This is a genomic window from Pseudomonas sp. NFPP02 (genome assembly GCF_900119355.1).
In the GTDB taxonomy this organism is placed as follows: Bacteria; Pseudomonadota; Gammaproteobacteria; order Pseudomonadales; family Pseudomonadaceae; genus Aquipseudomonas; species Aquipseudomonas paracarnis.
Map to the genome: position 1 here is coordinate 57,226 of NZ_FPJI01000012.1, position 168,953 is coordinate 226,178.

Below are 168,953 nucleotides of genomic sequence, written 5' to 3' on the forward strand. Positions count from 1 at the left end.
TCGTAGGGAGGGCCATCTGAGGTGACCGACGAGCCGACGAACTCGGTGGCGACCACCGCCGAGTCTGGCCTGTCGGCGTCGAGATGCAGGTCGGTGGCCCAGAACGAATGAATATCCCCTCCCCAGAACACCGGGTTCTTCACGCGATTGCGCACGATCGACGCCAGCATCCGTGAGCGGTTCGCCATGTAGCCATCCCAACCATCGGTCCAGCGGCCAAGCTTATGGTTGGTCAAGTCACGTTGCATCAGCGGCGCCACCAGCAAATCCTGGGCGATGACATTCCACTGCGCACTGGACTGGGCAAACCCCTGGTCCAGCCAAGACTCTTGCTGCCAGCCGAGCAACGTGCGGCCAGGGTCACGCAGGTCGCTGCAAGGGGTGGTGACAATATGCCCTTGGTGGCTGCCATTGGCCGCGATGCAGGGTTGCTCGGAACGGTACTGGCGACCGTCGAGCACATGAAAACGCGCGAGCCGCCCATAGTCCAGGCGCCGGTAGATGCGCATGTCCGGCCCCTTCGGCACGCTGCTGGCACGCAGGGGCATGTGTTCGTAAAACGCCTGGTACGCCGCGGCCCGTTGCTTGAGAAACTGCGCCACCGCCACCTTCGGGTCCTGGGACCAGCGGTTGGCGTAGTCATTCTGTACTTCGTGATCGTCCCAGGTTACGACGCTGGGAGCCGCGGCGTGCAGGGCCTGCAGGTCTGGATCAGTCTTGTACAGTGCGTAGCGGTTGCGGTAATCACTCAGGCTTTGCGCATTGCCGCTGCCGTGAGAACGAAACACCTTGCCCGAATCCGCAGCATAGGAACTGTCGTAAATATAATCACCGAGGAAAAACACCAGGTCCGGCTGCTCGGCGGCAAGGTGTCGGTAGGCGCTGAAGTAACCGCGCTCCCAGTGCGAGCAGGACACAAACCCCAGCCGGGCCGAGGCCATGGCCTGCAGCGGCGGCATCGTGCGCGACTGGCCCACCGGGCTCTGCGCACCGAGCCCTTCAAACTGGTACCAATACGGCCGATCCGCCGCCAGCCCCGCCACTTCGACATGCACTGCGTGAGCGAAACGCGGCGTCGCCAGTACTTCGCCCTGCTTCACAATGCGCGTCATCGCCGCATCGCTGGCCACCCGCCAACGCAGCGGCACCGAGCGACTCAGGCCGCCACGGCCATCCGCGGCGTTGAACAACGGCGCCAGGCGCGTCCAGATCACAAAGCCATCTGGCAGCGGGTCGCCGGAAGCCACGCCAAGGGTGAACGGATAATCCACCCCGGCACTGCGCGCAAACGGGCTGAGAATCGAAAAAGCGGTAGCGACCGCCAGCCCGCCAAGGACCCGGCGCCGGCCGTGGTCCACTTCGCCGCTCACAAACAGTGCTCCCAGTCGTCGCGCACGGTGGCAAACCCGAGCAAGTCCTCATACACGCCGTTCTTTAAAAACGCCTGGCGCATGCAGCCTTCATAACGCAGGCCGATCTTTTCCATGACCCGCGCCGATTCCTTGTTGCGCGCGAAACACTGGCTGCCCACGCGCTGCAACCCTAGCGCCTCGAACCCGAAATCCATCACCGCGCTCGCCGCTTCAGCCGCATATCCCTGGTTACGGCAGTGCGCCGCCACCCAGCCACCCAAGTGCCCATAGTGATGGCGAGCGTTGATGCGCAGGCTGACCATGCCGACCAATTCGTCAGTGCTGCGCACATGCATCCCCAGGTTCAGCAGTTCACCAGTGCGGTACTTGTCGGCGGCCCCGACAATAAAATCCTGGGCGGTTTCCAGGGTGTAGGGCGATGGAATGTTCGCCGTGTTGTCGGCAATTTTCGGCCCGTTGGCAAGCGTGAAAAGCACCTGCGCCTGATGCATTTGCAGGGCGCGCAACAGCAGTCGCGGGGTCGTCAATTGAGGCAGTGCAGTGGGCATGGGAGCCGGCTCTCAAGATAAATTTCTCAAGCATGGATGCCCCGAGTGTCAGTTTCATTACGCCCGAAAACTGACCGGTAAGTTTTCTGAAAGACGCGTCCTAGAGCCTCTAAACGGTCAATTAAAGTTAACCAATCGGTCATTTTTGGCTGTTAGCGTTTTGCCCCTAATTCAATGACGGGGTAACGGAATGAGAACCTGGGACGAACCCAAGAAACGCAAGGCGCACATCGAGCTGATCCCGATGATCGACGTGATGATGTTCCTGCTGGTGTTTTTCGTACTGGTGAGCCTGAACGTGATTCCCGCGCTCGGCATGAAGACCCAATTGCCCAGCGCCAGCAGTTCGCAGCAGCTCAAGCCGCAAAACAAATTCATCCTCACCCTGGGCCTGGAAGGCCAGTTGCAACTGGACGGCAAGGACCTGACGGTGGAGGCCCTGGTGCCGGCGCTGAAGGCGGCCGAAAAGCCCGATACCAAGTCGACGATCATCGTCAACAGCGACAAAGGCGTGGAGGTTTCGCGCCTGGTGGAAGTGATGGACACCCTGCGCCTGGGTGGCTTCACCTCCGTGTCCATCGCCACGCGTAAGTCCTGATCATGTACGTTCTGTTTCGTGCGCGTCAGCTGCTGGGCAGTGTTCCGGCCCTGATCGCCCTGGTGCTGATTGCACTGGGTATCCAGTCCCAGACGTTGAAGGTCGAGCCGGTGTATGACGAGTCGGCGGTCGAATTGGCCTTGGTTGAGCCGGAACCGGAAGTCATACCGGAACCGGTGGTGGAGCAAGAACCGCCACCGCCGGTGATTGAAGAGGAAGAGGCCGAGCCGGCGCCCCCGCCGCCACCGCCCAAGCCGCTGCCAAAACCCGAACCCAAGCCAAAGCCAAAACCTGTGCCCAAGCCTGCGCCCGTGGTCGCCAAGCCCGTGCCGACGCCGCCACCGGTGGCCGCCAAGCCAGCCCCGGCCGCCGTCACCCAAGCGGCACCGACGCCTGCCCCACCGGCGCCACCGAAGGTCGACGGCCAGGCCCTGGAAAGCGGTTATCTCAAAGGCTTGCGCAACGAACTGGACACCTACAAGCAGTACCCCACCGGGCGCCAGGCGTCCCTCGAACGCCCGAGCGGCGAGGTGGTGGTGTGGCTGTTGGTAGACCGTCGGGGCCGCGTCCTCGACTCAGGTTTACAAACCCAGGCCTCGAGCATGTTGCTCAACCGGGCAGCCACCAACAGCTTGCGTCGCATCAAGCAAGTCAAACCGTTCCCCGAGCAAGCCTTCGGGGGGCGCAATGAGCAGCGCTTCACCGCCACCTTCAACTACAGCGTGCAATAAGCACCCGACACCAGGACGACAGTGATGAAGTTCACCCGTATTCATCTGGCACTTGTGGCCGCGACCAGCATGAGCCAGGGACTGGTCATGGCAGAGACCAGCGACAGTGATGTCGGCACCATTGGGGTACAAGGCAAGGCGACCGCCGGGGGCGGTTACATGGTGCCGGAGGAAAGCATCAAGGGCCGCTCCACAGTGACCAAGGAAGCACTGGATAAACAGGCGGCCACCGGCAATGCCATCGACAAACTCAAGTACACCCCAGGCTTGAACATCTCCAGTGAAGACAACACCGGCCTGTCGGGCTTTCGCTTCACCATGCGCGGCATGAACTCCGACCAGGTGGGCATGTCGGTGGACGGCATGCCGATCAACGACTCCGGCAACTACGCGCTGTATTCCAACCTGCTGGGCGACCCGGAAAACATTGACCAGATCTTCGTCACCCAGGGCGCTTCGGAATCCGACGGCCCGCACATTGGTTCCAGCGGCGGCAACATTGGCATCGTGACCATTCGCCCGACCAAGGAAACCGGCGCCTTCGTCAAACAGGTCGTCGGCAGCAATGCCACGCGCAAGACCTTTGCCCGCCTCAATACCGGCGAAATCAACGGCCTGAGCAACTGGCTGTCGGTGTCCCATACCGAAGGTGAGATGTGGCGCGGTTCGGGCGCGGTACGCGCGGACAAGGTGGAGTGGAACAGCTTTTTCGACGCTGGCAATGGCAACACCGCCAACCTGATCCTCAAGTACCACGAGCAGGACAACAACAGTTACAGCCAGTTGACCAAGGCGCAGTTCCAGCAATATGGCCGCAGGTACGACCCTTATCCGGCAACACCCAGCGTGGGCAGCAACGGCAAGTACAACAGCTATTACGCCCTGGCGCAGAACCCGTTCCAGACGTTCACCGCCGTGCTCAACACCCAGTTCAAACTGGCCGATAACCTCGCACTGTCGGTGATCCCGTATTACTACTGGGGCAATGGCAGCGGCGTCGGTTCATCCAGCTATGCCCTCAACCGTGGCTCCAACCAGGGCGGTGTGTTCGACCTCGGCAACCTGCCCACGGCCGCCCAATACAACGCCGACGGCACACCCAACAGCGGCGTGTACTACCGCCCTTCACGCACGCAAACCTGGCGTCCGGGTATCACCACCAAGCTGACCTGGGACCTTGGCGACCACAGCCTGCAATTCGGTTACTGGTACGAGCGCGCACGCCAGAGCCAGACCCAGCCGTTCATTCCGCTCAAGAGCAACGGCAAGCCAGTGGATACCTGGCCAGATTCCAACAGCGCCATCGTCGATGCCAACGGCAACACCGTGCAGGGTCGCGACCGTTTCACCGTGACGCCAGCGCAAAAGGTCTGGGCCCAGGACACCTGGTACCTCAACCCGGACTGGACCCTCATCGCAGGCCTGGCCTACATGAACGTCGAGCGTGAAGGCACCAACCACGGCAGCCTCAACGAACGCCCGGAAAAACGTAACCAGACCTACAACAAACTGCTGCCCAACGCCGGCCTGAAATACCAGCTGGACGAGCGTGACCAGTTGTTCTACAGCCTGTCGCGCAACATGCGGGTACCGCAGAACTACGTGCTCTACGACAAAGGCGCCGGCTCGATCGAAGCCGAACCGGAAACCAGTTGGAACCATGAACTGGGCTGGCGCTACAGCGGCGACGACATGAACCTGGCCGCCACCCTGTTCTACATGGACTTCAAGAACCGCCAGGTTTCGTCCCGGGACATCAACGGTGACTTTGCCGACATCAACGCCGGCTCCGTGGTCAACAAAGGCCTGGAGCTGGAGTGGAGCGGCCAGTTGCCCCACCACTTCAATTACTACACCTCCTACACCTACACCAAGGCCGAGCAGCAGGATGACCTGACCGTCTACAACGCCGGCAAACCCATCGTGCTGCCCACCAGTGGCAAGCAGTTCGCCAACGTGCCCAAGAACATGCTGGCGGCCAACATCGGGTATGACGATGGGCGCTTCTACGGCACCTTCGGTGGCAAGTACACCAGCAAGCTCTACGGCGACCTGACCAACGACGAGGCGATTTCCGGTCGCACCGTGTTCAACCTCGGCGCCGGTATTTACCTGCCGGTGGACAAGAAAGTGGTCAAGGACGCGACCCTGCGCCTGAACGTCGACAACCTGTTCGACAAGAAATACCTGGACGGCGTGTACACCACCAAGACCAACGCGGCCAGCTACAGCGGTTTCCGCGATGGCGACCCCGCGTACATCGTCGGCCTGGACCGTACCGTCACGGTTTCGCTGGAAGCGAATTTCTAAGACTCACCCCAAGAGGAACACCATCATGGATATGAACCTGCTCCACGACGTCACTTTCTATGTGATGTATGCGGCGATGGCCATTGCGATCTTCATCGCCATCGAACGCGGTATCTACTTCGCCTACGTACGCCGCCAGGCACGCGCATTGATCGACGCCCTGGGCGCCAATGTGCACGGCGAGCGTGACCTGCCGGACAACCTGACCCGTCGCGACAGCCTGCCGCTGAACATGATCTTGCCGGTGCTGGCCCAGAAGGCGACCCACGGTTCGCGCAAGGACCTGGACGACGAAATCGATACCCAATACCTGAAGACCCGCGCCCCACTGGCCCGCAGCCTGTGGATCATCGAGACCATCACCACCGCCGCCCCACTGCTGGGCCTGCTGGGCACCATTCTCGGCATCATCGACACCTTCAAGGCGCTGGCCACCGCGGGCGTATCGGACCCAGGGCAGATTTCCGGTGGTATCGGGACGGCCTTGTTTGCCACGGGATTAGGTATCGCCATCGCGCTTTTTTGCGTGGTGTTCCACAACTTCTTCCAGGACAGCCTGGAGCGCATCAACGACCAGTTGAAGATCCTGTTGATCCGCGCCGCCACCGGCGCCCGTGCACAGGATGAAGTGACTCATCGCGTGCCCACCCCGCTGCACAGCCGCACAGCCTGACCTGCAGGGCGGGCGCCTTGGGCGCTCGCCTTTACCTTTGGTGCGATGAGACGCTTATGTCCCTTTCGATAAAGTTGCGTATTGCCGGCCTGACCGGCTTGCTCCTCAGTCCGCTGGCCCAGGCGGACTTTTCCATTCCAGGTTTTGAATTGGTGCATACCGTGCCTGTGGACACCGCCCTGGGCACCGACGATTTGCGCCAGCCCGGCCCGGTATGGATCGAGCTGTTCGACGGCGCCAAAAGCCACATTGATATCGGCCAGTTCTACGCCGCGGACCACCCTGGCTCGGTGATGAACAGCGTGCTTGAACACCTGGAAGCCGCCGGCAAACGCGGCGTGAAGATTCGTTTCCTGCTCGAAGAAAAAGGCATCAAGCTGTCGGATGCCGCCACCCTGGAACGCTTGCGCGCCATTCCCAACCTGACCTTGCGCGTGCTGCCCTACGGGCAACTGAGCGGCGGCATCATCCACGCCAAGTACCTGCTGGTGGATGGCAAGCAGGCGTTTGTCGGCAGTCAGAATTTCGACTGGCGCGCCTTGGAACATATCCACGAAACCGGGCTGCGGATCACTGACGAAACGGTGGTGGGCCAGGTGCAGGCGATCTTCGAGCAAGACTGGCAAGCCCAGGCAGCGCTGGAGGGTAAACAAGCGGTGCCGCTACCCGCCAGCGGCCCGGCACCCGCACGTACCGGCAACTACCTGGTGGCCAGCCCGCAACGCTACAACCCGCCCGGCGTGGGCGACTCACAGCTGGAACTGCCGCGCCTGCTGGGCGAAGCCCAAAAAGAGGTGCGCGTGCAATTGCTCGACTACGCGCCGCTGTCCTACGGACCGGATCGAACCCGACCGTACTACGCGGTGATCGACAACGCCGTGCGCGCCGCCGCAGCCCGTGGCGTGTCGATCAAACTGATGGTGTCCAACTGGAATACCGACCCGCTGGAACTGCCCTATCTCAAGAGCCTGGCGGTGCTGCCCAATATTGAGATCAAGATCGTCACCCTGCCCGAAGCCAAGCAAGGCTTTATCCCTTATGCGCGGGTGATACACAGCAAAACCATGGAGATCGACGGGCAAGTGGCGTGGGTCGGCACCAGCAATTGGTTGGGCGGCTACCTGGATAATTCGCGCAATCTGGAGGTGGTGATGCGCAGTGAGGCGATGGCCAGGCGTGTAGGCCAGTTGCATGAACAACTGTGGGATGGGCCTTACGCTAGAGCCTTGAGCGTGACGCAAGAGTATCCCGCGCCCCACCCTGGCCAGCATTGACCTTGGGCACCTGAGTAATGGTAGTGTGTGGAAATGTTTCTGTCTCTTCCGTCAGAAATCTCCTACTCACTACCTGCAAAGGAATGCCTTCAACCATGCACTTTCCACTTAAGCAATTGGCGGTTGCCACCCTGTTCGCCGCCAGCCTTTCGGCCGTCGCCACGCCCGCATTCGCCAACATCAGCGCGGACCAGAGCACGGCAATCCTGAAGCAGTTCAACGAGACCTCGGTTACCGATTTCCGCGGTTTCCTCGGCACTCTGGCCCAGGGCGAGCTGGGCAAAGCGGCCGACACCGGCCCGGCTATCAGCGCGTTTGTGGGCAACAAACCCCTGAGCGCCGAGCAACAGAACGAGATCAATCGCCTGCTGGGCATTTACACCCGCGTTAAATATGGCAAAGCCGCGCTCGAAACCTTGCGTGAACTGGTGGAAATCCCGACGTTCAACGTAGACGGTCTGCCACAGTACAAAAACCCGGAATTCCTCAAGATTGCCGCAAAGATCGAGGCCCTGGCCAAGTCCTTCAACCTGAACTTCCGTAACGTCGACAACCGCGTGTACGAAATTTCCCTGGAAGGCAGCGGTGATGAAGTCGTGGGTGTGCACGCCCATGCCGATGTGGTGCCCGTTACCCCGGAAAACTGGGTGCTGCAAGACGGTACCAAACTCGACCCGTTCAAGGTCACGCTGATTGGCGACCGCATGTATGGCCGCGGTACCGAGGATGACAAGAACGGCATCGTGGTGGCGATGTACGCCATGAAAGTGATCAAGGAAGAAAAACTGCCACTGGCGCGCACGTTCAAACTGCTGGTAGACACCACTGAAGAAACCGCCGGTGATGCCATTCCTTACTACTTCGAACGCAACCCCGTGCCGCAATACAACCTGGCGCTGGATGGCGGTTACCCGGTGGTGATCGCCGAAAAAGGCTCGGGTACCGTGATGGCCACCTTCCCGGTGCGCAAGGGCGAAGGCAAAGGCGCAGAAATCATCGCGATGACCGGCGGCAAGGCGAACAACCAGATTCCATCGGCCTCGGTGGCCACGCTGGTCAGCGACACCCCCGCCGAACTGGCCGCCAGCCTGCAACAGGCCGGTGCCGACTATGCCAAGCGCAACGGTGGCGACTTCCAAGTGACGGCCAAGGTCGATGGCAAGGATGTCAAACTCACGGTTACCGGCGTATCCGCTCACTCTTCCGAGCCTGAAACCGGGGTCAACCCGGTGGCGCGCATGCTGGACCTGATCCACAGCCTCGACGGCAAGGTCGCCCTCCAGCACAACCACATCACCGATGCCGCGCGCTATGCCGCCGACAACTGGGGCCTGGATTACCTGGGCGGCAAATTGGGTGTGGGCTACGCGGATGATTTCATGGGGCCGTTGACCACCTCGCTGACGTTTGTGGGGCAGGATGACAAAGCCTTCAAACTGGCCGTGAACCTGCGCGCACCGAAAGGTAAAACCCCGGAGGCGCTCAAGGCGCAAATCGAGCAGAAGCTGAACGCCTGGGACAAGAACGCCAAGGTCAACGTGAGCTTCACTTACTCGCTGGACACGCCGATGTACCGCAACCCTGAAGGCGAATGGGTAAAAGCCTTGCTGGCAGTGGCCACTGAAAACCTGGGCATGGCGCACAAATTCGGCACCTCGGCCGGCGCAACCTCGGTGCACGACCTGCCCAACGGCGTGCAATTCGGCCTGGCCCGCCCGGAAGAGAAGTACACCGGGCACACCGACAGCGAATTCAAGACCGTCGACCAGTTCCTGCTGGACCTGCAGATCGTCACTGAAATGATGGGCCGCGTCGGGCAGTTGCCGAAGCTCTGACCCATCTGGTACCCAAGCGAGGCTGCGAAGGCAGCGGCACAGGCACCCTCTTCAGCGCCTGAACCACCGCTTTCGCAGCCTCGCTAAAGCTCGACAGCTCCCACAGGGGATCGGCGGTGTGGGTGAGATCTCGCTTTGCAGGGCCATCGCGTCAAACACGACTCGGCAACAATGACAGCTCTTCAGCCTTGCAACATCAGCATGTCTTCAAAGAACCCCCCCACCGGCTCAGTGGGATGGCACAGCTGGATCTCCAATACCCAGGCCATTTCACTCGGTGGGATCTCCAGGTCAGCCAACTCCTTGCTTTCGAACAATGCATGGGGAAAATCCGCAAGGCGGTGCCCCGCCAGGTTGCGCGCCAGCCTCCAGCCCTTTGACGCAGCGCTCTGCTCGGCGAAGTCGTAGAGCTCACGCCCGGTCAGACCACGCAGCCACGCCTGGCGTGTTTCATCGAAGACTTCATGCAAGGCCGTCGTACAGGCCTGGTGCAACGGCCCATCGCCAAACACAAACGTATCGCCATAGTCGCCTTCGTAGCCATCCCACACCGGGCCAAGATCGACCACGGCAATGTCATTAGCGCGCAGCCTGCGCTGACGATCAATACCCTCGCGCGGTGGGCGCACAGTGTCGGCGCCAAAACGAATGTAGGTCGGATGCCAAGTGTGCGAAGCGCCCATGGCCTGCAGTTGCCTCGCGGCCATCTCAAGGGCCTCGCCGGTGGTCATGCCGACTTTCAACTGGCTGGCAATCGCCGCCAGGGCACGTATGGATTTTTCCCGCGCCGCCAGCATGCCGTCCAAGGAATAACGCGGGCCGACTTTCTCCCACACCGGGTCAAACGATAGGGAGGCTGCTCCAGCACTCGACCGACCACTGGCGACAAACGCCTCCGCGATAAACCGGTGGCTGGGCAACCCCGCTTCAAGGCAGTGGATGCGTACCTGGCCGAGCATTGCACCGTTGCCGCACGCATAGACCTGGGCCTGTTTCCACTGATGCCCATGACTCATTGCAACCTCCTGAACCCTGCCCTCGGAGGACCGCACGGGATGCCAGCGAAAACGGGGATGCTCAAGCATCAGGTGGTCGAGGAAAGCGCTGTCATAAAAGTCCGCCGATTGCGCGCCGCCCCAATACAACGTCACGTCGACATCGCGCTTGAGCGCGGTCAGCAAGATAGGCTTGATGCCCGCGTAACCAGTACCCGTAGCGAATAGCACCACGGGCGCCGCCACATCGTCCTGCCAGGTACAGGCACCAAACGGCCCTTCCACGTGCAGACGCTCACCCTCGGCGAGACCCCCCAGGATACCCTCGGAAAAATACCCGCCACTCACCCGGCGAATCTGGAAGACCAAGCGCCCATCGTCCTCATCGGGCAGGTTGGCAATCGAGAAGCAGCGCGCGTCACCGTCCGCCAGGTGGAACTTGAGGTATTGGCCAGCCCGCACCGCCACTGGGGTTTCGGGCATCAATACCAACTCGATCACATCGGGGCCCAGCGCACGCTTGCTGTGAACCTGCGCCGCCACTACCAGCGCGGGCGTATCCAGCGACCAGCCGGGAATATGCAGGCGCATGTCGCCACAGGCGTGGCTCTGGCATAACAACATCTCATTGGCTGCCAAAGGATAAGAAGGCTGCGGCGCACCCGGCGCCAGGCGTTTGGCCCGGTACGCACCTTCGGCGACCACCACCTTGCACGAACCGCAGGCGCCACGGCGGCAGGAGAACGGCACGGCCAGGCCACTGGCGAGCATGGCGTCGAGCAAGAGTTCATCGCCCGCTTCAAAGCTTTTCCCCGAGGGCGACAGTTCGATGACATGACGTTTATTCATAAAGACCTCGGGATAAGTAAGGCTTGATTGTTGCGCTAGACTAGGCCCATTAAAACCTCCAGATTTGGATACTTCAGATGGTCCAGATGCGTAAATGGCGTCCACTGCTCCGGCTTGAAGAAGGTGCAAGCCAGGCGACTTACCGCAAGATCGCCGAAGGCTTGGTCAATGCCATCCTCGAAGGCCGCCTGCCGCCCGGGACGTTACTGCCGGGCACGCGGGAAATGGCACACTTGCTCGACGTCAACCGCAAGACGGTGATCCTGGCCTACGAAGAAGCCATGACCAAGGGCTGGCTGACCAGCGAGCCGCGCCGTGGCACCTTCGTCAATGTAAAGCTGACACTCAAACACCTGCCCAGCGTTACGCAACCGTCATTCGCGCCGCCGTTACTGGAGCAACCGCTGGTACCCTATTTCACCCATAACGCCCAAGTGGTCGCTCTACAGCATCGGCGCGATGCGCTGTTTTTCGACAACGGCACCAGCGACCACCGCCTGCTGCCCCAGGCAGTTCTGCACCGTTACTATCGCCATGCACTGCGCAACAGCTTTGCCTCCAATACCGTGCGCTACGGCAGCGAAGGCACCGGCTATCATTTGCGCTGCGCCCTGGCCGAGATGCTGCGCAACAACCGTGGGCTGACGGTCACTGCCGAAAATATCTGCCTGACCCAGGGCACCCAGATGTCCCTGTTCCTGAGCGCCAGCCTGCTGCTCAAGCCCGGCGACGTGGTCCTGGTGGAACGTCTGAGCTACCCACCGGCATGGGAAATTTTCCGCAAGCTCGGGGCGAAGTTGGTCACGGTCGACATCGATGATGAAGGTTGCCGCACCGACCAGATCGAGCGCTTATGCCGTGAGCACAAGGTGCGCATGATTTACCTCACGCCTCATCACCAATTCCCCACCACTGTGAGCTTGCACGCTGCACGCCGGCAGCACTTGCTGACGTTGGCCGCGCTGCATGACTTCTGCATTATCGAAGAGGACTACGACCACGAATACCATTTCAGTGGCCGCCCTTACCTGCCGCTGGCCAGTGACCGCGCCCAACGCCATGTGCTCTACATCGGCTCGTTGTCCAAGGTGCTGGGCTCGACGTTCCGCTGCAGCTATATCGTGGCGCCCACCTCTGTGATTGAAGCCCTGCAACGCAATGCCGCGCTGATGCTGGGCGATACCGACGCGGTCGCTCAAGCCATGCTGGCAGACCTGATCAATGAGGGGGAGTTGAAGAAGCATTTGCGCCGCGTGTCGAAAGAATATCGGGCGCGCCGTACGGTATTGCAGGATTGCCTGGATCAGGCGTTTGGTGCTCGCATACAAGTGCGCGAGCCCGAGGGTGGTTTGGCGCTATGGGTACGTTTCGAGGAAGAAATAGACGTCGATAAGTTGGCAAGCACTGCACTGGACCACGGCGTTGTGGTGCGCAGTGGTCGTCAGTTTTCCCCCAACGACCAACCGGTAAACGCGCTGCGCCTGGGCTTTGCCTCCCTCGACCGGGACGAAATCCAGCAAGCCACTCAGCGCCTGGCCCGGGCGATGAACGCCATGGGCAGGCGCTGAAAAACTTACCCTGCGGCCCCTAGAAATGGCAGCGCCAGGTACAACTTGATCACCACCGCGTTAGCGATATCGATGAAGAACGCGCCCACCATCGGCACCACCAGAAACGCGATCTGCGAAGGCCCGAAGCGCTGCGTCACCGCCTGCATATTGGCAATCGCCGTAGGCGTGGCGCCTAGCCCGAAGCCGCAATGGCCTGCCGCCAGCACCGCCGCATCGTAGTTGCGGCCCATCACCCGGAACGTCACGAAAATCGCGAACAGCGCCATCAGCAATGCCTGTGCGGCCAGCAGAACGACAATGGGCAAAGCCAGTGCCGCCAAGTCCCAGAGCTTGAGTGACATCAGCGCCATCGCCAGGAACAACGACAAACTGACATTGCCCAGCACCGAGACTTCGCGTTCGAACACCTGATGCCAGCCGAGCATCGACAGCCCATTGCGCAGCACCACACCGACGAACAATACGCACACGAACGTCGGCAGTTCGAAAGCGGTGCCTTGGATGGCGGCATTCAACAAGTTGCCGCCCTGCAGGCTGATCGCCACCAGCGCCAGGGTCTCGATAAACGAAAACGCGGTGATCAGGCGCTCTTCGTTCGGTTGCTCGAACCCCTTGGCCAGGCTCGATTGCGGTTGCCCAATACCTGGAACCTCGACCCGCTTGATCAGAAAACGCGCCACGGGCCCGCCGATCAGTCCACCGAGCACCAGGCCAAAGGTCGCCGAGGCAATCGCTAATTCAGACGCAGACGCCACGCCATACTGCTCACTGAACACCGCGCCCCAAGCCGCACCGGTGCCATGCCCACCGGACAAGGTCACCGAGCCCGCAAGCAGGCCCATCAATGGGTCAAGCCCGAGCGCCGAGGCCAGCGCGATACCCATGGCGTTTTGCACCACCAGCAAGCCCGTTACCACCAGCAGAAACACCGCCAGGATCCGCCCGCCTTTCTTCAGGCTGGCAAAATCGGCGTTCAAACCGATAGTGGCAAAGAACGCCAGCATCAACGGGGTTTGCAATGAAGGATCGAAGCGTACTTCGATATCGGCAAACGCGCGCAACGCCAGGAGCAGCATGGCGACCAACAGGCCACCGGCTACTGGTTCCGGAATGTTGTAGGTACGTAAGAAGCCGATGCGAGCCACAAGCCCGCGCCCCAGCAATAGCACCAGTGAAGCGGCAACGAGGGTTGAATAGAAATCGAGTTGAAGCATCCGGTCAGTTCTCTGAAGTGGACAAGGAGAATGGGTGGCCAGAGTAGAGAGCACAGGGCGAAAAGGTATCGCCCCCACAAAAAACACAGACTTTCCCTACAAGCCTCACAATAATAACCTACAACCGCCTGCACCTCGCCCCTCCAGAGATACGCAGAGTAGACTTACCGACGACGCCTTCGCAGCAGAGGCCAGTTGGAGGCGATCTCCCCCGGCTCAGCGTCACGCCCTGCGATTCGCACCAGGTCTGGAAACTCAAGCAACAGGGCACGATTGCCCCGGCCAATGTGCTCCATCACGGCCAGGGTAATGTTTTCACGCACCATGCCCGTCGAAACGTAATACATGGCCCAGGCTTGCTCTGGCGTACAGAGGCCGATCTGTTCTTCAATCTCTTTGTAGGCCTTGTAGTCGTCCGACTCTAAATAACGCTGATCACGACCCTGGCGCATGCTGTCTCCCTCCCCGACCCCGTCACGTACCGCTTTTGACCTTGGTCCAGACCCGTGTGCGAATGCGCTCCGCCTTCAGCGGCAAGGGCTCAAGCGGAACCAGTGTGGCCATGGTCTTTTTATCGGGATAAATCCAAGGGTTATCCCGCAACTTTTGCTCGACGAACTCAGTGGCATCTTTGTTGGCGTTGGGATAGAGCATGTAGTTGGACGTCTTGGCTATCACCTGCGGCTGCAGCATGTAGTTGATGAACGCCAGAGCGGCCTTTGGGTGGCGAGCATCCTTGAGCAACACCCAGTTTTCAGACCAGACCAAGGCGCCTTCGCGCGGCAGGCTGTAGGCAATCTTGCGGCCGCTGTTGGACTTTTCATTAATCGCCTGAGCGGCCAGCGCACCATTGGCCCAGCCGACGACTGCACAGATATTGCCGTCCGCCAGGTCGGCGTCGATTCTGGACGAGTCGAAATAGAGCACATAGGGACGGATTTTCAACAGCAGCGCCTGGGCCTTCTGGTAATCCTCTGGATCGGTACTGTTACTGGGCAACCCCAGGTAGTGCAAGGCGATCGAAATGATTTCGCTGGGGGAGTCGAGCATGGCTACGCCACAAGACTTGAGCTTGCTGATGTTTTCTTCTTTGAAGATCAGGTCCCAACTATCCACCGGGGCGTCATCGCCCAGCGCCGCCTTGACTTTATCCACGTCGTAGCCAATGCCAGTGGTACCCCAGACATAGGGCACGGCGTAGCGATTGCCTGGGTCATTGACCGCCAGCAGGGAGAGGATGTCAGGGTCGATGTGCGAAAGGTTACTCAACTGCGCGCGATCCAGCGGCTGCAGCACCCCAGCCTTGATCAAGCCGGGTAATACATTGGAGGTGGCCACGACCAGGTCATAGCCGGTGCGCCCAGCCATGACCTTGCTCTGCATGATTTCGGCGCTGTCGAAAGCATCCATATGCAGCTTGATGCCGGTCTCCTGCTGGAATTGCCTGGGCGTCTGCGGTTCAAGAAACCCGAACCAGTTATACAGATACACCGAAGATTCAGCGGCGGCTGCGGGCGTGCTGGTTGCAGCCCCCAGGAGCGAAGCTAAAAAAATAGCTCGCAAGTGTGCTCGACTCATATGACTATCCCTGTCCACACGACACGCCTTCATGGCTATCGTAAGCTCGGGGTGAATATACCGAGCATCAACGAATAGTAAATACCTACAAGTACTTAGCTCTGGCCTGCAAAGCCCTAACCCTAAAGGGGTAGAACATGTCGCTTGACCTTCATAGCCTGGCTTGGCACCGATCGGTTGGAAAACTGATCATGCAGCTCAATCGCCCGGAGTTCTGGAGTTCGTTGATTCGCGTATTGAATGAATATGTGCAGATAGACAATTGGGTGGTGCTGGTTTTTGGCGACCACGCGGTGCGCGTGATCAGCCTGCCCGAAGTAGCAGACAGCGAAGAAATCGACGCCTTTATTCACCGCTATGTGAAAGGCCTGTATCTGCTGGACCCGTTTTATATCGCTGATCGAGAAAACCCACAGAGCGGGTTCTTCCATCTGCTCGATATTGCGCCGGAACACTTCCGGGAAACCGAGTACTACCAACAATATTTCGCGCAATACATCTCGGTCGATGAGGCGCAATACAATGTACGGCTCGATGCTGGCACAACGCTGTGCATGTCGTTTGGCAGCAACCTGCGATTCACCCAGGCGCAGATAACAGTATTGGACCTGATCAAGCCGTGGGTGACGGCATTGATGCATCAACGCATGTTTTTTGAAACTGACCCGACGAAAAACCTCGCCGAGCCGGCCCCATGGGCCGAGGCACTTACTCAGTTGGAAACACAAGTAACGGCACGTGAAAAGGACGTGCTCAAGTTACTCCTCAGTGGGTTCTCCAACAGAGAGATCGCCGGCAAGCTGTCGCTGTCGACAGAAACCATCAAGGTCCACCGCCGCAACATCTACAGCAAGCTGAATATCAAATCTCAGTCCGAACTGTTTGCGCGTTTTTTCATGCCACGGCAAGAGATCCCTTCGACGCTTTGAACGGGGTGGTGCGCTGGCGAAGTAAATTGCGCACAAACAAAAACGCCGATCATCACTGATCGGCGTTTTCGTTAAATATGGAGCGGGAAACGAGACTCGAACTCGCGACCCCGACCTTGGCAAGGTCGTGCTCTACCAACTGAGCTATTCCCGCAAATGGCGTCCCCTAGGGGACTCGAACCCCTGTTACCGCCGTGAAAGGGCGGTGTCCTAGGCCACTAGACGAAGGGGACACGCTACTGAAACACATGGTGTGTGTTCCAGTGCCCAGAGGCCTTGTCCGAAGACTTGGTCCTGGTTTCACTCAATGCCGCCCGAAGGCCACACTGCTTGTAAATTGGAGCGGGAAACGAGACTCGAACTCGCGACCCCGACCTTGGCAAGGTCGTGCTCTACCAACTGAGCTATTCCCGCATATGGCGTCCCCTAGGGGACTCGAACCCCTGTTACCGCCGTGAAAGGGCGGTGTCCTAGGCCACTAGACGAAGGGGACACACCTACAACATTCACTCCCTACCGCGTTTCGCTGTGTGCTTTACGCTGTAAGTGGCGCGCATTCTATGGATGGATTGAAAGGTCGTCAACCCCCAAGGATAAATTTATTTAAATCAATGACTTCGCCATGGTTTCACGGCCTTCGCGGGCATTGGCACCGTCCGAGCCTTGGCGCCTATATTCTGGCGTTCGACAAGACGCTATAGTTCACCCTGACAAATGATGGCAATGTGCATCCATTCAGGAAGCGCCTACCTATATAGAAGAAATCACCTGGGCAACTGGTCGATCGGTCCTATCCGCCGGATGACCCAGTCACTACACTCCACAGCACACCCTATTAAAGAGGTCACACCGGTGACACCACTCATGATCACCCTGCTGGTAATAGCCGGGATCGTAATACTGATCGCCATTGGCTACATGAACCACGTGGTGGAAAACAACAAGCTGGAAAAGAAGCGTACCGAGATCGAGCTTAACGATCGGCTGCGTCGCTGCGGTGAAATCACCGAGACCTTCCCCGGCCAACTGATGACCCCAGCGCTCAAGCTGTTGCTGGCTCGCCTGGAACTGAACGTCAACCAGCGCCTGTTGAACCTCAACAAGTCCAGCACACCGCTCAAGGCCCGCATCAACGAACTGAATGCGCTGATCGCCCAAGGCGAATCGATTCCGGTGCCCAACCCACCGGCCCCGATCCAGACCGAAGCCAAGGCCAAGGACGTGCGCTTCCTGCTCGAAGCCCTGCACGGCCAAGTCACCCGCGCCGCACAGGATGGCTTCCTGCCGACCAACGAGGCCAAGCACTGGATCAAGGAAATCCGTCATATCCTGGTGCTGCTGCATATCGAGTTTTTCAACAACCTCGGCCAGCACGCCCTGCTGCAAGGCCAACCCGGCCAGGCACGCCTGGCGTTCGAGCGCGGCGTGCAGTACCTGCGCAAACAACCGGAGCCGGTGCTCTACAGCGCCCAGTTGCAACTGCTGGAGTCCCAACTGGCGCGCGCCAACTCCACAGTGCTGACCAACAGCAAGCCGGCCGAGGACGAAGTCAACGAGCTGACCGAGGGCTTGAAAGTCGTCGATGCCGACGCCGAGTGGAAGAAGAAAGCGATCTACGATTGATGGCAACGCGAACGCAATGCTCATAGCAACGAAGATCAAAGGTGGTGGCTTGCCTGCGAAGACGTCGGCCCAGCAAACATTGATGTTGACTGACACACCGCTTTCGCGAGCAAGCCCGCTCCCACAGTGGGATTGTGGGGTGTCAGGTAGGTGAGCATCGGCTGGCAGGCCTTCATCGCAGGCAAGCCAGCTCCCACAGTGAAATCATCACATGCCATCAATGTGCACCTATCCCCCCGCTCCCGACTAGCGTAAAAAAGTGCCCCTCACTCCGTGAAATTAGAGGCCTGTTATGCCTGTCGCCGTGATTGATGGACAACCGCTGCACTATATCGACCAGGGCGCCGGCCCTGTCGTGCTACTGGGTTCGAGTTACCTGTGGGCCAGCGACATGTGGGCGCCGCAGATTGAAGCGCTGTCGCAGCAATACCGCGTGATCGTCCCCGAGTTGTGGGGCCACGGTGAGTCCGGGCCGTTGCCAGCACCCACCCATTCCCTGGATGACCTCGCCCGCCAGGCCCTGGCGTTGCTGGATCACCTGAGCATCGAGCAAGCCAACCTGGTGGGCCTCTCGGTCGGCGGCATGTGGGGCGCACGCCTGGCATTGCAGGCTCCCGAGCGCATCAACAGCGTAGTGCTGATGGACACCTACCTCGGGGCCGAACCCGAAGCAACGCGCCAGTACTATTTCTCCCTGTTCAAGATGATTGAAGACGCCGGGGCGATCCCGGAACCGTTGCTGGATGTGATCGCACCGATCTTCTTCCGCCCGGGCATCGACCGCGAATCCGCGCTGTACCGGGATTTTCGCCAGTCACTGCAAGACTTCCCCAGAGAACGCTTGTTGGACAGTATCGTGCCGCTGGGCCGCCTGATCTTCAGCCGCGAAGACATCCTGGAGCAATTACCTGGCTTGGACGCCGACACCACCTTGGTGATGTGCGGCGAACAGGACAAACCCCGGCCACCTGCAGAATCCAAGGAAATGGCCGACCAGATTGGTTGCGACCTGATCCTGATCCCCGAGGCTGGGCATATCTCAAGCCGCGAGAACCCCGACTTCGTCAACGAGGCGCTGCTGTCCTTCCTCGCCAACCACGCCTGATCGCCTCGCCCTCAGATCGCAGCGCCTACGCTGCGATCAAAGGCGGAAATGCCCCACCATCCCCTTGAGTTGCGCGCCCAACTGCGCCAACTGGATGCTCGAGGCGGCATTGCCTTGCATGCTCAACGCCGAATGATCGGCACTCGCCCGAATACTGGTGACGCTGCGGTTGATCTCTTCAGCCACCGAGCTTTGCTCCTCGGCGGCGGCGGCGATCTGTTGGTTCATCTGCTGGATCAATGAAACAGCCGCCGCAATGCTGCCCAAGGCCCCTTCGGTTTCCAGCGCATCACTGACCGCCAGTTTCACCAACTCGCCGCTCTGCTGGATCTGCTGCACCGAGGACTGCGCCGCACTGCGCAAGGTGCTGACCAGCCGTTCAATTTCCTCGGTCGATTGCTGGGTGCGCTTGGCCAATGCCCGCACTTCATCGGCCACCACTGCAAAGCCACGCCCCTGCTCACCAGCACGCGCCGCCTCAATCGCAGCGTTCAAAGCCAGCAAGTTGGTCTGTTCGGCCACGCTCTGGATCACGCTCAAGACGGTACCTATATTCTGGATTTGCGCGCTGAGGCTTTCGATACTGGCGCTGGCACTGTTGCTGGATGTGGCCAGCAACTCGATACGCTGCAGACTCATGCGCACCACCTGCTGGCCGCTATCGACCTTGGCATCCGCGGTCTGCGCGGCCTGGGCAGCCTGCTCGGCATTGCGTGCCACATCGTGCACCGTGGCGGTCATCTGGTTCATCGCCGTAGCGACTTGCTCGGTTTCGTCCTTCTGGTTGCTGACTTCGGCAGTGGTTTGCTCGGTGACGCTGGACAATGAATGCGCGGAGCTGGCGAGCTGTTCGATCCCCGCCTGCAACCCGCTGACCATCTGGCTCAAGCTGTTGCCCATCTGCTGCATCGCCTGCATCAGCTGGCCGATTTCATCACGCCGGCTGATCTCCATGCGCCCACTCAGGTCACCCGAGGCGATCTGCTGAGCCACGGCGATCACCGCCCGCAACGGCGCAACAATCAAGCGGGTGATCACCCATGCAGCGATCAAGCCCACCAGCAGCGCCAGGGCAGATGAACCGATGATCAGCAGCGTGCTGTGCTGCAACTGCGTTTGCATGGACTGGTCTTCGGCGGCGTACGCCTGGTTGACTCGATTCACCACTTGCTCGGCGCGGTCATGCAACTGGGTGTAGACCACTTTTTCCTGGGCCAACAGCCCGGTGTATTCGCCGAGCTTGTCACTGAACGACGCGATATGCCCGGAGACTTCATTGAGCACGGTCTGGTAGCCGGGGTCCTTGACCGTGGTTTTGAGTTTCTCGACTTCAGCCAGGGCCTGGTCGGCTTGCTCGATCTTGCCCTGCCCGGCGTCGTCTGCGTCCGCCCTGCGGCTCTGATCCAGGCGCACCCGCGCTTCGTTCATGGCCTGCAACATCAGACGCGACACCTGGCTGACCTGCCCCGCCTGCTCGATAAACTCCGCGCCCTCCTTGCCTTGGCTTTCCTTGAGGCCATAGGCACCGTCGTCCGCCAGCCCGGCTTGCAGCACATCCAGGTTATTGGCCACGCTGGACACCGACCAACTGGCCATTTCCAGGGCGAGGTCCTTGGTCTGGGTCAACTCGACGAACTCATCGAATGCCTGGCGATAGGCGACCAAGGCTTGCTCAACGTCACCCATCACTCGCTCGTTGCTGGCAGACCGAGCCTTGAGACGCGTGGCCTGGGCCAGCAGCGCATCGACACTGGCATGCAGGGCATCAACGGCCTTGGGGTCGGCGTGCAACGCATAGTCCTGCTCGATCAAGCGCACCTTGAGCAGGTCGCTGTTGAGCGTGGACATCGACGTAAGGCCTTCGAAGCGCTGGCCGATGGTCTGCAGGGACCACACACCGATAGCCGCTACCAAGGCCGTCAGCAGCAGTACCAGGGTAAACCCCAAGCCGAGTTTTTTTGCCATACCGAGGTTGGCGAAACGTCGTTGCACGCCCGAAATCATTGCACTTGATCCTCTTGCAATGGCAAATGCCATAAGCCAGGTTTACAAGCAGCGAGATTCGCAACCCCGAGGCACTGAGCACAAGCCGCTGGCGCCGGAATAATGGCAAAAAGCTACATGCGCGTCGTTTTCAGAATGGTCGAGGTCGATCTTGCCGCGCCCATGGCTCGGAACAGCGTCAATGCGCGTTGATCAGCCGCGTAGGCCACATTGATGCGTAACCATTCGCTGCGCTCACCCGTGGGGCTGAACAATGCGCCGGGCGACAGCAACACACCCAGCCGCTGGGCGCAGGCTTGCAATCGCGAGGGGTCGGCCAAGCCTGGTCGTGCCCACAGGAACATCCCGCCCGCGGGTGCGGCAAATACCTGCCACTCTTCATCCTCCAGTACCTGCAACGTGGCGGCCATCTGCGCATTCAAGCGCTTGCGCAGGCGCTGCACCCACTTACGGTAAGTGCCGTTACTCAGCAACGTCGCCACCATGGCTTCGGCAAACCGTGAAGTGCCGATGCCTGTCAGGGTCTTGAGCTGGGCCAATTGCGTAATGATCGCAGCACTGGCACACAGGTAACCCACGCGCAGGGCGCTGCTCAGGGTCTTGGAAAAGCTCGACACATAGATCACCCGATCATCATGGGCCAGCGCTGACAAGCGCGTGCAACTGGCATGCTGCAGGTCGCCGTACACATCCTCTTCGATAATCAGGAAGTCGAGTTCGCGGGCCAGCTCCAACAACCGCTCCGCCACCGGACGGCACAGGCTGGTGCCGGTGGGGTTGTGATACAGGCTGTTGATGAACAGGCACTTGGGCCGATGGGTTTGCAGCAGCGCTTCCAATGCCGGGATATCCGGGCCGCCATGGGCACGTGGCACTTGCAGCAGCGTGACCCCTCGAAAGGCGAGTTGGCGGTAGAGATTGCCATACCCGGGTGTTTCGACCACCACCTCATCACCGGGCTTGAGCAACGTGCGTATCAGCAGGTCCTGGGCATGGCTGGCGCCATGGGTGGTCAGGATACAGTCCAGGCTGGCGGGCACGTGAATCTGCGTCAGGCGCTTGAGCAGTTGTTCGCGCAACGCCGGCAGCCCCAAGGGTGTGCTGTAGTTGAACAGGCCACCAGTGTCGGTGCGGCTCAGTTCACGGATCGCGTAGCTGATGTCATCGCTTTCGCGCCAAGTGTCGGGTAACCAACCGCAGCCCAACTTTAGCTCGCCCAGCGGGCTATCGGTAAATGCACCCCAGCCTTGTTCCGCACCTTCATACCAATGGTTTTCGTGGGCCGTGGCGGGATGCGCCACCACGAACCCCGAACCCTGCCTGGGAGCCAGCAGCCCCTGGGCCACCAAGCGCTCGAATGCCTCGATCACGCTGGACTGGCTCAGCAGGTTATCGAGGGCCAATTGGCGAATGGACGGCAAGCGTGTGCCAGGGCTCACCCCCTCCTTGCGAATCCATTCTGCCACCGCGCCGACGATCTGCTGAACAACCGGTACCAGGGCTTGTCGATCGATCCCTAAATCCATGAGCCACTCACTTAAACTGTCTGTTAACCCAAAGCAGTTAAGCACAGAAGCCTGGTAAAACCGGTCGCCAACTTTTATTAAAGTATTGATTTTATTGGGTTATTTACCTAGTGAAACATATTCGTGCAGAGCCCACTGCCCGCCATGGAAACGCCCCACAGCACCTGGCTCTGTTTTCGAATGCCACGCGACCTGCCGTCCTAGATCGCCGTCGCGCCGCCGTCCACCGCGAGGGCCTGACCGGTGGTAAATGCTGCGCCATCACTGCACAGGTACAACACGGCGCTGGCGATTTCCTCAACCTTGCCAATGCGTCCGACCGGGTGCATGGCGGCGGCAAACTCAGCCTTGCGTGGGTCGGCCTCATAGGCGCGACGAAACATGTCGGTATCAATCACGGCCGGGCAGACGGCATTCACGCGAATTTTCTTCTTCGCGTACTCGATGGCCGCCGATTTGGTCAGGCCAATCACCGCATGCTTGGACGCCGCATAGATGCTCATCTTCGGTGCCGCCCCCAGCCCCGCCACCGATGCGGTGTTAACGATGGCCCCGCCGCCCTGGGCCAACAGCAACGGCAACTGATACTTCATGCACAGCCACACGCCTTTGACGTTAACCCCCATGATCGCATCGAATTCATCAAGACTGCCGTCAGCCAGTTTGCCCTTTTCGATTTCGATGCCGGCGTTGTTGAAGGCGTAGTCCAGGCGCCCATAGGTGGCGACGGTTTGTGCCATCAATTGCTGCACGTCCGTGTCGAGCGTGACGTTGCAGCGCACAAATATCCCTTCGCCACCGGCCTGGTGGATCAGTGCCACAGTGCCCTCGCCTCCTGCCACATCAAGGTCCGCGACCACCACCTTCAAGCCTTCGGCGGCGAATGCCAGCGCGGTGGCGCGGCCAATACCAGCAGCGGCGCCGGTCACCAAGGCGACCTGGCCGGAAAACGTCATGCTCATGGGAACTGTCCTGTGGGGTTAGTAGCGGTGGAGCGAGTCTAGCCAACGCCGGGAGCCGTGCGTCAGCACTATCAGAAGGCCGGTTGGCGCTGCATGAATCGCAGTGATAAAGCCGCCTGCCTGACTATCAGCGAGGCCTATTGCCGGGCATTCGCCGGCTCCGCACACCCTTGCCCTTCTGCCACTGAGGGTCTATCACTCATGTTCCATTTCTAAAGAGTCCTTGCCATGACCGCCCAGACCAACCGCCAATTTCTGCTCGCCAAACGCCCGGTCGGTGCCGCCACGCGAGAGACCTTCACTTACCAGGAAGTGCCAGTGGGCGAACCCCAGGACGGCCAAGTGCTGGTGCGCAATGAATACCTGTCCCTCGACCCGGCCATGCGTGGCTGGATGAATGAAGGCAAGTCCTACATCCCACCAGTAGGCATCGGCGAAGTGATGCGCGCCTTGGGTGTAGGCAAGGTGATTGCTTCGAAGCATCCGAACTTCGCGGTGGGGGACTACGTGAACGGTGCACTGGGCGTGCAGGATTACTTCCTCGGCGAGCCCCGTGGTTTCTATAAGGTGGACCCCAAGCTGGCACCCCTGCCCCGCTACCTGTCCGCCCTGGGCATGACCGGCATGACGGCGTACTTTGCCCTGCTGGAAACCGGCGCACCGAAAACCGGTGACACCGTGGTGATCTCCGGTGCTGCCGGTGCCGTGGGCAGCATCGCCGGGCAGATCGCCAAACTCAAAGGCTGTCGCGTGGTGGGGATCGCCGGTGGCGCCGAAAAGTGCAAGTTCCTGGTGGATGAGCTGGGCTTCGACGCAGCCATCGACTACAAAAGTGAAGACGTGCCCGCCGCCCTCAAGCGCGAGTGCCCCAAAGGCGTGGACGTGTATTTCGATAACGTCGGCGGCGATATTCTCGACGCCGTGCTCAGCCGCCTGGCGCTCAAAGCCCGCGTAGTGATTTGCGGCGCAATCAGCCAATACAACAACAAGGAAGCGGTCAAAGGCCCGGCCAACTACCTGTCATTGCTGGTCAATCGTGCGCGCATGGAAGGCTTTGTGGTGATGGACCACGCGGCGAACTTCGCGGCGGCGGGCCAGGAAATGGCCGGTTGGATGGCCCAGGGCAAGCTCAAGAGCAAGGAAGATATTGTCGAAGGGCTGGAGACATTCCCGGAAACGCTGATGAAGCTGTTCAATGGCGAGAACTTCGGGAAGTTGGTGCTCAAAGTCAGCTGACACACCACAAAAACAGATGTGGGAGCTGGCTTGCCTGCGATGCAAGCAACTCGGTCTCTAAGTGATACCGAGTTGATACTATCGCAGGCAAGCCAGCTCCCACATTTTTGCCGCTCTAAAAATCAGGCGATCTCGGCGACGACCGCTGCCAACGCCTTGGCAGGATCCGCCGCCTGGCTGATCGGACGGCCAATCACCAGATAGTCAGAGCCTGCATCCAGGGCCTGGCGTGGGGTCAGGATGCGGCGTTGGTCATCCTGGGCGCTGCCGGTGGGACGGATACCCGGTGTCACCAGTTGCAGCGAAGGGTGAGCGTTCTTCAGGGCCTGGGCTTCGAGGGCTGAGCACACCAGGCCGTCGAGGCCGGCCTTCTGCGCCAGGGCTGCCAGGCGCAACACCTGAACCTGCGGCTCGATATCCAGGCCAATGCCCGCCAGGTCCTCGCGCTCCATGCTGGTGAGCACGGTTACACCGATCAACAACGGTTTTGGGCCGCTGCGCTGTTCCAGCACTTCGCGGCAGGCGCTCATCATGCGCAGGCCACCGGAGCAGTGCACATTGACCATCCACACGCCCATCTCGGCCGCGGCTTTGACGGCCATCGCCGTGGTGTTGGGGATGTCATGGAATTTCAGGTCCAGGAACACTTCGAAGCCTTTGTCACGCAGGGTGCCGACGATTTCCGCCGCGCAACTGGTGAACAGTTCCTTGCCGACCTTGACCCGGCAAAGCTTGGGGTCCAACTGGTCAGCCAGCTTCAGTGCGGCGTCACGGGTGGGGTAATCCAGGGCGACGATGATAGGAGTCTGGCAGACGGACATTGGAATGGGCTCTCAGGCAAGTCGAAATCGGCGCGGATTGTAGCGCAAGCAGCGCCGTTGCGGGATCCGATGATCGGTAAATACCGATCAAGCGCCCAATAGAGGCGATCCAGGGCGATTGTTTCAGCGCCGATACATTCACGACACGCCCTCAATACTCCGTCCGGCTAGCCTCGCACACATGACCGCCCGCCCAGCACTTCCAGCCCTGGAACTGGGCGCCTATGCTGACAGCCACAACCAGGCAGATGACCTCGCTATGCATACCCCTTGCGACCCTGTAAACGAAGCGCCAAAAGACGCGGTGATCGCCGAAGACAAGCGCTGGAACACCCGCGCGCTGATTGTCGACGACGACGTACCGATCCGCGAACTGCTGATCGACTACCTGGCACGCTTCAATATTCTCGCCTCAGGCGTCACCGACGGCACCGCCATGCGCCAAGCCATGCAAGCGGAGACCTTCGATGTGGTGGTGCTCGACCTGATGCTGCCGGGCGAAGACGGGCTGACATTGTGCCGCTGGCTGCGCGCCGAGTCGGACATTCCGATCCTGATGCTCACCGCCCGCTGCGAACCCACCGACCGCATCATCGGCCTGGAACTGGGGGCAGACGACTATATGTCCAAGCCGTTCGAACCCCGGGAACTGGTCGCGCGTATCCAGACAATCCTGCGCCGGGTGCGTGATGACCGCACCGAACAGCGGGCCAATATCCGTTTCGACAATTGGCGCCTGAACAGCGTGCTGCGCCAGTTGGTGGCCGATGATGGCCTGGTGGTGCCGCTGTCCAACGCCGAGTTTCGTTTGTTGTGGGTGTTCATCGAACGCCCACGCCGTGTGCTGAGCCGCGAACAGCTGTTGGACGCGGCCCGTGGGCGCTCTATCGAGGCCTTTGATCGCAGCATCGACTTGCTGGTGTCGCGCCTGCGTCAGAAACTGGGGGATGACCCCAAGGCTCCGCAACTGATCAAGACCGTACGCGGCGAAGGCTACCTGTTCGACGCCCGGGATATCGGTTGATGCGTGCGCCCTTCAATACGCTGTTCGGGCGACTGTTCGGCCTGTTGCTGGTGGCGATTGTGCTGGCCCACGTGCTGGCGTTCTTCTGGTTCCACCACTACGGCCCACCGCCACCGCCCCGCGCGGCGTTCGTCGAACAACCGGACGGCAGTCTCACGCCCTTGCGCAAGGCGCCTCGCCCCTGGTTTGGCGGCCCGGTGGTACCCCTGACATTTCAATTTATCTCGCTGATCATCGCCGCCTGGTACGGCGCCAAACTGCTGAGCCGGCCGATCCAGCGCCTGAGCGCGGCGGCCGAGCGCATGAGCGTCGACCTCGACAGCCCGCCCCTGGAGGAATCCGGCCCTCGCGAAGCGCGCCAGGCGGCCTCGACCTTCAACCTGATGCAAAAGCGCATCCGCGAACAAGTCAGCCAGCGCGCCCGCATGCTCGGCGCGGTCTCCCATGACCTGCGCACCCCCCTCTCGCGCCTCAAGCTGCGCCTGGAACAGATCGAAGACCCCAAGTTGCAAGGTCAGATGCGCCAAGACCTGGACGACATGATCGGCATGCTGGATGCCACCTTGAGCTACCTGCACGAACAGCGCACCAGCGAGACACGGCATTGGCTCGACGTACAGGCATTGGTGGAATCCCTGAGTGAAAACGCTCAGGACCAAGGCCGCGACGTGAAATTCTCCGGCACCTGTACACCGTTGCAGGTACAGCCGATGGCGCTGCGCTCATGCCTGAACAATTTGATCGACAACGCCCTGCGCTATGCCGGCACCGCCCGGGTAGAACTGGCTGACAGCCGTGGCGCCCTGGTGATACGGGTGATCGACCACGGCCCGGGAATCGCCGCCGATAAGCGCGAAGCGGTGTTCGAGCCGTTCTTTCGCCTGGAGGGTTCGCGCAACCGCAATTCCGGAGGGGTCGGTTTGGGGATGACCATTGCCAGGGAGGCCGTCGAGCGACTCGGCGGCCACCTGAGCCTGGAAGATACACCGGGCGGTGGGTTGACGGCGGTGATGTGGTTGCCGAGGGTTTAAGAAGGCAGTCGCACGACCTGCACCTGTGGGAGGCCAAAAATGTAGGAGCGAGCTTGCTCGCTCCTACAGAAGGCCAGTTATGTAGTCACCGATCAGTTACACGGTTTGTCTTCACGACGCACTTGCGCCTGGCTCGCGCTCCAGTCTGTCAACAGGCTGTAGGCCACCGCCAGCAACGTCGGGCCAATAAACAGGCCGATAAACCCGAATGCTATCAACCCACCAAACACACCCAACAGCACAATCACCAACGGCAGGTTGCCGCCACGGCTGATCAGGTACGGCTTGAGCACGTTATCCACGCCGCTGATCACGAACGTGCCCCATACGCCCAGAAATACAGCGTAGGTGTAGTCGCCCTTCCAAGCCAGCCACGCCGTAGCCGGAATCCACACCAGCGGCGGCCCCATGGGAATAAGGCTGAGCAGGAAAGTCACGATACCCAGCACCAGCGCGCCCGGTACGCCAGCGATCAGAAAGCCGATCAGGGCCAGCAGCGCCTGGGCCGCAGCGGTGCCGATCACACCATTGACCACCCGCTGCACCGTGCCGGCCACCAGTTCGATGTAATAGCCAGCGCGCTCGCCAATCAGGCGCTCCAACAGGCGATGCACAAACATCGCCAAGCGCGGCCCGTCACGGTAGAAAAAGAATACGAAGACCAGGCTCAGGGTCAGCTCAAGAATGCCGCCGCCAATTTGCGCACTGCGCGCCAACAACCAATTGCCGACCTGGCCCAGGTACGGCTTGATGCTCACCATCAGCGCCGCGCCTTGTTGATCAATGCTGTCCCAGGTCGCCACCAGGCGCTCACCTACGAAGGGGATCGACCCCAACCAGGTCGGCGCCTCGGGCAAGCCGTCGACCTGGATGTCCTTGATGAGCGCCACCGCATCACGCACATGGTCAGCCAGGTTGAACCCCAGCCATACCAATGGCACCGCCACCAGCAACATCCACCCCAACGTCAGGATGCCAGCGGCCAGGGATTCTCGGCCGCCGAGCCAACGGGTGAGCAAACGCATCAGCGGCCAGCTGGCAAATGCCAGCACCGCGCCCCAGAACAGCGCCGACCAGAACGGCGCCATGACCCAGAAGCTGGCACCAAACAGCACCAGCAGCAGGATTTGCACCAGCAGGCGATCGTTATTGAGCATCGGGTATCTCGAAAAGAAGGCTGTAGGAAGAGAGCTTAGGCGAACGGCACGGGTCCGTTCGCCCTGTGGTGCTTAGCGTATCAGATGCAGATGCAGCCCTTGGGTTTCACCGGTGCCGGTTTCCAGACGGGCGGTGCGCACGCCCTTCTCCACCAGCGCCTGGCGCCAGGCCTCGGCCTGCGGCCCGCTCAGGCTCACGCGCAGGGTGGTGTCGAGGTTCAAGGCTCGGGATATCAAGGTCAGCCAGGTGTCGTCAGGCTCGGCGCCCAGCGCGGGAAAATCCAGCTCGCCGGTACTTTTGAGTTCCCGCAGCAGGGTCGCCGAGGTGGGCAGCAGCTCGCCCAAGGGCGCGCTGGCGTCGAGTTGCTCCACATGCAGGTAGGCGCGGCGGTTACCACGTGTGATCCCGTACAGCGCGACCAGGGAATTGTCCTGCGGGGCGGCCAGGCGTAGCAGCAGGTATTCCTGTTGGCCGTCGGCGCCCACCAGCTTGGCGTTGCCAAACACTTCGTTGGCCCACAGGCTGCTTTCGCCACAATCGCGGGCCTTGCACCAGAACAACAACTGCGCACCCTTGGCCTGCAAAGCTTCGCGCGTTGCGGTAAAGGCGGCGCTGGAGCTGTGTTCGGCGGGCAATTCATAGGTGATTGCAGTGGCTGGGCCGCGTGCGATGGCCTGGCCTTCATAACGCAACTGGCCGCTGATCTTGCGGATCGCGCCCATGGGGTAAATGCGTTCCTTGTCTTCAGCGGGGCGGTAATCGACGATTTGCGCATCAACCTGACGGGCTACCGCCGGTAGATCCTGGCTGCCGGGCAGATCGGCGGCAAATACCAGGGGGCTGAAACAACAAAGGCCCAGGGCACGGATACATCCTTTACCCAGGCTCATCGGATCAGTGAGCCCTGGCCAATGTTGGTCACAGCGATATCGAGTGTGTTCATGGTTGACTCCCTTTCAATCCGCCCAGCCTCGGCAGTTGACCCCGCCAAGTCAAGGCGTGGAGAAGAACCGATTGAAACAGTCTGCAACAAGAGCCGCACCGGGCTCGTCATTCAGGTGTAAATGATGGCCGCCTGGCAGCGTGGTAACCGTGAAGGGTAGCTGAGAAAGCAATTCGGAATGTTTCGCCAGCATGCCGTCAGCCGCGACCACCAACTGGGTAGGGCACCCGACTCTTCGCACGAAGGCCATGGCTTGTTCGTCGGTCAGGCGCATCGGCGACGCCAGGGTCAGGCGGCTATCGCTGCGCCAGGTATAACCGCCCGGTACGGGCATCAAACCGCGCTGGGCCAGGAGCTGCGCCGCTTCACGGCTGACCGCGACCACGCCTTTCATCCGCGCCTCGACCGCTCGATCAAGGCTGTTGTAGACCGGCTTGCGCTTGTCCTGCAGGCTCAATTGCGCCTGCAACGCCATGCCCAGGCGCTCGGCCGCGTTCTCGCCACTGGCGGTCGGTGGGATCACGCCGTCAATCAGGCCCAGGTGTGTCACCCGCTCCGGCAAGGCCCCGGCCAATACCAAAGAGACGATGGCGCCCAGGGAGTGGCCAAGTAATGCAAAACGTTTCCAGCCCAGTTGCTCAGCCACCTGCAGCACGTCGTAGACGTAATCCCACAAGGCATAACCGGCGCCAGCCGGGCGATGCGCCGAATGCCCATGCCCCGCCATGTCCAGGGCGACGATGCGCAACCCTCGCAGCTTGGGCGCCAGGCGCGCAAAGCTGTTGGCGTTGTCCAGCCAACCATGGAGGGCAATTACCGGCAGGCCGTCCTCGGGCCCGAACAGATGCGCGGCCAGTTCGAGGTGCGGCAGGCTCAGGCGTACCTCTTCGACGGGCGTACTCATGCGCAACTGCGCTCACGGGCCTGCCAGCGGGCGAACAGGGTCTTGATCAAGGCAGCAGTGTCCTGAGGGCGTTCGAGGGGAAACATATGGCCGCCGGGCATGGTGAGCATTTCGCCCATGGGCAAGCGGTCGACACCGCTGGCATGGTGACGCATCACCACCCGGCTCTGGCGGCCACGCACCACGGCCAGCGGCACCTTCAACTGGCGCACCTGGCCCGGGCTGGTGTGGGGCACCCCGCGATAGATGCTGATTTCGGTGGCTGGGTCGAACCGCAGGCGCAGGCGATCGCCCACTTGCTGCAGGCCATGTTGCAGGTACGCGTCAAAGCAATCGGGGTCAAAGCCACGGAACAGGGTCTTGCCTGCGAAATAGCTGCGCGCGGTGTCCAGGTCGGTGAATTCTTCGCGCCGGCCAAGCGTGCGCCCAGCCGGGGTGAGGCGGTCGATAAAGCCGAAGCGCTTGGCAGCGCGGATCACCCAGCGGTCTGCGCGGGTGAGCACCGGCGAATCCAGCATCACCACGCCCCGGTACAGGTGCGGGCAGCGCATGGCCGCGTGTAAATGCAGCACGCCACCCAGGGAATGGCCCACGCCCCATACCGGCTCTGGCTGCTGCTCCAGATGATGGATCAGCTCGTCCACCAGGTTCTGCCAGTTATCATCCACCGGGAACCTGGGGTCGTGACCATGCTGCGGCAGATGTGCCACCGCATATTCCGGGGCCAGGGCGGCAAACAGCTTGCCGTAGGTGGCCGAAGGGAAGCCATTGGCGTGGGTAAAAAACACGTGCTGCGACATACAGGTTCCATCAACAAAAACAGAGGGGGATTGTCACCATGCCCGGCCCCTACAGCAATGACTGTAACTGCCAGGAATGATGACACTCACGCCACGCCTATCGCGCCGGCGGTTGTTCACCCAGCGGCACCACGGCCATGGTCAGGCGCGAGACACAACTGGCCTTGCCCTCGTCGCTGCTCAGGCGGATGTCCCACACCTGGGTAGTGCGCCCGATATGAATAGCCTTGGCCACCGCCGTCACCCGGCCGCTGCGCACGCCGCGCAGGTGGTTGGCGTTGACCTCCAGGCCCACGCAATAGAACTTGCTTGCATCAATGCACAAGTAGGCGGCCATGGAGCCGACACTTTCGGCCAGCACCACCGAGGCGCCGCCGTGCAGCAGGCCGTAGGGCTGATGGGTGCGGTGGTCGACCACCATGCTGGCGGTAAGGGATTCGTCGTCGAAGCTTTCGAAACGAATATCCAGCATTTCACCGATGGTGTTTTTCTGGATCGCGTTGAGGTGTTCGATATTCGGTTGGGTACGCCACAGGCTCATACGGTTGTCCTTGTTGGTTTTATTACGGCCCTAATCCTGCCACAAAACGGTTTCGGCGCGTGCGCTCCATGCTTGCAATTGTGGCCCGTACGTCGACTCGATCACGTTGCGTTTGATCTTCAAGGTCGGCGTGAGAAAACCGTTTTCCACCGCCCATTGGTCTTTCACCACCACTAATTGCCCCATGCGTTCGTGCTTGTCCAGGCCTGCGTTCACCTGTGCCAGCCAGCGTTCAAGACCACCGCCGAGGGCTTGGCGGTCCTCGCCGGGTGCCGACAACACGCACAGCCCTATCGGCGCACTGAGCCCCTCGCCGACCACACACACCTGTTCAATACGTGCATGTTCGGCCAGGCGGTTTTCAATCGGCGCCGGGGCTACGTATTTGCCTTTGCTGGTCTTGAAGATTTCCTTGAGACGTCCGGTCAGGCGCAGGCGACCGTCCGCGTCCTGCTCGCCCTTGTCACCCGTCCGCAGGAAGCCATCTGCGGTGAGCGTATCCGCGGTTTTCTGCGGGTCCTTGAAGTAGCCCAACATGGTCGCGCCACTGTGTACCTGCACTTCGCCTGACGGGTCGATACGCACTTGCACGCCTGGGCAGGGCTGGCCGATCCAACCGAGCGTTTGCCCACCTGGGCGACACACATGGGAATAGCCGCAGTTTTCGGTCATGCCGTACACCTCCAGCACATCCAGGCCCAGGCGCTGATACCAACGCAGCAACGCCTCGGGCACCGGCGCGGCGCCGGACAGGGCGATGCGCAGCGCATCCAGCCCCAGGCCGGCGAGAATTTTATGGCCGACGCGTTTGCCGATAAAAGGCAGGCGTAACAGGGTATCGAGGCGTGTTTCCGGGATTTTGGCGTAGACGCCCAGTTGGAATTTGGTCCAGATGCGCGGCACGCCAAACAAGGCCGTCGGCCGCGCCCTGCGCAGATCGGTGAGGAAGGTTTCCAGGCTCTCGGCGAAAAAAACGGTTTGCCCGGTATAGATCGACGCCATTTCTACAAACATCCGCTCCGCCACATGGCACAGCGGCAGGTACGACAGCAACCGGTCGCCCTCCCCCAGGCCAAACAGCTCAGTACCGCCCGAAGCAGCAAACCCCAAGGCGCCGAAACTGTGCATCACCCCTTTAGGCAGGCCGGTCGTACCGGAGGTGTAGATGATAGTGGCCAGGCTGGCGGCATCCGGTAGCGGGTTGTCCTGGATCGGTGAACAGGCTTGCAGGTCCGCCCAACTGAAATCGAAAGTCTCTTCAGGAGGGCACAGCGGCAGACTGATAGTCGGCACACCCGCAGGAACGCCAGGCGCCATTGCCGACCAATCATCCAGCTTGCCGATCAGCGCCAACCGCGCCTGCGAGTGAGTCAGCACATGGGCGACTGAGTCCGCGGTGAGGTTGGGATAAAGCGGCACCGACACGTGCCCAGCCATCCAGATCGCCAGGTCGGCGATGATCCAGTGGGCGCAGTTTTTTGAAATCAAGGCAATATGCGAGCCCTGGGGCAACTCCCGCGCGCGCAGCCAGTGCGCGGCGCAACGAGCCTGGTGGCCGACCTCGCCCCAGGTGAGGGCCTGCACCTCACCGCCGCCGATGGGCTGAACGAGGAAGACTTTGCGCGGGTGCCGCGCTTCACGCTCGAAGAAGACCTGCAACGGCAAACGAAAAGCGACAGGCATGGGACGCGCTCCTTTGTGATCCGAGATACAGCCAACCAAGCACTTGCTTGGTTGACTGTATAGCACAGACGAAGGAAACGGCCTGCCGCTAACCACGATGCGAAGCGAGACGCTCTTGATCTGCTCTTGATCTTAGGCGCCCCCCAAATCACTGGCGGATTACGGGCACACCGAGCCTGGGCGAGGTGCCGAGTGGTGGGGCAAGAGCCCTTTGGTTACTTTGGGCTGGGCCGGCATTCCGGCTTTGCCAAAGTGACCCGCCGTTCAGGGCGGAACCCTAAGTGGCCGTTACCGCAGGAATGGATATGTACTCGGTATAACGGTGTCGACTGTGACGCCGTCTTCGCGAGCAAGCCCGCTCCCACAGTGGAATCGTTGGGGCGTCAGCGAGATAGGCGTCGGCTGGCAGGCCGTCATCGCAGGCAAGCCCGCTCCCACAGTGGGATCGTGGGGTGTCAGCGAGATAGGCGTCGGCTGGCAGGCCGTCGCGGGAGCAAGCTCTCTCGCCACAGCGTTGCACGATGCCTAAGGGTTCTTCACATCCACCAGACTCATCAAGCCAGCCAGCGGAAAGTCACCCTCAAGCTCCGCCAGGCTGGCCGTGTACATCGGCTGTGGCTGGCGCTGATGCCCATGCTGCAGAAAACTGATCAGGCTACCCACCAGCGGTTGGTGGCTAACCAACAGCACGTTGTCATCGGTGTCGAGTTTCTCCAGCACTCGCTGGACATGCCCATCGGGCGTCAGCCACGGCACCGTGCGGATCTCAGGCTCAAACCCCAGCACATCGCGCACCAACTGCGCCGTCTGCTGCGCCCTAACATAAGGGCTGGCAATGATGGCGCCCAAGGGCTGGCCAATCAGGTGCGCAGCACTGCGCAATACTTCAGCACGCCCATGCTCGGTAAGGTTGCGCTCGGCGTCCGTGCGCGCATGCGCTTGGGCCTCGCCGTGACGCAGAATCCATACTTTCATAGCTTCGGCTCTTCATCACGTACCGGGTGCGGTGCCGGCGGTACGCTGTGGGCCGCTTCGCCTTCGGGGGCGCGTGGGGTTGGCCAATCGGCGAACGGCCAGGGCTTTTGTTCGGTGTGGAAGCTGCCGAAGCGGCCAATCTGCGCCAGGAACTGGCTGAGGCTGTCGCCAAAGTTCATCAGGCCCAGGTTCGGTGCGCCGTAGATCAGCCGGTAAACCAATTGCACCACCACCAGCGCACCGAGCAGGAATTGGGCTACCTGCCACACCAGCGCAAACACCAGCATCCACAGGATGCGCAAGACAATCGACTCGTATGGGGGGGCAGCTTTGGGATCGTTCATGACGCGTTCCTCAGTTGAAACCACTGGTGGAAATAAAGTCGACATCGGTCTTGGGCTCGGCCCGCATCAGCAGCTCGATGACCTGGTTCAGGGTGCGCCCTTCGAACAGGATCGCATGCAGGCCGGCGACCAGCGGCATGTACACGCCCACTTCCTGGGCCTTGGCCTTCAAGACCTTGAGGGTGTTGACCCCCTCGGCCACTTCGCCCAGACGCGTCACCGCTTCCTCCAGGCTCAGCCCTTGGCCCAAGGCGAACCCGACCTGGTAGTTGCGGCTTTTGGGCGAAGAACAGGTGACGATCAAGTCCCCTACGCCCGCCAGGCCGAGGAAGGTCATCGGGTTGGCGCCCTGGTTCACCGCAAAACGTGTCATCTCGGCCAGTGCGCGGGTAATCAGCATGCTCTTGGTGTTTTCGCCCATGCCCAGGGCCACGGCCATGCCAGCAATGATCGCGTAGACGTTTTTCAAGGCCCCGCCCAATTCGACGCCGAAGCGATCGCCGCTGGCGTAGACCCGGAAGGTACGGCCGTGCAACACGGCCTGGACGCGCTCGCACAAAGCCTCGTCCTCACTGGCGACCACGGTGGCGGTCAACGCGTGCTCGGCGACTTCCCGCGCAAGGTTTGGCCCGGACAGCACGCCAATGCGCGCCTGAGGGGCGATTTCGGTGAGGATTTCACTCATCAACTTGAAGGTGTGGGCTTCGATGCCCTTGGTCAGGCTGACCAGTAACTTGCCGGCCAAGCGTTCGGCGTGTGGCGCCAGTACCGAGCGCAAGGCGCTGGAAGGCAGCGCGACAAAGCACAGGTCGCAGGCCGTGAGGGTTTCCAGCAGGTCGGTCACCGGCTCGACGGCGGGATGAATCTTGATACCTTTAAGGTAACGAGGGTTTTCGCGATGCACGCGAATGGCTTCGGCCTGCTCGGGGTCGCGCATCCACTGGCGCACCGCGTGACCGTTCTCGGCCAGCAGGTTAGCCACGGCGGTACCAAAACTTCCGCCTCCCAGGACCGCAATAGGGCGCTGTTCAGTCATATGCAATCCGTTAATCCATACCAGTGGCGATGGCGGCATTATACGGGGCGCCCCGCTTGCGGCCAGCCCCCGTATCAATTCGCGCGAGTCAGAAAATGCCAGAGGCGTGCGAAGTAAATGCAAGTCCGACGACTGGCAAACAGCCGCACCTCGGTTAACATGGGCGGCTATCCGCAATTAACAAGGCCGTGCCGTGTATCTGGGCCCTCCTCCTCGCTCATCATTGTTGTTGGTGCTGTTGTGCGCTACCTGCGCGCAGGCCGACGATCTGTTCCTCGACAGCCAGCCGCTGCCGCAGGTCTTGACCGCCACGCGTCTCAAGCAATCGGCCGCCGCCGTGCCCGGCAGCATGACGGTGATCGACAGTGAGCTGATCAAGGCCAGCGGTGCCCGGGACATCTCGGAACTGCTGCGGCTGGTCCCGGGGATGATGGTCGGCTACACCAGCGGCAACCAGGCGTCGGTGAATTACCATGGCACCAGCGCCAGTGACGCACGGCGCATGCAGGTGCTGATCGACGGTCGCTCGGTCTACCGCGCCGGCCTGGCCACGGTGGATTGGAGCGATATCCCAGTGGCCATGGAGGACATCGAGCGCATCGAGGTCTTTCGCGGCCCCAACACCGTCAGCTACGGTGCCAATGCGCTGATGGCGGTGGTGAATATCCTCACCCGCTCGCCAGCCAACAGCCACGGCTCGCGGGTAAAGGTCATCCGTGGCGAGCGTGGCATCAATGACTTCTATGCCAGCCAGGGTGTGGGCTGGGAGACCGGCGATTTGCGCTTGTCTCTGTCCGGGCAACAGGACGATGGTTTTGACAGCGACGCGGTCGGCGCCGACCGCCGTGACGGGCGTCGTCTCAACCGTTTCAGTCTGGCGGTGAGCCAGGCCTTGAACGCGCAACAAAGTCTCGATTGGCAACTGAACGTCAAGGAAGGCACCAACCAGCGCCCTTATACCTACACCCCGGTGTTTGCCGGAATTACCGAAGGCGGCACTAATTCCGATGTCACCGCCAAGGACTACGCAGGCTCCCTGCGCTGGAACTTCGACTTCAACCCCGACCACAGCCTGTATATCCAGGGCTCGGCACAGCAATGGGACCGCAAGCAAATCTGGAAAGCCTGTGACGCCAAGGCCTCGTTCAGCCCTGAACTGACCCAGTTATGGCAGCTCAACCCCAACTATGCCGAATTGCTGGCACGGCACATGGACACCTACAGCCAAGGCTCCGCCCCACCGGGTAACGCCGCCGAACAGGCCTTGGCCAACCAGGTGCTGGACCAGTGGCGCAACGGTGCCAACCAAAGCGTGTGCGGCGATATCGACCAGAGCACCCGCGAAAGCCGCTACGACGTGGAGATCCAGGACACGCTCAGCCTCTCCGACAGCCTGCGCCTGGTCAGCGGTATGAATTACCGCTATGACCGCGCCGACTCCGAAACCTACTTCAATGGCACCCTGGACGACACCACCTGGCGCCTGTTCGGCCACCTGGAATGGCGCGCCAGCGAGCACTGGCTGCTGCAAGGTGGCGCCATGTACGAAGACACCCACCTGAGCGGCAACTCGCTCACGCCGCGTGTGGCGGTCAATTACCTGATCAATCCTCGCCACGGCTTGCGCGCGGTGTACTCCGAGGCAATCCGCTCGCCGGACATGTTCGAGAACAACGTCAATTGGAGCTACCGCGTCACCAATCTCAGCTCCCCGACCTACGGGCAAAACGCCGGTCAATATTTTGTCGTGACGCGCGGCCCTGGCAACCTCGACAAAGAGTTGATGCGTTCGCGCGAACTGGGCTACAACGGCTTCTTTGCCGAGCTGGGGCTGAATGTCGACGTGAAGCTGTTCTATGACGAAATCACCGACATGATCAGCTCGCCGCTGCGCAACAACCAATACATCGCCAGCAACGCCAACAGCTCGCGTTTTAGCGGTGCCGAGTCGCAGTTCGACTGGCGCGTGAGTGACGCCGACCGCCTGCGCCTGACCTATGCTTATGTAGACGCCACCTCCAGCAACCCGCTGGACAAAGCGCAAACCGCGCGTAACAGTGGCTCGGCCGGTTGGCTGCGTGAGTGGGGCCAGGGTTGGTCCAGCGCCTTGTTCTACTATGGCGACGACGCACTCAACCAATATCGCTTCCAGCGGGTCGACCTGCGGGTGGCCAAGCGCATTGCCGTAGGCAAAGCCAATGTGGAGCTGGCGGGCATGTTGCAGCAACGCCTGGATGACCAGCCCACCACCTGGGCCGACAACAACTACGACCATCGCCACGTTCTCTACTTCAGCGCCGAGCTGGACTTCTGACATGGCCGACCAGTCACGGATGACCCTCTTGTTGGTTTCACGGTTTTGGCGCCGCGGCCTGCTGCTCGCCTGCCTGTTGCTGACAGCGCCGGCGTGGAGTGCCGACATTCTGCTGACGGCCGCCGAAGACAGCGCCGGCGTGCGCGCTTTTACCCAGGCCCTTGCCCAACAACGCCCCGAAGACCAGGTCAGCTTCACGCCACTCAAGCAGTTGCCAGCGCCCAGTCACCTGCCTGCCAGCACCCGCCTGATTCTCCTTGACCTGCCGGGTCTGGACTGGCGCCTGCAGGATGCTCAGGGGCCACCAACCCTTGTGCTGCGCATCAGCCGCCTGCAGGCCCGACAACGCCTGGGCAACTCGCACCCGGCAAAAATCAGTCTGCTATGGAGCGACCCGCCGCTGGAACGTCAGTTGCGTCTGATCGCCAATATCCTGCCCCAGGCCCGGCGCGTCGGCGTGCTGTACGGCGTCGATAGCGAATTCCTGCTGCGCGAACTGATCCAGTTCGCCAAACCCATGGGCCTGGAAATCATGCCCCAGCCATGGGACAACACCAGCGACAGTCGCCCGCTGCAAACCCTGTTCAAAAACAGCGACGTGCTACTGGGCCTCGACGATCCGCAGCTGTACAACCCCAAGACCGTAAAAAACCTGTTGCTGAGCAGCTACGCCCAACAACTGCCGTTGGTGGGGCCCAACGCTGGGTTTGTGCGGGCCGGCAGCCTGGCCAGCACCTACAGCGATCAATCCGACTGGCTCGCGGTACTGGACCGACTGCTGGACCAGCCGCCGGCCAGTTGGCCCAGCACGCTCTACCCGCAGTACTTCAAAGTCGTGGGCAACCCACAAGTCGCGCGCTCACTGGGCATCGAACAGGTCGATGAAATCGCCGTTGCCGCCCGCCTGGCCGAAGGAGAACAACGCCCATGACCTTGCGCCGTCGTTGGGATATCAACACCCGCACCCAGCTCATTACCCTGGGCCCCGCGCTGCTGTTGACCCTGCTGCTCATCACCTTCTTCACCTTCGTGCGCATCCAGGACTTGCGCCAGGAGCTGGACCACACCGGTCAATTGATCGCCAACCAGCTGGCGCCTGCCACTGAGTACGGCGTGATTTCCGGCAACAACGATGTGCTTGAAACCCTGCTGCGTGCGACCTTGGCCACACCCCATGTGCGCTTCCTGGAGATCCAGGACAGCGCCGAGAACATCTTGGTGTATGTGGAGCAGCCGTCCGAGCGGCATGACCGTTCGCTGTCGGTGAAGGTGTTCCAGGCACCGATCCGCCTGCAACACATCCAGCTCAACAATGACTTTTTCCAGGACAACCTCAGCGAACCCAAGGCACCCCGCGCGGACTACCTGGGGCGAGTGATTGTGGGCATGTCCAATGATGCCTTCAGCCAGCGCCAGCAGGAGATCCTGTTCAAGGCAGGGGTCCTGGCGCTGTTTGCCCTGCTGTTTACCTTCCTGCTGGCGCGACGCTTGTCGGCCAGCCTGTCACAGCCGATCAGCGCCATGGGGCACGCGGTCAAGGCCATCCAGCAAGGCGATTACAAGACGCCACTGCCCATCGTCGATGACTCGGAATTGGGCGACCTCTCGCGGCATATCAACAACCTGGCCGAGGGCCTTCAACAGGCCAGTCGCGAACAGCAACAAGCCATGGCGCAGTTGATCCAGACCCGTGAAGAAGCCGAGCGGGCGAACAACGCCAAGTCGGATTTTCTGGCGATGATGAGCCACGAACTGCGCACGCCCATGAATGGCGTGCTGGGCATGCTGCAACTGCTGGAAACCACGGAGATGACCGAGGAGCAGACCGAGTACGCGGCGCTGGCGTGCGAGTCCACCGAGCATTTGCTCAAGGTGATCAATGACATCCTCGATTTTTCACGCATTGAACGCGCCGCCCTGGAACTGGAACATATTCCGTTCAACCTGGCCGATCTGATCAACAGCTGCGCCCAGGCTTTCCAGCACAGCGCCCAGCAGCGCGGGCTGAGCCTGGAACTGCCCATTCCCATGGGCATGGAGGCTCTGCGTGTGCGCGGCGACCCGACGCGGATCCGCCAGATTCTGGTGAACCTGATCGGCAATGCATTGAAATTTACCGAACATGGCAGCGTGACCGTGGAGCCCCACTGGCAAACCCTGGACCATGAGTTGGTGTGGTTCACCTGCACCGTACGCGACAGCGGTATCGGTATTTCCGCCGAACGCCTGGATTTGATGTTCGATGCATTCCAGCAGGCAGACAGCTCCATTTCCAGGCGTTACGGTGGCACGGGCCTGGGCCTGCCGATTGCGCGCACCCTGGCCGAACGTATGGGTGGCACCTTGCGCGCCCAGAGCGAAGAAGGTCGAGGTTCAGTGTTCACCTTGGAGATTCCGCTGGCCATTGACCAGCAGCATGCCCCGGTCACCGCACCTGACGCGCTTGGCAAAGCCAGCGCCGGCGATGGGCGCCACGTGCTGTTGGTAGAGGACAACCCGGTCAACCGCACCGTGGTCGAAGCGATGCTGCGCAGCCTGGGCTTTGAAGTCAGCCTGGCCACGGACGGCGCCGAGGCGATCCGCAGCGCCGAGAGCCTGATTTTCACCGCTATCCTGATGGATTGTCGCCTGCCCTTGATCGACGGCTACGAAGCCACACGGCAGATTCGCCAACTGCCCGGTTGCGCCGATCTGCCGATCATCGCCCTGACGGCCAACGCCTTGCAGGGCGATCGCGAAGCCTGCCTGGCAGCCGGAATGAACGATTACCTGGCCAAGCCGTTCAAACGCACGGATTTGCAGCAAATCCTGCAGCGCTGGGTGCAATAGCGCCGCGCCATCAGCCAACTGCGACTGGCGTGAAAGACGAAAGTGCGGCAGTCTTAGGCACCCGAACGGGCTGATAAACAGGCCCGGTTTAAAATTTCAGTGAACAAGTGTACATTCAGTGCCTTGCCGCTGTGACTTTCACTACAACGCAATAGTCTATGTGTAGGCTGCCGCTATGAGGCATGAACGCTTCATTCGGTTCGGGAAGATTTGCCCTACCCTGCCGCATGGGATTATTGAGGAGCTCGCATGACCAAACAAAACGCCTTTACTCGGGAAGACCTGCTGCGCTGCAGTCGCGGTGAGCTGTTCGGCCCAGGTAACGCGCAACTGCCCGCCCCGAACATGCTGATGGTGGATCGCATCACCCATATCAGCGAAGAGGGTGGCAAGTACGGCAAAGGTGAATTGGTCGCCGAGCTGGATATCACCCCTGACCTGTGGTTCTTCGCTTGCCACTTCGAAGGCGACCCTGTGATGCCAGGTTGCCTGGGCCTTGACGCCATGTGGCAACTGGTTGGCTTCTACCTGGGCTGGCAAGGCCTGCCGGGCCGCGGTCGCGCCCTGGGTTCGGGCGAAGTGAAGTTCTTTGGCCAGGTACTGCCGAGCGCCAAGAAAGTCACCTACAACATTCAAATCAAGCGCGTCCTCAAGGGCAAGCTGAACCTGGCCATCGCCGACGGTTCGGTGACTGTCGACGGTCGCGAGATCTATACTGCCGAAGGCCTTCGGGTCGGCGTATTCACTTCCACTGACAACTTTTAAGGGTTATCCGCATGCGCCGCGTCGTTATCACTGGTCTGGGCATCGTTTCTTGCCTGGGCAATGACAAAGAGACCGTCACCGCTAACCTGCGTGCAAGTCGCCCTGGCATCCGCTTCAACCCGGAATATGCCGAAATGGGTCTGCGTAGCCAGGTTTCCGGCTCCATTGACCTGCCCCTCGAAGAACTGATCGATCGCAAGATCTATCGCTTCGTCGGCCACGCTGCCGCCTACGCCTACCTGGCCATGAAAGACGCGATCGCCGACTCCGGCCTGAGCGAAGACCAGGTTTCGAACGTACGCACCGGCCTGATCGCCGGCTCCGGCGGCGCATCGACCCTCAACCAAATGGAAGCGCTGGACATCCTGCGCGAAAAAGGCGTGAAGCGCGTCGGCCCTTATCGTGTCACGCGGACCATGGGCAGCACCGTTTCCGCCTGCCTGGCTACGCCATTCCAGATCAAGGGCGTGAACTACTCGATCTCCTCCGCATGCGCCACCAGCGCCCACTGCATCGGGACTGCCGTTGAGCAGATCCAACTGGGCAAGCAGGACATCGTATTTGCCGGCGGCGGTGAAGAAGAGCATTGGAGCCAGTCGTTCCTGTTCGACGCCATGGGCGCATTGTCCACCCAGTACAACGAAACCCCAGAAAAAGCCTCCCGCGCTTACGACGCCAAGCGTGACGGTTTCGTCATCGCCGGTGGTGGTGGCATGGTGGTGGTCGAGGAGCTGGAACACGCCCTGGCCCGTGGCGCGAAGATCTACGCGGAAATCGTTGGCTACGGCGCGACGTCCGACGGCTACGACATGGTTGCGCCAAGCGGTGAAGGCGCCATCCGCTGCATGCAGATGGCAATGTCCACCGTCGACACCCCAATCGACTACCTGAACACCCACGGCACCTCGACCCCGGTCGGCGATGCCAAGGAAATGGAAGGCGTGCGTGCGGTATTTGGCGACAAGGCTCCGAAAATCAGCTCCACCAAGAGCCTGTCGGGTCACTCCCTGGGCGCCGCTGGCGTTCACGAAGCGATCTATTGCCTGCTGATGATGGAAGGCAACTTCATGGCCGGCTCGGCCAACATCGACGAGATTGATCCGGTTGTGGCTGATATGCCGATCCTGACCAAGACCGTTGAAAACGCCAAGATCGACACCGTGATGAGCAACAGCTTTGGTTTTGGTGGCACCAATGCCACCTTGGTACTCAAGCGCTGGCAGGGCAAGTAAGCCCGCAGGTTGATCACACGAAAAAGCCCCGACTGGTTCGGGGCTTTTTTTTGCGTTTGATTTGAAACCGCGTCGCCTTCATCGCAGGCAAGCCAGCTCCCACATTCGACCGCGTTCATCCTGGAGGAATACGGTCCAGTGTGGGAGCTGGCTTGCCTGCGGCTGGGCCAACCCGGTTCCCCGCCCTACACCGAAAACCGCGCCACCATCGAATTCAGATCCACCGCCAACCGCGACAACTCCTGACTCGCTGCACTGGTCTGGTTGGCCCCGGTCGATGTCTGGTGCGCGAGGTCGCGGATATTCATCAGGTTACGATCCACCTCCCGAGCCACCGCCGCCTGCTGCTCCGACGCGCTGGCAATCACGAGGTTGCGTTCGTTGATCAAGGTGAATGCCGAGGCAATCTCTTCCAGGGCCATGCCCGCCGATTTGGCGAGATCCAATGTAGAGCGCGCCCGTGTATTGCTCTGCTGCATCGAGCTGACAGCCTGGTCGGTGCCCTGCTGAATCCCGCTGATCATCTGCTCGATTTCCTGGGTCGACTGTTGCGTGCGATGGGCCAAGGCCCGCACTTCATCGGCTACCACCGCAAACCCGCGCCCGGCATCCCCCGCTCGCGCCGCTTCAATCGCCGCGTTCAGTGCCAGCAAGTTGGTTTGCTCGGCAATCGAGCGAATCACATCCAGCACTGTGCTGATGCCATAGACCTTTTGCGCCAGCGCTTCGACCTGGGTCACATTGGCGGTCACATCGGTCGCGAGGGCTTCAATCGACACCACCGTCTGCTGCACCTGCTCACGCCCTTGCTGGGCAATCCGGTCGGATTCGCGAGATGCCTGGGACGTGGCCACGGCATTGCTCGCCACCTCCTCCACCGCCACCGTCATCTGATTGACTGCCGTGGCCGCCTGTTCGATTTCCTGGTTCTGCTGGTGTAAACCACGGGTCGCATCCTCGGTGACGCAACTGAGCTCTTCGGAAGCCGACGCCAATTGGTTCGACGATTCTGATATGCGCCGGATAGTGTCGCGCAAGCTCTCCTGCATGCGCTTGAGCGCCTGTTGCAAGCGCGCCGGCTCGTCGCTGCCACTGAGCCTGATGTCGCCCGTCAAGTCGCCACTGGCAACGCCCTGGGCCACTTTCAACGACTGTGCCAGCGGCAGCACGATGCTGCGTGTCAGCCACACCGCCAGGCCAATCGTGACCAACGCCGTGACGCCAATCATGGTCATCACCCAGACCCGCGACTGGCTGAACACCTGCTGTGCCAGCCGGGCGGCCTCGTTGGCGCTGGACTTGTTCAGATTGACCAAGTCACGCAGCGTCACGGCCATCTGGTCAGCCATCTGATTCATTTCGCCATTGACCACCGCAATGGCCTCCTCCAGCCGATTGGCCTTGGATAAGCCCACCACCTGCTCCTGGCGTTGCAGGTACTGCTGCTCCTCGACCTTGAAGCGATCAAACAGCACGCGCTCCTCAGGCAAGACGATCAATGCCTCGTACACGCCTTCAGCGTGGTGCAAACCGGTTTTGATCTCGGCAATTTTCTGCTCGTTCTGCGCCACCGCCTGGGGGTCGCGGTTGACCAGCAAGCGCAACGTCAGCGCCCGAATGCGCAACACATCCTGGTTCATCTCCCCTACCGCCATCACGCTGGGCAGCCAATTGGTCTCCACCTGGTCCGACTGCTGGCGCATATTGGCCATCTGCAACAGGGCAAAGCCGCCCAAGACGAACACCATCAACGCCAGCACACCAAAGCCCAGGCCGGCGCGAGGGGCGATATTCAAACTGCGGATATTCATGCCAGGGTTCCTTCCAAAAGTACTGCATCCACCTGCAGCGGGTCTCTTGGACGTTATCGGCACCTCAGGTCATTGGCGTAAGATCAAAACGCGATATCAAGGCGCGTCGCCATCGCGATGCGGCTTGGGCAGGATGGCGAGGAAGTTGTCGCGCGCAACCTTGTGGGCAACGTCTTCGGGCAACGCATCGAGGAAAGGATCGAAACGGCGCATCTCCTTGCCCAACTTATTGAAGCGCCCCACAACATCGGAGCCGAGCATGAAGCGATCCGGGAAGCGCTCCACCAGCGCAACCCATTGCGACCGTGGCTTGCCGGCGTCATCCAGCAGATAGGGCGTGAGCATGCTCCAGGACAGGTCGATATACAGGTTGGGGTACGCCTCAAGCAGGCGCGTCAGGGTAGGCAACAAAAAGTCCATCTGCACCTGATGACGGTGAATTTCCTTGCTGGTACCGGCATGGGCCCAGATAAAACGCGTGTGCGGGTGATTGCGTAACGGCTGCTCGACTTCCGCCAGGTACAGCGGGTTGCGCTCACGTTTGGAGGTGATGTTGGAGTGCAGCATCACCGGCAGGTCGTTTTCGGCCGCCAGGTGATAGATGCGCGTCATGGCTTCGTTATTGGCGCGCGGGGTGTCACCGGAGGTCAGGGCGGTAATGTCATCGTGCCGGGTGAACACTTCACCGATGCCCTGCCACAGCCCTGGGTTGAGGTCGAGCATACGCTGGATGTGGGCGGCGGAGTTTTTGTCGTTGGGATTGAAACCGGCGAGGAAGGGATGAAAGTGCTGGCGTTGCTCGGGGGAAAGTTTATTGACCGCCGCCGCGACGATCACATCCGTGGCGCTGTACCAATAGGCATCGGCGTCGTCACCGGCGTAGTAGCGCGGGCGCTTGGGCTCGTCTTCGTGCCATTTCTTGGCCACGGGAATCCCGGAAATCATGACGTGCTCAATACGGTTGTCCGCCATGGCCTTGAGCAGCTTGTCCATGCCGGCGGTTTCCTGGAAAAAATCCACGTAGTGCAGGTGCGCGTCGCTGTAGGCATAGTCACGGGCCTGCACGACAAGGCTGCTGGCGGCGAGCAACAAGGCAAGACTCAGGCGGGCTCCAGACACGGTAAAACCTCAATAAGGGTTGATACGGGTAGACCTTGCGCCAGCCTTCAGGGTTCAGCATGGAAAAAACCGGAACACTGGGGTGCCAGCATGCTCTATAACTGCATGACCTTCATCCTGCGCCCTTATGAGGTTTGCCATGCCTGTTACCGTTAATACGCTGAACGCTGAAAACTTCCGTCACAGCGTGAATATCAATAATCACGAGCTGTTTACCGACCTGCCCAAGAGCCTGGGCGGTGACGATTCGGCGCCCTCCCCCCACGATTATTTCGATGCTGCGCTGGCGTCGTGCAAAGCCTTGACCGTAAGGCTCTACGCGCAGAAAAAAGATATCCCGCTGACCGGCGTGACCGTGGAGGTCACTCACGACAGCGACGAAGAGCAAAAGGGTAAATACAAACTCAACGTCAAGCTGACCCTCAAGGGCGTACTCACCGACGCCCAGCGCGATGAACTGCATCGCGTGGCCGATAAGTGCCCGGTACATAAGCTGATGACCACCGCCGAAGTCACTATCGAGACGAAATTGTCGGAAGGCGCCTTCAGCCAATAGCCCCAACTTCCCATCGAGCGGGTTATGCTCAAAGCATCCAACCCGCTCAGACTGGGATGCCCATGACCACCCTCACCGTGATTCGCCCTCGCCCCGAAGATGTAGAAGGCCAGCCTATCCTGCGGCCCCTGCCCTCACGTGAATGCCGCAGCGTCGGTCCCTTTGTATTTTTCGATCATATGCTGCCGACCCGCTACGCACCGGGTAACGGCATGAATATCCGCCAGCATCCCCACATCGGCCTGTCCACCCTCACCTACCTGTTTGAAGGCACCTTGCAGCACAAGGACAGCCTTGGCTCGGACCAGGTGGTGCAAGCCGGCGATGTCAGCTGGATGACCGCCGGCAGCGCGATTGCCCACGTCGAGCGCACACCTGAAGCGGTCAAGGCCAGGGGTTTCAACCTGCATGGCCTGCAGGTGTGGCTGGCCTCGCCCAAGGACCACGAGACCGGGCCCGGACACTACAGCCATCACCCAGCCGCAAGTTTGCCGATAAGCGATAACCTCGGCGTGCAGGTGCGTTTGATCGCCGGTGATGGTTTTTGCCTCAGATCACCGGTGCCGGTGCTGTCGCCGACGCTGTATGCCGAGGTACAGATGCAAACCGCCACCACCCTGTTGATTCCTGATGAACATGAGGAACGCGCGGTGTATGTGCTGGAGGGTGAGGTGCAATTGGACGGTGAAGCCCTGGAGGTCAACAGCTTGGTGGTATTGCCGACTGGGCAGGAGATGACTCTGTATGCCGAGAGTGATTGCCACCTGATGGTATGTGGCGGGGCACCGCTGGATGGGCCACGGCGGATCAACTGGAATTTTGTGGCGAGCGACCCGGCTGTGATCGAGCAGGCGAGACAGCGTTGGGCGGCTGGGGATTGGCCGACTGTGCCGGGGGAGTCAGAAAGAATCGAGCTGCCTGTGAAATAGCTATCGCAGGCAAGCCAGCTCCCACATTTGATGGGTATACACATTTTAGAATGTAGGAGCTGGCTTGCCTGCGATGGCGTCCGATCAGGCGCTGAGAAATCAGCCCTTGAACACTTCATCCAACAAGTTATGCATCGACTGGAAAGCCCGTGCGGCGGTCTTGGCGTCGTACATCATCTTGCCCGGCACATTGGCATGGGGGTCGGTGAAGGAATGCACCGCGCCGCCGTAGCTGAGCAACTGCCAATCCACACCCGCCGCGTTCATTTCATCTTCGAACGCTGGCAGTTGCTCTTTGGGCACCAACGGGTCCGAGGCGCCATGCAGCACCAGCACTGAACCCTTGATATTCTTCGCGTCTGCGGGGTTCGGTGTATCCAGAGTGCCATGGAACGACACGGCAGCCTTCAGCGGCGCGCCGGTACGGGCCAGTTCCAGGGAGCAGCAACCGCCAAAGCAGAAGCCGAAGGTGGCCAGTTTGGACGTGTCCACCGCGGCTTCAACCTGGCCTTGCAATTGCTCGAAGGCGGCTTGCATGCGCTTGTTCAGCAACGGGCGATCATTCTTCAACGGCATCATCGCCGCGCCCGCTTCATCGCCATTTGAAGGACGTACGTTTTGCCCGTAGAGGTCGGCAATCAGCACCACGTAGCCTTTGCCGGCAACGGCCTTCGCAATCTCTTCGGCCCCCGCACTTACGCCCATCCAGTTCGGCGCCATCAGCAGTCCCGGCAACGGGCCCTTGTGGCTGGCATCGAATGCCAGACGGCTTTCATAAGACTGGCCATCAATCTGATAGACCACGGAACGTACAGTGACTTGGCTCATCATTTTCTCCAATTCAGATGGATTGACGATGCTCCCTGTAGGAGCGAGGGTGAAGCCTAGTTCTTGCTCGCGAAAAACGTGAGATCACCGCGCTCATTCAGCATTTGCGCGTTATCGTTGACGTTCTTCGCGAGCAAGCTCGCTCCTACAGTAGAGCCAGAACGAAAAAACCCGCCGAAGCGGGTTTTTCTACAACGGTGTTAAACCGACAATTCAACCAACAGCTTGTTCAGTCGGCGCACATACGCGGCCGGGTCCTTCAAGCTGTCGCCGGCTGCCAGGGCGGCCTGGTCGAAGAGGATGTGCGACAGGTCACCAAACCGCTCTTCGCTCTGCTCGCCATCGAGTTTCTCGATCAGCGGGTGAGACGGGTTGAATTCGAAGATGGGCTTGGAATCCGGCACTTTCTGGCCGCTGGCTTCCAGGATCTGGCGCATCTGCATGCCCAGGTCCTGCTCGCCGATGGCCAGGATCGCCGGGGAATCGGTCAGGCGGTGGGAAACCCGCACTTCACTCACCGCTTCACCCAGGGAAGCCTTGATGCGCTCAACCAGGCCCTCTTTGGACTTGGCGACTTCTTCGGCTTCTTTCTTCTCTTCTTCGGAGTCCAGGTTACCCAGGTCCAGGTCACCACGGGCCACGTCGACGAAGGTTTTGCCGTCGAACTCGGTGAGGTAGCTCATCAGCCACTCATCGATACGGTCGGTCAGCAGCAGCACTTCGATGCCTTTCTTGCGGAAGACTTCCAGGTGCGGGCTGTTCTTGACCTGGGCGTAGGTTTCGCCGGTCAGGTAGTAGATCTTGTCCTGACCTTCCTTGGCACGTGCCAGGTAGTCAGCCAGGGACACAACCTGCTCGCCGTCTTCGCCTTGAGTCGAGGCAAAACGCAGCAAACCGGCGATTTTTTCCTTGTTGGCAAAATCTTCCGCCGGGCCTTCTTTCATGACCTGGCCGAAGTTTTTCCAGAAGCTCTTGTATTGCTCAGGCTCGTTCTTCGCCAGCTTTTCCAGCATGTCGAGTACGCGCTTGGTGAGCGCCGACTTCATGGAGTCGATGATCGGGTCTTTCTGCAGGATTTCCCGCGACACGTTCAGCGACAGGTCGTTGGAGTCGACCACACCTTTGATAAAGCGCAGGTACAGCGGCAGGAAGGATTCCGCCTGGTCCATTACGAACACGCGCTGCACGTACAGCTTCAGGCCTTTTGGCGCCTCGCGCTGGTACAGGTCGAACGGAGCACGGGCCGGTACGTAGAGCAGCGAGCTGTATTCGAGCTTGCCTTCAACCTTGTTGTGGCTCCAGCTCAGCGGGTTCTCGTAGTCGTGCCCAATGTGCTTGTAGAACTCCTGGTATTCCTCGTCCTTGATCTCGGTACGCGGACGGGTCCACAGGGCACTGGCGCGGTTGACAGTTTCCCACTCCACCGCAGGGGCTTCTTCGCCTTCGGCAACGGTCTGTTCCTTGGGCAACTCGATCGGCAACGCGATGTGGTCGGAGTACTTCTTGATGATGTTGCGCAGACGCCAGCCATCGGCGAATTCGTCTTCACCGGCTTTCAAGTGCAGCACGATGCGGGTGCCGCGGTCAGCCTTGTCGATAGTGGCGATTTCAAATTCGCCCTCGCCTTTGGAAGCCCAGTGCACGCCTTCGCTGGCGTCAAGGCCGGCGCGGCGGCTGAATACTTCAACCTTGTCGGCGACGATGAAGGCCGAATAGAAGCCCACGCCGAATTGGCCGATCAGGTGAGAGTCTTTTTTCTGGTCGCCCGACAGGTTCTTCATGAAATCTGCGGTGCCGGACTTGGCGATGGTCCCCAGGTGGGTGATCGCATCGTCACGGCTCATGCCGATACCGTTGTCTTCGAGAGTGACGGTCTTGGCGTCTTTGTCGTAGCTCACACGGATCTTGAGTTCCGCGCCGCCTTCCAGCAACTCGGGCTTGGACAGGGCTTCGAAACGTAATTTATCGACAGCGTCAGAGGCGTTCGAGATCAATTCGCGAAGGAAAATTTCCTTGTTGGAATACAGCGAATGGATCATGAGGTGCAGCAGTTGCTTCACCTCGGTCTGGAAGCCCAGGGTTTCCTTTTGAGTTTCCACACTCATGGTCATCAAACTCCAATTGGATGGCAGTGGCCGCGCCCTTGAGGGTTGGCGGCGGGTTGTCATCAAAGTTGGGGACTAAGACCAGGATTTCAAGGGCGGACCAATTCCTCAATTTTGAAATGTGCCCGGGCAGTGGCAATCGGTTCGGCCGGCGTGCTCTGCCAAGCGGTAATCGCCACGTTGGCCACGCGCCGGCCCTGGCGCCATACCTGACACTTGGCATAGGTGTCCCGAAACTGGCCGGCGCGCAGGTAATCCAGGGAGAAGTCGATGATTTTCGGCAGGCCCGGAGCGCCAGTGAACACCAGCAGGTGCATGGCCGCTGCCAGCTCCATGAAGCCGGCGATCACCCCGCCATGCAACGCTGGCAATATGGGGTTACCAATATTGCCCTTGCTGGCCGGCAGGCGAAACAGCAACTCATCCCCCAGGCGGGTGCATTCGATGCCGATCAGCCTGGCATAGGGCACCAGCTCGAGCAGCGCATCGTAGTTGCCACGGTCGAGGGCTTGCTCCAGGCGCGTCTTGAACCGATGCGTCATGCCTGTTCTCCCTTGATGACAGTGCCCAAGCCTTGAGTGCCTTTGAGGCGCTTGCCCATGCGCATGAACGTGCCTACCACATGGGCGATAGGTTGTTGCGGGTCATCCTGATAGGCAACGCCACGGGTGAAGATCACGTCGGTGGTGACCCGGTAGCATTGCGCGAAGCCATACACCGGCTTATGGGGTTCGGCGGGATGCATGTAGTCGATACGCAGGTCCAGGGTGGGGCACACCTCGAACTCGGGCAATACGCACAGGGTCGCCATGCCGCAAGCGGTGTCCATCAAGGAGGTCAGCGCGCCGCCGTGGATCACCCCGGTCAGGGGATCACCGACAATATGCGGCCCATAAGGCAGTACGAGGGTCATGCCCTCCTCGCTGGCTTCATGCACCGCCACACCCAGCACCTGGCAATGGCGCAGGGCCGAAACGAAGCGCACGGCACGCTCCAACAAAGGGTTTACGGTCATTGTTTTTAGACTCTTATTAGTGTGAATTCGGCGGATTGGAATGACTGGGTAAAGTTCCTGTACGAAACATGCTATATATCTGTGGGACATAAGGAACTAATGCTGGCCCCTTGGGTTCGAAAGGCCAGTAGATATCTTCAATAAGGAGAAACACCCCATGCGTAAGACATTAGCTATTTCCATGATGCTGGCCGCTGCTCTCGGTCTGGCTGCCTGCGACAAGAAATCCGAAGACAAAGCCCAAGACGCTGCTGCACATGCTGAGCAAGCTCAGCAAGATATGGCTAAAGCACAGGATAAAGTGAACGACGCTGCGAAAGAAAACGCCGAAGCTGCCAAAGCTCAGGCCGAATCGAACGAAGCTGCTGCAAAAGAAGCTGCACCTGCCGCACCTGCAGAACCTGCCAAGCAGTAATCGCAGGGTTTGAAGCTGTATTGCAGCAAAAAGAAAGCCCGCTGACCAAGCGGGCTTTTCTTTGTCTGCGATTTACTGCCAGCGCTACGATGCGCCCTCTTTTACAGCGTCGACTGCTGGCATATCGGTCGGGGTATACACCATCACCTGCAATACATCGGAATGGAACTCGCGGCGGTACAGCACCAGCACCACCCCGCTGCTCATCAACATGAACAACCAGGGGCTGACAAACCAGGCCAGCATGGTCATGCCGAAGTAATACGCACGCAGGCCAAAGTTGAACTGGTTGGCCGCCATCGAAATCACCCGCGCCGCCCGCAAGGCAAATGCATTGCGCTCCTGCTCCGACACATGTCGTTCACCAATCATCGGCGCCGAGCCCACCAGCACCGCCGCGAAGTTGTACTGACGCATGCACCAGCTGAAAGTAAAAAACGCATAGACGAATACCAGGGCCAGGCACAGCAACTTGACCTCCGACATGCCCTGGGACGCCTGCTGCACCATCGGAATGTCTGCCAGCAACGACACCGCCCGCTCCGAAGCACCGAGCACGGTCAGGATACCCGCAAGGATGATCAAGGTACTGGAGGCAAAGAACGAGGCATTACGCTCCAGGTTGCCGATCACGCTGGCGTCGGCGATACGGTTGTCGCGCAGCAGCATGCGGCGCATCCAGTCTTCACGGTACAGGTGCAACACGCTGGCCAGGCAGGCCGTGTCCCGAGCCTTCCACGTTGCGTAACGGGTGTAGCCGCCCCAGCAGAGGATGAACCAAAGAGCGGCAAGCAGGTGGACTTGATTGGTTTCGACGAACGACATGCGGGTCCTTCTAAATGTGAGCCCGGTGAGTTGTGCAACAAATATCAAAACCCCGACCGTACTACCTGTCTTTTATGAGAATTCCTGTTTCCAGATGTACATGAGTTCGGCCTCGGAACCAATAGGACGCCACCAATCACTTAGTTGGCCACAAGGCACGAAGCCTCGATCATTTCTCAGGCGGAAGGAACTGCATATCTATCCTTAGGATGTTAAATGCGCTCAACGTCTCTCTCTGTCAGCCAAACACCTGCGCCGCAAGCGATCCAACTGTCCGTGGACACAGCCTCTGAATCGACAACGCAACACCCACCTTTATCGCATCACCCTCAGCCCAAGCCGTTGGGACTAGACCCGGATGATCGGATCAAAATCCAAGTAGCCGGCATAAAGCCAGTCGTTGCCAATGATACAGGGCCGAACGCAGTCGCCGCGCAATCCCAATTGATTGAGCAGCATCAGGCGTACAACCAGAAAATTATTGATTTACTCAGTCACCAGATGACATTCCAACGCTTCACCCAGGCTCAGTTGAAAAAAGCCTTTCCCCAGCTCACATCAATCGACCCGAACATTATCCACGTCAACACCTATCGAAAACAGCCGCCGGCAGAGCCCGTGCTGATTTCTACGCAAATCTTATCGGAGGCATTGCTCGAAAAAGTCGCGCAAGTCCACATAAACGCCGTCACTGGCACGCCCAACACTGAAGAGCACAGTGCCGACATACAAACGGGCTTTTACATTGACGGACCTGCGGGTGCTCCCCAAACCAGGTTGGAGCATCAGGGTTCCCTGCTGACGCTTGCACACGATATCGCAACCCGCTTTTCAGGCGCGCTCAGTAGCTACTGGAAAAGATCACCCGTAGGCTCCCCCAAGCAGCCATCACGATCAGCCCAACTGCTCGCCCTGCATCGGCAAATGCTTTCCACCGAGGCAGCCCTGCGGGTTGAAGACGGAACCCTCAGCGAGGCTGGCAAAAAGCTGATCGACACCGCCTTTCAGTACCCCACCCTTGAAGCACGCGAGCGCGAACTTCCCGCAGGGGTTCGGCCTGGGGTGTATCCGATCCGGATAGATGACAACTCCGCCAACGGCGCATTTTTAGCCGGTTGTTTTCTTATCACTCGCAGCGACGGCTCGTCGGCCGAGGCACCTTACACCGCAAGTGACACCCGTAATATCGGGCTGGATGACACCACCGGGCCTGTAGTGCTTTATACCCCCGGGGACGGTTTCGAGGAGTTCGCGAGCCCTGGCAAAGCCCGCGAAGCATTGATGCAGAGAATCGATAATGATGACGAGAAGGCCAACCTGCTACTCAAAAGTCTACCGGTGTCGGTAGAGCACAGTCGAAACCCTCAGTGGGGTGATGATTTAATGCTGGGATTCGCCCCCGTCTGCGGCGACGTAGTGGCACAAACCTTTCCCCAGTTGTTGCAGCGACAGGCTGACGAGGTCAATGAAACCATGCAGGCCGGGTTCGCCCAAGCGCAAGCCGAAGCTGGCTCCTCTCGCACACCGTCGTTGCTCTCTGCCCAAACTGTCGAAACCATCAATGATGCAGCGGATCTTTCACTGCATTTCGATGGCAGTAATGCCCTGCTCGCACGCAATGAGCAACTGCACAACAAACTGCAGCCACAATGGCTTAAAGAACTGACTCCCCAACAAGAAACGAGCTATAGGGAGCTGGAGGAAGCACAGGATACAAGCCTTACGCACTTGCAAGCGCTATTGGCAAACATCCCGGCCCCCAACATTTTCGCCAAACAGTTGCTGGCCCAGGCGTTGAAAGCCAAGCTGCCGGACCGCTACCGGCACGAGGAAATAGACCCTGACCACGTGATGGTTCAGATGACCACACAGCAGTCGAGCAATCGCGGCCTTTTAGGTTCCGCAAACGCACCAAAGCCGAAGATCCACACCCGATCGCTTACCGACCTGACGCTCATGAACACAACGCCATGGCATGAACGCTCGCCGACGAGCACCTGGGCCGCTCGCGTCGTAAGTGCCAATGGAAAATACCTGCTGACCCTGGATAAGCCGTTTCTCGAGGACCTGATCAGCCAAACCGATGTGGGCGGCAAATACCTCAAACTACTGGATGACAAACTCAGCCCCACTGCCACCTCCGACGAAGCCAGGGTGCTGCCCGACGCGTGGAAAAACCATCTGAAGGCAAGGATGGCCAAGGACGCGTTCATCACCAGCCTGGATCCCGACGCCTATCTGAACAGGCAAAAAATCGCCGAACAATGGATCGAAGCGACGCTTGAGCATAGCGACTCCACCACCTGGCCAATCGTGAATGGTGCGTCCATCGTCTCGCATAGAGTGGTCCTGAACGGCAAACCCGTCCAGGGCATGATGGTCATCAAACCGACCAACCACCCCTCGCTGGTGCTGTACAGCCCGGATGCTCCCGACGGACGTCCTTTCAGAGAAATTGTGGACGAGGATCAACTTAACACGCTGCTGAACACGTCCGAGTGGATGTCCTACATGGATCAGCGGGTATCACCTGTTGATCGATACAATATTCACGACACCCTGTTTTTGCCTCAGCTCGGCACGTGGCTCAAGAAATTCGCGGCCGACCATGAAGCGGGCATCCGGCTGAAGCCGTTCAAAGGTAGCATCACTGAAAACCTGTACATGCAGGAGGTGGGGTTACTCAGAGGGAGAGCGTCGGTTGGGATGACAACCAGCGCAGAGATATCGGCCCGATCCACAGCCAACAAATTAATGTTCGCCGCAGACATAGCCCAATTCGTTCTAAGCCTCATCCCGGTCAACGCTGGTATGTCAGCCACCAACAGGCTCTCCAAGGCTGCGCTAAGAACGTTGCGTACACCCGGACAAAGCCTGCCCAAGCTCCTCACCCAACCGGGACGCTGGGGGGCGGTGTACAACGACTTCGCCATGGCTGCGTCGGGTATCCCTTTACTCAAAAGGACCCCGTTGCGCCCAGTGTTCAGAAGCCCTGGGCGCACGCTCCAACAGCGACTGACAATCACGGCAGGTACAAACGGTACGCCAAGCGGTCACGTCGTACCGGTTCCGGGTACGTCGATATCGGCCGGCCGCCCCTCAAGCATCCCGACTCAATTGCCGAACCCGGCCCACCCTGTACAGAACCGCGGGGACCTCGCCGCGCACGCACTGGATAATCAGCTACTGGCAGGAAAACCGCTCAGCGCCACCGGGCCACAACAAGTCGGTGAAAAATGGTTGATCCGTTACACCGATAACTCAGACGTGAGCAGGGTCTATCAAATAAGCCCAGCGTTCAAATTCGAATCAGGATTTGTAAACGTTATAAACCCCGAGACAAAGCGTCGGGTGGCTACGCTTTTGAACAAAGGGAACGGCGAATGGGTGCTAACCGGTTTGCCGGGAGGCGCCAAACTACCTCAAACGCTAGCCCCCCTACCGCAGCCTCATTCTGCCTCCTCGGCGGAAAACCTAGTGCCTGCAAGCAGCTCCACCACCTCCGGCAGTTCGCGAATAGAGCCGCCCATTCGAAAACCACTTGCAGTGCTGGTCAATACCAGGGCTCGTGACCTGAACGCCGAGCTGCATCTGGCCGGAGCGGCATTGAACCCCCGAGCGGCCCGAGCGGAACTGGTTCGCATCACAAAGCCGGATGACCTGAAGGTTGTATTGAAACCCGATACAGTCAGCAAGTTCGTCTTCACTCAAGACAACCAACTGATCATCGGTACTATCGACAAAAGTGCACCGCCAAAATGGTTATCACATCCTGCAATCGCGGAAATCGGTGCTGGCAGTGGCCAATCAGAAAAGGTAGTCAGCGCAGGCTATATAAGGAAAGACGCCTTCGGGAAATTCCACCTTTCCGATGTCTCTGGACACTATCTACCCAAAAAAAGCGATTTAAGGCCCGCCCAGGAATATTTGAGGAACATGGGAGTGGATTCGACAAAGAGCAAGTTCCCGATACCCTGAAACAGGCAGCCTGGCTTGGCACTGCGTACAAAAAAAGCCCCGGATCATTTGATCCGGGGCTTTTTAATTGCAGCGTATAAGTCAGAGGTTTTAAGCGATCGCTTCGCTGCGCTTGCCCAGCATACGGTCAATCACCACGGCCACGACCAGCGTCATCAACGATGGTACCAGCCACGCCAAACCTTGCTCGCTCAGCGGCAAGTTGGCCAACTGTGTAGGCATCCAACCCGCCAGGCCCGCGCCCTTGAGCGCGTCGATGCAGCCAAAGATGAACGACACCAGCATCACCGGGCCGACGATACGGCCCTGTTCCTGCCAGAACCCTTTGCAGAAGCTCAAGGCCACCAACACGATGCACGGCGGGTAGATCGCGGTCAGCACCGGGATCGAGAAGGCAATGAGTTTGGTCAAGCCCAGGTTGGACACAAACAGCGAGAACAGTGCCAGGATCACCACCAGGGTCTTGTAGGACAGCGGCAGGATCTTGCTGAAGTACTCGGCGCAGGCACAGGTCAGGCCCACGGCGGTCACCAGGCATGCCAGGGAAATCAGCACGGCGAGGAAACCACTACCCAAGGAGCCGAACGTGTATTGCACATAGGCATGCAGTACCGCCGCGCCATTGCTGGCACCCGCGGCCACGGCATGGCTGCCCGAACCCAGACGGAACAGGCTGACGTACACCAGTGCCAGGCCCACGCCGGCAATTAGCCCGGCAATGATCGCGTAACGGGTGATCAGCTTGGGCGACTCGACGCCACGGGAGCGGATAGCGTTGACGATCACAATGCCGAACACCAGGGCGCCCAGGGTATCCATGGTCAGGTAACCATTGATAAAGCCTTGGGAGAACGGCGCGGCAACGTATTCCGGCGTGGCAACCCCCACCTCACCGGCGGGCAAGGCAAACGCAGCGATACCGAGGATAGCCAGGGCGATGATCTTCAGCGGCGCCAGGAAACGGCCCACGGTGTCCAGCAGTCGCCCTGGATACAGGGAGACAAAGAACACCACCAGGAAATACACCGAGCTGTAGAGGAACAACGCCAACGGGCTTTCACCGGTCAAGGGCGCCAGGCCCACTTCAAACGATACTGTTGCGGTGCGTGGGGTCGCAAACAGCGGGCCCACTGCCAGGTAGGCCGCTGCCGCCAGCAGGCCACCGGCAATCTTGCCAATTGGGCTGCTCAGCGCGTCCATGCCACCACCGACCTTGGCCAGGGCGATCACGGTGACCACCGGCAAACCGACTGCGGTGATCAGGAAGCCCAGCGCCGCCATCCACACATGCGGCCCGGACTGCAAACCCACGATAGGCGGGAAGATGATGTTGCCGGCGCCCACGAACAGGGCAAAGGTCATAAAGCCCAGCGCCAGGATATCCTGGCTTTTCAACACTTTCATTTGAGGAAATACCACACTACTGAATCGGAATTTAGAGAGGGCTTCCCTATGGATGAGGGAAATGCTGCCGGCCCTTGTGGGGACCGACCGGTCTAGCGCGCAGCTTCCTTTTGGGACGCGGACGCATAAAGAGGCGGCTAGAGTACAGAATCAGGCTGACAAACGCACTGTTGCGGGGCGAACTGTCCGATAAGCGACATTTGAATGTCGCGTTTTCATACTTAATTGGGCAACACAGAACCCTGTGGGAGCTGGCTTGCCTGCGATGGCATCGACTCGGTTTGGCTGATGCACCCAGTTGCCTGTATCGCAGGCAAGCCAGCTCAGACATTGAACCGAGCACATTCGTCAATCTGGCTATATCCAGAATGCACAAAGGCCACCCGAAGGTGGCCTTTGTGTGGTGAAGCGTCAGCTAAGCGCGAGGCTTACTTGACAGCCCAACCGGTCAGCTCGGCCAGGGCCTTGCCGATGTCTGCCAGCGAACGCACGGTTTTAACGCCTGCGTCTTGCAGTGCAGCGAATTTCTCGTCTGCAGTGCCTTTGCCGCCAGAGATGATTGCGCCAGCATGGCCCATGCGCTTGCCCGCAGGGGCAGTCACACCAGCGATGTAGGAAACAACCGGCTTGGTCACGTGTGCCTTGATGTAGGCAGCCGCTTCTTCTTCAGCCGAACCGCCGATCTCACCGATCATCACGATCGCTTCGGTCTTCGGGTCTTCCTGGAACAGCTTCAGGATGTCGATGAAGTTGGAGCCTGGGATCGGGTCACCGCCGATGCCGACGCAAGTCGACTGACCGAAACCGGCGTCAGTGGTCTGCTTTACAGCTTCGTAGGTCAAGGTGCCGGAACGGGAAACGATACCGACTTTACCTGGCAAGTGAATGTGACCTGGCATGATGCCGATCTTGCATTCGCCTGGGGTGATCACGCCTGGGCAGTTAGGGCCGATCAGGACTACACCCAGCTCGTCGCACTTAACTTTAGCGTCCAGCATGTCCAGGGTAGGAATGCCTTCGGTGATGCAGACGATCAGCTTGATGCCGCCGAAGGCCGCTTCCAGGATCGAGTCCTTGCAGAAAGGAGCTGGAACGTAGATCACGCTGGCAGTGGCGCCAGTGGCTTCTACCGCTTCTTTCACGGTGTTGAACACGGGCAGGCCCAGGTGCTCGGTGCCGCCTTTGCCTGGTGTTACGCCGCCAACCATCTGGGTGCCGTATTCGATGGCTTGCTGGGTGTGGAAACTACCTTGCGAACCGGTAATACCCTGGCAGATAACTTTGGTGTCTTTATTGATCAGGACGCTCATTACTTGCCCTCCGCAGCTTTGACAACTTGTTGAGCAGCGTCGGTCAGGCTGGTAGCCGCGATGATGTTCAAACCGCTTTCTGCCAGTACTTTAGCGCCCAGTTCAGCGTTGTTACCTTCAAGGCGAACAACAACCGGGATTTTAACGCCGACTTCTTTCACTGCACCGATGATGCCTTCGGCAATCATGTCGCAACGAACGATGCCGCCGAAGATGTTGACCAGTACTGCGGCGACGTTGGAGTCGGACAGGATGATCTTGAACGCTTCGGTAACGCGTTCCTTGGTAGCGCCACCACCTACGTCGAGGAAGTTGGCTGGCTTGCCGCCATGCAGGTTGACGATGTCCATGGTACCCATGGCCAGGCCGGCACCGTTGACCATGCAGCCGATGTTACCTTCCAGGGCTACGTAGTTCAGTTCGAACTTGGCAGCGTGCGCTTCGCGCGGATCGTCTTGCGACGGATCGTGGAAAGTCTTCAGCTTAGGCTGACGGTACATGGCGTTGGCGTCGATGTTGATCTTGGCATCGAGGCAGTGCAGATCGCCGTCAGCCTTGATCACCAGCGGGTTCACTTCCAGCAGGGCCAGATCGTGATCCTGGAACAGTTTGGCCAGACCTACGAAGATCTTGGCGAACTGGGCAACTTGCTTGCCTTCCAGGCCCAGCTGGAAAGCCAGCTCGCGACCCTGGAATGGCTGAGCGCCAACCAGTGGATCGATAGTGGCCTTCAGAATTTTTTCTGGGGTTTCGTGAGCGATTTTCTCGATGTCCACGCCACCTTCGGTGGAAGCCATGAACACGATGCGACGGCTCGAACGGTCAACGACAGCGCCCAGGTACAGCTCTTTAGCGATATCAGTGCACGATTCAACCAGGATCTTGGTGACTGGTTGGCCATTGGCATCAGTCTGGTAAGTCACCAGACGCTTGCCCAGCCACTGCTGTGCGAAGGCCTTGGCGTCTTCTTTGCTGCGAACCAGCTTGACGCCGCCCGCTTTACCGCGACCACCGGCGTGGACCTGGGCTTTGACAACCCACTCGCTGCCGCCGATTTTGTCGCAAGCTTCTGCTGCTGCTTCCGGGGTGTCTACTGCGTAGCCCTTGGAAACTGGCAGGCCGTATTCAGCGAACAGCTGCTTACCCTGATACTCGTGAAGATTCATGCTTTTTACCGTCTTCGTTAGGTACTGCGCATTCGGCGCTGCGCTCATTATGAGTGCCGCGCCACCTGTGACTGCTGCTTGCGCAACTTGCGGGGCTTATGGCCCGTAAAGCTGCGCAAGGCTGCGTCCAGCGGATATTCCGCGGTGAGTCTTGCGCGCAAGGCTCACGACGGGCAACTCCGCCGTGGTTTCTTATTATCTCGCTTAGCGCTTCTTGCGGTTGGCGATGTGGATGGCGCCGCCATTCACTGCCAACGCTGCTTCGTGCAACGCTTCGGACAGGGTCGGATGGGAGAAGACCATCATGCCCAAGTCCTCGGCACTGGTGCCGAATTCCATGCCGATCGCGCCTTGCTGAACCAGTTCTGCAGCGCTTGGGCCAATCACGTGGACGCCCAAAACGCGGTCAGTCTTGGCATCAGCGATGACTTTGACAAAACCACTGGTGTCGTTGGCTGCCATGGCACGGCCAGAAGCGGCAAACGGGAAGGTGCCGACGTTAACTTCAACGCCTTCAGCTTTCAACTGCTGTTCGTTCTTGCCGACCCATGCAATTTCCGGGTGGGTGTAGATAACCGATGGGATCAGGTCGTAGTTCATCTGGGTCTTGTGACCCTTGATGCGCTCAACAACCATGATGCCCTCTTCGGAAGCCTTGTGGGCCAGCATCATGCCACGAACCACGTCGCCAATGGCATAGACGCCAGGCACGGTGGTAGCGCAATGATCGTCAACGTGGATGAAACCACGCTCGTCGATGTTCACGCCGCTGTCGGAAGCCAACAGGTCATTGGTCACTGGGCGGCGACCAACGGCAACGATCAGCTTGTCGAAGGTGATGGTCTGCTCGCCGTCTTTATCGGTGTAGGTCACCACGACTTCTTCGCCGTTGACCTTGGAACCGGTAACACGGGCGCCAAGCTTGATGTCCAGACCTTGTTTGGTCAGGGTTTTCAGCGCTTCCTTGGAGACTGCAGTGTCAGCCGCCAGCAGGAACGTGTCCAGGGCTTCCAGCACGGTGACTTCAGCGCCAAGGCGCGACCATACCGAGCCCAGCTCCAGACCGATGACGCCAGCGCCGATCACGCCCAGGCGCTTAGGCACAGCCTGGAATTCCAGGGCGCCGGTCGAATCAACGATCACGTTGTTATCAACAGGAGCAGGCGGAATGTCGATTGGACGCGAACCTGGCGCCAGGATCACGTTTTCGGCTTCGATGACTTCAACCGAACCGTCTGGCTTGGTGACTTCAACTTTCTTGCCGGCCAGCAGCTTGCCGTGGCCTTGAATCGAAGTAACGCCGTTGGCCTTGAACAAGGTCGCAACGCCGGAAGTCAGGCCTTTGACGATGTTGGCTTTACGGCCGACCATTGCTGGTACGTCCATGGTCACGCCAGCATGGTTGATGCCGTGGATCGCGAAGCCGTCTTGGGCTTCGTGGAATTTCCAGGAGCTGTCCAGCAGCGCCTTGGACGGAATGCAACCCACGTTCAGGCAAGTACCGCCCAGCGCCAGTTTGCCTTCCTTGTCGGTGTATTTTTCGATGCAAGCAGTGGAGAGGCCCAGTTGCGCAGCCTTGATGGCGGCAACATAGCCGCCAGGGCCTGCACCAATCACTACAACGTCAAATTTCTGTGTCATGAAAATAGATCCTCTATTTGCGACAAGCTTCTAGCCACACGTTGCAAGCCAAGCTGCTTTTTCCTACAGCTTGTAGCTCGCAACGTGCGACTGCTTCTATCAGATGTCCAGGAGCAGGCGAGCAGGGTCTTCCAGCAGGTTCTTGATGGTCACCAGGAACGTCACGGCTTCTTTACCGTCGATCAGGCGGTGATCGTAAGACAATGCCAGGTACATCATTGGGCGGATCACGACCTGGCCGTTGATGGCCATCGGACGCTGGATGATGTTGTGCATGCCCAGGATCGCGGCTTGCGGTGGGTTGACGATCGGCGTCGACATCATCGAACCGAAGGTACCACCGTTGGTGATGGTGAAGGTACCGCCGGTCATCTCGTCGATGGTCAGCTTGCCGTCACGGGCTTTCTTGCCGAAGCCAGCGATGCCGCCTTCGATTTCGGCCAGGCTCATCAGCTCGGCGTTACGCAGGACTGGAACCACCAGGCCACGGTCGCTGGAGACGGCAACGCCGATATCTGCGTAGCCGTGGTAAACGATGTCGCCGCCGTCGATGGAAGCGTTGACTGCCGGGAAGCGCTTCAGCGCTTCGGTGGCCGCTTTCACGAAGAACGACATGAAGCCCAGGCGCACGCCGTTGTGGGACTTCTCGAACAGGTCCTTGTACTTCGAACGCAGGGCCATGACTTCGGTCATGTCGACTTCGTTGAAGGTGGTCAGCATCGCCATGTTCGACTGAGCTTCAACCAGGCGCTTGGCCACGGTGGCACGTACGCGAGTCATCGGTACGCGCTTCTCGGTGCGGTCGCCAGCGGCAAACACAGGCGCAGCGGCAGCAGGCGCTGCAGCCTTGGCAGGTGCGGCAGCCGGAGCGTTCTTCTTGGCTTCAACTGCGGCAACCACGTCTTCCTTGGTCACACGGCCATCTTTGCCGGTGCCCTTGATGGAAGCCAGGTTGATGCCGTTTTCTTCAGCCAGTTGACGCGCAGCCGGGGCAGCGATTGGATCTTCGCCACCGGCTGCCGGTGCAGCGGCAGGCGCCGAAGCAGCCGGTGCAGCAGCGGCAGGAGCAGGCGCTGCAGCAGCGCTGCCCTCTTCGATCGAGCCCAGTACCTGGTTCGACAGAACGGTAGCGCCCTCTTCAGCAACGATCGCGCCCAGCACGCCGTCAGCTTCGGCCAATACTTCCAGAACGACTTTGTCAGTCTCGATGTCGACGATCAGGTCGTCACGCTTGACGGCCTCACCTGGTTTCTTGTGCCAGGTGGCAACGGTGCCATCGGCAACCGATTCCGGGAATGACGGGGCTTTGATTTCGATAGCCATTATCTGTAGGTCCTTAAAATTCGGTTTCAGTCAGCGCGAAGGCGTTAAACAGTGAAAGCATCTTGCAGCAGTTTTTCCTGCTGCTCGGCGTGCATCGACGCATAACCACAGGCAGGTGCAGCAGAAGCATCACGACCGGCGTACTCAAGGACCAAGGCCTTGTTGTGGTTGCCGATGCTGCGACGCAGATGATGCTGGCTGCTGTACCAGGCGCCCTGGTTCATCGGTTCTTCCTGACACCACACTACGTTCGTGAGGTTGGTGTAAGGCGCGATGATCTCCATGAGGTCATCTTCCGGGAACGGATAAAGCTGCTCGATACGCACGATGGCGATGTCTTCGCGGCCTTCGGCACGGCGTTTTTCCAGCAGATCGTAGTAGACCTTGCCGCTGCACAGGATCAGGCGAGTGACCTTGGCGGCGTCCAGCGTATCGATCTCTGGAATCACGGTCTGGAACGAACCTTGGGCCAGATCTTCCAGGGTCGAAACGGCCAGTTTGTGACGCAACAGCGACTTCGGCGTCAGCACCACCAGCGGCTTGCGCAGCGGACGGATCACCTGGCGGCGCAGCAAGTGGTAGATCTGGGCCGGGGTCGTCGGCACGCACACCTGAATGTTGTGCTCGGCGCACAGTTGCAGGTAACGCTCCAGACGGGCCGAGGAGTGCTCCGGGCCCTGACCTTCATAACCGTGTGGCAGCAGCATGGTCAGACCGCACAGACGGCCCCACTTGTGCTCGCCGCTGGTGATGAACTGGTCGATAACCACCTGGGCACCGTTGGCGAAGTCGCCGAACTGGGCTTCCCAGATCACCAGCGCGTTCGGCGTGGTGGTCGAGTAACCGTATTCGAACGCCAGTACGGCTTCTTCGGACAGGAACGAATCGTACAGGTCGAAACGTGGCTGGCCTTCGTAAAGGTTCTGCAACGGGATGTAGGTGCCCGCGTCTTTCTGGTTGTGCAATACAGCATGACGGTGCGAGAACGTACCGCGGCCGATGTCCTGGCCGGTCATGCGGATCGGGTGACCTTCGAACGCCAGGGTCGCGTACGCCATGGTTTCGGCGTAACCCCAGTTGATCGGCAGGCCGCCGGCTTGCATCTTCTGACGGTCTTCGTAGATCTTCGCAACCTGGCGCTGTACGACGAAGCCTTCGGGAATTTCCAACAGCTTGGCGGACAGTTCCTGCAACGTCTTCAAATCGAACGAGGTATCGTGACGGGCAGTCCAGGTGTGACCCAGGTATGGGCGCCAGTCAACGAACAGCTCTTTGTTCGGCTCCTTGACCAGGCTTTTCACTACATGCAGGCCGTTGTCCAGCGCGTTGCGGTATTCGTCGACTTTCGCCTGAACACGCGCATCGTCAACCACGCCGGCCTTGGTCAGGCTTTCGGCGTACAGCTCACGGGTGGTGCGCTGCTTGGTGATCTGCTGGTACATCAACGGCTGGGTGCCGCTTGGCTCGTCCGCTTCGTTGTGACCGCGACGGCGGTAGCAAACCAGGTCGATGACCACGTCACGCTTGAACTGCATGCGGTAGTCGACAGCCAGTTGGGTCACGAACAGCACGGCTTCCGGATCATCGCCATTCACATGGAGGATCGGCGCCTGGATCATCTTGGCAACGTCGGTGGCGTACTCGGTGGAGCGCGCATCCAACGGGTTGCTGATGGTGAAGCCCACCTGGTTGTTGATGACGATGTGAACGGTACCGCCGGTCTTGAAGCCGCGAGTCTGCGACATCTGGAACGTTTCCAGGACCACGCCTTGACCGGCAAATGCCGCGTCACCGTGGATGGAAATCGGCAGCACTTTCTCACCGGTGGCGTCGTTACGACGATCCTGGCGAGCACGCACCGAACCCTCGACCACTGGCGAAACGATTTCCAGGTGGGAGGGGTTGAATGCCATGGCCAGGTGAACTTCACCGCCGGTGGTCATCACGTTGGACGAGAAGCCCTGGTGGTATTTAACGTCACCGGAACCCAACTCGACCTTCTTCTTGCCTTCGAACTCGTCGAACAGCTCACGCGGGTTCTTGCCGAAGGTGTTGACCAACACGTTCAGGCGACCACGGTGAGCCATGCCGATCACGATTTCCTTGGTGCCATAGGAACCGGAACGCTGGATCAGCTCGTCGAGCATCGGAATCAGGCTTTCGCCGCCTTCCAGGCCGAAACGCTTGGTGCCTGGGTATTTGGTGCCCAGGTATTTTTCGAGGCCTTCGGCCGCGGTCACACGCTCCAGCAGGTGGCCGCGCACATCGGCGGACAATACCGGACGGCCACGCACGCCTTCCAGGCGGTGCTGGAACCACTGGCGCTGCTCGGAATCAGTGATGTGCGTGAATTCAGCGCCGATGGTGCGGCAATATGTCTGCTGCAACGCTTCGTGAATTTCGCGTAGGCTCGCTTCCTCTTTGCCGATGAACAGGTCGCCGGCACGGAAGGTCGTATCAAGATCGGCATTGGTCAAGCCGTAATGATTGATCGACAGGTCTGCAGGTGCAGGACGCTGCCACAGCCCCAGCGGGTCAAGCTGGGCTGCCTGGTGGCCACGCATACGGTAGGCCTGGATCAGTCGCAGTACTTCAACTTGCTTCTTCTCGTGCTCACTGCTCACGCTGCCGGCGGAAACCGGTTGGGCGCGGCGCTGGTTCTTTGCCAGCAGCACGAACTGATCGCGAATTGTTGCGTGCGATACATCGGTGGCAGCGTTGCCGTCTGAAGACAACGTCTGAAATTTGGTGCGCCATTCTTCTGGCACAGCGTTAGGGTCGTGCAGGTAGAGCTCATAAAGCTCTTCCACATAGGCAGCGTTACCACCTGAAAGATAGCCGCTGTTCCACATGCGCTGCATCACGCTTTCTTGCATGCTTGGTCACCCTCGATTTGGGGACACCACCGGCGAAAACACCGAGTCTGCTTGCAAAAGGCCAAGTGCAGCGACCAAAACAAGCCACTTAGGATCACGCTGATAGTTCGGGTACCAACCCGAATGCCCCTGCTTGTCTCATTTCTTCAAAATAAGAGCCGCGGCTTTGTAAGTCGCTGCTCAAGTTAAAACTACGGCGCCGGTTGAAGCCTGCGCCGTAGCATTTACGGGCACAACGGTCCTGCTTTTACTACAACGTCAGTTACACGCCGCTCTGCAGCAGCATGTTACGGATGTGACCAATGGCCTTAGTCGGGTTCAGGCCTTTAGGACATACGTTGACGCAGTTCATGATCCCGCGGCAGCGGAATACGCTGAACGGGTCATCCAGCGAAGCCAGACGCTCGGACGTCTTGGTGTCGCGGCTGTCTGCCAGGAAGCGGTAGGCTTGCAGCAGCGCAGCTGGACCCAGGAACTTGTCCGGGTTCCACCAGAAGGACGGGCAGGATGTCGAGCAGCAAGCGCACAGGATGCACTCGTACAGGCCATCGAGCTTTTCACGTTCTTCCGGGGACTGCAGACGCTCGATGGCCGGAGCCGGCGTGTCGTTCTGCAGGAACGGCTTAACTTTCTCGTATTGCTTGTAGAAGATGCTCATATCGACGACCAGGTCACGGATAACCGGCAAACCTGGCAGCGGACGAACGATCAGCTTGTTGCCTTTGACCACGGCGGACAGCGGCGTGATGCACGCCAGGCCGTTTTTGCCGTTGATGTTCATGCCGTCGGAACCGCACACACCTTCACGGCAAGAGCGACGATAGGAGAAACCCTCGTCCTGCTCTTTGATCAGTGCCAGTACATCCAGCACCATCAGGTCTTTACCACCGGTATCGACCTGGAACTCCTGCATGAACGGCGCAGCGTCCTGATCAGGGTTGTAGCGATAAACACTGACTTTCAACATGGCAGCCACCCTTAGTAAGTCCGAATCTTCGGTTCAAACGTCGGTACCGTCTTCGGCGAGAAGTTCACGGCACGCTTGGTTACGCGCTTGTCACCCGGGAAGTACAGGGTGTGGCACAACCAGTTTTCGTCGTCGCGATCTTCGAAGTCTTCACGAGCGTGAGCACCACGGGATTCTTTACGAACCTCGGCGGCGATCGCCGTCGCTTCAGCCACTTCCAGCAGGTTTTGCAGTTCAAGGGCTTCGATACGAGCGGTGTTGAACGCCTGGCTCTTATCGTTGATCTTGACGTTGGCGATGCGCGTGCGCAGGTCAGCCAACTGGGCGATGCCCTTCTGCATGTATTCGCCGGTACGGAACACACCGAAGTAGTTCTGCATGCAGCTTTGCAGCTCGCGACGCAGGGTTGCTACGTCTTCGCCATCAGTGCGCTCGTTCAGAGCGTTCAGACGCGCCAGGGCAGCTTCGATGTTGGCGTCGGTGGCGTCATCGTATTCGATGCCGTCAGTCAGCGCTTTTTCCAAGTGCAGGCCGGCCGCGCGACCGAATACCACCAGGTCAAGCAGCGAGTTGCCGCCCAGGCGGTTGGCACCGTGAACCGATACGCAAGCCACTTCGCCTACCGCGAACAGACCATGGATGATCTCGTCCTCGCCTTCGGCGTTCTGGGTGATTGCCTGGCCGTGAATGTTGGTCGGCACGCCGCCCATCATATAGTGGCAAGTTGGAACCACCGGAACCGGAGCAACTACCGGGTCAACGTGGGCAAAGGTCTTGGACAGCTCGCAGATACCAGGCAGGCGGCTGTGCAGCACTTCTTCGCCCAGGTGATCGAGCTTGAGCAGTACGTGGTCGCCATTCGGGCCACAGCCGTTACCGGCGATGATCTCTTTAACCATCGAACGAGCCACAACGTCGCGGCCAGCCAAGTCTTTGGCGTTCGGAGCATAACGCTCCATGAAACGCTCGCCGTGCTTGTTGATCAGGTAACCACCTTCACCACGGCAACCTTCGGTCACCAGTACACCGGCGCCGGCGATGCCGGTCGGGTGGAACTGCCACATTTCGATGTCTTGTACCGGTACGCCAGCACGCAGGGCCATGCCGACGCCGTCACCGGTGTTGATCAGGGCATTAGTGGTCGACGCGTAGATACGACCTGCACCACCGGTCGCCAGCACAGTAGCCTTGGCGCGGATGTAGGTGGTTTCACCAGTTTCGATGCAGATGGCGATCACACCGACGAACTCGCCTTGTGCGTTCTTGACCAGGTCTACCGCGTAGTACTCGTTCAGGAACGTGGTACCGGCTTTCAGGTTGCCTTGGTAAAGGGTATGCAGCAGCGCGTGACCGGTACGGTCGGACGCAGCGCAGGTACGGGCAGCCTGCCCGCCTTTACCGTAGTCCTTCGACTGGCCGCCGAATGGACGCTGGTAGATACGGCCTTGCTCGGTACGGGAGAACGGCAGACCCATGTGGTCCAGCTCGAACACCGCGGCCGGGCCTTCCTGACACATGTATTCGATAGCGTCCTGGTCACCGATGTAGTCGGAACCCTTGACGGTATCGTACATGTGCCAGCGCCAGTCATCGTTCGGGTCGGCGGAGGCGATGGCGCAGGTGATGCCACCCTGGGCCGATACGGTGTGCGAGCGCGTCGGGAACACCTTGGTGATCACGGCAGTCTTGTGACCGCCCTGGGCCAGCTGCAGCGCAGCGCGCATGCCCGCACCGCCGCCACCAATAATGATGGCGTCGAATGAAATAGTTGGAATGTTAGCCATGAATCAGATACCCCAAAGAATCTGCACACCCCAGACGAAGTAAGCGAACATCGCAACGCCGCATACTGCCTGGAAGAGGAAACGTACTGCAGTCGCGGACTTGCCCAGCGCCATCGGCGTCAGGTAGTCAGTCGCGATGGTCCACATGCCAACCCAGGCGTGAGCGCCCAGGGCTACAAGGGCCAGCAGACTGAAGATTCGCATCGCATTGTGGGAAAACAGGCCGTGCCATTGCTCATAGCCGATGCCCGGGTTTGCGACGAGGTATCCGATCAGGAAAATGAAATAAGCCGCGAGAACGACCGCAGACACACGCTGTGCCATCCAGTCATAGAGGCCCGAACGCGACAGATTCGTTACGCTGGTTACCATATCCAAACTCCTGCCAGAACGATCAGCACCACGGAAATGGCGACGATGATTTTCGAGCCCAGGCGGCCGCCTTCCAGCGTCTCACCGATGCCCATGTCCATGATCAAGTGGCGCACACCGGCTACCAGGTGATACAGAAGAGAGGACAGGAGGCCCCATGCTACGAACTTGGCCAGCGGGCTGGTCAAGCATGCCTTCACCTCGGCGTATCCTTCCTCGGAACCCAGGGATTTGCTCAATGCATAAAGCATGATGCCCAAGCCCAGGAACAGGATGATGCCGGAAACACGGTGCAGGAACGACGTAACGCCGGTGATGGGGAGTTTGATGGTCCTTAGGTCTAGGTTTACAGGTCGTTGGCTATTCACGGCTTTTTTTCACACTGAAGAGCCCCTAACAATCAGGGCAAAGTTGTTGGGGAGTGCGACTGGTCAGGTAAGCACCACCCAGGGAGTGCGACCCCCAATGAAAGCAAGCCCAAAAGCCCTTGGCGGTCGGTGGCCGAGTATAGACAGTTAGGTTACTAATGACAACGCGCACACCTCACCCTAATAGCTGATTGCGCTGGCGGGATAAAAGGCGTAAATGGCAGTCAATTTCGACGAAAAAGTACGGTTAAAGCCTTCTGGCGCAAGACTTTAGGCAAATTGACATCTGGATTTATATCAATATAGTGGTGCGGGCCCTGCGTGGGGGGTCTGTCTGATGATTTGAAGCATAAATAGGAGGCCACATGGCTGACAAAAAAGCGCAGTTGATCATCGAGGGCGCAGCCCCCGTCGAGCTGCCCATTTTAACCGGCACCGTTGGTCCCGATGTTATCGACGTACGGGGCCTGACGGCCACGGGCCGTTTTACTTTCGACCCAGGCTTCATGTCGACCGCTTCCTGCGAGTCGAAGATCACCTATATCGATGGTGACAATGGCATTCTGCTTCATCGCGGCTACCCGATCGAGCAACTGGCTGAAAAGTCGGACTACCTGGAAACCTGCTACCTGCTGCTAAATGGCGAATTGCCAACAGCCGAGCAGAAAGCCCAGTTCGTCAGCACCGTGAAGAACCACACCATGGTTCACGAGCAGTTGAAGACCTTCTTCAACGGCTTCCGTCGCGACGCCCACCCGATGGCCGTCATGTGCGGTGTAGTAGGCGCCCTGTCGGCCTTCTATCACGACTCCCTGGACATCAATAACCCGCAGCATCGCGAAATTTCCGCGATCCGCCTGGTTGCCAAGATGCCTACCCTGGCCGCAATGGTTTACAAGTACTCCATGGGCCAACCCATGATGTACCCGCGCAACGACCTGACGTACGCGGAAAACTTCCTGCACATGATGTTCAACACCCCGTGCGAGATCAAACCGATCAGCCCGGTGCTCGCCAAGGCCATGGACCGGATCTTCATCCTCCACGCCGACCACGAGCAGAACGCTTCCACCTCTACCGTGCGCCTGGCGGGCTCTTCGGGTGCCAACCCGTTCGCCTGTATTGCCGCCGGTATCGCCGCACTGTGGGGCCCTGCCCACGGCGGTGCGAACGAAGCCGTATTGACCATGCTCGATGAAATCGGCGATGTGTCCAACATCGACACCTTCATCGCCAAGGCCAAGGACAAGAACGATCCGTTCAAGTTGATGGGCTTCGGTCACCGGGTCTACAAGAACCGCGACCCGCGCGCTACCGTCATGAAGCAGACCTGCGACGAAGTGTTGAAGGAACTGGGCATCAAGAACGATCCGCAACTCGAACTGGCCATGCGCCTGGAAGAGATCGCCCTGACCGACCCGTACTTCATCGAACGCTCGCTGTACCCGAACGTCGACTTCTACTCGGGGATCATCCTCAAGGCGATCGGCATTCCAACCAGCATGTTCACCGTGATCTTCGCCCTGGCGCGGACCGTGGGCTGGATCTCCCACTGGAAAGAAATGCTCTCCAGCCCGTACAAGATTGGCCGCCCGCGCCAGCTGTACACCGGCTACGAGTCGCGTGACATCACCAAGCTGGAAGACCGCAAGTAAGCATTCAACTGCTTAGCTGCATTGAGAACGGCCTCCCTTAGTGGAGGCCGTTTTTGTTGGTGTGGCCTGATCTACCGTCATCGCAGGCAAGCCAGCTCCCACATTGGACCGCATTCCAACAAAAGGACACGGCCCAGCGTGGGAGCCGGGCTCGCCCGCGATGAGGCCAGCCCAGGCGACACAAAAAAGCCAAGCAAAAAAATACCCCGGCCTTGCGACCGGGGTATCTCTTATGCAGCTGACGACTTAGTGATTAACCGCCCCACTCGCCCCCAGGCCAGTCTGCGAACGCACGAACTGTGGGAAGTACAGCGCACGCTCTTTCTCTGCCGCCGCCGACTTGTCGGTGATGGAGAAGAACCAGATGCCGACGAACGCAATGATCATCGAGAACAGCGCCGGGTACTCGTACGGGAAGATCGCCTTTTCATGGTGCAGGATCGACACCCAGATGGTCGGGCCGAGGATCATCAAGCCCACGGCGCTGATCAAGCCCAGCCAGCCGCCAATCATGGCGCCGCGGGTGGTGAGGTTTTTCCAGTACATGGAAAGCAGCAGCACCGGGAAGTTACAGCTGGCAGCGATGGAGAACGCCAGGCCGACCATGAACGCAATGTTCTGGCTTTCGAACAGGATACCCAGGCCGATGGCCAATACACCCAAGGCTACGGTGGTGATCTTCGACACGCGAATCTCATCTTTCTCGTTGGCTTTGCCTTTCTTGATCACGCTGGCATACAGGTCATGGGACACCGCCGAAGCACCCGCCAGGGTCAAGCCGGCAACCACCGCCAGGATGGTGGCAAACGCCACGGCCGAGATGAAGCCCAGGAAGATACTGCCACCCACCGCGTTGGCCAGGTGCACCGCCGCCATGTTGTTACCACCGAGCAAGGCGCCTGCTGCATCCTTGAACGCCGGGTTGGTGCTGACCAAAAGGATCGCGCCGAAACCGATGATGAAGGTCAGGATATAGAAGTAGCCGATGAAGCCGGTTGCGTACAGCACGCTCTTACGCGCTTCCTTGGCGTCGCTTACCGTGAAGAAGCGCATCAGGATGTGCGGCAGGCCAGCAGTACCAAACATCAGTGCCAGGCCCAGGGAGAATGCCGAGATCGGGTCCTTCACCAGGCCGCCGGGGCTCATGATCGCTTCACCTTTGGGGTGAACCTTGATCGCCTCGGAGAACAGCATGTTGAAGTCGAAGTTGACGTGCTTCATCACCATCAGCGCCATGAACGAGGCACCGGACAGCAACAGTACCGCCTTGATGATCTGCACCCAGGTGGTCGCCAACATGCCGCCGAACAGCACGTACAGGCACATCAGGATACCCACCAGGATCACCGCCACATGGTAATCAAGGCCAAACAGCAGCTGGATCAGCTTGCCCGCGCCAACCATCTGCGCGATCAGGTAGAACGCCACCACCACCAGCGAGCCACACGCCGACAGGCTGCGGATCTGGGTTTGCCCCAGGCGATAGGACGCCACGTCGGCAAAGGTGTATTTGCCCAGGTTACGCAAGCGCTCGGCGATCAGGAACAGAATGATCGGCCAGCCCACAAGGAAGCCGATCGAGTAGATCAAGCCGTCGTAACCGGAGGTGAACACCAGCGCGGAAATCCCCAGGAAGGACGCCGCCGACATGTAGTCACCAGCAATCGCCAGACCGTTCTGGAAACCGGTGATCTTGCCGCCCGCCGCATAGTAGTCCGCCGCCGACTTGTTGCGCTTGGACGCCCAATAAGTGATGCACAGGGTGGCGCCGACAAACGCGACGAACATCACAATGGCCGAGACGTTCAGCGGTTGCTTGTGCACTTCACCGGTCAATGCGTCCGCCGCCCAAACGGCCGGAGCCAACAGCGAAGCACCGAATAGAGCCAATAGACGCCGGATCATTGCGCAGCCTCCTTGAGAATCGCATTGTTCAGGTCGTCAAATTCGCCGTTGGCCCGACGCACGTAGATGCCGGTGAGAATGAAGGCCGACACAATCAGCCCGACGCCCAGGGGAATGCCCCAGGTAATCGAGGAACCAGGGCTGATCTTGGCCCCCAGCACTTGTGGCCCGTAGGCAATCAACAGGATGAAAGCGGAGTAAAGCCCTAGCATGATCGCCGAGAGAATCCAGGCGAACCTTTCCCTTTTCCTGACCAGCTCCTTGAAACGCGGGCTGTTTTGAATCGAGAGGTAAATGCTGTCGTTCATTGTTTTTATCCTCGCAGCACAGCTTTTTATTATTTTGGAACGTATCCACTGTATGCGGCTGCGCAATGGGTTCCAGACGACCTTAGTAGTAGATCGAGCTTAGCGAGGATTTGTAAAAAGTGTAGGAGCGAGCTTGCTCGCGAAAAACGTCAACGATAACGCGTTCATTCTGGATGATCGCGGTGCCTGTGCGTTCTTCGCGAGCAAGCTCGCTCCTACAATTGGGGCGGGGTTATTTAGCAGTCCATTCGGCGACGCGCTCGGGGTGCTTGGCTACCCAGTCCTTGGCCGCGGCGTCCGGCTTGGCGCCTTCTTGAATCGCCAGCATGACTTCACCGATTTCATCCTTGGAGGCCCACTGGAATTTCTTCAGGAAGGCTGCGACTTCCGGCGCTTTCTTCTCCAGGCCCTTGCTGCCGATGCTGTTGACGGTTTCAGCAGCACCATAAATCCCTTTTGGGTCGTCCAGGAAACGCAGTTTCCACTTGGCGAACATCCAGTGCGGCACCCAACCGGTGACCGCAATCGACTCCTGCTTGTCTTCGGCGCGGGTCAGTTCGGCAATCATCGCCGCACCCGAGCTGGCTTGCAGTTTGTAGTCCAGGCCATATTGCTTGATGGCTTCGTCGGTCTTGAGCATTACGCCCGAACCGGCGTCGATGCCGACGATCTTGTTTTTGAAGGTGGTATCGGTCTTGAGGTCTTCAATGGACTTGGCCTTGACGTATTCAGGCACGATCAGGCCGATCTTGGCGTCTTTGAAGTTGGGGCCGTAGTCGACCACCTTGTCCTTGTTCTTGGTCCAGTATTCACCGTGGGTTACAGGTAGCCAGGCGGAAAGCATGGCATCGAGTTTGCCGGTGGCGACGCCCTGCCACATGATCCCGGTGGCAACCGCTTGCAGTTTTACGTCGTAGCCGAGCTTTTGCTTGATCACCTCTGCCGCCACGTGAGTAGTGGCCACGCTGTCGGACCAGCCGTCCACGTAGCCGATGCTCAGGGTCTTGCTGTCGGCACTGGCCAGTGTGGAGCCCATCGCAACTACCAGAGTGGCAGCTGCGCCCAAGAGTCGTCGCATCTTCATAGTACTTCCCCGAAAGTGCTGCGCCCGACGGATGCCGAGCGACGTCAAACTGTTGTTATAGGGTGCACCGCGCCCCCTTCACGCGCATCGATCCGGTTGCTGAGGCATCAGTGGAGTACTGACAGTTTTATCTTCAACCTGCGTAGGCATTTGCCCTGCTCTGTCAGCGACCTTGGTTGAGCAGGAAACGACATCACATCGCCAGCAGGATGCTTTGTAGGCGTTATCGCCAGAATCCCGCCCGAAGTTTGCATGTCAAAATTATGCAGCCCCACAGGGCTGCGGCAAATCCGGGTAAGATGCGCGCCTTTGCTCCCCCAGATAAGCCGACCATGCCCGCGACTGCCCGCTTCCCTGCCCTGCCCTATTTCTTCGCCTTGATCCTCGGCGTGCTTGCCCTTGTCGGCTACTGGTACGGCCTCGGCCGGCCCGTGGTGTTGCCAGACGTCGCTAGCGCCAGCCATAAGCTGCAATGTGCGTCCTACACACCGTTCGACAAAGACCAATCCCCATTCGATCAACCGTTCGCGCTGCGCCCCGAGCGCATGGACGCCGACCTGGCGCTACTGGCTACGCGCTTTGAATGCATTCGCACCTACTCCATGACCGGCCTGGAGGCCCTGCCGGACATGGCGCGCAAGCATGGGTTGAAAGTCATGGCCGGGGCCTGGGTCAGCAGCGACCCCGTGGCGACCGAAAAAGAGATCAACGAGTTGATCGCGGCGGCCAACGCCAGCCCGGACGTGGTGACCTCGGTGATCGTCGGCAACGAAGCCCTGCTGCGCAAGGAAGTCACCGCCAAGCAACTGGTGGCGCTGATCCATCAAGTTAAAAGCCAGATCAAGCAGCCCGTCACCTATGCCGATGTCTGGGAGTTCTGGTTGCAACACCCGGAAATCGAGCCTGCGGTGGACTTCCTGACCATTCACCTGTTGCCGTATTGGGAAGATGAGCCGTCCGGCATCGACCAGGCGCTCAAGCACGTGGGCGATGTGCGCCAGACCTTCGGCCATAAATTCGCGCCCAAGGACATCGTGATCGGCGAAACCGGCTGGCCCAGCGAAGGCCGGCAGCGCGAAACCGCCGTGCCCAGCCGGGTCAATGAAGCCAGGTTCATGCGCGGCTTCGTGGCCATGGCCGAAGCCAATGGCTGGCGCTACAACCTGATCGAAGCCTTTGACCAGCCATGGAAACGTGCGAGTGAAGGGGCTGTGGGTGGTTACTGGGGGCTGTTCGATGCAGACCGTCAGGACAAAGGTATCCTCGCCGGCCCGGTGACCAATGTGCCGTACTGGCGGCTGTGGCTGGGCGTCGGCGGGCTCATCCTGCTGGGCACCCTGGTGCTCGGCGGCCGCGTTCGCAGCACTCGCTCTGCGTTAATACTGCCGTTGCTAGGGGCCGTCGCAGCGTGCTCCATCGGCAGTTGGGCCGAACTGACCCGCGTCACTGCGCGTTTCAACGATGAATGGCTATGGGCAGGCTTGCTGGTGGTCTTGAACCTGCTGGTGCTGGCTCATGCCGCCCTGGCCCTCAGCGCCCGGCAAGGCTGGCGTGAGCGCGGGTTCAACTGGCTGGAGCAGCGCGCCGGCTGGTTGATGGCAATTGCCGGGTTTGCCGGTGCGGTGATGATGCTGGCGCTGGTGTTTGACCCGCGCTATCGCAGCTTTCCAAGCGCAGCGCTGGTGTTGCCGGCCCTGGTGTACCTGATACGCCCGGTGACCGGGCCACGTCGGGAGATTGCGTTGCTGGCCTTTATCATCGGTGCCGGCGTTGCGCCGCAGTTGTACCGTGAAGGGCTGTTGAATCAGCAGGCCTGGGGTTGGGCAGTGGTCAGCGTGCTGATGGTTGCGGCTTTGTGGCGTTGCTTGCGAGTGCGCAAAACGTAACACCGCTATCGCAGGCAAGCCAGCTCCTACATTTGACCGTGCTCACAGATAGAAATGTGTGAACACAATCAACTGTAGGAGCTGGCTTGCCTGCGATGAGGCCACATCAGGCGCCGCGAGGCTTCCTGACCAACCGCAACCCCGCAATCACCACCGCAAACACCGCAAACGTCGTGTTGTACAGCGCCAGCGCCGGCAACCCGAACACCAACCCCACCACCGCCAACGCCCACCCCGCACGCCCCGGTACAAAAAAGCCCAGCACCGAAGTGATCAACGCCGCCCACCCCAGCAGCTTGAAATGAATCATCAAACCCAGGTTCGAACGCACCTGGCATTCCCAGCGGCTGGCCTCATCAGCGCAGATGCCAACCCATTGCCCATCCTCCATGAAGCCATAGCGTGCGGCATAACTGGCGGCCAGCCATAACGGCAGGGCAATAAGCAGCAGGATCAACGGCAAACGACGGGACATGGGGCACTCCGATAGGCAAAAACGGCGCCCAGCTTAATCCCACGGCGGCCGTTAGCAAGGTGTTCGCACAGATATCTGTTCAACAAAGCATGGCAAAGTGTATCGTCTCGCTACTATTACCCCGATTCCGACGTTTTTTCCGACTTTTCGTGCCGAGTGCTGGCACTTCGGTGACAAGGCGGTGGTCATAGCCTGCGAACTTCATTCAGCCCGTTCCTCTTAGGGATTAAGTCATGCTCCGTTCCTTGCGCTGTGCTGCCTTGCTGGGCAGCCTATTTTTGAGTGCGTCAGCACTGGCCGTCGATATCGACCAAGCCAGCTATGGCTACCCTTTGACCAACCCGTTCGAAGCGACCATCGCCACCACACCTCCCGATCTGCGGCCAACCCTGCCGACCGATGACGAGATCACCCAGTCCGACTACACCCTGACGATGCGCCCCGAGCGCGAGTTCAGCCTGCCGGACAATTTCTGGGCGGTGAAGAAACTCACCTACCGCATTGCCAAGCAGGACCGCGCCGCGCCTTTGATCTTCCTGATCGCCGGCACCGGTGCACGCTTTGACAGCAGCATCAACGAATACCTGAAAAAGCTGTATTACCAGGCCGGCTACCATGTGGTGCAGCTCTCCTCGCCAACCAGCTTCGACTTCATCAGCGCCGCTTCGCGCTTCGCCACCCCGGGCATCACCCAGGAAGACGCCGAAGACATGTACCGCGTGATGCAAGCCGTACGCGCGCAGAACGCCTCGTTGCCCGTGACCGATTTCTACCTCACCGGCTACAGCCTGGGCGCCCTGGATGCGGCGTTTGTCAGCAAGCTGGATGAGACCCGCCGCAGCTTCAACTTCAAGAAAGTGCTGCTGCTCAACCCGCCGGTCAACCTCTACACCTCGATCACCAACCTCGACAAGCTGGTACAGACCGAGGTCAAGGGCATCAACAACAGCACCACCTTCTATGAGTTGGTGCTGAGCAAACTGACGCGTTACTTCCAGCAAAAAGGCTACATCGACCTCAACGATGCCCTGCTTTATGACTTCCAGCAGTCCAAGCAGCACCTGACCAACGAACAGATGGCCATGCTGATCGGCACCTCGTTCCGCTTCTCGGCCGCCGACATTGCCTTCACTTCGGACTTGATCAACCGCCGTGGCCTGATCATTCCGCCCAAGTACCCGATCACCGAAGGCACCAGCCTCACGCCGTTCCTCAAGCGTGCCCTGCAGTGTGACTTCGACTGCTACCTCACCGAACAAGTGATCCCGATGTGGCGCGCTCGTTCCGATGGCGGCAGCCTGCTGCAACTGATCGATCAGGTCAGCTTGTACGCCCTCAAGGACTACCTGCGCGACAGCCCGAAAATCGCCGTGATGCATAACGCCGACGACGTGATCCTCGGCCCTGGCGACCTGGGCTTCCTGCGTAAAACTTTCGGCGATCGCTTGACCGTCTACCCGCTGGGCGGCCACTGCGGCAACCTCAATTACCGCGTCAACGCCGACGCCATGCTGGAGTTCTTCCGTGGCTAAATATCTTCTGCTGCTCGCCGCACTGATGTGCGCAGGCGTGGCCAATGCCGACAACAGCAAGGCCCAAGAACCCGTCAAGGTCGATGCCGACGGCTTCAAGGAGCCGCTGACCAAGCTCAAGTTCAACCCAGGCTTGGACCAGCGCGAATTCGAACGCTCCACGCTCACCGCGCTCAACGTCTACGACCCACTGGAGTCGTGGAACCGCCGCGTGTACCACTTCAACTATCGCTTCGACCAGTGGGTGTTCCTGCCGGTGGTGAACGGTTACCGCTATGTTACGCCGAGCTTTCTGCGCACCGGCGTGAGCAACTTCTTCAACAACGTGGGCGATGTGCCCAACCTGATGAACAGCTTGTTGCAGCTCAAGGGCCATCGCTCGCTGGAAACCACCGGGCGCCTGCTGGTCAACACCACCATTGGCATCGCGGGCCTGTGGGACCCGGCCACCGCCATGGGCCTGCCGCGCCAGAGCGAAGACTTCGGCCAGACCCTGGGCTTCTACGGTGTACCGGGTGGCGCCTACCTGATGCTGCCGATTTTCGGGCCGTCGAACCTGCGTGATACCGGCGGCCTGCTGGTGGACTACAGCGCCGAATCGCAGATCAACTTCCTCAACGTGTCTGAAGTCAGCTCCAACCATCCGGAAGTCTGGGCCCTGCGCGCCGTCGACAAGCGCTACCAGACCAGCTTCCGCTACGGCCAGATGAACTCGCCGTTCGAGTATGAGAAGGTGCGGTATATCTACACCGAATCGCGCAAGTTGCAGATCGCCGAGTAAACAGCAGCGATAAAAAAAGGCCATTCGATTGAATGGCCTTTTTTATGCCTGCGGTTTCACCCTCGCAGTGCTTTCCAACCTTTACCTGCCACGCTGACCACTGCCAGGACGACAGCGCCGGCAATGATCCCCGCCACCGCATTGAGCAGCGTTGGCATCAGCCACGCGAACGCGCCGGTGCTCTGGCTCACGGTTTCGATCCAGTGATGCACCACGGGCACGCCATGGGTGAGGATACCGCCACCAACCATGAACATCGCCGCCGTGCCGATCACCGACAAGCTCTTCATCATGTAGGGGGCCGCACTCAGAATCGCGCCGCCAATACTGCGCGCCACCTGGCCCGGCTTCTGCGTCAGCCACAGCCCCAGGTCGTCGAGCTTGACGATACCGGCCACCAATCCATATACGCCGATGGTCATGACAATGGCGATACCCGACAGCACGATCACCTGCTGCGTGAGCTGCGCGTCGGCGACGATGCCGAGGGTGATGGCAATGATTTCGGCGGAAAGAATAAAGTCGGTACGGATCGCGCCCTTGATCTTGTCTTTCTCGAATGCCACCAGATCGGTTGCCGGGTCGGCCACCGCTTCAGCCAACTGTGCGTGTTCGGCTTGATCTTCAGCCTTGCTGTGCAGGAATTTGTGCGCGAGCTTTTCGAAGCCCTCGAAACACAGATAGGCACCGCCAAGCATCAACAGTGGTATCACCGCCCAGGGTGCAAAGGCGCTGATCAACAGGGCCGTCGGCACCAGGATCAGCTTGTTGATAAACGAGCCCTTGGCCACCGCCCACACCACCGGGATTTCTCGCTCGGCGCGCACGCCGGAGACCTGCTGGGCGTTCAGTGCAAGGTCATCGCCCAGCACGCCCGATGTCTTCTTGGCGGCCATTTTTGTCATCAGCGCGACGTCATCGAGTACCGCCGCGATATCGTCGATCAACACCAACAAGCTGCTTCCTGCCATGAACCGGACTTCCGTTAGAGAGAGATGGCGCGAGCATAGCGCGGCGCAGGGCCTTGCGGGCAGATTGTTGAGGCTTGCGGATGGCCGGTGCTACCATGCGCAACCGCCTGTCATGGCAAGGAAACGTCTGGTTTATGAGCAGCATTCGCGAGCGCAACAAAGAAAAAATCCTGCGGGCGGCGAGCGAGGAGTTTGCCGACAAGGGCTTCGCCGCGACCAAAACCAGCGACATCGCCGCCAAGGCCGGGCTGCCCAAGCCCAACGTCTATTACTACTTCAAGTCCAAGGACAACCTTTACCGCGAGGTGCTCGAAAGCATTATCGAGCCGATCCTGGCCGCCTCCACGCCGTTCAACCCCGAAGGCGAGCCCAAGGAAGTATTGAGCAACTACATCCGCTCCAAAATCCGCATCTCCCGCGACCTGCCCTTCGCCTCCAAGGTGTTCGCCAGCGAAATCATGCACGGCGCCCCACACCTGAGCGCCGACCAGGTTGAGCAGCTCAACGCTCAGGCCAAGCACAATATCGACTGCATTCAGAGCTGGGTTGACCGTGGCCTGATCGCCGCGATCGACCCCAACCACCTGATGTTCAGCATCTGGGCAGCCACCCAGACCTATGCCGATTTCGACTGGCAGATCTCGGCGGTAACCGGCAAGGCCAAGCTGGATGAGGCCGATTATGAGGCGGCGGCGCAGACGATTATTCGGTTGGTGCTCAAGGGGTGTGAGCCGGATTGATAGACCGCGGCGAGGCTATCGCAGGCAAGCCAGCTCCCACACGGATTTGCGCCGGACACAAAATGTAAAATGGTCACAATCCCCTGTGGGCTTGCCCGCGATAGCGCCCATCCAGACACATCCTGCTAAAAGCCCGCCGATCAGCCTTCGCCCCTCAGTCTAGCCTCTCAGAACACCATCTGAAGAGAGGCCACGGAATGCCTGATTTACCTGCTTCAAAAAGCCTGCGCATCGGCCGCTATAACGAGTCCAACCGCATTTACCTGCTCACCACCAACACCCTTGAACGCGAGCCCATCTTCAGCGACTTCAGACTCGGCCGCCTGGTCGTACAACAATTCAGGATCGCCCAATATAAAGGGCTCGCAACATCATTGGCCTGGGTGGTAATGCCTGACCATTTCCATTGGCTTGTTTCTCTGGAGAAAGGTTCGCTTGCCGACTTGATGCGACAAGTTAAATCCAAGAGCACCCGAGTGGTGAATGCGGTGGCTGGCCGCCAAGGTCGCCTCTGGCAACCGGGCTTTCATGACCATGCCGTGCGTCGAGAGGAAAGCCTTGAGGGGATTGCACGTTACATCGTAGCCAATCCACTCAGGGCCGGGCTGGTAAAGAAGTTTGGTGACTATCCGCTGTGGGATGCCATTTGGGTTTGACTGGAGACCGAGTCGACTGCATCGCAGGCAAGCCAGCTCCCACACTGATTGCACTCACACAGTTGAATTTGTGAACACCGCCAATGTGGGAGCTGGCTTGCCTGCGATAGCTTACTCACAGTCAGAACGATTCAAGCCGACACCCCCGCATCCGCCATCAACCCCACTCCTTCTATCGCCGTGATCGCACACTGCTCGTCAATATCGGACGTGTCCCCGCTGATCCCGATCGCGCCCAGCACCATGCCGCTCTGATCCCGAATCAACACCCCACCCGGCGCCGGCACGACGCTGCCCTGCCCCAGGCTGTTCAACGCCGCGATAAACGCCGGGCGCTGTTGGGCGTCCAGCGCCAGCAAACGTGAACCCTTGCCCAGGGCAATGGCGCCCCAGGCCTTGCCGATGGCGATTTGCGGGCGTAGCAGGCTGGCGCCGTCTTCGCGTTGCAGGGTGACCAGGTGGCCGCCGCTGTCGAGCACGGCGATGGTCAGTGGCGCAGCCGAAATGGTGCGGCCTGCAGTAAGGGCCTGGGTGGCCAGTTGGGTGGCGAGTTTCAAGGTTAAAGCGCTCATAGGTGCCGTCCTTATCTTGTTATGGGTAACGCGGTGAGGTCTGTTTGATCAGATGCTCGATCACACAAATAGAACACAATGATGTTTATTTTTGTATACAATATTTTCCAACAAAGGCTCCATACGTCGAAAAAAGCGCTTCCGACGAACGCAAAGGTCAGTTTACGAAAGGCATTGACCAACGCCGCTCGCCGTGAATACACTTTGGACAGACACCACTTGTATACAATTACAAAACGCAAGAGGCACCAAAACCATGAGCAAAATGAGAGCAATCGAAGCCGCCGTCCTGGTGATGCGCCGTGAAGGTGTGGATACCGCCTTCGGTATCCCAGGCGCCGCGATCAACCCGCTGTATTCGGCCTTGCAGAAGGTGGGTGGCATCGATCACGTCCTTGCTCGCCACGTTGAAGGCGCCTCGCACATGGCCGAGGGCTACACCCGTACCAAGGCCGGCAACATCGGCGTGTGCATCGGCACGTCGGGCCCGGCGGGTACCGACATGGTCACCGGTCTGTACAGCGCCTCGGCCGACTCGATCCCGATCCTGTGCATTACCGGCCAAGCCCCCCGCGCCCGGATGCACAAGGAAGACTTCCAGGCCGTGGACATCACCAGCATCGTCAAGCCGGTGACCAAGTGGGCAACCACGGTGCTGGAACCCGGCCAAGTGCCCTACGCGTTCCAAAAGGCCTTCTATGAAATGCGCTCCGGCCGCCCCGGCCCGGTGCTGATCGACCTGCCGTTCGACGTACAGATGGCCGAGATCGAGTTCGACATCGACGCCTACCAGCCGCTGCCGCTGGCCAAGCCGCTGGCGACCCGTGTGCAAGTGGAAAAAGCCCTGGCTCTGCTCGACGCAGCCGAACGCCCATTGCTGGTGAGCGGTGGCGGCGTGATCAACGCCGACGCCAGCGAGTTGCTGGTGGAGTTCGCTGAACTGACCGGCATCCCGGTGATCCCGACCCTGATGGGCTGGGGCACTATCCCGGACGACCATCCGCTGATGGTGGGCATGGTCGGCCTGCAAACCTCGCACCGCTACGGCAACGCGACGATGCTCAAGTCAGACGTGGTGCTGGGCATCGGCAACCGCTGGGCCAACCGTCACACCGGTTCGGTAGAGGTGTACACCGAAGGCCGTAAATTCATTCATGTCGACATCGAACCGACCCAGATTGGCCGCGTGTTCACGCCGGACCTGGGCATCGTTTCCGACGCCGGCTCCGCGCTGACGATGTTCATTGAAGTGGCCCGCGAGTGGAAAGCCGCCGGCAAGCTCAAGGACCGCAGTGCCTGGTTGCATGACTGCCAACAACGCAAGGCCACCCTGCACCGCAAGACTCACTTCGACAACGTGCCGGTCAAGCCGCAACGCGTGTACGAAGAGATGAACCAGGTGTTCGGCAAAGACACCTGCTACGTCAGCACCATCGGCCTGTCGCAGATTGCCGGCGCGCAATTCTTGCATGTGTACAAGCCACGCCACTGGATCAACTGCGGCCAGGCTGGCCCACTGGGCTGGACCATTCCCGCGGCACTGGGCGTGGTCAAGGCCGATCCGAGCCGCAAAGTGGTGGCCTTGTCGGGCGACTATGACTTCCAGTTCATGATCGAAGAACTGGCGGTGGGCGCACAGTTCAAGCTGCCGTACATCCATGTGGTAGTGAACAACTCATACCTGGGCCTGATCCGCCAGGCCCAGCGTGGGTTCGAGATGGACTACTGCGTGCAGCTGTCCTTCGACAACCTCAACGCCCCCGAACTCAACGGCTATGGCGTCGACCATGTGGCGGTTGCCGAGGGCTTGGGCTGCAAGGCCCTGCGTGTGTTCGAGCCAGGCCAGATCCAACCAGCCTTGCGCCGCGCCCAAGAGATGATCGAAGAATTCAAGGTGCCGGTGATCGTTGAGATTATTCTGGAACGGGTGACCAATATTTCCATGGGCACCGAGATCAACGCCGTCAATGAATTCGAAGACCTGGCCCTGGTCGGCAACGACGCGCCGACTGCCATTTCCCTGCTCGATTAAGGAGAACCCTATGCCGCGCTTTGCTGCCAACCTGTCCATGCTGTTTACCGAACAGGATTTCCTTGCCCGCTTCAAAGCGGCTGCCGATGCCGGCTTCCAGGGCGTGGAGTACCTGTTCCCGTATGAGTTCAGCTCTGCCGACATCAAGGCGCAGTTGGACGCCAACGGCCTGACCCAGGTGTTGTTCAACCTGCCTGCCGGAGACTGGGCCAAGGGCGAGCGCGGCCTGGCTTGCCACCCGGACCGGGTCGAGGAGTTCCGTGCCGGGGTCAAACTGGCAATCGCCTATGCCCAGGTCTTGGGCAACACCCAGGTCAATTGCCTGGCGGGAATCCGGCCACAAGGCGTTGATGACGAGACCGTGGAAAAGACCTTTGTCGCCAACCTCAAGTACGCCGCCGAGAAGCTGCAAGCGGCGGGTATCAAGCTGGTGATGGAGATGATCAACACCCGCGACATTCCCGGCTTCTACCTCAACAACACGGCGCAGGCCCTGTCGATTCGCGAGCAAGTGGGCAGCGCCAATCTGTTCCTGCAATACGACATCTACCACATGCAAATCATGGAAGGTGACCTGGCGCGGACCATGGCGGCGCACCTGGGCGAGATCAATCACATTCAGCTGGCGGACAACCCTGGGCGCAACGAACCAGGTACCGGCGAGATCAACTACCGCTTCCTGTTCGAGCATCTGGACCGCATTGGTTACGCGGGTTGGGTCGGCTGTGAGTACAAGCCGTTGACCACTACCGAGGCGGGTTTGGGTTGGCTCAAAACCCACAACGCCATCTGACAACTGACACAACACAAAACAATGTGGGAGCTGGCTTGCCTGCGATGCGGATACCTCGGTGTATCAGGCATACGGGGGTGATGCCATCGCAGGCAAGCCAGCTCCCACATGAAAAGAGGATTTTGATCATGGCTAAAATCGGATTTATCGGCACCGGCATCATGGGCCAACCCATGGCCGCCAACCTGCAGAAAGCAGGCCATCAACTGTTTCTCTCCGAACATCACGGCAAGGCTCCGGCTGAACTGATCAGCGCCGGCGCCGTGGCGCTGGCCAACCCGCAACAAGTGGCCCAGGAAGCCGAGTTCATCATCGTCATGGTGCCCGACACCCCACAAGTCGATGACGTGCTGTTTCGCGCCGACGGCGTGGCTGCGGGCCTGTCACCGAACAAGGTGGTGATCGACATGAGCTCGATCTCCCCTACTGCCACCAAAGCATTCGCCGCCAAGGTCAACCAGGCCGGCGCGCAGTACCTGGACGCCCCGGTGTCCGGTGGTGAAGTCGGTGCCAAGGCCGGCACCTTGAGCATTATGGTCGGTGGCGAACCGCAGACGTTCGAACGCGCGCTGCCGCTGTTCCAGAGCATGGGAAAAAACATCACCCTGGTAGGCGGCAATGGCGATGGCCAGACCGCCAAGGTGGCCAACCAGATCATCGTTGCCCTGAACATCCAGGCGGTGGCCGAAGCGTTGTTGTTCGCCTCCAAAAACGGCGCCGACCCGGCCAAAGTGCGTGAAGCGCTGATGGGTGGCTTTGCATCGTCCAAGATCCTGGAAGTGCACGGCGAGCGCATGATCAAGGGCACCTTCGATCCGGGCTTCCGTATCAACCTGCACCAGAAGGACCTGAACCTGGCCCTCGCCGGCGCCAAGGAACTGGGGATCAACCTGCCGAACACCGCCGGCACCCAGCAAGTGTTCAGCACCTGCACGGCAATTGGCGGCGGCAACTGGGACCACTCGGCACTGATCAAGGGCCTGGAGCACATGGCGAATTTCTCGATTCGCGATAAATAACCCACACCGCTGATCGTTCCCACGCTCCGCGTGGGAATGCCTCTTGTGACGCTCCGCGTCACGCTTTGGGCGCAGAGCGTCCCGGACTGCATTCTCACGCAGAGCGTGGGAACGATCGCTGCACCTCTAATAACAAGAATCCCCCGGGAGCCCGCTTATGTCGGTCGATCCGCAACACCTGCTTCGCGAGCTGTTTGCCACAGCCATCGATGCCGCCCACCCCCGGCAAGTCCTTGAACCCTACCTGCCTGCCGACCGCAGTGGCCGTGTGATCGTGATCGGCGCCGGTAAAGCCGCGGCCGCCATGGCATTGGTCGTCGAAGATTGTTGGCAGGGCGAAGTCTCGGGCCTGGTGGTCACGCGCTATGGCCATGGCGCGCCATGCAAAAAAATCGAAGTGGTCGAAGCCGCCCACCCGGTTCCGGATGCAGCCGGCCTGGCCGTGGCCCAGCGCGTGCTGGAACTGATCAGCCATCTGAGTGAAGACGACCGTGTGATCTTCCTGCTCTCCGGCGGTGGCTCGGCATTACTGGCCCTGCCCGCCGAGGGCATCACCCTGGCGGACAAACAAGCCATCAACAAAGCCCTGCTTAAATCCGGCGCCACCATTGGCGAGATGAATTGCGTGCGCAAGCACCTCTCGGCGATCAAGGGCGGGCGTTTGGCCAAGGCTGCGTGGCCGGCCACGGTGTACACCTACGCGATCTCCGATGTACCGGGCGACCAGGCCACGGTGATTGCCTCGGGCCCAACCGTCGGTGACCCTAGCACCTCGCAACAGGCCCTGGCGATCCTCAAGCGTTACCACATCGACACCCCCGCTTCGGTGCGCAGTTGGTTGCAGAACCCGGCCTCGGAAACCGTCAAGCCTGGCGATCCGGTGCTTGCCCGCAGCCACTTCCAATTGATCGCCCGCCCGCAGCAATCCCTGGAAGCGGTGGCGGTCAAAGTGCGCCAGGCCGGTTTCAGCCCGCTGATCCTCGGTGACCTGGAAGGCGAAGCCCGCGATGTGGCCAAGGTACACGCCGGCATCGCCCGGCAGATCGTGCAGCACGGCCAGCCACTGGCGGCGCCGTGCGTGATTCTGTCGGGGGGCGAAACCACCGTCACTGTACGCGGCGACGGTCGTGGCGGGCGCAATGCGGAATTCCTCTTGAGCCTCACCGATAGTCTCAAGGGCCTGCCCGGCGTGTACGCCCTGGCCGGCGATACCGATGGCATCGACGGTTCAGAAGACAACGCCGGCGCGATCATGACCCCCTGCAGCTACCGCCGTGCCGAAGCCCTGGGCTTGTCGGCCAGTGATGAGCTGGACAACAACAACGGCTACGGCTATTTCGCCGCCCTGGACGACTTGATCGTCACCGAGCCGACGCGCACCAACGTCAACGACTTCCGCGCCATCCTGATCCTCGAGACTGCCAACCATGACGCCTGACAAGAAGGTCAAAATCCTCGCCACCCTGGGCCCGGCCACCGACGGTATCGACGACATCCGCGAGCTGGTGGAGGCCGGGGTAAATATCTTCCGTCTCAACTTCAGCCACGGCGACCACGCCGACCATGCCCAGCGCTACCAGTGGATTCGCCAGGTCGAGCGCCAGCTCAACTACCCGCTCGGTATCCTCATGGACCTGCAAGGGCCGAAGCTGCGGGTGGGACGCTTTGCCGAGGGCAAGGTGCAGCTCGTACGCGGCCAGGCCCTGCGCCTGGACCTGGATGAAACCCTGGGCGACCAACGCCGGGTCAACCTGCCCCACCCGGAAATCATCGCGGCCCTGGAGCCGGGCATGGACCTGCTGCTCGACGACGGCAAGCTGCGCCTGCGCGTAATCACCAAGCATGCCGATGCCATCGACACCACCGTGCTCAATGGCGGCGAACTGTCTGACCGCAAAGGTGTGAACGTCCCCCAAGCGCTGTTGGAACTGAGCCCACTCACCACCAAGGACCGCCGCGACCTGAGCTTCGGCCTGGAGCTGGGTGTGGACTGGGTGGCGCTGTCGTTTGTGCAGCGCCCGGAAGACATCCGCGAAGCCCGCGAGCTAATCGGCGATAAAGCATTTTTGATGGCCAAGATCGAAAAGCCTTCGGCGGTGCAACGGTTGCGTGAAATCGCCGAACTGAGTGACGCGATCATGGTGGCCCGGGGTGATCTGGGCGTGGAAGTGCCGGCCGAGAGCGTGCCGCAGATCCAGAAAGACATCATCAGCACCTGCCGCCAACTGGGTAAGCCGGTGGTAGTGGCCACGCAGATGCTCGAATCCATGCGCTTCTCGCCGGCACCCACCCGCGCCGAAGTCACCGATGTCGCCAACGCGGTGGCCGAAGGTGCAGATGCGGTGATGCTGTCGGCCGAAACCGCCTCGGGCGAGTACCCGCTGGAAGCGGTGCAGATGATGAGCAAGATCATCCGCCAGGTGGAAAACGGCCCGGACTACCAGGCACAGCTGGATGTCAGCCGGCCCAAGGCAGATGCCACGGTGTCGGACGCCATCAGCTGCGCGATCCGCCGCATCAGCAGCATCCTGCCGGTGGCGGTGCTGGTGAACTACAGCGAGTCCGGCAGTTCCAGCTTGCGCGCGGCGCGGGAGCGGCCCGTGGCGCCGATCCTCAACCTCACGCCCAACCTGTCCACGGCGCGGCGCCTGAGCGTGGCGTGGGGCGTGCACTCGGTGGTCAATGATCGGCTGCGCCAGGTGGATGAGGTGTGTTCCACCGCACTGGAAATCGCCCAGGCCCAGGGCATGGCGCAGCGTGGCGATACCTTGGTGATTACCGCAGGGGTGCCGTTCGGGCAGCCGGGGTCCACCAATTCACTGCGTATAGAGACGCTGATTTAGCGCCTGTCAGGGCCTCATCGCGGGCAAGCCCGGCTCCCACATTTGATCGAGTTTGCATGTCGAACATCAATCAAATGTGGGAGCTGGCTTGCCTGCGATGAGGGCAACTCGGTCTTATTGACTCAACCCAAATGCACAACCCAACCTGCCCCGACTGGGCCGAAGCCCTGCTCAACGGCTTCAGCCAAATCTTCCTGCAGCGCCACCCGCTGTGCGGCCTGCTGTGCCTGCTGGCGATCCTGATCGGTGCCCCGGCCTTGCTTGGCGGTGCCTTGCTGGGGGGCGTCGCAGGGTTGCTCACGGCCCAGCGCCGGGGGTATCCCAAAGCCGAGCGCCAGGCCGGGCTGTATAGCTACAACGGCGTATTGCTGGGCCTGTTGATCAGCCAGCACTTTGCCTGGTCGGCGCTGGTGCCGCCGCTGATCCTGGCGTGCGGCGGCTTGAGTGCCATCCTCACTCGGCACTGGTTGAAACACGCGACCCAACCCCTGGATTTGCCAGCGTACACCGCGCCCTTTGTTGGCCTGGGCTGGTTGCTGCTCGGCCAGGCCCCGCAGAACACCCTTGCGCTGAGCGAGCCCGACACTGTCGCTGTACTGGCCGCACCCTTCATCGGCCTTGGGCAAATCATGCTGCTGGACCAGCCCCTGGCGGGTGTGCTGATCGCCCTGGGCTTGCTGCTGGCCGACCGTCGCGCCGTCGCGTGGGCCTTGGGCGGCGCCACTCTCGGCATGCTGGCCGGCCTGTGGTTGAACGACCCCACTGGCGCCCTGCTCGGCCTGCACAGCTATAACCCCGCGCTGGCCGGGCTGGCCCTGTGCTCGTCGCGTCGCCAGCCTTGGTTGCCACTGCTGGGTATCGGCCTGGCCATCCTGCTCACCCCTGGCTTTTGCGGCCTGCACCTGCCCGCGCTGACCGCGCCATTTATCCTCGCGTGCTGGCTGGTGCGCGCCGGTCAGCGAATGCTGCACAAGCCTCACATGGACAGCCCGTTCGAATCGCCCTAGGCTTGCTCGATATTCGTTTCAGGCAGGGTTTATGGACAGCAACAACGACTGGCGCCAGCGCCTCTACATCATGGTGTTCCAAAGCGACACCGTCGCCGGGCGGCGCTTTGACGGCATCCTGCTGCTGATCATCCTCGCCAGCCTGGTGATCGTGATGCTCGACAGCATCGACACAATCCATCAGAACTACGCCGACGTGCTGGCCTATATCGAGTGGGGCTTCACGCTGATCTTCGCCATCGAGTACGGCCTGCGCCTGTATTGCTCGCCCAAGCCGCTGCGCTATGCCTTCAGCTTTTATGGCTTGGTGGACCTGCTCGCCATCGTCCCCGGCATCCTCGCGCTGTACTACAGCGACGCCCAGTATCTGCTGATCATCCGCATCATCCGCATGCTGCGTATCTTCCGCGTGCTCAAGCTCAGCCCGTATCTCAAGCAGGCCAACTACCTGATGGCGGCGCTGCGCGGCAGCAAGCAGAAGATCGTGGTGTTCCTGGTCAGCGTGTGCACCCTGGTGACGGTGTTCGGCACCTTGATGTACGTGATCGAAGGCCCGGAACATGGCTTTACCAGTATTCCCAAGGGCATCTACTGGGCGATCGTCACCCTGACCACCGTGGGCTTCGGCGATATCGTGCCCAAGACGCCCCTGGGCCAGGTGATTTCTTCGCTGGTGATGATCACCGGTTACTCGATCATCGCCGTGCCGACGGGTATTTTTACCGCTGAACTGGCAAGTGCCATGCGCGGCGAACAGCTGCATACCGACTGCCCAGTGTGCAAGAAGGACAGCCATGAACCCAACGCCGCATTTTGCGCGCGCTGTGGCAGCAATTTGTTTCGCAAACTGGAATAAGCAAAGTTCGTTTTAATCTTTAAAGCTCTATGCAGGCCCGGCTATAGTCGCTGGCAAATTGCCTCCCTCTTCTCGAACAACAAGGAATGAGCAGTGAAAAAAATCCTCAGCGCCTCTCTACTGGCCGCCGGCCTGGCCTTGGCGGGCTCCGCCCAGGCAGCGACCACCCTGCTCAACGTCTCCTACGACGTGATGCGCGACTTCTACAAGGACTACAACGCCGCTTTCCAGAAGCACTGGGCAGCCGAGCATCCGGACGACAAGCTGACGCTGCAGATGTCCTTCGGCGGCTCCAGCAAACAGGCGCGCTCAGTGATCGACGGCCTGCCCGCGGACGTGATCACCATGAACATGGCTACCGATATCAATGCCCTGGTCGACAACGGCAAGCTGGTGCCGGACAACTGGGTGACACGCCTGCCGAACAACAGTGCGCCATTCACCTCAGCCACGGTGTTTATTGTGCGCAAAGGTAACCCCAAGGCGTTGAAAGACTGGCCCGACCTGCTCAAGGACGGCGTGCAGGTAATCGTGCCCAACCCTAAGACCTCGGGTAACGGCCGCTACACCTATCTGTCGGCCTGGGGTTACGTGCTGAAGAACGGCGGCGATGAAGAAAAGGCCAAGACCTTCGTTGGCAAGTTGTTCAAGCAAGCGCCAGTGCTGGACACCGGTGGCCGCGCCGCCACCACCACCTTCATGACCAACCAGATTGGCGACGTGCTGGTGACCTTTGAAAACGAAGCAGAAATGATCGCCCGCGAGTTTGGCCGTGATCAGTTCGAAGTGGTCTATCCAAGCGTTTCCGCCGAAGCCGAACCGCCGGTGTCGGTGGTGGATAAAGTGGTCGAGAAAAAAGGCAGCCGTGCCGTGGCCGAGGACTACCTCAAGTATCTGTGGTCGCCCGAAGGCCAGGAAATTGCGGCCAACAACTACCTGCGCCCACGGGACCCGAAGGTGCTGGCAAAGTACACCGACCGGTTCCCCAAGGTGGACTTCCTGTCGGTGGAGAAGACCTTCGGCGACTGGCGCACAGTGCAAAAGACCCATTTCAATGATGGCGGGGTGTTTGACCAGATCTACTCTGGCCAATAACCCATCTGACTGAATCAACTCGGTCAAACCTGTGGGAGCTGGCTTGCCTGCGAAAGCGATCTATCAGTCATATTTCTGGTGACTGGTGCACCGCCATCGCAGGCAAGCCAGCTCCCACTTTTTTGCGTAGGGCAGATGTGTCTGAATGTATCATCAGCCGGCATAAGTGATATCACCACAAGCAGCCTACTCACTTGAGAGCCTTGTCTTTACTCTCTCACGCCATCGTCCTTCGCCTTTATGAGTACACCATGAACGCAACCTCTCACGCTGCAGGCACCATGACCCGGGGCATGGTCATGCTGTTCGCGTTTTGCTGCGGCGCCATCGTCGCCAACATCTACTACGCGCAACCGATCATCGAGCTGATTGCCCCAGACATTGGCCTGACACCGGCAATGGCCAGCCTGATCGTGTCCCTCACGCAAATCGGCTATGCCCTGGGCCTGTTTTTCCTGGTGCCTCTGGGCGACCTGCTGGAAAACCGCAAGCTGATGATCACCACCACCGTCGTGGCGATCGCCAGCCTGTTGGGTGCGGCGTTTATCGAACAGCCGAACCTGTTCTTGCTGGTGTCGCTGCTGATCGGTTTCAGTTCCGTCTCGGTGCAGATCCTGATTCCGCTGGCCGCACACCTGGCGCCGGCCGAATCCCGGGGCCGGGTGGTCGGCAGCATCATGGGCGGCCTGCTGCTGGGCATCCTGCTGGCACGGCCGGTGTCGAGCGTGGTGGCCGACCACTTCGGCTGGCGTGCGATGTTCATGGCGGCCGCCGCACTGATGGCGTTTATCAGCGTGGTGCTGATGCTGACAATCCCCAAGCGCCAGCCCGATCACAGTGCCAGCTACGGCCAGTTGCTGCGCTCCCTGGGCACCCTGTTGCGTGAGCAACCGCTGTTGCGCCAGCGGGCGTTCTACCAGGGTTGCATGTTCGCTGCCTTCAGCCTGTTCTGGACTGCCGTACCACTGGAACTGGCGCGTAACCACGGCCTGAGCCAAAGCGAGATCGCACTGTTTGCCCTGGTCGGTGCCCTTGGCGCCATCGCCGCGCCCATGGCCGGTCGCCTGGCCGATGCCGGCCATACCCACCGCGCCTCGTTACTGGCGATGCTGTTTGGCGCGCTGAGTTTCCTCCCGGCGTTGGTACACCCGCTCTACAGCGTGATCGGCCTGGCAGTCACCGGTGTGGTTCTGGACTTCTGCGTGCAGATGAATATGGTCCTCGGCCAGCGCGCCATCTACGCCCTCGATGCCAACAGCCGTAGCCGCCTGAACGCGCTGTACATGACCAGCATTTTTATCGGCGGTGCGTTCGGTTCGGCGATTGCCAGCAGCGTGTATGAACATGGCGGCTGGTTGGCCGTCATGCTGGTGGGCAGCGCATTTGCGCTGGTGGCCTTGCTGCGCTTCCTGAGCGCGTCACGTAAAGCCGCGTTGGCCACTGCCCAAGCGTCCTGACGGGGCCTTCGGCGCATAAAAACGTTTCACAACGCACAAAGGGGCGGGACTTAATCAACCATTGAGTAAGTCCAGCCCCGCATTGCGTCAAACAATCGCGCCCCCTGCCGCCCCTGTATAGTTTTCAACGAAGTTCAACGCTATCTTGCCGTCGCGTGCCATTTGCGACAGGTCGATCTTGTCTTCTCCGTATTGAAGTCCACCAACAAGTCGGCATGGGTGCGTATTGAGAAATATGAGCTCCGTCTCCGGGTTTCATCTGAGCGCTGGCATTACCCATGCACTACTGGGTCAGGTGTTCACGATATGCCCGTGCTCCAGGCAACACAGCAAGCGTTCGACGGTATGCGCCAACGGGCCGGAATTATCCAATACGAACAACCCCGCGCCATGACCGGCAATCAATTCGGCAGTGAACCGCGCATTGCGCGCGAGGCGCTCCTCGATATCCGCCAATGACTCCCGCCCACGCGCAATCAGACGCTGGCGCAGCACCGCTTGGTCCACCGTGAGCAGCAATACCAGCAAGGTCGGATAACGCTCACGGGTTTGCGCCAGGTGCGCACGGGAACCGTTGACCAGAACGTCGTCCCCCGCGGCCAGCCAATCGTCGATTTCCCTGGGGATGCCGTAGGACAAGCCATTAGCCTGCCAGCTCAAGGCAAATGCGCCCTCGGCCTCCATGGCCGCAAACTGCTCGGGGCTCACACCTTGCGCCGCTTCGCCCACCGCCTCCGCGGACCGAGTGATCACCCGTCGCACCATGCGGCACCCACGCTCAACCAGACGTGGGCGTGCGGCATCCAGCAGACTGTCTTTGCCCGAACCCGATGGCCCGATGAGATAGATCAACCTGCCTGCCATTAAAAACCCTCTTCGCTTGTCCCCAGACAGGTGCATCCCCGGGACCACTGCGCAGCGCCTGGTTTGCACCCGGGCGGCCACGTCGTAATAGTCGTAGGAAAGTATACCTAGCAATCCTTCCCACGCCAGGCCAGCGATAGCCACATCACTACAGCGCACTGCGCATTCGGCGCATGCGTCGGGCTTTAATTGCTTGGCCCTACCGTGATCTACACAGTGCGTTTGAAAGCCATGAAAAAGGCGACCCTCAGGCCTAATGCCAGTCAGTTAAGAGCTAGAGCAGACAACCAGTGACTTGTGGCGAGGGAGCTTGCTCCCGCTGGACTGCGTAGCAGTCCCATTTTTGGGGCCGCTTCGCGCCCCAGCGGGAGCAAGCTCCCTCGCCACAGTTACCGATTCTGTCTTAACTGACTGGCATTAACCCTCAGGCCGCCTTTTGTCATTGCGCGTACTGCTTGCTCAACCCCGGCGGCACGCCTTGCACGTTGGTCTCTTCCCATGGCCCGTTGGGGCTGATGGAGCGGCTCCAGCCGTTGCTCCAACGGTAGTAAGTGCGCTGGCGGTAGAAGGTATCAGGCTGATCGTCGAGCACGTACACCTGCATCTTGCCGTCCCAGTGGCTGGCGGCGCCCGGCGGTGGAGCAAAGGTCGGCGACTTGCTTGGCAGGGGTTTGGCCGGTGGCGTCACCGGGCCGGAAGGTTTGGTGCTGGGCTTGGTGCTCGGCTGGGTCGAGGGGCCAGACGGTGGAATAGTCGGGCCGGTCGGCGCCGGAGGTGGGCGGTGGACCGCACAGGCGCTCAGGCCGAGTACCAGGCTGAGCAAGGTGATGCGTGCAAATGCGGTCATGGGTGTGTCCTCAGAATTACTGGTCCGGAGTGTCGACGGTCAGTTGCTGCAACGCAGTGGTGCTGCTGGCCAACGGTTGGCTGCGGCCGATCCATTCGCCAGTGGTCGGTTGGCCGGCCCGGGATATGCGCGCAACCAGTTGGACTTCGGGGAAGTTGGACAGTTTCAACTGCGGCATCATCGCGTCGGCATCGCCCAGTTCGACGGTGACCGGCAATGCGTCGACGGTCACACGCTTGGCAGCCAAGGGCGCCGGGGGGCCGTTTACGGCGCGGGCAAAGATGAACACGCTGTCGCCTGGCAGGACGTTGGCCTTCACTTCGGCAGATAAGTCCACCCGCACGGTCAGTAGCGCCTTGGGCGCCTGGGCGACGCTGCCACCGCTCTCCTTGAGCTTCTCTGCCGCGCGATCAATCCCGCCTTGCAGGGCGACACGGGAATTGTCTTCTGGCGGCAGTTGCGCGAGCAGGCGGTTCCAGTAGTCGATGGCTTCCTGATAACGCTGGCCCTCAAAGGCAGCGATACCCAACAGGCCAAGACTGGTGACTTCCTTGGGATCGAGCTTCAAGGCTTCGTCGGTCAGCGCCTGAACCTGAGGCGACCATTGTTTGTTGTCAGCAAAGTACTGCGCCTGGGCCCATTGCCCGAGCAGTTCCGGTTGGCGCCCGGCCAACGCAACCGTACGTTCAAAGACTTTGGCGGCATCGCCGGCACGGTCTTGGGCCATATAGGCGCGCCCAAGGAAGTACAAACCTTCTGCCGAATCCGGTTGTGCAGCGGCGGCGCGTTCCAGGCGGCGGGTCATGTCGGCCATGGACACCGGCGGTTGGGAAAACTCACGGGTCAGTTCAACCTTGTCGCTCGCGCCATAATGCAGGTACAGCGCAACGCCCAGCACAGGCACCAGAAACGCCGCCAAAAACGGCAGCGGTTTGCCTAACCGCGATTCGCGGGGCTTTTCCACACCTTCAGTGTCGGCCAGCAACTCACGGGCCGCTTCGGCGCGGCCGGTGTCGAGCTGCGCGGTATTCAACACACCTTCGTCCTGCTGCGCTTGCAGCTCGGCGACGCGTTCCTGGTACAGCGCCACGTTCAACGCGGTGCGATCCTCTTCACGCTGGGCACGACGGCCACGCAACACAGGGATCAACAGGAAACTCAGGGCAATCAGTAGCAGCAAACCGGCTGCGAGCCAGAAATCAATCATCAGTCTTGGTGTCCAGCAATTGGTCGAGGCGTTTACGCTCTTCAGGGGACAGCGCATCGGCGCCATCAATCGGTGCGACACGGCGCCGACGCACGATCACGGCCATTACCACCACGCCGGCCAGCAACAGCCCGGCCGGGCCAAACCACAGCAGCGCGGTCTTGCCGGTGAGTGCCGGTTTGTAGCGTACGAAATCACCGTAGCGGTCGACCATGAAGTCGATGATCTGCTGGTCGTCCTTGCCCTCCCCCAGCATGCGGAAAATCTCTCTGCGCAGGTCGGTGGCGATCGGGGCGTTTGAGTCGGCGATGTCCTGGTTCTGGCATTTGGGGCAGCGCAGTTCCTTGGTCAGGTCGCGGAAACGCTCACGCTGCGCGTCGTTGGCGAATTCATAGGTGTCGATGGCGGCGTGGGCCACGCCGGCCAGGCCCAGGGCTAAAACGGCAGCGGTCAACCAACGCTTCATGGCTTGGCCTCATCGACCAGGGCCTGGTACTTGGCGGCCAGTTGCTCACGCCACACCGTTTCGTCGATCACGCCGACGAACTTGTCGCGGATCACACCTTTGGCGTCGATGAAGAAAGTTTCCGGCGCGCCGTACACACCCAGGTTCAATCCCAGGTTGCCGTCTTCGTCGCGGATATCCAGCTGGTACGGGTTATGAAATTCCGCCAACCACTTCAAGGCCGACGCATTGTCGTCCTTGTAGTTGATGCCGTAGATCACCACACCCTTCTCGGCCAGCTTGTTCAACACCGGGTGTTCGACGCGGCAAGAGATGCACCAGGTGGCCCACACGTTGACCAGCGCCGGCTTGCCCTGCAAGTCTGCCTGGGTCAGGGTCTTGTCACCCTGCACCGTTGGCAGGTTGAAGGCGGGGAACGGCTTGCCAATCATCGCCGAAGGCAGCTCGGCAGGGTCCAGGTACAACCCGCGATACAGGAACACCGCCACCAGCAGGAACAACGCCAGCGGCACAACCATCAACCAACGCTTCATACCGCAGCTCCCGAAAGGCCAAGCGCTTCACGCACCCGGCTCTTGACCTTGACCCGATAGCGCCGGTCCAGCGCTGCGAGCAACCCGCCGAACCCGGTGAGCAAACCGCCGAACCAGATCCAGCGCACGAAGGGTTTGACATGCACGCGCACGGCCCAGGCCCCGTCGCCCAAGGGTTCACCGAGGGCCACATACAGGTCACGGGTGAAACCGGCGTCGATACCAGCCTCGGTCATCATCGAACTCTGCACGGTGTACAGGCGTTTCTCCGGGTGCAGCACGGCGATTTCCTTGCCATTGCGCACTACGCGCACCGTGCCTTTGTCGGAAGTGAAGTTCGGCCCTTCGAAGTGCTTGGCACCTTCGAAGATGAAGTGGTAACCGGCCAGGTCCATGGACTCGCCCGGCGCCAGGCGCAGGTCGCGCTCGGCGCTGTTCTGGCTGGACAGCACTACCCCAAGGGCGCACACCGCGATACCAATGTGAGCGATCTGCATGCCCCAGTAGCTGCGGGTCAGGGTGGGCAGGCCCTTGAGCAAACCCTTGTGGCGCGTTTTGTCGACGATGTCCCGCGCCCCCGCGAGCAACACCCAGGCTGCCAGCAGGAACGTCGCGAGTACCGCCCAATTGAAGTCGCCGTAGGCAAACCCGGCGATCACCGCCAGGGCCACGCTGCCGAGCAGCACCGGCATCAGCATGCCCGCCAGCCATTTCACCGGGGTGTCTTTCCAGCGCACCAGCACGCCGACCGCCATCACCACCATCAACAGGCCCATCAGCGGGATGAACAACGCATTGAAGTACGGCGGCCCCACGGACAGCTTGGCGCCGCTCAAGGCGTCCAGCACCAGCGGGTAGAGGGTGCCGAGCAGGATCATCGACGCGGCTACCACCAGCACCAGGTTGTTGCCCAACAACAGGGTTTCCCGCGACCACAGGTTGAAACCGACCTGGCTCTTGACCACCGGCGCGCGCAGGGCAAACAAGGTGAGCGAGCCGCCGACGACAAACAGCAGGAAGATCAGGATGAACACGCCGCGCTCAGGGTCTGAGGCAAACGCATGCACCGAGGTCAGCACGCCCGAGCGCACCAGGAAAGTGCCGAGCAGGCTGAGGGAAAACGCCGCGATGGCGAGCAGTACCGTCCAGCTCTTGAACACGCCACGTTTTTCGGTGACGGCCAGGGAGTGAATCAGCGCGGTACCCACCAGCCACGGCATGAAGGAGGCGTTTTCCACTGGGTCCCAGAACCACCAGCCGCCCCAGCCGAGTTCGTAGTAGGCCCACCATGAGCCCAGGGTGATACCGATACCGAGGAAGGCCCAGGCAACGATGGTCCATGGCCGTGACCAGCGCGCCCAGGCGGCGTCGAGACGACCGCCGAGCAAGGCGGCGATGGCAAACGCGAAGGCCACGGAGAACCCCACATAACCCATGTAGAGCATCGGCGGGTGCACGATCAGGCCGATATCCTGCAGCAACGGGTTGAGGTCGTGACCGTCCACCGGGATCTGCGGCAGGATGCGGGTGAACGGGTTGGAGGTCATGATCAGGAACAGCAGGAAGCCGATGCTGATCATGCCCATCACCGCCAGCACCCGCGCCAGCATCACTTGCGGCAATTGGCGCGAGAACACCGAGACGGCGAAGGTCCAGCCGCCGAGGATCAGCGCCCACAACAGCAACGAACCTTCGTGGGCGCCCCACACCGCACTGAACTTGTAGTACCAGGGCAACGCGCTGTTGGAGTTGTTGGCAACGTAGGCGACCGAAAAATCGTCGGTCATGAAGGCGTAGGTCAGGCACCCAAAGGCGAACAGCAAGAAGGCAAACTGGCCCCAGGCGGCCGGCTGCGCCAGGCTCATCCACAGGCGGTCGCCGCGCCAGGCACCAAGCAAGGGCACCACGGCCTGGACCACGGCAAAGCACAGCGCGAGGATCATCGCCAACTGGCCCAGCTCCGGAATAAACAGTGCGGACGTCATGGCTCAGCCCTCCTTGACTGGGGTGGCGGGAGCGGTTTGGCCGCTGTCTTTCAAGGCTTTGGTGACCTCGGGCGGCATGTATTTTTCATCGTGCTTGGCCAGCACTTCGTCAGCCACTACCACGCCATCGGCGTTGAGCTTGCCCAGGGCGACAATGCCCTGGCCTTCCCGGAACAGGTCCGGGAGGATGCCGCGATAGGTGATGGTCACGGCCTTGTTGAAATCGGTGACGACGAAGGTCACGTCCAACGAATCGCCGGAACGCTTCAACGAGCCCTGCTCTACCATGCCGCCAGCGCGGATGCGCGTATCGACCGGTGCCTCGCCATTGGCGATCTGGGTGGGCGTGTAGAACAGGTTGATGTTCTGCTGCAGGGCGCTCAGGGCCAGGGTCACGGCAATGCCGACGCCGGCCAGGATGGCAAGGATGATCAACAGACGCTTTCTACGCAGCGGATTCACTTTTCGGTCTCCCGGCGCAGACGTCGCGCCTCTTGTTGCAGGTAACGCTTGCGGGCCAGGATCGGCGCGGCGACGTTGAGGGCCAGCACCGCCAGGCAGATGCCATAGGCCGTCCAGACATACAGGCCGTGGTGGCCCATGGCGAGAAAATCACTGAAAGAAGCAAAACTCATCCACGTGCTCCCAGGCAGCTTTGCACTTCGGCCTTTACCCAACTGGTACGGGCTTCACGCTTGAGCACTTCAAGGCGCATGCGCAGCAGCAATACGGCGCCGAAGAAACAGTAGAAGCCCAGCACCATCAGCAGCAACGGCGCCCACATTTCCACGGGCATCGCCGGTTTTTCGGTGAGGGTGAAGGTGGCGCCCTGGTGCAGGGTGTTCCACCACTCCACCGAGTACTTGATGATCGGGATGTTGATCACGCCGACAATCGCCAGCACCGCGCAAGCCTTGGCGGCGCTGTCACGGTTGCTGATGGCGTTGCCCAAGGCAATCAGGCCGAAATACAGGAACAGCAGGATCAGCATCGAGGTCAGGCGCGCATCCCACACCCACCATGAGCCCCAGGTCGGCTTGCCCCAGATCGCACCGGTCACCAGCGCCACGGCGGTCATCCACGCACCGATGGGCGCGGCGCATTGCAGGGCTACATCGGCCAGCTTCATCTTCCATACCAGGCCGACGACACCGCACACCGCCAGCATCACATAGCAGGACTGGGCCAGCATCGCGGCAGGTACGTGGATATAGATGATGCGAAAGCTGTTGCCTTGCTGATAGTCCGGCGGCGCAAAGGCCAGGCCCCAGACCAGGCCGGTGCCGATCAGCAGGATGGCGGCGATACTCAACCACGGCAGCAGCTTGCCACTGATGCCATAAAACCATTTGGGCGAGCCGAGCTTGTGAAACCAGGTCCAGTTCATTGCTGTTTCCATCACGGTGCTTTTCGTCGTGGCGAAAAGCTCAGGGTCTTTACTGACTCAGCGTCATTGACGCCGGGTCAGACCTCATTATTCACCAACGCTGATTTTCAGGCCGGCGGCTATAGCAAAAGGTGTCAGGGTTACCGCCAGGGCGGCCAGGCTACCCAGCCACAAGAGATAACCGGTCGCCGGCATGCCCATGAGCGCGGCTTGCAACGCGCCACTCCCCAGGATCAACACCGGGATATACAGAGGCAGAATCAACAGCGCCAGCAACAGCCCGCCCCGTTTCAAGCCGACGGTCAACGCTGCGCCCACCGCCCCCAACAGGCTGAGCACCGGCGTGCCGAGTAACAAAGACAGGAGCAGCACCGGCAGGCATTCAACGGGCAACCCAAGCATCATGGCAAGCAGTGGCGAGAGCAAGACTAGCGCCAAGCCGGAAAAAACCCAGTGTGCCAGCACCTTGGCTAGTACCAGAAGTGGCAACGGGTGCGACGAAAGGACCCACTGCTCCAGGGAACCGTCTTCGAAATCACTGCGAAACAGCCCGTCCAGCGAGAGCAGAACCGATAAAAGCGCGGCGACCCACACCAGTCCTGGGGACAAGGTTTGCAACAGTTTAGTCTCCGGGCCAACCGCCAGCGGGAACAGCGCGATCACGATGGCAAAGAACACCAGCGGGTTGGCCAGTTCGGCGGGGCGACGGCACAACAGCCGGGCTTCGCGGGCGACCAACAGGGCGAACACACTCATAGCGACCACCGCCCCAGGTCCAGCTCACGGTAGCCAGCAGGCATACGCGCCAAGGTGTGGTGGGTGGTGAGCACCACCAGGCCGCCTTGCTCGCAGTGCTGGGCCAGGTGTGCTTCGAGTTGAACCACGCCTTGTTTGTCGAGGGCGGTGAAAGGTTCGTCGAGAATCCACAACGGCGGGCTGGGCAAGTACAAGCGGGCCAAGGCCACGCGGCGCTGCTGGCCGGCGGACAGGGTGTGGCAGGGAACGTCCTCAAAGCCCTTGAGGCCCACCGCGGCCAGGGCCTGCCAGATGGCGTCACGGGAAGCAGGATGATGCAGGGCGCTGAGCCAACTGAGGTTTTCTTCAGCAGTGAGTACGTCTTTGATGCCGGCGGCGTGGCCGATCCAGATCAGGTTGCGCGCCAGCTCGCTACGCTGTTCGTTCAAGGGCTTGCCGTTGAGATGCACCACGCCGGCCGTCGGCTGCATCAGCCCGGCCAGCAGGCGCAGCAGGCTGGTCTTGCCGCTGCCATTGGGGCCACTGATTTGCACCATGTCCCCACCCGTCAGCCGCAGGTCGAGTTGCTCGAACAGCAGGCGCAGGTCGCGTTCACAGGCAAGCGCTACGGCTTCAAGAAGAGGGCTGGTCAAAAGATCGCGGGCCTTTACGGTTCAAGTCGGCGGTGCAGCGGCCGTTATAGAGAGATGCACAATAACGGCTTTGGCGACCGATTTTAGAGAGCTGGATCAAATAGTTGTGAGGTTTTTACCGCTCTCTTTGCAGACGGGCGGCATTATACATGCGATGCCCTACTCTAAAGAGGGCAATTTCCCCAGAGACGATGCGCACGATGACCGGCGAGATCAACCTTCCTCCACTGCCGCCAACCTCCGCACCCGGGCCCACTCCGCTGCCTGGAGCCGGCGCATTGCTCAAACTGCTGGAGCCGCAGGCCGGGTTGATCGACCCGGGGAAAACCGTGAACGCTGAGGTCATCGCGCTTAAACAAGGCGGCGAGGCCTTTCAGTTACTGCTCAAACTGACCCTCGAAGGCGGTCGCCAGGCGCTGGTGCAGGCCAGCAGTGCCCAGCCCTTGCCTCTAGGCAGCAATGTGGCGGTGAGCCAGACGCCTGCGGGCAACCTGGCCCTTACCTTGCAGCAAGCCATGAGTGCCAACGTGGCCGCTCTCACTCGCCTCGACACTAACCAAATGCCGGTAGGTACGTTGTTGCAAGCCAAGGTGCTGACCACGCAGATGCTACCCCAGGGCACGGCGCAACCGGCGATCTATCGCTCGCTGGTGAGTGTGCTCAATAACGCCCTGGCCGGTGCCACCCTGACCTTGGAAAGCCCTCAACCGCTAAGGGTGGGCAGCTTGCTCAGTGCTGTGGTGCAGAACGCGCAGACCCTGAACTTCGTACCGCTAAGCGGCCTGAAGGACCAACTGGCCGTGACGCAGCAACTTGCCATTCAGCAAAGTCGCCAAGGCTCGCTGGATGCGGTGTTCACCGCCTTGCAAAACCTGCCCCGTGGCGACAGCACATCGGCCGAGCTGCGGGCCGCCGCCGAGCGATTGTTGGCGGCCTTGCCCGATCTGGCACAGGTCAGCAATCCCAAGGTGCTGGCCCAGGTGGTGCAGAACAGCGGCGCCTTTCTGGAAGCCAAACTGCTCGCCGGCCAGAACCCGCAAATCCCACCGTTGGACATGAAAGGCGCGCTGTTACGCCTGGTCGCAGACCTGCTGCCCGCCCTGCCCGCCAGCACCAACCTGAATGCGATCCTCGCCGCCAATACCCTGGCCCAGGTGTTGCCGCACTTTGTGCGCAGCCCGCTGAACACCCTCGGCCAGGTCGGCGCCCGGCAGATACCCGCCGGCTTCCCGCTGCCCGAGCGGCTCATGGCAAAACTGGAAGGTGAAGGCGACCTGGAAAGCCTGCTACGCCTGGCCGCCGGGGCGATCTCGCGCTTGCAGAGCCATCAACTGTCGAGCCTGGAACAGACCGGCACCACCGCCGACGGCCGCCTGCAAACGACCTGGCAGTTAGAGATCCCCATGCGCACCCTGCAAGACATCGTGCCGCTGCAGGTCAAATTCCAACGCGAGGAGCCCGCGCCAGACAAGGACCAGCCCGAGCGCAAGGATAAAAAAGATCCGAAACAAATGCTTTGGCGCGTCGAACTGGCCTTTGACATGGAGCCGCTGGGGCCGTTGCAAGTTCAGGCGCAGCTGTCTCAAGGCAAACTGTCCAGCCAGCTATGGGCCAGCCGCCCTTTCACGGCCAGCCTGATCGAAAGCCACTTGGGCAGCCTGCGTGAGCGCCTGGTCTCATCCGGGCTCAACGTCGGCGACCTGGATTGCCACCTAGGCACCCCGCCACGCGGGCCAAAAACCGGACTGGAGCAACGCTGGGTGGACGAAACCGCATGAAAAACGCCGACCCGCCCCGCCAGGCCATCGCCCTCAAGTACGACGGCCAACAGGCCCCTACCCTGACAGCCAAAGGCGATGATGCCCTGGCCGAAGCCATCCTCAAGCTGGCACGGGAGAATGAAGTACCGATCTATGAAAACGCCGAGTTGGTGAAGCTGCTGGCGCGCATGGAACTGGGGGACAGCATTCCGGAAGAGTTGTACCGCACGATTGCCGAGATCATTGCGTTTGCCTGGACGTTGAAGGGCAAGTTCCCGGCCGGCTACGACCCGGAGGCGGGGCCGGTGGAGCGGGATGTCACTGAGCAGGGTGACGATTACTGATTGCTCACAGGGCACATACACATCCAAATGTGGGAGCCGGCTTGGCTGCGATAGCCATCGGTACCTACACAACTTCGGCGCGACGCTGGATCTGTGGCGAGGGAGCTTGCTCCCGTGACGGCCTACCAACCGACGCAAATCTCCCTGACGCACCACGATCCAAATGTGGGAGCGCGGGGCGGCAGGTAAATAAGCGTCGGCTGGTCGGTCGTCACGGGAGCGAGCTCCCTCGCCACAGGTTTTGCGTCGTTCAGAGGTTGTGTAAATACCTATGGCTATCGCAGGCCAACCAGCTCCCACATTTTTAGCGCGTGGTCAGTTAAGGACTTCGCTCAAAGGAATGAAGTTGACCCGGTCGCCGATGGCCAGCGTGGTCCCTTCCATCACCTCCACAAAGCCTTCAGCCCACGCCGCACTGCGCAGCACCCCGGAGCTTTGGTTGCGGTAGATGATAGCCTTGCCCTGTTCGATCCGCCCGCGCAGGTACTCGCGGCGGTTGCCGGGCTTGGGCCAGACGAACCCTGCCGGCACTTCGAAGCGCAGCGGCTGCACCTCCTGCACCCCTTGACGGCGCAGCAGATACGGGCGCGCCAGCAGCGCAAAAGTCACCAGGGTCGAGGCCGGGTTTCCCGGCAGGCCGATCACCGGCACGCCACGAAAATGCCCGAAGGTCAGCGGCTTGCCCGGTTTGATCGCCAGCTTCCACAGCGCCAGCTCACCCTCTTCCCGTAAGGCAATGCCGAGGAAGTCCGCTTCGCCCACCGACACACCGCCGGTCGAGAGGATCAGGTCAACGCTGCCCAGCCCCGCCAGGCGCGCGCGGGTCTGTTCCAGATCATCCGGTAGAATCCCGGCATCGATCACTTCGCAGCCCATGCGCACCAGCCAGCTGCACAGCACGCGACGGTTGCTGTTGTAGATCTGCCCAGGGCCGAGCGGCAACCCTGGCTCGATCAGTTCGTCGCCGGTCGACAACACGGCCACGCGTACGCGCCGCACCACCTCGAGTCGATCACGTCCAAGAGACGCGGCCAAACCGAGTTCGATAGGGCCCAGGCGGGTGCCGGCACTGAGTACGGTCTCGCCGACCGTGGTCTCTTGGCCCTGAGGCCGGATGTTGTCGCCCATCTGCAATGGCTCGGTGAAACTCACGCGCTGGTCGGTATGCACCACGGCGTTTTCCTGCATCTGCACGCAGTCAGCGCCTTGGGGCACCGGCGCGCCGGTAAAGATGCGTGCACAGGTGCCGGCCGCCAAGGGTTCAGGGGCAGTGCCGGCGAAAATCCGCTGGCTCACCACCAAGGGTTCGCCGGTCCAGTCCGCCAGGCACACGGCGTAGCCGTCCATGGCACTGTTGGGCCACGGTGGCAGGTCGAGTGTGGAGATCAGGTCCAGGGCCAATACCCGGCCATCACACTCAGCCAGGGGCAGTACTTCCTGCTCGCGGATCGGCGCGGCGGCGGCCATGTCGAGCAAACGCTGCAGGGCTGCTTCCACCGGCATCAGGGCGCCGGTCTTGCCGGGCTTATCCACGGGATTCACAAGGTTCGGCCTGCTTCAGATGCGGGACGAAGTTGCACGGGCGGTGACGGTTATCCAACTGCTCGGCGAGGATGCCGTCCCAACCGGTGCGCACGGCATTGGTGGACCCTGGCAGGCAGCACACAAGAGTGCCATTGGCCAACCCCGCCAAGGCGCGCGATTGCACGGTGGAGGTGCCGATATCGGCCACGGAGATCTGGCGGAACAGCTCGCCAAAACCATCGACCTGCTTGTCGAGCAGGCAGCTCACCGCTTCAGGGGTACTGTCGCGACCGGTGAAGCCGGTGCCGCCGGTAATCAGCACCACCTGCACCACGTCTTCGGCGATCCAGTGGGCCACCTGGGCGCGAATCTTGTAAAGGTCGTCCTTGAGCAGCACGCGCTCGGCCAGGCGGTGGCCGGCGGCGGCAAGACGATCGACGAAGACCTGGCCGGAGGTGTCGGTCTCCAGGGTGCGGGTGTCGCTGACCGTCAATACAGCAATATTCAGGGGTACAAAGGGCGCATCGGCCTTGGCTTTCATGGCACGGTCCGGTTGTCGAAGGAACAGCCCGATGTTATATCACAGGCCCCTGTTTCCCTGCCGCAGCGCAACCACCATGACGTTTGAATTTTCTTCCCTGCCGTGTTCGATCCTGTTGCTGGCCGGTGGTCGCGGCCAACGCATGGGCGGGCAGGACAAAGGGCTGCTGGAATGGCAAGGCCAGCCCTTGATCGCCCACCTGCACCAGTTGGCCCGGCCGCTCACCGATGACCTGATCATCTCGTGCAACCGCAACCATGAACGCTACGCGCTCTATGCCGACCAACAGGTGAGCGATGACAACCCGGGCTTCCCCGGCCCGCTGGCAGGTATCCGTGCAGGACTCTTCGCCGCACGCCATGAGCATCTGCTGATATTGCCTTGCGATGTGCCGCAGATCGATGCGCGACTGCTCGCCGACCTGCGTGCGACCGCACGACGCAATCGGCAGCTACCGGTGATGGTGCGCCAGGGTGACTTCTGGGAACCCTTGCTGTGCGTCATCCCCACTCGCCTGAAAAACCAGGTGGAACAGGCGTGGCAAGCGGGGGAGCGCAGCCCGCGCAAGCTGTGGCTGCAACTGGGTGCCGTGGCGCTGGAATGTCCGGCCGATGACCCGCGCCTGGCCAATCTTAATACGCCCGAGCTGTTGCACCCCGGGGCTGGCATGTCAGAATGAACCCTGCACAAGGAACTTTGCCGGCGTCCCGTACGTCACAAGGTCAGCAATTTAAAAGTATTCTCTCGGAGACAAACTCATGACTCAACGGACCATCGCCGCTCTCATGCTTGCACTGGGCCTCGCCACCCTCGCCGGTTGCGCTTCGCCAACAGTGATCACCCTGAATGACGGTCGCGAAATCCAGGCCGTCGACACCCCGAAGTACGATGAAGATTCGGGCTTCTACGAATTCGAACAACTGGACGGCAAGCACACCCGTATCAATAAAGATCAGGTTCGCACCGTTAAAGACCTGTAAGCCTCAGCGCTTGCACACAAGGCCCGCCTAGCGCGGGCCTTGTTGTTCCTGGGGTTTACCAGTCCAGGGTGATCTGGCTGCGAAAGCTGCGTTGTTCACCGCTTACCGGGTCGATAAAGCGCACGCCCTGGGCCAGTAGCTTGAGTGGCTTGGCGTAATCGTCCTCGGCATCCTTGATCACTTCGGGGTAGAACGGGTCATTACAGATGCTCGCCCCGAGCGCCGTCATATGCACGCGCAGCTGGTGCTTCTTGCCGGTCACCGGGAACAGGCCGTAGCGCCATAGATCAGCGTTTTTCTCGCGCACCTCTACCGCCGTCTCGGTGTTGCTGGCACCCGGCCCTTCCTGCATGCGAAAGAAAGGTTCGCCATCCACCAAACGGCTTTTGTGCACCAACGGGAAGCTGAGGTGCGGCAAGGCCGGAGCGATGGCTTCATAGAATTTGTCGATACGTCGCGTGGGAAACAATTGCTGATAGGCCGAACGGCTGTGCGGGTTGGCGGAGAACAGCACCAACCCCGCCGTATGTCGGTCGATGCGATGCAGGGGCACCAGGGCGGGATTGTCCAGGCGCCGGATCAAGCGTCGCAACAAGGTGTGCTCGACGTACTCGCCAGCGGGTGTCACTGGCAGGAAATGCGGTTTGTCCGCCACCACCAGGTGCTCATCCGCGTACAGGATGTTTTCCAGCACCGGAATCACTTTCTCGTTGGGCACTTCGCGAAAGTAATAGATGCACAAGCCTTCCTTGTAGCCCAGGCCCAGGCTGATCGGGCTGCCATTGACATCCAGCACCCGGCCGCGGGCAATGCGGTCCGACCATTGTTCGCGGCCGATGGCCGGAAAGTGTGCGCACAGGCAATCGAGCACCGTCACCCAGGAGCCCGGCGGCAAGTACAGGGTGCTGGCTTGGTGCTGGGAGGGGGAAAAAACGGAAGTGGACATGCCGACGCTCAAAGCCTGGAAAACAGGCGGGCATTATCGCCCATGGCGCGCGATTGCCTAGGGCCTATCTCAGGCCTTGGCCAGTTGAGCTCGCAGCACCGGCGAGGCGCTTGCCGCCTCGGTGAACTCCTTGAGCCAGCGCAGCACGTCCACCGCTTCCCAACGACCCGGGTCATACAACGCGTAGAGCAAGCCCTGATAACCCACCACATCCAGCTGCTTGTGATAACCGGCGCGCTGGAACAGCGCCTCGATTTCCGCGAAGCAGGTGTTGAAATGCACTTTGTTAAACGGCGTCTTGCCTTCCGTGACCAGGCCATCGAGGCGCAGTTCGTTCACCGCGTCACGCACCACATCGGCGGACATGCGATTGACGCTGCTTTTAAGTTGTTCAACATTCACCACGGGCGTTCCCTCTATTCAATCGCTGTACGAATATACAGTAACTTAATATTTGGAAAGCCGCCATCGCATAAATCTCAGCGCAGGAAGGTAACCACCTGCGCGGTGTCGAACGGCCAGTCCAGTTCCGCCCCGGTGTCCGTGCGGCGAAGCACCGGAATCCGCAGGCCGTAGACGTCTGTCAGGTCCTCCGGATCGGCGATATCCACCAACTCCACCAACAACCCGTGCTCGACGAGCGGCATGACTTCGGCTTCGGCAATCTCACACAGATGGCAACCCAGGGTGCCGAACAGCTGGCATTCAGGAAGCATGATGAAAAGACTCGAACAAGAAACGAACGTCCATTCTAATCCCAACAAGCCCCTGTAGGAGCGAGCTTGCTCGCGAAAAACTCCCGCGCGCCGCGTTCACTCAGGAACCCCGCGTTATCGTTGACGTTTTTCGCGAGCAAGCTCGCTCCTACGGTGCAAAAAGCCTGATCCAGATCACCATGGCCTATAACTGATTCAGAGATTCTTGCGGCTTTTTGCCGCTCGCCCCGCAACGGAGATGCCTGTGTTCGCCAACCTGCTGATTATTCTGGCCTCATCCCTGGTGGTGATTGCACTGTTTCGCCGGCTGCAGCTGCCGCCCGTGCTGGGCTACCTGTGCGTAGGCCTGGCAGTGGGCCCCACCGCGCTGGACTGGGTCAATGACAACGAAGACCTGCCGGACCTGGCCGAGATGGGTGTGGTGTTCCTGCTGTTTTCCCTGGGGCTTGAGTTTTCCCTGTCGAGAATGTTGGCGCTGCGCAGCGTGGTATTTGGCCTGGGCAGCCTGCAAGTGCTGGGGTGCGGGGCATTGCTGGGCGCGTTATTGATGAGCTTTGGCCTCGCACCTGGCGTCGCGTTGTTACTGGGCGCAGGGCTGGCGTTATCGTCCACCGCCATTGTCAGCAAGGAGTTGACCAGCCTGGGTGAAGTCTTCAGCAGTCATGGGCAGAATGCGATCGGCGTGTTGCTGTTCCAGGATGTCGTAGCGGTGTTGCTGCTGACATTGGTACCGGTATTTGCCGGCAGCAGCGACCAAGCCTGGTACTGGGCGCTGCCGCTGACCTTGGGCAAGACCGTGGTGCTGTTCGTGGGCCTGTTGTTCGCCAGCCGCTGGTTGCTGCCACGCCTGTTCCGTGAAGTCGCCGCGTCTCATTCGGCGGAACTGTTTGTGCTGCTGGCGCTGGTGATTGTCTTGCTCACCGCCTGGCTCACCCACCTGCTGGGCCTGTCCCCTGCCCTCGGTGCATTCCTGGCCGGCATGCTGCTGGGGGAAAGTCATTACCGACACCAGATCGAAGCCGATATCCGCCCGTTTCGCGACATCCTGCTGGGGCTGTTTTTTGTCAGCATCGGCATGCTCATCGATCTGCAGTTGTTCGTCAGCCACAGCCTGTTGATCCTCGGCCTGACGCTCACGCTGATGCTGGTCAAAGGCAGCGTCGTCGCGGCGCTGGTCAAGTGGCGTAACAGTGACACCGAAACAGCCTGGCGCAGCGGTCTGGCGCTGGCCCAGGGCGGCGAGTTCTGTTTTGCGCTGATGGCGCAGATGCAGCAGAGCCGGTTGATTCCCGATGAGTTCAACGGCCTGCTACTGGCTGCCACCTTCTGCTCGATGCTGCTGACACCGCTGCTGTTACGTGCGGCACCGGCCATCGCGCTGCGCCTGCATCGCAAGCCCAACCAGCAAGTGCAACTGGAACACATCACCGCGCTCAACGCTCAATTGCACGGACACGTGGTGATTTGCGGGTATGGCCGGGTAGGCCAGTCCATCGGGCGCTTTATGCGCCGCGAACAACAGGCGTTTATCGCCCTGGATGATGACCCCGAACGGGTGCAGGAAGCCGCCACCGAGGACAGCAGTGTGCATTACGGCGACTGCCGCCGTGGTGCATTGCTCAGCGCCGTCGGCCTGGAACGGGCGCGGTTGGCGGTGATCGCGGTGGACAACAGCGATGTCGCCCTGGTGGTGCTCAAGGAGGCGCGGCAGATCAACCCAGACGTGCCGATCCTGGTGCGCACACGCGATGACAGCCAGTTGGCTGAACTCAAGGCCGCGGGCGCCAGCGAGGTGGTGCCCGAGTTGCTGGAGTCGAGCCTGATGCTCGCCTCCCACGCCCTGATCCTGCTGGGCCTGCCGGACCAACAGGTGCAGGCGCGAGTGAATGAAGTACGGCGCAACCACTATCGCCTGCTGCACGGTTTCTACCCACCGCCACACACTGACGAAGACGCGCCGATCAGTCCTGACTGACCGCGCCGATCTTGTGGATCGACAGGTCCGCACCGTAATACTCCTGTTCCTGGCTCAAGCGCAGCCCTTGCACGCGCTTGATCACGCCGTACACCAGCAAGCCGCCGCCAAATGCTACCGCCACGCCCAGCCCGGTGCCGATCAACTGGCTGATCAGGCTCACGCCGCCCAGTCCACCCAGGGCAGCCTGCCCGAAGATGCCGCAGGCAATGCCGCCCCACACGCCACACAAGCCATGCAACGGCCACACGCCCAGCACGTCGTCGATCTTCCAGCGCACCTGGGCAGCGATAAAGCACCACACGAACAAGCCGCCAGCGACCACGCCCGTGACCAGCGCGCCCACCGGATGCATCAGGTCGGAACCGGCGCAGATTGCCACCAACCCGGCCAACGGACCGTTGTGCAGAAAACCGGGATCATTACGGCCAATTACCAGGGCAGCCACGGTGCCGCCGACCATGGCCATCAGCGAATTGACGGCCACCAGACCACTGACGCCATTGAGGGTTTGCGCGCTCATCACGTTAAAGCCGAACCAGCCCACGATCAGAATCCACGAGCCCAGCGCCAGGAAAGGAATGCTCGACGGCGCAAACGCCACCAGGCGCCCTTCACGATAACGCCCATTGCGCGGGCCCAGCAGCAACACCGCCGCCAGCGCCAGCCAGCCGCCCATGGCGTGAACAACCACGGAACCGGCAAAGTCGTGGAAGCTGGCGCCAAAGGTTGCGAGCAGCCATGCTTGCAGGCCAAGGTTGCCGTTCCATACCAGGCCTTCGAAGAACGGGTAGATAAACGCCACGATCAGCGCGGTGGCACACAGTTGCGGGGCAAACTTCGCACGCTCGGCAATCCCGCCGGAAATAATTGCCGGAATCGCCGCGGCAAACGTCAGCAGGAAGAAAAACTTCACCAGGCCGTAGCCATGATCGGCGCTGATCACCGCGGCCGGTTGCAGGAAGCTCACCCCGTAGGAGATCCAATAGCCTATAAAGAAATAGGCCAGCGTTGAAATCGCGAAATCACTGAGGATTTTCGACAAGGCGTTGACTTGGTTCTTCTGCCGTACGGTGCCAACTTCAAGGAAGGCAAAGCCGGCGTGCATGGCCAGCACCATGACCGCGCCAATCAGAATGAACAAGGTATTGGAGCTGTGGACGAGGGTGTCCACCGCGCTTTGCAAGTTTTCCATGGAGGTTGGCAGGCCTGCATCAAGGCAAAAAGCACCAAAGCGGTTCAAGCCAGGGTTAAGCGCACTAAATTGGCACCGCCGGCTCCGCCTTTCTTCAGAGGGCGTGAACCGCTTTAGCGCAGCGATCAACACAACAGGCCGTTGCCGAAAGGGTTTTTCCGCGAAATTAAGTGATTTAGGGTAAGGTTTTCCAAGGTTTTCACCTCGACCGCCCGGATTCAGCGCAGGCTCCAAGGCCTGCGCACCAAGGCAAAGCAAAAGCTGTACCACACAATTGCAATGAACCTTCAGCCCACGGCGCGACTCGAAACCACACGTACAGATCAGCTACCCACGGAGATAACCATGGCCGGTAAAACAGCAAAGACTGCTCAAGAGATACTGATGGAGGATTTTCAAACCCTGGTCAGCGATACCGAAAAGCTGCTGGACGACACTGCCGTGCTGGCCGGTGACCAGGCTGACGAGTTGCGCACCAAGATCCACGAGAGCCTGCTCAAGGCCCGCGAGACCCTGCAACTGACCGAAGACTCATTGCGCGAGCGCGGCCAGGCGGCAATCACCGCCACCGAAGACTACGTGCAAGCCAACCCATGGCAGTCAGTCGGCATTGCTGCCGGCGTAGGCTTTTTGATCGGTCTATTGGCTACAAGGCGCTAACCATGTCTATCGGCGAATCCAGCTCATCCACGAGCGCACATTCCTCAGCAAGCGGTTCAACTTCCCGACGCCTGGGCGCAGCTGTGCTGGGCTTGCTGCACAGTCATGTCGAGTTGTTCGGCATTGAATTACAAGAGCAAAAGGCCCGTACCGTCAGCCTTTTGCTATTTGCCGGCCTGGCATTGGTGTTTGCCCTGCTGTTGCTGGTGGGGTTGTCGACGCTGGTGATGATCCTGGTGTGGGACACGGGCTATCGCCTGACCGGCATCATCTGCCTCTGCGTGTTCTACAGCCTGGCCGCTGCGTTCTGCGGTGTGCGCTTGAAGGCGGCGGTATTCGATGAGTCCACGCCCTTCCACGCCACGCTCGAAGAACTGGCCAATGACCGGGAGCGCCTGCTGCCATGAGCATGACTGAAATCCCGCAAAATACTTCTCGCCGGGAAATGCGCAAAGCCTTGATTCGCCTGCGCATGGAAATGCACCGCCAGGAAATCCGTCATGAGTCCCAACAACTCATGGCGCCCCTGCACAAAATGCGCAACATGCGCCACAACTGGCAGGACAGCCTGGGCATCAAGCACGCGCCGTTGTGGGGTGTGGCGGCGGTTACGCTGATGGGCTTCTTTACCGGCAAGGGCGCCAAGGGCGGCAGTATCAGCAGCATCACGCGCCTGGTGCGGCTGGGTGCCGGCTTGATCCCCCTGATCAAGTTGGCCATGCAAGGCTCTTCGCGCAAAAGCTGACCCTCGTTAGCCGATGACCGCAATGACCAGACACCTGCTGGTCATTGCGGTTTTTTGCGCTGCCTGTTAATTGATACCGACGCGGCCGACCGCTGGATTCGCCTGCCCTTGAAGGCCGAACCGGGAAGCTGGAACTGTCATTCACACTACGGAGAGCCTGCGCCTTGGATTGGCCCACCCTGCTAACCCGCGAACGTCTTGGAAAACCCCTGCACAGCCCTGAAGAACTGGGCCGCAGCCCCTTCCACAAAGATCACGACCGCATTATTTTCTCCGGTGCATTCCGGCGCCTGGGACGCAAGACCCAAGTGCATCCGGTTTCGAGCAACGACCATATCCACACACGCTTGACCCACTCCCTGGAAGTCAGCTGCGTGGGGCGCTCACTCGGCATGCGCGTGGGCGAAACCCTGCGCAGCGCCCTGCCCGACTGGTGCGACCCCAGCGACCTGGGCATGGTGGTGCAATCGGCCTGCCTGGCCCATGACATCGGCAACCCGCCATTCGGGCATTCCGGCGAAGACGCCATTCGCCACTGGTTCCAACAGGCCGCCGGGCGAGGTTGGCTGGATGGCATGAGCAGTGCCGAACGCAATGACTTCCTTAACTTCGAAGGCAATGCCCAGGGCTTTCGGGTACTTACCCAACTTGAATACCACCAGTTCGACGGCGGCACGCGGCTGACCTACGCCACCTTGGGCACGTACCTCAAATACCCCTGGACTGCCCGCCACGCCGACTCGCTGGGCTACAAGAAACACAAGTTCGGCTGTTACCAGAGCGAGTTGCCAATTCTTGAGCAGATCGCCCACAAGCTTGGCTTGCCCCAGTTAGAGGAACAACGGTGGGCGCGTCACCCGCTCGTCTACCTGATGGAGGCAGCCGACGACATCTGCTACGCGTTGATCGACCTGGAAGATGGCCTGGAAATGGAGCTTCTGCAGTACAGCGAAGTGGAGTCGTTGTTGCTCGACCTGGTCGGTGATGACCTGCCACAAACCTATCGCCAGCTGGGCCCATTGGACTCTCGCCGACGCAAGCTGGCGATCCTGCGTGGCAAAGCCATCGAGCACCTGACCAATGCGGCTGCGCAGGCGTTTGTCGAACAGCAGGACGCCCTGCTGGCCGGCACGCTGCAGGGAGACCTGGTGGAGCATATGCACGGCCCGGCAAAGCGCTGCGTGCTGGATGCCAAAGACATGGCGCGCAAGAAAATTTTCCAGGACAAGCGCAAGACATTGCATGAAATCGGCGCTTACACCACCTTGGAAATCCTGCTGAACGCGTTCTGCGGCGCGGCCCTTGAACAACATGGAGGGCGAACACCGTCGTTCAAGAATCGGCGCATTCTCGATTTGCTGGGCAACAGCGCGCCGGACCCCGCCTGGCCACTGCACGCCTCGTTCCTGCGAATGATCGACTTCATTGCCGGTATGACCGACAGCTACGCCACCGAAATGGCACGGGAAATGACTGGGCGTTCCAGCCCTCAGTAACGCTTGCATCCGACCGCCTGTTCCCTGAAACGAATTGCCCTACGATGGGAACAGAGCGGACTGATCGAATTCGTACAAGCATCCGAAGAATAATCACGCGTTCCCAACCGACCGAGCAATTCTACTGCCCCCATCGACGCTTGCCTCACTGTGTGCTTTCTATGCCCAGATACTCTCTTCGTATTCTTTTGGTGGAGGATCACCCGTTTCAACTTCTGGCCACCCAATGCCTGCTCAACAGCTTCGGCTTCGATCAACTGACTGCGGTGGAAAACGCAGAGCAGGCCATACGCACAATGAGCCAGTCCGAACATCCCTTTGACCTGATGTTGTGCGACCAATGCCTGCCCGACCTGCCCGGACTTGAACTAGTGGAAATCGCCAGCCGTCGGCGCTTCATTACCAGCGCTATTCTGTTAAGCGGGTTACCCACGCCAGAACTGATGAGCCTGACAAAACAAGCCTCGCAACGAAGTCTTCCGCTTCTTGGCTATTTATCAAAACCGTTGAACAAGGACGAACTTGAAAAGTTAATCGGCTTAACTTTTACCCCCCCTACGTAGGACTTTAAACATCTTCTTCGACGAAATACGCTACGAAGCCCGCCGTAAAAACTCAAGCCTATCACCATGCCACGATTGCGTTTGAAACGCTCACATGCTCTGTCACGACTACCCATCAACTTGTAGGCGTATACCTTTTTAATTGTAGGAACTTTCCTGTTTTGCATCTACTGCTCGTGCGCTTCATGCCGTGCCCTTATCTTCTGAGCTAATGTGCCCGCTTTATTTGCACCTGCATGGAATGTGATTATGAACTCAGTTTTTATTATCGATGACCACCCCGTTATCCGGCTTGCTATTCGAATGTTGCTGGAGCACGAAGGTTACAAGGTCGTCGGCGAAACAGACAACGGGTGCGATGCCATACAAATGGTCCGTGAGTGTCTTCCAGACTTGGTGATTCTGGATATCAGCATCCCGAAACTCGACGGTCTCGAGGTGCTCTGCCGATTCAATGCCATGAACACCTCCATGAAGACCCTGGTGCTCACGGCCCAGTGCCCAACGCTATTTGCTACGCGGTGCATGCGCTCGGGCGCCGAAGGCTATGTGTGCAAGGAGGGTGACCTGAGCGAATTGCTGAGCGCCATTCGCGCTGTCCTGTCCGGCTACAACTACTTCCCCAGCCAGGCATTGAGTGGCCCCGGAGCCGAAGGCATGGATGTCCAGGAGCTGGAACTGTTCAAGTCAGTTAATGACCGAGAGTTGATGGTCCTGCAACTTTTTGCGCAAGGTCGCACTAACAAGGAAATTGCCAAAGGTATGTTTTTAAGCAACAAGACGGTCAGTACTTATAAAAAGAGACTCATGCAGAAACTCAAAGCCAAATCCTTGGTAGAACTCATCGAGATGGCAAAACGAAACGCGCTAGTGTGAGAAAGCGGATGCCCAGGCGTATAAAGGACTATCTGATTATATTAAGTGCCGGTTTGTACTTCAGCACTACCGTGCTGGCGGAGCACCAAACCAGCCCGGAACGTTTCACCCTCTTGAGTCGTGCGGGAGCTGTTCAACTGGACACTCATTTTGACAAGGCCCAGCGCCAGTGGCTGCAGAACAAACGTGAACTCACGCTGGGGACATCCACACCTGATTACCCGCCCTTCGACCTCACTTCCAGCGGCCATGACTACGAAGGCCTTACCGCCGACTACGCAGGATTACTGGCCAAGGCACTCTCCCTGCCAATCAATGTGATGCGCTACCCCTCCCGAGCGGCGGCCATTCGCGCCCTGGAAGACGGGGAAATTGACCTGCTGGGCTCCTCAAACGGGTTTGAAGCTGCGACGCCAAATCTTATCCTCTCCGAACCTTATGCCGTGGACCAGCCGGTGCTGGTCACGCGCGAGGGAGAAACCCGCAGCCTCAGCGAAGGCCTCGATGGGTTGCGCCTGAGCCTTGTCTATCACTACCTGCCGCTCAATGAGGTGGAGAAGCTGTACCCCAAGGCGAGCATCCGCGCCTACCCGTCCTATCAGAATGCCTTGAATGCAGTGGCCTTCGACCAGGCGGATGTGTTTCTCGGTGACACCATTTCCACCCATTACATGATCAACAAGGGCTATCTCAAAAACATTCGCATGGCCAACTTCGGCAAGCATGAAGCTTATGGCTTCAGTTTTGCCATGCGCCAGGACAACCGGATGCTCCTCAGCATTGTCGATTCAGTCCTGGCCTCGGTGCCCATCAACGAAAGGGAAAGCATTGCCAAGCGCTGGAGCGCCGGCAGCGACATCCTGCTGACTGACAAGAAGCTGCAACTGACCCAGCGCGAAGAGCGCTGGCTCAAAGAGCATCCGGTGGTCACCGTAGTGGTCAACGAAACTTTCGCGCCCCTGACGTTCTTCGATGCAGACGGCAACTTTCGCGGCATCACCGCCGACTTGCTGGAGTTGATTCGCTTGCGCACCGGCCTGCGTTTTTCGGTGCAGCGCGGGCGCGATGTCAGCGCGATGATCGACCAGGTCGCGACCCAGAAAGTCGATATGATCGGTGCCATCGTGCCCAGCAACGAACGAGATTCGCAGCTTAATTTCAGCCGCCCCTACCTGGAAAACTCCTATGTATTGTTGACACGCAGAGAGCAAGGTGCCCCCTCGAACATGGAGCAGATGGCAGGAAAGCGTCTGGCAATCACCCGAGGCAACCCACTGGCCGCGACCTTGAGCAAAGACTTCCCGCAGGTTCAACTGGTGGAAACCAGTGATACGTTCAGAGCATCGGAGCTGCTAGCACAGGGACAAGTGGATGGGGCAGTGAATACCTTGGTGATCGCCAACTATTTCCTGTCATCCCAGGTCTTCCAGGATAAATTGCAAATAAGCGCCAGCATCGGCACGACCCCAGCGACCTTCTCTCTTGCTACCTCGCGCCAAGCCACGGAATTGAGCTCGATACTCGACAAGGCGCTGCTCAGCATTGCCCCGGATGAAATGGGCGTAATCAACAGTCGCTGGCGTGGCTACACCGCCGCATCGGACAGCTACTGGCGTAATTACCATCAACTGATCGCGCGAATCATCATCGGCACCGGGCTGTTGCTGTTGATATCCCTAGCCTGGAACGCCTACATGCGTCGCCAGATCAAGCATCGAAAAATGGCCGAACGTGCCCTCAACGATCAGTTCGAGTTCATGCGTGCACTGGTCAATGAGACGCCCCATCCGATCTACGTGCGCGACCGCAATGGGTTGTTGCAGACCTGTAACGACAGCTACCTGCAGGTGTTCGACGTCAAGCGCGAAGAGGTGATCGGCAAAAGCGTGACCCAGATGACCATGGCGCTGGCGTCGGAGGCAGCCCAGTATCATGCTGACTATCTGCGTGTGGTGGCCGAGGGTAACCCGCTGATCCTCGATCGCAGCCTGCATATCCACGACAAGAAACTGACCATCTATCACTGGATCCTTCCCTACCGCGACTCTACGGGTGAAGTCCAGGGCATCATCGGTGGCTGGATCGATATCAGTGACCGACGCCAGCTATTCGATGAACTACGCGCTGCCAAGGAGCGCGCCGACGAAGCCAACCGCGCCAAGAGCACGTTCCTGGCTACCATGAGCCACGAGATTCGTACCCCGATGAACGCTGTGATCGGCATGCTCGAACTGACGCTCAAGCGCGCCGACCAAGGACACCTTGACCGTCCGGCGATCGAGGTGGCGTACAACTCGGCCAGAGACCTGCTGGAGCTGATCGGTGACATTCTCGACATCGCGCGTATCGAGTCCGGCCGCCTCAGCCTGGCGCCGGAGCGCGTCAACCTGCGGGAGGTAATTGAATCAGTGGTGCGCGTCTTCGACGGTCTCGCACGGCAGAAAACCCTCAGCCTGCTACTGGAGTTCAAACCCGACCTGAACGATATCGAGGTGCTGATAGACCCGCTGCGCTTCAAGCAGGTGCTATCGAACCTTGTGAGCAACGCGATCAAGTTCACCGAACAAGGGCAGGTCAAGATCAAGGTCGAGCTGCAGCCTACCCAGGCCCCGGAGCAGATCGAGCTGAAACTGGTGGTGGAAGACACCGGCATCGGCATCAGCCGGGATGACCAACAGCGCCTGTTCGAACCCTTTGCCCAGGCGGACAACTCCGGGCAACTGGCGCGCAGTGGCGCGGGCCTGGGTCTGGTGATCTGCCGCAGCCTGTGCGCGATGATGGGCGGCCAATTGAGCCTGAGCAGCGTGCCCATGGTCGGCACCCAGGTGCACGTCAACCTGAGCATGCCTCGCCTGCAAGCGATCCAGGCGGTGGGTGAACACACGCCGCCAACGCCGGCCACCGCACGGGTGCTTAACGTACTGGTGGTAGACGACCATCCGGCGAATCGCCTGCTGATGTGCCAGCAATTGGGCTACCTGGGGCATAAATTCATCGCTGCCGAGCACGGAGCCGCAGGGTTCCAGGCCTGGCGTAAAGAGCATTTCGACCTGGTAATTGCCGACTGCAACATGCCCATCATGAATGGCTACGAACTGAGTCGTTCAATCCGTGAATATGAGCAACGCGAACAATTGGTGCCCTGCGTGGTACTGGGCTTTACCGCCAACGCCCAGCCGGAGGAAAGGCAACGGTGCGTGCAAGCCGGCATGGATGACTGCCTGTTCAAACCCATCAGCCTTACCGTATTAGAGCGCCAACTGGCACATATCGCCCCTGAAACCGTGCCCCAACGGCTGGACCTCGAATGCCTGGAAGCGCTGACCGGCGGTGATCCACAGTTGAGTCGACGCTTGCTGGAGGAGCTGCTGAGCAGCAGCCTTCACGACCGCAAGGTCCTTATCGAACTGCGGGATCGACACGCGCCCCCCTCGGACATCATTGAGCAAGCCCACAAGATCAAGGGTGCCGCCCGCATCGTTCAAGCCCATTCGTTGGCGGGGCAATGCGAAGCCTTGGAGCAAACCTGTTCTCGCAATGAGGAGTGGGCCGTGATCGAAAGCGGCATCAGGGCCCTGGAACAGCTCATGCTGGAATTGGAGAAGATGCTGCGGGTTCAACTCGATGAACTGCAAGCCCAATAGCACCAAAGCCCGTCGTGGCGGGAGCGAGCAAATGCGCTCCTACCGCGACCAGCATAAGTACCCACCGCTTCAGCAGTCGGTCAACTGCAGGAAAATCTCCGCCAGCCGCTCAATCCCCTCCTGGTCCTGAGGGGTAAAGCGGCCCAGCAATGGGCTGTCGAGGTCAAGGACACCAATCAGTTGGCCGTCCTTGACCAATGGCACCACCAATTCACTGTTCGAAGCGCTGTCGCAGGCGATATGGCCTGGGAACGCGTGCACGTCCTCCACGCGCTGGGTTTTCCGTGAGGCCGCAGCCGCACCACACACGCCGCGACCAAACGGAATGCGCACACAGGCGATCTGCCCCTGAAAGGGCCCAAGCACCAGCTCTTCGTTACGATTGAGATAAAAGCCAGCCCAGTTCAAGTCATCCAACTGGTTGAACAGGAACGCGGAAAACTGCGCACTGTTGGCAATAAAATCGCGCTCATCAGCCAGCAATGACTCCAGTTGCGCGCAGAGCATGGCATAGCCATCAAGGCCGCTGCCGGCCTGTTGTAAATCGATCATGGTTGACGTTCCAGCAATTTAAGACCCACCCAGTAACGGGCGAATTGATAGGCGCACCGGCCATTGCGGTTGCCGCGCCCAGTGGCCCAACGCACCGCGAGAACGTCAAGCTGCTCATCGCGTTGCCACTGCAAGCCGGCCTTGCTGGCCAACTCACCGATCCAGTGTTCCACCACATCCAGAAAATGCTCCTGGGTAAAGGGGTAGAACGACAACCACAAGCCAAAACGATCCGACAAGGCAATCTTGTCTTCAACCGCCTCGCTCGGGTGCAATTCGCCGTCCACGCGTTTCCAGTTGTCATTGTCGCTCTGGTTTTCCGGCACAAGGTGGCGACGGTTGGACGTGGCGTACAGCAGCACGTTTTCCGGCGCCTGTTCCAGGGAACCATCCAGCACGCTCTTGAGCACGCGATAGTCACCTTCGCCGGCCTCGAACGATAGGTCATCGCAAAACAAAATGAAGCGTTGTGGTAGCTTGACCAGTTGCTCGACCACCCGCGGCAGGTCAGCCAGGTGGTCACGCTCGATCTCGATAAGACGCAGGCCGGCGTTGGCGTGCTGGGCGAGCAAGGCCCGGACCATGGAAGACTTGCCGGTGCCACGCGAACCCCATAACAGAGCGTGGTTGGCGGGTAACCCATCAAGGAACTGTTGGGTGTTGCGCGCCAGTTGTTCACGTTGTTTGTCGACACCAATCAGGTCCGACAGGCGCATGTCCAGGCTCACTTCCAACGCTAACAGGAAGCCATTGCGACCTTCGCGCTGCCAGCGGGCGGCCAGGCATTGGTGCCAGTCGATCGCCTGGCGTGGGGCGGGTAACAACGGTTCCAGGCGAGCCAGCACCGCATCGGCGCGCTCAAGAAAGGCATTCAATCGAGAATCCACAGCTATTCCTCTGGCAACTTCTTGCAAAAGATGGCGTATTGGCAACCCTGCGGCAAACTGTAGGGCTGCATCAAACAAACGATTCATGCCGGGCGAGCCAAAGCTTGTGGATGTTCAGCTATGCTTGCCGGGCGAAGGGAAACGCTAAGTGGTTCAACACTCGATGGATATCAAGTTCGCCCACCGCTTGTCTTATAAACAAGCCAGATTGACTGTGCTGGTCGGTTTCGTCTTGGGAACCCTGCTCAGTCTGATCCAAATCGGCATTGATTATGCCAGTGAAGACGCATCCATCAACCGTGAAATACGCTCACTGATTGAAATCAGCCATAACCCGGCGTCAAGAATCGCCTACAACATCGATGCCGAACTCGCCCAGGAACTGACCTTGGGCCTGCTGCACTCCCCCGCCATCATCCGCGCGCAGTTGATCGACAACAATGGCGTGGTGCTGGCCGACGTCAACCGTCCGCGCAAGGAAAGCAACTATCGGCCGGTCAGCGATTTTCTGTTTGGTGCCAATCGCCAATTCGAAGACCGACTGTTTCTCAGCCATATGCCCAACGACTCCCTTGGTGTGCTACGCCTGGACGTCGATACTTATGCCTTTGGCAGCCGTTTCCTGCATCGCGCCGAGATCACTCTGCTCAACGGCTTCGCCCGCAGCCTGCTGCTCACCGGGATTTTGCTCGGCCTGTTCTACGTAATGCTCACCCAACCGCTGGTGCGCATTATCCGCGAGCTGAGCACACGCAAACAGGCGCGCCTGGATTGCCCACCGGGCCATGAATACGATGAAATCGGCGTGCTGGTCAGCGTCGCCAACCAACAATTCGAAAACATGGAAACCGAGATCCAGCAACGGCGCCATGCCGAAGATCGCCTCACGGAGTATTTGGGGCAACTGGAAAATATCGTTTCTGCGCGCACCCTCGAACTCAAGGCCAGCAACCAACGCTTGAGCCAGTCCAACGATGAGCTGGAGGCGGCGAAAATGACTGCGCTGGGCATGGCTCAGGCACGGGCAGCATTCCTGGCCAATATGAGCCATGAAATTCGTACGCCGCTCAATGGGTTGCTGGGCATGATTGCCCTCTCACTGGATAGCCCGCTGACCGCCGAACAGCGCCAGCAACTGTCCATTGCCCATGACTCAGGCAAAGTGCTGGTGGAGTTGCTCAACGATATTCTTGACCTGTCCAAGTTCGACGCCGGCCAGCTGGAACTGGAGCATATCCCGTTCGACCTGGGCTCATTGGTGGAAGATACCGCCAACCTGCTCTCGCAAAATGCCGCTCCGAGCGTGGAGCTGACCTGCCTGATCGACCCGCAATTTCCCGCCCAGGTGGTCGGCGACCCTACCCGTGTGCGGCAGATCGTCAGCAACTTGCTCTCCAACGCCTTGAAGTTCACCCGCTTTGGCCGCGTCGATGTGCGCCTGCGCGCCTTGGAAGGTCGGGTCAGCATTGAAGTGTGCGATACCGGCATTGGCATCGCCCAGGAAGCCCAGGTGAAAATCTTCCAGCCGTTCACCCAGGCCGGCGCTGGCATTACCCGCCAGTTTGGCGGGACGGGATTGGGCCTGGCGTTGACTCATAACCTGTGCGAAGCCATGCAAGGCCGCTTGAGTATCAGCTCGGAGGTGGGCTTTGGCAGCCAGTTCTGCGCCGACCTCCCACTGCCCGCGCATTTGCCTGCCATGCGCTATGCACCGCTCACGGGCGAGGTGATCGCCATCACCAACGCCGGCGGCGGGCTGACGGAGCTGCTCACCACGCTATTGCCCTCTTGGGGGCTGACACCGCGCTGCTATTCCCAGGACGATGATTTGAGCGGGCTGGCGCCCGACCTGTTGATCACCGACTGCCCTGAATGCTTGTTCCGCTTGCGCCCGGGCATCAGCGCGCCGATTCTGCTGGTTACCGCCTATGGTAACTTTTTGCCCAGCGAAGAAGTCACGGCCCTGGCGCCGCTGCAGCAACAAGCGCGCCCATTGAGCCGCAACGCGCTGTACCAGATCCTGCAACGCAACCTGCGCAGCGGCGCGCAACTGGTGCTCGACCCGGTCCAGATAGAAACCGCTCCGCTTGCGCACCGCGGGCGCATCCTGCTGGTGGAGGACAACGCGGTCAATCAACTGGTGGCCAAGGGCATGCTCAGCAAGCTCGGGTGTGAGGTGATCGTAGCGGCCCATGGTGGCGAAGCCCTCAAGCTTCTGGAGGACCAGCGCTTCGATTTGGTGCTGATGGACTGCAACATGCCGGTGATGGATGGCTATGAGGCCAGCCGACAAATTCGCCGGAGCGGGCGTTGGCCGGACTTGCCCATTGTTGCCTTGACCGCCAACGCGATGGCCGAAGAACGCGAGCGTTGCCGGGCCGCTGGAATGAACGATTACCTGGCCAAGCCGTTTCGCCGTGAAGAACTCAACGCCTTACTGGAACTGTGGGTACCGAAGACAACCAGCCTCTGATGGGTACCCGCAATATTGCGGTCATTTGAGCAGGGCTTCGATCTCCTGGGTCAAGTCCTGGGGCTTGGTGGTTGGCGCAAAACGCTTGACCTGCTTGCCATCACGGCCAATGAGAAACTTGGTGAAGTTCCACTTGATGTTCTTGGAACCCAGCAGCCCCGGGGCCTGTTTTTTCAACTGCACAAACAACGGGTGGGCATCGCTGCCATTGACGTCGATTTTCTTGAACAGCGGAAAACTGACGCCGAAGTTCAGCTCGCAGAACTCGGATATCGCGCCTTCATTGCCGGGTTCCTGCTTGCCGAACTGGTTGCAGGGAAAGCCGAGCACCACCAGGCCCTGGTCCTTGTATTGCTGCCAAAGTTGCTCGAGGCCCTTGTACTGCGGTGTGAAGCCGCATTTGCTCGCGGTGTTGACCACCAGAATGGCCTTGCCGGCAAAGTCGGCCAAGGTCTTTTGCTCACCCTTGATAGTTGTGCAAGGGATGCTCAGCAGGGAGTCGCTCATGGCAATGCCTCAAGTCAGGGAAAGAAGAGCCTTATTTGTAGGAGCGAGCTTGCTCGCGAAAAACTATCAGACGCCGCGTTCATTCAGGAAACCCGCCGTATCGTTGACGTTTTTCGCGAGCAAGCTCGCTCCTACAGGGACCATGCAAGCCTAGCGCGGCACCAGCTCCAGGCATACCGAATTGATGCAGTAGCGCAGGCCCGTCGGCGGTGGGCCGTCCGGGAACACATGCCCCAAGTGTGCATCACACTTGGCGCAGGTGACTTCGGTGCGAATCATGCCGTGGCTGACATCGCGGATCTCGACCATCGCGCTGTCGGCGATCGGCTCATAGAAACTGGGCCAGCCACAGCCGGAATCAAACTTCGCCTTGGAATCGAACAGCGGCTCGTTGCAGCAGATGCAGTGGTAGACGCCGTCGGTCTTGGTGGCGTTGTACTTGCCGCTGAACGGTCGCTCGGTACCCTTGAGACGGCACACGTTGTACTGCTCCGGATCGAGCATCGCCTTCCATTCATCTACAGTTTTCTGCAACTTATCCATCGGTACACCTCGGCAACTGAAAAACCCTGATCTGTGTCTTTTCCATGGATCAGGCGGCACGTATGATTGCGCCTCTTCAAAACGCCAGTCTGGCACCCGCGCCATCGGCATTCAAACGTATTTATGGGTGCGGGCCGTGCAGGCTTCACCCTACGGTAGTGCCTACGCCGTCGGGATCGTTCATTTTCAGGATCACATCGCCATGCAGGTCAGCAAATCGAACAAGCTCGCCAACGTCTGCTATGACATTCGCGGCCCGGTGCTCAAGCACGCCAAACGCCTGGAAGAGGAAGGCCATCGCATCCTCAAGCTGAACATTGGCAACCCGGCGCCGTTTGGTTTCGAAGCGCCGGACGAAATCCTTCAGGATGTGATCCGCAACCTGCCGACCGCCCAGGGTTACAGCGACTCCAAGGGCCTGTTCAGCGCGCGCAAGGCGGTGATGCAGTACTACCAGCAGAAGCAGGTCGAAGGCGTCGGCATCGAGGACATCTACCTGGGCAACGGCGTGTCCGAGCTGATCGTGATGTCCATGCAGGCGTTGCTCAACAATGGCGATGAAGTCCTGGTGCCAGCCCCGGATTACCCGCTGTGGACCGCCGCCGTGACCTTGGCGGGCGGCCACCCGGTGCATTACCTGTGTGATGAGGGCGCCGACTGGTTCCCGGACCTGGCCGACATCAAAGCCAAGATCACGCCCAACACCAAGGCCCTGGTGATCATCAACCCGAACAACCCCACTGGCGCCGTGTACTCCAGGGAAGTATTGCTGGGCATGCTGGAACTGGCGCGTCAGCACAACCTGGTGGTGTTCTCCGACGAGATCTACGACAAGATCCTCTACGATGACGCCGTGCATATCTGCACCGCCTCCCTGGCCCCGGACCTGCTGTGCCTGACCTTCAATGGCCTGTCCAAGTCCTACCGCGTGGCGGGTTTCCGCTCCGGCTGGATCGCCATCTCCGGCCCCAAGCACAATGCGCAAAGCTACATCGAAGGCATCGACATGCTGGCCAACATGCGCCTGTGCGCCAACGTACCGAGCCAGCATGCGATCCAGACCGCCCTCGGCGGCTACCAGAGCATCAACGACCTGATCCTGCCCCAAGGTCGCCTGCTGGAGCAACGTAACCGCACTTGGGAGCTGCTCAACGCTATCCCCGGCGTGAGCTGCGTGAAGCCCATGGGCGCGCTTTACGCGTTCCCGCGGATCGACCCGAAAGTCTGCCCGATCCTCAACGACGAGAAGTTCGTGCTCGACCTGCTGCTGTCAGAAAAACTGCTGGTCGTGCAAGGTACCGCCTTCAACTGGCCATGGCCGGATCACTTCCGCGTGGTGACATTGCCACGTGTGGATGACCTGGAGATGGCGATTGGTCGCATCGGTAACTTCCTGAAGTCCTATCGCCAGTAAGGCAATTGACGCTGTACGACTCTCAAAGGGTCGTACAGCGATTATCTGGCAACACTTCTGTGTCACTTACTTGCGGTTGTACTTCATTTGGCCCCTGCCTATGACGTGCCCCCTATAATCACGGGGCGACAGGGTAGCATCGGGTCGAGCAAGGCTGACAATACAGGTCGGAAAATCCCTTCAAGGCCCTACGCCAACGGTGTAGGACACAGTTTGAAATAGTCCCCCGGTTGAATCACCCCATGCCGCACCTTATATACCCCGCAGTGAGCGACATATTAAGCATGAGGAGAATTCTACAACCATGATGCGCATCCTGCTGTTCTTGGCCACTAACCTGGCAGTCGTACTGATTGCCAGCGTCACCCTGAGCCTTTTTGGCTTCAACGGGTTCATGGCGGCCAATGGGGTTGATCTGAACCTCAATCAGCTGCTGATTTTCTGTGCAGTCTTTGGTTTTGCCGGTTCGCTGTTCTCGCTGTTCATCTCCAAGTGGATGGCAAAGATGAGCACCAGCACCCAGATCATCACGCAACCACGCACTCGCCATGAACAATGGCTGATGCAAACCGTGGAGCAGTTGTCTCAAGAAGCAGGCATCAAAATGCCCGAAGTCGGGATTTTCCCGGCTTATGAGGCCAACGCCTTTGCGACCGGCTGGAACAAGAACGACGCGCTGGTGGCCGTGAGCCAGGGCCTGCTGGAGCGGTTTTCGCCCGACGAAGTCAAGGCGGTGCTGGCCCACGAGATCGGGCACGTGGCCAACGGTGACATGGTCACCCTGGCGCTGGTACAGGGCGTGGTGAACACCTTCGTGATGTTCTTTGCGCGGATCATCGGCAACTTCGTCGACAAGGTCATCTTCAAGAACGAAGAAGGCCGTGGTATTGCCTACTTCGTGGCGACCATTTTCGCCGAGCTGGTCCTGGGCTTCCTGGCCAGCGCCATCGTGATGTGGTTCTCGCGCAAACGCGAGTTCCGCGCAGATGAAGCCGGCGCACGCCTGGCGGGCACCAGCGCAATGATCGGCGCGCTGCAACGCTTGCGCTCCGAACAGGGCCTGCCGGTGCATATGCCCGACAGCCTGACCGCCTTCGGCATCAACGGCGGCATCAAGCAGGGCCTGGCTCGCCTGTTCATGAGCCACCCGCCGCTGGAAGAGCGGATTGACGCACTGCGTCGCCGGGGCTGATAGCCGGATGACTCGACAAGGGGCGATCTGATCGCCCCTTTTTTGTGCCTGCTGATTTCATCGCTCCTACAAAAGAAAAGGCCTTTTAGAGCCTGGTCAGCCGATAAGCACGCTCTTCAAGGCGAGTCACTCCGTCCTGCACGAACTTCCAGCTCTCCCCCAGGATGTCTCGCTCCTCCAGCCGCTCCAACGCCCAATGCGGTGCTAGCAGCACCTGCACTTCCTCGTCCGAGACAGCAAAGGGTGGGCCGGCTTTCTGCGCCTGGTGGTAATCGAGGGTAACCAGCAACCCCTGGCAGCCGGACGGCAGCAAGGCATTCAAATGCTCGGCGTATTGCGCACGCATCAGCGGAGGCAATGCAATCAACGCGGCACGATCATATACGCCGCGGCAACCGACCAGCGCCTGCGCATCCAGGCTGAAGAAATCGCCACACCACAGTTCGATCTGGCCCGCCTGGTAGACCTTGAAGACGCCCTTATGACTGACGTGCGGCACCAGCCCCTGCTCGCTGAAGAACGCCTCAACCGCGTGCTCCGACAGCTCGACGCCCATTACCGGGTACCCCTGGCTCTCGAGCCATACCAAGTCCAGGCTTTTGCCACACAACGGTACCAGCACCTTTGCCCCCTCGGGCAACCCCAGCACGGGCCAGTGCCGTTGCAAATAGGGATTGACCTCGCGCTGATGGAAGCCGATCTGATTGCTCGCCCAGCGGTCCTGCCAAAATTCAGGCTGCATGAATCACTCCGAAAATTCGATCAAAAGGCGTTAAAACTTATATTAGATTTAGATCGATGATCTGATTGAAGATGACTCCATCTTAACCCTCAGGACCCTGCTCATGCTCCCCAGCCTGTTTATCTCCCACGGCTCGCCCATGCTGGCCTTGCAACCCGGTGCCAGCGGTCCTGCGCTGCAGCGCCTGGCTGCCGAACTGCCACGGCCCAAAGCCATTGTGGTGGTGTCGGCGCATTGGGAAAGCCCGGACCTGCTGGTCAGCGGCAGTGCTGCCCCCGAAACCTGGCACGACTTCGGTGGCTTTCCGCGCGAGCTGTTTGCGGTGCAATACCCCGCGCCGGGTGACCCGCAGTTGGCCAGTGAGATCGTCGAACTGCTGCACGCCGACGGCCTGGCTGCACGTATTGACGAGCAACGCCCCTTCGACCACGGCACCTGGGTCCCGCTGTCGCTGATGTACCCGGCAGCGGACATCCCGGTGGTACAAGTGTCCTTGCCCAGCCGCCTGGGCCCGGCTTTGCAGACTCAAGTCGGGCATGCACTCGCGAGCCTGCGCGAACAGGGTGTGCTGCTGATCGGCTCCGGCAGCATCACCCACAACCTGGGCGAACTGGATTGGCGCGCCGGGCCGGAGACGATCACACCGTGGGCCCGGGAATTTCGTGACTGGGTGGTCGACAGACTCGCGGCCAATGACGACGCCGCCTTGCATGACTATCGCCGCCAGGCGCCACATGCCGTGCGCAGCCATCCCAGCGATGAACATTTGCTGCCGCTGTACTTTGCGCGGGGTGCGGGCGCAGATTTCAGCGTGGCGCACCAAGGCTTCACACTGGGTGCCTTGGGCATGGATATCTATCGCTTTGGCTGAAACCGTTATACCTGTGGGAGCTGGCTTGCCTGCTCTCACAGTTGATCGCGTCGGAGCCTAAAACATGAGGCGAAAAAAATCCCCGAACCAGTCGGGGATTTTTTATGTGCGATCAATCAGCCCAAGGGCGGATCAATCTTCGCGGTAGCGACGCAGCTTGAGCTGCTTACCGGCAACGCGAGTGTCTTTGAGCTTGGCCAGCAGTTTTTCCAGGCCGTCTTCCGGCAACTCCACCAGGGAGAAGCTGTCACGCACCTGGATGCGACCGATGGCTTCACGTGCCAGGCCACCCTCGTTGAGGATAGCGCCCAGCAGGTTCTTGGCAGCGATACCATCACGCGCACCCAGCGCGGTACGGCAACGAGCACGGCCTTCAGCCAATGGCACTGGAGCACGACGCTCACGGTCGCCACGGTCTGGACGGTCACCGGAACGCTCTGGACGATCACCGCGTGGCGCGCTGTTCGGAACCAGTGGACGTTCTTTTTCGATGGCTGCCAGGGTCAGAGCCTGACCATTGGTAGCTTTGCGCAGCAGGGCTGCAGCCAGGGCACGCGGGGTGCAACCGATATCGGCGGTCAGGCGGTCCAGCAGGTCGCCGTGGGTCGATTCAGCGTCAGCCACCAGTGGCGCCAGGCTGTTGGTCAGTTTCTTGATGCGCGCATCGAGAACGGCCTGGGCATCCGGCAGGCGGACTTCGGCAACTTTCTGGCCGGTAACACGCTCGATCACTTGCAGCATGCGGCGCTCACGTGGAGTCACCAGCAGCAATGCACGACCTTCGCGACCGGCACGGCCAGTACGGCCGATACGGTGAACGTAGGACTCTGGATCGTAAGGCATGTCAACGTTGAACACGTGGGTGATGCGTGGAACGTCGAGGCCACGGGCAGCAACGTCGGTCGCCACAACGATGTCCAGACGGCCATCCTTGAGGGAGTCGATCACGCGCTCACGCTGGTTCTGGGCAATGTCACCGTTCAGCGCAGCGGCTTTGTAGCCTTTGGCTTCCAGGGCGCTGGCCAGGTCCAGGGTCGCTTGCTTGGTGCGCACGAACATGATCAGGGCGTCGAAGTCTTCGACTTCCAGCAGGCTCAATACAGCCGAGGTCTTCTGGTCAGCGTGAACCAACAGGTGAGCCTGTTCGATCGCGGTAACGGTCTGGGTCTTGGTCTGGATCTTCACGTGCTCCGGATCGCGCAGATGGCGTTCGGCAATGGCACGGATGGACTGCGGCAGGGTAGCCGAGAACAGTACGGTCTGACGGGTCGCTGGCAGCGCCTTGAAGATGACTTCCAGGTCATCCATGAAGCCCAGCTTCAACATTTCGTCAGCTTCGTCCAGAACCAGGTGGTTCACGGTCGACAGGACTTTTTCGTCACGACGCAGGTGGTCGCACAGACGGCCCGGAGTGGCGACAACGATCTGTGCGCCATTACGGATTGCCTTGAGTTGTGGGCCCATAGGCGCGCCGCCGTAAACGGCCACAACAGTTACACCCGGCATTTGCTTGGCGTAGGTTTCAAAGGCGGTTGCTACTTGCAGCGCCAACTCACGGGTTGGCGCCAGGATCAGGGCTTGCGGCTCGCGCTTGGCAGGATCGATGCAATGCAGAATAGGCAGGGCGAACGCGGCGGTTTTACCGGTACCGGTTTGCGCCTGGCCAATCATGTCCTTACCGGCCATGATGATCGGGATCGATTGCTGCTGAATCGCCGAAGGTTCTTCGTAGCCGGTCGCTGCGACGGCTGCAAGAATATTCGGGTTAAGATTAAAAGCGGCGAAGCCGCCGGTTTCCTGGGTCATGGGTCTGCCTCTAAGTGCATCCGCAAAGACCCATGCTCCAAAGCTGCGCATGCCGTGTTGAGACTCAAGAGTCGCCCTGGCTGCTTTGTCGGCGGGGATTTGCGAAAACGAATGAATGAAAAAGATTCGTCAAGGAAGAGTCCGCTGTGCGGACGTGCAGCCGAAGCTGACTTCGGGGAATTGCGCTACCTAAACGCGGCCCGGTTAAAGGCCGGCGCGCACTATACCGGAAATAGCTGAAAAAGGGAGCTTTTTTTATCGCCAGGCGCCGATAAACCGCACTGGGTCACGCGCTTTGCAGATCCATGCGCCAGGGTCTATTTTTCAAAGGCCCGGCCCTGTTGGTTATCGAGCTTAAACGGTTCACCCACCCATTGAGACCCTTTGGTCTGAAACCTCACCTGCGCCCCGAGGGCACACCCGATGAATCAAGCCAGCAGTAGCCGTGTCAGCCGCGCACTTGAGGGCCATGTTCTATTGCTAGGCCTGGACCGCGTGGCCAAGCGCAACGCCTTTGACCTGGATTTGCTCAATGAACTGAGCCTGGCCTATGGCGAATTTGATCGAAACGATGACGCACGGGTGGCCGTGGTGTTTGCCCATGGCGATCACTTCACCGCAGGACTGGACCTGGCCAATGTCAGCGGCGTAATGGCCGGCGGCTGGCAACCGCCGCTGGGAGGGTGCGACCCGTGGGGGGTGTTTGCCGGCCCGCGCGTGAGCAAGCCGGTGATCGTCGCCGCCCAAGGTTACTGCCTGACCATTGGTATCGAGTTGATGCTGGCGGCGGATATCAACCTCTGCGCCAGCAATACCCGCTTCGCCCAGATGGAGGTGCAACGCGGCATCTTTCCGTTTGGCGGCGCGACATTGCGCTTTCATCAGATTGCCGGCTGGGGCAATGCGATGCGTTGGCTGCTCACCGGCGACGAATTCGACGCCCATGAGGCCCTGCGCCTGGGGTTGGTGCAGGAAGTGATAGCCAGTGAAGACCTGTTGCCCCGTGCCATTGAATTGGCCAACCGCATTGCCCGCCAGGCGCCGCTGGGTGTGCAGGCAACGTTGATGTCGGCACGCCTGGCGCGCATGGAGGGTGAGGCCGTCGCAGCCGCCGCGCTGCCGCCCATGGTGGATAAACTGCTCAACAGTGAGGACGCCAAGGAGGGTGTTCGGGCGATGGTCGAGAAGCGGCCCGGGGTGTTCAAGGGGATTTGAACAAACTGAATTAGCCGTCGCCAGTGAGAGCCTCTTCGCGGGTAAGCCCGCTCCCACAGGGGATTGCATTTCAACACAGAGTGCAACTCGACTGTGGGCTTGCCCGCGAAAGCGTCCGAACTGACAACTAAGTTGCTGGCCGAATCGCCTTGATCAACGGCTGCAACGAATACCCCAATCGCGGCGCCAAGGCTTCGGCGCGGGCTGACAGCGCATCCAGGTCCAGCACCTGATCCAGCTCCGAAGGCACCAATAGAATCACATTGCCCTCCTTCACCGGCAGCTCCCAGTAATGCCGGTGGTACAACCCACGCAGCAACGCCGCCCCCAGCGGCTTGCCGTCATCGGTGGCCCACTGGTTGATCACCAGCCAGCCGCCGGGGTTGAGTTTCTTCTGACAGTTTTCCAGGAAGGTCCAGGCCAGATGCCCCACGCCCGGGCCGACATCGGTGTAGAGGTCGACGAAAATCAAATCGGCCGATTCAGCACTGTCGAGCAATTGCAGCGCGTCACCAATGCGGATGTACAAGCGCGGATCGTCATCCAGCCCCAGATATTCAATCGCCAGGCGCGGCACATCGGGGCGCAGCTCAATGGCTTCGACATCCTCCAGCGCCAGGAACTTGAGGCATGCCTGGGTCAACGTGCCCGCGCCCAGGCCGAGGAACAACGCACTTTCCGGCTGTTCATGGCACAACGCGCCGATCAGCATCGCGCGGGTGTAGTCGTACTCCAGCCAGCTCGGGTCAGCAGTGAACACACAGCTTTGCTCGATGGCGTCGCCAAATTCGAGAAAGCGGTAATCAGCCACTTCAAGCACACGGATCATGCCGAATTCATCATGGACTTCGGCCAGCAGGCGCTCGACACGCTCCTCGCTCATCACTACTCCTAAAGGGTTTACCGCACGACAAAGGCGCGATTGTCGGCCAAGCGGCAACCACAGGTCACGCACTAATTGCTGCTAACATTGACGCCCTAACATCCACCTGCAAACGAGTTCATGATGAGCCACCCCTGGAGTCCCGATAGCTGGCGAGCCCTGCCGATCCAGCAGCAACCCCGATACCCGGACGCCGCGCACTTGGAGCAAGTGGAGCAGAGCCTGGCGAGCTACCCGCCCCTGGTGTTTGCCGGCGAAGCCCGCGAATTGCGCCGTCAGTTTGCCGAAGTGACCCAGGGTCGTGCCTTCCTGCTGCAAGGTGGCGATTGCGCCGAGAGCTTCGCCGAGTTTTCCGCCGCGAAGATCCGCGACACCTTCAAGGTGCTGCTGCAGATGGCCATTGTCATGACCTTCGCGGCCGGTTGCCCGGTGGTGAAAGTCGGGCGCATGGCCGGCCAGTTCGCCAAGCCACGTTCGGCCAACGATGAAACCATCGACGGCATCACCCTGCCCGCCTACCGTGGCGATATCGTCAACGGCATCGGCTTCGACGAAAAAAGCCGCGTGCCAGACCCGGACCGCCTGTTGCAGTCCTACCACCAGTCCACCGCCACCCTCAACCTGCTGCGCGCCTTTGCCCAGGGCGGTTTTGCCGACCTGCACCAAGTGCACAAGTGGAACCTGGATTTCATCGCCAACTCCGCCCTCGCCGAAAAGTACAGCCAACTGGCCGACCGCATCGACGAAACCCTGGCCTTCATGCGCGCCTGTGGCATGGACAGCTCGCCGCAATTGCGCGAAACCAGCTTTTTCACCGCCCACGAAGCGTTACTGCTCAACTATGAACAAGCCTTCGTGCGCCGCGACAGCCTGACCAACGATTACTACGACTGCTCGGCGCATATGCTGTGGATCGGCGACCGTACCCGTCAATTGGACGGCGCCCATGTCGAGTTTCTGCGCGGGGTGAACAACCCGATCGGCGTGAAAGTCGGACCGAGCATGAACCCGGAGGACCTGATCCGCCTGATCGACATCCTCAACCCGGATAACGACCCTGGCCGCCTCAACCTCATTGCCCGTATGGGTGCAGGCAAGGTCGGCGACCATTTGCCCAACCTGATCCGTGCCGTGCAGCGCGAGGGCAAGCAGGTGCTGTGGAGTTGCGACCCAATGCACGGCAATACCATCAAGGCCAGCAGTGGCTACAAGACCCGCGACTTTGCGCAGATCCTTGGCGAAGTGAAGGATTTCTTCCAGGTGCACCAGGCAGAAGGCAGCTATGCCGGCGGGATCCATATCGAGATGACCGGGCAGAACGTCACCGAATGCATCGGCGGCGCACGACCGATCACCGAAGATGGCCTGTCAGACCGCTACCACACCCATTGCGACCCACGGATGAATGCCGATCAGTCGCTGGAGTTGGCGTTCCTGATTGCCGAGACCTTGAAACAGGTAAAGCGCTGACGTTTTATCGACGGGGATGACGCCATCGCGGGCAAGCCCGGCTCCCACAGAAAAACGCGTTCAAATGTGGGAGCCGGGCTTGCCCGCGATAGAGCCTTAAAGGCTGACATCCCGGTTCAGCATCGCAGCCCTCAACCGGGCAGCACTGGGCCGCTGGCAATTGAGCTGGATCTGTTCCAGCCCTAGCCAGTCGGCCATCTTTCGCAGGTTCAAGGCCAGCGCCAACATACCTTCCTCATCCAGCCCAGGTTCTTCCTCGTGCACGGCATGCACGGCCAGGCGCTCATGGGCACGCTCGGCCCGCAGGTCGACGCGTGCGGCAATGCGTTCGTTGTGGAGAAACGGCAGGACGTAATAGCCGTACACGCGTCTTTCTTGCGGCGTGTAGATCTCCAGGCGATAGCGAAAGTCGAACAAGCGCTCGGTGCGGCTGCGCTCCCATATCAGCGAATCGAACGGCGACAACAATGCACTGGCCGGCACGTTGCGCGGCAGTTTGGGCGCCGCCAGGCAATACGCTGGTTGTTTCCAGCCCCGCACCTGGCACGCCAGCAGTTGCCCATCCTCAACCAGCTCGGCCAAGCGGTTGCGGCTGTCGGCGGGGTCGAGGCGAAAATAATCGCGCAGGTCTTTTTCAGTGGCGACACCCAATGCAGTCGCACTGTGCAACAGCAAGCCACGCTGCGCTTCACCTTCACTCATGGAGACCCTGAGCACCTCTGCGGGAATAACACGCTCGGGCAGATCATAAAGCCGCTCAAACCCTCGACGACCGGCAACCGTGACCAGGCCAGCGGCGAAGAGCCATTCCAGCGCGTGCTTTTCATCACTCCAATCCCACCAGGGACCGGCACGCTCCTCGCGGGTCGACAAGCTACCCGCCCCCACGGCGCCCTGCTGTTCGACGGTGCGCAACACGCGCTGGATCGTCGCCTGCTGTTCACGGCCAAAACGTGCCATCTGCGAATAGATCCCCTGCCCTTGCCGGGCGCGCTCCATACGCCAACCCATCAGCGGGTACAGCGCCAAGGGCAGCAGCGACGCCTCATGCCCCCGGTATTCAAACAGAGAACGCCGCCGCCCCAGGCTCCAGGCCGCCTGCTCAAGAATCGATGGGGAATAAGAACCAAGGCGGGAAAACACGGGCAGGTAGTGGGAACGCACCAGCGCATTGACCGAGTCGATCTGTAAAACGCCCAGGCGCTCGATCAAGCGGTTGAGGTGCGTGGCCTTTATCTGTGCAGGCGCCTGGCGCCCGGAAAACCCCTGGGCAGCCAGCGCCATGCGTCGAGCTTGCTTGAGTGAAATACACAGGTCGGCGGGCATGGCGATCTCCATTGAGGCTCGCGCCCTACCCTACTGCATCCGGGCTTATTTTCGCAGCGGGTCTTCCCAGAAATGCCGATGGCTTTCCTGCGCGACGTCGGCGCGATTGAGCCCGATGTCCTTGAGTGCGTCATCGCTCAGGGTCGCCAGCATCTGCCGCTCCTGATGCAACAGCTGCCAACGCGCGAATGTGTGAAAAAGCCCAGCAAACAGCCAGTTATCCGTCGATATGAAACCTTTTTGACCTTTCATCTTCTCGCCCTCCAGTGGGGATGACGACAGTGTGTGCCTGGCATTATGATCAATCCAACGAATGTTTCTTATGCATTACATCTCGGAGATTGATCAATTGTCCGCCTATCCCAGCATCGACACAGACGTGCTGCGCACCTTCGTCGCCATTGCCGACCAGGGCGGTTTCACCCGTGCCGGCGAGACGGTCAATCGCACTCAATCGGCGGTCAGCATGCAGATGAAGCGTCTGGAAGAAGACGTGTTGCAGCGCAAACTGTTCGAGCGCGATGGCCGGCAGGTACGGCTCACACCCGAAGGCCAGGTGCTGCTGGGTTATGCGCGGCGCATCCTGAAATTGCACAGTGAAGTGTTCAATACCCTGCGCGAGCCGCATATGGTGGGATTGGTGCGCATCGGCACGCCGGATGACTATGTGATGCGCTTTCTGCCAGGGATCCTGAAACAGTTCTCCAAAGCCTACCCACTGATTCAAATCGAAATGCACTGCGAAGCATCGACCGTATTGATGCAACGGCGGGACTTGGCGCTGACCGTGATCAGCCGCGAGCCCGGCAATGATCTGGGTGAGTTGTTGCGTACCGAACGCATGGTATGGGCAGCATCACCGTGCTTTTGTGTGGAGGAGCACGATGCCCTGCCTCTGGCGGTGTCCGGCGACGAGTGCCTGTACACCCATTGGGCACGTGCGGCATTGGACGCGGCCGGGCGAGATTATCGCCTGGCCTATCACAGCTCTAACGGAGCAGCGATCCTGGCGGTGGTGAGTGCGGGCCTGGCGGCGATGGTCAGCATGGAAAGCCTGGTCACCGACGACCTGCGAGTGCTCGGCAGCGACGAAGGCTTCCCGACTTTGCCGTCGATGAACCTGCGCTTGCTGCGTAACCCGCAGATGACCTCGCCGATCACCGAGTGCCTGGCGGACTACATCGTCGAAGGCTTCAAACTTTAAAGGTAAGCATCACCGCGCACACCACCAAAAAGCCACAGAACAGGCCGCGCAACAGGCGCTCCGGCAAGGCATGAGCCACTTTCACGCCCCAACTGATACTCAGCAGGCCACCCACCGCCAGCGGTAGGCCGATCATCCAGTCCACCTCGTGGTGCCAGGCATAGGTGACCAGGGTCACACCGGTACTGGGCAACGCCAAGGCCAACGACAACCCTTGGGCAACCACTTGAGTAGTGCCGAACACACTGGTGAGTACCGGTGTGGCCACCACCGCGCCGCCGACCCCGAACAGCCCGCCCATGGAGCCGGATGCCGCGCCCAAGACGCCAAGCCAGGGCCAGGAATAACGCATTTGCGTGGTGGGCGGCGCGTTGCGGGTAAACATGCGCAGCAGGTTGTAGGCAGACAGCGCCACCAAGAACGCAATAAAACCAATGCGCATGGCGCCCGCATCCAGCCCCACCGCCCAGATCGATCCCAGCCAGGCAAAGCAAAAGCCGGTCACACCCAAGGGTAAGGCGTGACGCAACTCGATGCGGTTACGTTGGTGATAGCGCCACAGGGCGAGCATCACGTTCGGCACGACCATGACCAAAGCGGTGCCCTGGGCAATTTGCTGATCCAGCCCGAACAACACGCCGAGTACCGGGATAGCAATCAGCCCGCCGCCGATGCCAAACAGCCCACCCACGGTGCCCAACGCCGCACCCAATGCCAAGTACATCACTAGATCCCACACCGCTCGCTACTCCGCAATTCCAAGCTTTGCATGCTACGCAGTCGGCTCTGGCGCGGAAACGCACAGCAACGCACAATGGCTGTGCCAATCTCGCATAAGCGTCGAGCCATGAACCCCAACACCTTGACCGACCAACTCAGCCTGTTTCTGGATGTCCTGGAAGCCGGCAGTTTTTCCGCCGCCGCGCGCCGCCATCCGCTGACACCTTCCGCCGTGGCCCGGCGTATCGACAGCCTGGAGAACTCAGTGGGCAGCCGCCTGTTCCAACGCAGCACCCATGCAGTAGTGCCCACCTCGGCGGGCCTGGCCTTTGCCGAGCGGGCACGACGGATTGTCAGCGAGTTGCAGCTGGCGCGGGCTGAAGCGGTCTCGCTGAGCCATGCGCCGGAGGGGTTGATCCGGGTCGATGCGCCCGCAGCATTCGGCCGCCGACACCTGGCGCCGGTCATTGCGGACTTTTTGAACCTGTACCCAGGGCTGGACGTGCACCTGCACTTGATCGACAGCTTTGTCGATATGCAGGGCGCGCATCTGGGCAAGGTCGATCTGGTTCTGCGCGCTGGGCATATTGTCGATACCCGGCTGGTCGCTACGCCGTTGGCGAGCATTGTGCGTATCGCCTGCGCCAGCCCCGCGTACCTGAAAAGCCGTGGCACGCCGGCCCATCCTCGAGAGCTGAGCGAACATGATGGCCTGGACTGGGACGGGCTGGCGCCAATGTTCGCCTGGCGCTTCGAACTGGACGGGCGCCGCACCACCTATCGCCCCCGGCGCATCCGCATGAGCGCCAACAATGCCGAAGCCCTGCTTTCGGGTGCACTGGCCGGGCTGGGCATCGCTCATCTGCCGACCTGGTTGGCCAGTGAATACCTGGTACGCGGTGAGCTGTTGCCGCTGTTTTGTGAAGACGGTTTGCCGAGCCCGGAAACCGCCGGCATTTATGCGCTGCGCCTGGAGCAACAGCCCAATGCGCGCAGCCGATTGTTGCTTGAATATCTCAAATCCCGTTTCAGCCCGGTGCCGCCTTGGGATCTGGCATTGCAAAGTGGCTTGGTCTGACGCCTCCGGCAAAAATTACCTGGCGCATTAAAGATTTGCCCGCTAGATTCCAGCCCAGACATGCTTTTTCGAGACGCCACCATGAGCAAAAACCCTGATCCTTGCGAATCGCTGTTGCTGGACAACCAGCTGTGCTTCGCCCTGCACTCTACTTCATTGCTGATGACCAAGGTCTACAAGCCGCTGCTCCAAGCCATCGGCCTGACCTATCCGCAATACCTGGCCATGATGGTGCTGTGGGAAGAGGATGAATTGACCGTCAGCGAAATCAGCAGCCGCCTGCTGACGGACCCAGGCTCCATGACGCCACTGCTCAAGCGCCTGGAAGCCGAGGGCCTGCTCAGCCGTACCCGCAGCCGCGAAGATGAACGAGTGGTAGTCGTGGAACTGACCGACACCGGGCGCGCCTTGCAGGAGAAGGCCAAGGATGTTCCACAATGCATCCTGGGCGCCAGCGGGATGGCGCTGGAGCAATTGCGCAAGCTGCAAGGAGACCTGATCGCGTTGCGCGCCAATCTGCAAACCAGCCTCTGACGCAACGCACACCTAAAAAGTGGGAGCTGGTTTGCCTGCGATGGCCATAGGTATCTACACAACTTCGGCACGACGCTAAATCTGTGGCGAGGGAGCTTGCTCCCGTGACGGCCTGGCAGCCGACACAGATATAACTGATGCCCCGCGATCCAATGTGGGAGCTGGCTTGCCTGCGAAGACGGCCTGACAGTCAACACAGTTGGACCGTGTACATATCCATTCCTGCGGTAACGGCCACTTAGGGTTCCGCTTTTACAGCGGCTCACTTTTGAAAAGCCGGAATGCCGGCCCAGACAAAAGTAAGCAAAACGCTCTTGCCCCACCACTCGGCACCTCGCCCAGGCTCGGTGTGCCTGTAATCCGCCAGCGTGGTTTAACGGGGCGCCTAAGATCAAAAGCAGATCAAGATAAAGAGCGGCTCGCTTCGCATCGTGGTTACCGTTGAGCTAACAGAGTTATGTAGATACCTATGCTGGGATTGCGGTACATCAGTCAACAATGCATTGACTGACACACCGCAATCGCAGGCAAGCCAGCTCCCACTTTTTGCTCTGCGGTGCCCTCAATTTTTTCAATCAGCCAAAAAACTGAAAAATTAACTTGCGCACTAAACATTAGCGCTATACATTCACCTCACCAACTACTTAGCGCGCAAATGTTTAGCGCTAAACATACAGAGGAACGCCCCATGCAAACGCTCTATACCGCAGTAGCCACCGCCACTGGCGGCCGTGATGGTCGCGCCGTTTCCAGCGACAATATCCTCGACGTCAAACTGTCGACTCCCAAGGAGTTGGGTGGCGCCGGTGGCCAGGCCACTAACCCCGAGCAATTGTTTGCTGCCGGCTACTCCGCCTGCTTTATCGGCGCACTGAAATTCGTTGCCAGCCAGACCAAACGCAAAATCCCGGATGACGCTTCGATCACCGCCCACGTTGGCATCGGCCAGATCCCTGGCGGCTTCGGCCTGGATATCGACCTGCATGTCAGCCTGCCGGGCCTGGCCCAAGATGACGCGCAAAGCCTGGTCGACGCCGCGCACCAGGTCTGCCCGTACTCCAACGCCACCCGTGGCAACGTTGATGTGCGCTTGCATGTAACGGTCTGAAAAACAGACGCCCATGAAAAAGCCCGACTCAAAGTCGGGCTTTTTTCGTATCGCCGGGGCCAGAATTACTTCTTGGCGCGACCTTTGTACGAACCACCTTCACGGGTGTCGATCTCGATCATGTCGCCGATTTCGATGAAGTCTGCAACGCTCAGCTCGGTACCGTTCTTCAGTTTGGCAGGCTTCATCACCTTGCCGGAAGTGTCACCGCGAGCGGAACCTTCGGTGTAGTCAACCTGACGCACGATGGTGGTCGGCAGCTCTACGGAAACCAGGCGATCTTCGAAGAAGATAGCTTCGCAGACGTCTTCCATGCCTTCTTCGATGAACGGCAGAACGGCTTCGATATCTTCAGCGTTCAGCTCGTACATGGTGTAGTCGGTAGTGTCCATGAACGTGTAGGTGTCGCCGCTGATGAAGGACAGGGTCGCTTCTTTGCGGTCGAGGATTACGTCGTCCAGTTTGTCATCGGCGCTGTAGACGATCTCGGTCTTGTAACCGGTCAGCAGGTTCTTCAGCTTGGTCTTCATGATTGCGCTGTTACGACCAGACTTGGTGAACTCAGCTTTCTGAACCAGCCAAGGGTCGTTTTCGAGACGGATCACTGTACCGGGTTTCAGTTCTTTACCAGTTTTCATTGCGTATATCCGAAATTTGGATGGGATTGACAAAAATCAAGGTGGCGTATCATATCCAACTTTCATAAAACTGTACCAGCGCCGTCGCAAGATCAGCCTGCAAGCCTTGTTCCAGACACCACTTCTCAGCGTGCTGGGTGACCTCGGGCCAGTGTTCCAGCAGCATTTTCCAGGACTGTGCCATATCGCCATCAGCGTTCCAGGCTTGCCAGAGCGTGACGACGGCAGCCTTGGCGGCCGGTGAAAGTGCGGCAGTGTACAGTTCCAGGAAGGCATCGAGCTTGTCCAGGTGGATGTCTTCGTCCTGGCGGTAGATGTGCCATAGCATTGGCCTCCCCGCCCACTGGGCACGCACGAACGAGTCTTCGCCCCGTACGGCGTTGAATTCGCAGCACCATAGCAATCGGTCATATTGCTCCTGACGCACGAATGCAATGACCTGAACGGTCAGCGCGCCGCGCACCTGAGTGTCTCCCGCCGACAAACTGCTCACCCCCAGCCAGCGTTGCACATCCCCCAGAATGCGCCCTTCCGGCACCAGCAAGTGCGTCCCACGCCCATCGGCTGCCAGCACGTCCAGCCAACCGGGCAACCCGTCATTCTCATAGGCAAACAGCGACATCAAACGCGCGCCGGCCGTCGGAGCAACGCCCAGGCTTTGCAGGAACTGTTGCTGCGCGGCGGCGTCCTGTTGAAACGCCTGGCGTCGCTCCAACAAGCCGGCTTCACGCAACAGGCCGCCGGTGCCAGGGCGAAACCCGGGGAAGAAAAAGTATTTCTGCACGCCTTTGTACTTCACCGAAGGCAAGCGATGACAGCCCACCACCCAGTCTTCGGCGCTGAGGTAATCCAGGTTCATCCACAATGGCACACGCTCACGCTCGGCCATGCAGTCCATGTACTCAGGCGGTAGCTGGCAGGCGAACGCAGCAATCACCACATCGGCCGGGTGCGCGCCTGGCCATTCGGCCGGCCAGTGACGCACTTCGACGCCCTCTTGCCATTGCTGGCCCACCTGCACATCAATGTCCGGGCACATGCGTTCGAAGGCCCGCAGGTCATCGACCCACAAGCGCACGTCACAGCCATGCTCCACCACCAACTGCCGGGCCAGGCGCCAGGTCACGCCGATGTCGCCGTAGTTGTCGACGACACTGCAAAAAATATCCCAGCGGGCTTTCATTCCGGGCTCCATCGATCAAAGGTTCGATTGTCCGCATAAATGCGTGGATGCAGAAGGCTTGATCGCGATTATTCTGCACGGAGGCTGTGCGACAATCACCGTCATGCCGTCAATGCCTGCCAGGAAGCTCTTATGTCTGACCGTCCGTTATCGCTGCTCAAACTCTGCATCGCGATTGCCGCAGGCGTGTGGCTAGGGTTTATCGCCATTGCGCTGACCACCTGGCTGGCGTCTCGCTACCTGTTCCCCCAGAGCCTGGCGCCGGTGGCACAGGCGGTTCAGCAATTGGGCAAACCGGCGATGGTTGAGCCGCAGCCACCGAACCGTCTGTTCGAACAGTACCAACAAAACCTGCAAAAACAGGCACAACAACAGGCCCTGGACCAGGCCCGAAGCAACGCGCGTAACCTGTCCAACCCCAAATGCCAGTTCTGGCTGCAACAAGACCAGAACGCCCCCAATGAAAAGACGCGGGCCAATGTCCTGCAATTCTGCGATTGATGCCAAATACCGCCATGAATAAACACGCCGTGCTCCAGTTGATCCTGGAAAAGCTCACCGTCGACCTCGACATCGTCCAACGCGCCGCGCAGACCGCCTACGAAACCGCGACCCACGAAGAAAACATTGCCGAGAACAAATACGACACCCTCGGCCTGGAGGCTTCGTACCTGGCCACTGGGCAGGCTCGACGAGTGGAGGAGATCAAGCAATCGCTGGTGCTGTGCCAGCAACTGCAGCTACGTGCATACGATGATCGACGCGGGATAGAGATAGGCACGCTGGTGGGCCTGGAAGACGAGGACGGTCGCCAGCAATGGCTGTTCCTGGCGCCGGATGCGGCGGGTTTGAAAGTGGATGTGGTGGGGCAACCGGTGACGGTCATCACGCCACGCTCGCCCCTGGGCAAAGGCCTGCTGGGCAAGCGTATCGATGAAGAGGTAGAGATTCTGGTGGCCGGCGCTCGGCAGCACTATACGGTTACCGAGGCCAGATAACCTGCAGCCCTCTGTAGGAGCGAGCTTGCTCGCGAAGGAACGCAAGGGCGCTGCATTCTACCTGGCGCCCCGCGTTAACGTTGGCGATCTTCGCGAGCAAGCTCGCTCCTACAGGGTCATCGCGGTCAGTGGACGGGCAATTCAACGCCGTCGAACAACTCTTCCAGCTCTTGCTTGTTGTGGCACTGGATCGCCTTGGCCATTACTTCGCGGGTCAGGTGCGGTGCGAACTTCTCGATGAAGTCGCACATGAAGCCGCGCAGAAAGGTACCGCGGCGGAAACCGATCTTGGTCACGCTGGACTCGAACAGTTCGCTGGCATCCAGCACCACCAGGTCTTTGTCCAGGTTGGTGTCGACCGCCATCTTGGCGACGATTCCGACGCCCAGGCCCAGGCGCACATAGGTCTTGATCACGTCGGCATCGGCAGCGGTGAACACCACCTTGGGCGTGAGGCCGCGATGGCTGAACGCTTCGTCGAGCTTGGAACGGCCGGTAAAGCCGAACACGTAGGTCACGATCGGGTATTCAGCCAAGGCTTCCAGGGTCAGCTTCGGCAGCTTGGCCAAAGGGTGCCCCTGGGGCACAACCACGCAGCGGTTCCAACGGTAGCAGGGCATCATTACCAGGTCGCCGAACAATTCCAGGGCCTCGGTGGCGATGGCAAAATCGACGGTGCCGTCAGCGGCCATCTCGGCAATCTGCATCGGCGAACCCTGGTGCATGTGCAGCGCTACGTCCGGGTATTGCTTGATGAAATCACGGATCACCGGCGGCAATGCATAGCGCGCCTGGGTGTGAGTGGTGGCGATCGACAAGGTGCCTTTCTTCTCGTTGGAGAACTCCTGGGCGATCTGCTTGATGCTTTCGACTTTACGCAGGATCTCGCCGGCGGTGGTGATGATGCGCTCGCCAGCTGGAGTGACGCGGGTCAAGTGTTTGCCGCTGCGTGCGAAGACTTCGACGCCCAACTCGTCTTCGAGCAGGCGGATCTGCTTGCTGATACCAGGCTGCGAGGTATAGAGGCTTTGAGCGGTAGCGGAAACGTTGAGGTCGTGGTGCGCCACTTCCCAGATGTAGCGCAGTTGTTGAAGCTTCATATGAATCCCTCAAAGCAGATAGACGCCACGGGTATCAGCGACGGTATATAACTATATTAAAGGTTTGACGGATAAATCTAGAACTTTTTATCGTTTTTACCGATCAACTATCGTCACTGCGCCGACGCTGCAGCGACGGCACCAGGTAAACCGGCACCGGGGACAACTGCAACACCCGTGCGGCGGTACGCCCAAGGGGGACGGCCACGCCGGTCGCCTGGCTATGACTGCCTACGACCAGCAAGTCGACGGACAGTTTTCGCAACTGGTCGAGAATCACCTCGCAAGGGTCCCCCTGGATAACCTTGACCGAGCGAATCCATTGCAGGTCCTGCTCCCCTTCCTCCCACTCCTCGCGAAAGCTGTCCAGCACGCGCTGTTCAATCGTCGCCATCACCGTGCTCAGCCCCTTGCTCTGCCATTCGCTCAAGGCGGTTTCATCAAGGTAGCTCTGCAACACCGATTCGGCGAACAAGCCAATGGGCTCGACCACGTGGATCACATACAGGTCAGCCTTGAACGTTCGCGCCAGCGCCACTGCATGTTGCATCACATAGGGTGCATACAGACCGAGGTCCGTGGCAAACAGCATCGAGCGAATCATAAAACCTCCTGGATTGCCAGGATGGCGGGAATTGAATGAGCTTAGCAGCTAGCTCTCGGTCTGGATTCTCAACTCATTGCTGATGCCATGGGGCACGTGCCCGGTGGCCACTACCTCCCTGGCTTTCTCGCAATGGCCGGCCTGGTCATCGAAAAACACATCGGCGGCAAAGGCTTCCAGAAACGCGGATTTTTCCAGGCCACCTAGGAACAGCGACTCGTCCAGCCGGATATCCCACTCGCGCAACGTGCGGATCACACGTTCATGGGACGGTGCCGAACGTGCGGTGACCAACGCGGTGCGGATCGGGCAGGCCTCATCGGCAAACTCGCGTTGCAACAGGTTCAGTGCCGCCAGGAAGCCCTTGAACGGACCGCCGTGCAAAGGCTGGCGCGCCGACTCTCGCTCGCTGGCCTGGAAGGCTGCCAGCCCACCGGCCTGGTAGACACGTTCGGACTCATCGGAGAACAGCACGGCATCGCCATCGAATGCGATGCGCAGCTCTTCACTGGAAGCGCGGCGCGGGCCGCCGGACAAAATCGTCGCGGCCGCAAACCCGGCATCGAGGGCGCTGCGCACATCTTCAGCATGGGTGGAGAGAAACAGATGACAACCGAAGGCGGCCAAATAGGGATAGGGACTACGCCCGCCTACGAAAGCGGCGCGGGAAATATCCAGGCCGTAATGCTGGATCGAGTTGAACACCCGCAGCCCGGTATCGGCACTGTTGCGCGACACCAACACCACCTCGACCCGCGCACGCCCCAGGCTGGCATTCAGGCTCAGCAGCTTCTTGACCAGCGGGAAGGCATCGCCAGGCTCGAGGGTTTCTTCCTCGTGCTCGATCTGGTATTTGCGGTAAGCCTCGACCCCTTCAGCCAGATAAACCTTGTGGCTGTCACTCAGGTCGAACAGCGCTCGTGAGGAAATCGCCAGCACCAGTTTGTCAGCCAATCCCTTCACCATGGTAGTTCCCCCCAATCAGCGGTTGTGCCGATCAATAAAACTCAAGGCCTGATAGAGCGCCTGCATGCGTGGCAGTTCGCAACCGGCCGCTTTGGCAGCGGCCAAGGGGCGGGCGTAGATGGCCGCCAGCTCCAGCGGCCGCTTGTGCAGATGGTCGTGGTACATGCTGGGCAGGTAGTCGTCCATGGTTTCTGTCATGGCGAACATCTGCCCAGCGTAACTGGCAGGAATTTCATGCCCGCAGGCATGAGCGCCCTGCACCACCTCGGCCATCAGCGCCTGGATCAACTCGCGGCTGGACTCATCGGCCATCATGGCCGTGGTGCCCGTGCCCAGCAACACAGAGAGGCCGTTGAACGGCACGTTCCAGACCAGCTTGTGCCAACGCGCCAGATGCACATTGGCCATGGCCTGGGACTCGATGCCAGCTTGATGAAACAGCCCGGCACCGGCTTCGACAATCGCCTGTTGCTGCACCTCGTCGTTGGCCGCCGCGCCACTGTGATAGCCCAGGTTGACCCGGCCCAACGCCTGATGCTCGACCACACCGGGGGCCGAGCGGTGTACACCGATGTAGCACAGGCCGCCCAACAGATGTAGCGACGGCGGCAGGTGTTCACGCAGGCTGTCTTCCACATCGAGGCCGTTTTGCAAGAGCACCACTTTGGCGTCCGGCGCCGCCACCTGGGCGATGGTTGGCGCCAAGTCCACATTGCCGGTGGACTTGGTGCCCACCAGTAGCCAGTCGCACGGCGGCATGTCGGCGGCGCTGGCATAGGCCTGCACCGGATGCAGGTGCAGTTGCCCATGCACCGTACTGTTGACGTGCAGGCCATGCCTGCTCACCGCGGCATATTCGCTGCGCAACAGGAAATGCACATCGAAGCCGGCACGCGCCAGCATCAGTCCGTAGTAACCACCAATGGCACCGGTACCGATAATGCCAATGCGTGGCGACGGGGCTGCAACTGCTGTCATGGCAAATCCTCTGGTATTCGATTGAGCGCCTGGTTTACGCATTCAGCGAGGTCGGATGCTGTAAGACGTGCCTGTAATTGCCCAAGGAATTGACCCTCGCACACCAAGAACAACGCCGGCAAATGAAAGATCTGGTAGCGTTCCACCGCACCGCCGTTGTGCCCGGCATCCACCCAGCACACGCGGTCCACCGGCAAGTGCCAGCCAGGCAACTGCTGGCGTGCCCAGCGGCAACTGGCACAACCGACACTGGTGAACACTACCAGCGAAATACCTGGCAATCCCAGCAATTGCTGGTCAATATCCAGGTCGGTCAATTCCAGTTCCTTCACTATACTGCTGCCATTACCGTCAACTGGACGGCGCTCGGAGTCCGTGTACATGGGTCGTTTTTTACCTCACCCTGATGATGTCGCTGTCGAGTTGATCCAACGTCCCTCTCCCGCCCTGCCCCGCCAACGCCTGCACACTATCGGCCGCGGCGGCGTCGCCTGCAATTGGCCACGTGCCTGGCGCGCCGGCACGGCGGTTGATCTGCATATCCCTTCCCTGGGGCCCAGCGCCCGTTATCCGGGCTATGTCGCCTGGTGCCGCAAAGTCGAACAGGGCTATCGCATCGGTATTTGCTTTACCGATGAACACGCCTTGTTCGGTGCGCGAATGGGTGAGCAAGTGTGCCAGATCGAGCGTTACTGCCGCCTGCACGAAGATGCCGAGCCAACGCCTGCGCAACTTGAAGCCATGGCCCGTGACTGGGTGTCGCGCCATGCTGACGAGTTCTCCCATGAGGCGATTGTGTAGCCAGCGCTGGATTAAACCGGGCTTTGCCCATTGTCGCGGGCCCGTGTTACGCGCTAAGGTTCCTCCCCCCTGCATTCAAATCATGCTGTGCCCGCCGCACGGGGATAGCTGGCGGCCGGCACCCGTGACCCTGGCGAGTAACACGATGGCTGATTTACCGATCAATGACCTTAACGTTGAATCCAACGAGACCCTGATCACCCCCGATCAGCTCAAGCGCGAAATCCCCCTGAGCGACGCTGCCCTGCAGACCGTCACCAAGGGCCGCGAAGTCATCCGTGACATTCTCGACGGCACCGACCACCGCCTGTTCGTGGTGATCGGGCCCTGCTCTATCCACGACCTCAAGGCCGCCCACGAATATGCCGAGCGCCTCAAGGTGCTGGCGGCAGAGGTGTCCGACACCTTGTACCTGGTCATGCGCGTGTATTTCGAGAAGCCGCGTACCACCGTCGGCTGGAAAGGCTTGATCAACGACCCATACCTGGACGACTCCTTCAAAATCCAGGATGGCTTGCACATCGGTCGCAAGCTGCTGCTGGACCTGGCTGAAATGGGCCTGCCCACCGCAACCGAAGCCCTCGACCCGATCTCCCCGCAATACCTGCAGGACCTGATCAGCTGGTCGGCCATCGGCGCACGTACCACCGAATCCCAGACCCACCGTGAAATGGCGTCCGGCCTGTCCTCGGCCGTAGGCTTCAAGAACGGCACCGACGGCGGCCTGACCGTGGCGATCAATGCGCTGCAATCGGTCTCCAGCCCTCACCGTTTCCTGGGTATCAACCAGGAAGGCGGCGTGTCCATCGTGACGACCAAGGGCAACGCCTACGGTCACGTGGTGCTGCGTGGCGGCAATGGCAAGCCCAACTATGACTCGGTCAGCGTCGCATTGTGCGAACAGGCACTGAACAAGGCCAAGATCAAGCCAAACATCATGGTTGACTGCAGCCACGCCAACTCCAACAAAGACCCGGCGTTGCAGCCGTTGGTGATGGAGAACGTCGCCAACCAGATCCTGGAGGGCAACCAGTCGATCATCGGCTTGATGGTCGAGAGCCATTTGAACTGGGGTTGCCAGGCGATTCCAAAAGACTTGGCCGATTTGCAATACGGCGTGTCGATCACCGATGCCTGCATCGACTGGTCGGCCACTGAAACCACCCTGCGCAGCATGCATGCCAAACTCAAGGACGTGTTGCCCCAGCGCAAACGCACCTGAGCCAATACCTGTTTCGCGCACACAAAAACGCCGGGCCAAGCCCGGCGTTTTTTATTGGCAACTGGTCAGTTACAGCTTCGCAGCATGGCGCTGGTGGCGCTCCATATAGCGTTCGACATAGGAGCATGAGGGGATCACCGTGTAGCCAGCCTCTTCGGCAAACTTCAAGGCTTCCTCGGTCAACGCAGCCGCAATGCCTCGCCCCCGCAGTGCGTTGGGCACGAAGGTGCGATAGATATCCAGGGTCTGCTTCCCGAGGTCCATGTAGGTCAGGTAGGCACGATGACCGTCCACATTGGTCTCGAACTGATGACCAGCCTGGTCATGGTGGATGGACAACGCCTCGCTCATCACTACTCCTCGCGGGTCTGAATTAACGACCCTACCTTACCGATGTTTTTCCGGCGAAGGAACATCTACGCCACCCCGTGCCGGTTTCGACAGCGAGAAAACCGTGAGCGCTCACAACCAGCACATAGGGAATAGTAGGCACCAATCCTGAAATTGCTCAAGGCGCACTCGTCATCCCCTGCCGCTGGTGGATATAGAAAGGGCCTCGATCAACCGGTGACCGATAGCCTGAACATTGCCGGCAGTTGAACCTTGAGACGAACTGGCGCACTTAAAGTCACCTCTAGATGCGCGAAAGATACCTTGCGCAGTAAAGCCAAGCGCAACCAAAGTGCCCCGCTTCGTTATATAAAATTTCATCTGTTTACAAGGCTTAACACATGCGGGCCGGCCCTTTCAGCCTGGATCCAATGTTCGTCGAGGTGCAAAAATCTGGACAGTTTTCATACAGACCGCCAAAAGATTAGCCAAAATAGATTCGGCACAAGAATTTTTTTTGCTTCTTGCGCAACGTCAGTTTACTTACTACAAGTAATGGGTAGTATGTACGCCGGCTATTAGCTCACTCTGAGAAAGTAGCCATTAAATTGAAAGTCCTTGAAGGGGAACACGATGAACAACGTTCTGAAATTCTCTGCTCTGGCTCTGGCCGCAGTTCTGGCTACCGGTTGCAGCAGCGTCTCCAAAGAAACCGAAGCTCGTCTGACTGCAACTGAAGACGCAGCAGCTCGCTCCCAGGCCCGTGCAGACGAAGCCTACCGTAAAGCTGATGAAGCTCTGGCTGCTGCTCAAAAAGCACAACAGACTGCTGACGAAGCTAACGAGCGCGCTCTGCGCATGCTTGAAAAAGCAAGCCGCAAGTAATAATCCTTCGGGGTTGTTATCAAGCCGATCCATTTATGGGTCGGCTTTTTTTTGCCTTTGATTTGGCCCGCGCCACCTGTAGGAGCGCGCTTGCTCGCGAAGATGGTCAACGATAACGCGGGCGTCCTGAATGTCAGCGGCGCCCTCAGGTTTTTCGCGAGCAAGCTCGCTCCTACAGCAGGTCGGCTGGGGTACTTGAGGCCACGGGCGCCGCGCCTGGCACTCCAATTTCGGTCGGCAAGCCATCCTCGGCGGCGACCACATCACGCACCTGGTCCCAGTTGACCCGCAGTTTATTGGACAGGTCTTCGCGCTTGAGCAACGCATTGATGACCGCGGTGTGCTTGTCGACCACCGATGGCGTACCGTCATCGTTCAACGGCGTGTGAGCCTCAAGGTAAACCTTGCCACCACTGCTGCCGAACTTGTACGCGTCATTGATGATGCGCACTGACGTGCCTACCGGCACCATGCCCGCCATTTCCAACACGTTGTTATTGAACATGCGGAAGCAACCGTGGCTGGTGCGCGTGCCGATACCAAACTTCATGTTGGAGCCGTGAATCAGGTAACCCGGCGTGCCCAGGGTGAACTTGAAGGGCCCCAGCGGGTTGTCCGGGCCGGCAGGCACCACGTTGGGCAGCGGGTCACCGTTGGCGGCGTGCTCGGCCTTGATCGAGGCCGGTGGCGTCCAGGTCGGATTCGGCGTCTTGGCGATGATACTGGTATGGGCGATCGGCGAACCCCAGCCTTCCCGGCCAATGCCCAGGGGGAAGGTATAGACGACGTTTTGGCCTTTTGGATAGTAGTAGAGCCGGTATTCCGCCAGGTTGATCACAATGCCTTCCCGCGGCCCGGGCGGCAGGATAAAGCGTGTCGGCAGCACAATCTCGGTACCCGCACCTGGTAACCAGGCATCGACACCCGGGTTGGCCGCAACCATTTCCGAATAGCCCAGGTCGTAGGTGGTGCCAAGGTCGGCAAAGGTGTCTTCGTACTTGGCCTTGATCACTTGGACCTGGCCAACAATGTCCTCACCGGGCGGCGGCAAGGGCAACTGCAAGGCCGCCGCCGAACCCGCCGCACAAAGCGCAGCAAGAGACAGGCAGCAGGTGACGACGGAAAGGCGCGACAACATCCGGAAAATCCTTCGCAAGACGACGGGTAGGTTAAAAGCGAGCTACAAGCTTTCAGCCGCTAGCTTACAGCTTACAGCTTGATGCTTGCAGCTGCTTCTATAACTCGAAGCGCAGCTCCGGCCAGATCGGCGGAGTGCCGCGCTTTTGCGATTCGAGAATTGCCCGGCATAACGGGCAGAGTCGCTGGTCTTGGAAAATCGAGCGGTTGACCGATGACCAGCGTGGCTGTGCCGGCAATAGAGTGCCGCAGAGCGTGCGATCGATCGAGCCGCCCAGTTCCAATTGACGCGCCACCAAATGCACCCGCACTTCCTGGCAGGCGAACAGGTCCAGCTGCTCGTCCGGCTCGATCAGTTGGTAGTTAAACAGGGACCAGGCAGGGCGCGACATCGAGGGCTCCAAATCGGGGGGGCGCCACCTTAGCCGAAAGCCTGCCGGTAGAAAAGCGTCATAACAGCGGTTTTAGCGTTGGCCAGACATTTTCCAGCAACTTGTCTTGCGCCCCGACTGCCGGGTGTAGCCCGTCAGCCTGCATCAACTCCGGATGGCCACCCACGCCCTCGAGGAAAAACGGCACAAACGGCACCTTTTCTTTCTGTGCCACATCACCGAATACCTTGGCAAAGTCTTCGACATAGCGCTTGCCGTAATTGGGCGGAATCTGCATGCCCAACAGCAGCACCTTGGCGCCGCTGTCCCGGGACTGCTGGATCATCGAGGCAAGATTTTGTTGCAATTGCGCAGGCGGCTGGCCGCGCAAGCCATCGTTGCCACCCAACTCGATCACCACAACGTCCGGTTTGTGCGTTGTAAGCGCCGCGGGCAGCCGCGCGAGGCCTCCCGCGCTGGTGTCGCCACTGATGGAAGCATTGACCACTTTATCGTCAAAACCCTCCTGCTTGAGCCGTTGCTCCAGCAACGCGACCCACCCTTTGCGGGTATCCAGGCCGAAACCGGCACTGATACTATCGCCAACGATCAGGATTGTACCCGCCGCTGCGTTCTGGGCCATGCACATCAAGGCCAGGCCAGCACTCAAAAACCACACTCGCATCGGATTCTCCATGGGCGCAAGCATTCTCACCGCGCGAAACCTTAGCAAAGTGGTTCCCAGCGCGGAAGGTGAACTGACTATCCTGCACGAACTGAGCCTGGAACTGAACAAGGGCGATAGCCTGGCTATCGTCGGCAGCTCCGGTTCCGGCAAATCCACGCTACTGGGCCTGCTGGCCGGCCTCGACCTGCCCAGCAGCGGCGAAGTCACCCTGGCCGGGCAAGCCCTGAGCACCCTCGACGAAGACCAGCGCGCACGCATCCGTGCCGAACATGTGGGCTTCGTATTCCAATCCTTCCAATTGCTCGACAGCTTGAATGCACTGGAAAACGTGATGCTGCCGCTGGAGCTGGACGGTCGCCAGGACGCCCGCGAGCGAGCCAAACACCTGCTGGAGCGCGTAGGCCTGGGCCAGCGCCTGACCCACTCGCCCCGTCAGCTGTCCGGTGGCGAGCAACAACGCGTGGCGATAGCCCGCGCGTTTGCCGCCGAACCGGACGTGCTGTTTGCCGACGAGCCCACCGGCAACCTCGACAGCCATACTGGCGAGCGCATCAGCGATCTGCTGTTCGAGTTGAATAAAGAGAGCGGTACGACCCTGGTACTGGTCACCCACGACGAGCGCCTGGCCCACCGTTGCCGACGCCTGATCCGCCTTGAAGCCGGCCTGATGGTCGCGCCCCTGGAGCCTTGATGGCACGTTTGCCGCTATTGCGTCTGTTCAGCCTTGCCATGCGTCAGTTACTGCGCGATGCCCGCGCCGGCGAATTGCGCGTGCTGTTCTTTGCCCTGCTGGTGGCCGTGGCTGCCAGCACCGCCATCGGCTACTTTGGTGCACGCCTCAACGGCGCCATGCTGCTGCGCGCCACCGAATTCCTCGGCGCCGACCTGGTGCTCGAAGGCAGCTCGCCGGCCCGTCCCGAGCAAATCAAATCCGGGACCGAACTGAGCCTGGATCACGCTCGTATCGTGGAGTTCTCCAGCGTTATTGCCACCGATAATGGCATCCAGCTCTCCAGCATCAAGGCGGTCAACGAGCAGTACCCCTTGCGCGGCGAGCTTAAAAGCAGCACCGAGCCCTTCGGTACGCAAACTCCTGGCGGTGGTCCCAAACCCGGTGAAGCCTGGGTGGAAGCACGATTGCTGACGGCGCTGGACCTGAAAATCGGCGACAGCATCGATGTCGGCATGAAGACCCTGCGCCTGGCGCGCATCCTGACCTACGAGCCCGACCGGGCCGGGAACTTCTACAGCCTCACGCCCAGGGTCATGATCAACCTGGCGGACCTGGACGCCACCGGTGTCGTCCAGCCAGGCAGCCGTGTGAGCTACCGCGAACTATGGCGTGCGCCACAAGGCAGCACTGCGCTGCAAACCTATCGCGACCTGGTCAAACCGGGCCTGGCTGCCAACCAGCGGCTGCAGGACTCCCGCGATGGCAACCAGCAAATCGGCGGCGCGCTGGGCAAGGCCGAACGTTACCTGAACATGGCCAGCCTGGTGGCCGTGCTGCTGGCTGGCGTGGCCGTGGCGCTGTCGGCCAACCGATTCGCCAGTCGACGTTTCGATGCCAGCGCGTTGTTGCGCTGCCTGGGCCTGTCGCGCCGTGAAGCCATGCTGCTGTTCAGCCTGCAACTGAGCGTGCTGGGCTTGCTGGCAAGCCTGGCCGGCGCCCTGCTCGGCTGGCTGGCGCAATTTGGCCTGTTCTACTTCCTGCACGACCTGCTGCCCGCCGACGTACCGCCAGGCGGGTTGCTGCCGGCTGTCGCCGGGATCGGCACCGGGCTGGTGGCCCTCGCCGGCTTCGCCCTCCCGCCGCTGGCCGCACTGGGGCGGGTACCACCGCTGCGGGTATTGCGCCGCGATTTGCTGCCTATTCCTTCAAGTACTTGGATGGTCTACGGCGCGGCACTGTTTGCCTTGGGCCTGATCATGTGGCGCCTGAGCCTGGACCTGGTATTGACCTTCGCGTTACTCGGTGGCGGTGTAGTCGCTGCGCTGCTCCTGGGTGGCTTGCTGCTGTTGTTGCTACAGAGCCTGCGGCGGCTACTGGCTCGCGCCTCCCTGCCGTGGCGCCTGGGCCTGGGCCAATTGTTGCGTCACCCGTTGGCGGCAGCGGGCCAATCCCTGGCCTTTGGCTTGATCCTGTTGTCCATGGGGTTGATCGCGCTGTTGCGGGGCGAATTGCTCGACACCTGGCAAAACCAGTTGCCCAAGGATGCGCCCAACTACTTCGCCCTGAATATCCTGCCAGCCGACAAGGACGCCTTTGGCGCCCGCCTGCTGGACGTCCAGGCACAAGCAGCGCCGCTCTACCCGGTGGTGCCAGGGCGCCTGATCAGCATCAATGGCGAACCCGTGCAGGAGATTGTCAGCAAGGACTCCAGTGGCGACCGTGCCACTCAACGTGACCTGAGCCTGACTTGGGCGGCCGACTTGCCAGCGGGTAACGTCCTGACGGCAGGTACCTGGTGGTCGGCGCAACCCACTGACGGGGTTCCTGGCGTGTCGGTGGAAGCCAAAGTGGCCGAGAGCTTGAAGCTCAAGCTCAACGACCATCTGTTGTTCACCATCGGCGGGGAAAATCGTGAAGCGCGGGTCACCAGCCTGCGTACCATCAACTGGGATAACTTCCAGCCCAACTTCTTCATGATTTTCCAACCGGGCACCTTGAAGGATCTGCCAGCGACCTACCTGACCAGCTTCTACTTGGCTCCCGGCCATGACCAACAGATCGTCGACCTGTCACGGGCCTTCCCGGCGGTCACTATCCTGCAGGTCGAGGCCCTGCTGGAGCAGTTGCGCAGCATCCTTGCCCAAGTAACGCTGGCAGTCGAATACGTGCTGTTGTTTGTCCTCGCGGCGGGCATGGCGGTTTTGTTCTCTGGCCTGCAGGCCACCCTGGATGAACGAATCCGCCAAGGTGCATTGCTACGCGCCTTGGGTGCCGAGCGTAAGTTGCTGGTCAAGGCCCGACGCATTGAGTTCGGCCTGCTGGGCGCCGTCAGCGGCTTGTTGGCGGCACTGGGCACCGAACTGGTGACCTGGGTGCTGTACCGCTATGCATTTGACCTGGCGTGGCATCCCCACCCGTGGTTGTTACTGCTGCCCGTAATCGGTGCCTTGCTGATTGGCGCTGCCGGGGTATTTGGCACGCGCCGCGCACTGAATGCCAGCCCGCTGACCGTTCTGCGCGAAAGCTGACCCCCGATGGCGCGTACTCTGCCAAGGGTACGTGCCATCAGGCCGGCTTTACATATTCGATCTTGGTGATCCACCAGCACACCTCTCCGCCTGGGGTCTGTACGACTGCCTCGTCATCCACCTCCTTGCGCAGCAGGGCCCGTGCCATGGGTGAGTCGATGGAGATGTAATCCATACGGTCGTAGATCTCGTCATAACCCACGATGCGAAAACGCTTGGCCTCGCCCTGTTCGTTTTCGATTTCGACCCATGCGCCGAAAAACACCTTGCCCTCCTGCTCGGGCATGTACTCCACCACCCGCATGTCTTCCAGGCGTTTGCGCAGGTAACGCACCCGTCGGTCGATCTCGCGCAGCAGCTTCTTGTTGTACTGGTAATCGGCGTTTTCACTGCGATCTCCCAGGGAGGCTGCCCAGGTCACTTTGCGCGTGGTATCCGGACGTTTTTCACGCCATAGGTAATCCAGCTCTTTTTTCAGCGCTTCATGACCCTCTTTGGTAATCAGCTTGGTACTCAAACGCTCACATCCCCAGGCAATGTCTAATGATGCCGATACGCCAGGGCATCATGCCCAGGCAGCGGCTGGCTGGGACTGATGATAAATGAACCCTGGAAAGTATCCAGGCCGGCGCCCCCTGTAACCTCACCCATGGCCCTCCAGGACTTGATCCAACTCAAGCAGCATGCCCTGCATGCGCTGGCGCATGCCGGACAACTGCAACATCATCATTGTCAGCTTTTCGGCTTTCTGACTGACCTCCAACCCCTGCTTCTGCAAATAGGTATGGCGCTGCTCAAGTTCACGGCCTTTTTCATCCAGTTGGCTCTGCTGCTGTTGCAGGGACGCCTGCCACTGTTCAAGCATTTGTTCTTTCTCGAGGACGGCGCATTTTTTTTGCGTCAACTCTTGGGCGACCTTGGCCAGATTGCTCAGCGCGCTGTCCATTTCAAGCAAAGAGGTATGTTCCAGGTGGGCAGGCGGGTCCAAGTGGTCGGGCTCGGGTGGCTCCAGCCGCAGGTTGTTTGGCTCAAACTGACTGTCATTTTGTTCATCCGGGACAGGCGGCGCACTGGTCTTGACCTGCAACTGCGGTATCGCGGCCAGCGACTGCGCCGGCTCTTCAAAGGTGTCTTCATCCACAGGCTGCGGCACAGCCGTGGGTGCGCGCGGATTTCGGGGAGGCGCAACCATTTGCGACGAAAAGCGAATGGACGGCACGATCACTGCGCTGCTTTCGATCGCAGGCAACGCCGGCGCAGACATACCCAAGGTGATCACCTTCATGACCAATGCCTTCTTGATGATCACCGAGTGATGATCCTCGGGCCTGGCAGGCGGCAGCCGGCAGCCCTTCAAGTCAATAAAGTGAAAGGGAACCTCAGCGTCGCCAATCGAGCTTGCCTTCGAACCTGACGCGGCCGCCATCATCAGGATCTGCTTGAAGACCTGCATCGCTGATTGCAGGTCCTCTTTTGAATCAACCCCCCCCAGAAAATAGCGTTCGAGCTTTTTACGTAATACCGCGATATAGACCCGGGAGTGACCGGGTTCGGTCTCCTCATCCAGGCTATACACGAGAAAGTTGGACCCGGTTTGCGTGACAGCGAACCCACACAGCAACGCGCCGTTAACGGGCGCGTCTTCGTCGTTACGTTCAAGAACAAGAGTACGTAGAAGCATCATGGCAATCAGGCCTCATTACAAAAGAAAAAACCTTATATAAACACCAGATAAACATCCGAGCTTTAATAAGTCTTCCAAACAAAACAATTGTTTCAGCGAATTATCGAGCCGAACGTAGGATTCTTCTTATTAGTTACGTCTCGCGTTCCCAAGCCACTTTATTGAACGTACCCTTTTTAAAGCTCTCTCCCATACGGCCGGCACCTCTCACACGCCCTGCAAAACTTATTCGGTAAAAATATGATCGAGATAAGCAACTTGACAAAACAGCTGGGCAAAAAAAGCGTTATCACCAACCTCTCCTTCTGCGCCCAGCGCCAGGAGTGTGTGGCCCTGCTGGGAGAGAGTGGTGCAGGAAAAACAGCACTGCTGAGTTTGATTGCCGGGGCAATCAAACCTACTTCAGGACAAATCACTATCCAAGGCTTCAGTACCCAGACCCATTCACTCCAAGCCAAAAAAGTCGTTGGCTATCAACTCCAGGAAGGCCTCAATCATCACAGGATGTCCGTCAGGCATATGCTCAATTTTATTGCCGCTATTCGCGGTTTGAGCGGTGTTGAAAAGCGCAGTCGAGTCGAGCAAGTAGTCACGCGACTGGAACTGCTGCCCGTGCTCAACTGCCCGATCGATGTGCTTCCACTTGGCTTGAAGCGCAGAGTCGCAATGGCCCAGGCACTCCTGCACTCCCCAAGCCTGCTTCTGCTGGATGAGCCTACGGAGGGACTATGCCCTGATCAAAGGCTCAAGTTCAGGGCACTCATCCAATCCCTGACCGAGGAAATGACGATCATCATCGCCTCCCGCCGTTATCAAGAGTTAGCGGATACCTGCACCCGTGCCTTGGTCATCGCCGACGGCCGCCTGGTGGCCGACGCTTCACTGCCGGATTTGCAACGCAGTTCCCGGCATTTCCAAGCGGTGACCCTGGCGGCGGACACCCCGCTGGATTTGCTGGCGCTTGCCGTATTACCTGGCGTCGCAGGCATCGAAGAAGACCGGCATGCCCCCGGCAAGGTGACTGTTCTGGCCATGCCCGGGCACTCCATCTTCCCTTCAATCAACGCGCTCATCACCCACCGTGGCTGGAACATAACGTCAATGAATCTGGAGCCGGGTCGCCTGAACGATGTCGTTCACCATCTGAGCCATGAGGTAAATCCTTGAGACTGCTAGCCATCATTTTCAAACGACAACTCGCCAGCTTTGCCTCGTCACCGAGCACTTATCTGAGTGTGGCGGTTTTTCTCGTGCTGGGTGCGACGCTGGGGTTGCACAGCCATCACTGGCTGGAACAAAACAGCAGCGATTTGCAGGCGTTCTTCGAACTGCATCCTTGGCTCTATCTGCTACTGGTACCGATTTTATCGACGCAGTTATGGTCAGACGAATCCAATACCGGCTTTTGCGACACATTGAAATCCTTACCCGTCACTCCGACGCAGCGAGTGGTTGGAAAGTTTATGGCGGCATGGATCGTCTGTGGCATCGCTTTGATGCTTAATTTCCCTTGGGTGATGGCTGTCAATTACCTTGGCACCCCCGACAATACCGTTATCGCATCACAGTTCTTCGCCAGTTGGTTATTGGCGGGAAGCTATCTCTCTGTAGGTTGCTTTGCCTGTGTGCTGACGAACCAACGCGTTATGATTTCCCTCTTGACGCTGTGCTTGTTGCTGGCCGCCAGTGGGATATCTTCAATGTTGGATGCACTGGAACAGCAGACCCCCATATGGATTATCGACAGTTTGATATCCCTTGATCCGATTTCCCGCTTCAGCGCGATGGATAACGGCAAGTTGACATTGCATGACTGCCTGTACTTCATAAGCATGATCTTGGCTTTTCTGTTTGCGACCACCCTCACACTCAACTACAGAAACAGCTGACATAGGAACGCCACTGATGGGATCCGCTTTTCGCGCGGGTATGACATTGATCGTCATATCACTACTGTTTCTGGCATTCAATTTAGTCTGGGTACCCAAACTGCCAACTGTCCGTTGGGACTTTTCCCAAGAAAACACCCACACCCTATCGCCATCGGCGCGGCAATTACTCGTTTCACTTGAAAGCCAACTGGACTTATATTTCTTCAACACCCTCAATGCACCGCAAAAAAAACCGGTATTGAAACGTTATGGCCGGCGCGTGGAAGACTTGCTCAAGGAATTCGAAAAAGCTGCCAACGGCATGATCAACTTACATATTATCAACCCCACCCCGTTCTCTGAGGACGCCTATAAAGCCAGCTTGTTTGGCCTTGATGACACACAAGGATTCCTTGGCCTTATCGGTACGCGTGCCGGCCAGGGCGCCCAACGCATCCAAGCGTTCAGCCCTGAGCATGAATCATTGCTCGAGTATGAAATCAGCCACCTGATCTACAAGTTGATGCACCCTGATCGCCCCACTGTTGGCCTACTGTCGGGACTGCCCTTGGACAAATCGGCCGGTGGGTTACTGGAGTTGATGCGCGAGCAATTCAGTGTGGTGGAATTGGCAGCGAACATCACCCAAGTACCGCCCTCCATGAACACACTGATGGTTGTACAGCCACACGCTCTATCTGGTCGAGCCCTATATGCCCTTGAGCAATGGGTACTCAAAGGCGGCAAGCTGATGATGTTCATCGACCCGGTGAGCGAGATAGGCGCCGACGCCATATCCACAAACGCCAGGCTGGATGCGCTGCTGACCGCATGGGGTATCCAGATGCCTGCGGACAAGTTGCTGGTCGATAATCTTTATGCCTCATCAGCAACGCCCGGCACCGGAATGCCCGCGGTACTGCACCCGGCCAGGCTACATCTGCCAAGGCAGGCAATGACCAGGTCGGATATCAGCACCTGGGGACTGCATTCGGTCATCGTATCGAGCAGCGGCGCGCTCTCCTTGGCCCCCAAAAGCCGCTCGCTGTTGACCCCGCTTCTGCTGAGCTCACGCCAATCGGCATTGGTGGACGCAGAACGCTTTGCTTCCGCTACCACGTTCGACTCACTCATAGATGAATCAGCGACTTCAGGACAGCGCCATGTCATCGCCGCCCGCCTTGACGGGCCCGCTTATTCAGCGTTTCCCGACGGCCTGGAGGGCCAGCCGCCCGGGCTGCAGAGGGCAGAACAGATCCAGATGGTGATCGTGGCCGACACGGACTTGCTCGCGGACACGCTCAACAACGCCCTACCCAACGGCAACGCGCAGTTTGTATTGAACACGTTGGATAATCTGGCGGCGCCCGAGGCACTCAGAAATATTCAATCCCGTGTGATGCGCCAACCACTGCGCAGGCTAGAACACATGCGCGACAAAGCCGCACAGGCTTATCGCAAAAGTGCGACTGCGATGGAGCGACGACTTGAGCAGACAGAACAAGCATGGCGCAGGTTGAACCCACCCCACACCAGCCTCATGACCCAAGCCGTGGATACCACTACCCAGTTGCAGGCACTCAACAAAGAGCGCCTGCAATTGCCTATCGAGTTGCAGGCGCTCAAGACCCAGGCATACGCCCCGCTGCTGCGTTTCGAACGATATCTGCAATGGCTGATGGTCGCCACAATACCGCTGCTGCTGTGCCTGATTGCCTGGGTACTTTTCCTATACCAGCGAAGGCGTCGAACATCTACGTTGGCGGCCTATCACCACTCGCTCAGCGACGGGTAATCAGGCCTTGGCGGGCAATGCGTGTCAGTTGATGGATCACCTCAACGGCGTTGCTGGCATTCGGTGCCTGGATCACTGCCAGATCGAAACTATCGCTGGCAAAACGGGCCAGGGAATCGCCGTCTTCAACAAACTGGATCAGGAACGCCGAAGGTCGACCGGAACGGCGTGGCCAGCCGTCCAGATAACGCAGCAGCGTCGGCTGGTGCTTACCGCCCAGAAGGATTTTCGGATTGCGTTGAGTCAGGTCCGCGGTGATCGGGGCCAAGCGTATGAGAGGGCGCAGTGCATTCATCGTGTCGTGTCTCTGCCTCAAAAGTCTGCGGGCAGGTGAGAGGCAACACCGAACCAGCGCTTTAGCGGTATTTCGAAGAACGCCCTGCGTGAGCAAGCGTGCTTCTGTCGGGCTGCATTGAGTCCCAGTGGCGCCCCGCAATTAGCTGTTTAAATCGGCGCATGAGCAGCATCCTAGAGAAGCCGGTGGGGCAGTGTCAAGAATCCCGGGCAACGAAAAGGCCCGCATCAGCGGGCCTTCTGTACAGCTTGCTAAACGATCAGTGAGTGATCGCGCGGTCGACAGACAATTTGCCCGCACCTTCCAACAACACCGCCAACGCGCCGCCGAGCAACGCCAGTGCGAACTCATAACCGTTGTTGGCCATGAACAGCCCGTTGTGGATGTGTACAGAGAAAATCGCCACCAGTGTCAGGAAGGTCAGGCCCAATGCGGCAGGGCGAACCAACAAACCGATGATCAGGGCCAGGCCGGCGAAGAACTCGGTACCGCCCGACAGCAGCGCCATCAGCGTGCCCGGCGCCAGGCCGATGCTTTCCATCCATTGTGCGGTGCCCGCCAGACCACCACCGCCAAACCAGCCGAAGAGTTTTTGCGAACCGTGGGCAGCGAAGATGATGCCGACGAAAATGCGCAGAATAGTCAGGCCATAACCGGCGCGAGTGGACAGTACACGGGTAATCATTGGGCTCATGGGGGTAAATCCTTTTCCAGGTAGGGGTTGGTTGGCCGCTATATTAATCAGTTTAAACAATGATAAAAGCCAAAATATTGCCTAATTAACATCTAAAAATTCGATTATTTACGCGATGCAATTTTAGCCGCGGGCGGCTCCAGGGACTCCCGCTGCCGATCGAACGCCAAATAATACTTGTTGACGCTATTAACATAGCTGACGCCGCCCATCCCTACCTGCTCCATGGCAATGCGTTCAACCTGGAAGAACCACTGATTGGGGTTAAGCCCACGGCGCTTGGCCTCGGTGCGCATGCCCTGTACTCGCTCCGGCCCCATGTTGTACGCCGCTAGCATAAAGGCCATGCGCTCACGCTCATTGAGCTTGGGGCTGGCGAAAAACTTGCGGCGGATCATCGCCAGGTAACGTGCCCCCGCTTGCACATTATTGTCGAGCGTCTCGATATTGTTGACCCCCACCCGTTGGGCCGCCGACGGCGTGATCTGCATCAGGCCGGTAGGGCCGCCGCTGTTGCGTGCGCCTGGGTCCAGGGAAGACTCCTTGAACGCCAACGCCGCCAGGTTCAGCCAGTCCATACCTTGCTCACGTGCATGTTTTTGCAGGACCGGGCGCAGTTTTTCCAGGCGCTGGCGGTCAGCCCGCGCCAACGGGTTACGGACCTGGTAGAGGCGTCGATAGATACGCTGGAATGCCACATCCTGGTCGGAAGGCGTGTGATAGGTCTTGAGAAACCGATCAATGCTGGCGCGCAGCATCGAGGCATCCTGGCGCACAAACCAGAACTCGTCGCCCGGCTCGCTGATCACCACCTGCTTGTCAAAGCGCAACTTGGGCAGAATTTTCGACCAGCGTTGGGCAATGGGTTTTTCCACGATCGTCAGGTGAAAAATCCCGGCCTGCACCATCTCCAGGACGTCTTCCACCGCCAGGCTGGGGTCAACCCATTCGACTTTCACAGGGGGGCGCTTGTGCAGAGCCAGTTTTTGATTGACCTGACTGATGGCATCCGCCGCCGCACTGCCCGTGGTCAGCGTCAGCGTGCGACCTGACAGTTGCTCCAGCCTGGTAAAGCGTCGTTCACCCTTGACGCCCACCAGCCACAACGGCACATCGCTGACAATCGGGTCGCTGGCGCTGACCTTGTGCACGCCCTTCACGTCCAGCAACTCACCGGGCGCCACCAGGTCGCCCTCGCCACGGGCCAGCGCGCCGAGTAACTGGTCCTTGGCCTTGGGGATGATCTTGAGATTGATGGCCTGCCCATCACGGGCATGGCCATTGAGGTACTGCTCGAAGGCACGCAACCGATGGTATTCGACACCGATGGCCTGGCCCTGCACTTCACCGGAACTGTTGCGGCTCTGGTTGACCAATACGCGCAGAGTGCGGCTGGAGCGAATTTGCGCGAGGTCGCGGACCTTGCCGGGCTTGGCCACTTGCAGCGGCCCATCCAGACGTGCGACCGCCGCCATGGGCAGCAGCAACGTCAGGCACAACATAAGCAACGCCGAGGGTCGGATCATCCGCTCTCCGAAAAGAAAACTGGCCAGCACCTTCGCGAATAACGACGTGCTGGTGGTCAGAAACAGAGCGCTTTATGCGCTGGCAAGGCGTGCAACGGCGCCACGGTGGTAAGCAATCGGCCCACCACAATGTCGCTTGCGACGTTCAAAGACAGCGTTAACGCGTTGTAGTTCTTGGTTTTTCTTATCAATCTACAGCTCTGATATGCTTTCCGGCCGCAGGCGGAGATAGCACCATGCAACTCATTGATATTGGCGTCAACCTGACCAACCCCAGTTTCGACGAGAGGCACACGGCCGTTCTCGAACGCGCTTACGCCGCTGGCGTGCAGCAATTGGTACTCACCGGCACCAGCGTCGAGGGCAGCGAACAGGCCCTGCAACTGTGTGTAAAGCTCGACGAAAGCGGCCAGCGCCTGTTCAGCACCGCCGGTATTCACCCTCACTCTGCCAGCGACTGGAACAGCGACAGCGCCCAACACCTGCGCAGCTTGCTGGGCGACAGCCGAGTGCGCGCCGTGGGTGAATGCGGGCTGGATTTCAACCGGGACTTCTCCCCTCGCCCCCAGCAGGAAAAAGTCCTCGAAGAACACCTCGCCCTGGCCGTCGAACTGCAACTGCCGGTGTTTCTCCATGAGCGCGATGCCAACCAGCGTCTGCTGGAGATCCTCAAGGACTACCGCGACCACCTGCCAGCCGCCGTGGTGCACTGCTTCACTGGCGAACAGGCAGCACTGTTCAGCTACCTGGACCTGGATTTGCACATTGGCATCACGGGTTGGATCTGCGACGAACGCCGTGGCACCCACCTGCATTCACTGGTCAGGGATATTCCCCGAGGCCGTCTGATGCTGGAAAGCGATGCGCCCTATCTGCTACCACGCACCCTGCGCCCCAAGCCGAAGAATGGTCGCAATGAGCCGGCATACCTGCCCGAAGTACTGCGCGAAGTGGCCCTGCACCGTAACGAAACGATGGAAGATCTGGCGTTGCACAGCACCGCCTGCGCCCGCCGCTTTTTCGGCTTGCCTGCCATCGACTAATGCGGCGCATTGACCCATGTCAAAAGCGCTTTTCTGAATAGCGGCACAATAATGGCACCTTGCCAATACCGTTTCCGCTATCAGAGAAAACCTTCCATGGGTGCCTGGCTTAGCAATATCTCGCTCAAATACAAATTCTGGGCCGTCAACGCGGTCGCCTTCATCACCACCCTGCTGCTGGTGCTGTACGCGGTACAGCTTGAACAACAGGCGCGCAGCCAGGCGTCGCAAGCATCGGCCCAGGCCCAAGGACGCTTGCTCAGCGCCTGGCCAGCTGACAGAACCTTGCCCACTGGTGAGCACTGGCTCGCATTTTCCAAAGGCCAGATCCCCCAGGACCTGCCCGCCCTGAACACTGCCAACGGCTGGACTGAACTCAACCCTATGCCGTTGTTCGGTGAAAACCCGCTGATCGGCGCCGAGGTGATCAGCCGGGCCGACGGCCAGCAGGTCGCAGTCCTCGCCTACGCGCCGAGCCTGAGCCAGGTGTTCAGTGAACGCTTCGCCAATTACGCCGTTGCCGTGGCAGTCCTGATGCTGGCCATGCTCGGCGCCTCGCAGTTGTTGATCCGCTTCCTGCTCAGTCAGCTCAACACCCTCAAGGATGTAATGCTGCACGTTGAAAAAACTGGTGACCTGTCGGCGCGGGTGCCGTTGGCCTGCAAGGATGAAGTCGGCCAGATGGCCAGCGCCTTCAACGCCATGCAAGCCGGTTACCAGCGCGTGGTCAATACCGTGGCACGCACCGCCCGGCAACTGGACGACGGCGCCGCACGCCTGGCCAGCAGCATGAACGAGGTGCAACACGGCATGCTGGGCCAGCAAAGCGAAACCGACCAGGCCGCCACCGCCATCAACGAAATGACCGCCACCGTCTACCACATCGCCCAGCACGCGGGCGCCACCCGTGACTTGTCGCAGTCCGCCGACACCCTCGCCGGCAGCGGCCAGGCCGTGGTCACCCGGGTACAGCGTTCGATCGCCGGGCTGTCCACTGGGGTACAGCAGACCGCCGAAATGATCCAGAAACTGGCCGAAGACAGCCAGAAAATCAACGGCGTGGTCGGGGTGATCCACAGCATCGCCGAACAGACCAACCTGCTCGCCCTCAACGCCGCCATCGAAGCCGCCCGCGCCGGGGAAATGGGTCGCGGTTTCGCGGTAGTCGCCGACGAAGTGCGCAACTTGGCCAAGCGTGTGCAAAGCTCCACCGACGAAATCACGCGCATGGTCTCGGCGCTGCAAGCCGGCACCCGCGACGCGGTGGACTTTATGCAGGAAAGCTCATTCAAGGCCGATGACTGCGTCCAGCAGGCCCAGGAAGCTGGTGTGGCCTTGGCTGAAATCACCGGGGCCGTGGCACAGATGCGCGAAAGCAACACCCAGATCGCCGTGGCCGCCGAGCAGCAAAGCCATGTTGCCGAAGAGATGAACCGCGCCGTGGTGAGCATTCGCGATGTGACCGAAAACACCGTACATCAAACCGTGGCATCGGCGACTACCAGCAATGAACTGGCGACGTTGGCCGGGGAGTTGAGCAAGGCGATTGGGCAGTTGAAGTTGTAAGACTGTTCCAGCTGTAATCCGACTCCTACGACCAAGCCTCGGTTTAACTGAAGTTAAGACGAAATTTCCTCGCTATTTTCGCGCATAACGCCGACTTCTTTTACCTGACAACCGCTGCAAAGTCCCTCGCCTGATCAAACAGTGCGAGGGATTGCAGATGCTGGTGTTCGTTAGAGCCCTGATGAATGGGGCTGTCTCTTGATCTCGGTGCTGGCCAACCTGATGCTGGTGCCGATGGATCCCGAAGCGCCGAAGGTTGAGCGCGTATTCGCGGACTTCCGCACCTGCCTGAATACCTTTGATAAGTGGACCGACAGCTTTTTAAGTGGTTCGGCACTTAGCGTGGAGCAGGTGTTCAAGGTTGGGGAAGACGTCGCACTGGTCGCGCCGATCTCTTCCGACAAACCCAGCCGCACCGTCGCTCAATGCAAAGCCCAGGGTGGGCTGACGCTGGTGCATCTGTTCGAAAGCACGCAGTTCGTGCCTATCGGCAACACGCCCGTGAGGCTGCAAGCCGTTGCACAGGACGGCAGCCCGGTAGGCGCGCCACTGCATCGGACCATTGGCCCCAGCGGCATTCTTGAAGTCAGCGACTGTACCCGCGACCAACAGTACGAAATCACCTTTTACCCCAACGTTTCCAAGGCTCACGTCCAGGCGCTGTATGCGTCCTATGAGTCTGTGATCGCCGGGCTGGAAGCGGATTTGCGCACGGCATGGGCCGAGTATTTCAAGCCTCGATGGGCAGACTTTGCCAAAGCGCCGGCTTACAAGCGCAGTGCCTTACAGGGCATGGCCTTTGCTGCCGGGCTGGGCAACGCGCTTTATAACCTGTGGGACAACATCACCGAGCTGTACGACCTGCTCGCGAACCTCAAGACCAACAGCGAAACGTTGCTGAAATACCTGTCCGAGGCCGAGCTGAATGCGCTGCTCAAGCTGGGCAAAGACACGCTGGCCAAGGGGTTGCTGGTACTCAGTGATGAGCCGCTGTTGTTTATCTACCTGTCGGCGCTGGTGGCCTGGGTACGCATGCTGCCGCCACCCGACATGTACGAACTGCTGGGTGAAATCACCGGCGAAGTGCTGATCAACTTGCTGCTGATCTGGGCCACGCGAGGCATTGGGGTGCAGCTGCGCCTGGGTGCTCAGATGCTTAGTGGCGTCAAGTCCGGGCGGGCGCGGGCGTTGTTGGAATTGCTGGCCAAGCAGGTGGCGGGGCCTCGGCTGGAGCCCCATGTGGAGGCCGCAAAGCCGGTGTTGCTGAGCAGTGCGGCGACGCCGGTCAAGGCGGTGCCAGTGGTGCCGTTGAAGGCAGGCGACACGCTGGTTTCGAACCCGGTGTCGATGGTGCGCGGCAAGACCCAGCGCACCACGTTGGTTCGTCAGGAGCCTGTCGATGATGTGCCGGCTGTGGCGTCGAACCCGAAGGGGGATGCGGCGGCGCCTGCGGATAAAACCGTCACCCACGGTTGTCCGGTGTCGATGGTCACCGGCGAGGAATTGCTGACCCTCACCGATGGCGCGCTGGATGGGATTTTACCGTTTGAGTGGACGCGGTTGTACCGCACCAGTGCTGTGGATGTGGATTGTGGGTTGGGGTTTGGCTGGAGTCATGGGCTGGCCCATCGGCTGGTGGTGTCGGGCGATTCGGTGGTGTGGACTGACCATGAGAACCGCTCGACTACCCTGCCCTTGCCCACCGATTCTCGGCCCGCGATCACCAATAGCCTGGCGGAAGCGGCGATCTACTTGGGTTCGGCGCCTGATGAACTGGTGCTGGCCCAAGCCTCGCGTTTCTACCACTTTCGCGACGGTGTGCTGACAACCATCAGCGATGCGTATGACAACCGGCTGCGCCTTTGCCGGGATCGTTCAGGGCGGATTGAGCGGCTGGATAACGGCGCGGGGCGCTCGTTGCTGTTGCGTTATGAGCGGGATCGCATCGTGGCGGTGGACTACCAGGTGCATCGCGCCAAAGGGCGTGAGCCCTACGTTTGGGAAACCGAGCAGAACATCGTTTCCTACGCCTATGACGAAGCTGGCCGACTGGTCTGCGCGACCAATGCCGTCGGTGAAAGCGAGCGTTATCGGTACGACGATCAGCACGTCATTGTCGAGCGGCAGTTAGCCGGTGGGGCGAGTTTCTTCTGGGCGTGGGAAGGCGCGGGCAAGGCGGCTCGCTGCGTGCGGCATTGGACGAGTTTTTCGCAGATGGACACGCGCTATGCCTGGGGCGATGACGGGCGTGTCACGGTGCATAACGCCGATGGTAGCCAGGAGGTGTATGTCCATGACCAGCGGGCGCGGCTGGTGCAGAGGATTGATCCGGACGGCGCCACGCACTTTAAATCCTACGACGACCAGGGCCGGCTGACCGTCGAGCAAGACCCGATGGGCGCGGTGACGGCCTATCA

At 59.9% G+C, this 168,953-nt stretch carries 157 protein-coding genes, 4 tRNA genes and 1 pseudogene (1 of these 162 running past the window's edge); 73 read left to right on the top strand and 89 right to left on the bottom strand.

Annotated elements, in window-relative coordinates; all coding sequences use genetic code 11:
- Positions 1–1,370: the 5' portion of an alkaline phosphatase D family protein gene (locus BT204_RS20440; RefSeq protein ID WP_072448106.1), read on the bottom strand. It extends 202 nt beyond the left edge of the window; the window shows 1,370 of its 1,572 coding nt (coding positions 1–1,370); the start codon lies at positions 1,368–1,370; its stop codon lies off the left edge, out of view.
- The gene (locus BT204_RS20445; RefSeq protein WP_072448108.1) at positions 1,367–1,921 is read right to left on the bottom strand and encodes a GNAT family N-acetyltransferase; all 555 of its coding nucleotides are present in this window, start codon (positions 1,919–1,921) and stop codon (positions 1,367–1,369) included. The genes BT204_RS20440 and BT204_RS20445 overlap by 4 nt, the downstream gene beginning before the upstream one ends.
- A 190-nt stretch (positions 1,922–2,111) precedes the next feature.
- Here BT204_RS20445 and BT204_RS20450 point away from each other — a divergent pair, with 190 nt between their 5' ends.
- The 6 genes from BT204_RS20450 (at position 2,112) to BT204_RS20475 (ending at position 9,342) form a co-directional block, all read left to right on the top strand.
- On the top strand, positions 2,112–2,519 hold the full coding sequence (locus BT204_RS20450; protein WP_014717774.1) for an ExbD/TolR family protein: 408 nt from the start codon (positions 2,112–2,114) through the stop codon (positions 2,517–2,519).
- Positions 2,520–2,521: 2 nt separating this feature from the next.
- Complete coding sequence (locus BT204_RS20455; RefSeq protein ID WP_072448110.1) at positions 2,522–3,250, top strand: energy transducer TonB family protein; 729 nt, start codon at positions 2,522–2,524, stop codon at positions 3,248–3,250.
- Between the two features lie 24 nt (positions 3,251–3,274).
- Positions 3,275–5,560, top strand: coding sequence for a TonB-dependent receptor (locus tag BT204_RS20460; RefSeq protein WP_072448112.1), 2,286 nt, complete (start codon positions 3,275–3,277; stop codon positions 5,558–5,560).
- A gap of 25 nt (positions 5,561–5,585) precedes the next feature.
- Positions 5,586–6,233 (top strand): MotA/TolQ/ExbB proton channel family protein, encoded by a 648-nt coding sequence (locus tag BT204_RS20465; protein WP_054897855.1) that lies wholly within the window; start codon positions 5,586–5,588, stop codon positions 6,231–6,233.
- A gap of 56 nt (positions 6,234–6,289) precedes the next feature.
- Positions 6,290–7,507, top strand: coding sequence for a phospholipase D-like domain-containing protein (locus BT204_RS20470; protein ID WP_072448114.1), 1,218 nt, complete (start codon positions 6,290–6,292; stop codon positions 7,505–7,507).
- A 95-nt stretch (positions 7,508–7,602) separates the two neighbouring features.
- Positions 7,603–9,342 carry a dipeptidase gene (locus BT204_RS20475; RefSeq protein ID WP_072448116.1) on the top strand — a complete coding sequence of 580 codons (1,740 nt, stop codon included), beginning with the start codon at positions 7,603–7,605 and terminating at the stop codon, positions 9,340–9,342.
- Positions 9,343–9,524: 182 nt separating this feature from the next.
- Here BT204_RS20475 and BT204_RS20480 read toward each other — a convergent pair whose 3' ends face one another.
- Entirely contained in the window at positions 9,525–11,186 is a 1,662-nt protein-coding gene (locus tag BT204_RS20480) for a M24 family metallopeptidase (RefSeq protein WP_072448118.1), read from the bottom strand.
- A gap of 77 nt (positions 11,187–11,263) precedes the next feature.
- Between BT204_RS20480 and BT204_RS20485 the strand changes: the two genes are divergently transcribed.
- On the top strand, positions 11,264–12,754 hold the full coding sequence (locus BT204_RS20485) for a MocR-like pyridoxine biosynthesis transcription factor PdxR (RefSeq protein WP_034127221.1): 1,491 nt from the start codon (positions 11,264–11,266) through the stop codon (positions 12,752–12,754).
- A 5-nt stretch (positions 12,755–12,759) separates the two neighbouring features.
- On the opposite strand, the gene gltS is transcribed toward BT204_RS20485, so the two are convergent.
- From gltS to BT204_RS20500, 3 genes are all read right to left on the bottom strand, one after another.
- Entirely contained in the window at positions 12,760–13,971 is a 1,212-nt protein-coding gene (gene gltS / locus BT204_RS20490) for a sodium/glutamate symporter (RefSeq protein ID WP_034127220.1), read from the bottom strand.
- Positions 13,972–14,135: 164 nt separating this feature from the next.
- Positions 14,136–14,423: a hypothetical protein gene (locus tag BT204_RS20495; protein WP_054898856.1), complete on the bottom strand. Its 288-nt coding sequence runs from the start codon at positions 14,421–14,423 to the stop codon at positions 14,136–14,138.
- 22 nt (positions 14,424–14,445) lie between these two features.
- Positions 14,446–15,549, bottom strand: a complete 1,104-nt coding sequence (locus tag BT204_RS20500; protein ID WP_054920044.1) for a polyamine ABC transporter substrate-binding protein — start codon at positions 15,547–15,549, stop codon at positions 14,446–14,448.
- 137 nt (positions 15,550–15,686) lie between these two features.
- Here BT204_RS20500 and BT204_RS20505 point away from each other — a divergent pair, with 137 nt between their 5' ends.
- A complete protein-coding gene (locus BT204_RS20505) occupies positions 15,687–16,478 on the top strand; it encodes a helix-turn-helix transcriptional regulator (RefSeq protein ID WP_072448120.1) in 792 nt (263 codons plus the stop codon).
- 78 nt (positions 16,479–16,556) lie between these two features.
- Here the strand turns inward: BT204_RS20505 and BT204_RS20510 are convergent.
- The 4 genes from BT204_RS20510 to BT204_RS20525 all read right to left on the bottom strand — a co-directional run bounded on the left by BT204_RS20510 (position 16,557) and on the right by BT204_RS20525 (position 16,971).
- Positions 16,557–16,632, bottom strand: a tRNA-Gly gene (locus BT204_RS20510).
- Positions 16,633–16,635: 3 nt separating this feature from the next.
- Positions 16,636–16,711: transfer RNA gene (locus tag BT204_RS20515), tRNA-Glu, on the bottom strand.
- A gap of 105 nt (positions 16,712–16,816) precedes the next feature.
- Positions 16,817–16,892, bottom strand: a tRNA-Gly gene (locus BT204_RS20520).
- Between the two features lie 3 nt (positions 16,893–16,895).
- Positions 16,896–16,971, bottom strand: a tRNA-Glu gene (locus BT204_RS20525).
- 359 nt (positions 16,972–17,330) lie between these two features.
- On the opposite strand from BT204_RS20525, the gene BT204_RS20530 reads away from it, so the two are divergent.
- The gene (locus tag BT204_RS20530) at positions 17,331–18,101 is read left to right on the top strand and encodes a hypothetical protein (RefSeq protein ID WP_034127216.1); all 771 of its coding nucleotides are present in this window, start codon (positions 17,331–17,333) and stop codon (positions 18,099–18,101) included.
- Positions 18,102–18,393: 292 nt separating this feature from the next.
- Complete coding sequence (locus tag BT204_RS20535) at positions 18,394–19,206, top strand: alpha/beta fold hydrolase (RefSeq protein WP_034127215.1); 813 nt, start codon at positions 18,394–18,396, stop codon at positions 19,204–19,206.
- Positions 19,207–19,242: 36 nt separating this feature from the next.
- On the opposite strand, the gene BT204_RS20540 is transcribed toward BT204_RS20535, so the two are convergent.
- The 3 genes from BT204_RS20540 to BT204_RS20550 all read right to left on the bottom strand — a co-directional run bounded on the left by BT204_RS20540 (position 19,243) and on the right by BT204_RS20550 (position 23,698).
- On the bottom strand, positions 19,243–21,210 hold the full coding sequence (locus BT204_RS20540; RefSeq protein ID WP_034127214.1) for a methyl-accepting chemotaxis protein: 1,968 nt from the start codon (positions 21,208–21,210) through the stop codon (positions 19,243–19,245).
- A 113-nt stretch (positions 21,211–21,323) separates the two neighbouring features.
- A complete protein-coding gene (locus BT204_RS20545; RefSeq protein ID WP_034127213.1) occupies positions 21,324–22,736 on the bottom strand; it encodes an aminotransferase-like domain-containing protein in 1,413 nt (470 codons plus the stop codon).
- A gap of 200 nt (positions 22,737–22,936) precedes the next feature.
- Complete coding sequence (locus tag BT204_RS20550) at positions 22,937–23,698, bottom strand: SDR family oxidoreductase (protein WP_003190072.1); 762 nt, start codon at positions 23,696–23,698, stop codon at positions 22,937–22,939.
- Positions 23,699–23,926: 228 nt separating this feature from the next.
- Here BT204_RS20550 and BT204_RS20555 point away from each other — a divergent pair, with 228 nt between their 5' ends.
- Positions 23,927–24,934 carry an NADP-dependent oxidoreductase gene (locus tag BT204_RS20555; RefSeq protein ID WP_072448122.1) on the top strand — a complete coding sequence of 336 codons (1,008 nt, stop codon included), beginning with the start codon at positions 23,927–23,929 and terminating at the stop codon, positions 24,932–24,934.
- Positions 24,935–25,056: 122 nt separating this feature from the next.
- On the opposite strand, the gene pyrF is transcribed toward BT204_RS20555, so the two are convergent.
- Positions 25,057–25,755, bottom strand: coding sequence for an orotidine-5'-phosphate decarboxylase (pyrF, locus tag BT204_RS20565; RefSeq protein ID WP_003190068.1), 699 nt, complete (start codon positions 25,753–25,755; stop codon positions 25,057–25,059).
- A gap of 259 nt (positions 25,756–26,014) precedes the next feature.
- Here pyrF and BT204_RS20570 point away from each other — a divergent pair, with 259 nt between their 5' ends.
- Positions 26,015–26,779: a response regulator gene (locus BT204_RS20570; protein WP_034127268.1), complete on the top strand. Its 765-nt coding sequence runs from the start codon at positions 26,015–26,017 to the stop codon at positions 26,777–26,779.
- Positions 26,779–27,810 carry a sensor histidine kinase gene (locus tag BT204_RS20575; protein ID WP_060772675.1) on the top strand — a complete coding sequence of 344 codons (1,032 nt, stop codon included), beginning with the start codon at positions 26,779–26,781 and terminating at the stop codon, positions 27,808–27,810. The genes BT204_RS20570 and BT204_RS20575 overlap by 1 nt, the downstream gene beginning before the upstream one ends.
- 92 nt (positions 27,811–27,902) lie before the next feature.
- On the opposite strand, the gene BT204_RS20580 is transcribed toward BT204_RS20575, so the two are convergent.
- From BT204_RS20580 to BT204_RS20620, 9 genes are all read right to left on the bottom strand, one after another.
- The gene (locus BT204_RS20580) at positions 27,903–28,967 is read right to left on the bottom strand and encodes an AI-2E family transporter (protein WP_003190063.1); all 1,065 of its coding nucleotides are present in this window, start codon (positions 28,965–28,967) and stop codon (positions 27,903–27,905) included.
- 72 nt (positions 28,968–29,039) lie between these two features.
- Positions 29,040–29,858: a DUF4892 domain-containing protein gene (locus BT204_RS20585; protein ID WP_054920057.1), complete on the bottom strand. Its 819-nt coding sequence runs from the start codon at positions 29,856–29,858 to the stop codon at positions 29,040–29,042.
- A gap of 102 nt (positions 29,859–29,960) precedes the next feature.
- Positions 29,961–30,815 carry an alpha/beta hydrolase gene (locus BT204_RS20590; protein ID WP_072448126.1) on the bottom strand — a complete coding sequence of 285 codons (855 nt, stop codon included), beginning with the start codon at positions 30,813–30,815 and terminating at the stop codon, positions 29,961–29,963.
- Entirely contained in the window at positions 30,812–31,615 is an 804-nt protein-coding gene (locus BT204_RS20595) for an alpha/beta fold hydrolase (RefSeq protein ID WP_044273029.1), read from the bottom strand. Before BT204_RS20595 ends, BT204_RS20590 begins: the two co-directional genes overlap by 4 nt.
- A gap of 97 nt (positions 31,616–31,712) precedes the next feature.
- A complete protein-coding gene (locus tag BT204_RS20600) occupies positions 31,713–32,156 on the bottom strand; it encodes a hotdog fold thioesterase (RefSeq protein WP_014717751.1) in 444 nt (147 codons plus the stop codon).
- A 30-nt stretch (positions 32,157–32,186) separates the two neighbouring features.
- The gene (locus tag BT204_RS20605; RefSeq protein WP_072448127.1) at positions 32,187–33,839 is read right to left on the bottom strand and encodes an AMP-binding protein; all 1,653 of its coding nucleotides are present in this window, start codon (positions 33,837–33,839) and stop codon (positions 32,187–32,189) included.
- A 525-nt stretch (positions 33,840–34,364) separates the two neighbouring features.
- Positions 34,365–34,814, bottom strand: coding sequence for a phosphohistidine phosphatase SixA (gene sixA, locus BT204_RS20610; RefSeq protein WP_072448129.1), 450 nt, complete (start codon positions 34,812–34,814; stop codon positions 34,365–34,367).
- Positions 34,811–35,158, bottom strand: coding sequence for a DUF4389 domain-containing protein (locus BT204_RS20615; RefSeq protein WP_054899024.1), 348 nt, complete (start codon positions 35,156–35,158; stop codon positions 34,811–34,813). Before BT204_RS20615 ends, sixA begins: the two co-directional genes overlap by 4 nt.
- A 10-nt stretch (positions 35,159–35,168) precedes the next feature.
- Positions 35,169–36,194 (bottom strand): NAD(P)H-dependent glycerol-3-phosphate dehydrogenase, encoded by a 1,026-nt coding sequence (locus tag BT204_RS20620; protein ID WP_034127205.1) that lies wholly within the window; start codon positions 36,192–36,194, stop codon positions 35,169–35,171.
- 193 nt (positions 36,195–36,387) lie between these two features.
- Here BT204_RS20620 and BT204_RS20625 point away from each other — a divergent pair, with 193 nt between their 5' ends.
- From BT204_RS20625 to fabB, 5 genes are all read left to right on the top strand, one after another.
- Positions 36,388–38,508, top strand: a complete 2,121-nt coding sequence (locus BT204_RS20625; protein ID WP_083544080.1) for a TonB-dependent receptor plug domain-containing protein — start codon at positions 36,388–36,390, stop codon at positions 38,506–38,508.
- Position 38,509: 1 nt separating this feature from the next.
- Positions 38,510–39,439 carry an ABC transporter substrate-binding protein gene (locus BT204_RS20630; protein WP_054899023.1) on the top strand — a complete coding sequence of 310 codons (930 nt, stop codon included), beginning with the start codon at positions 38,510–38,512 and terminating at the stop codon, positions 39,437–39,439.
- Positions 39,436–41,337: an ATP-binding protein gene (locus tag BT204_RS20635; RefSeq protein WP_054899022.1), complete on the top strand. Its 1,902-nt coding sequence runs from the start codon at positions 39,436–39,438 to the stop codon at positions 41,335–41,337. Before BT204_RS20630 ends, BT204_RS20635 begins: the two co-directional genes overlap by 4 nt.
- A gap of 249 nt (positions 41,338–41,586) precedes the next feature.
- Positions 41,587–42,102: a 3-hydroxyacyl-[acyl-carrier-protein] dehydratase FabA gene (gene fabA / locus BT204_RS20640; protein WP_003190035.1), complete on the top strand. Its 516-nt coding sequence runs from the start codon at positions 41,587–41,589 to the stop codon at positions 42,100–42,102.
- 11 nt (positions 42,103–42,113) lie between these two features.
- Positions 42,114–43,334 (top strand): beta-ketoacyl-ACP synthase I, encoded by a 1,221-nt coding sequence (gene fabB, locus BT204_RS20645; RefSeq protein ID WP_003190033.1) that lies wholly within the window; start codon positions 42,114–42,116, stop codon positions 43,332–43,334.
- 185 nt (positions 43,335–43,519) lie between these two features.
- Here the strand turns inward: fabB and BT204_RS20650 are convergent, their stop codons facing one another.
- Positions 43,520–45,145, bottom strand: a complete 1,626-nt coding sequence (locus tag BT204_RS20650) for a methyl-accepting chemotaxis protein (protein WP_072448131.1) — start codon at positions 45,143–45,145, stop codon at positions 43,520–43,522.
- 96 nt (positions 45,146–45,241) lie between these two features.
- Positions 45,242–46,264, bottom strand: a complete 1,023-nt coding sequence (locus tag BT204_RS20655) for an amidohydrolase family protein (protein WP_072448133.1) — start codon at positions 46,262–46,264, stop codon at positions 45,242–45,244.
- 139 nt (positions 46,265–46,403) lie between these two features.
- Between BT204_RS20655 and BT204_RS20660 the strand changes: the two genes are divergently transcribed.
- Positions 46,404–46,820: an OsmC family protein gene (locus BT204_RS20660; RefSeq protein ID WP_034127200.1), complete on the top strand. Its 417-nt coding sequence runs from the start codon at positions 46,404–46,406 to the stop codon at positions 46,818–46,820.
- A gap of 62 nt (positions 46,821–46,882) precedes the next feature.
- On the top strand, positions 46,883–47,749 hold the full coding sequence (locus BT204_RS20665) for a pirin family protein (protein WP_072448135.1): 867 nt from the start codon (positions 46,883–46,885) through the stop codon (positions 47,747–47,749).
- Between the two features lie 99 nt (positions 47,750–47,848).
- Here BT204_RS20665 and BT204_RS20670 read toward each other — a convergent pair whose 3' ends face one another.
- From BT204_RS20670 to BT204_RS20685, 4 genes are all read right to left on the bottom strand, one after another.
- Positions 47,849–48,577, bottom strand: coding sequence for a dienelactone hydrolase family protein (locus tag BT204_RS20670; RefSeq protein WP_054898384.1), 729 nt, complete (start codon positions 48,575–48,577; stop codon positions 47,849–47,851).
- A 200-nt stretch (positions 48,578–48,777) separates the two neighbouring features.
- Positions 48,778–50,682, bottom strand: a complete 1,905-nt coding sequence (gene htpG, locus BT204_RS20675; RefSeq protein ID WP_014717738.1) for a molecular chaperone HtpG — start codon at positions 50,680–50,682, stop codon at positions 48,778–48,780.
- Between the two features lie 89 nt (positions 50,683–50,771).
- Entirely contained in the window at positions 50,772–51,224 is a 453-nt protein-coding gene (locus BT204_RS20680; RefSeq protein WP_072448137.1) for a PaaI family thioesterase, read from the bottom strand.
- Entirely contained in the window at positions 51,221–51,697 is a 477-nt protein-coding gene (locus tag BT204_RS20685; protein ID WP_014717736.1) for a PaaI family thioesterase, read from the bottom strand. Before BT204_RS20685 ends, BT204_RS20680 begins: the two co-directional genes overlap by 4 nt.
- 157 nt (positions 51,698–51,854) lie before the next feature.
- Between BT204_RS20685 and BT204_RS20690 the strand changes: the two genes are divergently transcribed.
- Positions 51,855–52,112: a hypothetical protein gene (locus tag BT204_RS20690; RefSeq protein WP_034127196.1), complete on the top strand. Its 258-nt coding sequence runs from the start codon at positions 51,855–51,857 to the stop codon at positions 52,110–52,112.
- Between the two features lie 84 nt (positions 52,113–52,196).
- Here BT204_RS20690 and BT204_RS20695 read toward each other — a convergent pair whose 3' ends face one another.
- Entirely contained in the window at positions 52,197–52,937 is a 741-nt protein-coding gene (locus BT204_RS20695; protein WP_034127195.1) for a DUF599 domain-containing protein, read from the bottom strand.
- A 216-nt stretch (positions 52,938–53,153) separates the two neighbouring features.
- On the opposite strand from BT204_RS20695, the gene BT204_RS20700 reads away from it, so the two are divergent.
- A complete protein-coding gene (locus tag BT204_RS20700) occupies positions 53,154–56,915 on the top strand; it encodes a dermonecrotic toxin domain-containing protein (RefSeq protein WP_072448139.1) in 3,762 nt (1,253 codons plus the stop codon).
- A 90-nt stretch (positions 56,916–57,005) separates the two neighbouring features.
- On the opposite strand, the gene brnQ is transcribed toward BT204_RS20700, so the two are convergent.
- From brnQ to sdhC, 10 genes are all read right to left on the bottom strand, one after another.
- Complete coding sequence (gene brnQ, locus BT204_RS20705) at positions 57,006–58,319, bottom strand: branched-chain amino acid transport system II carrier protein (RefSeq protein WP_054920086.1); 1,314 nt, start codon at positions 58,317–58,319, stop codon at positions 57,006–57,008.
- Between the two features lie 428 nt (positions 58,320–58,747).
- The gene (gene sucD, locus BT204_RS20710; RefSeq protein ID WP_003190013.1) at positions 58,748–59,629 is read right to left on the bottom strand and encodes a succinate--CoA ligase subunit alpha; all 882 of its coding nucleotides are present in this window, start codon (positions 59,627–59,629) and stop codon (positions 58,748–58,750) included.
- Entirely contained in the window at positions 59,629–60,795 is a 1,167-nt protein-coding gene (sucC, locus tag BT204_RS20715) for an ADP-forming succinate--CoA ligase subunit beta (RefSeq protein WP_003190011.1), read from the bottom strand. The genes sucD and sucC overlap by 1 nt, the downstream gene beginning before the upstream one ends.
- Positions 60,796–60,999: 204 nt before the next feature.
- Positions 61,000–62,436 carry a dihydrolipoyl dehydrogenase gene (gene lpdA, locus BT204_RS20720; RefSeq protein ID WP_072448141.1) on the bottom strand — a complete coding sequence of 479 codons (1,437 nt, stop codon included), beginning with the start codon at positions 62,434–62,436 and terminating at the stop codon, positions 61,000–61,002.
- A gap of 99 nt (positions 62,437–62,535) precedes the next feature.
- Positions 62,536–63,759 carry a 2-oxoglutarate dehydrogenase complex dihydrolipoyllysine-residue succinyltransferase gene (odhB, locus tag BT204_RS20725; RefSeq protein ID WP_034127192.1) on the bottom strand — a complete coding sequence of 408 codons (1,224 nt, stop codon included), beginning with the start codon at positions 63,757–63,759 and terminating at the stop codon, positions 62,536–62,538.
- Positions 63,760–63,803: 44 nt separating this feature from the next.
- Positions 63,804–66,635, bottom strand: coding sequence for a 2-oxoglutarate dehydrogenase E1 component (locus BT204_RS20730; RefSeq protein ID WP_034127191.1), 2,832 nt, complete (start codon positions 66,633–66,635; stop codon positions 63,804–63,806).
- 262 nt (positions 66,636–66,897) lie between these two features.
- Positions 66,898–67,602: a succinate dehydrogenase iron-sulfur subunit gene (locus BT204_RS20735; RefSeq protein WP_003172807.1), complete on the bottom strand. Its 705-nt coding sequence runs from the start codon at positions 67,600–67,602 to the stop codon at positions 66,898–66,900.
- An 11-nt stretch (positions 67,603–67,613) separates the two neighbouring features.
- On the bottom strand, positions 67,614–69,386 hold the full coding sequence (gene sdhA, locus BT204_RS20740; RefSeq protein ID WP_054920095.1) for a succinate dehydrogenase flavoprotein subunit: 1,773 nt from the start codon (positions 69,384–69,386) through the stop codon (positions 67,614–67,616).
- Between the two features lie 3 nt (positions 69,387–69,389).
- Positions 69,390–69,758, bottom strand: a complete 369-nt coding sequence (gene sdhD / locus BT204_RS20745) for a succinate dehydrogenase, hydrophobic membrane anchor protein (RefSeq protein ID WP_003172805.1) — start codon at positions 69,756–69,758, stop codon at positions 69,390–69,392.
- Positions 69,752–70,126, bottom strand: a complete 375-nt coding sequence (gene sdhC, locus BT204_RS20750) for a succinate dehydrogenase, cytochrome b556 subunit (protein ID WP_014717729.1) — start codon at positions 70,124–70,126, stop codon at positions 69,752–69,754. Before sdhC ends, sdhD begins: the two co-directional genes overlap by 7 nt.
- Positions 70,127–70,491: 365 nt before the next feature.
- Here sdhC and gltA point away from each other — a divergent pair, with 365 nt between their 5' ends.
- Positions 70,492–71,781, top strand: a complete 1,290-nt coding sequence (gltA, locus tag BT204_RS20755) for a citrate synthase (protein WP_014717728.1) — start codon at positions 70,492–70,494, stop codon at positions 71,779–71,781.
- A 246-nt stretch (positions 71,782–72,027) separates the two neighbouring features.
- Here the strand turns inward: gltA and BT204_RS20760 are convergent, their stop codons facing one another.
- The 3 genes from BT204_RS20760 to BT204_RS20770 form a co-directional block, all read right to left on the bottom strand.
- Positions 72,028–73,686: a cation acetate symporter gene (locus tag BT204_RS20760; protein ID WP_032892639.1), complete on the bottom strand. Its 1,659-nt coding sequence runs from the start codon at positions 73,684–73,686 to the stop codon at positions 72,028–72,030.
- On the bottom strand, positions 73,683–73,994 hold the full coding sequence (locus tag BT204_RS20765) for a DUF485 domain-containing protein (protein ID WP_003190001.1): 312 nt from the start codon (positions 73,992–73,994) through the stop codon (positions 73,683–73,685). The genes BT204_RS20760 and BT204_RS20765 overlap by 4 nt, the downstream gene beginning before the upstream one ends.
- 232 nt (positions 73,995–74,226) lie before the next feature.
- Positions 74,227–75,078: a glycine betaine ABC transporter substrate-binding protein gene (locus BT204_RS20770; RefSeq protein ID WP_003233255.1), complete on the bottom strand. Its 852-nt coding sequence runs from the start codon at positions 75,076–75,078 to the stop codon at positions 74,227–74,229.
- 332 nt (positions 75,079–75,410) lie between these two features.
- On the opposite strand from BT204_RS20770, the gene BT204_RS20775 reads away from it, so the two are divergent.
- The gene (locus BT204_RS20775; protein WP_072448143.1) at positions 75,411–76,964 is read left to right on the top strand and encodes a glycoside hydrolase family 17 protein; all 1,554 of its coding nucleotides are present in this window, start codon (positions 75,411–75,413) and stop codon (positions 76,962–76,964) included.
- Positions 76,965–77,070: 106 nt separating this feature from the next.
- Here BT204_RS20775 and BT204_RS20780 read toward each other — a convergent pair whose 3' ends face one another.
- On the bottom strand, positions 77,071–77,439 hold the full coding sequence (locus BT204_RS20780; protein WP_014717724.1) for a hypothetical protein: 369 nt from the start codon (positions 77,437–77,439) through the stop codon (positions 77,071–77,073).
- A gap of 233 nt (positions 77,440–77,672) precedes the next feature.
- On the opposite strand from BT204_RS20780, the gene BT204_RS20785 reads away from it, so the two are divergent.
- Both BT204_RS20785 and BT204_RS20790 read left to right on the top strand, forming a co-directional pair.
- Positions 77,673–78,971, top strand: a complete 1,299-nt coding sequence (locus tag BT204_RS20785) for a serine/threonine protein kinase (RefSeq protein WP_032892643.1) — start codon at positions 77,673–77,675, stop codon at positions 78,969–78,971.
- Positions 78,964–79,752 (top strand): MlaA family lipoprotein, encoded by a 789-nt coding sequence (locus BT204_RS20790; protein WP_072448145.1) that lies wholly within the window; start codon positions 78,964–78,966, stop codon positions 79,750–79,752. Before BT204_RS20785 ends, BT204_RS20790 begins: the two co-directional genes overlap by 8 nt.
- 56 nt (positions 79,753–79,808) lie before the next feature.
- On the opposite strand, the gene BT204_RS20795 is transcribed toward BT204_RS20790, so the two are convergent.
- Positions 79,809–80,723 carry a DUF808 domain-containing protein gene (locus BT204_RS20795; RefSeq protein ID WP_072448146.1) on the bottom strand — a complete coding sequence of 305 codons (915 nt, stop codon included), beginning with the start codon at positions 80,721–80,723 and terminating at the stop codon, positions 79,809–79,811.
- A 134-nt stretch (positions 80,724–80,857) separates the two neighbouring features.
- On the opposite strand from BT204_RS20795, the gene BT204_RS20800 reads away from it, so the two are divergent.
- Both BT204_RS20800 and BT204_RS20805 read left to right on the top strand, forming a co-directional pair.
- Complete coding sequence (locus BT204_RS20800; RefSeq protein ID WP_032897537.1) at positions 80,858–81,463, top strand: TetR/AcrR family transcriptional regulator; 606 nt, start codon at positions 80,858–80,860, stop codon at positions 81,461–81,463.
- Between the two features lie 197 nt (positions 81,464–81,660).
- Positions 81,661–82,119, top strand: a complete 459-nt coding sequence (locus BT204_RS20805) for an REP-associated tyrosine transposase (protein ID WP_072448148.1) — start codon at positions 81,661–81,663, stop codon at positions 82,117–82,119.
- Positions 82,120–82,250: 131 nt separating this feature from the next.
- On the opposite strand, the gene BT204_RS20810 is transcribed toward BT204_RS20805, so the two are convergent.
- Positions 82,251–82,691 (bottom strand): GlcG/HbpS family heme-binding protein, encoded by a 441-nt coding sequence (locus BT204_RS20810; RefSeq protein ID WP_020302584.1) that lies wholly within the window; start codon positions 82,689–82,691, stop codon positions 82,251–82,253.
- A 256-nt stretch (positions 82,692–82,947) separates the two neighbouring features.
- Between BT204_RS20810 and gcl the strand changes: the two genes are divergently transcribed.
- From gcl to BT204_RS20855, 9 genes are all read left to right on the top strand, one after another.
- Positions 82,948–84,723, top strand: a complete 1,776-nt coding sequence (gene gcl, locus BT204_RS20815) for a glyoxylate carboligase (protein WP_003189987.1) — start codon at positions 82,948–82,950, stop codon at positions 84,721–84,723.
- A gap of 10 nt (positions 84,724–84,733) precedes the next feature.
- Positions 84,734–85,516, top strand: coding sequence for a hydroxypyruvate isomerase (gene hyi, locus BT204_RS20820; RefSeq protein WP_014717718.1), 783 nt, complete (start codon positions 84,734–84,736; stop codon positions 85,514–85,516).
- Positions 85,517–85,644: 128 nt separating this feature from the next.
- Positions 85,645–86,535, top strand: a complete 891-nt coding sequence (locus BT204_RS20825; protein ID WP_034135176.1) for a 2-hydroxy-3-oxopropionate reductase — start codon at positions 85,645–85,647, stop codon at positions 86,533–86,535.
- A 157-nt stretch (positions 86,536–86,692) separates the two neighbouring features.
- Positions 86,693–87,973, top strand: coding sequence for a glycerate kinase type-2 family protein (locus tag BT204_RS20830; RefSeq protein WP_072448150.1), 1,281 nt, complete (start codon positions 86,693–86,695; stop codon positions 87,971–87,973).
- Complete coding sequence (pyk, locus tag BT204_RS20835) at positions 87,963–89,378, top strand: pyruvate kinase (RefSeq protein WP_034127184.1); 1,416 nt, start codon at positions 87,963–87,965, stop codon at positions 89,376–89,378. The genes BT204_RS20830 and pyk overlap by 11 nt, the downstream gene beginning before the upstream one ends.
- A gap of 131 nt (positions 89,379–89,509) precedes the next feature.
- Positions 89,510–90,385: an urea transporter gene (locus tag BT204_RS20840; protein ID WP_072448152.1), complete on the top strand. Its 876-nt coding sequence runs from the start codon at positions 89,510–89,512 to the stop codon at positions 90,383–90,385.
- Positions 90,386–90,416: 31 nt separating this feature from the next.
- Positions 90,417–91,241 carry an ion transporter gene (locus tag BT204_RS20845; RefSeq protein ID WP_014717713.1) on the top strand — a complete coding sequence of 275 codons (825 nt, stop codon included), beginning with the start codon at positions 90,417–90,419 and terminating at the stop codon, positions 91,239–91,241.
- Between the two features lie 93 nt (positions 91,242–91,334).
- Positions 91,335–92,336 carry a sulfate ABC transporter substrate-binding protein gene (locus tag BT204_RS20850; protein ID WP_034127182.1) on the top strand — a complete coding sequence of 334 codons (1,002 nt, stop codon included), beginning with the start codon at positions 91,335–91,337 and terminating at the stop codon, positions 92,334–92,336.
- Positions 92,337–92,587: 251 nt separating this feature from the next.
- Positions 92,588–93,793 (top strand): MFS transporter, encoded by a 1,206-nt coding sequence (locus BT204_RS20855; protein ID WP_054898370.1) that lies wholly within the window; start codon positions 92,588–92,590, stop codon positions 93,791–93,793.
- Positions 93,794–94,084: 291 nt separating this feature from the next.
- Here BT204_RS20855 and phnN read toward each other — a convergent pair whose 3' ends face one another.
- The 11 genes from phnN to ccmA all read right to left on the bottom strand — a co-directional run bounded on the left by phnN (position 94,085) and on the right by ccmA (position 102,470).
- Positions 94,085–94,657 carry a phosphonate metabolism protein/1,5-bisphosphokinase (PRPP-forming) PhnN gene (phnN, locus tag BT204_RS20860; RefSeq protein ID WP_054920110.1) on the bottom strand — a complete coding sequence of 191 codons (573 nt, stop codon included), beginning with the start codon at positions 94,655–94,657 and terminating at the stop codon, positions 94,085–94,087.
- 439 nt (positions 94,658–95,096) lie between these two features.
- The gene (locus BT204_RS20865; RefSeq protein ID WP_057976697.1) at positions 95,097–95,504 is read right to left on the bottom strand and encodes a hypothetical protein; all 408 of its coding nucleotides are present in this window, start codon (positions 95,502–95,504) and stop codon (positions 95,097–95,099) included.
- 16 nt (positions 95,505–95,520) lie between these two features.
- Positions 95,521–96,711 (bottom strand): c-type cytochrome biogenesis protein CcmI, encoded by a 1,191-nt coding sequence (gene ccmI, locus BT204_RS20870; RefSeq protein WP_072448153.1) that lies wholly within the window; start codon positions 96,709–96,711, stop codon positions 95,521–95,523.
- Positions 96,704–97,177 (bottom strand): cytochrome c-type biogenesis protein, encoded by a 474-nt coding sequence (locus BT204_RS20875; RefSeq protein ID WP_020301388.1) that lies wholly within the window; start codon positions 97,175–97,177, stop codon positions 96,704–96,706. The genes ccmI and BT204_RS20875 overlap by 8 nt, the downstream gene beginning before the upstream one ends.
- Positions 97,174–97,710: a DsbE family thiol:disulfide interchange protein gene (locus BT204_RS20880; protein ID WP_034127177.1), complete on the bottom strand. Its 537-nt coding sequence runs from the start codon at positions 97,708–97,710 to the stop codon at positions 97,174–97,176. The genes BT204_RS20875 and BT204_RS20880 overlap by 4 nt, the downstream gene beginning before the upstream one ends.
- On the bottom strand, positions 97,707–99,695 hold the full coding sequence (locus tag BT204_RS20885) for a heme lyase CcmF/NrfE family subunit (RefSeq protein ID WP_032892675.1): 1,989 nt from the start codon (positions 99,693–99,695) through the stop codon (positions 97,707–97,709). The genes BT204_RS20880 and BT204_RS20885 overlap by 4 nt, the downstream gene beginning before the upstream one ends.
- Before the next feature lie 3 nt (positions 99,696–99,698).
- Complete coding sequence (ccmE, locus tag BT204_RS20890) at positions 99,699–100,157, bottom strand: cytochrome c maturation protein CcmE (protein ID WP_014717703.1); 459 nt, start codon at positions 100,155–100,157, stop codon at positions 99,699–99,701.
- Positions 100,154–100,330 carry a heme exporter protein CcmD gene (gene ccmD / locus BT204_RS20895; protein ID WP_003172771.1) on the bottom strand — a complete coding sequence of 59 codons (177 nt, stop codon included), beginning with the start codon at positions 100,328–100,330 and terminating at the stop codon, positions 100,154–100,156. The genes ccmE and ccmD overlap by 4 nt, the downstream gene beginning before the upstream one ends.
- Entirely contained in the window at positions 100,327–101,082 is a 756-nt protein-coding gene (locus BT204_RS20900) for a heme ABC transporter permease (protein ID WP_072448155.1), read from the bottom strand. Before BT204_RS20900 ends, ccmD begins: the two co-directional genes overlap by 4 nt.
- 87 nt (positions 101,083–101,169) lie before the next feature.
- Positions 101,170–101,838 (bottom strand): heme exporter protein CcmB, encoded by a 669-nt coding sequence (ccmB, locus tag BT204_RS20905; RefSeq protein WP_054920124.1) that lies wholly within the window; start codon positions 101,836–101,838, stop codon positions 101,170–101,172.
- Positions 101,835–102,470, bottom strand: a complete 636-nt coding sequence (ccmA, locus tag BT204_RS20910; RefSeq protein WP_057976690.1) for a cytochrome c biogenesis heme-transporting ATPase CcmA — start codon at positions 102,468–102,470, stop codon at positions 101,835–101,837. The genes ccmB and ccmA overlap by 4 nt, the downstream gene beginning before the upstream one ends.
- Before the next feature lie 200 nt (positions 102,471–102,670).
- On the opposite strand from ccmA, the gene BT204_RS20915 reads away from it, so the two are divergent.
- Entirely contained in the window at positions 102,671–104,248 is a 1,578-nt protein-coding gene (locus tag BT204_RS20915; RefSeq protein WP_072448197.1) for a flagellar hook-length control protein FliK, read from the top strand.
- Positions 104,245–104,574 (top strand): EscU/YscU/HrcU family type III secretion system export apparatus switch protein, encoded by a 330-nt coding sequence (locus tag BT204_RS20920; protein WP_034127170.1) that lies wholly within the window; start codon positions 104,245–104,247, stop codon positions 104,572–104,574. Before BT204_RS20915 ends, BT204_RS20920 begins: the two co-directional genes overlap by 4 nt.
- A 315-nt stretch (positions 104,575–104,889) precedes the next feature.
- On the opposite strand, the gene glp is transcribed toward BT204_RS20920, so the two are convergent.
- Positions 104,890–106,116: a molybdopterin molybdotransferase MoeA gene (glp, locus tag BT204_RS20925; protein ID WP_072448157.1), complete on the bottom strand. Its 1,227-nt coding sequence runs from the start codon at positions 106,114–106,116 to the stop codon at positions 104,890–104,892.
- Positions 106,100–106,639: a molybdenum cofactor biosynthesis protein B gene (gene moaB, locus BT204_RS20930; RefSeq protein ID WP_057976686.1), complete on the bottom strand. Its 540-nt coding sequence runs from the start codon at positions 106,637–106,639 to the stop codon at positions 106,100–106,102. The genes glp and moaB overlap by 17 nt, the downstream gene beginning before the upstream one ends.
- 76 nt (positions 106,640–106,715) lie before the next feature.
- Here moaB and mobA point away from each other — a divergent pair, with 76 nt between their 5' ends.
- Both mobA and BT204_RS20940 read left to right on the top strand, forming a co-directional pair.
- The gene (mobA, locus tag BT204_RS20935) at positions 106,716–107,318 is read left to right on the top strand and encodes a molybdenum cofactor guanylyltransferase MobA (protein ID WP_057976736.1); all 603 of its coding nucleotides are present in this window, start codon (positions 106,716–106,718) and stop codon (positions 107,316–107,318) included.
- Between the two features lie 79 nt (positions 107,319–107,397).
- The gene (locus BT204_RS20940; RefSeq protein ID WP_003189935.1) at positions 107,398–107,619 is read left to right on the top strand and encodes a YgdI/YgdR family lipoprotein; all 222 of its coding nucleotides are present in this window, start codon (positions 107,398–107,400) and stop codon (positions 107,617–107,619) included.
- A gap of 55 nt (positions 107,620–107,674) precedes the next feature.
- Here the strand turns inward: BT204_RS20940 and BT204_RS20945 are convergent, their stop codons facing one another.
- The 3 genes from BT204_RS20945 to BT204_RS20955 form a co-directional block, all read right to left on the bottom strand.
- A complete protein-coding gene (locus BT204_RS20945) occupies positions 107,675–108,565 on the bottom strand; it encodes a pseudouridine synthase (protein ID WP_072448159.1) in 891 nt (296 codons plus the stop codon).
- A gap of 69 nt (positions 108,566–108,634) precedes the next feature.
- Positions 108,635–108,970 carry a hypothetical protein gene (locus BT204_RS20950; RefSeq protein ID WP_003189932.1) on the bottom strand — a complete coding sequence of 112 codons (336 nt, stop codon included), beginning with the start codon at positions 108,968–108,970 and terminating at the stop codon, positions 108,635–108,637.
- Between the two features lie 74 nt (positions 108,971–109,044).
- Complete coding sequence (locus BT204_RS20955) at positions 109,045–109,281, bottom strand: glutaredoxin family protein (protein WP_034127166.1); 237 nt, start codon at positions 109,279–109,281, stop codon at positions 109,045–109,047.
- Positions 109,282–109,519: 238 nt separating this feature from the next.
- Here BT204_RS20955 and BT204_RS20960 point away from each other — a divergent pair, with 238 nt between their 5' ends.
- Positions 109,520–111,256 (top strand): cation:proton antiporter, encoded by a 1,737-nt coding sequence (locus tag BT204_RS20960; protein ID WP_034127165.1) that lies wholly within the window; start codon positions 109,520–109,522, stop codon positions 111,254–111,256.
- On the opposite strand, the gene BT204_RS20965 is transcribed toward BT204_RS20960, so the two are convergent.
- Positions 111,243–112,451, bottom strand: a complete 1,209-nt coding sequence (locus BT204_RS20965; protein WP_034127164.1) for an ammonium transporter — start codon at positions 112,449–112,451, stop codon at positions 111,243–111,245. The two genes, BT204_RS20960 and BT204_RS20965, sit on opposite strands and share 14 nt — an antisense overlap.
- 345 nt (positions 112,452–112,796) lie before the next feature.
- Between BT204_RS20965 and BT204_RS20970 the strand changes: the two genes are divergently transcribed.
- The 7 genes from BT204_RS20970 to BT204_RS21000 all read left to right on the top strand — a co-directional run bounded on the left by BT204_RS20970 (position 112,797) and on the right by BT204_RS21000 (position 120,435).
- The gene (locus BT204_RS20970; RefSeq protein ID WP_003189926.1) at positions 112,797–113,111 is read left to right on the top strand and encodes an ElaB/YgaM/YqjD family protein; all 315 of its coding nucleotides are present in this window, start codon (positions 112,797–112,799) and stop codon (positions 113,109–113,111) included.
- A 2-nt stretch (positions 113,112–113,113) separates the two neighbouring features.
- Positions 113,114–113,518: a phage holin family protein gene (locus BT204_RS20975; RefSeq protein WP_005786473.1), complete on the top strand. Its 405-nt coding sequence runs from the start codon at positions 113,114–113,116 to the stop codon at positions 113,516–113,518.
- On the top strand, positions 113,515–113,856 hold the full coding sequence (locus BT204_RS20980) for a hypothetical protein (RefSeq protein WP_034127163.1): 342 nt from the start codon (positions 113,515–113,517) through the stop codon (positions 113,854–113,856). Before BT204_RS20975 ends, BT204_RS20980 begins: the two co-directional genes overlap by 4 nt.
- Before the next feature lie 164 nt (positions 113,857–114,020).
- Complete coding sequence (locus tag BT204_RS20985) at positions 114,021–115,352, top strand: deoxyguanosinetriphosphate triphosphohydrolase (protein WP_034127162.1); 1,332 nt, start codon at positions 114,021–114,023, stop codon at positions 115,350–115,352.
- Between the two features lie 161 nt (positions 115,353–115,513).
- A complete protein-coding gene (locus tag BT204_RS20990) occupies positions 115,514–115,915 on the top strand; it encodes a response regulator (protein WP_034127161.1) in 402 nt (133 codons plus the stop codon).
- 249 nt (positions 115,916–116,164) lie between these two features.
- A complete protein-coding gene (locus BT204_RS20995) occupies positions 116,165–116,791 on the top strand; it encodes a response regulator transcription factor (RefSeq protein WP_034127160.1) in 627 nt (208 codons plus the stop codon).
- Between the two features lie 8 nt (positions 116,792–116,799).
- Positions 116,800–120,435, top strand: a complete 3,636-nt coding sequence (locus BT204_RS21000) for a transporter substrate-binding domain-containing protein (RefSeq protein ID WP_072448160.1) — start codon at positions 116,800–116,802, stop codon at positions 120,433–120,435.
- A gap of 69 nt (positions 120,436–120,504) precedes the next feature.
- Here BT204_RS21000 and BT204_RS21005 read toward each other — a convergent pair whose 3' ends face one another.
- Both BT204_RS21005 and BT204_RS21010 read right to left on the bottom strand, forming a co-directional pair.
- On the bottom strand, positions 120,505–120,987 hold the full coding sequence (locus BT204_RS21005) for a GAF domain-containing protein (RefSeq protein ID WP_054897893.1): 483 nt from the start codon (positions 120,985–120,987) through the stop codon (positions 120,505–120,507).
- The gene (locus tag BT204_RS21010) at positions 120,984–121,874 is read right to left on the bottom strand and encodes an ATP-binding protein (RefSeq protein ID WP_072448162.1); all 891 of its coding nucleotides are present in this window, start codon (positions 121,872–121,874) and stop codon (positions 120,984–120,986) included. The genes BT204_RS21005 and BT204_RS21010 overlap by 4 nt, the downstream gene beginning before the upstream one ends.
- 163 nt (positions 121,875–122,037) lie before the next feature.
- On the opposite strand from BT204_RS21010, the gene BT204_RS21015 reads away from it, so the two are divergent.
- Positions 122,038–124,347, top strand: a complete 2,310-nt coding sequence (locus BT204_RS21015) for a hybrid sensor histidine kinase/response regulator (RefSeq protein ID WP_072448164.1) — start codon at positions 122,038–122,040, stop codon at positions 124,345–124,347.
- 21 nt (positions 124,348–124,368) lie between these two features.
- Here the strand turns inward: BT204_RS21015 and BT204_RS21020 are convergent, their stop codons facing one another.
- Positions 124,369–124,854: a glutathione peroxidase gene (locus BT204_RS21020; RefSeq protein ID WP_034127155.1), complete on the bottom strand. Its 486-nt coding sequence runs from the start codon at positions 124,852–124,854 to the stop codon at positions 124,369–124,371.
- Positions 124,855–125,004: 150 nt separating this feature from the next.
- On the bottom strand, positions 125,005–125,397 hold the full coding sequence (gene msrB, locus BT204_RS21025; protein ID WP_034127154.1) for a peptide-methionine (R)-S-oxide reductase MsrB: 393 nt from the start codon (positions 125,395–125,397) through the stop codon (positions 125,005–125,007).
- Between the two features lie 202 nt (positions 125,398–125,599).
- On the opposite strand from msrB, the gene BT204_RS21030 reads away from it, so the two are divergent.
- Positions 125,600–126,811 carry a pyridoxal phosphate-dependent aminotransferase gene (locus BT204_RS21030; protein ID WP_044273990.1) on the top strand — a complete coding sequence of 404 codons (1,212 nt, stop codon included), beginning with the start codon at positions 125,600–125,602 and terminating at the stop codon, positions 126,809–126,811.
- Between the two features lie 304 nt (positions 126,812–127,115).
- Positions 127,116–128,003, top strand: a complete 888-nt coding sequence (gene htpX, locus BT204_RS21035; protein ID WP_003189904.1) for a protease HtpX — start codon at positions 127,116–127,118, stop codon at positions 128,001–128,003.
- 85 nt (positions 128,004–128,088) lie between these two features.
- Here the strand turns inward: htpX and BT204_RS21040 are convergent, their stop codons facing one another.
- Positions 128,089–128,745 carry a thiopurine S-methyltransferase gene (locus BT204_RS21040; RefSeq protein WP_072448166.1) on the bottom strand — a complete coding sequence of 219 codons (657 nt, stop codon included), beginning with the start codon at positions 128,743–128,745 and terminating at the stop codon, positions 128,089–128,091.
- Between the two features lie 103 nt (positions 128,746–128,848).
- Between BT204_RS21040 and BT204_RS21045 the strand changes: the two genes are divergently transcribed.
- Entirely contained in the window at positions 128,849–129,616 is a 768-nt protein-coding gene (locus tag BT204_RS21045; protein ID WP_072448168.1) for a DODA-type extradiol aromatic ring-opening family dioxygenase, read from the top strand.
- Positions 129,617–129,748: 132 nt separating this feature from the next.
- Here BT204_RS21045 and BT204_RS21050 read toward each other — a convergent pair whose 3' ends face one another.
- A complete protein-coding gene (locus tag BT204_RS21050; protein ID WP_014717677.1) occupies positions 129,749–131,422 on the bottom strand; it encodes a DEAD/DEAH box helicase in 1,674 nt (557 codons plus the stop codon).
- A gap of 423 nt (positions 131,423–131,845) precedes the next feature.
- On the opposite strand from BT204_RS21050, the gene BT204_RS21055 reads away from it, so the two are divergent.
- On the top strand, positions 131,846–132,637 hold the full coding sequence (locus BT204_RS21055) for a crotonase/enoyl-CoA hydratase family protein (protein WP_072448170.1): 792 nt from the start codon (positions 131,846–131,848) through the stop codon (positions 132,635–132,637).
- Positions 132,638–132,764: 127 nt separating this feature from the next.
- On the opposite strand, the gene BT204_RS21060 is transcribed toward BT204_RS21055, so the two are convergent.
- On the bottom strand, positions 132,765–133,520 hold the full coding sequence (locus BT204_RS21060) for a spermidine synthase (RefSeq protein ID WP_034127149.1): 756 nt from the start codon (positions 133,518–133,520) through the stop codon (positions 132,765–132,767).
- Between the two features lie 123 nt (positions 133,521–133,643).
- Here BT204_RS21060 and BT204_RS21065 point away from each other — a divergent pair, with 123 nt between their 5' ends.
- Positions 133,644–134,990 carry a class II 3-deoxy-7-phosphoheptulonate synthase gene (locus BT204_RS21065; RefSeq protein ID WP_054897897.1) on the top strand — a complete coding sequence of 449 codons (1,347 nt, stop codon included), beginning with the start codon at positions 133,644–133,646 and terminating at the stop codon, positions 134,988–134,990.
- Between the two features lie 96 nt (positions 134,991–135,086).
- Here BT204_RS21065 and BT204_RS21070 read toward each other — a convergent pair whose 3' ends face one another.
- Positions 135,087–136,316, bottom strand: coding sequence for a winged helix-turn-helix domain-containing protein (locus BT204_RS21070; protein ID WP_072448172.1), 1,230 nt, complete (start codon positions 136,314–136,316; stop codon positions 135,087–135,089).
- Between the two features lie 45 nt (positions 136,317–136,361).
- A complete protein-coding gene (locus BT204_RS21075; RefSeq protein ID WP_054920152.1) occupies positions 136,362–136,568 on the bottom strand; it encodes a DUF1127 domain-containing protein in 207 nt (68 codons plus the stop codon).
- 70 nt (positions 136,569–136,638) lie between these two features.
- Between BT204_RS21075 and BT204_RS21080 the strand changes: the two genes are divergently transcribed.
- Positions 136,639–137,520 carry a LysR family transcriptional regulator gene (locus BT204_RS21080; RefSeq protein ID WP_072448173.1) on the top strand — a complete coding sequence of 294 codons (882 nt, stop codon included), beginning with the start codon at positions 136,639–136,641 and terminating at the stop codon, positions 137,518–137,520.
- Here BT204_RS21080 and BT204_RS21085 read toward each other — a convergent pair.
- Entirely contained in the window at positions 137,510–138,259 is a 750-nt protein-coding gene (locus BT204_RS21085) for a sulfite exporter TauE/SafE family protein (protein ID WP_034127144.1), read from the bottom strand. The two genes, BT204_RS21080 and BT204_RS21085, sit on opposite strands and share 11 nt — an antisense overlap.
- Positions 138,260–138,367: 108 nt before the next feature.
- Here BT204_RS21085 and BT204_RS21090 point away from each other — a divergent pair, with 108 nt between their 5' ends.
- From BT204_RS21090 to BT204_RS21100, 3 genes are all read left to right on the top strand, one after another.
- A complete protein-coding gene (locus BT204_RS21090) occupies positions 138,368–139,318 on the top strand; it encodes a LysR family transcriptional regulator (protein WP_072448175.1) in 951 nt (316 codons plus the stop codon).
- A gap of 81 nt (positions 139,319–139,399) precedes the next feature.
- Positions 139,400–139,852, top strand: a complete 453-nt coding sequence (locus BT204_RS21095; RefSeq protein ID WP_034127142.1) for a MarR family winged helix-turn-helix transcriptional regulator — start codon at positions 139,400–139,402, stop codon at positions 139,850–139,852.
- 688 nt (positions 139,853–140,540) lie between these two features.
- Positions 140,541–140,960 (top strand): organic hydroperoxide resistance protein, encoded by a 420-nt coding sequence (locus tag BT204_RS21100; protein WP_034126737.1) that lies wholly within the window; start codon positions 140,541–140,543, stop codon positions 140,958–140,960.
- A gap of 65 nt (positions 140,961–141,025) precedes the next feature.
- On the opposite strand, the gene BT204_RS21105 is transcribed toward BT204_RS21100, so the two are convergent.
- Positions 141,026–141,598: an elongation factor P gene (locus BT204_RS21105; protein ID WP_032892737.1), complete on the bottom strand. Its 573-nt coding sequence runs from the start codon at positions 141,596–141,598 to the stop codon at positions 141,026–141,028.
- A 49-nt stretch (positions 141,599–141,647) separates the two neighbouring features.
- A complete protein-coding gene (earP, locus tag BT204_RS21110) occupies positions 141,648–142,781 on the bottom strand; it encodes an elongation factor P maturation arginine rhamnosyltransferase EarP (protein WP_072448178.1) in 1,134 nt (377 codons plus the stop codon).
- A gap of 132 nt (positions 142,782–142,913) precedes the next feature.
- Here earP and BT204_RS21115 point away from each other — a divergent pair, with 132 nt between their 5' ends.
- A complete protein-coding gene (locus BT204_RS21115; RefSeq protein ID WP_054920156.1) occupies positions 142,914–143,282 on the top strand; it encodes a hypothetical protein in 369 nt (122 codons plus the stop codon).
- Positions 143,283–143,296: 14 nt separating this feature from the next.
- Positions 143,297–143,779, top strand: a complete 483-nt coding sequence (locus tag BT204_RS21120) for a GreA/GreB family elongation factor (RefSeq protein WP_060765069.1) — start codon at positions 143,297–143,299, stop codon at positions 143,777–143,779.
- A 125-nt stretch (positions 143,780–143,904) separates the two neighbouring features.
- On the opposite strand, the gene cysB is transcribed toward BT204_RS21120, so the two are convergent.
- From cysB to BT204_RS21145, 5 genes are all read right to left on the bottom strand, one after another.
- A complete protein-coding gene (cysB, locus tag BT204_RS21125; RefSeq protein WP_003189876.1) occupies positions 143,905–144,879 on the bottom strand; it encodes an HTH-type transcriptional regulator CysB in 975 nt (324 codons plus the stop codon).
- Between the two features lie 103 nt (positions 144,880–144,982).
- The gene (locus tag BT204_RS21130) at positions 144,983–145,483 is read right to left on the bottom strand and encodes a universal stress protein (RefSeq protein ID WP_034126733.1); all 501 of its coding nucleotides are present in this window, start codon (positions 145,481–145,483) and stop codon (positions 144,983–144,985) included.
- Between the two features lie 48 nt (positions 145,484–145,531).
- Positions 145,532–146,449 carry a 5'-nucleotidase gene (locus tag BT204_RS21135; protein WP_034126732.1) on the bottom strand — a complete coding sequence of 306 codons (918 nt, stop codon included), beginning with the start codon at positions 146,447–146,449 and terminating at the stop codon, positions 145,532–145,534.
- Between the two features lie 15 nt (positions 146,450–146,464).
- Positions 146,465–147,427 (bottom strand): putative 2-dehydropantoate 2-reductase, encoded by a 963-nt coding sequence (locus BT204_RS21140; RefSeq protein WP_072448180.1) that lies wholly within the window; start codon positions 147,425–147,427, stop codon positions 146,465–146,467.
- Complete coding sequence (locus tag BT204_RS21145) at positions 147,424–147,810, bottom strand: YbbN family protein (protein ID WP_034126730.1); 387 nt, start codon at positions 147,808–147,810, stop codon at positions 147,424–147,426. The genes BT204_RS21140 and BT204_RS21145 overlap by 4 nt, the downstream gene beginning before the upstream one ends.
- Between BT204_RS21145 and BT204_RS21150 the strand changes: the two genes are divergently transcribed.
- A complete protein-coding gene (locus tag BT204_RS21150) occupies positions 147,809–148,228 on the top strand; it encodes a hypothetical protein (RefSeq protein ID WP_054920158.1) in 420 nt (139 codons plus the stop codon). The two genes, BT204_RS21145 and BT204_RS21150, sit on opposite strands and share 2 nt — an antisense overlap.
- A 145-nt stretch (positions 148,229–148,373) precedes the next feature.
- A complete protein-coding gene (locus tag BT204_RS21155; protein WP_003189871.1) occupies positions 148,374–149,450 on the top strand; it encodes a 3-deoxy-7-phosphoheptulonate synthase in 1,077 nt (358 codons plus the stop codon).
- Positions 149,451–149,519: 69 nt separating this feature from the next.
- On the opposite strand, the gene BT204_RS21160 is transcribed toward BT204_RS21155, so the two are convergent.
- Entirely contained in the window at positions 149,520–149,801 is a 282-nt protein-coding gene (locus tag BT204_RS21160; RefSeq protein ID WP_003189869.1) for a GNAT family N-acetyltransferase, read from the bottom strand.
- 612 nt (positions 149,802–150,413) lie between these two features.
- Between BT204_RS21160 and oprI the strand changes: the two genes are divergently transcribed.
- Together oprI and BT204_RS28200 are read left to right on the top strand one after the other, a co-directional pair.
- Positions 150,414–150,665, top strand: coding sequence for an outer membrane lipoprotei OprI (gene oprI / locus BT204_RS21165; RefSeq protein WP_003172710.1), 252 nt, complete (start codon positions 150,414–150,416; stop codon positions 150,663–150,665).
- A 51-nt stretch (positions 150,666–150,716) separates the two neighbouring features.
- A pseudogene (locus BT204_RS28200) lies at positions 150,717–150,842 on the top strand (outer membrane lipoprotein carrier protein LolA); the annotation flags it as partial.
- Here the strand turns inward: BT204_RS28200 and BT204_RS21175 are convergent.
- From BT204_RS21175 to BT204_RS21185, 3 genes are all read right to left on the bottom strand, one after another.
- Positions 150,838–151,803: a L,D-transpeptidase family protein gene (locus BT204_RS21175; RefSeq protein ID WP_072448183.1), complete on the bottom strand. Its 966-nt coding sequence runs from the start codon at positions 151,801–151,803 to the stop codon at positions 150,838–150,840. The pseudogene BT204_RS28200 and the gene BT204_RS21175 sit on opposite strands and share 5 nt — an antisense overlap.
- Before the next feature lie 97 nt (positions 151,804–151,900).
- Positions 151,901–152,194, bottom strand: coding sequence for a hypothetical protein (locus BT204_RS21180; RefSeq protein ID WP_003189866.1), 294 nt, complete (start codon positions 152,192–152,194; stop codon positions 151,901–151,903).
- Positions 152,195–152,252: 58 nt separating this feature from the next.
- Entirely contained in the window at positions 152,253–152,858 is a 606-nt protein-coding gene (locus tag BT204_RS21185; RefSeq protein WP_072448185.1) for an arylesterase, read from the bottom strand.
- Between the two features lie 10 nt (positions 152,859–152,868).
- On the opposite strand from BT204_RS21185, the gene BT204_RS21190 reads away from it, so the two are divergent.
- On the top strand, positions 152,869–153,552 hold the full coding sequence (locus BT204_RS21190; RefSeq protein WP_003189864.1) for an ABC transporter ATP-binding protein: 684 nt from the start codon (positions 152,869–152,871) through the stop codon (positions 153,550–153,552).
- The gene (locus BT204_RS21195; RefSeq protein WP_072448187.1) at positions 153,552–156,062 is read left to right on the top strand and encodes an ABC transporter permease; all 2,511 of its coding nucleotides are present in this window, start codon (positions 153,552–153,554) and stop codon (positions 156,060–156,062) included. The genes BT204_RS21190 and BT204_RS21195 overlap by 1 nt, the downstream gene beginning before the upstream one ends.
- Before the next feature lie 37 nt (positions 156,063–156,099).
- Here the strand turns inward: BT204_RS21195 and greB are convergent, their stop codons facing one another.
- Both greB and BT204_RS21205 read right to left on the bottom strand, forming a co-directional pair.
- The gene (gene greB / locus BT204_RS21200) at positions 156,100–156,579 is read right to left on the bottom strand and encodes a transcription elongation factor GreB (RefSeq protein ID WP_054897905.1); all 480 of its coding nucleotides are present in this window, start codon (positions 156,577–156,579) and stop codon (positions 156,100–156,102) included.
- A gap of 126 nt (positions 156,580–156,705) precedes the next feature.
- The gene (locus tag BT204_RS21205; protein WP_054897906.1) at positions 156,706–157,746 is read right to left on the bottom strand and encodes a hypothetical protein; all 1,041 of its coding nucleotides are present in this window, start codon (positions 157,744–157,746) and stop codon (positions 156,706–156,708) included.
- 240 nt (positions 157,747–157,986) lie between these two features.
- On the opposite strand from BT204_RS21205, the gene BT204_RS21210 reads away from it, so the two are divergent.
- Genes BT204_RS21210 through BT204_RS21220 form a run of 3 tightly spaced genes read left to right on the top strand, consistent with a single transcriptional unit; the run spans position 157,987 to position 161,412 of the window.
- Positions 157,987–158,913, top strand: a complete 927-nt coding sequence (locus tag BT204_RS21210; protein WP_054920161.1) for an ABC transporter ATP-binding protein — start codon at positions 157,987–157,989, stop codon at positions 158,911–158,913.
- The gene (locus BT204_RS21215; RefSeq protein ID WP_054920162.1) at positions 158,910–159,635 is read left to right on the top strand and encodes an ABC transporter permease; all 726 of its coding nucleotides are present in this window, start codon (positions 158,910–158,912) and stop codon (positions 159,633–159,635) included. Before BT204_RS21210 ends, BT204_RS21215 begins: the two co-directional genes overlap by 4 nt.
- A gap of 16 nt (positions 159,636–159,651) precedes the next feature.
- Positions 159,652–161,412: a Gldg family protein gene (locus tag BT204_RS21220; protein WP_072448189.1), complete on the top strand. Its 1,761-nt coding sequence runs from the start codon at positions 159,652–159,654 to the stop codon at positions 161,410–161,412.
- Here the strand turns inward: BT204_RS21220 and BT204_RS21225 are convergent.
- From BT204_RS21225 to BT204_RS21235, 3 genes are all read right to left on the bottom strand, one after another.
- A complete protein-coding gene (locus BT204_RS21225) occupies positions 161,399–161,707 on the bottom strand; it encodes a hypothetical protein (protein ID WP_034126721.1) in 309 nt (102 codons plus the stop codon). The two genes, BT204_RS21220 and BT204_RS21225, sit on opposite strands and share 14 nt — an antisense overlap.
- 259 nt (positions 161,708–161,966) lie before the next feature.
- Positions 161,967–162,401 carry a DoxX family protein gene (locus BT204_RS21230; RefSeq protein WP_003189852.1) on the bottom strand — a complete coding sequence of 145 codons (435 nt, stop codon included), beginning with the start codon at positions 162,399–162,401 and terminating at the stop codon, positions 161,967–161,969.
- 104 nt (positions 162,402–162,505) lie between these two features.
- On the bottom strand, positions 162,506–163,927 hold the full coding sequence (locus BT204_RS21235) for an MltF family protein (protein WP_034126720.1): 1,422 nt from the start codon (positions 163,925–163,927) through the stop codon (positions 162,506–162,508).
- Between the two features lie 236 nt (positions 163,928–164,163).
- Between BT204_RS21235 and BT204_RS21240 the strand changes: the two genes are divergently transcribed.
- From BT204_RS21240 to BT204_RS21250, 3 genes are all read left to right on the top strand, one after another.
- Positions 164,164–164,970: a TatD family hydrolase gene (locus BT204_RS21240; protein WP_072448190.1), complete on the top strand. Its 807-nt coding sequence runs from the start codon at positions 164,164–164,166 to the stop codon at positions 164,968–164,970.
- Positions 164,971–165,066: 96 nt separating this feature from the next.
- Positions 165,067–166,536 carry a methyl-accepting chemotaxis protein gene (locus tag BT204_RS21245; protein WP_072448192.1) on the top strand — a complete coding sequence of 490 codons (1,470 nt, stop codon included), beginning with the start codon at positions 165,067–165,069 and terminating at the stop codon, positions 166,534–166,536.
- Positions 166,537–166,734: 198 nt separating this feature from the next.
- Positions 166,735–168,953 (top strand): DUF6531 domain-containing protein (locus BT204_RS21250; RefSeq protein WP_139271533.1); only part of this gene is annotated, 2,219 nt, incomplete at its 3' end.

Coding starts and splice junctions, on each gene's coding strand:
- BT204_RS20445 (WP_072448108.1), bottom strand. CDS start 1,921: ATGCCCACTGCACTGCCTCAATTGACGACCCCGCGACTGCTGTTGCGC.
- BT204_RS20450 (WP_014717774.1), top strand. CDS start 2,112: ATGAGAACCTGGGACGAACCCAAGAAACGCAAGGCGCACATCGAGCTG.
- BT204_RS20455 (WP_072448110.1), top strand. CDS start 2,522: ATGTACGTTCTGTTTCGTGCGCGTCAGCTGCTGGGCAGTGTTCCGGCC.
- BT204_RS20460 (WP_072448112.1), top strand. CDS start 3,275: ATGAAGTTCACCCGTATTCATCTGGCACTTGTGGCCGCGACCAGCATG.
- BT204_RS20465 (WP_054897855.1), top strand. CDS start 5,586: ATGGATATGAACCTGCTCCACGACGTCACTTTCTATGTGATGTATGCG.
- BT204_RS20470 (WP_072448114.1), top strand. CDS start 6,290: ATGTCCCTTTCGATAAAGTTGCGTATTGCCGGCCTGACCGGCTTGCTC.
- BT204_RS20475 (WP_072448116.1), top strand. CDS start 7,603: ATGCACTTTCCACTTAAGCAATTGGCGGTTGCCACCCTGTTCGCCGCC.
- BT204_RS20480 (WP_072448118.1), bottom strand. CDS start 11,186: ATGAATAAACGTCATGTCATCGAACTGTCGCCCTCGGGGAAAAGCTTT.
- BT204_RS20485 (WP_034127221.1), top strand. CDS start 11,264: ATGGTCCAGATGCGTAAATGGCGTCCACTGCTCCGGCTTGAAGAAGGT.
- gltS (WP_034127220.1), bottom strand. CDS start 13,971: ATGCTTCAACTCGATTTCTATTCAACCCTCGTTGCCGCTTCACTGGTG.
- BT204_RS20495 (WP_054898856.1), bottom strand. CDS start 14,423: ATGCGCCAGGGTCGTGATCAGCGTTATTTAGAGTCGGACGACTACAAG.
- BT204_RS20500 (WP_054920044.1), bottom strand. CDS start 15,549: ATGAGTCGAGCACACTTGCGAGCTATTTTTTTAGCTTCGCTCCTGGGG.
- BT204_RS20505 (WP_072448120.1), top strand. CDS start 15,687: ATGTCGCTTGACCTTCATAGCCTGGCTTGGCACCGATCGGTTGGAAAA.
- BT204_RS20535 (WP_034127215.1), top strand. CDS start 18,394: ATGCCTGTCGCCGTGATTGATGGACAACCGCTGCACTATATCGACCAG.
- BT204_RS20540 (WP_034127214.1), bottom strand. CDS start 21,210: ATGATTTCGGGCGTGCAACGACGTTTCGCCAACCTCGGTATGGCAAAA.
- BT204_RS20545 (WP_034127213.1), bottom strand. CDS start 22,736: ATGGATTTAGGGATCGATCGACAAGCCCTGGTACCGGTTGTTCAGCAG.
- BT204_RS20550 (WP_003190072.1), bottom strand. CDS start 23,698: ATGAGCATGACGTTTTCCGGCCAGGTCGCCTTGGTGACCGGCGCCGCT.
- BT204_RS20555 (WP_072448122.1), top strand. CDS start 23,927: ATGACCGCCCAGACCAACCGCCAATTTCTGCTCGCCAAACGCCCGGTC.
- pyrF (WP_003190068.1), bottom strand. CDS start 25,755: ATGTCCGTCTGCCAGACTCCTATCATCGTCGCCCTGGATTACCCCACC.
- BT204_RS20570 (WP_034127268.1), top strand. CDS start 26,015: ATGCATACCCCTTGCGACCCTGTAAACGAAGCGCCAAAAGACGCGGTG.
- BT204_RS20575 (WP_060772675.1), top strand. CDS start 26,779: ATGCGTGCGCCCTTCAATACGCTGTTCGGGCGACTGTTCGGCCTGTTG.
- BT204_RS20580 (WP_003190063.1), bottom strand. CDS start 28,967: ATGCTCAATAACGATCGCCTGCTGGTGCAAATCCTGCTGCTGGTGCTG.
- BT204_RS20585 (WP_054920057.1), bottom strand. CDS start 29,858: ATGAGCCTGGGTAAAGGATGTATCCGTGCCCTGGGCCTTTGTTGTTTC.
- BT204_RS20590 (WP_072448126.1), bottom strand. CDS start 30,815: ATGAGTACGCCCGTCGAAGAGGTACGCCTGAGCCTGCCGCACCTCGAA.
- BT204_RS20595 (WP_044273029.1), bottom strand. CDS start 31,615: ATGTCGCAGCACGTGTTTTTTACCCACGCCAATGGCTTCCCTTCGGCC.
- BT204_RS20600 (WP_014717751.1), bottom strand. CDS start 32,156: ATGAGCCTGTGGCGTACCCAACCGAATATCGAACACCTCAACGCGATC.
- BT204_RS20605 (WP_072448127.1), bottom strand. CDS start 33,839: ATGCCTGTCGCTTTTCGTTTGCCGTTGCAGGTCTTCTTCGAGCGTGAA.
- sixA (WP_072448129.1), bottom strand. CDS start 34,814: ATGAAAGTATGGATTCTGCGTCACGGCGAGGCCCAAGCGCATGCGCGC.
- BT204_RS20615 (WP_054899024.1), bottom strand. CDS start 35,158: ATGAACGATCCCAAAGCTGCCCCCCCATACGAGTCGATTGTCTTGCGC.
- BT204_RS20620 (WP_034127205.1), bottom strand. CDS start 36,194: ATGACTGAACAGCGCCCTATTGCGGTCCTGGGAGGCGGAAGTTTTGGT.
- BT204_RS20630 (WP_054899023.1), top strand. CDS start 38,510: ATGGCCGACCAGTCACGGATGACCCTCTTGTTGGTTTCACGGTTTTGG.
- BT204_RS20635 (WP_054899022.1), top strand. CDS start 39,436: ATGACCTTGCGCCGTCGTTGGGATATCAACACCCGCACCCAGCTCATT.
- fabA (WP_003190035.1), top strand. CDS start 41,587: ATGACCAAACAAAACGCCTTTACTCGGGAAGACCTGCTGCGCTGCAGT.
- fabB (WP_003190033.1), top strand. CDS start 42,114: ATGCGCCGCGTCGTTATCACTGGTCTGGGCATCGTTTCTTGCCTGGGC.
- BT204_RS20650 (WP_072448131.1), bottom strand. CDS start 45,145: ATGAATATCCGCAGTTTGAATATCGCCCCTCGCGCCGGCCTGGGCTTT.
- BT204_RS20660 (WP_034127200.1), top strand. CDS start 46,404: ATGCCTGTTACCGTTAATACGCTGAACGCTGAAAACTTCCGTCACAGC.
- BT204_RS20665 (WP_072448135.1), top strand. CDS start 46,883: ATGACCACCCTCACCGTGATTCGCCCTCGCCCCGAAGATGTAGAAGGC.
- BT204_RS20670 (WP_054898384.1), bottom strand. CDS start 48,577: ATGAGCCAAGTCACTGTACGTTCCGTGGTCTATCAGATTGATGGCCAG.
- htpG (WP_014717738.1), bottom strand. CDS start 50,682: ATGAGTGTGGAAACTCAAAAGGAAACCCTGGGCTTCCAGACCGAGGTG.
- BT204_RS20680 (WP_072448137.1), bottom strand. CDS start 51,224: ATGACGCATCGGTTCAAGACGCGCCTGGAGCAAGCCCTCGACCGTGGC.
- BT204_RS20685 (WP_014717736.1), bottom strand. CDS start 51,697: ATGACCGTAAACCCTTTGTTGGAGCGTGCCGTGCGCTTCGTTTCGGCC.
- BT204_RS20690 (WP_034127196.1), top strand. CDS start 51,855: ATGCGTAAGACATTAGCTATTTCCATGATGCTGGCCGCTGCTCTCGGT.
- BT204_RS20695 (WP_034127195.1), bottom strand. CDS start 52,937: ATGTCGTTCGTCGAAACCAATCAAGTCCACCTGCTTGCCGCTCTTTGG.
- BT204_RS20700 (WP_072448139.1), top strand. CDS start 53,154: ATGCGCTCAACGTCTCTCTCTGTCAGCCAAACACCTGCGCCGCAAGCG.
- brnQ (WP_054920086.1), bottom strand. CDS start 58,319: ATGAAAGTGTTGAAAAGCCAGGATATCCTGGCGCTGGGCTTTATGACC.
- sucD (WP_003190013.1), bottom strand. CDS start 59,629: ATGAGCGTCCTGATCAATAAAGACACCAAAGTTATCTGCCAGGGTATT.
- sucC (WP_003190011.1), bottom strand. CDS start 60,795: ATGAATCTTCACGAGTATCAGGGTAAGCAGCTGTTCGCTGAATACGGC.
- lpdA (WP_072448141.1), bottom strand. CDS start 62,436: ATGACACAGAAATTTGACGTTGTAGTGATTGGTGCAGGCCCTGGCGGC.
- odhB (WP_034127192.1), bottom strand. CDS start 63,759: ATGGCTATCGAAATCAAAGCCCCGTCATTCCCGGAATCGGTTGCCGAT.
- BT204_RS20730 (WP_034127191.1), bottom strand. CDS start 66,635: ATGCAAGAAAGCGTGATGCAGCGCATGTGGAACAGCGGCTATCTTTCA.
- BT204_RS20735 (WP_003172807.1), bottom strand. CDS start 67,602: ATGTTGAAAGTCAGTGTTTATCGCTACAACCCTGATCAGGACGCTGCG.
- sdhA (WP_054920095.1), bottom strand. CDS start 69,386: ATGGCTAACATTCCAACTATTTCATTCGACGCCATCATTATTGGTGGC.
- sdhD (WP_003172805.1), bottom strand. CDS start 69,758: ATGGTAACCAGCGTAACGAATCTGTCGCGTTCGGGCCTCTATGACTGG.
- gltA (WP_014717728.1), top strand. CDS start 70,492: ATGGCTGACAAAAAAGCGCAGTTGATCATCGAGGGCGCAGCCCCCGTC.
- BT204_RS20760 (WP_032892639.1), bottom strand. CDS start 73,686: ATGATCCGGCGTCTATTGGCTCTATTCGGTGCTTCGCTGTTGGCTCCG.
- BT204_RS20765 (WP_003190001.1), bottom strand. CDS start 73,994: ATGAACGACAGCATTTACCTCTCGATTCAAAACAGCCCGCGTTTCAAG.
- BT204_RS20770 (WP_003233255.1), bottom strand. CDS start 75,078: ATGAAGATGCGACGACTCTTGGGCGCAGCTGCCACTCTGGTAGTTGCG.
- BT204_RS20775 (WP_072448143.1), top strand. CDS start 75,411: ATGCCCGCGACTGCCCGCTTCCCTGCCCTGCCCTATTTCTTCGCCTTG.
- BT204_RS20780 (WP_014717724.1), bottom strand. CDS start 77,439: ATGTCCCGTCGTTTGCCGTTGATCCTGCTGCTTATTGCCCTGCCGTTA.
- BT204_RS20785 (WP_032892643.1), top strand. CDS start 77,673: ATGCTCCGTTCCTTGCGCTGTGCTGCCTTGCTGGGCAGCCTATTTTTG.
- BT204_RS20795 (WP_072448146.1), bottom strand. CDS start 80,723: ATGGCAGGAAGCAGCTTGTTGGTGTTGATCGACGATATCGCGGCGGTA.
- BT204_RS20800 (WP_032897537.1), top strand. CDS start 80,858: ATGAGCAGCATTCGCGAGCGCAACAAAGAAAAAATCCTGCGGGCGGCG.
- BT204_RS20805 (WP_072448148.1), top strand. CDS start 81,661: ATGCCTGATTTACCTGCTTCAAAAAGCCTGCGCATCGGCCGCTATAAC.
- BT204_RS20810 (WP_020302584.1), bottom strand. CDS start 82,691: ATGAGCGCTTTAACCTTGAAACTCGCCACCCAACTGGCCACCCAGGCC.
- gcl (WP_003189987.1), top strand. CDS start 82,948: ATGAGCAAAATGAGAGCAATCGAAGCCGCCGTCCTGGTGATGCGCCGT.
- hyi (WP_014717718.1), top strand. CDS start 84,734: ATGCCGCGCTTTGCTGCCAACCTGTCCATGCTGTTTACCGAACAGGAT.
- BT204_RS20825 (WP_034135176.1), top strand. CDS start 85,645: ATGGCTAAAATCGGATTTATCGGCACCGGCATCATGGGCCAACCCATG.
- BT204_RS20830 (WP_072448150.1), top strand. CDS start 86,693: ATGTCGGTCGATCCGCAACACCTGCTTCGCGAGCTGTTTGCCACAGCC.
- pyk (WP_034127184.1), top strand. CDS start 87,963: ATGACGCCTGACAAGAAGGTCAAAATCCTCGCCACCCTGGGCCCGGCC.
- BT204_RS20840 (WP_072448152.1), top strand. CDS start 89,510: ATGCACAACCCAACCTGCCCCGACTGGGCCGAAGCCCTGCTCAACGGC.
- BT204_RS20845 (WP_014717713.1), top strand. CDS start 90,417: ATGGACAGCAACAACGACTGGCGCCAGCGCCTCTACATCATGGTGTTC.
- BT204_RS20855 (WP_054898370.1), top strand. CDS start 92,588: ATGAACGCAACCTCTCACGCTGCAGGCACCATGACCCGGGGCATGGTC.
- phnN (WP_054920110.1), bottom strand. CDS start 94,657: ATGGCAGGCAGGTTGATCTATCTCATCGGGCCATCGGGTTCGGGCAAA.
- BT204_RS20865 (WP_057976697.1), bottom strand. CDS start 95,504: ATGACCGCATTTGCACGCATCACCTTGCTCAGCCTGGTACTCGGCCTG.
- ccmI (WP_072448153.1), bottom strand. CDS start 96,711: ATGATTGATTTCTGGCTCGCAGCCGGTTTGCTGCTACTGATTGCCCTG.
- BT204_RS20875 (WP_020301388.1), bottom strand. CDS start 97,177: ATGAAGCGTTGGTTGACCGCTGCCGTTTTAGCCCTGGGCCTGGCCGGC.
- BT204_RS20880 (WP_034127177.1), bottom strand. CDS start 97,710: ATGAAGCGTTGGTTGATGGTTGTGCCGCTGGCGTTGTTCCTGCTGGTG.
- BT204_RS20885 (WP_032892675.1), bottom strand. CDS start 99,695: ATGACGTCCGCACTGTTTATTCCGGAGCTGGGCCAGTTGGCGATGATC.
- ccmD (WP_003172771.1), bottom strand. CDS start 100,330: ATGAGTTTTGCTTCTTTCAGTGATTTTCTCGCCATGGGCCACCACGGC.
- BT204_RS20900 (WP_072448155.1), bottom strand. CDS start 101,082: ATGAACTGGACCTGGTTTCACAAGCTCGGCTCGCCCAAATGGTTTTAT.
- ccmB (WP_054920124.1), bottom strand. CDS start 101,838: ATGAGTGTGTTCGCCCTGTTGGTCGCCCGCGAAGCCCGGCTGTTGTGC.
- BT204_RS20915 (WP_072448197.1), top strand. CDS start 102,671: ATGACCGGCGAGATCAACCTTCCTCCACTGCCGCCAACCTCCGCACCC.
- BT204_RS20920 (WP_034127170.1), top strand. CDS start 104,245: ATGAAAAACGCCGACCCGCCCCGCCAGGCCATCGCCCTCAAGTACGAC.
- moaB (WP_057976686.1), bottom strand. CDS start 106,639: ATGAAAGCCAAGGCCGATGCGCCCTTTGTACCCCTGAATATTGCTGTA.
- mobA (WP_057976736.1), top strand. CDS start 106,716: ATGACGTTTGAATTTTCTTCCCTGCCGTGTTCGATCCTGTTGCTGGCC.
- BT204_RS20940 (WP_003189935.1), top strand. CDS start 107,398: ATGACTCAACGGACCATCGCCGCTCTCATGCTTGCACTGGGCCTCGCC.
- BT204_RS20945 (WP_072448159.1), bottom strand. CDS start 108,565: ATGTCCACTTCCGTTTTTTCCCCCTCCCAGCACCAAGCCAGCACCCTG.
- BT204_RS20955 (WP_034127166.1), bottom strand. CDS start 109,281: ATGCTTCCTGAATGCCAGCTGTTCGGCACCCTGGGTTGCCATCTGTGT.
- BT204_RS20960 (WP_034127165.1), top strand. CDS start 109,520: ATGCCTGTGTTCGCCAACCTGCTGATTATTCTGGCCTCATCCCTGGTG.
- BT204_RS20965 (WP_034127164.1), bottom strand. CDS start 112,451: ATGGAAAACTTGCAAAGCGCGGTGGACACCCTCGTCCACAGCTCCAAT.
- BT204_RS20970 (WP_003189926.1), top strand. CDS start 112,797: ATGGCCGGTAAAACAGCAAAGACTGCTCAAGAGATACTGATGGAGGAT.
- BT204_RS20975 (WP_005786473.1), top strand. CDS start 113,114: ATGTCTATCGGCGAATCCAGCTCATCCACGAGCGCACATTCCTCAGCA.
- BT204_RS20980 (WP_034127163.1), top strand. CDS start 113,515: ATGAGCATGACTGAAATCCCGCAAAATACTTCTCGCCGGGAAATGCGC.
- BT204_RS20990 (WP_034127161.1), top strand. CDS start 115,514: ATGCCCAGATACTCTCTTCGTATTCTTTTGGTGGAGGATCACCCGTTT.
- BT204_RS20995 (WP_034127160.1), top strand. CDS start 116,165: ATGAACTCAGTTTTTATTATCGATGACCACCCCGTTATCCGGCTTGCT.
- BT204_RS21000 (WP_072448160.1), top strand. CDS start 116,800: ATGCCCAGGCGTATAAAGGACTATCTGATTATATTAAGTGCCGGTTTG.
- BT204_RS21005 (WP_054897893.1), bottom strand. CDS start 120,987: ATGATCGATTTACAACAGGCCGGCAGCGGCCTTGATGGCTATGCCATG.
- BT204_RS21015 (WP_072448164.1), top strand. CDS start 122,038: ATGGATATCAAGTTCGCCCACCGCTTGTCTTATAAACAAGCCAGATTG.
- BT204_RS21020 (WP_034127155.1), bottom strand. CDS start 124,854: ATGAGCGACTCCCTGCTGAGCATCCCTTGCACAACTATCAAGGGTGAG.
- msrB (WP_034127154.1), bottom strand. CDS start 125,397: ATGGATAAGTTGCAGAAAACTGTAGATGAATGGAAGGCGATGCTCGAT.
- BT204_RS21030 (WP_044273990.1), top strand. CDS start 125,600: ATGCAGGTCAGCAAATCGAACAAGCTCGCCAACGTCTGCTATGACATT.
- htpX (WP_003189904.1), top strand. CDS start 127,116: ATGATGCGCATCCTGCTGTTCTTGGCCACTAACCTGGCAGTCGTACTG.
- BT204_RS21040 (WP_072448166.1), bottom strand. CDS start 128,745: ATGCAGCCTGAATTTTGGCAGGACCGCTGGGCGAGCAATCAGATCGGC.
- BT204_RS21045 (WP_072448168.1), top strand. CDS start 128,849: ATGCTCCCCAGCCTGTTTATCTCCCACGGCTCGCCCATGCTGGCCTTG.
- BT204_RS21050 (WP_014717677.1), bottom strand. CDS start 131,422: ATGACCCAGGAAACCGGCGGCTTCGCCGCTTTTAATCTTAACCCGAAT.
- BT204_RS21055 (WP_072448170.1), top strand. CDS start 131,846: ATGAATCAAGCCAGCAGTAGCCGTGTCAGCCGCGCACTTGAGGGCCAT.
- BT204_RS21060 (WP_034127149.1), bottom strand. CDS start 133,520: ATGAGCGAGGAGCGTGTCGAGCGCCTGCTGGCCGAAGTCCATGATGAA.
- BT204_RS21065 (WP_054897897.1), top strand. CDS start 133,644: ATGAGCCACCCCTGGAGTCCCGATAGCTGGCGAGCCCTGCCGATCCAG.
- BT204_RS21070 (WP_072448172.1), bottom strand. CDS start 136,316: ATGCCCGCCGACCTGTGTATTTCACTCAAGCAAGCTCGACGCATGGCG.
- BT204_RS21075 (WP_054920152.1), bottom strand. CDS start 136,568: ATGAAAGGTCAAAAAGGTTTCATATCGACGGATAACTGGCTGTTTGCT.
- BT204_RS21080 (WP_072448173.1), top strand. CDS start 136,639: ATGCATTACATCTCGGAGATTGATCAATTGTCCGCCTATCCCAGCATC.
- BT204_RS21090 (WP_072448175.1), top strand. CDS start 138,368: ATGAACCCCAACACCTTGACCGACCAACTCAGCCTGTTTCTGGATGTC.
- BT204_RS21095 (WP_034127142.1), top strand. CDS start 139,400: ATGAGCAAAAACCCTGATCCTTGCGAATCGCTGTTGCTGGACAACCAG.
- BT204_RS21100 (WP_034126737.1), top strand. CDS start 140,541: ATGCAAACGCTCTATACCGCAGTAGCCACCGCCACTGGCGGCCGTGAT.
- BT204_RS21105 (WP_032892737.1), bottom strand. CDS start 141,598: ATGAAAACTGGTAAAGAACTGAAACCCGGTACAGTGATCCGTCTCGAA.
- earP (WP_072448178.1), bottom strand. CDS start 142,781: ATGAAAGCCCGCTGGGATATTTTTTGCAGTGTCGTCGACAACTACGGC.
- BT204_RS21115 (WP_054920156.1), top strand. CDS start 142,914: ATGTCTGACCGTCCGTTATCGCTGCTCAAACTCTGCATCGCGATTGCC.
- BT204_RS21120 (WP_060765069.1), top strand. CDS start 143,297: ATGAATAAACACGCCGTGCTCCAGTTGATCCTGGAAAAGCTCACCGTC.
- cysB (WP_003189876.1), bottom strand. CDS start 144,879: ATGAAGCTTCAACAACTGCGCTACATCTGGGAAGTGGCGCACCACGAC.
- BT204_RS21130 (WP_034126733.1), bottom strand. CDS start 145,483: ATGATTCGCTCGATGCTGTTTGCCACGGACCTCGGTCTGTATGCACCC.
- BT204_RS21135 (WP_034126732.1), bottom strand. CDS start 146,449: ATGGTGAAGGGATTGGCTGACAAACTGGTGCTGGCGATTTCCTCACGA.
- BT204_RS21140 (WP_072448180.1), bottom strand. CDS start 147,427: ATGACAGCAGTTGCAGCCCCGTCGCCACGCATTGGCATTATCGGTACC.
- BT204_RS21150 (WP_054920158.1), top strand. CDS start 147,809: ATGGGTCGTTTTTTACCTCACCCTGATGATGTCGCTGTCGAGTTGATC.
- BT204_RS21145 (WP_034126730.1), bottom strand. CDS start 147,810: ATGTACACGGACTCCGAGCGCCGTCCAGTTGACGGTAATGGCAGCAGT.
- BT204_RS21155 (WP_003189871.1), top strand. CDS start 148,374: ATGGCTGATTTACCGATCAATGACCTTAACGTTGAATCCAACGAGACC.
- BT204_RS21160 (WP_003189869.1), bottom strand. CDS start 149,801: ATGAGCGAGGCGTTGTCCATCCACCATGACCAGGCTGGTCATCAGTTC.
- oprI (WP_003172710.1), top strand. CDS start 150,414: ATGAACAACGTTCTGAAATTCTCTGCTCTGGCTCTGGCCGCAGTTCTG.
- BT204_RS21175 (WP_072448183.1), bottom strand. CDS start 151,803: ATGTTGTCGCGCCTTTCCGTCGTCACCTGCTGCCTGTCTCTTGCTGCG.
- BT204_RS21180 (WP_003189866.1), bottom strand. CDS start 152,194: ATGTCGCGCCCTGCCTGGTCCCTGTTTAACTACCAACTGATCGAGCCG.
- BT204_RS21185 (WP_072448185.1), bottom strand. CDS start 152,858: ATGCGAGTGTGGTTTTTGAGTGCTGGCCTGGCCTTGATGTGCATGGCC.
- BT204_RS21190 (WP_003189864.1), top strand. CDS start 152,869: ATGGGCGCAAGCATTCTCACCGCGCGAAACCTTAGCAAAGTGGTTCCC.
- BT204_RS21195 (WP_072448187.1), top strand. CDS start 153,552: ATGGCACGTTTGCCGCTATTGCGTCTGTTCAGCCTTGCCATGCGTCAG.
- BT204_RS21205 (WP_054897906.1), bottom strand. CDS start 157,746: ATGATGCTTCTACGTACTCTTGTTCTTGAACGTAACGACGAAGACGCG.
- BT204_RS21210 (WP_054920161.1), top strand. CDS start 157,987: ATGATCGAGATAAGCAACTTGACAAAACAGCTGGGCAAAAAAAGCGTT.
- BT204_RS21220 (WP_072448189.1), top strand. CDS start 159,652: ATGGGATCCGCTTTTCGCGCGGGTATGACATTGATCGTCATATCACTA.
- BT204_RS21225 (WP_034126721.1), bottom strand. CDS start 161,707: ATGAATGCACTGCGCCCTCTCATACGCTTGGCCCCGATCACCGCGGAC.
- BT204_RS21230 (WP_003189852.1), bottom strand. CDS start 162,401: ATGAGCCCAATGATTACCCGTGTACTGTCCACTCGCGCCGGTTATGGC.
- BT204_RS21235 (WP_034126720.1), bottom strand. CDS start 163,927: ATGATCCGACCCTCGGCGTTGCTTATGTTGTGCCTGACGTTGCTGCTG.
- BT204_RS21240 (WP_072448190.1), top strand. CDS start 164,164: ATGCAACTCATTGATATTGGCGTCAACCTGACCAACCCCAGTTTCGAC.
- BT204_RS21245 (WP_072448192.1), top strand. CDS start 165,067: ATGGGTGCCTGGCTTAGCAATATCTCGCTCAAATACAAATTCTGGGCC.